This window comes from Streptomyces litchfieldiae (assembly GCF_031845365.1).
GTDB lineage: Bacteria > Actinomycetota > Actinomycetes > Streptomycetales > Streptomycetaceae > Streptomyces > Streptomyces litchfieldiae.
In genome coordinates, this window is record NZ_JAVREL010000001.1 from 343,736 (window position 1) to 571,782 (window position 228,047).

208 protein-coding genes, 1 tRNA gene and 17 pseudogenes (2 of these 226 running past the window's edge) are annotated in these 228,047 nt (G+C 72.3%); 110 read left to right on the forward strand and 116 right to left on the reverse strand.

What is annotated here, in order from left to right; genetic code table 11:
- The 3 genes from RM590_RS01560 to RM590_RS01570 form a co-directional block, all read left to right on the forward strand.
- A protein-coding gene (locus tag RM590_RS01560; RefSeq protein ID WP_311702461.1) for a maltokinase N-terminal cap-like domain-containing protein crosses the window boundary here: on the forward strand, positions 1–1,134 show its 3' portion. The gene continues 327 nt to the left of window position 1, outside the view; 1,134 of the gene's 1,461 nt are visible here — the last part of the coding sequence; its start codon lies beyond the left edge, outside the window; the stop codon is at positions 1,132–1,134.
- A 73-nt stretch (positions 1,135–1,207) separates the two neighbouring features.
- Positions 1,208–3,370 carry a 1,4-alpha-glucan branching enzyme gene (glgB, locus tag RM590_RS01565; RefSeq protein WP_394813755.1) on the forward strand — a complete coding sequence of 721 codons (2,163 nt, stop codon included), beginning with the start codon at positions 1,208–1,210 and terminating at the stop codon, positions 3,368–3,370.
- Between the two features lie 10 nt (positions 3,371–3,380).
- Positions 3,381–5,210, forward strand: coding sequence for a sialidase family protein (locus RM590_RS01570; RefSeq protein ID WP_311702463.1), 1,830 nt, complete (start codon positions 3,381–3,383; stop codon positions 5,208–5,210).
- A 3-nt stretch (positions 5,211–5,213) separates the two neighbouring features.
- Here the strand turns inward: RM590_RS01570 and RM590_RS01575 are convergent, their stop codons facing one another.
- Complete coding sequence (locus RM590_RS01575; protein ID WP_311702464.1) at positions 5,214–6,431, reverse strand: amidohydrolase; 1,218 nt, start codon at positions 6,429–6,431, stop codon at positions 5,214–5,216.
- 39 nt (positions 6,432–6,470) lie between these two features.
- Between RM590_RS01575 and RM590_RS01580 the strand changes: the two genes are divergently transcribed.
- Both RM590_RS01580 and RM590_RS01585 read left to right on the forward strand, forming a co-directional pair.
- A complete protein-coding gene (locus RM590_RS01580) occupies positions 6,471–7,397 on the forward strand; it encodes a serine/threonine dehydratase (protein ID WP_311702465.1) in 927 nt (308 codons plus the stop codon).
- A 252-nt stretch (positions 7,398–7,649) separates the two neighbouring features.
- Positions 7,650–10,853 carry a BTAD domain-containing putative transcriptional regulator gene (locus RM590_RS01585; RefSeq protein ID WP_311702467.1) on the forward strand — a complete coding sequence of 1,068 codons (3,204 nt, stop codon included), beginning with the start codon at positions 7,650–7,652 and terminating at the stop codon, positions 10,851–10,853.
- On the opposite strand, the gene RM590_RS01590 is transcribed toward RM590_RS01585, so the two are convergent.
- From RM590_RS01590 to RM590_RS01605, 4 genes are all read right to left on the reverse strand, one after another.
- Positions 10,791–11,618, reverse strand: a complete 828-nt coding sequence (locus tag RM590_RS01590; protein WP_311702468.1) for an ABC transporter permease — start codon at positions 11,616–11,618, stop codon at positions 10,791–10,793. The genes RM590_RS01585 and RM590_RS01590 overlap by 63 nt on opposite strands.
- Positions 11,615–12,592 (reverse strand): ATP-binding cassette domain-containing protein, encoded by a 978-nt coding sequence (locus tag RM590_RS01595; RefSeq protein ID WP_311702469.1) that lies wholly within the window; start codon positions 12,590–12,592, stop codon positions 11,615–11,617. The genes RM590_RS01590 and RM590_RS01595 overlap by 4 nt, the downstream gene beginning before the upstream one ends.
- 434 nt (positions 12,593–13,026) lie before the next feature.
- Complete coding sequence (locus RM590_RS01600) at positions 13,027–16,356, reverse strand: S8 family serine peptidase (protein ID WP_311702470.1); 3,330 nt, start codon at positions 16,354–16,356, stop codon at positions 13,027–13,029.
- A gap of 132 nt (positions 16,357–16,488) precedes the next feature.
- The gene (locus RM590_RS01605; RefSeq protein ID WP_311702471.1) at positions 16,489–16,968 is read right to left on the reverse strand and encodes a nuclear transport factor 2 family protein; all 480 of its coding nucleotides are present in this window, start codon (positions 16,966–16,968) and stop codon (positions 16,489–16,491) included.
- 89 nt (positions 16,969–17,057) lie between these two features.
- Between RM590_RS01605 and RM590_RS01610 the strand changes: the two genes are divergently transcribed.
- Positions 17,058–17,879 (forward strand): DNA-formamidopyrimidine glycosylase family protein, encoded by an 822-nt coding sequence (locus tag RM590_RS01610; RefSeq protein ID WP_311702472.1) that lies wholly within the window; start codon positions 17,058–17,060, stop codon positions 17,877–17,879.
- Positions 17,880–17,901: 22 nt separating this feature from the next.
- On the opposite strand, the gene RM590_RS01615 is transcribed toward RM590_RS01610, so the two are convergent.
- Positions 17,902–18,366, reverse strand: a complete 465-nt coding sequence (locus RM590_RS01615) for a hypothetical protein (protein ID WP_311702474.1) — start codon at positions 18,364–18,366, stop codon at positions 17,902–17,904.
- A gap of 132 nt (positions 18,367–18,498) precedes the next feature.
- Here RM590_RS01615 and RM590_RS01620 point away from each other — a divergent pair, with 132 nt between their 5' ends.
- Positions 18,499–19,407 (forward strand): nuclease, encoded by a 909-nt coding sequence (locus RM590_RS01620; protein WP_311702475.1) that lies wholly within the window; start codon positions 18,499–18,501, stop codon positions 19,405–19,407.
- 11 nt (positions 19,408–19,418) lie between these two features.
- Positions 19,419–20,096 carry a hypothetical protein gene (locus RM590_RS01625; RefSeq protein WP_311702476.1) on the forward strand — a complete coding sequence of 226 codons (678 nt, stop codon included), beginning with the start codon at positions 19,419–19,421 and terminating at the stop codon, positions 20,094–20,096.
- A gap of 20 nt (positions 20,097–20,116) precedes the next feature.
- Here the strand turns inward: RM590_RS01625 and RM590_RS01630 are convergent, their stop codons facing one another.
- A complete protein-coding gene (locus RM590_RS01630; RefSeq protein WP_311702477.1) occupies positions 20,117–20,758 on the reverse strand; it encodes an SDR family NAD(P)-dependent oxidoreductase in 642 nt (213 codons plus the stop codon).
- A gap of 104 nt (positions 20,759–20,862) precedes the next feature.
- On the opposite strand from RM590_RS01630, the gene RM590_RS01635 reads away from it, so the two are divergent.
- Complete coding sequence (locus RM590_RS01635; protein ID WP_311702478.1) at positions 20,863–21,222, forward strand: MerR family transcriptional regulator; 360 nt, start codon at positions 20,863–20,865, stop codon at positions 21,220–21,222.
- Between the two features lie 245 nt (positions 21,223–21,467).
- Positions 21,468–22,643 (forward strand): Cmx/CmrA family chloramphenicol efflux MFS transporter, encoded by a 1,176-nt coding sequence (locus RM590_RS01640; protein WP_311702479.1) that lies wholly within the window; start codon positions 21,468–21,470, stop codon positions 22,641–22,643.
- 37 nt (positions 22,644–22,680) lie between these two features.
- Here RM590_RS01640 and RM590_RS01645 read toward each other — a convergent pair whose 3' ends face one another.
- Positions 22,681–26,982 carry a tetratricopeptide repeat protein gene (locus tag RM590_RS01645; RefSeq protein WP_311702480.1) on the reverse strand — a complete coding sequence of 1,434 codons (4,302 nt, stop codon included), beginning with the start codon at positions 26,980–26,982 and terminating at the stop codon, positions 22,681–22,683.
- Positions 26,979–27,434 carry a hypothetical protein gene (locus RM590_RS01650; RefSeq protein ID WP_311702481.1) on the reverse strand — a complete coding sequence of 152 codons (456 nt, stop codon included), beginning with the start codon at positions 27,432–27,434 and terminating at the stop codon, positions 26,979–26,981. Before RM590_RS01650 ends, RM590_RS01645 begins: the two co-directional genes overlap by 4 nt.
- Positions 27,435–27,654: 220 nt before the next feature.
- On the opposite strand from RM590_RS01650, the gene RM590_RS01655 reads away from it, so the two are divergent.
- From RM590_RS01655 to RM590_RS01665, 3 genes are all read left to right on the forward strand, one after another.
- Positions 27,655–28,482, forward strand: a complete 828-nt coding sequence (locus tag RM590_RS01655; protein ID WP_311702482.1) for an alpha/beta fold hydrolase — start codon at positions 27,655–27,657, stop codon at positions 28,480–28,482.
- A gap of 139 nt (positions 28,483–28,621) precedes the next feature.
- Positions 28,622–28,837, forward strand: coding sequence for a type II toxin-antitoxin system VapB family antitoxin (locus RM590_RS01660; protein ID WP_311702483.1), 216 nt, complete (start codon positions 28,622–28,624; stop codon positions 28,835–28,837).
- On the forward strand, positions 28,834–29,250 hold the full coding sequence (locus RM590_RS01665) for a PIN domain nuclease (protein ID WP_311702484.1): 417 nt from the start codon (positions 28,834–28,836) through the stop codon (positions 29,248–29,250). The genes RM590_RS01660 and RM590_RS01665 overlap by 4 nt, the downstream gene beginning before the upstream one ends.
- Positions 29,251–29,269: 19 nt before the next feature.
- Here the strand turns inward: RM590_RS01665 and RM590_RS01670 are convergent, their stop codons facing one another.
- Both RM590_RS01670 and RM590_RS01675 read right to left on the reverse strand, forming a co-directional pair.
- Entirely contained in the window at positions 29,270–31,348 is a 2,079-nt protein-coding gene (locus RM590_RS01670) for a protein kinase domain-containing protein (RefSeq protein WP_311702485.1), read from the reverse strand.
- Between the two features lie 137 nt (positions 31,349–31,485).
- Entirely contained in the window at positions 31,486–32,511 is a 1,026-nt protein-coding gene (locus RM590_RS01675) for an ATP-dependent 6-phosphofructokinase (RefSeq protein ID WP_311702487.1), read from the reverse strand.
- Positions 32,512–32,732: 221 nt separating this feature from the next.
- Between RM590_RS01675 and pta the strand changes: the two genes are divergently transcribed.
- The 3 genes from pta to pyk all read left to right on the forward strand — a co-directional run bounded on the left by pta (position 32,733) and on the right by pyk (position 37,545).
- Complete coding sequence (gene pta, locus RM590_RS01680; protein ID WP_311702488.1) at positions 32,733–34,829, forward strand: phosphate acetyltransferase; 2,097 nt, start codon at positions 32,733–32,735, stop codon at positions 34,827–34,829.
- Positions 34,826–36,040 (forward strand): acetate kinase, encoded by a 1,215-nt coding sequence (locus RM590_RS01685; RefSeq protein WP_311702489.1) that lies wholly within the window; start codon positions 34,826–34,828, stop codon positions 36,038–36,040. The genes pta and RM590_RS01685 overlap by 4 nt, the downstream gene beginning before the upstream one ends.
- Before the next feature lie 71 nt (positions 36,041–36,111).
- Positions 36,112–37,545: a pyruvate kinase gene (pyk, locus tag RM590_RS01690; protein WP_311702490.1), complete on the forward strand. Its 1,434-nt coding sequence runs from the start codon at positions 36,112–36,114 to the stop codon at positions 37,543–37,545.
- A gap of 42 nt (positions 37,546–37,587) precedes the next feature.
- On the opposite strand, the gene RM590_RS01695 is transcribed toward pyk, so the two are convergent.
- The 9 genes and pseudogenes from RM590_RS01695 to RM590_RS01735 form a co-directional block, all read right to left on the reverse strand.
- The gene (locus RM590_RS01695; protein ID WP_311702491.1) at positions 37,588–38,889 is read right to left on the reverse strand and encodes a hypothetical protein; all 1,302 of its coding nucleotides are present in this window, start codon (positions 38,887–38,889) and stop codon (positions 37,588–37,590) included.
- Entirely contained in the window at positions 38,879–39,424 is a 546-nt protein-coding gene (locus RM590_RS01700; protein WP_311702492.1) for a DUF6114 domain-containing protein, read from the reverse strand. Before RM590_RS01700 ends, RM590_RS01695 begins: the two co-directional genes overlap by 11 nt.
- Before the next feature lie 112 nt (positions 39,425–39,536).
- Positions 39,537–40,166, reverse strand: a complete 630-nt coding sequence (locus RM590_RS01705) for a DUF6230 family protein (RefSeq protein ID WP_311702493.1) — start codon at positions 40,164–40,166, stop codon at positions 39,537–39,539.
- A 467-nt stretch (positions 40,167–40,633) separates the two neighbouring features.
- Positions 40,634–41,617 (reverse strand): tetratricopeptide repeat protein, encoded by a 984-nt coding sequence (locus tag RM590_RS01710; protein ID WP_311702494.1) that lies wholly within the window; start codon positions 41,615–41,617, stop codon positions 40,634–40,636.
- 78 nt (positions 41,618–41,695) lie between these two features.
- The gene (locus RM590_RS01715) at positions 41,696–43,399 is read right to left on the reverse strand and encodes an acyl-CoA mutase large subunit family protein (RefSeq protein ID WP_311702495.1); all 1,704 of its coding nucleotides are present in this window, start codon (positions 43,397–43,399) and stop codon (positions 41,696–41,698) included.
- Positions 43,400–43,477: 78 nt separating this feature from the next.
- Entirely contained in the window at positions 43,478–43,822 is a 345-nt protein-coding gene (locus RM590_RS01720) for a DUF3817 domain-containing protein (protein ID WP_311702496.1), read from the reverse strand.
- Between the two features lie 18 nt (positions 43,823–43,840).
- The gene (locus RM590_RS01725; RefSeq protein WP_311702497.1) at positions 43,841–44,368 is read right to left on the reverse strand and encodes a MarR family winged helix-turn-helix transcriptional regulator; all 528 of its coding nucleotides are present in this window, start codon (positions 44,366–44,368) and stop codon (positions 43,841–43,843) included.
- A 102-nt stretch (positions 44,369–44,470) separates the two neighbouring features.
- A pseudogene (locus RM590_RS01730) lies at positions 44,471–45,222 on the reverse strand (class I SAM-dependent methyltransferase).
- A gap of 73 nt (positions 45,223–45,295) precedes the next feature.
- The gene (locus tag RM590_RS01735) at positions 45,296–45,640 is read right to left on the reverse strand and encodes a DUF3817 domain-containing protein (RefSeq protein ID WP_311702498.1); all 345 of its coding nucleotides are present in this window, start codon (positions 45,638–45,640) and stop codon (positions 45,296–45,298) included.
- 138 nt (positions 45,641–45,778) lie between these two features.
- Here RM590_RS01735 and RM590_RS01740 point away from each other — a divergent pair, with 138 nt between their 5' ends.
- Positions 45,779–46,255 (forward strand): MarR family winged helix-turn-helix transcriptional regulator, encoded by a 477-nt coding sequence (locus RM590_RS01740; RefSeq protein WP_311702500.1) that lies wholly within the window; start codon positions 45,779–45,781, stop codon positions 46,253–46,255.
- 18 nt (positions 46,256–46,273) lie between these two features.
- Here the strand turns inward: RM590_RS01740 and RM590_RS01745 are convergent, their stop codons facing one another.
- Positions 46,274–47,731, reverse strand: a complete 1,458-nt coding sequence (locus RM590_RS01745) for a sensor histidine kinase (RefSeq protein ID WP_311702501.1) — start codon at positions 47,729–47,731, stop codon at positions 46,274–46,276.
- The gene (locus RM590_RS01750; protein WP_311702502.1) at positions 47,724–48,392 is read right to left on the reverse strand and encodes a response regulator transcription factor; all 669 of its coding nucleotides are present in this window, start codon (positions 48,390–48,392) and stop codon (positions 47,724–47,726) included. Before RM590_RS01750 ends, RM590_RS01745 begins: the two co-directional genes overlap by 8 nt.
- 114 nt (positions 48,393–48,506) lie before the next feature.
- Between RM590_RS01750 and RM590_RS01755 the strand changes: the two genes are divergently transcribed.
- Positions 48,507–49,361 carry a PepSY domain-containing protein gene (locus RM590_RS01755; RefSeq protein WP_311702503.1) on the forward strand — a complete coding sequence of 285 codons (855 nt, stop codon included), beginning with the start codon at positions 48,507–48,509 and terminating at the stop codon, positions 49,359–49,361.
- Positions 49,362–49,396: 35 nt separating this feature from the next.
- Here the strand turns inward: RM590_RS01755 and meaB are convergent, their stop codons facing one another.
- Complete coding sequence (meaB, locus tag RM590_RS01760) at positions 49,397–50,356, reverse strand: methylmalonyl Co-A mutase-associated GTPase MeaB (RefSeq protein WP_311702504.1); 960 nt, start codon at positions 50,354–50,356, stop codon at positions 49,397–49,399.
- A 1-nt stretch (position 50,357) separates the two neighbouring features.
- A complete protein-coding gene (locus RM590_RS01765; protein ID WP_311702505.1) occupies positions 50,358–51,563 on the reverse strand; it encodes an acetyl-CoA C-acetyltransferase in 1,206 nt (401 codons plus the stop codon).
- 136 nt (positions 51,564–51,699) lie between these two features.
- On the opposite strand from RM590_RS01765, the gene mce reads away from it, so the two are divergent.
- The 7 genes from mce to RM590_RS01800 all read left to right on the forward strand — a co-directional run bounded on the left by mce (position 51,700) and on the right by RM590_RS01800 (position 60,707).
- The gene (gene mce, locus RM590_RS01770) at positions 51,700–52,152 is read left to right on the forward strand and encodes a methylmalonyl-CoA epimerase (RefSeq protein WP_311702506.1); all 453 of its coding nucleotides are present in this window, start codon (positions 51,700–51,702) and stop codon (positions 52,150–52,152) included.
- A gap of 120 nt (positions 52,153–52,272) precedes the next feature.
- Positions 52,273–55,611, forward strand: a complete 3,339-nt coding sequence (locus RM590_RS01775) for a hypothetical protein (protein ID WP_311702507.1) — start codon at positions 52,273–52,275, stop codon at positions 55,609–55,611.
- 227 nt (positions 55,612–55,838) lie between these two features.
- Positions 55,839–56,783, forward strand: a complete 945-nt coding sequence (locus tag RM590_RS01780; protein ID WP_311702508.1) for a coiled-coil domain-containing protein — start codon at positions 55,839–55,841, stop codon at positions 56,781–56,783.
- An 88-nt stretch (positions 56,784–56,871) separates the two neighbouring features.
- Positions 56,872–57,780, forward strand: coding sequence for an ATP-binding cassette domain-containing protein (locus RM590_RS01785; RefSeq protein ID WP_311702509.1), 909 nt, complete (start codon positions 56,872–56,874; stop codon positions 57,778–57,780).
- A gap of 3 nt (positions 57,781–57,783) precedes the next feature.
- Positions 57,784–58,551, forward strand: coding sequence for an ABC transporter permease (locus RM590_RS01790; RefSeq protein ID WP_311702510.1), 768 nt, complete (start codon positions 57,784–57,786; stop codon positions 58,549–58,551).
- 120 nt (positions 58,552–58,671) lie between these two features.
- Positions 58,672–59,817 carry an ABC transporter ATP-binding protein gene (locus tag RM590_RS01795; RefSeq protein ID WP_311702511.1) on the forward strand — a complete coding sequence of 382 codons (1,146 nt, stop codon included), beginning with the start codon at positions 58,672–58,674 and terminating at the stop codon, positions 59,815–59,817.
- Positions 59,814–60,707, forward strand: a complete 894-nt coding sequence (locus RM590_RS01800; RefSeq protein ID WP_311702512.1) for an ABC transporter permease — start codon at positions 59,814–59,816, stop codon at positions 60,705–60,707. The genes RM590_RS01795 and RM590_RS01800 overlap by 4 nt, the downstream gene beginning before the upstream one ends.
- Here the strand turns inward: RM590_RS01800 and RM590_RS01805 are convergent.
- Positions 60,704–61,645: an AraC family transcriptional regulator gene (locus RM590_RS01805; protein WP_311702513.1), complete on the reverse strand. Its 942-nt coding sequence runs from the start codon at positions 61,643–61,645 to the stop codon at positions 60,704–60,706. The genes RM590_RS01800 and RM590_RS01805 overlap by 4 nt on opposite strands.
- A 163-nt stretch (positions 61,646–61,808) precedes the next feature.
- On the opposite strand from RM590_RS01805, the gene RM590_RS01810 reads away from it, so the two are divergent.
- The 3 genes from RM590_RS01810 (at position 61,809) to RM590_RS01820 (ending at position 64,966) form a co-directional block, all read left to right on the forward strand.
- On the forward strand, positions 61,809–62,249 hold the full coding sequence (locus RM590_RS01810) for a Rossmann-fold NAD(P)-binding domain-containing protein (protein WP_311702514.1): 441 nt from the start codon (positions 61,809–61,811) through the stop codon (positions 62,247–62,249).
- 64 nt (positions 62,250–62,313) lie between these two features.
- Entirely contained in the window at positions 62,314–62,688 is a 375-nt protein-coding gene (locus RM590_RS01815; protein WP_311702515.1) for a hypothetical protein, read from the forward strand.
- Complete coding sequence (locus RM590_RS01820) at positions 62,678–64,966, forward strand: tetratricopeptide repeat protein (RefSeq protein ID WP_311702516.1); 2,289 nt, start codon at positions 62,678–62,680, stop codon at positions 64,964–64,966. The genes RM590_RS01815 and RM590_RS01820 overlap by 11 nt, the downstream gene beginning before the upstream one ends.
- On the opposite strand, the gene RM590_RS01825 is transcribed toward RM590_RS01820, so the two are convergent.
- Positions 64,960–65,274 (reverse strand): ATP/GTP-binding protein, encoded by a 315-nt coding sequence (locus RM590_RS01825; RefSeq protein WP_394813756.1) that lies wholly within the window; start codon positions 65,272–65,274, stop codon positions 64,960–64,962. The genes RM590_RS01820 and RM590_RS01825 overlap by 7 nt on opposite strands.
- Before the next feature lie 198 nt (positions 65,275–65,472).
- Between RM590_RS01825 and RM590_RS01830 the strand changes: the two genes are divergently transcribed.
- Positions 65,473–66,537: an LLM class flavin-dependent oxidoreductase gene (locus RM590_RS01830; RefSeq protein ID WP_311702517.1), complete on the forward strand. Its 1,065-nt coding sequence runs from the start codon at positions 65,473–65,475 to the stop codon at positions 66,535–66,537.
- On the opposite strand, the gene RM590_RS01835 is transcribed toward RM590_RS01830, so the two are convergent.
- The gene (locus tag RM590_RS01835; RefSeq protein ID WP_311702518.1) at positions 66,506–66,898 is read right to left on the reverse strand and encodes an SCO5389 family protein; all 393 of its coding nucleotides are present in this window, start codon (positions 66,896–66,898) and stop codon (positions 66,506–66,508) included. The genes RM590_RS01830 and RM590_RS01835 overlap by 32 nt on opposite strands.
- Before the next feature lie 402 nt (positions 66,899–67,300).
- Here RM590_RS01835 and RM590_RS01840 point away from each other — a divergent pair, with 402 nt between their 5' ends.
- Complete coding sequence (locus tag RM590_RS01840) at positions 67,301–68,149, forward strand: helix-turn-helix domain-containing protein (protein ID WP_311702520.1); 849 nt, start codon at positions 67,301–67,303, stop codon at positions 68,147–68,149.
- 17 nt (positions 68,150–68,166) lie between these two features.
- Here the strand turns inward: RM590_RS01840 and RM590_RS01845 are convergent, their stop codons facing one another.
- On the reverse strand, positions 68,167–68,841 hold the full coding sequence (locus tag RM590_RS01845; protein WP_311702521.1) for a response regulator: 675 nt from the start codon (positions 68,839–68,841) through the stop codon (positions 68,167–68,169).
- Positions 68,838–70,436 carry an ATP-binding protein gene (locus RM590_RS01850; protein ID WP_311702522.1) on the reverse strand — a complete coding sequence of 533 codons (1,599 nt, stop codon included), beginning with the start codon at positions 70,434–70,436 and terminating at the stop codon, positions 68,838–68,840. The genes RM590_RS01845 and RM590_RS01850 overlap by 4 nt, the downstream gene beginning before the upstream one ends.
- Positions 70,437–70,538: 102 nt before the next feature.
- On the opposite strand from RM590_RS01850, the gene RM590_RS01855 reads away from it, so the two are divergent.
- On the forward strand, positions 70,539–71,915 hold the full coding sequence (locus RM590_RS01855; protein ID WP_311702524.1) for a cation:dicarboxylate symporter family transporter: 1,377 nt from the start codon (positions 70,539–70,541) through the stop codon (positions 71,913–71,915).
- 10 nt (positions 71,916–71,925) lie between these two features.
- Positions 71,926–72,600 (forward strand): endonuclease NucS, encoded by a 675-nt coding sequence (gene nucS / locus RM590_RS01860; protein WP_311702526.1) that lies wholly within the window; start codon positions 71,926–71,928, stop codon positions 72,598–72,600.
- Between the two features lie 13 nt (positions 72,601–72,613).
- Here the strand turns inward: nucS and RM590_RS01865 are convergent, their stop codons facing one another.
- The 4 genes from RM590_RS01865 to RM590_RS01880 all read right to left on the reverse strand — a co-directional run bounded on the left by RM590_RS01865 (position 72,614) and on the right by RM590_RS01880 (position 77,488).
- Positions 72,614–74,917, reverse strand: coding sequence for an ATP-binding protein (locus tag RM590_RS01865; protein ID WP_311702527.1), 2,304 nt, complete (start codon positions 74,915–74,917; stop codon positions 72,614–72,616).
- Between the two features lie 115 nt (positions 74,918–75,032).
- Positions 75,033–75,326: an STAS domain-containing protein gene (locus tag RM590_RS01870; protein ID WP_311702528.1), complete on the reverse strand. Its 294-nt coding sequence runs from the start codon at positions 75,324–75,326 to the stop codon at positions 75,033–75,035.
- A 153-nt stretch (positions 75,327–75,479) separates the two neighbouring features.
- Positions 75,480–76,328 (reverse strand): 3-hydroxyacyl-CoA dehydrogenase family protein, encoded by an 849-nt coding sequence (locus RM590_RS01875; RefSeq protein ID WP_311702529.1) that lies wholly within the window; start codon positions 76,326–76,328, stop codon positions 75,480–75,482.
- A 521-nt stretch (positions 76,329–76,849) separates the two neighbouring features.
- Positions 76,850–77,488, reverse strand: coding sequence for a TetR/AcrR family transcriptional regulator (locus RM590_RS01880; RefSeq protein WP_311702530.1), 639 nt, complete (start codon positions 77,486–77,488; stop codon positions 76,850–76,852).
- An 80-nt stretch (positions 77,489–77,568) separates the two neighbouring features.
- Here RM590_RS01880 and RM590_RS01885 point away from each other — a divergent pair, with 80 nt between their 5' ends.
- The 3 genes from RM590_RS01885 (at position 77,569) to RM590_RS01895 (ending at position 79,997) form a co-directional block, all read left to right on the forward strand.
- Entirely contained in the window at positions 77,569–78,354 is a 786-nt protein-coding gene (locus tag RM590_RS01885; RefSeq protein WP_311702531.1) for an ABC transporter ATP-binding protein, read from the forward strand.
- A gap of 33 nt (positions 78,355–78,387) precedes the next feature.
- Complete coding sequence (locus RM590_RS01890) at positions 78,388–79,143, forward strand: ABC transporter permease (RefSeq protein WP_311702532.1); 756 nt, start codon at positions 78,388–78,390, stop codon at positions 79,141–79,143.
- A 281-nt stretch (positions 79,144–79,424) separates the two neighbouring features.
- On the forward strand, positions 79,425–79,997 hold the full coding sequence (locus RM590_RS01895; RefSeq protein WP_311702533.1) for a cob(I)yrinic acid a,c-diamide adenosyltransferase: 573 nt from the start codon (positions 79,425–79,427) through the stop codon (positions 79,995–79,997).
- Between the two features lie 12 nt (positions 79,998–80,009).
- Here RM590_RS01895 and RM590_RS01900 read toward each other — a convergent pair whose 3' ends face one another.
- The gene (locus RM590_RS01900; RefSeq protein ID WP_311702534.1) at positions 80,010–80,567 is read right to left on the reverse strand and encodes a hypothetical protein; all 558 of its coding nucleotides are present in this window, start codon (positions 80,565–80,567) and stop codon (positions 80,010–80,012) included.
- Positions 80,568–80,716: 149 nt separating this feature from the next.
- Here RM590_RS01900 and RM590_RS01905 point away from each other — a divergent pair, with 149 nt between their 5' ends.
- The 10 genes and pseudogenes from RM590_RS01905 (at position 80,717) to RM590_RS01945 (ending at position 87,130) form a co-directional block, all read left to right on the forward strand.
- Positions 80,717–81,919, forward strand: coding sequence for a sensor histidine kinase (locus RM590_RS01905; RefSeq protein ID WP_311702535.1), 1,203 nt, complete (start codon positions 80,717–80,719; stop codon positions 81,917–81,919).
- A complete protein-coding gene (locus tag RM590_RS01910; protein WP_311702536.1) occupies positions 81,916–82,581 on the forward strand; it encodes a response regulator transcription factor in 666 nt (221 codons plus the stop codon). The genes RM590_RS01905 and RM590_RS01910 overlap by 4 nt, the downstream gene beginning before the upstream one ends.
- Before the next feature lie 205 nt (positions 82,582–82,786).
- Positions 82,787–82,966 carry a gas vesicle protein GvpO gene (locus tag RM590_RS01915; protein ID WP_311702824.1) on the forward strand — a complete coding sequence of 60 codons (180 nt, stop codon included), beginning with the start codon at positions 82,787–82,789 and terminating at the stop codon, positions 82,964–82,966.
- Positions 82,963–83,711, forward strand: a pseudogene (locus RM590_RS01920) (GvpL/GvpF family gas vesicle protein). The gene RM590_RS01915 and the pseudogene RM590_RS01920 overlap by 4 nt, the downstream one beginning before the upstream one ends.
- A 1-nt stretch (position 83,712) precedes the next feature.
- On the forward strand, positions 83,713–83,982 hold the full coding sequence (locus tag RM590_RS01925) for a gas vesicle protein GvpG (RefSeq protein WP_311702537.1): 270 nt from the start codon (positions 83,713–83,715) through the stop codon (positions 83,980–83,982).
- Between the two features lie 99 nt (positions 83,983–84,081).
- Positions 84,082–84,201 (forward strand): annotated as a pseudogene (locus RM590_RS35935) (GvpL/GvpF family gas vesicle protein); the annotation flags it as partial.
- A 26-nt stretch (positions 84,202–84,227) separates the two neighbouring features.
- Positions 84,228–84,550: pseudogene (locus RM590_RS01930) on the forward strand (GvpL/GvpF family gas vesicle protein); the annotation flags it as partial.
- 87 nt (positions 84,551–84,637) lie between these two features.
- Complete coding sequence (locus RM590_RS01935) at positions 84,638–84,865, forward strand: gas vesicle protein (RefSeq protein ID WP_311702825.1); 228 nt, start codon at positions 84,638–84,640, stop codon at positions 84,863–84,865.
- Positions 84,862–85,140, forward strand: a complete 279-nt coding sequence (locus tag RM590_RS01940) for a gas vesicle protein K (protein WP_311702540.1) — start codon at positions 84,862–84,864, stop codon at positions 85,138–85,140. Before RM590_RS01935 ends, RM590_RS01940 begins: the two co-directional genes overlap by 4 nt.
- Before the next feature lie 148 nt (positions 85,141–85,288).
- Positions 85,289–87,130 carry a glycoside hydrolase family 18 chitinase gene (locus RM590_RS01945; protein ID WP_311702541.1) on the forward strand — a complete coding sequence of 614 codons (1,842 nt, stop codon included), beginning with the start codon at positions 85,289–85,291 and terminating at the stop codon, positions 87,128–87,130.
- A 117-nt stretch (positions 87,131–87,247) separates the two neighbouring features.
- On the opposite strand, the gene RM590_RS01950 is transcribed toward RM590_RS01945, so the two are convergent.
- The 24 genes from RM590_RS01950 to RM590_RS02065 form a co-directional block, all read right to left on the reverse strand.
- Positions 87,248–87,697, reverse strand: a complete 450-nt coding sequence (locus RM590_RS01950; protein ID WP_311702543.1) for a DUF2550 domain-containing protein — start codon at positions 87,695–87,697, stop codon at positions 87,248–87,250.
- A gap of 75 nt (positions 87,698–87,772) precedes the next feature.
- Entirely contained in the window at positions 87,773–88,156 is a 384-nt protein-coding gene (locus tag RM590_RS01955; RefSeq protein WP_311702545.1) for a F0F1 ATP synthase subunit epsilon, read from the reverse strand.
- A gap of 114 nt (positions 88,157–88,270) precedes the next feature.
- On the reverse strand, positions 88,271–89,713 hold the full coding sequence (gene atpD / locus RM590_RS01960) for a F0F1 ATP synthase subunit beta (protein WP_311702546.1): 1,443 nt from the start codon (positions 89,711–89,713) through the stop codon (positions 88,271–88,273).
- 2 nt (positions 89,714–89,715) lie between these two features.
- A complete protein-coding gene (locus tag RM590_RS01965) occupies positions 89,716–90,645 on the reverse strand; it encodes a F0F1 ATP synthase subunit gamma (protein WP_311702547.1) in 930 nt (309 codons plus the stop codon).
- Between the two features lie 3 nt (positions 90,646–90,648).
- The gene (gene atpA, locus RM590_RS01970; protein WP_311702548.1) at positions 90,649–92,220 is read right to left on the reverse strand and encodes a F0F1 ATP synthase subunit alpha; all 1,572 of its coding nucleotides are present in this window, start codon (positions 92,218–92,220) and stop codon (positions 90,649–90,651) included.
- 96 nt (positions 92,221–92,316) lie between these two features.
- Positions 92,317–93,141 (reverse strand): F0F1 ATP synthase subunit delta, encoded by an 825-nt coding sequence (locus RM590_RS01975; protein ID WP_311702550.1) that lies wholly within the window; start codon positions 93,139–93,141, stop codon positions 92,317–92,319.
- Positions 93,138–93,701, reverse strand: coding sequence for a F0F1 ATP synthase subunit B (locus tag RM590_RS01980; protein WP_311702826.1), 564 nt, complete (start codon positions 93,699–93,701; stop codon positions 93,138–93,140). Before RM590_RS01980 ends, RM590_RS01975 begins: the two co-directional genes overlap by 4 nt.
- Positions 93,702–93,741: 40 nt before the next feature.
- A complete protein-coding gene (gene atpE, locus RM590_RS01985; protein WP_311702551.1) occupies positions 93,742–93,966 on the reverse strand; it encodes an ATP synthase F0 subunit C in 225 nt (74 codons plus the stop codon).
- Positions 93,967–94,048: 82 nt separating this feature from the next.
- Positions 94,049–94,858: a F0F1 ATP synthase subunit A gene (gene atpB, locus RM590_RS01990; RefSeq protein WP_311702552.1), complete on the reverse strand. Its 810-nt coding sequence runs from the start codon at positions 94,856–94,858 to the stop codon at positions 94,049–94,051.
- Positions 94,859–95,084: 226 nt separating this feature from the next.
- Entirely contained in the window at positions 95,085–95,510 is a 426-nt protein-coding gene (locus RM590_RS01995; protein ID WP_311702553.1) for a hypothetical protein, read from the reverse strand.
- A 209-nt stretch (positions 95,511–95,719) separates the two neighbouring features.
- Positions 95,720–97,069: an MraY family glycosyltransferase gene (locus tag RM590_RS02000; protein WP_311702554.1), complete on the reverse strand. Its 1,350-nt coding sequence runs from the start codon at positions 97,067–97,069 to the stop codon at positions 95,720–95,722.
- A 137-nt stretch (positions 97,070–97,206) separates the two neighbouring features.
- Positions 97,207–97,860 (reverse strand): arsenate reductase/protein-tyrosine-phosphatase family protein, encoded by a 654-nt coding sequence (locus RM590_RS02005; protein WP_311702555.1) that lies wholly within the window; start codon positions 97,858–97,860, stop codon positions 97,207–97,209.
- A gap of 38 nt (positions 97,861–97,898) precedes the next feature.
- Complete coding sequence (locus RM590_RS02010; RefSeq protein ID WP_311702556.1) at positions 97,899–98,546, reverse strand: L-threonylcarbamoyladenylate synthase; 648 nt, start codon at positions 98,544–98,546, stop codon at positions 97,899–97,901.
- Positions 98,547–98,577: 31 nt separating this feature from the next.
- Positions 98,578–99,456, reverse strand: a complete 879-nt coding sequence (gene prmC, locus RM590_RS02015; RefSeq protein ID WP_311702558.1) for a peptide chain release factor N(5)-glutamine methyltransferase — start codon at positions 99,454–99,456, stop codon at positions 98,578–98,580.
- Between the two features lie 25 nt (positions 99,457–99,481).
- Positions 99,482–100,552, reverse strand: a complete 1,071-nt coding sequence (gene prfA, locus RM590_RS02020) for a peptide chain release factor 1 (RefSeq protein WP_311702559.1) — start codon at positions 100,550–100,552, stop codon at positions 99,482–99,484.
- 138 nt (positions 100,553–100,690) lie between these two features.
- A complete protein-coding gene (gene rpmE, locus RM590_RS02025; protein WP_311702560.1) occupies positions 100,691–100,915 on the reverse strand; it encodes a 50S ribosomal protein L31 in 225 nt (74 codons plus the stop codon).
- 152 nt (positions 100,916–101,067) lie between these two features.
- On the reverse strand, positions 101,068–102,174 hold the full coding sequence (locus tag RM590_RS02030; protein ID WP_311702561.1) for an LCP family protein: 1,107 nt from the start codon (positions 102,172–102,174) through the stop codon (positions 101,068–101,070).
- Between the two features lie 120 nt (positions 102,175–102,294).
- Positions 102,295–104,262: a transcription termination factor Rho gene (gene rho, locus RM590_RS02035; RefSeq protein ID WP_394813757.1), complete on the reverse strand. Its 1,968-nt coding sequence runs from the start codon at positions 104,260–104,262 to the stop codon at positions 102,295–102,297.
- Between the two features lie 411 nt (positions 104,263–104,673).
- Positions 104,674–105,600: a homoserine kinase gene (gene thrB / locus RM590_RS02040; protein ID WP_311702563.1), complete on the reverse strand. Its 927-nt coding sequence runs from the start codon at positions 105,598–105,600 to the stop codon at positions 104,674–104,676.
- A gap of 189 nt (positions 105,601–105,789) precedes the next feature.
- The gene (gene thrC / locus RM590_RS02045; protein ID WP_311702564.1) at positions 105,790–106,869 is read right to left on the reverse strand and encodes a threonine synthase; all 1,080 of its coding nucleotides are present in this window, start codon (positions 106,867–106,869) and stop codon (positions 105,790–105,792) included.
- A 94-nt stretch (positions 106,870–106,963) separates the two neighbouring features.
- Positions 106,964–108,256, reverse strand: a complete 1,293-nt coding sequence (locus tag RM590_RS02050; protein ID WP_311702566.1) for a homoserine dehydrogenase — start codon at positions 108,254–108,256, stop codon at positions 106,964–106,966.
- Between the two features lie 113 nt (positions 108,257–108,369).
- Complete coding sequence (lysA, locus tag RM590_RS02055) at positions 108,370–109,761, reverse strand: diaminopimelate decarboxylase (protein ID WP_311702568.1); 1,392 nt, start codon at positions 109,759–109,761, stop codon at positions 108,370–108,372.
- Between the two features lie 23 nt (positions 109,762–109,784).
- On the reverse strand, positions 109,785–110,534 hold the full coding sequence (locus RM590_RS02060; protein WP_311702569.1) for a DALR anticodon-binding domain-containing protein: 750 nt from the start codon (positions 110,532–110,534) through the stop codon (positions 109,785–109,787).
- The gene (locus RM590_RS02065) at positions 110,531–110,965 is read right to left on the reverse strand and encodes a response regulator (RefSeq protein ID WP_311702570.1); all 435 of its coding nucleotides are present in this window, start codon (positions 110,963–110,965) and stop codon (positions 110,531–110,533) included. Before RM590_RS02065 ends, RM590_RS02060 begins: the two co-directional genes overlap by 4 nt.
- 158 nt (positions 110,966–111,123) lie before the next feature.
- Between RM590_RS02065 and RM590_RS02070 the strand changes: the two genes are divergently transcribed.
- Positions 111,124–111,195, forward strand: a tRNA-Arg gene (locus RM590_RS02070).
- A gap of 447 nt (positions 111,196–111,642) precedes the next feature.
- Here RM590_RS02070 and RM590_RS02075 read toward each other — a convergent pair.
- From RM590_RS02075 to RM590_RS02085, 3 genes are all read right to left on the reverse strand, one after another.
- Positions 111,643–112,008, reverse strand: coding sequence for a sugar phosphate isomerase/epimerase family protein (locus RM590_RS02075; protein WP_311702571.1), 366 nt, complete (start codon positions 112,006–112,008; stop codon positions 111,643–111,645).
- Between the two features lie 482 nt (positions 112,009–112,490).
- Positions 112,491–112,703, reverse strand: coding sequence for a hypothetical protein (locus tag RM590_RS02080; protein ID WP_311702572.1), 213 nt, complete (start codon positions 112,701–112,703; stop codon positions 112,491–112,493).
- 9 nt (positions 112,704–112,712) lie between these two features.
- Positions 112,713–113,168 (reverse strand): hypothetical protein, encoded by a 456-nt coding sequence (locus tag RM590_RS02085; protein ID WP_311702573.1) that lies wholly within the window; start codon positions 113,166–113,168, stop codon positions 112,713–112,715.
- Between the two features lie 216 nt (positions 113,169–113,384).
- Between RM590_RS02085 and RM590_RS02090 the strand changes: the two are divergent.
- Positions 113,385–113,549: pseudogene (locus RM590_RS02090) on the forward strand (IS982 family transposase); the annotation flags it as partial.
- An 11-nt stretch (positions 113,550–113,560) separates the two neighbouring features.
- A pseudogene (locus RM590_RS02095) lies at positions 113,561–113,827 on the forward strand (IS630 family transposase); the annotation flags it as partial.
- A gap of 69 nt (positions 113,828–113,896) precedes the next feature.
- On the opposite strand, the gene RM590_RS02100 reads toward RM590_RS02095, so the two are convergent.
- Positions 113,897–114,715: an EamA family transporter gene (locus tag RM590_RS02100; protein ID WP_311702574.1), complete on the reverse strand. Its 819-nt coding sequence runs from the start codon at positions 114,713–114,715 to the stop codon at positions 113,897–113,899.
- A 206-nt stretch (positions 114,716–114,921) separates the two neighbouring features.
- Here RM590_RS02100 and RM590_RS02105 point away from each other — a divergent pair, with 206 nt between their 5' ends.
- Positions 114,922–115,353 carry an Lrp/AsnC family transcriptional regulator gene (locus RM590_RS02105; RefSeq protein ID WP_311702576.1) on the forward strand — a complete coding sequence of 144 codons (432 nt, stop codon included), beginning with the start codon at positions 114,922–114,924 and terminating at the stop codon, positions 115,351–115,353.
- A gap of 81 nt (positions 115,354–115,434) precedes the next feature.
- Here the strand turns inward: RM590_RS02105 and RM590_RS02110 are convergent, their stop codons facing one another.
- The 4 genes from RM590_RS02110 to RM590_RS02120 form a co-directional block, all read right to left on the reverse strand.
- Positions 115,435–115,608 (reverse strand): hypothetical protein, encoded by a 174-nt coding sequence (locus RM590_RS02110; protein ID WP_311702578.1) that lies wholly within the window; start codon positions 115,606–115,608, stop codon positions 115,435–115,437.
- Positions 115,609–115,743: 135 nt separating this feature from the next.
- Positions 115,744–116,301 carry an AAA family ATPase gene (locus RM590_RS02115; RefSeq protein WP_311702579.1) on the reverse strand — a complete coding sequence of 186 codons (558 nt, stop codon included), beginning with the start codon at positions 116,299–116,301 and terminating at the stop codon, positions 115,744–115,746.
- A gap of 175 nt (positions 116,302–116,476) precedes the next feature.
- Complete coding sequence (locus tag RM590_RS35940; RefSeq protein WP_394813758.1) at positions 116,477–116,614, reverse strand: LexA family protein; 138 nt, start codon at positions 116,612–116,614, stop codon at positions 116,477–116,479.
- A 28-nt stretch (positions 116,615–116,642) separates the two neighbouring features.
- Complete coding sequence (locus tag RM590_RS02120; protein WP_311702581.1) at positions 116,643–116,882, reverse strand: hypothetical protein; 240 nt, start codon at positions 116,880–116,882, stop codon at positions 116,643–116,645.
- Between the two features lie 159 nt (positions 116,883–117,041).
- Here RM590_RS02120 and RM590_RS02125 point away from each other — a divergent pair, with 159 nt between their 5' ends.
- From RM590_RS02125 to RM590_RS02145, 5 genes are all read left to right on the forward strand, one after another.
- A complete protein-coding gene (locus RM590_RS02125; RefSeq protein ID WP_311702582.1) occupies positions 117,042–117,806 on the forward strand; it encodes an SDR family NAD(P)-dependent oxidoreductase in 765 nt (254 codons plus the stop codon).
- A 39-nt stretch (positions 117,807–117,845) separates the two neighbouring features.
- Positions 117,846–118,847 (forward strand): NAD(P)/FAD-dependent oxidoreductase, encoded by a 1,002-nt coding sequence (locus RM590_RS02130; RefSeq protein WP_311702583.1) that lies wholly within the window; start codon positions 117,846–117,848, stop codon positions 118,845–118,847.
- A 144-nt stretch (positions 118,848–118,991) separates the two neighbouring features.
- Positions 118,992–119,648 carry a hypothetical protein gene (locus tag RM590_RS02135; RefSeq protein WP_311702584.1) on the forward strand — a complete coding sequence of 219 codons (657 nt, stop codon included), beginning with the start codon at positions 118,992–118,994 and terminating at the stop codon, positions 119,646–119,648.
- Positions 119,649–119,741: 93 nt separating this feature from the next.
- On the forward strand, positions 119,742–119,876 hold the full coding sequence (locus RM590_RS02140) for a hypothetical protein (protein ID WP_311702585.1): 135 nt from the start codon (positions 119,742–119,744) through the stop codon (positions 119,874–119,876).
- A complete protein-coding gene (locus RM590_RS02145; protein ID WP_311702586.1) occupies positions 119,864–120,136 on the forward strand; it encodes a type 2 periplasmic-binding domain-containing protein in 273 nt (90 codons plus the stop codon). The genes RM590_RS02140 and RM590_RS02145 overlap by 13 nt, the downstream gene beginning before the upstream one ends.
- On the opposite strand, the pseudogene RM590_RS02150 reads toward RM590_RS02145, so the two are convergent.
- The 6 genes and pseudogenes from RM590_RS02150 to RM590_RS02175 all read right to left on the reverse strand — a co-directional run bounded on the left by RM590_RS02150 (position 120,058) and on the right by RM590_RS02175 (position 126,264).
- Positions 120,058–121,694, reverse strand: a pseudogene (locus RM590_RS02150) (putative baseplate assembly protein). The gene RM590_RS02145 and the pseudogene RM590_RS02150 sit on opposite strands and share 79 nt — an antisense overlap.
- A gap of 17 nt (positions 121,695–121,711) precedes the next feature.
- Positions 121,712–122,133, reverse strand: a pseudogene (locus RM590_RS02155) (GPW/gp25 family protein).
- A gap of 25 nt (positions 122,134–122,158) precedes the next feature.
- Positions 122,159–124,002 (reverse strand): annotated as a pseudogene (locus tag RM590_RS02160) (VgrG-related protein).
- A 54-nt stretch (positions 124,003–124,056) separates the two neighbouring features.
- Positions 124,057–124,779, reverse strand: a complete 723-nt coding sequence (locus tag RM590_RS02165; RefSeq protein ID WP_311702588.1) for a CIS tube protein — start codon at positions 124,777–124,779, stop codon at positions 124,057–124,059.
- A gap of 29 nt (positions 124,780–124,808) precedes the next feature.
- On the reverse strand, positions 124,809–125,231 hold the full coding sequence (locus RM590_RS02170) for a phage tail protein (protein WP_311702590.1): 423 nt from the start codon (positions 125,229–125,231) through the stop codon (positions 124,809–124,811).
- Positions 125,232–125,577: 346 nt separating this feature from the next.
- Positions 125,578–126,264: a helix-turn-helix transcriptional regulator gene (locus RM590_RS02175; RefSeq protein WP_394813759.1), complete on the reverse strand. Its 687-nt coding sequence runs from the start codon at positions 126,262–126,264 to the stop codon at positions 125,578–125,580.
- Between the two features lie 531 nt (positions 126,265–126,795).
- On the opposite strand from RM590_RS02175, the pseudogene RM590_RS02180 reads away from it, so the two are divergent.
- Positions 126,796–127,140: pseudogene (locus tag RM590_RS02180) on the forward strand (histidine kinase dimerization/phosphoacceptor domain-containing protein); the annotation flags it as partial.
- A 69-nt stretch (positions 127,141–127,209) separates the two neighbouring features.
- Here RM590_RS02180 and RM590_RS02185 read toward each other — a convergent pair.
- On the reverse strand, positions 127,210–128,082 hold the full coding sequence (locus RM590_RS02185; protein WP_311702591.1) for a helix-turn-helix transcriptional regulator: 873 nt from the start codon (positions 128,080–128,082) through the stop codon (positions 127,210–127,212).
- A 321-nt stretch (positions 128,083–128,403) separates the two neighbouring features.
- Between RM590_RS02185 and RM590_RS02190 the strand changes: the two genes are divergently transcribed.
- From RM590_RS02190 to RM590_RS02200, 3 genes and pseudogenes are all read left to right on the forward strand, one after another.
- On the forward strand, positions 128,404–130,413 hold the full coding sequence (locus RM590_RS02190; protein ID WP_311702592.1) for a serine/threonine-protein kinase: 2,010 nt from the start codon (positions 128,404–128,406) through the stop codon (positions 130,411–130,413).
- Between the two features lie 362 nt (positions 130,414–130,775).
- Positions 130,776–131,402, forward strand: a complete 627-nt coding sequence (locus tag RM590_RS02195; protein WP_311702593.1) for an NAD(P)-dependent oxidoreductase — start codon at positions 130,776–130,778, stop codon at positions 131,400–131,402.
- Between the two features lie 53 nt (positions 131,403–131,455).
- Positions 131,456–131,677, forward strand: a pseudogene (locus RM590_RS02200) (aldo/keto reductase); the annotation flags it as partial.
- Positions 131,678–131,702: 25 nt separating this feature from the next.
- Here RM590_RS02200 and RM590_RS02205 read toward each other — a convergent pair.
- Positions 131,703–132,284: a TetR/AcrR family transcriptional regulator gene (locus RM590_RS02205; RefSeq protein ID WP_311702594.1), complete on the reverse strand. Its 582-nt coding sequence runs from the start codon at positions 132,282–132,284 to the stop codon at positions 131,703–131,705.
- A gap of 68 nt (positions 132,285–132,352) precedes the next feature.
- Entirely contained in the window at positions 132,353–132,982 is a 630-nt protein-coding gene (locus RM590_RS02210) for a TetR/AcrR family transcriptional regulator (protein ID WP_311702595.1), read from the reverse strand.
- A 148-nt stretch (positions 132,983–133,130) separates the two neighbouring features.
- Between RM590_RS02210 and RM590_RS02215 the strand changes: the two genes are divergently transcribed.
- From RM590_RS02215 to RM590_RS02230, 4 genes are all read left to right on the forward strand, one after another.
- Positions 133,131–133,310, forward strand: coding sequence for a hypothetical protein (locus RM590_RS02215; protein WP_311702596.1), 180 nt, complete (start codon positions 133,131–133,133; stop codon positions 133,308–133,310).
- The gene (locus RM590_RS02220; RefSeq protein WP_311702597.1) at positions 133,310–133,990 is read left to right on the forward strand and encodes a DsbA family oxidoreductase; all 681 of its coding nucleotides are present in this window, start codon (positions 133,310–133,312) and stop codon (positions 133,988–133,990) included. The genes RM590_RS02215 and RM590_RS02220 overlap by 1 nt, the downstream gene beginning before the upstream one ends.
- 115 nt (positions 133,991–134,105) lie before the next feature.
- Positions 134,106–135,260, forward strand: a complete 1,155-nt coding sequence (locus RM590_RS02225) for an endonuclease/exonuclease/phosphatase family protein (RefSeq protein ID WP_311702598.1) — start codon at positions 134,106–134,108, stop codon at positions 135,258–135,260.
- A 62-nt stretch (positions 135,261–135,322) separates the two neighbouring features.
- Positions 135,323–135,847 carry a hypothetical protein gene (locus RM590_RS02230; RefSeq protein WP_311702599.1) on the forward strand — a complete coding sequence of 175 codons (525 nt, stop codon included), beginning with the start codon at positions 135,323–135,325 and terminating at the stop codon, positions 135,845–135,847.
- 53 nt (positions 135,848–135,900) lie between these two features.
- Here the strand turns inward: RM590_RS02230 and RM590_RS02235 are convergent, their stop codons facing one another.
- The 3 genes from RM590_RS02235 to RM590_RS02245 all read right to left on the reverse strand — a co-directional run bounded on the left by RM590_RS02235 (position 135,901) and on the right by RM590_RS02245 (position 137,966).
- Positions 135,901–136,410 (reverse strand): GNAT family N-acetyltransferase, encoded by a 510-nt coding sequence (locus RM590_RS02235; protein ID WP_311702600.1) that lies wholly within the window; start codon positions 136,408–136,410, stop codon positions 135,901–135,903.
- Positions 136,411–136,633: 223 nt separating this feature from the next.
- Positions 136,634–137,089, reverse strand: coding sequence for an NUDIX domain-containing protein (locus tag RM590_RS02240; protein WP_311702601.1), 456 nt, complete (start codon positions 137,087–137,089; stop codon positions 136,634–136,636).
- A gap of 7 nt (positions 137,090–137,096) precedes the next feature.
- On the reverse strand, positions 137,097–137,966 hold the full coding sequence (locus tag RM590_RS02245) for a sigma-70 family RNA polymerase sigma factor (protein ID WP_311702602.1): 870 nt from the start codon (positions 137,964–137,966) through the stop codon (positions 137,097–137,099).
- 141 nt (positions 137,967–138,107) lie between these two features.
- On the opposite strand from RM590_RS02245, the gene RM590_RS02250 reads away from it, so the two are divergent.
- Positions 138,108–138,500: a VOC family protein gene (locus RM590_RS02250; protein WP_311702603.1), complete on the forward strand. Its 393-nt coding sequence runs from the start codon at positions 138,108–138,110 to the stop codon at positions 138,498–138,500.
- Positions 138,501–138,502: 2 nt separating this feature from the next.
- Here the strand turns inward: RM590_RS02250 and RM590_RS02255 are convergent, their stop codons facing one another.
- Positions 138,503–139,513, reverse strand: coding sequence for a GlxA family transcriptional regulator (locus tag RM590_RS02255; RefSeq protein ID WP_311702604.1), 1,011 nt, complete (start codon positions 139,511–139,513; stop codon positions 138,503–138,505).
- Between the two features lie 124 nt (positions 139,514–139,637).
- Between RM590_RS02255 and RM590_RS02260 the strand changes: the two genes are divergently transcribed.
- The 4 genes from RM590_RS02260 to RM590_RS02275 all read left to right on the forward strand — a co-directional run bounded on the left by RM590_RS02260 (position 139,638) and on the right by RM590_RS02275 (position 145,066).
- Positions 139,638–140,606, forward strand: a complete 969-nt coding sequence (locus tag RM590_RS02260; protein WP_311702605.1) for an NADP-dependent oxidoreductase — start codon at positions 139,638–139,640, stop codon at positions 140,604–140,606.
- Positions 140,607–140,917: 311 nt separating this feature from the next.
- Complete coding sequence (locus RM590_RS02265) at positions 140,918–143,158, forward strand: MMPL family transporter (protein WP_311702606.1); 2,241 nt, start codon at positions 140,918–140,920, stop codon at positions 143,156–143,158.
- Positions 143,159–143,165: 7 nt separating this feature from the next.
- Entirely contained in the window at positions 143,166–144,392 is a 1,227-nt protein-coding gene (locus RM590_RS02270) for a sensor histidine kinase (RefSeq protein WP_311702607.1), read from the forward strand.
- Entirely contained in the window at positions 144,389–145,066 is a 678-nt protein-coding gene (locus RM590_RS02275) for a response regulator transcription factor (protein ID WP_311702608.1), read from the forward strand. The genes RM590_RS02270 and RM590_RS02275 overlap by 4 nt, the downstream gene beginning before the upstream one ends.
- Positions 145,067–145,082: 16 nt before the next feature.
- Here RM590_RS02275 and RM590_RS02280 read toward each other — a convergent pair whose 3' ends face one another.
- The gene (locus RM590_RS02280; protein WP_311702609.1) at positions 145,083–145,913 is read right to left on the reverse strand and encodes an aldo/keto reductase; all 831 of its coding nucleotides are present in this window, start codon (positions 145,911–145,913) and stop codon (positions 145,083–145,085) included.
- A gap of 69 nt (positions 145,914–145,982) precedes the next feature.
- On the opposite strand from RM590_RS02280, the gene RM590_RS02285 reads away from it, so the two are divergent.
- The 3 genes from RM590_RS02285 (at position 145,983) to RM590_RS02295 (ending at position 147,733) form a co-directional block, all read left to right on the forward strand.
- Positions 145,983–146,492: a MarR family winged helix-turn-helix transcriptional regulator gene (locus RM590_RS02285; RefSeq protein ID WP_311702829.1), complete on the forward strand. Its 510-nt coding sequence runs from the start codon at positions 145,983–145,985 to the stop codon at positions 146,490–146,492.
- 69 nt (positions 146,493–146,561) lie between these two features.
- The gene (locus tag RM590_RS02290) at positions 146,562–147,104 is read left to right on the forward strand and encodes a cupin domain-containing protein (protein WP_311702610.1); all 543 of its coding nucleotides are present in this window, start codon (positions 146,562–146,564) and stop codon (positions 147,102–147,104) included.
- On the forward strand, positions 147,101–147,733 hold the full coding sequence (locus RM590_RS02295) for a TetR/AcrR family transcriptional regulator (protein ID WP_311702611.1): 633 nt from the start codon (positions 147,101–147,103) through the stop codon (positions 147,731–147,733). Before RM590_RS02290 ends, RM590_RS02295 begins: the two co-directional genes overlap by 4 nt.
- Positions 147,734–147,742: 9 nt before the next feature.
- On the opposite strand, the gene RM590_RS02300 is transcribed toward RM590_RS02295, so the two are convergent.
- Positions 147,743–150,694, reverse strand: coding sequence for a glycoside hydrolase family 2 TIM barrel-domain containing protein (locus RM590_RS02300; RefSeq protein WP_311702612.1), 2,952 nt, complete (start codon positions 150,692–150,694; stop codon positions 147,743–147,745).
- A 315-nt stretch (positions 150,695–151,009) separates the two neighbouring features.
- On the opposite strand from RM590_RS02300, the gene RM590_RS02305 reads away from it, so the two are divergent.
- The 3 genes from RM590_RS02305 (at position 151,010) to RM590_RS02315 (ending at position 153,981) form a co-directional block, all read left to right on the forward strand.
- Complete coding sequence (locus RM590_RS02305) at positions 151,010–152,701, forward strand: ABC transporter substrate-binding protein (RefSeq protein ID WP_311702613.1); 1,692 nt, start codon at positions 151,010–151,012, stop codon at positions 152,699–152,701.
- A 153-nt stretch (positions 152,702–152,854) separates the two neighbouring features.
- Positions 152,855–153,292, forward strand: coding sequence for a hypothetical protein (locus RM590_RS02310; protein WP_311702614.1), 438 nt, complete (start codon positions 152,855–152,857; stop codon positions 153,290–153,292).
- A 62-nt stretch (positions 153,293–153,354) separates the two neighbouring features.
- Complete coding sequence (locus tag RM590_RS02315; RefSeq protein WP_311702615.1) at positions 153,355–153,981, forward strand: TetR/AcrR family transcriptional regulator; 627 nt, start codon at positions 153,355–153,357, stop codon at positions 153,979–153,981.
- 10 nt (positions 153,982–153,991) lie between these two features.
- Here RM590_RS02315 and RM590_RS02320 read toward each other — a convergent pair whose 3' ends face one another.
- The 7 genes from RM590_RS02320 to RM590_RS02350 all read right to left on the reverse strand — a co-directional run bounded on the left by RM590_RS02320 (position 153,992) and on the right by RM590_RS02350 (position 157,966).
- Positions 153,992–154,252 carry a hypothetical protein gene (locus tag RM590_RS02320; protein ID WP_311702616.1) on the reverse strand — a complete coding sequence of 87 codons (261 nt, stop codon included), beginning with the start codon at positions 154,250–154,252 and terminating at the stop codon, positions 153,992–153,994.
- Positions 154,253–154,369: 117 nt separating this feature from the next.
- Positions 154,370–154,642, reverse strand: coding sequence for a hypothetical protein (locus tag RM590_RS02325; RefSeq protein WP_311702617.1), 273 nt, complete (start codon positions 154,640–154,642; stop codon positions 154,370–154,372).
- A gap of 32 nt (positions 154,643–154,674) precedes the next feature.
- The gene (locus RM590_RS02330; RefSeq protein WP_311702618.1) at positions 154,675–155,115 is read right to left on the reverse strand and encodes a glycine-rich domain-containing protein; all 441 of its coding nucleotides are present in this window, start codon (positions 155,113–155,115) and stop codon (positions 154,675–154,677) included.
- Between the two features lie 821 nt (positions 155,116–155,936).
- Complete coding sequence (locus RM590_RS02335; protein ID WP_311702619.1) at positions 155,937–156,767, reverse strand: helix-turn-helix domain-containing protein; 831 nt, start codon at positions 156,765–156,767, stop codon at positions 155,937–155,939.
- Complete coding sequence (locus RM590_RS02340; protein ID WP_394813760.1) at positions 156,760–157,284, reverse strand: DUF6879 family protein; 525 nt, start codon at positions 157,282–157,284, stop codon at positions 156,760–156,762. The genes RM590_RS02335 and RM590_RS02340 overlap by 8 nt, the downstream gene beginning before the upstream one ends.
- Complete coding sequence (locus tag RM590_RS02345; RefSeq protein ID WP_311702621.1) at positions 157,271–157,462, reverse strand: hypothetical protein; 192 nt, start codon at positions 157,460–157,462, stop codon at positions 157,271–157,273. The genes RM590_RS02340 and RM590_RS02345 overlap by 14 nt, the downstream gene beginning before the upstream one ends.
- A 237-nt stretch (positions 157,463–157,699) precedes the next feature.
- Positions 157,700–157,966: a hypothetical protein gene (locus RM590_RS02350; RefSeq protein WP_311702622.1), complete on the reverse strand. Its 267-nt coding sequence runs from the start codon at positions 157,964–157,966 to the stop codon at positions 157,700–157,702.
- 590 nt (positions 157,967–158,556) lie between these two features.
- On the opposite strand from RM590_RS02350, the gene RM590_RS02355 reads away from it, so the two are divergent.
- From RM590_RS02355 to RM590_RS02365, 3 genes and pseudogenes are all read left to right on the forward strand, one after another.
- Positions 158,557–159,798 (forward strand): helix-turn-helix domain-containing protein, encoded by a 1,242-nt coding sequence (locus tag RM590_RS02355; RefSeq protein WP_311702623.1) that lies wholly within the window; start codon positions 158,557–158,559, stop codon positions 159,796–159,798.
- Between the two features lie 191 nt (positions 159,799–159,989).
- On the forward strand, positions 159,990–160,340 hold the full coding sequence (locus RM590_RS02360; protein WP_311702625.1) for a hypothetical protein: 351 nt from the start codon (positions 159,990–159,992) through the stop codon (positions 160,338–160,340).
- A 133-nt stretch (positions 160,341–160,473) separates the two neighbouring features.
- A pseudogene (locus RM590_RS02365) lies at positions 160,474–161,215 on the forward strand (phosphotransferase family protein).
- 114 nt (positions 161,216–161,329) lie between these two features.
- Here RM590_RS02365 and RM590_RS02370 read toward each other — a convergent pair.
- Both RM590_RS02370 and RM590_RS02375 read right to left on the reverse strand, forming a co-directional pair.
- Positions 161,330–162,682 (reverse strand): SGNH/GDSL hydrolase family protein, encoded by a 1,353-nt coding sequence (locus RM590_RS02370; RefSeq protein WP_311702626.1) that lies wholly within the window; start codon positions 162,680–162,682, stop codon positions 161,330–161,332.
- Positions 162,683–162,736: 54 nt separating this feature from the next.
- The gene (locus tag RM590_RS02375) at positions 162,737–163,960 is read right to left on the reverse strand and encodes an extracellular catalytic domain type 1 short-chain-length polyhydroxyalkanoate depolymerase (protein WP_311702831.1); all 1,224 of its coding nucleotides are present in this window, start codon (positions 163,958–163,960) and stop codon (positions 162,737–162,739) included.
- 129 nt (positions 163,961–164,089) lie between these two features.
- Between RM590_RS02375 and RM590_RS02380 the strand changes: the two genes are divergently transcribed.
- Positions 164,090–165,172 carry a helix-turn-helix domain-containing protein gene (locus RM590_RS02380; protein WP_311702627.1) on the forward strand — a complete coding sequence of 361 codons (1,083 nt, stop codon included), beginning with the start codon at positions 164,090–164,092 and terminating at the stop codon, positions 165,170–165,172.
- Between the two features lie 4 nt (positions 165,173–165,176).
- Here the strand turns inward: RM590_RS02380 and RM590_RS02385 are convergent, their stop codons facing one another.
- Positions 165,177–166,109 carry an alpha/beta hydrolase gene (locus RM590_RS02385; RefSeq protein ID WP_311702628.1) on the reverse strand — a complete coding sequence of 311 codons (933 nt, stop codon included), beginning with the start codon at positions 166,107–166,109 and terminating at the stop codon, positions 165,177–165,179.
- Positions 166,110–166,355: 246 nt separating this feature from the next.
- Here RM590_RS02385 and RM590_RS02390 point away from each other — a divergent pair, with 246 nt between their 5' ends.
- The 3 genes and pseudogenes from RM590_RS02390 to RM590_RS02400 all read left to right on the forward strand — a co-directional run bounded on the left by RM590_RS02390 (position 166,356) and on the right by RM590_RS02400 (position 169,019).
- The gene (locus RM590_RS02390; RefSeq protein WP_311702629.1) at positions 166,356–166,865 is read left to right on the forward strand and encodes a helix-turn-helix domain-containing protein; all 510 of its coding nucleotides are present in this window, start codon (positions 166,356–166,358) and stop codon (positions 166,863–166,865) included.
- Positions 166,866–167,064: 199 nt separating this feature from the next.
- The gene (locus tag RM590_RS02395; RefSeq protein WP_311702630.1) at positions 167,065–168,000 is read left to right on the forward strand and encodes a GNAT family N-acetyltransferase; all 936 of its coding nucleotides are present in this window, start codon (positions 167,065–167,067) and stop codon (positions 167,998–168,000) included.
- A gap of 124 nt (positions 168,001–168,124) precedes the next feature.
- Positions 168,125–169,019: pseudogene (locus tag RM590_RS02400) on the forward strand (IS982 family transposase).
- Positions 169,020–169,040: 21 nt separating this feature from the next.
- On the opposite strand, the gene RM590_RS02405 reads toward RM590_RS02400, so the two are convergent.
- From RM590_RS02405 to RM590_RS02430, 6 genes are all read right to left on the reverse strand, one after another.
- On the reverse strand, positions 169,041–170,582 hold the full coding sequence (locus tag RM590_RS02405) for an RNA polymerase sigma factor (protein ID WP_311702631.1): 1,542 nt from the start codon (positions 170,580–170,582) through the stop codon (positions 169,041–169,043).
- Between the two features lie 122 nt (positions 170,583–170,704).
- Positions 170,705–173,572, reverse strand: a complete 2,868-nt coding sequence (locus RM590_RS02410) for an NHLP bacteriocin export ABC transporter permease/ATPase subunit (RefSeq protein WP_394813773.1) — start codon at positions 173,570–173,572, stop codon at positions 170,705–170,707.
- A 109-nt stretch (positions 173,573–173,681) separates the two neighbouring features.
- Positions 173,682–176,018 (reverse strand): NHLP family bacteriocin export ABC transporter peptidase/permease/ATPase subunit, encoded by a 2,337-nt coding sequence (locus RM590_RS02415; protein WP_394813761.1) that lies wholly within the window; start codon positions 176,016–176,018, stop codon positions 173,682–173,684.
- On the reverse strand, positions 176,015–176,824 hold the full coding sequence (locus RM590_RS02420) for an HlyD family efflux transporter periplasmic adaptor subunit (RefSeq protein WP_311702633.1): 810 nt from the start codon (positions 176,822–176,824) through the stop codon (positions 176,015–176,017). The genes RM590_RS02415 and RM590_RS02420 overlap by 4 nt, the downstream gene beginning before the upstream one ends.
- 182 nt (positions 176,825–177,006) lie before the next feature.
- Positions 177,007–177,249 carry a hypothetical protein gene (locus tag RM590_RS02425; protein ID WP_311702634.1) on the reverse strand — a complete coding sequence of 81 codons (243 nt, stop codon included), beginning with the start codon at positions 177,247–177,249 and terminating at the stop codon, positions 177,007–177,009.
- 521 nt (positions 177,250–177,770) lie between these two features.
- Positions 177,771–178,790 (reverse strand): glutathione S-transferase family protein, encoded by a 1,020-nt coding sequence (locus RM590_RS02430; protein ID WP_311702635.1) that lies wholly within the window; start codon positions 178,788–178,790, stop codon positions 177,771–177,773.
- A 324-nt stretch (positions 178,791–179,114) separates the two neighbouring features.
- Between RM590_RS02430 and RM590_RS02435 the strand changes: the two genes are divergently transcribed.
- On the forward strand, positions 179,115–179,723 hold the full coding sequence (locus tag RM590_RS02435) for a hypothetical protein (protein ID WP_311702637.1): 609 nt from the start codon (positions 179,115–179,117) through the stop codon (positions 179,721–179,723).
- A gap of 36 nt (positions 179,724–179,759) precedes the next feature.
- Here the strand turns inward: RM590_RS02435 and RM590_RS02440 are convergent, their stop codons facing one another.
- Entirely contained in the window at positions 179,760–180,770 is a 1,011-nt protein-coding gene (locus RM590_RS02440; protein WP_311702638.1) for a hydroxyacid dehydrogenase, read from the reverse strand.
- 71 nt (positions 180,771–180,841) lie between these two features.
- Positions 180,842–182,440, reverse strand: a complete 1,599-nt coding sequence (locus RM590_RS02445) for a glycoside hydrolase family 43 protein (RefSeq protein ID WP_311702639.1) — start codon at positions 182,438–182,440, stop codon at positions 180,842–180,844.
- Positions 182,441–182,879: 439 nt separating this feature from the next.
- Here RM590_RS02445 and RM590_RS02450 point away from each other — a divergent pair, with 439 nt between their 5' ends.
- The 3 genes and pseudogenes from RM590_RS02450 (at position 182,880) to RM590_RS02460 (ending at position 186,062) form a co-directional block, all read left to right on the forward strand.
- Entirely contained in the window at positions 182,880–184,862 is a 1,983-nt protein-coding gene (locus RM590_RS02450; RefSeq protein ID WP_311702640.1) for an APC family permease, read from the forward strand.
- 112 nt (positions 184,863–184,974) lie between these two features.
- A pseudogene (locus RM590_RS02455) lies at positions 184,975–185,691 on the forward strand (NAD(P)/FAD-dependent oxidoreductase); the annotation flags it as partial.
- 14 nt (positions 185,692–185,705) lie between these two features.
- The gene (locus RM590_RS02460) at positions 185,706–186,062 is read left to right on the forward strand and encodes a sigma-70 family RNA polymerase sigma factor family protein (RefSeq protein WP_394813762.1); all 357 of its coding nucleotides are present in this window, start codon (positions 185,706–185,708) and stop codon (positions 186,060–186,062) included.
- 20 nt (positions 186,063–186,082) lie between these two features.
- Here the strand turns inward: RM590_RS02460 and RM590_RS02465 are convergent.
- Together RM590_RS02465 and RM590_RS02470 are read right to left on the reverse strand one after the other, a co-directional pair.
- Positions 186,083–186,451, reverse strand: a pseudogene (locus RM590_RS02465) (VOC family protein).
- A gap of 117 nt (positions 186,452–186,568) precedes the next feature.
- Positions 186,569–187,570: a hypothetical protein gene (locus RM590_RS02470; protein ID WP_311702641.1), complete on the reverse strand. Its 1,002-nt coding sequence runs from the start codon at positions 187,568–187,570 to the stop codon at positions 186,569–186,571.
- A 94-nt stretch (positions 187,571–187,664) separates the two neighbouring features.
- Between RM590_RS02470 and RM590_RS02475 the strand changes: the two genes are divergently transcribed.
- From RM590_RS02475 to RM590_RS02525, 11 genes are all read left to right on the forward strand, one after another.
- Complete coding sequence (locus RM590_RS02475; protein ID WP_311702642.1) at positions 187,665–188,618, forward strand: glycosyl hydrolase; 954 nt, start codon at positions 187,665–187,667, stop codon at positions 188,616–188,618.
- A gap of 132 nt (positions 188,619–188,750) precedes the next feature.
- Positions 188,751–189,944, forward strand: a complete 1,194-nt coding sequence (locus RM590_RS02480; protein ID WP_311702643.1) for a sialidase family protein — start codon at positions 188,751–188,753, stop codon at positions 189,942–189,944.
- Positions 189,945–190,010: 66 nt separating this feature from the next.
- The gene (locus tag RM590_RS02485; protein WP_311702644.1) at positions 190,011–190,442 is read left to right on the forward strand and encodes an RICIN domain-containing protein; all 432 of its coding nucleotides are present in this window, start codon (positions 190,011–190,013) and stop codon (positions 190,440–190,442) included.
- 84 nt (positions 190,443–190,526) lie between these two features.
- A complete protein-coding gene (locus RM590_RS02490; protein ID WP_311702645.1) occupies positions 190,527–191,978 on the forward strand; it encodes an AAA family ATPase in 1,452 nt (483 codons plus the stop codon).
- 36 nt (positions 191,979–192,014) lie between these two features.
- Positions 192,015–192,713 (forward strand): pyridoxine/pyridoxamine 5'-phosphate oxidase, encoded by a 699-nt coding sequence (locus RM590_RS02495; protein WP_311702646.1) that lies wholly within the window; start codon positions 192,015–192,017, stop codon positions 192,711–192,713.
- 84 nt (positions 192,714–192,797) lie between these two features.
- Positions 192,798–193,604, forward strand: coding sequence for a class I SAM-dependent methyltransferase (locus tag RM590_RS02500; protein WP_311702833.1), 807 nt, complete (start codon positions 192,798–192,800; stop codon positions 193,602–193,604).
- Between the two features lie 249 nt (positions 193,605–193,853).
- Positions 193,854–194,354, forward strand: coding sequence for a hypothetical protein (locus RM590_RS02505; RefSeq protein WP_311702647.1), 501 nt, complete (start codon positions 193,854–193,856; stop codon positions 194,352–194,354).
- 16 nt (positions 194,355–194,370) lie between these two features.
- On the forward strand, positions 194,371–194,943 hold the full coding sequence (locus RM590_RS02510) for a hypothetical protein (RefSeq protein WP_311702648.1): 573 nt from the start codon (positions 194,371–194,373) through the stop codon (positions 194,941–194,943).
- Positions 194,940–195,557, forward strand: a complete 618-nt coding sequence (locus tag RM590_RS02515; RefSeq protein ID WP_311702649.1) for a hypothetical protein — start codon at positions 194,940–194,942, stop codon at positions 195,555–195,557. The genes RM590_RS02510 and RM590_RS02515 overlap by 4 nt, the downstream gene beginning before the upstream one ends.
- Before the next feature lie 38 nt (positions 195,558–195,595).
- Positions 195,596–195,916: a hypothetical protein gene (locus RM590_RS02520; protein ID WP_311702650.1), complete on the forward strand. Its 321-nt coding sequence runs from the start codon at positions 195,596–195,598 to the stop codon at positions 195,914–195,916.
- Between the two features lie 224 nt (positions 195,917–196,140).
- Positions 196,141–196,572, forward strand: coding sequence for a hypothetical protein (locus RM590_RS02525; RefSeq protein WP_311702651.1), 432 nt, complete (start codon positions 196,141–196,143; stop codon positions 196,570–196,572).
- Positions 196,573–197,114: 542 nt separating this feature from the next.
- On the opposite strand, the gene RM590_RS02530 is transcribed toward RM590_RS02525, so the two are convergent.
- Together RM590_RS02530 and RM590_RS02535 are read right to left on the reverse strand one after the other, a co-directional pair.
- The gene (locus RM590_RS02530) at positions 197,115–197,885 is read right to left on the reverse strand and encodes a hypothetical protein (protein ID WP_311702652.1); all 771 of its coding nucleotides are present in this window, start codon (positions 197,883–197,885) and stop codon (positions 197,115–197,117) included.
- Positions 197,873–198,118 carry a hypothetical protein gene (locus RM590_RS02535; protein WP_311702653.1) on the reverse strand — a complete coding sequence of 82 codons (246 nt, stop codon included), beginning with the start codon at positions 198,116–198,118 and terminating at the stop codon, positions 197,873–197,875. Before RM590_RS02535 ends, RM590_RS02530 begins: the two co-directional genes overlap by 13 nt.
- Between RM590_RS02535 and RM590_RS02540 the strand changes: the two genes are divergently transcribed.
- Entirely contained in the window at positions 198,096–198,311 is a 216-nt protein-coding gene (locus tag RM590_RS02540; protein WP_311702654.1) for a hypothetical protein, read from the forward strand. The genes RM590_RS02535 and RM590_RS02540 overlap by 23 nt on opposite strands.
- 17 nt (positions 198,312–198,328) lie before the next feature.
- Here RM590_RS02540 and RM590_RS02545 read toward each other — a convergent pair whose 3' ends face one another.
- A complete protein-coding gene (locus RM590_RS02545) occupies positions 198,329–198,751 on the reverse strand; it encodes an ATP-binding protein (protein WP_311702655.1) in 423 nt (140 codons plus the stop codon).
- A gap of 656 nt (positions 198,752–199,407) precedes the next feature.
- Between RM590_RS02545 and RM590_RS02550 the strand changes: the two genes are divergently transcribed.
- On the forward strand, positions 199,408–199,746 hold the full coding sequence (locus RM590_RS02550; protein ID WP_311702656.1) for a MerR family transcriptional regulator: 339 nt from the start codon (positions 199,408–199,410) through the stop codon (positions 199,744–199,746).
- Positions 199,747–199,875: 129 nt separating this feature from the next.
- Positions 199,876–200,700 carry an alpha/beta fold hydrolase gene (locus RM590_RS02555; protein WP_311702657.1) on the forward strand — a complete coding sequence of 275 codons (825 nt, stop codon included), beginning with the start codon at positions 199,876–199,878 and terminating at the stop codon, positions 200,698–200,700.
- 9 nt (positions 200,701–200,709) lie between these two features.
- Here the strand turns inward: RM590_RS02555 and RM590_RS02560 are convergent, their stop codons facing one another.
- The 3 genes from RM590_RS02560 to RM590_RS02570 form a co-directional block, all read right to left on the reverse strand.
- Complete coding sequence (locus tag RM590_RS02560) at positions 200,710–201,516, reverse strand: DUF4232 domain-containing protein (RefSeq protein ID WP_311702658.1); 807 nt, start codon at positions 201,514–201,516, stop codon at positions 200,710–200,712.
- Positions 201,500–201,985, reverse strand: a complete 486-nt coding sequence (locus tag RM590_RS02565) for an RNA polymerase sigma factor (protein WP_311702659.1) — start codon at positions 201,983–201,985, stop codon at positions 201,500–201,502. The genes RM590_RS02560 and RM590_RS02565 overlap by 17 nt, the downstream gene beginning before the upstream one ends.
- A gap of 193 nt (positions 201,986–202,178) precedes the next feature.
- Positions 202,179–203,477 (reverse strand): polysaccharide deacetylase family protein, encoded by a 1,299-nt coding sequence (locus tag RM590_RS02570; protein ID WP_311702660.1) that lies wholly within the window; start codon positions 203,475–203,477, stop codon positions 202,179–202,181.
- A 304-nt stretch (positions 203,478–203,781) separates the two neighbouring features.
- Here RM590_RS02570 and RM590_RS02575 point away from each other — a divergent pair, with 304 nt between their 5' ends.
- Complete coding sequence (locus RM590_RS02575) at positions 203,782–204,075, forward strand: WGxxGxxG family protein (RefSeq protein WP_311702661.1); 294 nt, start codon at positions 203,782–203,784, stop codon at positions 204,073–204,075.
- A 105-nt stretch (positions 204,076–204,180) separates the two neighbouring features.
- Here the strand turns inward: RM590_RS02575 and RM590_RS02580 are convergent, their stop codons facing one another.
- Positions 204,181–204,975, reverse strand: coding sequence for a VOC family protein (locus tag RM590_RS02580; protein ID WP_311702662.1), 795 nt, complete (start codon positions 204,973–204,975; stop codon positions 204,181–204,183).
- Positions 204,976–205,083: 108 nt separating this feature from the next.
- On the reverse strand, positions 205,084–205,404 hold the full coding sequence (locus tag RM590_RS02585) for a trypco2 family protein (RefSeq protein ID WP_311702663.1): 321 nt from the start codon (positions 205,402–205,404) through the stop codon (positions 205,084–205,086).
- Positions 205,405–205,506: 102 nt separating this feature from the next.
- On the opposite strand from RM590_RS02585, the gene RM590_RS02590 reads away from it, so the two are divergent.
- The 7 genes and pseudogenes from RM590_RS02590 to RM590_RS35950 all read left to right on the forward strand — a co-directional run.
- Positions 205,507–207,225 (forward strand): S1 family peptidase, encoded by a 1,719-nt coding sequence (locus tag RM590_RS02590; RefSeq protein WP_311702664.1) that lies wholly within the window; start codon positions 205,507–205,509, stop codon positions 207,223–207,225.
- The gene (locus RM590_RS02595; protein WP_311702665.1) at positions 207,222–209,528 is read left to right on the forward strand and encodes a serine/threonine-protein kinase; all 2,307 of its coding nucleotides are present in this window, start codon (positions 207,222–207,224) and stop codon (positions 209,526–209,528) included. Before RM590_RS02590 ends, RM590_RS02595 begins: the two co-directional genes overlap by 4 nt.
- 37 nt (positions 209,529–209,565) lie before the next feature.
- The gene (locus tag RM590_RS02600) at positions 209,566–211,065 is read left to right on the forward strand and encodes a VWA domain-containing protein (protein WP_311702666.1); all 1,500 of its coding nucleotides are present in this window, start codon (positions 209,566–209,568) and stop codon (positions 211,063–211,065) included.
- Positions 211,062–212,045, forward strand: coding sequence for a hypothetical protein (locus tag RM590_RS02605; protein ID WP_311702667.1), 984 nt, complete (start codon positions 211,062–211,064; stop codon positions 212,043–212,045). The genes RM590_RS02600 and RM590_RS02605 overlap by 4 nt, the downstream gene beginning before the upstream one ends.
- On the forward strand, positions 212,042–213,337 hold the full coding sequence (locus tag RM590_RS02610) for an ABC transporter substrate-binding protein (protein WP_311702668.1): 1,296 nt from the start codon (positions 212,042–212,044) through the stop codon (positions 213,335–213,337). The genes RM590_RS02605 and RM590_RS02610 overlap by 4 nt, the downstream gene beginning before the upstream one ends.
- A gap of 149 nt (positions 213,338–213,486) precedes the next feature.
- Complete coding sequence (locus RM590_RS02615) at positions 213,487–214,773, forward strand: PQQ-binding-like beta-propeller repeat protein (protein ID WP_311702669.1); 1,287 nt, start codon at positions 213,487–213,489, stop codon at positions 214,771–214,773.
- 198 nt (positions 214,774–214,971) lie between these two features.
- Positions 214,972–215,121, forward strand: a pseudogene (locus RM590_RS35950) (FGGY-family carbohydrate kinase); the annotation flags it as partial.
- A 225-nt stretch (positions 215,122–215,346) separates the two neighbouring features.
- On the opposite strand, the pseudogene RM590_RS02625 reads toward RM590_RS35950, so the two are convergent.
- Positions 215,347–216,090, reverse strand: a pseudogene (locus tag RM590_RS02625) (pectate lyase family protein); the annotation flags it as partial.
- A gap of 430 nt (positions 216,091–216,520) precedes the next feature.
- A complete protein-coding gene (locus RM590_RS02630) occupies positions 216,521–217,702 on the reverse strand; it encodes a CapA family protein (protein WP_311702670.1) in 1,182 nt (393 codons plus the stop codon).
- Positions 217,703–217,804: 102 nt separating this feature from the next.
- Here RM590_RS02630 and RM590_RS02635 point away from each other — a divergent pair, with 102 nt between their 5' ends.
- Positions 217,805–218,980 (forward strand): MalY/PatB family protein, encoded by a 1,176-nt coding sequence (locus tag RM590_RS02635; RefSeq protein WP_311702671.1) that lies wholly within the window; start codon positions 217,805–217,807, stop codon positions 218,978–218,980.
- 18 nt (positions 218,981–218,998) lie between these two features.
- On the opposite strand, the gene RM590_RS02640 is transcribed toward RM590_RS02635, so the two are convergent.
- The gene (locus tag RM590_RS02640) at positions 218,999–220,351 is read right to left on the reverse strand and encodes an FG-GAP and VCBS repeat-containing protein (protein ID WP_311702672.1); all 1,353 of its coding nucleotides are present in this window, start codon (positions 220,349–220,351) and stop codon (positions 218,999–219,001) included.
- A 202-nt stretch (positions 220,352–220,553) separates the two neighbouring features.
- Here RM590_RS02640 and RM590_RS02645 point away from each other — a divergent pair, with 202 nt between their 5' ends.
- Both RM590_RS02645 and RM590_RS02650 read left to right on the forward strand, forming a co-directional pair.
- On the forward strand, positions 220,554–221,048 hold the full coding sequence (locus tag RM590_RS02645; protein ID WP_311702673.1) for a hypothetical protein: 495 nt from the start codon (positions 220,554–220,556) through the stop codon (positions 221,046–221,048).
- A 67-nt stretch (positions 221,049–221,115) separates the two neighbouring features.
- Positions 221,116–222,549: a flotillin family protein gene (locus tag RM590_RS02650; RefSeq protein WP_311702674.1), complete on the forward strand. Its 1,434-nt coding sequence runs from the start codon at positions 221,116–221,118 to the stop codon at positions 222,547–222,549.
- 22 nt (positions 222,550–222,571) lie between these two features.
- On the opposite strand, the gene RM590_RS02655 is transcribed toward RM590_RS02650, so the two are convergent.
- From RM590_RS02655 to RM590_RS02670, 4 genes are all read right to left on the reverse strand, one after another.
- Positions 222,572–223,669, reverse strand: a complete 1,098-nt coding sequence (locus RM590_RS02655) for a PucR family transcriptional regulator (RefSeq protein ID WP_311702675.1) — start codon at positions 223,667–223,669, stop codon at positions 222,572–222,574.
- 103 nt (positions 223,670–223,772) lie between these two features.
- Complete coding sequence (locus tag RM590_RS02660; RefSeq protein WP_311702676.1) at positions 223,773–224,738, reverse strand: aldo/keto reductase; 966 nt, start codon at positions 224,736–224,738, stop codon at positions 223,773–223,775.
- A 13-nt stretch (positions 224,739–224,751) separates the two neighbouring features.
- Positions 224,752–226,371 (reverse strand): prenyltransferase/squalene oxidase repeat-containing protein, encoded by a 1,620-nt coding sequence (locus RM590_RS02665; protein ID WP_311702677.1) that lies wholly within the window; start codon positions 226,369–226,371, stop codon positions 224,752–224,754.
- 185 nt (positions 226,372–226,556) lie between these two features.
- On the reverse strand, positions 226,557–227,147 hold the full coding sequence (locus RM590_RS02670) for a DedA family protein (RefSeq protein WP_311702834.1): 591 nt from the start codon (positions 227,145–227,147) through the stop codon (positions 226,557–226,559).
- Positions 227,148–227,340: 193 nt separating this feature from the next.
- Between RM590_RS02670 and RM590_RS02675 the strand changes: the two genes are divergently transcribed.
- A protein-coding gene (locus tag RM590_RS02675) for a sensor histidine kinase (RefSeq protein ID WP_311702678.1) crosses the window boundary here: on the forward strand, positions 227,341–228,047 show its 5' portion. Its footprint extends 388 nt past the window's final position; the window shows 707 of its 1,095 coding nt (coding positions 1–707); the start codon lies at positions 227,341–227,343; the stop codon falls past the right edge of the window.

The following is a 228,047-nucleotide window of genomic DNA, read 5'->3' on the forward strand; positions in this document are numbered from 1 at the left end:
GCGCTCGCCCCGGCGCTCGTCGGCCGCCCCACCGAGGGACCGCTGCGCGGCCAGGCCGTCTACGAGGCGCTGCACGATCCCCGGCTGGCCGACCTGCTGCTGGAACGGCTCCGCATCCCGGGGAGCCTGGGCACGCTGCACTTCGGGCGGGCGCAGGGCGGCCGCATTCCCTCGGGCCTGCCCGCCCGGCTGCTCAACGGCGAGCAGTCCAACTCCTCGGTGGTCTACGGCGAGATGTTCATCCTCAAGCTGTTCCGCCGGGTCAGCCCGGGCATGAACCCGGACCTGGAGCTGCCGCTGGCGCTGGCCGAGACGGACTGCGACCGGGTGCCCGCGCCCGCCGCCTGGTTCGAGGCGACCTGGCCGGGCACGATGACCGAGCCGCTGACCCTCGGGGTCCTCGCACCCTTTCTCGTCGGGTCCACCGACGGCTGGCAGTTGGCCCTCCAATCCCTCGCCCGGCGCACCGACTTCACCGCCTCCGCGCACGCGCTGGGGCGGGCGACCGCCGAGGTGCACACCGCGCTGGCCGCCGCGCTGCCCACGTCCACCCTGGGCCGCCCCCAGCTCGAACAGGCCGCCGCCGGCATGACCGAGCGGCTCGCCGAGGCCGCGTCCGCCGTGCCCGCGCTGCGCCCGTACCGCACCGGGCTGAACCGGGCCTACGAGGCGCTGGGCGACTACGCGCGGCGCGGCGGGACCTGCCGGGTGCAGCGGCTGCACGGCGATCTGCATCTGGGCCAGGTGCTGTGCGTGCCCGACGAGCGGGGCGGCGGCTCGCGCTGGTCGGTGATCGACTTCGAGGGCGAGCCGGCCCGGCCGCTCACCGACCGGCGCCGGCCCGGGCCGCCGGTGCGGGACATCGCGGGCATGCTGCGGTCGTTCGACTACGCGGCCCGGCAGGACCGCGCGGAGGGCTCCTGGGTGGAGTCCTGGTCCCGCGCCAACCGCGCGGCCTACTGCCGGGGCTACGCCGAGGCGTCCGGGGCCGACCCCGCCGACCAGCGCGAACTGCTGCGCGCCTACGAGACGGACAAGGCCGTGTACGAGGTGCTGTACGAGGCCAGGCACCGGCCGGCCTGGCTGCACGTCCCGATGGCGGCGGTCCGCCGCCTGGCCGCCTCCCCGGACTGACCGCCGCGTCAGATCTCACTGCCGCGTCAGACTCACCGCTGCGTCAGACTCACCGAAAGGAACGGTGCCAGCCGTGCACCCGCCGCTCCCTCCCCGTGACCGTGCCCGCCTGCTCGCCGGGGCGCATCACGATCCGCACGCGCTGTTGGGTGCGCATCCGGCGCGCGGTGGCACGCTGATCCGGGTCCTGCGCCCGCTCGCGCGCGGTGTCGCCGTGGGCGGCACCGAGCTGATCCCGGAGGGTGACGGGCTGTTCGCGGCGGTGCTGCCGGGGGCCGGGGCGCCACCAGACCGCCGGCTGACGGTGACCTACCCCGACGGAACGCGGCTGGTGACGCACGACCCGTACCGTTTCCTGCCCGCGCTGGGCGAGATGGACCTGCATCTCATCGCCGAGGGGCGGCACGAGCGGCTGTGGGAGGCGCTGGGCGCGCGCCCCATGACGCACGAGGGCGTGCGCGGCACCCGGTTCACCGTGTGGGCGCCGAACGCGCGGGGCGTGCGGGTGGCCGGGGACTTCAACGGCTGGGACGGCACCGGGTTCCCGATGCGCTCGCTGGGCGCGACGGGCGTGTGGGAGCTGTTCGTTCCGGAGACGGGCCCGGGCACGCGCTACAAGTTCGACGTCTGCGCGGTGAACGGCACCCACACGCTGCGCGCCGATCCGCTGGCCCGGGCCGCCGAGTGCCCGCCGGCCACCGCGTCCGTGGTGCACGAGAGCACCTACGAGTGGGGCGACGCGGAGTGGATGGCCACCCGCGCCGAACGCCCCCCGCACCGGGCACCGATGTCCGTCTACGAGGTGCATCTGCCGTCCTGGCGGCCCGGGCTGACCTTCCGGCAGCTCGCGGTGGAACTGACCGCCTACGTCCGGGAGCTGGGCTTCACCCACGTCGAGATGATGCCGCCGGCCGAGCACCCCTACGGCGGCTCCTGGGGCTATCAGGTCACCGGCTACTACGCCCCGACCGCGCGGCTGGGCCCGCCGGACGACTTCAAGTACCTGGTGGACGCGCTGCACCGGGCGGGCATCGCGGTGCTGATCGACTGGGTGCCGGCGCACTTCCCCAAGGACGAGTGGGCGCTGATCCGGTTCGACGGGACGCCCTGTTACGAGCACCCCGACCCGCGCCGCGCGGAGCACCCGGACTGGGGGACGCTGGAGTTCGACTACGGCCGCCGCGAGGTGCGGAACTTCCTGGTGGCCAACGCCGTGTTCTGGTGCGAGGAGTACCACGTCGACGGGCTGCGGGTGGACGCCGTGGCCTCGATGCTCTACCTGGACTACTCGCGCCCGTCCGGCCAGTGGACGCCCAACGCGGAGGGCGGCCGGGAGAACTGGGACGCGGTCGCGTTCCTCAAGGAGATGAACGCGACCGTCTACCGCCGCTGCCCCGGCGCCATCACGGTGGCGGAGGAGTCCACGGCCTGGGACGGCGTCACCCGCGCCACCGAACACGGCGGGCTGGGCTTCGGCTTCAAGTGGAACATGGGCTGGATGCACGACTCGCTGACGTACATGTCCAAGGACCCGGTGCACCGCCCCTGGCACCACGGCGAGATGACGTTCGCCATGGTGTACGCCTACGCGGAGAACTACGTGCTGCCCGTCTCGCACGACGAGGTCGTGCACGGCAAGCGCGCCCTGGTCTCCAAGATGCCCGGCGACTGGTGGCGGCAGCGCGCCGACCACCGCGCCTACCTCGGCTTCATGTGGTCCCATCCGGGCAAGCAACTGCTGTTCATGGGACAGGAGTTCGCCCAGGGCGCGGAGTGGTCGGAGCAGGAGGGGCCGCAGTGGTGGGTGTGCGACCCCGGGTATGTGGCGGCCGGCGACCATCTGGGCGTGCGGCGCCTGGTCGCCGATCTGAACGCCCACTACCGCGCGGAGCCCGCCCTGTGGGAACAGGACAGCGACCCGGGCGGCTTCTCCTGGGTGGCGGCCGACGCCGCGGCCGACAACGTGCTGGCGTTCCTCCGCTTCGCCGCCGACGGCTCGCCGCTGCTGGCCGTCAGCAACTTCTGCCCGCTGGTCCGCGCCGACTACCGGCTCGGCGTCCCCGCCGAGGCCGCCGCCTGGACGGAGATCCTGAACACGGACGCGACGGCCTACGGCGGCGGCGGGGTGGTGAACGGCGAGCCGCTGAAGACCGAGCCGACGCCCAGCCACGGCCACCCGGCGAGCATCGCGCCGACACTCCCTCCACTGGCCACGATCTGGCTGCGCCCCGCGTGATCCTGTCTGGATGCGCAACCCCGTTCTCTTCCTCGCCCTGCTCGCGACGGCCTTCGCCCCGCCGCTGACCGGCGCGCCGGCCGCCCGGTCCACGTCCTCCGCCGCCGTGATCGACCCGGAGCTGAGTCACCCTTTCGTGCATCACACGGAGGGGTACGCCTGCTTCCGCATCCCCGCGCTGGTGGCCACGGCCGACGGCACGCTGCTGGCGTTCGCCGAGGGCCGGGTCGCCGACTGCGCGGACGTCGGCGACATCGACCTGGTGCTCAAGCGCTCCACCGACGAGGGCCGCACCTGGGGGCCGCTCACGGTGCTGCGCGGCCGGGACAGCCCGGACGGCTTCGGCAACCCGGCGCCCGTGGTGGACAGCGGAACCGGCCGGGTCTCCGTCCTGTTCGCCCACAACCCCTGGACCGCCCGGGGGGCCGACCGGGTGCGCGGCACCCGCACCCTGCACGCGCTGCACAGCACGGACGACGGCGCGAGCTGGACGCCGGGCGGCGACCTGGGCGCGCTCAAGCCGGCCGGCTGGACCTGGATTTCGGTGGGGCCCGGGCACGGCGTGCAGTTGCGGCGCGGGAAGCACGCCGGGCGGCTGATCGTTCCGGGCGACTACGACACGAGCGACGGCGGCGCCGGGGCGCAGCTCTACTACAGCGACGACGGCGGCCTCACCTGGCGGCTGGGCGCGCGGTACGAGACCGAACGCGTGCTGACCAACCCCGGCGAACTCACCGTCGCCGAGCGCGCGGACGGCACCATCTACATCAACTCGCGGTCCTCCACCACCTGCGGCACGGACAACCACCGGCTGACGGCGGTGAGCGAGGACGGCGGCGAGACGTTCACCGCGGCCGGCTTCCAGCCCGTGCCCGACATCGACGCGCCGCCCGTCTCCGGCTCCCTGCTGGCCCTGCGCCCCGACCGGCTGCTGCTGTCCGCCCCGGCCCGGCCGGGCGCCGAGGCGTTCGACGACCGCCGGGTGATGGCCGTGCGCACGTCCACCGACGAGGGGCGGACCTGGCGACGGGTGGGCACGGTCATCACCGAGGACCGGGCGGGCTACTCCGATCTGACGCGGCTGGCGTCCGGCGGGATCGGGCTGCTGTACGAGACCAACACCAACAGCCCGCACGGCACGCTCACCTTCTCCGCCTTCAGTGAGGCGGACCTCGACGCCCAGGCCGGCGATCTGTTCCTGCCGCGCACCCCCGACGCCAGCGGCCTCGGCAACCACGCCGTCGTGCACGGCGGCACGCGGCCGGCCGCGGACGCCGAGCGCGGCGAGGTGCTCCCGTTCGACGGCCAGCAGGACCATCTGCGGCTGATCAACTGCCCCGACTCGCTGCGGCTGGGCGCGACCGACTTCACCGTGACCGCCTGGGTGAACGGCGCGGGCGGACCCGTGTTCCTCGGCCCGGGCGACAGACCCGGGGAACGCGGCCTGTGGCTGCGGCTGGACCCGGCCGGCGGCCATTTCACCGCCGGCATCGACACGGGAGAGGCCGCCGCCGAGGTGAGCACCGGGCCGGGTCACGGCGACGGCGCCTGGCACCACGTGGTCCTCACCCGCCGCGCCGGGGAGCTGGCACTGTCGGCGGACGGTGGGCCCCCGGTCACGGCGCCCGCGCCGGCCGGGGAGATCACGCCCGCCGGCGCGTTCACCTTCCACATCGGCGGCAGTCCCGACGGCGCCGGCCTGTTCACCGGCGCGCTGGACGATGTGCGCGTCCTGGGCCGGGCCCTGACCGCCGGGGAGGCGGACCGGGTCCGGGCGGGCGAGTCGGGCATCGGCGACGAACGGGTCCGGCTGCCGTTCGCCGCCCTGTGGCCGGGTTAGGTCCTAGACGGGCTCGCGGTAGTAGGGGTCGGCGACCTCGCCGGTGGCCCGCGCCGCGTCCCAGGTGTAGACCTCGCGGCCCTCGATGAAGACCCGCAGGGCGCGGCTCATCACGTCCAGCGGGTCGCCGGACCAGATCACCACGTCGCCGTCCAGGCCGGGGCGCAGCGCCCCGACGCGGTCGTCCAGGCCCATGATCCCGGCCGGGTTCGCGGTGATGGTGCGCAGCGCCTCGTCCCGGTCCAGGCCCTCCTTGACGCTGAGAGTGACCTGGTGGACAAGGAAGTTGATGGGCACCACGGGGTGGTCGGTGGTGATCGCCACCTTGACGCCGGCCCGGGTGAGGATGCCCGGGTTGGCCAGGGTGCGCTGCCGCAGCTCGACCTTGCTGCGGGTGGTGAACAGCGGGCCGCTGATCACCGGCACCCCGCGGCGGGCTATCTCGTCGGCCAGCAGGTGCGCTTCGGTGGCGTGGTTGATGACGACGCGGTAGCCGAACTCGTCGGCGAGCCGCAGCGCGGTGGCGATGTCGTCGGCGCGGTGGGTGTGCTGGCACCAGGGCAGCTCGCCGTCGAGCACCCGGACCAGCACCTCCAGGCTCGGGTCGCGTTCGAACGGCTTGTCCTCGGACCGGGCGTGTTCGCGGCGGGCGCGGTAGTCCTGGGCGCGGGTGAAGGCGTCGCGGATCACGGCGGCCACGCCCTGCCGGGTGGAGGGGAGCTGCTTCTTCTCGCCGTAGACCCGCTTGGGGTTCTCGCCGAGCGCGCTCTTGACGCTCACGGGCTGGCGGATCAGCATCTCGTCCACGCTGCGCCCCCAGCATTTGACCGCGACGGTCTGGCCGCCCACCGGGTTGCCCGAGCCGGGCTTGATGACCGCGCTGGTGACGCCGCCGGCCAGGGCGTCCGCGAAGCCGGTGTCCGCCGGGTTGATGGCGTCCAGCGCGCGCATCCGGGCGCCGTTGGGGTCGGTCATCTCGTTGGTGTCCTGCCCGGCCCAGCCCTCGGCCTCCTCGTGCACCCCGAGATGGCCGTGCGCCTCGACGAACCCGGGCAGCACCCACGCCCCGGCGGCGTCCACGACGCGCACGCCATCGGGCACCGCGACCTCGGCGTCGGGTCCGACGGCGGCGATCCTGCCGTCGAGGACCAGGACGGTGCCGCCGTCGATGGGGTCGCTGTCGATGGGAACCACATGGCCGGATGTGATCGCGATATTCATGGCGGATGAACCTATCCCACTGCCGTTACGGTGGACGCGATGCTGAGCTATGACGAGGTGAAGGCCGCGGCCGGGCGGATCGACGGCCAGGTGCGGCGGGTGACGGTGGCCCCGGCGGGCGAACGGCTGGATTTCGCGCTGGAGTTCCTCCAGCACACCGGGACGTTCAAGGCGCGCGGCGCGCTGAACTTCACGGCCGCGGCGCTGGAGTCCGGCGCCATGCCCGAGGCGGGCATCGCCATCGCCTCCGGCGGGAACGCGGGCCTGGCCTGCGCCTGGGCGGCGGGCCGGCGCGCCATCCCGGCGACGGTGTTCGTGCCCGAGACGGCCCCACCGGTGAAGGTGGCGCGGCTGCGTGAACTGGGCGCGGACGTACGGCTGGTGGGCACCGAGTACGCCGAGGCCGCGGCGGCCTGCGCCGACTTCGTGGGTGAGAGCGGGGCGCTGGCCTCGCACGCGTACGACCATCCGCTGATCGCGGCGGGCGCCGGCACGCTGCTGGAGGAGATCGTGACCGCCCGGCCGGAGGTGACCACGGTGGTGGTGGCGGTGGGCGGCGGCGGCCTGTTCGCCGGGGTCGCCACGGCCGCCGCGCAGCACGGCGTGCGGGTGGTGGCGGTGGAGCCGGAGCACTGCCGGGCGCTGAACGCGGCGCTGGCGGCGGGCGAGCCGGTCGACGTGCCCGTCGACTCGATCGCGGCCGACGCGCTCGGCGCGCGCCGGGTGTCGGCCGACGCGCTGGCGGCGGCCCGGCACGGCGACGCCCGCTCGGTGCTGGTCCCCGACGCGGCCATCGCCGCGGCCCGCCGCGCGCTGTGGCACGACCACCACATCGCCGTGGAGAACGGCGCGGCCACGGCGCTGGCCGCGCTGCGCACCGACGCCTATGTCCCGGGGCCGGGGGAACGGGTCTGCGTGGTGCTGTGCGGCGCCAACACCGACCCGGCGGACCTGGCGGGGGTTTGACGCTGGGGCGTGTCCGCAGGGTCGCGTCGCACGCCCGCGGCTCCCCCAGGCCCTTGGGGCCTGGGAGGTACCCCCAGGTGCGTGCGATCGCAAGGCGCCGGATCGCAGCTCGTACGAATGGGGGCACCTCCCAGCGTTAGCTGGGGAAGCAGCGAGCGTGCGTGCCTGGGGGTACCTCCCGCTTGCGGGGGAGCGTCGCGGGATAGACGGGACTTTGCGGACACGCCCCAGGCCGCCTGAGAGACTGGCGCGGTGCAGGTCGGCGTTCTCGGGCCCCTCCGGGTCACCGCGGCCGGGGGCGCGGTCGTTCCCCTCGGCGGTGCGCGGCTGCGCGCGCTGCTGATCCGGCTGGCGCTGGACGCCGGGGCGGTCGTGCGGGCCGAGTCGCTGGTGACGGCCCTGTGGGGCGAGGCGGTGCCGGCGGATCAGGCCAACGCGTTGCAGTCGCTGGTGTCCCGGCTGCGCCGGGCGCTGCCCGGGGACGGGCTGATCGTGTCCGAGGCCGGCGGCTACCGGCTGGCGGTGGATCCGGACGCGGTGGACGCGGTGCGCTTCGAGCGGCTGGCGCGCGCGGGCCGGGCGGCCCTGGGCGCCGGGGAGCACCGGGGCGCGGCCCGGCGGCTCGGCGAGGCGCTGGCGCTGTGGCGCGGGCCCGCGCTAGCCGACGCGGGCGACGCGGCGTACGCGGTCGCGGCGGCGGCGCGGCTGGAGGAGCTGCGGCTGGCGGCGGCCGAGGACCGCTGCGACGCGGAGCTGGCGGGTGGCCGGCCCGGCGCGGTGCTGGCCGACCTGGAGGCGCTGGCCGCCGAACACCCCTTGCGGGAGCGGACGTTGGGCCTGCTGATGCGTGCGCGGTACGCGGCCGGGCGGCAGGCGGAGGCGCTGGCCGCCTACGAGGAGTACCGCGCGCGCCTGGCCGGGGAGCTGGGTGTGGACCCCTCCCCCGCGCTGCGCGACATCCATCTCGCCGTGCTGCGCGCCGAGCCGGCGCCGCCGCCGACGACCGGAGCCGCGCCGGGGAACCTGCCCGCGCCGCTCACCACGTTCGTCGGCCGCGACGAGGAACTGGCCCTGGTCGCCGAGCGGTTGGGCGAGGGCCGGCTCGTCACGCTGGTCGGTCCCGGCGGCGCCGGGAAGACCCGACTGGCGACGACCGCCGCCGCGAAGCTGGCCGACGGCTACCCGGGCGGCGCGTGGCTGGTGGAGCTGGCGTCCGTCACCGACCCCGACGACGTTCCGCAGGCCGTGCTCGGCGCGCTGGGCCACCGCGTCAGCGGCCTGCTGGAGAGCCGGGTGCAGCCGGCCGCGCCCCGGGACGCGCCGAGCATGCTGACCGCGGCGCTGGCCACCGCCCCCACCCTGCTGTTGCTGGACAACTGCGAGCACGTGGTGGAGGCCGCCGCCCGCCTCGCCGAGCATCTGCTGGCCCGCTGCCCCGGGCTGCGGGTGCTGGCCACCAGCCGCGAGCCGCTGGCCCTGGTCGGCGAATCGCTGTGCCCGGTGCCGCCGCTGGGCGTGCCCGCGCCGGACGTGCTCGCGGCCGAGGCCGACGGCCACCCGGCGGTGCGGCTGCTCGCCGACCGGGCCGCCGCCGTGCGGCCCGGGTTCACCGTGCACGAGGGCAACGTCGCGGCCGTGGTCGAGATCTGCCGGCGGCTGGACGGCCTGCCGCTGGCGATCGAGCTGGCCGCCGCCCGGCTGCGTTCCCTCGACCCGGCGCATCTGGCCGCGCGGCTCGACGACCGGTTCCGGCTGCTGACGGGCGGCAGCCGCACCGCGCTGCCGAGGCATCAGACGCTGCGCGCGGTGGTCGCCTGGAGCTGGGAGCTGCTGACCGACGAGGAACGCGAACTCGCCGACCGACTGGCGGTGTTCGCGGGCGGGGTCACCCCGGAGAGCGTCGAGGGCGGCTGCGGGGTGCCCGCCGCCGAGGCGCTGGACCTGCTGGCCTCGCTCGCCGACAAGTCGCTGCTCCAGCCGGTGGAGGGGGACGGCGAGGCGGGCGGGCCGCGGTTCCGGATGCTGGAGACGCTGCGCGAGTACGGCCTGGAACGGCTGGCCGCGGACGGCCGGGCGGGCCAGGCGCGCGACGCGCACATGGCGTACTTCCTGCGGCTGGCCGAGACGGCGGAGCCGCATCTGCGCGGCCCCGGCCAGTTGCCGTGGATCGCGACGCTCATCGCCGAACGGGACAACCTGCTGGCCGCGTTGCACCACGCCGTCGGCACCGGCGACGCGGAGACCGCCGTGCGGCTGGCCGCCGCGCTGGGGCTGTTCTGGACGATGCGCGGCAACCACGCGGAGGCCGCGAACTGGCTGCGGCTGGCCCTCGCGGTGCCGGGCGAGGCGCCGCACCAGGCGCGGATCATCGCGCTGGCCTTCGCGGTGCTCAACAGCGCGGCCGGCGGCGAGCCGACGCCGGAGGCCGTGCGGGAGCTGCGCCAGGAGCTGGACGCGATCGAGCCGGACGCCGGGCATCCCGTGCTGGCTGCGCTGGAGCCGGGCCTGGCGATGTTCGCCGAGCGCGCCGCGTTCGGCATGGCCGCCGCCGCGCGCCGGCTGAGCCATCCCGACCCCTGGGCGCGGGCCATGCTGCGCCTGATGCGGGCGGCGATCCTGGAGAACGAGGGCGAGCCGGCCGGCATGCGGAAGGAGATCGACCTGGCGGTGGCCGGGTTCCGGGAGGCCGGCGACCGGTGGGGCCTGGCGATGGCGCTGTCCTCGCGGGGGATGCTCTACCGGCAGCTCGGCGAGCTGGACGAGGCGGCGGAGACGCTGCGCGAGGCGATGCGGCTGATGCGGGAGCTGCGCACCGAGTCGGACGTGGACCAGCTCCGGGTGCGGCTGGCCGTCGTGCGCGCGCAGCGGGGCGAGGAGGAGGCGGCCCGGGCCGAGCTGGGTGAGCTGGCCAGCCGCGCCGAACGCCATGGCTCGGGGTATCTGGCCGCGCTCGCCCGGCTGGCGCTGGGGGACCTGCTGCGCCAGGCCGGCGAGCGCGCCGCGGCGGCCGACTCGTATGCCCGGGCGCTGACGGTCATGGAGCAACGGGCGTTCGTCCAGCCGCAGTTGGCGGCGCTGCTGCGGGCCGGGGCGGCCCTGGTCGGCCCGCCCGGGGAAACGGCGGAGCTGCTGGCCGGGGCGCTGGAGGAGGCTTGGGACGTCGCGGACATGCCGGTGGCGGCCATGGTGGGCGTGGCGGTCGCGCAGTTGTGCGCCCGCCGGGGCGACCCGGTGGCGGCCGCCGCGGCGCTGGGCGCGGCGGCGGCGCTGCGCGGCGTTCCGGATGAGACCCACCCGGATGTCGCCGCGCTGCGCCCGCTGCTGTCGGACCCGGCGGGGGCCGCCGCCTACGCCGCCGCCGCGGCGCTGGGCCGCGCGGAGGCGGTGCGCCGGCTACGTCTTGCGGCGGTAGGCGCGGACGGCGAGCGGGAAGAAGACGGCGAATATCCCCGCTGACCACAGCAGCGTGTGCAGCACGGGCGTGGCCACCGGCCCCTCGGTGAGCAGTCCCCGGGCGGCCTCCATCACATCGGTCACCGGGTTGACGCCGACCCACCACTGGAGCCAGCCGGGCAGCGTCTCGGTGGGCGTGATCATGTTGGTGCCGAAGGTCAGCGGGAACATGGCCATGAAGAGCATGCCCTGCACGCTGCCGGGCGAGCGCGCCATGACCCCCAGCAGCACCGACGCCCAGCTCAGCGAGAACGAGAACAGCATCACCAGCAGGCAGGCGGCGAGCGCGGAGAGCGGATCGGTCTCGATCCGGAAGCCCAGCGCGTAGCCGAAGCCGAGCAGCACCGAGATGCTCACCACGAACCGGACCATGTCCCCCAGCACCGAGCCCAGCAGGGGGGCGGAGCGGGCGATGGGCAGGCTGCGGAAGCGGTCGAAGACGCCTTTCTGGATATCGGTGTTGAGGTTCACGCCGACGGCCACGGAGGCGAAGACGACGGTCTGCACCATGATCGCGGGCAGCAGGAACGTCAGGTACTCCTCGGTGGAGCCGGCGACGGCGCCGCCGAGGAGGTAGAGGAACATGACGACGAAGATGACCGGTTGCAGCGTCACGTCGACGAGCTGTTCCGGGGTGCGCAGCGTCTTGACCAGGTTCCGCTGGGCCAACGTGAGGCTGTGCCGCAGCAGGGGGAACGGCGGGCGCGGCGCGGGGCCGGGCGCGGCGGGGGCGGGCGCCGTGCGGGTGGGCGTGGTCGCGGTGCTCATGCGGCGGCTCCCTCCGTCTCGTTCTCCGTCTCCTCGGCGGGTACCGTCTCCTCGCCGGTGAGCGCGTAGAAGACCTCGTCCAGGCTGGGCAGCCGCAGCGAGAGCTCCATCACCTCGATGCGCTCCTCGGCCAGCTTCGCGACCAGGGGGGCCAGCACGGCGTCGCCCTCGACGGGGACGGCGAGCACGCCGCGGCCCGGGGAGCCCGGGCGCGTTCCGGTGACGCGTGCCAGCAGGGCGGCGACGTGCGGCAGTCGGCCGGGGTCCAGCGGCCGGACGTGCAGGGTCTGGCCGCCGACGACGGCCTTCAGCTCGTGCGGGGTGCCGTGGGCGATCACCGCGCCGCGGTTGATCACGGCTATCTCGTCGGCGAGCGCGTCGGCCTCCTCCAGGTACTGCGTGGTGAGCAGCACGGTGACGCCCTCGGCGACCTGGCGGCGGACCAGCGACCACACGTCGTCGCGCTTGGCCGGGTCCAGGCCCGTGGTGGGCTCGTCGAGGAAGACGACCTCGGGGTGGGCGATCAGGCTGGCGGCCAGGTCGAGGCGGCGGCGCATGCCGCCGGAGTAGGTGCCGGCCCGGCGGCCGGCCGCCTCGGTGAGGTCGAACTCGGCCAGCAGCTCCGCCGCCCGGTCCCGGGCCGCCGACCGCGACAGGTCGAGCAGCCGGCCGATCATCACCAGGTTCTCCGCGCCGGTCAGGTCCTCGTCGACCGAGGCGTACTGGCCGGTCAGCCCGATGCGGCGGCGCACCTCGTCGGCGCTGTCGACCACGTCGAACCCGGCGACGCGGGCCCGGCCGGCGTCCGGCCGCAGCAGCGTGGCCAGGATCCGCACGGCCGTGGTCTTGCCCGCGCCGTTGGGGCCGAGCACGCCGAGCACGGTGCCCGGCCGGGCGGCCAGGTCGACGCCGACCAGCGCCGTTGTCGCGCCGAAGCGCTTGACCAGCCCCTCGGCCTGAAAGGCGTAGGTCACGGGAGCCTCCTTCCTGTGGGTGGTTCCGTTCCGTGGGAAGAAGGCTGCCGGGCCCCGCTGTCAGCGTGCGCACAGACCGCTGGCAGAGGGACTGTCAGCCGGATCGCTCGCATGACTCAGCACGCTAGGGCCTGTATCGAGTTCCCGCCCGGGCCCGCGACGCCAGTCACGGCACCTCGCCGCTCCCCCAGACTCCGTCTGGGAGGTGCCCCCAGCCGAATCGCGCGAATACGGCCGGGTATGAGCTGCGATCCGGTGCCTTGCTGGGGGTACCTCCCAGGCCCCCAAGGGCCTGGGGGGGGCACCGCGTCTGACGCCGCGGGCTGATCCGACCGGGAACTCGATACAGGCCCTAGGCGTGTGCGGGACCCGGCCGACATGCCGCTGGCCCCCGTTCCGCCCGGGGGGGTAACCCCCGGGCGGAACGGACCGCGTCAGGCGGTGCGGTAGGCGTCGATGATCGTCTGGACGGTGACGTTGCCCTGCCGGTCAACGGCCTCCGCGCGCAGGGACACGGTGCCGCCGGCGGCCGGGTTGCCGACGCGCACGGCGCCGTCCACGACCGGCACCGTCTCCCAGCTGGCGCCGCTGTCGAAGGAGACGGCGACGGTGAGCGACTCCTGGTTCTCCCCGGCGGCCGACCCCTGCACGGTGACCGGGACGCGCAGGGTGCGCCCGGCGGGCGCGGTGCTGTCGAGCGCCAGCCGGGGGGTGAAGCGGACGACACTCAGGGGCAGTTGGGCGTACTGCCCCTCGGGGGTGGTGGCCGAGGTGAACGTGGTGGAGACGGTGATCTCCGTGCTGACCGTGGCGACCGGCGCGCCGCGGGTGACCGTGGTCACCAGCTCGTACTCCGCCTCGTCCGGCGGCACCTCGAACCACGCCTCGTCCAGGGGCGCGTCCTCCGTGGCGTATTCCTCGCCGTCGCGGTAGAGCGTGGTGGTGGCGCTGTCGTAGCCGGAGACGCCGAGGTGGCCGCCGCCGTCGGAGAACGGGTTGAGCCAGCCGTAGATCCAGTCGCCCTCCCGGAAGAGACCGTCCCCGTTCGCGATGTCGGGCCCGAACACCCCGATGTTGTATGTCTGTTCATACGCCTCGCCGGCGGTGTAGGTGTGCCGGTCGCCCCGGAGGAACGCCAGATCGTTGCCCTGGTCGTCCAGTTGGTAGAAGTCGTGGGTCCACCATCCGGCGTCCGCCCGGACATAGACGTCCGTGATGCGCGGCAGAGAGCGCTCCGGAGCGGCGAACAGCATCCGGAACTCGGCCTGGGAGTAGGTAGCCAGCACGCCGGTGGCGTCCGCGGTGGAGGCGCCCTCCCGGACCCGGATCCGGGCCAGGTCACCCCAGCCGGTGTGGTGCTCCAGGCCGTGGTAGAGCTCGCCCGCGCGGCGGTCGGCGGTGTGGTACTCCCGGCCGTCGCGCTCGAAGCGGGCGGCGGCGCTGGAGTACGCGAAGATCCAGTCGTCGGCGACGGGCCCGAGCTGGGCGGTGCGGAAGCCGTCGGGCAGGCCGGCGGTCCGCCAGTTCCAGGACCAGCCGAGGAGGCCGTCCTTCATCTGGAGGTCGTAGTTGACGACCAGGTCGGTGAGTTCGGCCCGTTGGTCATCCACGGTCATGGAGATCTCGGCGGCCTCGCGGGCGTCGATGGTCAGCGTGGTGTCCTCGGTGAGCGCGACGTGCGGTTGGAGCAGCCAGTCCATGCCGGTGGCGTCCAGGTGGCTGGTGCCGCCGTGGAAGACGGTGGTGTCCACCAGGTAGTCGCCGGGCGGGAGCCGGAGCGTGCCGGTGGCCGCGCCGTCGCCGTACAGGATGGACGGGGCATCGAAGAGCAGGTCCAGGTCGGTCGCGATGGCCAGCCAGTGCGGGGCGGGCTCGCCGTCGCGGCCGATGGCCTCGATCGTGAGGTCGAACCGCTCCTCCTCGCGCTCCACCGCGCCCGCCGTGGTGACGCGCTGGCCGTCGCCCGCGCCGGTGACATACGCGCTGTACACGCCGTACAACTCGCCGCCGCCGCTGGTGTCGGCCGTGACGCCGACGGTGGCGGTGCCGCCCGCGGGAACGGTCACCTCGGTGGCGTCCAGCGTGAACATGCCGTCCGGGGCGGGGTTGCCCTCGGGGTCGACGCCGGTGACGGACAGGTCCAGCGTGACGTCCCGGTCGCCCAGGTTCCGGTAGGTGAGCTCGCGGGCGACGGGCTCGGCCTCCGTGTGCGGGTGGGCGACGGCGCCGAAGTCGAGGGCGCCCGGCTCGGCGACGACGGTCTGGTCGATGGCGGTGGCGGCGTCGACCCGGCCCGCGCCCTGCTGGAGCGCACCCTGTCCCGCGGCGGGCGCGGCGGCGGCGATCAGCGCGGCCTTGAGCTGCTCGCCGGTCCAGTCGGGGTGCCGCTGCGCCAGCAGCGCGGCGGCACCCGCCGTGTGCGGCGCGGCCATCGAGGTGCCGGAGAGCGCGACGTAGCCGTCGGCCACCGGCTCGCCGTTCTCGCCGTAGGCGCTGCCGGGCGCGGCGGCGGCGCCGATGTCGACGCCCGGGGCGGTGAGGTCCGGCTTGAGCGCGGCGTCGTCCACCCCGCCCGTCGAGGAGAACTCGGCCAGGGCGCCGGCCTTGTCCACCGCGCCGACGGTGAGGGCGGACTCCGCGGAGCCGGGAGTGGTGATGGTGTTCGGGTAGGGGCCCTCGTTGCCGGCGGAGACGACGAAGAGGGTGCCGGACTCCGCGGCGAGGGCGTTGAGCGCGTCGGCCATCGGGTCGACGTAGCTGGCCTGGGTGCCGACGCTCAGGTTGACGATGTCGGCGCCCTGGTCGACGGCCCACTGCATGCCCGCGATGGTCCAGGACTCGCTGCCCATGCCGTTGTCGTTGAGCACCTTGCCGTTCAGCAGGGTGGCGCCGGGGGCCACGCCGGTGTAGGCACCGTCCGCGTGGGCACCGGTGCCGGCCGCGATGGAGGCCACGTGCGTGCCGTGCCCGCGGTGGTCCTCGGTGTCCGGCGCCTCGGAGAACACCTCGGCGGCGGCCACCTTGCCGGCCAGGTCCGGGTGGTCCTCGCTGATGCCGCTGTCCAGCACGGCGATGGTGACGCCCTCGCCGTCGTAGCCGCTCTCCCAGGCCACCGGGGCGCCGATCCCGGGCACGCTCTCGTCGAGCGCGCCCTGGACCTGGGCGTCCAGGGCGATCGTCTCGATGCCGGGGGCGGCGGCCAGCGCCCGGTCGCCGGAGCCGGCCGGCTCGGTGAGGGCGTCCCAGATGGTGGTGAGTTCGTCGCCGGCGACGGTCAGCGCCTCGCCGTTGATCGCCTCCAGCGCCAGTCGCTCGCCGGAGCCGGCCGCCGCGCGCACCTCGGCGCGGGCGGCGCTCCCCGCGTAGGTGACGATGAGCGGCAGGCCGTCGCCCGCGCGGTGTCCGGCCCGGCTCAGCTCGGTGATGTCGAACAGGCGGCGGTCGAGGACCCCCTCCCTGATGAGCGGGACCACGTCCTGCGGGACCACCTCGGTGTGGTCCCCGACGCGCCCCACCTGAACGGGCACGTCCTCGCGGCCCTCGGCCATGATCAGGCCGCGCACCTCGCCGCTCGCGTCGACCGCCACCCGGTCGCCGGTGATCAGCGGCACCAGCCGGGTGTCACCGCCGCCCCCGGCGGCCCGCTCCCCCGGCCCGTCGCCCGCCGCCCCGGCGGGGCCGGTGAGCCCCGCCGTGAGGGCGGCGGTGATGACCCCGCAGACCACCGCCGCACCGGTCCGCGCACTTGTGCGTTTCCCTGTCAACTGCCCCTCCCGGGCTCGTCCTTACGCGGAACACTCCGCGAAACATACCGCGTATGTTGAGACGGCCGAACGGCACCGGAACCGTGCCTTTCGATTGAGGGGAAGTCGTGGGGAAAGTGTGCGCGGCGTCGCTCAGTCGGCCGGGGACGTCTCGTCGAGCCGGACCGTCGGCCCGCCGAAGGTGACGTGGGTGACGCGCCGGGCGAGCAGCCAGCGGCCGTCGACGCGGGTGAACGTGTCCGCGTAGTGGCCGACGTTGGCGGGCGGCCGGGACGGCACGATGCCGCCGGTGAAGCCGTCGACCCGGTAGGTGGCGAAGTAGGAGGTGGCCGAGGCGGTGTCCGGGCTCTCCACGGTGACCAGGATGTTGGTGGCCATGCGCAGCGACAGCCGGTCGGCGGGCCGCGAGCGGAAGTACTCCCGCAGCGCGTCCCGGCCGCGCACCAGGCGGTCGTCCTGGGGGTACTCCCAGACTCCGTCGGGCGTGAACAGCTCGGCCACCGCCCCCGGGTTTCCGAGGTCCAGATGCCGGAGGAACTCGGTGATCAGCCGCTCGCAGGCCCGCTCGGCGAGCAGCCGCTCCAGCGGATCGATCTCTTCTCCGTCTGTCATGTCCAGTTTCTAGCAGCGGCCCGGACGCCGCGACGAGCGGTGTTCCGGCGCCCGGACGGCCCGGCGCGCCATGGCGCATCATGGGAGGCATGCCCGAGGGAGACACGGTCGCGCAGGCCGCCGGGCGGCTGCACGCCGCGCTGGCGGGGCGGCTGCTGGTGCGGTCCGACCTGCGGGTTCCCCGGCTGGCGACCTCCGATCTGCGGGGGCGCGCGGTGCTGGACGTGACGCCGCGCGGCAAGCACCTGCTGACCCGGCTGGAGGGCGGCCTGACGCTGCACTCGCACCTGCGCATGGACGGCGCCTGGTGGATCTTCGCGCCGGGCGAGCGCTGGCGCGGCGGGCCCGGCCACCAGATCCGGGCCGTGCTCGGCACCGAGGACCGCGTCGCGGTGGGCTTCCGGCTGCCGGTGCTGGAGCTGCTCCGCACCGCGGACGAGCCGCGCGTCGTCGGCCATCTGGGCCCGGATCTCCTCGGCCCCGACTGGGATCCGAAGGAGGCGCTGCGCCGGCTGCTCGCCGACCCGGCCCGCCCGCTGGGCGCGGCCCTGCTGGACCAGCGGAACCTCGCGGGCGTCGGCAATGTCTTCATGGCCGAGTTGTGCTTCCTCGCCCGGGTCACGCCCCGGCTGCCCGTCGGCGAACTCCCGGCGCCGGAGCGGCTGATCGCCACCGCCAAGCGCCTGCTGGAGGCCAACCGGGCCGGGCCCGGCCGCACCACGACCACCCCTCAGGCTCGCGCCCGGACCGGCCAGCGGCTGTATGTCTACGGGCGGACGGGCCGCTCCTGCCTGGTCTGCGGCACGCCGGTGCGCACCGCCGGCGAGACCTATGGCGAGCCGGGCCGGGACCGGCCCGTGTACTGGTGCCCGCGCTGCCAGCGGGGCCCGGCCCCGGGCGGCTCCGGGTAACGGGCGCGCGGCGGCGGCCCGTTCAGCGGCCCCGGAGTTCGACGGCGCGGGCCAGGCGCCGCCGGCGCCGCACGGGGCCGATGGTCACCGTGTCCCCGTCGACCGTGCCCAGCCGCAGCACCGGGCCGGACGTCTCGCTTACCGTCACCGCCTCCCAGGGCACGACCTCGGGGGCCGTCGCCCCGCGCGACCAGATCAGCAGCCCCAGCTCGCAGACGACATACCAGCGGGGCGCGCCCGACCCGTGCGCCGGAGCCGCCAGCGCGAAGCAGATCAGCACCGCGACGGCGGCCACCGGCAGCAGCAACAGGACGGCCCACCAGGCCACGGTCGCGAGCGCCGCCCCCTGCGCCGCCGACACCACGATGAACGCCGGCGCGCCGACCGCCGCCCAGCCCCGCCGCGTCCGGTGCACCCGCTGGACGGTGCCGAGGCCCTCCTCGTCCGCCAGCGCCACCAGTTCCCGGCGCAGCCGCGATCTCCTCACGCGTTCCCTCCCGTCCGCCCCCGGAACGTACCGGGGCGTGCCGGGAGGGGTCCCCCGCCGGTCCCGGCCCGGCCACGAGTTGCGGCGGTGGCATCCCCGGGCGAATCTGACAGCGGGAAAACGGAGGTGGCCGTGATCGATCCCATTGAAATTTTCTGGTCCCCGGCCGGGGATTCCATGCCGACGCTCGGATCCCGGGAGCTCGCGGATTTCCACGACGGCGACACACCGAAAATCAAGATGCCGGTCCGGATGCTGTCCGTCGACACGCCCGAAGTGACGGCGAAAACCCCGGAGAAGGCCGAGAAAATCGATCAGAACTTTCTTCAACTGGCCGCCTGGATCCGCGACGGCAAGGCGCCGATCTCCAAGGATCTCGCTAAGTTCCTGCTGCCCAAGCTGGAAACGGGCAAGGCCGGGACCCTCCAGTTCAAACAGGGCACGGAGGCGGCGGCCTTCGCCGAGCAGAACATCAGGAAACGGCTGCGCCTCCCCAACGACAAGATGCGGAAAATCTTCATCCGCACCGCCGACGCACCGTTCTGCAACTCTCACCGGCTGCTCGCGTACATCGCCCCGAACTACACCCCTGAGGAACTGGCCACCATTCCACGCAAGGACCGGCCGACGTTCAACCTCGATCTCATCGCGGCCGGCTGGGCGGCACCGTTCATCATCTACCCCAGCATCCCCGGCGAACTCGACATGCCGATCTTCCTGGCAGCCGCCGAGAAAGCCGTCGCCGACGAGAAGAAAATCTGGGGCGATCCCGCCACGCTCCTCGCCTACGAATACCGTGCGATGGAGGACCTCCATACGGTCACCAAGAAGATAGTCGAGAAAAAACCCCTGCGTCCGGGAGAGGAATTCTCCTGGCGCGAGCGGTACTGCGTGGACATGCGCAGCCGGACCCTGCACGGCCCGGAGGACTATTTCCGGGTGCCGCCGATCTACCGCCTGTTTCTGTGGCCCCAGGACGTCGCCGAGGCGGTCGGCCTGCTGAACCTCACCCCCTCGGCCCGGCTGGCGCGCGGCGACTGAGGGGGGCGCGCATGGCCACCAACCCGTACGCGGGCACCGACCACGAGGAGTCCTGGCGCCAGGGGTTCACCGCCGGCTTCACCTTCCCGGACCAGGTCATGGAGGCCCCGCTCGTGCTGGAGTCCGAGCAGCGCACCGTCTACAGCGAGGGCGTGCTCGCCGGGCAGGACGCCGCGACACAGGGGCAGGCGCTGCTGTCCGTCACCCCGAGCGACAACGCGTTCGGTGAGACGGCGGGCCACATCGCCGAGGCCGTGCACGTCGTCGGCGACGTGCGGCACGCGGTGCACACCGTGCACGTCGGCAGACAGTTGTCCGCCTTCGGGACGGCGGGGTGGGGTGGCTTCTGGGCGGTCGTGCTGTTCGCCGTCCTCGGCCCCAACCGCGCCGAGGAGCACTACTTCGACCGCGCCGCCCGGGAGTCGCTGCGCCGCTTCCACGACGACCTCGCCGGCGCGGGCCTCGCGGGCGGCGTCGAGCTGTACATGCCGGCCTGCGACCTCCTCCACGGCACCCGGGAGGACGACGTCATGACCCAGCAGGGCTGGTGGCACGGGATGGTGTACCCGTACTGGGAGCCCGCCCAGGCGGAGGGCCACCAGCACGAACACCCGGAGAACACCCGGGTGTTGCGCTTCCGGAGCGGCCTGGACGAGGTCGAGATGATCTCGCTCGACCCCATCGGGTAGGGACGCGGCGGTGCCCCGGGTCAGTGCGAGACCTCCCGCTGCCACCGCTCCCGCGGCTGGGTGTGCAGCCGCCAGTAGTGCTCGGCGATGTCGTCCGGGTCGAAGTCCGTGCCCGGCGCCACCGGTCCGGTCACGGTGACGGTGGCCACGTGCACCCCGGCCGGCCCGTACTCCTGGTCGAGCAGCGCCACCAGCGTTCGCACCCCGGCCTTGCCGAGCGAGAGGCTCACATAGTCGCGCTTGGGCTCGGGCATCCCGCCGGTGACGAGGAACGAGCCGCCGCCCCGCCGCGCCATCGCGGGCGCGACGTGTGCGGCGGCGGTCAGCGCGCCGACCACGTTGACGGCCCAGGCGTCGAGGTGGCCCCGGGCGGACAACTCCCCCGGGGCGTCGGCCCGGACGATCGCGGCGTTGTAGATCACGGCGTCCGGCGGGCCGAGTTCGGCCGCCAGTTGGTCGAGGGCGGCGCGCAGCGCGGCCTCGTCGGTGGTGTCGGCCGTCTCCGTGCCGACCCGGGCGCCGCCGCCGACGCCCTCGGCCAGGGCCGCCAGCCCGTCGGCGCGGCGCGCGATCAGCCCGACGGGCAGCCCCTCCCGGGCGAACCGGCGGGCGACCGCCTGCCCGATCCCCGGTCCCGCCCCAATGATCACCGCTCCGGCCATCGTTCAACTCCTCGGCTCACCGACCCCGATCGCGCTCCGTGCGCGACAATCGGGACGTTAGGCCATCACACCGGTGTCAACGTCAAGTCCGGGGGAGCGAGCACATGCGGATCGGCGATCTTGCCCGGGCGACCGGGGTGAGCCGGCGGCTGCTGCGCTACTACGAGGAGCAGGGCCTGCTGCGCCCCGCGCGGGACGCCAACGGCTACCGCGCGTACGCCGACACGGACGTCGCCACGGTCCGCCACATCCGCGCCCTGCTGGACGCCGGACTGACCACCGCCGTCATCGCCCGGGTGCTGGCCTGCGTCGACGACGAGGGCGACCGCCTGGTCCACACGGGCTGCCCCGGCCTGATGGGCGCGCTGCGACGCGAACGCGGCCGGGTCACCGAGGAGATGGCCCGCCTGCGCGCGTCCGGCGAGGCACTCGACACACTGCTCGCCGCGGCCCGCCACCCATAAACGCCTGGACGCGGCACACCGCGCCCCATTAGCCTGCGCCCGTGTCCAGCCCCGAAGCGTCCAGATTCTAGCCACCGGCCCTCCGGTGGCTCCTCGCGCCACTTTCCGCGCCACGGTTCGCGCCGCCCCGCGCGCCGCTGACCGCTCCACCGGATCGCCGTAACACGGGCTGTTTCGACCTTTCCTCAACGGCTGCACCCTCTTTCGTCGTGCGCCGATTCCCTGCGTGGTTGCGGAGTCTCGCTGTGCCCTTCGCCCTGTACCTCCTCGGCCTGGCCGTATTCGCCCAGGCGACATCCGAGTTCATGCTGTCCGGCCTCGTGTCGGACATCGCCCACGACCTGAACGTGTCCATTTCCGCCGCCGGTTCGCTGACGTCGGCGTTCGCCGCCGGAATGGTCGTCGGCGCGCCGCTGATGGCGATCCTCAGCCTGCGCTGGCCGCGCCGCCGCGCGCTGCTGGCGTTCCTGATCACCTTCCTGCTCGTCCATGTCATCGGCGCGCTCACCACCAGCTACGCGGTGCTGCTCGCCACGCGGGCCGTCGCCGCGCTGGCCAACGCCGGGTTCCTGGCGGTGGCCCTGGCGACCGCGACCGGCATGGTCGCGCCGAACGCCAAGGGGCGCGCCACCTCGATCCTGCTGGGCGGCGTCACCGTCGCCTGTGTGGCGGGCGTCCCCGGCGGCGCGCTGCTGGGCCAACTCTGGGGCTGGCGTGCCGCGTTCTGGGCCGTGGCCCTCGCCTCGGCACCGGCCGTCCTGGCCGTCCTGCGCTCGGTCCCGGCCGGCGCCCCGGCGGGTGGGGGCAGCACCGGCGTGCGCGGGGAGCTGCGCACACTGCGCGACCCCCGGCTCCAGTTGACCCTGCTGCTGGGCGCGCTGGTCAACGGCGCCACGTTCTGCGCGTTCACCTATCTGGAGCCGCTGGTCACCGAGGTCACGGGCCTGGGCGACGCGTGGGTGCCCGCCGTGCTGGCCCTGTTCGGCCTCGGCTCGTTCCTCGGCGTCACCCTCGGCGGCCGGATCGCCGACAGCCGTCCGCTTCCGCTGCTGGTGGCCGGCGGGGCGGCCCTGCTGACCGGCTGGGCCGTCTTCGCCGTGACCGCGGGCAGCGCGGCGGCCACCGTCCTGCTGGTCCTGGTCCAGGGCACGCTGTCCTTCGCGGTCGGCTCCACCCTGATCTCCCAGGCGCTGTACGCCGCGACCGGCGCCCCCACCCTGGCCGGCGGCTTCGCCACGGCGGCGTTCAACGTCGGGGCGGCGCTGGGGCCCTGGGCGGGCGGCCGGGCGATCGCGGGCGGCCTCGGCTACCGCTCCCCGCTGTGGATCAGCGCCCTGCTGGTCGGCCTGGCGCTGGCCCTGGCCGCGGCGGTCGCCGCCCGGCGGGTCCCGCGGCCGGGCGACGCGGAGATCAGCCGCTGACGGGAAGGGGCCGGCGCCGGCCCCGTGACCGGCGGCGTCACGGTGGCCATTCCTCGCCGGTCCGCCTCAATCCCCGTACGGCCTTCCTCAGTTGACCCAGTGCCAGGTGCAGCCAGGTGGAGTCGCCCTCCGCACGGCAGAAGTCGACCGCCCGCTGGTTGACGACGACGGCTTCCGCGTACTGCCCGGCGTCCACCAGCACGCCGCCCAGCATGAGGAGTGCCATGCCCTCTCCGCGCCGGTCTCCGGCCTCTTGGTGGACCGCGAGATACCGCCGGAACACGGGAATGGACTCCTTGGGCCGCCCGGCCTCCACGAACTCGGCGCCGAGTTCGAACAGCACCTGGCCCTCCGGATCGCCGCCCTGTGTCCTGCCGTACAGGGCGGCGGCCCGCAGACCGACGGAGACGGCCTGCTCGAACCGGCCTGCCTTCACCAGCGCCTTGCCGAGGCCGAACAACGCCGCGCCCTGGGCACCACGGTCGCCGAGCTCCTCGTACGCGGTGGCGGACCGCGCGTAGGCGGTGACGGCCTCCGCGTACCGCTCCGCCTCCACCAGCGTGTGGCCGAGGTGGAAGCCTGCCCGGCCCTCGCCGTCGCGGTCGCCGATTCCGCGGTAGATCGTGGCGGCCCGGGTGAGGGCGGCGATGGTTTCCCCGAGCCGGTTGAGCCCCAGCAGGGCGCGGCTGAGGTTGAGGAGCGCGGATCCCTCGAGGGAGGGAAAGCCGATCTCCCGCATGATGCCGGCGGTTCGCCGGTAGGCCGTGACGGCGTCCTCGTACCGTTCCTCGTCCAGCAGGACCTCGCCCAGGCCGTAGAGCGCCATGGCCTCGCCGCGCTGGTCGCCCAACTCGCGATAGCGGGCGACGGACCGCCGCGCGGTGGCGATGGACTCCTCGAACCGGCCCACCGAGGCCAGGGCGCCGCTCAGGTGCCGCAGCGCGTCGGCCTCGCCGTGCCGATCGCCGTGCTCGCGGAAGAGGGCCGCGGCCCGGGAACAGATGGTGATGGACTCCTCGTACTGCTTGTCCCTCTGCAGGCCGAGACCGAGGTTGTCCAGGGCGAGGGCCTCCTTGGGGCCGTCGCCGAGCTGCCCGTAGATCTCGGCGGCCCGCCTGCTGGCGACGATGGACTCCGCGTACCGGCCCACCGAGCCCAGGGAGGAGCCGAGTTCGCCCGACATCGCGGCTTCGCCACGGAGATTCCCGGTGTCGGTGAACGCGGCGGCGGCCCGGCGGCGCGCGGTGATGGACTCCTCGACCCGCTCCAGTGCGCTCAGCGCGGTTCCGAGAGACTCCCACGCCGTGCCCTCACCGGCGCGGTCGCCGGCCTCGCGACAGAGGCCGGCGGCCCGCTCGCAGACGGTGACGGCCTCCGCGAACCGGCCCACCTCGGCCGCGGCATTGCCCAGGTTGACCAGTGACAGGGCCTCGCCCCGGTGGTCGCCGGCCTGGCGCAGGAGGACGGCGGACCGCTGGGTGACGGCGACCGATTCCTCGAACCGCCGCAGGTCCGCCAGGACGGTGCCGAAGTCCAGGAGCAGGTCCGCCGCGCCCCGGCGGTCGCCGGTTTCGAGGTGGACGGCGGTGGCCCGCTCGACGGCGGTGATGGCCTCCTCGGCCCGCCCCAGCCCGGCCAGCGTCTTGCCGACGCCGGCCAGCGACGCGGCGAGATCGGCGAGGTCGGTGCCGGGGGCGGCTGCGTCCAGCCGTCGGTACAGCTCGGTGGCCTCCCGCGCGGCGGCCCGCGCCTCCTCCCGGTGTTCCGCCCGGGCGAGGGACATCCGGTGCAGGGCTTCCGCGTGCTCGGGGAGGTCGAGGGTGGGGTGGGCCACGGCCAACTGCCGGTACAGGTCGATGGCCTCCTGGGTGACGGCCAGGGCCTGCTCCTCACGGCCCAGGTCCCACAGCCGGCGGCCGAGGCCGTTCAGCGACTTGGCGAGATCGACGCGGTGGGCGCCGAAGTCGGTCTCGGCGAGCTGCCGTTGGATGCTCACGGCCTCCTCGGTCGAGGCGAGCGCCTCTTCCTCGCGGCCCAGACGCCAGAGGAATTCGCCGAGGTTGAGCAGCGCGATCGTCAGCGCGGGCTGGTGGGCACCGGGGTTCTCCTCGGCCAGCCGCCGGTGGAGCTCGGTGGCCTCCCGGGTGGCGGCGAGGCCCTCCTCGATGCGGTCCAGGTCGAGCAGCGGGCGCCCGAGGTTGGACAGTGCCGCGGCCAGGCGGTCGGATTCGGCGCCGGGGTTCTCCTCGGCCAGCCGCCGGTACAGGTCGGTGGCCTCCCGCATGGCGGCCAGGGCCTCCTCCGGGCGGCCCGCGTCGAACAGTTGCAGGCCGAGGTTGCCGAGCGAACCGGCCAGGTGACTCCGGTGGGCGGCGGGGTCCGCCTCGGCCAGTTGCCGGTACAGGTCGGTGGCCTCCTGGATGGCCGCCAGGGCCTCCTCCCGGCGGCCATGACCGGACAGCCGGTTGCCGAGGCTGGTCAGCGACCTCACCAGGAAGCGCCGGTGGGCGGCGGGGTCCGCCTCGGCCAGTCGGCGGCTGATCGCCACGGACTCCTCGCAGAGGAACAGCGCCTCCTCCGGCCGGCCCACGTCGGACAGCCTGTCACCGAGGTTGGCCAGCGAGGTCACCAGGTGGCCGAGGTAGCGGGCGTCGGTCTCGGCGAGCTGCCGGTGCAGGCGGACGGCCTCCTCGGCCGGGGCGATCGCCTGCTCCCGGCGACCCGCGTTCGCGCGGCGCCAGGCCAGCGTGCCGTACAACCAGGCCCGCTGGTCCAGGTCACCGGTGGTGGCCAGGCGGTGGGCGATCAGCACTTCCACGACCGCGAGGATGCCGATGTCCAGGTTGACGTCGCGGTCCGCGGGCAAGCGGGATTCCACGGCCTCCAGCGCGGCCAGCAGGCCGAGGTCGAGGGGGCCGCCGTCCGGGCCGCTTCCGTCGCCGAGGGCGGCGAGCGCGGTCAGGGCGGAGCTGCCGGCATCGATCGCGAGGTCCGGATCGCCGCGCAGAAGTGGGTACAGGACCTTCTCGCCGACATGAGCCCAACGGCCGGCGGCGGACGCCAGGAAGGTCACCGCGCGCGGGGCGATGACGGGCCGGAGCCCCTCCTCGGCGGTCAGGGCGGTGGGGGCACCGCGCGCCCAGGGGTCGGCGTCGTAGGAGCTGATGCCGTGTCCGGGGATGAGCAGGCCGAGGAAGTCCTCCGCGAGCCGGTCGGGACAGAGGGGCTCCGGGACCAGCTCATCGTCGGCGGGCGGGTAGCAGAACCGGTGATCGAGCAGGAGGTCCTCGGGGTGTCCGGGCAGGTCCAGTGTCTTCAGGGCCTGTTTCCCGGTGGCGTGGCCGACCGCTCCGGTGAGCGCGGCGGTGAACACGGTCTTGGCCATGGTGGCGGGCCCTGTCCGGTAGTCCTGCCCGTGCCTTCCGGCGTCGACGAGCCGCTGCCACGCCAGGCGTTCGCGGTCCAGGAGGTAGGCCGACAGCTCGTGCGGCTCGGTGAGGGACGGCCGCTCGCCCCGCGCACGGGCGTCGACGGCGACCAGGGCGGCCATGTGCAGGTTCAGCGTCAGACCGAAGTCACGGTGATCGAGAGAACCGGGCGGCCGGATGCTCGCGGTGTCCGGCAGGCCGTACAGGTCGGGCTCGCCGTAGCGGTCACGGGCGGCGGTGAACATCCGCAGCCGGTCACTGGCCAGTGCGGGAAGCGGCAGATCGCCGGCGGCGGCGCGACGCTCGCCGAGCTCACCGCGCAGGGCGGCGAACCAGCGCACGGTCCGGCCGATCAACAGGACCCGCGTGGGCCGCTGTTGGTGGAGCACCGGGTCGGACAGCAGGCGTTCCAGTTCGCTGTGCGCCCATCGGTCGGCGTAGTCGACGACGAGGAGCACTCCGGCCCCGGGCCGGGCAAGGCCGTCGCCCGATGGCGGGGGGCCGGCGGAGGTGCCCCGGAATCCCGCGTGCAGGACGTCCCATCGCTCGGCTTCCGGTAGTTCCGGGCTCCGGGACCGCTCGGCGAATTCCGTGGCGAGCCGGGTCTTGCCCTGCCCGCCGGGGGCGTGCAGCAGCAGGACGGACAAGCGCGCGTCCCGGGCGTCCCGCCATTCCCGCAGTCGCTCCAGCTCGGCCTCCCGGCCGACGAAGGGCACAACATGGCTGCGTGCGTCCAGCAGGCGGCTGGGCTGTGCCATCAGCCCCGCGGGATCGGGAGCGGCCGGAGCGGGTAACTTCTCGATCGTGAACGGGCGCGTTCCGTAGTAATTGTTGACAATGGCCGTGGCGTTCGGGCCCTGTGCCCCCGCGCCGCCGCTCCGGACGTGCTGCTCGTAGCGGTCCCCGCTCACGTCCGGTCGCTTTCCTCTTCGGGATCCCGCGAGGGCGGACTGCCGTACGTGTGATGGTGGTTGACGGTCACGCTGGCGCCCGGGCCCTGGGCACCCGCCCCGCCACTGCGCACATTCTGGTTGTAGACGGTGCTCGCCGGACTCCGGACCGCCGCCAGAAGGGCGCGGATCTGCGCGTCCGCCTCGCGGCGCTCGGCGAGCAGGTCGCGCAGCCTCACCTCCCAGTTCTCCCGCACCTCGTCCTCGGCCGACGAGTCTCCGTGCTCGCGGGCGGCCTGGACCGTGGCACGCGCCTGCTCCAACTCCTCCTCGGCGTCCGTTCCCTCGTCATCTCGCCCGGCCCCCAGCAAGCGGGCGAAGGCGCGTTTGGTCTGCTCCCAGGTTTCCGTCGTCATCGCGGCGACGAGCGTCGTCGCGGCGGTGGCGGCGACAGTCGCGATGGCAGGATCCACCGTCCCCCCTCTCCCAGCCGGCGCTCACAGGCGCCGGGGGCGCCCAGTGTGCCGCACCCGGCCGCCGTTCGTAACTGAGAGTGTGTGAAGGCTCGGTAGAGGCGCGCCGGATGCCCAAGGGTGGCCGTTCGTAACGGAACGCAGCGGGTGCCGTCCTTCGCGAGAGCGCGCCCGATATGCAACCATTGAGGTGGTATGTTCAAAAATCGAGAGGATCACCATGCCCACCGTGACCACCCGTGACGAGGTCGAGATCTTCTACAAGGACTGGGGCCAGGGCCGCCCGGTCGTCTTCATCCATGGCTGGCCGCTCAACGCGGACGCCTGGGACGACCAGATGAAGTTCGTCGCCGAGAACGGCTTCCGCGGCATCGCCCACGACCGCCGGGGGCACGGCCGCTCCGAACAGCCGTGGAACGGCTACAAGTTCAACACCTTCGCGGACGACCTCGATCAGCTCATCACCGCCCTCGATCTGCGGGACGCCGTCCTGGTCGGGCACTCGATGGGCGGCGGCGAGCTGGCCCGGTACATCGGCCGGCACGGCACGGAGCGCGTCGGCAAGGCGGTGCTGCTCTCCGCGATCACGCCGCTGATGCTGAAGTCGGACGAGAATCCGGAGGGCGTCCCGGCGGAGGTGTTCGAGGACATCAAGGCCGGGATCCTGACGGAGCGCTCACAGTTCTGGAAGGACACCTCGGAGGCGTTCTTCGGCACCAACCGCCCCGGCACCAAGGCGACTCAGGGCAACCGGGACGCGTTCTGGCTGATGGCGATGCAGGAGTCCATCCAGGCCGGCGTGAAGTGCGTGGACGCCTTTGCCCGCACGGACTTCCACGAGGATCTGCGGAAGTTCGACATCCCCACCCTGGTGATCCACGGCGACGACGACCAGATCGTGCCCATCGACGCCACGGGCCGCAAGTCCGCGCAAATCATTCCGAACGCGACGCTGAAGGTGTACGAGCGCGCCTCCCACGGGCTCGCCATGGTCCCCGGCGACAAGGAGCGCTTCAACGCGGACCTGCTCGACTTCCTGAAGAACTGAGAAGGTCACCACGCGCCAGGACCTCGTCGACGGTGGTGAGGGCGGCGGCGTCGCAGCCGGATCGATATCAGATGACCGTGAGCTTGATATCGTGGGCAATGAGACGTCGCCCATATCCGAGCGGAACGAGGAGAGGCCCGTGGCACGAACGGTCATCGATGTCGACGACGAGTTGCTGGCCGAAGCGGCGGAGATCTTCGGTACATCGACCAAGGTCGCCACCGTGAACGCCGCCCTGGCGGACGCGATCAAGCGACGGAAGCGGGCCTCGTTCCTGGGCTGGCTCGCGGAAGGCGGGCTACCTGATCTGACCGGCCCTGTCGAGGAGGCGAGGGGCACGGATCAGGCGGCATGACGGAGCGCTATCTCATCGACAAGTCCGCGCTGGCCCGCTACCCCAAGCCAGCCGTTCGGGCGGTGATCGATCCGTTGCACAACGCGGGGCTGCTGGCGGTGTGCGGAGCCGTCGAAGTCGAAGTCATGCACAGCGCCCGGTCCAGGTCGGACGCGGAACGCATCCGAGACGAGATGCGGGGTTTCGACTGGTTGGCCACCCCCGACGAGGTGTGGGACCGAGCGTTGGAGGTGCAGACACAACTCATCGGCTCGGGGAACTGGAAAGCTCTGTCCGCGGCAGACCTGGTCATCGCGGCGACCGCCGAGCGCCATGGCGCTGCCGTGCTGCACTACGACGGTGACTACGACATGATCGCACGCGTGACCGGCCAGCCGACGCGGTGGGTGGTCCCGGCCGGAGCCGGGGACTGAGGTCGGCCCGCCGGTACGGCTAACCCGGCGCGCGGAGGCCGAAGAGGACGTTGGTCCAGGTGACCGCGGCGACGTGGTCGCCGAGGGGCGCGGGCGCGCTCCAGCCGCCGGTGCCGTTGCCCGCGCGGGGGCCCTCCGGCTCGGCGGTCCACAGCTCGCCGCCGTCCTCGGCGTTCAGCGTGAGCAGCCTGCCGTGCTGGCCGACGAGGTACAGCCGCCCGTCCGCGACCGCCAGCTCCGACGCCCGGCCGCCGGCGTCCACGGTGGCGGTCCACAGCACGGACTCCGTCGCCATGTCCTGGGCCAGCAGCGTTCCCTGGCCGTCGTAGGCGTAGAGGACCCCGTCGGTGATGAGCAACTGGCCGGTGGCGAGCCAGAGATGGAAGTCCCCGGGCAGGTCCACGCGCGTCCACCGCTCGCGGTCCAGGTCGAGGCGGTGGAGAGCCCTGAGGTACTCGTTGGTGGCGCCCTCCTCCCGCTCGGCCCGGAAGTACGCCACCCGGCCGTCGATCCAGGGGGAGCCGAACACCCCCTCCGGCAGCTCCACGTCGAGCACTGACCTGCCGTCGTCGGTCACCAGCGCCAGCGTGCGCGGGTCCTCCGGCGCGGGCCACATCTGGACCAGCAGGTCGGCGCCCACCGTCCCCAGCAGCGTGGCGCCGCCGAAGCCGCCGACGACCTCGATCCGCACCTGAAGGGTGTCCAGTTCCCGGAGGACGAGCGCGTCCTCGGTGCGGTGCGCGAGCACGGTGTCCGTCAGCAGCACGCTGTGCGTCGCGTTGAACGTCATGTCGTCGACGACCTCACCGGTCTCCAGCGAGAGCTTCGCCAGCACGTCGTCGTAGAAGACGAACACCGCGTCGCCCCGGACGTGGACGCCGCCCCAGTCGTGCGCGGCGGGGAGCTCGTCGCCCAGCGGCGCGTAGGTCCACAGCACCTCGCCGCTGGTGCCGTCCACCAGGAAGACCGGTCCGATGCGCCAGTCGCACAGCAGCCAGTTCCGTTCGGCGTCGGCCACCCGGCAGTTGAGGCGGCTGGCGAGGCTGTCGTCCATCCCGAGATCGGCCATGTCCAGTTGCCAGGCGGCCGGGAGCGGCCCGGAGCCGCCGTCCGACTCCCCGTCCGTCTCGTCGCCCCGGGGCCACAGCGCCCAGGCCGCGCCGCCCGCCGCCGCGGTCACGGTGGCCGCCGCGGCGCCGCCGAGCAGGCGGCGGCGCGAGGGGCCGGTGGCCGGCGGGCGGGGCGCGGGCGGCGCCGCGGCCGCCAGGGCGCGGCGCTCGGCCTCGACCGCCAGCCGCAGCACGGTGGCCGGGTCGGGCCGGTCCCGGGGGTTCTTGGCCAGACAGGCGGTGACCAGGGGCCGCAGTTCACCGGGCAGCCCGGTCAGGTCCGGCTTCTTGTGCACCACGGCGAAGGCGGCGGCCATCGGCTCGGCCCCCGCCGCGTTCGGCGCCTGGAACGGACTGCGGCCCAGCACGGCGAACGCCAGCACCGAGCCCAGCGCGAACACGTCGGTGGCGGGCCCCACTTGGTCCGGGTCGGTGAGCTGCTCGGGCGCCATGAACGCGGGCGTGCCCACCACGGCGCCGGTGCGGGTCAGGGCGCGGCTCGCCGTCAGGGCCAGCGCGATGCCGAAATCGATGACGCGGACCCCGTCCTCGGCGAGCAGGACGTTGCCCGGCTTGAGGTCGCGGTGGACGATGCCCTGCCGGTGGATGTCGCTCAGCGCCTCGGCGAGCTGGGCGGCCAGCCGCGCGGCCCGCTCGACGGGCAGCGGGCCGTCCCGTTCCACCCGGTCGGCCAGCGAGTCGCCCGGCACGAACTGGGTGGCCAGCCACGGCGGATCGCCCTCGGGGTCGGCGTCCACGACCGACGCCGTGAACGCCCCGCCGACCTTCCGGGCCGCCGCCACCTCGCGCCGGAACCGGGCCCGGAAATGCGGGTCCTCGGCGTACTCGGGACGGATCACCTTCAACGCCACCCTGCGCCCGGACGGGCTGGTGGCGAGGTGGACCACCCCCATCCCGCCGGCGCCCAGGCGCCGTTCCAGCACATAGCCCCCGAGACGATCGGCCACCGGTTCGCCCAACTCGGCCATTCAGCCCGCCCCCACGCAGCGATGGCCCGGCCCGGCGGCCCGGCCACTCGCCGCACAAGATACCCAGACGGCCGCGGCCGGATCCCCCGGCCACGGCGAAAGGGCGGCGAACGCGCGGCGAACGCAGCCGGGGGAGGCTAGAAAACGGCCTCGGTCTCGTCCATCCGGTTCTGCGGGACGCGCTTGAGCTCCATCGTGGCGCTGGCCAGCGGCGCCATCACGATGTCCGTGCCGCGCAGCGCCGTCATCATGCCGAACTCGCCGCGGTGCGCGGCCTCCACGGCGTGCCAGCCGAAGCGGGTGGCCAGGACGCGGTCATAGGCGGTGGGGGTGCCGCCGCGCTGGATGTGGCCCAGGATCATCGCCCGGGCCTCCTTGCCGAGCCGCTTCTCCAGCTCGCTGGCCAGGCGCTGGCCGATGCCGGTGAACCGCTCGTGGCCATAGGGGTCGATCTCGCCGCGCTCGTACGGCATGGAGCCCTCGGCCGGGCGGGCGCCCTCGGCGACGCAGATCACCGCGAACTTCTTGCCGCGCGCGAAGCGCTCCTCGACCATCTTGCAGAGGTCGTCGAGCTGGAAGGGGCGCTCCGGGATGCAGATCCCGTGCGCGCCGCCGGCCATGCCGGCCTCCAGGGCGATCCAGCCCGCGTGCCGCCCCATGACCTCGACGACCATGACGCGCTGGTGCGACTCGGCCGTGGTCTTGAGCCGGTCGATCGCCTCGGTGGCGACGCCGACCGCCGTGTCGAAGCCGAAGGTGCGGTCGGTCGCGGAGATGTCGTTGTCAATGGTCTTCGGCACCCCCACCACGGGGATCCCGGCGTCCGACAGCATGCGCGCGGCGGTCAGGGTGCCCTCGCCGCCGATCGGGATCAGCGCGTCCAGGCTGAGCTTGCGCCGGAACGCCTCCGCGTTGTCGCACGCCTCCCGCAGCCGGTGGCGCTCCAGCCGGCTGGAGCCGAGGATGGTGCCGCCACGGGCCAGAATGCCGCTGACCTCGTTGATGTCCAGCTCGCGGTAGCGCCCTTCGAGGAGACCCTTGAAGCCGTCCTCGAAGCCGATCACCTGATCTCCGCGGTCCACCACGGCACGGTGGACGACCGATCGGATCACGGCGTTGAGACCTGGACAGTCACCGCCGGCGGTGAGAACTCCGATGCGCATGAGGATCTCTCCTGCTCGCTTTGGACTGGGGAGGGACGTGAGGGTCACGGCCGCCCCATCGCGGCCGCCCGAATTGTTTCACGACACGGGGTCACGTTCTAACGGCGCTCTTCACCCGACGCGCGCCCGGCGCCCGCGCCCGGGTACGGTCGATGAGAGGGATGCTGCCCAGGCCCTCTCAAGTCAGGCTTGCGAGGGGACGACGGGGACGGGACGGGACAGTGACGCGCAGCGTGTACGTGACCGGGATCGGCCGTGGCGACGGCCGCCAGGTGGTCGAGCTGGGGCTGATGGAGCTGCTGTCGCGGCAGGTGGACCGGGTCGGGGTGTTCCGCCCGCTGGCCCACGCGGGGCCGGATCCGGTCTTCGACCTGCTGCGCGGCCGGTACCGGCTGGCGCAGACCGCGGACGCCGCCCGCGGCATGGAGTACCCGGAGGCCGCGGCGCTCCAGGCCGAGCGGGGCATGGACGAGCTGGTGACGCGGCTGGTGGACCGGTTCCACCGGGTGGCGCGGGACTACGAGGTGGTGCTGGTCCTGGGCACCGACTACGCCGACACCCAGCTCCCGGCCGAGCTGACGCTCAACGCCCGGCTGGCCAACGAGTTCGGCGCCGCGGTGCTGCCGGTGGTCTCCGGGCTCGGGCAGGGCGCGGAGTCGATCGCCGCGGAGGTGCGCAACGCCCACCACGCGTTCGCCTCGCTCGGCTGCGAGGTCGTCGCCATGATCGCCAACCGCGTGGGCGACGGCGAGGCCGTGGTCGCCGCCCGCGAGCTGGGCGGCCAGCTTCCCGTTCCGGTGTGGGCGCTGCCGGAGGACCCCGCGCTGGCCGCGCCGACCGTGGCCCAGGTCGTGGACGCGCTGGGCGCGACGGTGCTGCTGGGCGACCCGACGGGGCTGGCCCGCGACATCCGCGACTTCGTCTTCGGCGGCGCGACGCTGCCGGTGTTCCTGCCCGCGCTGACCGAGAGCTGCCTGGTGATCACCCCCGGCGACCGGGCCGACCTGGTGGTGGGGGCGCTCGCCGCGCACTCCGCCGGAGCCCCGCCGATCGCCGGCGTACTGCTGACGCTGGGGGCGCACCCCGGCGAGGAGACGATGGCGCTGGCCTCCCGGCTCGCCCCCGGCACGCCGGTGCTGTCGGTGCCGGGCGGCTCGTTCCCCACCGCGACGGAGCTGTCGGGCCTGGAGGGCAAGCTGACGGCGGCGACGCCGCGCAAGGCGGAGATCGCGCTCGGGCTGTTCGAGTCGCATGTGGACACGGCCGCGCTCACCGAGCGCATATCGCTGGTGCGCGGCGACCGCGTGACGCCGATGATGTTCGAACACGAGCTGATCGAGCGGGCCCGCGCCGACCGCCGCCACGTGGTGCTCCCGGAGGGCACCGAGGAACGCGTGCTGCGCGCCGCGGAGGTGCTGCTGCGGCGGAACGTGTGCGACCTGACGCTGCTCGGCGACGAGACGGCGATCACCAAGCGCGCGGCCGACCTCGGGATCGACCTCCAGCCGCCGGGCGGGCGCTGCACGGTGCACATCACGGACCCGGCGACCTCGCCGCTGCGGGAGCGGTTCGCCGAGGTGTACGCGAAGCTGCGGGCGCACCGGGGCGTCACCTACGAGCTGGCGCACGACGTGGTCGCCGACGTGTCGTACTTCGGCACGCTGATGGTCCAGGAGGGCCTGGCCGACGGCATGGTCTCGGGCGCGGCGCACTCCACGGCGGCGACGATCCGGCCCGCGTTCGAGGTGATCAGGACGAAGCCGGACGCGTCGATCGTGTCCTCGGTGTTCTTCATGTGCCTGGCCGACAAGGTGCTGGTCTACGGCGACTGCGCGGTCAACCCCGACCCGGACGCCGCCCAGCTCGCCGACATCGCGATCCAGTCGGCGGCCACCGCCGCGCAGTTCGGGGTGGAGCCGCGGATTGCGCTGCTGTCGTACTCCACGGGCACCTCGGGCACCGGCGCGGACGTGGACAAGGTGCGCGAGGCCACCGAGCTGGTGCGGCGGCTGCGCCCGGACCTCAAGGTCGAGGGCCCGATCCAGTACGACGCGGCGGTGGAGCCGTCGGTCGCGCGGACCAAGCTGCCGGGGTCGGCGGTGGCCGGGCAGGCCACCGTGCTGGTCTTCCCCGATCTGAACACCGGGAACAACACCTACAAGGCCGTGCAGCGGTCGGCCGGCGCGGTGGCCGTCGGACCGGTGCTCCAGGGGCTGCGCAAGCCGGTGAACGACCTGTCGCGCGGCGCCCTGGTCCAGGACATCGTGAACACGGTCGCGATCACCGCGATCCAGGCGCAGCAGGAGGTCGGGGCATGACGCCGGGACAGCGTGGCAACCGGGTGCTGGTGCTCAACTCCGGCTCCTCGTCGGTGAAGTACCAGCTTCTGGACATGGCCGGCCCGACGCGGCTGGCCGTCGGCCTGGTGGAGCGGATCGGCGAGCGGGGCCCCGGGCTGCTGCGCCACACCCCCGGCGAGGGCGACACCCGCGAGCGGGAGCTTCCGGTGCCCGACCACCGCGCCGCGCTGGAGGCGGCGGCCGGGGAGCTGGCGGCGGACGGGCTCGGCCTAGACGCGCCGGAGCTGGCCGCGGTCGGCCACCGCGTGGTGCACGGCGGGCGGTCGTTCACCGAGCCGACGGTGGTGGACGACGCGGTGCTCGCCGAGATCGAGCGCCTGGTGCCGCTGGCGCCGCTGCACAACCCGGCCAACGTCGCCGGGATCCGCACCGCGATGGCGCTCAACCCGGACGTTCCGCAGGTCGCGGTGTTCGACACGGCGTTCCACACGACGATCCCGGAGCACGCGGCGCGGTACGCGATCGACGTCAGGACGGCGGAGGAGCACCGCATCCGCCGGTACGGCTTCCACGGCACCTCGCACGCGTATGTGTCGCGGCGCACGGCCGCGCTGCTGGGCCGGGACCCGGCCGAGGTGAACGTGATCGTGCTGCATCTGGGCAACGGCGCCTCCGCGTCGGCGGTGGCCGGCGGCCGGTGCGTGGAGACCTCGATGGGGCTGACGCCGCTGGAGGGCCTGGTGATGGGCACCCGGTCCGGGGACATCGACCCGGCGGTGGTGTTCCATCTGGCGCGGGTCGCCGGCATGTCCGCCGACGAGGTGGACGCGCTGCTGAACCAGCGCTCCGGGCTGGCCGGGCTGTGCGGCGACAACGACATGCGGGAGATCCTGCGCCGGGTCGAGGAGGGGGACGGCGAGGCGCGGCTGGCGTTCGACATCTACATCCACCGGCTGCGGAAGTACATCGGCGCCTACACAGCGGTCCTCGGCCGGGTGGACGCGCTGGCCTTCACCGCGGGCGTCGGGGAGAACGCGGCGCCCGTGCGAGCGGCTGCCGTCGCCGGGCTGACCGGACTGGGTCTGGAGATCGACGAACGGCTGAACACCGCGCGCGGCCGGGGGGCCAGGCTCATCTCCCCGGAGTACGCTCGGGTGGCGGTGGCCGTGGTGCCCACGGACGAGGAACTGGAGATCGCCACCCAGGCATTCGCACTGGTCGGCGTCTGAGTGGACAAGAGCTCGGATAACCTGACTCAGCCGAAAATTCCGCCACGGAACAAATCGATAGGATCGCTGTCATGCGCCGTTCCAAAATCGTCTGCACCCTGGGCCCCGCCGTCGATTCCTTCGAGCAGCTCAAGGCCCTGATCGACGCGGGGATGAACGTGGCCCGCTTCAACTTCAGCCACGGGTCGCACGAGGAGCACGAGGAGCGGTATCACCGCCTCCGCAAGGCGAGCGAGGACACCGGCCGGGCGATCGGCGTCCTGGCCGACCTCCAGGGGCCCAAGATCCGGCTGGAGACGTTCGCCAACGGGCCGGTGGAGCTCAAGCGGGGCGACGAGTTCACCATCACCACCGAGGACGTGCCGGGCGACCGGACGATCTGCGGCACCACCTACAAGGGGCTGCCGGGCGACGTCGCCAAGGGCGAGACCATCCTCATCAACGACGGCAACGTCTCCCTCCAGGTCACCGAGGTGGACGGGCCGCGCGTGCGGACCATCGTCATCGAGGGCGGCGTGATCTCCGACCACAAGGGGATCAACCTGCCGGGCGTCGCGGTCAACGTGCCCGCGCTGTCCGAGAAGGACGTGGAGGACCTGGAGTTCGCGCTGCGGCTGGGCGCCGACATGATCGCGCTGTCCTTCGTGCGCAACGCCGAGGACGTGCGGGACGTGCACCGGGTGATGGACCGGGTGGGGCGCCGCGTGCCGGTGATCGCCAAGGTGGAGAAGCCGCAGGCGGTGGACAACATGGAGGAGGTCGTCCTCGCCTTCGACGGCGTGATGGTGGCCCGTGGCGACCTGGCCGTGGAGTACCCGCTGGAGCGGGTGCCGATGGTGCAGAAGCGGCTGGTCGAGCTGTGCCGCAGGAACGCCAAGCCGGTGATCGTGGCGACCCAGATGATGGAGTCGATGATCACCAACTCCCGCCCGACGCGCGCCGAGGCGTCCGACGTGGCCAACGCGATCCTGGACGGCGCGGACGCGGTGATGCTCTCCGCCGAGTCCTCCGTGGGCCGCTATCCGATCGAGACGGTCAAGACGATGTCGAAGATCGTCGTGGCCGCCGAGACCGAGCTGCTGTCGCGCGGTCTCCAGCCGCTGGTGCCGGGCAAGAAGCCGCGCACGCAGGGCGGTTCGGTGGCGCGCGCCGCCTGCGAGATGGCCGACTTCCTGGACGCCAAGGCGCTGGTCGCGTTCACCAAGTCCGGCGACACCGCCCGCCGCCTGTCCCGCTACCGCGCGGTGCAGCCCATCCTGGCCTTCACCTCCGAGCCCGCGACGCGCAACCAGCTCACGCTGAGCTGGGGCGTCGAGACGTTCGTCGTGCGGCACGCCAACCACACGGACGAGATGGTGGAGTTGTGTGACGAGGAGCTGTCGCGGCTCAACCGCTTCTCGCCCGGTGACACCATGATCATCACCGCCGGCTCGCCGCCCGGAGTGCCCGGCACGACCAACATGGTCCGCGTCCACCACCTCGGCGGCCAGAACCACGGCGTCTGAGCGGGCGCGCGCCGCCCCGGGGGTCGTCGGGTCGCCGGGGCGTCAGGGGGCGGCGGGCACGGTCGGCCCGTCGCTCGTGGTGTAGAGGTCCATGCCCTGCATGGTCAGGTTGCCGCCGAACTGGCCGGCCTGGGTGACGAACACGTCCGTGAAGTGCACGACCGGGAGGTCGAGCGGCGGCTGGTGCTCGGCGTCGAAGACGATGGGGATGACCCCGAAGAGGTTCCCCTCCAGGCGCTCGGTGTACATCGTCACCGTGCCGCCGCGGAAGGTGGAGTTGGAGCCGGGGTCGGTGGCCACGTGGTGACGCACCCCGTTGGGCCCGTCGACGATCTGGTGCAGGTCGCCGATGTCCACCTTCTCCGCGGTGAACTTCAGCACCTGCTTGACGGTGCCGTCCGCCGTGGTGACGTTGACGACGCCGTGGTAGCTGAGGCCGCGCAGGGTGAGATAGGTCGCCTCCAGGTACCAGGGCTCGTTCGGCAGCGGCAGCGGGGTCTGCTCGTCGGTGCCGGCCACCAGTTCCTCGACCGGGCAGGGGAACGGCTCGCGGCCCTCAGCGTCCGGGGCGAACGGGTCCTCGGTCTCGGTCTCCTGGGGCTCCGACTCCTCGGTTCCGGGATCGGTCTCCTCCTCCGGCGGGGTCTCGGGCTCCTCGTCCTCGGCGGCCCGTTCCTCGTCCGCGGTCTCCTCCGAGGCGGCGGGCTCCTCGGACTCCTCGGGTTCCTGGGGCTCGGCGGGCGCCTCGGCGTCCCCGGAGTCGCCCGTGTCGCCGCCCTGGTCCTCGTCCTCCTCGTCGCCGGGGGTGAGCAGGTCCCCCAGGCCCTCGCCGATCGCCTCCAGGCCGTCGCCGATGCCCAGCGGGTCCAGCGGGTTGGGCTCCTCCTCCGCCGCTTCGGTCTCGGCCTCGGTCTGGGCCTCGGCCTCCGTCTCGGCGGCGGGCTCCTGGGCTTCCTCGGGCCGCTCGGCCTGCTCGGTCTCCTGAGGCTCCGCCGGCTCGTCCTGCGCGGCCTCGTCCTCCTCCGACTCCTCGGGCTCCGGCTCCGATGAGGCGTCCTCCGCGGGCTCCTGGGACTGCTCCTGCGCCGCGGCTTCTTCCTCGGGCACCTCAGCGTCCGGCACCTCCACGCACGGCCCGTCCTGGAACGGGTTCTCCGGCTGCTGGCTCGCTTTGGCGAGCGGCGAGGTGAATCCCATCCCCAGCAGCGCGGCCGACGGCATGGCGGCCAGGGCGATGGCCTTCCCCACGGGCATGTGGAGCCGTCTCAGCAGTGACTTGCGCGGAACGGCGTGCCGTGGTCCCTCGTCCTCCGTGGCTGCCGTGGGTATGTCTTCACTCGGCACGATGCTTCCCCTTCCCCGGGTCCTTCCCGCCCTCGGGTGCGGCCCCCTCGAAGCCGGCCAGCGCGCTGCCCGTTCCTGGGGTAGCGGCCGGCGGCTCCCGGTCGCCCGTGTCTTGTCCCTCCGCCTGGGCCGGCTGTGTGCCCGGCATCCACGCGATACTCATCGCCCCGCCGATCAGCCCGAACAGGAATCCCATGAAGAATCCGCCGAAGTTGGAGACGATCAGGGAGACCAGGGCCAGCAGAATCGTCGCGACACCCGCGAATATCCGCACATGCGGCTGGAACCATATGGTCAGGCCCAGCACGACGAGCAGGACGCCGATCACCAGGGAGCCGGCCCCCGCTGTGGTGGCCATGCGGATGGTGAGGTCCCCGAGCGTCACGTTCCGGTAGGGGAAGTACGCGATCGGCAGCCCCGCGATCATGGTGAAGAGACCGGCCCAGAACGGCCGCCGCCACCTGAAGTGCCGGAACGCGAGGCGACCTCGGGTGAAAAGCGAAATAGCGGACAGTCCTTCGGTGTTGGTGCTCACGGCACGTACTCCCCTGGTGGCGCGATTCATTGGCGGGATGCACGATACGGCGGTGCTCCCTGGGGCAGAGACGGGCCATCCGTCCGCTCTGCCCCAGGCGCGACTCAGGCCGTCAGAAGCACTCGTTGTCGGTGCCCCTGGACAGGCTCAGGCTCAGATCACTGAGCTTGAACGAGCCTGCGGACGTGGCCCACGCGACCTGCTCGACGTCCGACAGAATGGCGCGCTCCGCCTGCTGCGCGAACGAGCCGGGGTTCACCCTCTCCCCGGCAGGCGGCGTCGGCCCGTCCTCGAGTGCGGTTCCGGCGGCGACGCCGATGTCGATGTTCTCGAACGTGGCGTCGGCGTTGAGCTGTTCGAGATCGATGAACAGGTTCTCCGCCACGACCGGGTTGTCCGGGTCGGACCCGGCACCGATGCGCAACGTGACGTCACCGATGCCGAACGGCACGGGGATGACCACCGACTGGCAGAGGTCGTTGATTGTGGCGTGGTCGAACGCCGACACCACGACCGGCCGGTACTCGTCGTCATGGTGCTGGATCACCGTCCCGTACTGGACGAAGCCCTCACCCACCAGATGGTCGACGCGGACCTTGAACTCCTGCCCGGACACTGCGAAAGAAGCTGCCAGCGCACCCTGGGCGAGGGCGACGCCTATGGCTGCGGTTGCGGCCACGCTCGGCACCATGACCAGCCCGAATCGCCGCCATCTGGTGCCGCCGCGAGCCTGTGACTCCATGAGTTTCCTCCTTCTCGGACGAACATCCTCCGTACGGGCCGGAGTTCTGTGGTCAGCAAGCCGTCCGGCGCCTGGAGAGAAGAAGCGCGATATCCCCGGGCTGCACCCCGGCGACAGCCACTGGCCACGGTGAACGCGGCTCGCAGCGGATCAGGTCCCGCCCGGAAGAACGGGAACCCCCCTGAATCCGAGGCCGACTCGTGGCTCCGTCGGCTTGGCCGATCGTGGTGCATCTCACGGAATGACACAAGGGGGTTCATTACTTGCGAGTAATACAGATGTGGCAAAAGCATGGAGAACGCGCCCCGATCCACACGGAGGGTGCACACAACGGAAGCCCCCACACGAGCATCAATCGGGCGGAATTTCCGCGAAACCTCGAAGCCGGATCACGGAACGTGACAGCGGCCGCGATTACCAAGTTTTGGTAAAGCGCGGCCGCTGTCAGCGGATGAGAGCGGGGCGGCTCAGAAGAGCACCCGGGCGAGCGCACCCCGGGCCGCGATCACCCGCGGATCGTCGGGGCCGACGACCTCGAACAGCTCCAGCAGCCGGACCCGCGCGGTGTCGCGGTCCTCGCCCGCGGTGCGCTGCACCGTGGCGACCAGCCGGCCGAAGGCGTCCTCGACATGACCGCCGACCAGGTCCAGGTCCGCGACGGCGAGCTGCGCCGCCACGTCGCCGGGCCGCTCCGCGGCGTCCTTGCGGACCCGCTCGGCGTCCGCGCCCTGCACCCGCTGAAGCAGCTCTGCCTGGGCCAGGCCGAGCTTGGCCTCGACGTTCGCCGGCTCGTCGGCGAGCACGTTCCGGTACGCCTGGATGGCGCCGCCGAGGTCTCCCCCGTCCAGCGCGGCGTGCGCGGCGGCGAGGGTCGGGTTGGCCGGGGGCGCGGGCGGGGCCTGGGCCGCCGCTTGCCGGGCCGCCTCGGCCTCCTGCGGGTCGACCGGCCGGCCGACGATGCCGAACCGCTGCTCGGCGGCCTGGATGAGCTGGTCGAGGACCTGCCGGACCTGGGGCTCCGGCGCGGCACCCTGGAAGAGGGGCAGCGCCTGGCCGGCGATCACGGCGAACACGGCCGGGATGCCCTGCACGCCGAACTGCTGGAACAGCATCTGGTTGCTGTCGACATCGATCTTGGCGAGCACGAACTTCCCGGCGTACTCCTCGGCGAGCCGCTCCAGGATGGGGCTGAGCTGCTTGCACGGCTGGCACCAGTCGGCCCAGAAGTCGATGACCACAGGCACTTCGGTGCTGCGCTGGAGCACCTCCTGCTCGAACCCGGCCTCGTCGACGTCGATGACGAGCTGGACCGGGGCGCCCGCCTGCTGACCGCCCGCCTGGCCCGTCGCCCGCTGAGCGCGGGCCTGCTCGGCCTTCTGCTTGGCCTCTGCGGCCGCCTTCACCGCGGAGAGGTCAACGGCTCCGCTCATGGACATATTGCGTGGCTGCATGGGACCAGTCTCCCCCCTTCCGGAACTGTTCGGATACAGCCCCCGAGCGCGCACCGCGGAATGCGCCCCCCAGGGCGCCTAAAAGCCCGGAGGCTCGGTGTACGTACCCCATTCCTCCCGCAGCGCGCCACAGATCTCGCCCAGTGTGGCCTCCGCGCGGGCGGCTTCCAGCATGGGCTCGATCATGTTCTGTCCGGAACGGGCCGCGGCGAGCATGCCGTCCAACGCCGCGCGCACCCGCGCTCCGTCGCGCGCGGCCCGCCGTTCGGCCAGGGTTCGCACCTGCTCGCGCTCCACCTCGTGGCTCACCCGCAGGATCTCCAGCTCACCGGTGACCGAACCGGTATGGCAGTTGACGCCGACGACGCGCTTGTCGCCCTTCTCCAGCGCCTGCTGGTACCGGAAGGCGGCCTCCGCGATCTGCCCGGTGAACCAGCCGTCCTCGATGCCGCTCAGCAGCCCCGCGGTGATGGGCCCCACCGGGTGCTCCCCGGCACCCGACCGCGCGCGCCGGCCGCGTTCGACGATCTCGGCGAAGATCTTCTCGGCGTCCGCCTCGATGCGGTCGGTGAGCTGCTCGACATACCACGAGCCGCCCAGCGGGTCGGCCACGTTGGTGACGCCGGTCTCCTCCATCAGCACCTGCTGGGTGCGCAGCGCGATCTCCGCGGCCCGCTCGCTGGGCAGCGCCAGCGTCTCGTCCAGGGCGTTGGCGTGCAGGGAGTTGGTACCGCCCAGCACGGCGGCCAGCGCCTCGACGGCGGTGCGCACCACGTTGTTGTAGGGCTGCTGCGCGGTGAGCGAGACGCCCGCCGTCTGGGTGTGGAACCGCAGCCACTGCGCGCGCTCGGAGGTGGCGCCGTAGACATCCCGCATCCAGCGGGCCCAGATGCGCCGGGCCGCGCGGAACTTGGCGATCTCCTCGAAGAAGTCGACATGGGCGTCGAAGAAGAACGACAGGCCCGGGGCGAAGGTGTTCACGTCCAGACCGCGGCTGAGGCCCAGTTCCACATAGCCGAAGCCGTCGGCCAGCGTGTACGCGAGCTCCTGCGCGGCCGTGGAGCCGGCCTCCCTGATGTGGTACCCGGAGACGGACAGCGGCTTGTAGGCCGGGACGCCCGCCGCGCAGTACTCCATGAGGTCGCCGATCAGCCGCAGATGGGGGCCGGGCTCGAAGAGCCACTCCTTCTGCGCGATGTACTCCTTGAAGATGTCGGTCTGGAGCGTGCCGTTGAGCGCGGCGACCGGCACACCCTGCCGCTCGGCGGCGACGACGTACATGCAGAACAGCGGCACGGCCGGGCCGCTGATCGTCATCGAGGTGGTGACCTCGCCGAGCGGGATGCCGCGGAAGAGGATGTCCATGTCGGCGGCCGAGTCGACGGCGACCCCGCAGTGGCCCACCTCGCCCAGCGAGCGCGGGTCGTCGGAATCGCGGCCCATGAGCGTCGGCATGTCGAACGCGACGGACAGCCCGCCGCCGCCGGCGGCCAGGATCATCCGGTAGCGCTCGTTGGTCTGCTCGGCGTTCCCGAAGCCGGCGAACTGCCGGATCGTCCAGGTCCGGCCCCGGTAGCCGCTGGCATAGAGGCCGCGGGTGAAGGGGAACTCGCCGGGCCAGCCGATGCGCTCGAAGCCCTCGTACGTGTCGGTCGGGCGGGGTCCGTACACCGGCTCGACGGGGTCGCCGGAGAGCGTGGTGAAGTCGGCGTCCCGGGTGCGGGACGCGTCGAAACGGGCCTGCCAGCGTCGGCGGCCCGCGGAGATGGCGTCGGAGTCCATGACGCCAATTTACTTGGACGTCCAAGTATCTGTCGAGACAAGCGCCCCCGGACGCCGGCGCACCGGGGGACCGCGCCGCTACGCGTTGACCGGCCGGGCCGGCTCCTCGTCGTCGTCGCCGACGACCAGCGGCTGGACCTCGGCGCTGACCCGCCGCTCCACCACGAACGCGGCGAGCGGGATCGTTCCGGAGACCAGGACCCACAGCAGCTTGCCGAACGGCCAGCGGGCCTTGTGGCCGAGGTCGAACGCGAAGACCAGGTAGACCATGAAGAGCAGGCCGTGCACCTGGGAGACCACCAGGGTGAGGTCCTCGCCCCGGTCGAAGCCGTACTTGAAGATCATGCAGGTGCAAAGGACCAGCAGCATCACGGCGGTGACGTAGGCCATGACGCGGTACCGCGTGAGCACACTCCGCTTCATGCGGGAGAGCCTATCGGGTCATTCGGGGCGATCCTCCCCGCCCCCCTCGAAGTCCCGGGCCGCCACCCGCAGCGGGCGCAGCAGCGCGAAGATCTCCGCGCACTCCTCGTCGTCGTAGGTGCCGAGCCCGAAGTCCATGGCCATCAGATCGCGGGTCGCCGCGTCGCACACCGCCCGCCCCTCGTCGGTGATCGACGCGAGGATGCCCCGGCCGTCGTTGGGGTTGGGGCGCTTGGTGACCAGGCCGGAACGCACCAGCCGGTCCACCGTGTTGGTCACCGACGTCGGGTGGACCATCAGCCGCTCGCCGATCTTGGACATGGGCAGCTCGCCGGCCCTGCTGAACGTGAGCAGCACCAGCGCCTCGTAACGGGCGAACGTCAGCCCGTACGGCTTGACCACCGCGTCCACCTCGGCGAGCAGGATCTGGTGCGCGCGCATGATCGAGGTGATCGCGGCCATCGACGGGGCCGGCCCCCAGCGCCGCTTCCACAGTTCGTCGGCGCGGGCGATCGGATCAAACGGGAGGCTGAGCGGTTTCGGCACGTCGGCGACCCTACCGGCACACGCGTGCGGAACGCCCGGGCGATCCCCCCGGGACCCGGCGGCCGGCCGGGCGCACACGGCCCGGGCGGACACGGAGAGTTGTCAGCGCGGCCGACTCAGCGCGACGACGCGGTAGACGGGGTCGGCGCGCGGCCGGTCCTGGCCGGGCAGCGCGGCCAGGTCGCGGCGCAGCGCGGCGAGGGCGGCCGGGCCGGCGCGGGCGGTCCAGCGCTGGGCGCCGACCGACCGCTGCCGGGCCCGCGGGCTCCGGCCCTGGCCGTGTCCGGTGAACGTGGTCCGCCCGGCCGGTGCCAGCCCTGGCGGGCCGCGCGGGCCATGACCTCGTCGCCGGCGTCGGGCTCCGGGCCGGGCCGGGCGGCGGCGCGGACCGGGGCGATCAGCTCCGTCGTGTCGGCTCTCGTCTCGAAGAGGGCGTCGTTCTTGTCGACGGTGGTGATCAGGGCGCCGCCGGATCGCAGCACGCGCGCGGCCTCGTCGATCACGCGCCCGGCGGCGCCGGGGTCCAGCAGGTGCAGCACCCGCAACAGGACGGCGGCGTCGCAGGATTCACCGGCCAGCGGCAGCCGGGTCGCGTCGCCCCGGACGACGGCCGCGGGCAGCCTCCCGGCCGCGACGCCCAGCATGCCGGCGGCCCGGTCGACGCCGATCAGCCGGCGCCCCGGCGCGGCCAGCCGGGCCGTCACGATGCCGGTGCCGCAGCCGACGTCGGCGACGACGCCGGTCCGGGCCGCGGCGGGCAGCAGCGCGGTGACCGCCCGCGCCGCGGCGTCGGCCCGGGGGACGCCGCCCCGGGAGGCGTCGTAGGTCGCGGCCTCGCGGTCGTAGTCGAGCACGGGGGCAGCATCTCACCGGACCGGTCGGCCGGTCGGCCCGCGCCGCTCCGGATCCGTGGTGCCGGGCGTCGGGTCAGGCGTTCACCACGCCCTCGCGGCGCGCGCGGGCCGCGATCACCGCGTCGTCCTGGGCCCGGCGCAGCCGGCGCTCGGCGAAGAAGCCGCCCAGCGGCAGGACCGACATCAGGAAGTACCAGGCGGCGGTCGGCAGGGGCCACTTGGCGCGGTTCCACGCGTCGGCCCAGAACAGGACGTAGCCGACGAACAGCAGGCCGTGGATCATGCCCATCACCGGCACGGCGTTGAAATCGGTGGTCCGCTTGAGCACGGAGCAGAGCAGGAGCACCAGAAACGAGACCGCTTCGGGAGCGGACACCAGCCGGAGCCTGCGCAGGGCGGAGACGGTCTTGAGGTCCATGGGAAATGCCGCTTTCCAGAGGTTCCAGGGTTTTGTGGGGGGTGAAGCCTTGTGAACCGACGCACAAGCACTGCCATTGTCGCAGCCGCGAATCGGATCATTCCGGCCGGGTCCCCGCGGTTGGTTAGAGTTCACAGCATGGACACCGGTACCGGCACCCGCTGGCTGAGCGACGCGGAGCAGCGCGCGTGGCGCACGCACCTGGAGGTCTCCAAGCTGCTCACGTACCAGCTCGAGCGGGACCTCCAGCCGTTCGGCCTGACCATCAACGACTACGAGATCCTGGTCAACCTCTCCGAGTCCCCCGAGCACCGGATGCGGATGAGCGATCTGGCCGCCGCCACGCTCCAGTCCAAGAGCCGGCTGTCCCACCAGATCACCCGCATGGAACGGTCCGGGCTGGTCCGCCGGGAGAACTGCGACGAGGACAAGCGCGGCCTGTTCGCCGTGCTCACCGACCACGGCTGGGACACGATGCGCGAGGTGGCGCCGCACCATGTGGCGTCCGTCCGCCGCCACTTCGTGGACCTGCTCGACACCGAGGACCTGGCCGCGCTCCAGCGGTCCCTGTCCTCCGTGGCCGAGCACCTGTACCAGCAACGCTCCCGTTCCTGACGCGCGCCGCCGCCCGGGTCAGCTCCCGGCCGGCCGGGCCGCCGGCAGCCGCAGCGCGAACAGCGCGCCGCCCTCCGGGGCGTCGTGGACGGTGAGCGAGCCTCCGTGCCGCGCGGCCACGTCCCGCGCGATGGCCAGCCCGAGGCCGGCCCCGCCGTCCTCCCGGCTGCGGGCGTCGTCCAGCCGCACGAACCGCTCGAAGATCCGCTCGCGGTCCGGCTCCGGCACGCCCGCGCCGTCGTCGGCCACCTCCAGCACCGCCTCGCCGTCCTCCCGCCGCAGCGACACCCGCACCGCGCCGGCCGCGTGCCGCTGCGCGTTGTCCAGCAGATTGCCCAGCACCCGCAGCAACTGCCCGCGCGAGCCGGTCACCGTGACCTCCTCGGCCCCGGCCAGCCGCACCGGGTGGCGGTCGCCGGCCCGCCGCCGCGCCAGCTCCTTGGTGACCAGACCGGCGAGCTCGACCTCTCCGGACAGCGGGCGTTCCCCGGCGTCCAGCCGGGCGAGCAGCAGCAGGTCGGCGGCCAGGTCCTGGAGCCGCACGGTGTCCTTCACCGCGCCCGGCAGGTCCAGCAGCTCGGGATGGGCCTCGCCCACCTCGAGCTGAGTGCGCAACGAGGCGATGGGGCTGCGCAGTTCGTGCGAGGCGTCGGCGACGAAGCGCCGCTGCCGTTCCACCGAGGTCTCCAGCGCGGCCAGCGTCTCGTTCGTGGTCCGGGCCAGCCGGCCGATCTCGTCCTGGGTGGCGGGCTCGGGCACCCGGCGGGAGAGGTCCTCGGACCGCGTGATCGCCGCCATCTCGCGGCGGATGCCCTCGACCGGGCCGAGCGCGCGGCGCGTGACCAGCCAGGTGACGCCGCCGACGACCGCGAGCAGCAGCGGCACCCCGACGAACATGGAGGTGCGGACGCTGTTCACCGCGGCCTGCTCCACATCCAGCGGGGCGCCCGCGTAGACGATGGCCTCCTCGCCGGCCGGCGTCCGCACCTCGACCACGGCGAACAGGTACTCGGCCTCCTGGCCGTTCACCCGGGCCCTGCCGAGCACGTGGCCGATCCGGTCGTCGAACTCCGCCGGGCGCGGGTCGTCCTCGTCCTGCCGCTCGTCGTCGTCCTCGTCGTCATCGTCGTCGCCCTCCTCGTTGGGGCGCTCCTGCTGGCGGGGCTCCGGCGACTCGGACGTGACCCGGTCGCTGGGCGTGCCGTCGATCGCCTCCAGTCCCTCGCTCACCGTCAGCACCCGGTCGTCGCCGGACAGCACCTGCACCGGGTCGGAGGAAGGCAGGTCGAGGTCGTCGAAGGCCGTGCCGGTGGCCAGCTTCTCGGCGACCGCGCGGCCGGTGACCTCGGCCTGGAGCTCGACCTGCTCGTCCAGGTTCTCGCGGAGCAGGATCAGCATCATCAGTCCCGCCGTCACCAGGGCCACGGCCACCACCGTGGTGGCGCCGAGCGCGGCCTTGGAGCGGACGCTAGCCATGGGCGGCCACCAGCCGGTAGCCCGCGCCGCGCACGGTGACGATGAGGCCGGGGCCCAGCTTCCGGCGCAGCGCGCTGATGTAGACCTCGACGATGTTCGGGTCGCCGTCGTAGGCGAAGTCCCAGCCGTGCTCCAAAATCTCGGCCTTGGAGACGACCTCGCCGGCGCGGCCGGCCAGATGTTCCAGCACCGCGAACTCCTTCGCGGTGAGCGCCACTTCGAGCCCGGCCCGGGTGACGCGCCGGGCGGCGCGGTCCACGGTGAGATCGCCGACCCGCAGCTCGGGCGAGGCGCCGCGCCCGCCGCGCCGGCGCAGCAGGGCGCGCACCCGGGCGACCAGGACGACATAGGAGAACGGCTTGGTGAGGTAGTCGTCGGCGCCGGTGTCCAGCCCCTCGGCCTCGTCGTACTCGCCGTCCTTGGCCGTGAGCATCAGGATCGGCGTCTCGTCCCCGGCGGCGCGCAGGGCGCCGCAGACCCGGTAGCCGTTCATGCCCGGCAGCATGATGTCCAGGATGATCAGGTCGTAGGCGCCCTCGGTCGCCCGGTGCAGCCCGTCCGTCCCGGTGTGGACGACGTCCACGGCGAAGCCCTCGGCCGTCAGACCCTGGGCCAGCGAACGGGCCAGGCGCTTCTCGTCCTCCACAATCAGCACGCGCATGGGGCCAAGCTTGGCAAACCGTTCCTGAAGGGTTCTTCAGGTGGCTTCAGGTCCTCTTCAGCAACGTTCCGGGATGGTCTTCCCCGTTGGCACTCACAACGGGGAGGAACCCTCATGAAGCGCAATGTCATCTTCGCGATCGTCGCGGCCGGCGCCGTGATCGGCGGCGGCACCCTGGCCGGCGCCGCGATGAGCTCGGACGGCGAGCGGACGGAGCCGACGAGCGCCGCGCTCGACGACATCGCGGTGGCGGAAGCCGGGGCGGACACGGGCTCGGGCGACGACGGTGCGGCGGGCGACGACAGCGGCTCGGCCGCCGAGCAGGCGGTCGGCACGGCGATCGGCGCGGTGCCGGGCGTGGTGACGGACATCGAGCTCGACGCGGACGACGGTCAGGGCCGCGGCTGGGAGGTCGAGGTCTACGGCGAGGACGAGCAGTGGCACCGGGTCCGGATCAGCGAGGACGGCGCCGAGGTGCTGAACAGCCGGGCGCTGGCCGGCGACGACGACGATGACGACGACCGGGTGGCGGCCAGGAGCCTGCTGTCGGAGAGCGCCGAGATCGACGCGGCGGAGGCCGTCCGGCTGGCGGAGGAGCACACCTCGGCGCTGCTGCGGGAGGCGACGGTGGACGACGGCCACTGGGAGCTGGAGCTGCGCGGCGAGGACGGCACCGAGTACGAGCTGCGGATCAACCTGGCGTCCGGGGAGATCACCGACGAGGAGCGGGGCGACGACGACAACGGCGGCGGTGACGACCGCGACGACCGGAACGAGGACGACGCGGACGACCGGGACGACGACCGGGACGACCGGGACGACCGGAACGAGGACGACGCGGACGACCGCGACGACGACCAGGACGACGACCGCGACGACCGCGACGACCGGAACGACGACGCGGACGACCGGAACGACGCGGCCGACGACGGTGACGACCAGGGCGACGACGACGCGGACGACCGCTGAGCTCCGCCGGGCACCGGTGGCGGGCCGGACGGGATCTACTCCCCCGTCAGCCCCGCCACCAGTTCGTCCGCCGCCGTGTAGGGGTCGAGCGTGCCGGCGGTGATCCGTTCGGCCAGGGCCGTCAGGCGCGCGTCGCCGCTCGGGTCCGCCATCCGCTCGCGCAGGGCGGTGACCGCGATCGTCTCCACCTCCAGGGCCGCCCGGCGCACGCGCCGGGCGGCCAGTGCGCCGTGCTCCTCCAGCCACGCGCGGTGCTTGTCCAGCGCCGCCACCATCTCGTCCACGCCCTCGCCGCGCGCCGCGACCGCCTTCACGACGGACGGCCGCCAGTCGCCGGGAGCCCGGGCCTCGCCGAGGCCCAGCATGTGGTTCAGCTCGCGGACCGTGGCGTCCGCGCCCTCGCGGTCGGCCTTGTTGACGACGAAGACGTCGCCGACCTCCAGAATTCCGGCCTTGGCCGCCTGGACCCCGTCGCCCATCCCGGGAGCGAGCAGCACCACCGTCGTGTCCGCCTGCGCGGCGACCTCCACCTCCGACTGCCCCACGCCCACGGTCTCCACGAAAATCACGTCGCAGCCCGCCGCGTCCAGCACCCGCACCGCCTGCGGCGCCGCCCAGGCCAGCCCGCCGAGGTGACCGCGGGTGGCCATCGAACGGATGTAGACGCCGGGGTCGGTGGCGTGCTCGCCCATCCGGATCCGGTCGCCCAGCAGCGCGCCCCCGGAGAACGGCGAGGAGGGGTCGACGGCCAGCACCCCGACCCGCTTGCCGGCCCGGCGGTACGCGCCGACCAGCGCGGAGGTGCAGGTGGACTTGCCGACGCCGGGCGAACCGGTCAGGCCGACCACATACGCGTGGCCGGTGTGCGGCGCCAGCGCGGCCATCACCTCGCGCAGCCGGGGGGAGGCCCCCTCCACCAGCGAGATCAGCCGGGCCACGGCCCGGGGTCGGCCCGCCCGCGCGCCGGCCACCAGTTCACCCACCTCGAACGTCACGTCACTTCGCCTCCGGCACCCGCAGGATCAGCGCGTCGCCCTGTCCGCCGCCGCCGCACAGCGCCGCCGCGCCCGTGCCGCCGCCCCGGCGCCGCAGCTCCAGGGCGAGATGCAGCGCGAGCCGGGCGCCGGACATGCCGATCGGGTGGCCCAGGGCGACGGCGCCGCCGTTCACATTCACCCGTTCATGGTCAACTCCGAGGATCCGCATTGACTGCACGGCGACCGCGGCGAACGCCTCGTTGATCTCGATCAGATCGAGGTCGGCCACGGTCAGCCCGGCCCGGCTCAGGGCGTGCAGGATCGCGTTGGCGGGCTGCGACTGGAGCGAGTTGTCCGGGCCGGCCACGTTCCCGTGCGGGCCGATCTCGGCCAGCCAGGACAGGCCCAGCTCCTCCGCCCTGGCGCGGGACATCACGACCACCGCGGCGGCGCCGTCGGAGATCTGCGACGAGGTGCCGGCCGTGATCGTGCCCTGAGGGTCGAACGCGGGCCGCAGCCGCGCCAGCCCCTCCACGGTGGTCTCGGGGCGGATGCCCTCGTCCCGGTCCACCAGCACCGGGTCGCCCTTGCGCTGCGGCACGGGCACCGGCGTGATCTCGGCCTCGAACAGCCCGTTCTTCTGGGCGGCGGCGGCCCGCTGGTGGGAGAGCGCCGCGACGGCGTCCTGATCGGCGCGCGTGATGCCCAGGCGGGCGTTGTACTTGTCGGTCGACTCCCCCATGGCGATCCCCTCGAAGGGGTCGGTCAGCCCGTCGTGCGCCATCGCGTCGAGCATCTGCACCGCGCCGTACTTGAAGCCCTCCCGGGACTTCGGCAGCAGGTGCGGGGCGCTGGTCATCGACTCCTGGCCGCCGGCCACGACCACGTCGAACTCGCCGGCGCGGATGAGCTGATCGGCCAGCGCGATGGCGTCCAGCCCGGAGAGACAGACCTTGTTCACGGTCAGCGCGGGGGTGGTCATCGGAATGCCCGCGCGCACGGCGGCCTGCCGCGCCGGGATCTGCCCCGCCCCGGCCTGGAGCACCTGTCCCATGATCACGTACTGCACCTGATCGCCCGTGATCCCGGCCTGTTCCAGCGCCGCCTTGATGGCGAAGCCGCCCAGCTCGGCGCCGGAGAACGACTTCAGCGCGCCGAGCAGCCGGCCCATCGGCGTCCGGGCGCCGGCGACGATCACGGAGGTGGGGCCGTTGCTGGTTGTCATGGTGCACTCCTCGGGAATTTCGGGAGTAAACGAGGGTTCACGTCAATGTACAGAGCGTGACCCAGGGGGTCACCGGCGCGAGCGTGTGACGGTGCGCACGTTGCACACTCCCCCTCAAAGGCAGTGGACTAGGGGGATGTTGACGCGCATCGATCACATCGGGATCGCCTGTTTCGACCTTGACACCACCGTCGAGTTCTATCGCGCCACCTACGGTTTCGAAGTCTTCCACTCCGAGGTCAACGAGGAGCAAGGGGTCCGCGAGGCCATGCTGAGAATCAACGGTACCGACGACGGTGGGGCGTCCTATCTTCAGCTCATCGAACCCATCCGCGACGACTCGCCCGTCGCCAAGTGGATGGCCAAGAACGGCGAGGGCGTGCACCACATCGCCTTCGGCACCGCCGACGTGGACGCCGAGTCCGAGGCCATCCGCGACAAGGGCGTGCGGGTCCTGTACGAGAAGCCGCGCCGCGGCTCGATGGACTCCCGGATCACGTTCCTGCACCCGAAGGACTGTCACGGAGTGCTCACGGAACTCGTGACGTCCGCCGTCCCGGCAGCCCCGGGGGATGCCGAGGGCCACTGACGTGAGCTGCCCCGGCCGGTAGAGTGGCCGAGCCGGGGCTGTGGGCTTTCACTTCGTCCCGCGTTCGGCCGATGACCGGATCTTGCAGTACCACGACCAGGGGACGGATGGGACCGCGCAGTGCGGGGCTACGACGCCTACCAGGCTGAGGACCACCTCTCGCGATTCGAAGCCGAGATGGAGCGGCTGAAGAAGGAGCGGGACAAGGCGGTCGACCATGCCGACGACCTCGGCTACCAGGTCGAGGTCCTGCGCGCCAAGCTGCACGAGGTGCGCCGGACCCTCGCCCTGCGTCCGGTCTACGGCGACGCGGCCTCGCACGCCGAGCAGATCCTGCGCGCCGCCCACCACCAGGCCGACCAGATGCGGGTGGACGCCGAGCGCGAGCTGCGCGAGGCGCGGGCCCGTTCCCAGCGGGTCGTCCAGGAGCAGTCCGAGCAGCGCGCCCGGATGGAGGCGGAGCTGCACGCGGAGGCGGTGGGCCGCCGGCAGCGGCTGGACGAGGAGCTGGCGCAGCGCCGGTCCACCGTCGAATCCCACGTCAACGAGAACGTCGCCTGGGCCGAGCAGTTGCGCGCCCGCAGCGAGTCCCAGGCCCGCCGGCTGCTGGAGGAGACCCGGGCCGAGGCCGAGCGGACCGTCGCGCAGGCCCGGACCGAGGCGGCGCGGCTGGCCGACGAGGCCAGAGCGCGGATCGCCGCGGAGACCGAGGCGGCGCGCGGCGAGGCCGACGAACTGCTGCGCCGCGCCCGGGCGGACGCCGAGCGCCTGCTGAACGCGGCCTCCGCGCAGGCCCAGGAGGCCACCGAGCACGCCGAGCGGCTGCGCAGCAGCACCGCGCAGGAGGCCGACACCGGCCGCCGCGAGGCCGCCGCGCTGGTGCGCAAGGCCGAGGAGCGGGCGGCCGAGGCGGCGGGCGAGCTGCGCGCCGCCCGCGAGGAGGCCGAGCGGCTGGTCGCGGAGGCCACCGCGGAGGCCGAGAAGCGGCGCGGCACCGCCGAGTCGGAGTACGAGCAGCGCACGGCCACCGCCAAGGCGGAGGTCGCGCGCATGGTGGGCGAGGCCACCCGCGACGCGGAGAACCGCCGGGCCGAGGCGCAGCACGCGCTGGACGAGGCCCGCGCCCGGGCCGAGCAGGTGCTGGCCGAGGCGACGGAGGAGGCCCGTTCCAAGTCCGCCGAGGAGTACGCGGCCCAGCTCGCCGAGGCGGCCCGCACCGCCGAGGACGTGCTGACCAAGGCCGCCGAGGAGGCCAAGGCCACCACGAAGGCGGCGACCGAGGAGGCCGAGCGGCTGCGCGCCGAGGCCGAGGCGGAGGCGGACCGGCTGCGTGCCGAGGCGCACGACGTGGCCGAGCAGTTGAAGGGTGCCGCGCAGGACGACACGAAGGAGTACCGGGCCAAGACCGTCGAGCTCCAGGAGGAGGCGCGACGGCTGCGCGGCGAGGCCGAGCAGTTGCGGGCGGAGGCGGCCGAGGAGGGCGAGCGGACCCGCGCCGAGGCGCGACGGGACGCCGTCTCGCAGATCGAGCAGGCGGCGGCCAGCGCCGAGGAGCTGCTGGCGCAGGCCCGGGCGGACGCCGAGGAGCTGCGTTCGGCGGCGACGACCGAGAGCGAACGGGTGCGCACGGAGGCCATCGAGCGCGCCACCACCCTGCGCAACCAGGCCGAGCAGGCGCTGAAGAAGGCGCGCGCCGAGGCGGAGAAGCAGCGCGTCGAGGCCGCGCAGCACGCCGAGCGCATCACGCAGGAGGCCGAGGACGCCGCGCGCCGGCTGCGCGCGGAGGCGCGCGAGGCCACGAAGGCGGAGCGCGCGGCGGCGACGGCGGAGCTGGACCGGCTGCGCGAGGAGGCCGGGCGCCGGGTCACGGCGGCCGAGGAGACACTGGCCGAGGCGCGGGCCGAGGCGGAGCGGCTGCGGTCCGAGGCGAACGCGGAGACCGAGCGGCTGCGCGCGGAGGCCGCCGAGCGGATCCGGGCGCTCACCGAGCAGGCCGAGCAGGACGCGCTGCGGGTGCGGGACGAGGCCGCCACCGACGCGGCGCGGGTGCGGGCCGAGGGCGAGGAGCTGGCGGTCCGGCTGCGCGGCGAGGCGATGGCCGAGGTGGACCGGCTGCGCGGCGAGGCCCGTTCGGCGGCCGACCGGGTGCGCGCCGACGCCGCCGCGGCGGCGGAGCGGACCGCGGCCGAGGCCGCCGAAGCGCTCGGCGCCGCGCAGGAGGAGGCGGCGCGGCTGCGGGCCGAGGCCGACGCGTTCCTGGCGGACGCGCGGGAGGCCGCCCACCGGGAGCGGGCCCAGGCGCGCGAGCAGAGCGAGGAGATGCTGGCCGCCGCCCGGGCGCGGATCGACGACGCGGAGCGGCGCGCGGAGATCCTGGTCGCCGCGGCGGAGCACAAGGCGCAGCAGGTGCGCGACTCGGTGTCCGGGCTGCGCGAGGCGGCCGAGGCGGAGATCGCCACGCACCGCGCGGAGGCCGAGCGCGAGGCGGCCCGGGTGCTGCGGGAGTCCGCGGAGGAGAAGGAGGCGGCCTCCGCCCTGGCCGAACGGACCGTCAAGGATGCGATCGCGGAGGCGGACCGCGCGCGCCGGAGCGCCGAGGAGGCGGCCGAGCGCACGCGCGCGGAGACGGACGAGCTGGCGGACCGGGCGCGCCGGGAGGCGGCGCGCAAGCGCAGCGACGCGGCGGCGCAGGCGGACGAGCTGCTGGCGAAGGCTCAGGAGGAGGCGCTGCGCATCGCGGCCACCGCCGAGGAGCAGTCGGACAAGATGGTGGCCGCGGCCCGCAAGGAGTCGGCGCGGCTCATCGGCGACGCCCAGGACGCCGGGTCCGAGTTGGTGGAGACCTCCCGCGCGGACGCCAATCAGTTGCTGGAGGAGGCGCGTCGGGACGCGTCGGCGATCCGGGAGCGGGCGGAGGAGCACCGCGCCCGGGTGGAGGCCGAGGTCGAGGCGCTGCACGACCGGGCGCGGCGGGAGGCGGCCGAGCAGGCGCGCACCGCCGGCGAGCGCGTGGACAAGCTGATGAAGGCCGCGGAGGAGCAGCGCGCGGAGGCCCGTTCGGCGGCCGAGAAGCTGCTCAACGAGGCCAGCACCGAGGCGAGTAAGGTACGTATCGCCGCGGTGAAGAAGGCGGAGGCGCTGCTCAAGGACGCCGAGCAGCAGCGGTCGAAGGTGCTGCGCGAGACGCAGGCGACCCGTGCCGAGGCCGAGCGGGAGGCCAAGCGCATGGTGGAGGACGGCAAGCGTGAGCTGGACCGGCTCGCTCGCAGGCGGGCGGACATCAACGCCGAAATCTCCCGGGTGCAGGACGTGTTGGAAGCGCTGGAGTCCTTCGAGGCGCCCAAGCCGGGCGCCAAGTCCGGGGGCTCGGGCGGCTCTTCGCGGGGCAAGTCCGGAGGCGGCACGGTCGCTGCGGGGGCCGGCGGGCCCCGGCCCGGCGGCAAGCGCGCGGGCGGATAGCACGGAGCGCGGCATTCCCCTGAACAACCGATTGAGCGGAAGGGGCGAACATTCTCCACAGAGAAAGCGGATCCGCTCGAAGACACGCCGGTTCGCCCCCTAGGATGATGCCTCCAGGGCATGGACCCGTCCGTATCACGGCTTTAGGAGCTCGACCCGAAGCGCTTGAACGCCCAGGCCCCACATTCCATCAACTCAACGCACCCGTCTGATTCGACAGGAACCCCATGAGCGACACTTCCTCCCCCTTCGGCTTCGAGCTCGTGCGGCGCGGCTACGACCGCGGGCAGGTGGACGACCGCATCTCGAAGCTCGTTGCCGACCGCGACAGCGCACTGGCTCGTATCACCTCTCTGGAGAAGCGGATCGAGGAGCTGCACCTCGAAACGCAGAACGCCCAGGCCGCCATCACCGACGCCGAGCCGTCCTACGCCGGGCTCGGGGCCCGGGTCGAGAAGATCCTCCGCCTCGCCGAGGAGGAGGCGAAGGACCTGCGCGAGGAGGCCCGGCGGGCCGCCGAGCAGCACCGCGAGCTGGCCGAGGGCGCGGCGCAGCAGGTGCGCAACGACGCGGAGGCGTACGCGGCGGAGCGCAAGGCCAAGGCCGAGGAGGACGGCTCCCGCATCGTCGAGAAGGCCCAGGGCGAGGCGGCCGCCACGCGCGCCGAGGCCGAGAAGGACGCCCAGGCCAAGCGCGAGGAGGCGGACGCCCTCTTCGAGGACACCCGGGCCAAGGCGGCGCAGGCCGCGGCCGACTTCGAGACGAACCTGGCCAAGCGCCGGGAGCAGTCCGAGCGCGACCTGGCCTCCCGTCAGGCGAAGGCGGAGAAGCGGCTGGCGGAGATCGAGCACCGCGCCGAGCAGTTGCGGCTGGAGGCCGAGAAGCTGCGCACGGACGCCGAGCGCCGCGCCCGCCAGACGGTGGAGACCGCGCAGCGGCAGGCCGAGGACATCGTGGCCGACGCCAACGCCAAGGCCGACCGGATCCGCAGCGAGTCCGAGCGCGAGCTGGCGGCCCTCACCAACCGCCGCGACAGCATCAACGCCCAGCTCACCAACGTCCGCGAGATGCTGGCCACGCTGACCGGCGCTCAGGTCGCCGCGGCCTCCCTCGGGGACGACGACGACAACGAGAGCCTGTCCAAGGGCGTGCCCGCGCAGCAGTCCCGCTGAGCCCGCCGCACCGGCGCGCTCACCCGAACGGCGCTGGGGTCGCCGCCTTCACCGGGCGGCGGCCCCAGCGCCGTTTTAGCGTCGGTCCATGATCGAGCTGGCGGAGCTCACCAAGCGGTACGGCGCGAAGACCGCGGTGGACCGGCTGACGTTCGCGGTGCGCCCGGGGGTGGTCACCGGCTTTCTGGGCCCGAACGGCGCGGGCAAGTCCACGACCATGCGGATGATCCTGGGGCTGGACCATCCCACGAGCGGCCGGGTGACCATCGACGGGCGGCCCTATGACCGGCTGACGCGCCCGCTGACGTATATCGGCGGGCTGCTGGAGGCCAAGTCGGTGCATCCGGGCCGCACGGCGTATCACCATTTGCTGTGCCTGGCGCAGAGCAACGGCGTCGATCCGCGGCGGATCGACGAAGTGCTCGATCTTGTGGGACTCACAGGGGTGGCCAGAAAGCGGCCGAAGGGCTTCTCGCTCGGCATGGGTCAGCGGCTGGGGATCGCCAGCGCGCTGCTGGGCGATCCGCGGATCCTGATGTTCGACGAGCCGGTGAACGGCCTTGATCCGGAAGGCATTCACTGGATCAGGAATCTGATGAAGCAGCTCGCGGCGGGCGGCCGGACCGTTTTTGTTTCCAGCCACTTGATGAGCGAAATGGCATTGACGGCCGAACATCTCGTGGTGATCGGTCAGGGCCGGCTGCTCGCGGACACGTCGATGGCCCGTTTCATCGAGGAGAACTCCCGGACGTTCGTGCGCGTGCGCACCCCCGAGCCGGAGCGGCTGCGGGACGCGCTGGCGGCGGCGGGCGTCCGGCCGGAGCAGCGGCCGGACGGCTGCCTGGAGATAGAGGGGGTGCCCGCCTCCCGGGTCGGCGAACTGGCCGCCGAACACCGCGTGGTGCTGCACGAGCTCAGCCGGCAGCAGGCGTCGCTGGAGGAGGCGTTCATGCGGCTGACGCACGGGGCCGTGGAGTACCAGGCACGGGAGGGCTGAGCCGTGGCGAACGCCGACTGGGTGCTGAAGTCCGAGTGGACCAAGATCCGTTCCGTGCGGTCCACCGTGTGGACGCTGGCGGCGGCGGTCGTGGTGACCGTGGCGCTGGGCATGCTGATCAGCCTGCTGGTGCGGCACGGCTACGACGACCTCTCGCGCGCCGAACAGCTTACGTTCGACCCGACGTTCATCAGCTTCGCCGGGACGTCGATGGGCCAGCTCGCGATGATCGCCTTCGGCATCCTGGTGGTGTCCAACGAGTACAGCACCGGCATGATCCGCGCCTCGCTGTGCGCGGTGCCGCGGCGCGGCGCGCTGATGGCCGCGAAGCTGGCCGTGGCGACGGCGCTGGCGCTGCTGGTGGGGCTGGCCACCAGCTTTCTGGCGTTCTTCCTGGGCCAGGCGATGCTGGGCCGCTACCGCACGGACATCGGCGAACCGGGCGTGCTGCGCGCGGTGTTCGGCGCCGGTCTCTACATGGGGCTGATCGCGCTGTTCGCGATGGCCGTGGCCTGGCTGCTGCGCGGCCCGATGCTGACGTTCGGGGTGCTGATCCCGTTCTTCTTCATGATCTCCAGCATCCTGGCCAATGTGTCGGCGACGGAGAAGATCGGCGACTATCTGCCGGATCAGGCGGGTTCGCAGATCATGGCGGTGGTGGACGACGGCGAGCGGCCGTACGGTCCGTGGGGCGGGTTGCTGATCATGCTGCTGTGGGTGGCGGCGGCGCTGGCCGCCGGATATCTGAGCCTGCGGAAACGGGACGCCTGACGCCGGCGGGCGAGGAGCCCGCTCGGCGCGGTTCCGACTGGATGAGCCCGCTTGAGATCAGGTCCGATATGGTTTCCAGCCTATTGGGGGACGAGTTTCGGCTGTAACGGGTGGAGAAGAATGATCGAAGCAGTCGGCCTGACCAAGAGCTACGGCTCCAAGACGGCCGTGTACAACCTGACGTTCGGAGTCCAGCCGGGGAAAGTCACCGGCTTCCTCGGCCCGAACGGCGCCGGCAAGTCGACCACCATGCGCATGATCCTGGGGCTCGACCAGCCCAGCGCGGGCACGGTGACCATCGGCGGCTATCCGTACCGGCAGCTTCCGAACGCGCCGCGCCAGGTGGGCGCGCTGCTCGACGCGAACGCCAAGCACGGCGGGCGCACCGCGCGGGCCCATCTGCTGTGTCTGGCCCAGCTCTCCGGCATCCCGGCCCGCCGGGTGGACGAGGTGCTGGGCGTGGTCGGCCTCCAGGACGTGGCGGGCAAGCGGTCCAAGGGCTTCTCGCTCGGCATGGGGCAGCGGCTCGGCATGGCGGCGGCGCTGCTCGGCGACCCCCAGGTGCTGCTGTTCGACGAGCCGGTGAACGGGCTGGACCCGGAGGGCATCCTCTGGGTCCGGAACCTGATGCGGCGGCTGGCCGCCGAGGGCCGCACGGTCTTCGTCTCCAGCCACCTGATGAGCGAGATGGCGCAGACGGCGGACCATCTGATCGTGATCGGGCGCGGCCAGCTCATGGCCGACCTGCCGGTGCGGGACTTCATCCGGCAGAACTCGACGGACTTCGCCCGCGTCCGCACCCCGGACGGCGAGACCGAGCAGCGCGAGACGCTGGTGAAGGCCCTCACCGGGGCCGGCGCCCAGGTGACGCCCGAGCCGGACGGCGCGCTGAAGGTCATCGGCCTGGAGCTGCCCCGCATCAGCGACCTGGCGCACGAGTCGGGCACCCGGCTGTGGGAGCTGTCCCCGCACCAGGCCTCGCTGGAGGAGGCGTACATGCGGATGACGCAGGGCGCCGTGGACTACCGCTCGACGAGCGACCAGCGCTCCGGCCTGGGGCAGTCACCGCCCGCCCCGGCGCCGGGCACCGTGCCCGTTCCGCCGCAGCCGTACGCGCAACAGCCGTTCGCGGCCCCGCCCCAGCCCGCCGCGCAGCCGCCGGGGGCCACCCTGGCGCTGGGCGTCCAGGCCGTGCCCGCGCAAGCGCCGCCCGCCGCCCCGCCGAACCCGACGACCGCCACGCCCAGCACCGAGGACGCCCGATGACCGCCCCCGCGCCGATGCCCCAGCACGCCCCGCCCGCGCCGGGCTACGCCTCCCCGATCCCGGTGACCCGCAGCCACTTCGGGCACGCCCTCGCCTCCGAGTGGACCAAGATCCGCTCGGTGCGGTCCACCGTGTGGACGCTCGTCATCATGTTCGTGCTCACGGTCGGCGTGGGCCTGCTGTTCGCGGTGGCGCTCAGCAGCCAGAACGAGGTGGAGATGCCGCTCCTCGCGGGCGGCTTCTTCGGCCTGATGTTCGGCCAGCTCTGCGTCATCACCCTCGGCGTGCTCGTCATCACCTCGGAGTACGGGACCGGGATGATACGCACCACGCTCACCGCCTGCCCGCAGCGCGGTCGCGTCCTGCTGGCCAAGGCGGTGGTGTTCTTCCTGCTGGCCTTCACGATGACGCTCATCGCGTGCACGCTGACCGGGCTGATCCACTCCTCCATGCTGGCCGACCAGGAAGTGCCCTACTACGCCATCCACGACGAGTACCTGGAGGACTCGATCGAGAACGGCAAGCTGGTGGCCACCTCCGGCCACTGGCTGGGCGCGACGGTCGGGGCGTCGCTGTACGTGTCGCTGCTCGGCCTGCTGGGTCTGGGCGTCGGTGGCCTGCTGCGGCACTCGGCCGGGGCCATCACCACCATGCTCGGCGTGGTCCTGCTGCCGCTGCTCACCGCGCTGTTCATGGTGGGCGAGGGCCTGAGCTCGTTCCGCGAGAAGCTCATCGAGTACTCCCCGCTGAACGGCCTGGCCACCCTCTTCCGCATCCCGATCGAGGGCGAGGCCGGCGACACCGGCTGGCCCCTGCTCGGCCTGCTGGCCGGCGTGACCCTGGCGGTCCTGATCGCCGCCTACGCCCGGCTGACGACCACCGACGTCTAGCGTGCGGACGCCGCCCCCGCCGGTGACCGGCCCTCGCGGCGGTACCGGCCGGGGGCCATCCCGTACTCCCGTTTGAACGCCTTGGCGAAGGCGAACTCCGAGCCGTAGCCGCAGCGTTCGGCGACGGAACGCAGCGGCGTCTCGGTGCCGCGCAGCATTCGGGCCGCGGTCGTCATCCGCCACCAGGTCAGATAGGTCAGCGGCGGCTGGCCCACCAGCGTGGCGAACCGCTTCGCGAAGGCCGCCCGGGACAGCCCGGCGCGCACCGCCAGTTCCTCGACGGTCCACGGCCGGTCGGGCTGCCGGTGGATGTGCCGCAACGCCACGGCGACGGCCGGGTCGTTGAGCGCGGTGGCCCAGCCCGCGGTGTCGCCCGACCGCTCGTCGAGCCAGGCCCGCAGCACGTAGAGCAGCAGCATGTCGACGAGCGCGGGAAGCACGCCCTCCGTACCGGCGCGCGGGTGCCGCAGTTCGTTGCCCAGGAGGTCCACGGCGGCCCGCAGCTCCGTGTGCTGCCCCACCCGGGCCGGCAGATGGATGATCCGCGGCAGGTCGCGCAGCAGCGGGTGCGGGCGGGTCTGGTCGAAGCTGTAGGAGGCGCACAGCATTTCGGTGGCCGCGCCGCCGTCGCCGGGGATGACCAGCTCGGCGAGCGGCGACTCGCCGCCGTGCTCCGGGCGGAACGCGACCGTCGGGCTGCCCGGCCGGTCGACCAGGGCGTGGCCGTCGCCGTGCGAGGTGAACACCACGTCGCCCACGCCGAGCGCCACCGGCTCCCCGCGGTCCGGGATCAGCCAGCACGCGCCCTGGAGCACGACATGGCAGGCGGCGGCGTCCCCGGCCGGGAACCGCACGCCCCACGGCGCCCGGCACCGGCTCCGTCCCGCGTTCGGCTGTCCCACGCGCATGGCGGCGAGCACATCGCTGAGCACATCCATGCCGCGATCGTACGCCCCCCGCCGTGGACGATGGGACAAAGAATGGAGACGGCAAGCCATTCACCGTCCATCACCGCATCCGTAGGGTCGAGTTGAGGCGGGCCGGATCCGGTTCGCCGAGGTCCGCCCCGGCGACTACCTCGGCGGCCGGACGGTGCTGTCGATGTTCAACCTGCTGGTCGCGCCGTTCGTGCTGGCCGGCGAACCGGCCCAGTATCCGGCCGACCTGGACGCGGCCCACAGTTGGGCCTACCCCGGCGACGTGGCCCGCACGCTGGTCGCCCTCAGCCGGGACGACCGCGCCTGGGGCCGGCCCTGGCACGTGCCCGCCGTCTCCGACCTCTCCGTGCGCGCGATCACCGCACGGCTGGCGGAACTGGCGGGCCTGGCCGATCACCAGCTGATCGCGATGTCGGCGCTGGCCCTGCACAACGCGGCCCTCGTCGACCCGATCACGTCGGGCGTCCCGGAGATGCAGTACCTCTCCCAGCGGCCGTTCCTGATGGACGGCTCCCGGGTGACCGAGACCTTCGGCGTCACACCGACCCCGCTGGACGCGGTGCTGACCGAGACGGTCGAGTCGTTCCACCGGGCGGTGGTGTAACTCCCCCCAGCGGCACCGCGATTCGCCCTCCGCGCGGTAGCTTGGACGGGGAAGGGGGGCGCGGATGTCGCATGCGGTGGTGCGGTGGTCGGCGGTGGTCGCGGGCTCGGTGGCCGCGTTCGCGCTGTGTCTGTGGCTGGCGTGGGAGGACCCGGCCGGTCTGCTGCCCACGGACGAGGGGGACCGGCTGACGGTGGGCACCGCGTTCGCCGGGGTGGTCGCGGCCACCGTCGGCGCGGCGGGCGGCTGGTGGGCGGCCCGCTCCCCCGAGTCCGGGCCGGGCGGCGGCCGGGTCCGGCAGCGGGCGAACGCCTCGGGCCGCGCCCGCGTCACCCAGGAGGCGGGCGCCGGCGGGGATGTCGACCAGCGCGCGAAGGCGTCCGGTGGCGCGCGGATCACCCAGCGCGCGCCGGAGCGGGACGGCGGCGATGGGGCGTAACGACCAGCGCGCGCACGCGTCGGGGAACGGTCAGGTGCTTCAAGTCGCCGGGGACTACCACGCGCACTCCCCCGCCGCCCAGGCGCTGGCCGGACTCCCCGCCGGGCCGGGCGAGTTGGTGGGCCGCGAGGAGCGCGCCGCCCAACTGCTGGCGCTGCTGAACCCGGCGGGCGACGGCGGCCCGGTGACGGCGGTCCGGGGCTTCGGCGGCATCGGAAAGACGGCGCTGGCGCTGCACACGGCGCATGAGGCGGTGCGACGGGGGTGGTTCGCGGGCGGGGCACTGTTCGTGGCGCTGCGCGGCTATGACCCGGCCGGGCCGGTCGGCGCGGAGGCGGCGGTGGCCGCCCTGCTGAGCGCGCTCGGCGTGCCCGAGCAGGACCGGCCGCCCACGCCCGAGGAGCAACTGACGCTGTACCGCTCCGAGTTGGCCCGGCGAACGGAGCCGGTGCTGATCGTGGCGGACGACGCCGCGACCGCCGCCCAGATCCAGCCCCTGGTGCCGGCCGGCGGTGACCACCGGCTGCTGGTGACCTCCCGGCACACCCTGGTCGCGCCGGGGTTCGCGCCCCGGCTCATCGACCTGGCCGAGCTGACGCCGGACGCCGCCGCCGCGCTGATCGCCGGGGTGCTGCGGCGGGCCCGGCCCGGCGACGAACGGCCGCGCCGGGAGCGGGCGGCGCTGGCGCGCGTGGGCGAGCACTGCGGCCATCTGCCGCTGGCGCTGCACATCGTCGCCGCGCTGCTGACGGCGGACCCCGGCCTGCGGATCGCCGACGCGGCCGACGACCTGGCCGACGCCCGCGCCCGGCTGGAACGGCTGCGGCACACGGCCGTGGACGGCTCGTCGATCGCGGTGCGGGCGACGTTCGACCTCTCCTACCAGCGCCTCCCGGCCGAGCAGCAGCGCCTGTTCCGGCTGATCACGGTCAACCCCGGCCCGCAGGTCTCCACCGAGGCGGCGGCGGCGATAGCCGAACTCGACCCCCGCGAGACCCGCACCCTGCTGGCCGCTCTGGCCGAGGCTTGCCTGATCGCCGAACAGCCCACCGGCTCGGGCTGCTGGCGGATGCACGACCTGATTCGGCTGTACGCGACGGAGCAGGGGGAGGCGGCGGCCGAGGAGGACCGACGCGAGGATGCGGTGGACCGGCTGCTGGACCACTACCTGACCCGGACGGACGCGGCCGATGACCACCTCCGCGTGCTGTACGGCCAGCCCACACCCCCCGAATTCCCCGACCGGGCGGCGGCCGTCGCCTGGCTGGAACGGGAACGGGCCAGCCTGGTCGGCGCGGTGGCGCTGGCGGCCGAGGCGGGACGGCACAGCGTCGCGATAGGACTCGCCCACTGCCTTCGCATCTTCCTGAACAGGCACCGGCATCTGGCGGACGCGTTGGCTGTGTGCCGATGTGCGGTCACCGCCGCGCAGACAGTCGGCGACCGCGACCAAGAGGCGGGAGCACTGAACATCCTGGGGCTGTCCCTTTGGGCAACCCGCGAGTTCGACGAGGCCATCGATGCGTTCAACAGCACCCTGACCATCTACCGTGAGCTGGGCGACCGCAACGGGGAAGGACAGGCTCTCAACAACCTCGGCCTCGCACTCATCGAGACCGGGCAGTACGAAAAAGCCATCGCCGCATTCCGGGAAGACCTCACCATCTGCCGCGAGTTCAACGACCGCCGCGGCGAAGGACAAACCCTGAACAACCTCGGCAACGCGCTCCGCGTGACCGGGCGACACGAAGAAGCCATCGCCGCATTCCGGGAAGACCTCACCATCTGCCGCGAGTTCAACGACCGCCACGGCGAAGGACAAGCTCTCAACAACCTCGGCCTCGCACTCTCCGTGACCGGACGGCACGAAGAAGCCATCGCCGCATTCCGGGAAGACCTCACCATCTGCCGCGAGTTCAACGACCGCCACGGCGAAGGACAGACCCTCAACAACCTCGGCAACGCACTGCTGCACGCCGGCCAGCACAAGGAATCCGTCGCCACGCTCCGCCAGGCCCTCGCCATCTGCCGCGAGCTCGGCGAGCGTTACCTTGAAGCCAAGGCACTGGGCAATCTGGCCCTCACCCTGAGTCAGATGTCCCGCACCAACGAGGCTCTGACTTACGCCGAGCAGGCCGCCGCCCTCCTGGCCGCCCTCGGTGAACACGAAGAGGAAGCGGACCTGCGCCACTACGCCGACCTACTCCGCGCACAACCCCCCTCCCGCTGGGCCCGCCTCCGCCGCGCCCTGACCCGGCGCCGGACGCCGGCTCAGTAGCGCGGGGCGTTCCGCGAGCGCAGCGTCCGCGCGCCCCGGCGGTCGCGGGCGTTCCAGCAGGGGCCGTGCCAGTGGCGGCGGTCGTCGACCGCGCCGAGGCTCGGCCACGTGACCACGTGCGGCACGCCCGGCGGGATCTCCTGGTCGCAGCCCGGGCAGCGGTAGTGCTTCGCGGCGGCCGTGCCCGTGATACGGCGGACGACCCAATCCTCGCCCTGCCACGCCTCCGTGCGCTCCAGGCCGGAGCCCATGTCACGGGCGCCCGGCCGGGGCCCGGCGGCGCGTGGGCGGTTGCGACGGGGGGACACGCGTAACACCTCGAAGTCGGGAACGAACCGTGCCATCGAGTGTACGCAGCGGTTCAACCACCGCTCCCGGCCGATCATCCGAAAAACTTGCCACTGGCCCGTGCCTCCGGCACGTGCTCCCGCGTTAGTGCCCAGGGGACAACGGGGCAGGCGCCGCCCTGAGACACACTGCCGAGAGGGGTACCGGCTATGGGGCCGATGAGGATTGGGACATTTGTGCTGGCCGGTCAGTATCCGGGCCAGAGCGACAAGGAGGCGCTGCAACGGGCTCTGCGATCCGCCGAGCTGGCCGACGAGGTCGGGCTGGACTCGGTCTGGCTGGCCGAGCACCACTTCGTGCCGTACGGGGTCGTGCCCTCGGCCGCCACCCTGGCCGCGCTGGTGCTGGGCCGCACCCGCCGGGTGCGCGTGGGCACCGCGGTCAGCGTGCTGACCACCGGGCATCCCGTCGCGCTGGGCGAGCAGGCCGCGCTGCTGCACATGGCGTCGGGCGGGCGGTTCACGCTGGGCGTCGGGCGCGGCGGGCCCTGGGTCGATCTGGAGGTCTTCGGCGGCGGCCTGGCCGCGCTGGAGCGCGGCTTCCCGGAGTCGCTGGACCTGCTGCTGCGCTGGCTGCGTGAGCCGCGCGTCGGCGCGGACGGCGAGCGGTACGCGTTCCGCGAGGTGGACGTGGTGCCGAGACCGGCCGAGCAGCCGCCGGTGATGGTCGCCTGCACCTCGCCGGAGACCGTGCGGCTGGCCGCCTGGCGGGGGCTGCCGATGCTGCTGGGCATGCACATCGGGGACGAGGAGAAGGCGGAGATGGTCGCGCTGTGGCGCAAGACCGCGGCGGAGGCCGGACAGGACACCGAGGCCGAGCATGTGTCGGCCGGGGTGGTCCAGGTCGGTGACAGCCAGTCCGAGGCGGTGGAGGTGCTGCGCCGCGCGCTGCCCGGCTGGCTGCGGCAGGGACTGGCGGCGCACCGGACCGTGGACGACCGGGCGCGGACGATGCGCGACCCGCTGGCCTACACCGAGTTGCTGTGCGAGCTGCACCCGGTGGGTCCGCCGCAGTTGTGCGCGGACCGGCTGGCCGCCACGGCGGAACGCACCGGGATCACGCGGTTCGCGCTCCTGGTGGAGGGGTCCGGCGAGTTGGCCGCCACCGAGCGGAACGTCCGGCGGCTGGCCGACGAGGTGCTGCCGCTCCTGCCGGCCGGCGGGGCGGAAGCGGCAGCACGCGAGACCGCCGTCAGCAGTCCCGCAGCTCCGGCGACTGGTTGAGGATCTGCCCCCGCACGGAGGTGAACCGTGCCAGCGGCGCGTCCGAGGCCGCGTCGAGCGGGAAGACGGCCACCCGGTGACAGTTCTGGAAAGCGAGCTTCACCCCGAAGTGGCGCTCCAGGGCGCCGCGGATGGCGTCACTGGCGAGCGCGCGCAGAAGCTGGCCGCGCGCCTGTTCGTTTGGTGGCGGTGTGGTGTTGTCGGCGAAGTCACCGCCATCGACCTTCAGCCGGGCGACAAGGTTGCTGATCATGTCCCAGGCGAAGGGCAGCGATGTGCGAACGCAGTCGACGAACGCGGCCTCGTCGACCTCGCCTCGTTCGGCCTGCTCCAGCAATACCGGTGGGACGTCGAGCGACATGGCGTATCTCCTCTCCCGGCCCCTGGCTCGGGGCTCTGGCGGACGGGACCGAGGACCCCGCTCCGCCCGCCAAGTCACCCTTCACACAGGTGTTTTCGGATGGCGCGGCGCCCCCGGCCCAACGTTAGGCCGCTTGCCCCGTGCATGTCAGTGGATCGCGCACATATCCGGCCAATGTCGAATCACGCCAATCCCACGCATACCGATGAGCCCGCTGTGCCGCGGCCGTTACACCCGTGCTCCGCCCGGGCGGCGAACCGGAACGGCGGTTCGCATGCCGTCCATCACGTTTCCTTACGAGTGGAGTTTGCGCGGAAGCACCGGCGCCGGGCGCCAACCACACCTACTGTGACCAGCGTGTAGCCGTTGGTAGATGTCGACCGCAAACGAAAGGGTGCGCGCATGCCTGCAAGGAAACCGATCTCGGGGCGGGGCAAGCCGTCGGCGCGTCGAATGCTGGCGGAGGAGCTGGATCGGCTGCGCAACGAGGCCGGCTGGTCGCTGCGCCAGCTCGCCGACAAGCTGGGCTGGGACCACACCCATCTGTACAAGCTGGAGAAGGGCGAGGGGCTGGGCAGTCCGGACGTCATCGCGGCGCTGGACGAGACGTACGGCACGACGCCCCATCTGATGATGCTGTGGGAGCTGGCGCGGGCGGACGTGTTCCGCGACACCTGCGAGGCGTATGTCAAGGTCGAGTCGCAGGCGCGGATCCTCCACAAGTACACGGGGACCGTGCTGCCGGGGCTGCTCCAGACCGAGGCGTACGCCCGGGAGTTGCTGGGGACGGCCAATCCGCGGGCGGACGACGTGGACGTCCGCGTCGCCGCCCGGCTGCGGCGGCAGCGGATCCTCGACCGGGAGGACCCGGCGGAGTTCCGCGCGGTGGTGGACGAATCGGTGCTGCGCCGGCCCCTGGCCGATCCGGCCGCGTGGCGCGACCAGTTGGGGCATCTGGTGCGGATGGCCGAGCGCCCGCACATCACGCTCCAGGTGCTGCGGTTCTCCGCCGGGCTGCACGGGCTGAGCGGGACGGACACGATGCTGATGTGGCTGCCGGGCGGCAAGGCGCTGGCCTATACGGAGACGGGCTACTCGGGCGAGCTGATCAGCGATCAGGCCGGGGTGGACCGGCTGCGGCGCGCCTATGACGGGCTCCGCGACCGTTCGCTGCCGCCGCCGGAGTCGCTGGCGTTCATCGAGCGGCTGCGGGAGAAGATCCCGGCCGGCCGGGGCGGAGCGGCGGGGTGAGCGGCCGGGCCATGGGCTCAGCGGCGTTCGGCCCGCCAGCGGTAGCTGAGCTCGGGGCGGCCCACGCTGCCGTAGCGGGGCGTGCGTTCGGCGCGTCCGGTGGTCACGAGGTGTTCCAGATAACGGCGGGCCGTGATCCGTGAGATGCCCGCCGCCGTGCCAGCCGCGCCGGCCGTGATGCCGTCGGGACAGGCGCGCAGCACGCGGATCACGGCCTCCAGGGTGGGCCCGCTCATGCCCTTGGGCAGGGTCGGCGGCTGCGGGGCGCGCAGCGTGGCCAGCGCCCGGTCCACCTCCTCCTGTCCGCTGGCCTCGCCCGCCGCCGCGCGGAACTCGGCGTACCGGACGAGGCGGTCGCGGAGCGTGGCGAACGCGAACGGCTTGAGGACGTACTGCACGACACCCAGCGAGACGCCCTCCCGGACCACGGCCAGATCGCGGGCCGAGGTGACCGCGATGACGTCCGCGGCGTGCCCGGCGGCCCGTAGCGAGCGGAGCAGGCCCAGGCCGTGGCCGTCCGGCAGGTAGAGGTCGAGCAGCAGCAGGTCCACGGGGGTGCGCTCCAGCAGGCGGTGCGCCTCGGCGGCGGAGTGCGCCGTGCCGAGCACCGTGAACCCCGTGACGCGCTCGACGTACTGCCGATGCGCGTCGGCGGCGAGCGGATCGTCCTCGACGACCAGGACACGGATCACGCGGGCACCTCCGTGCGCAGGGGCAGCCGGACGGTGAACGTGGCGCCGGCCGCCTCGACGGTACCGCCGTTGCGGCGCACGGCCTGACGGACGAGCGCCAGACCGAGGCCCCGGCCCTCGCTCTTGGTGGTCCAGCCCCGGGTGAACGCGGCGTCGGCCGCCGCCGGGGACAGGCCGGGTCCGGTGTCGGTCACCCGCAGCAGCAGCTCGCCGTCGGCGGCCCGCGCGGTGACGGTGATCCGGGCGGCGGGACCGGCGGCGGTGGCCGCGTCCACGGCCGCGTCGATGGCGTTGTCGACGAGGTTCCCAAGGATGGTGACCAGGTCCCGGGCCGCCAGAGTGCCGGGCAGCACGCCGTCGTCGATGCGGCTGTCGGGGGTGAGGACCAGCTCGGCGCCGCGTTCGTTCGCCTGGGCGGCCTTGCCGAGCAGCAGGGCGGCCAGCACCGGCTCGCCGACCGCGCCGACGACCTGGTCGGTGAGGGCCTGCGCCAGCTCCAGCTCCTCCGTGGCGAACTCGACGGCCTCCGCCGGGCGCCCCAGCTCGATGAGCGAGACGATGGCGTGCAGCCGGTTGGCGGCCTCGTGCGCCTGCGCGCGCAGCGCCTCGGCGAAGCCGCGCACGGTATCCAACTCCCCGGTCAGCGCCTGGAGTTCGGTGTGGTCGCGCAGGGTGACCACGGTGCCGTGCTGCTCGCCGCCGGAGACGGGCGAGGTGTTGAGGACGACGATGCGCTCGTCGGTGATGTGCACCTCGTCCACGCGCGGCTCGGCGGACAGCAGCGCCGCGGTCAGCGGCTCGGGCAGGCCGAGACCGGCGGCCGGGCGGCCCACGACGTCGCCGGACAGGCCCAGCAGGTCCCGTCCGGCGTCGTTGATCAGCGCGATGCGGCCCTCGCCGTCGAGCAGCAGCAGGCCCTCGCGGACGGCGTGCAGGCTCGCCTGGTGGTAGTCGTGCAGGCGGCCGAGCTCGGCGGCGTTCATGCCGTGGGTGTGGCGGCGCAGCCGGGCGTTGACCGCCCAGGTGCCCAGGCCGCCCAGCAGGACGGCGGCGACGGCCACCGCGATCAGGGCGGCGACCTGCCGGCCCAGCCGCTCGCCGATCTTCTCCACGGCGAGCCCGGCGCTCACCAGGCCCACGGTCCGGCCGTCGTCGGTGATGGGGGTCACGACGCGGACGGACGGGCCGAGCGTGCCCGTGTAGGTCTCGGTGAACGTGCGGCCGTCCCGCGCCTCGGCGATGTGGCCGAGGAACGGCTCGCCGATCAGCTTCGGATTGGGGTGCGTCCACCGGATGCCGGCGGGGTCCATGATCGTGACGAACGTGATGCCGAGGCTCTCGCGGACGTCCTCGGCGTACGGCTGGAGGCGGGCGCTGGGATCCCCGGAACGGATCGCCTCACTGACCGAGGGCGACTCGGCGATGGCGCGCGCCGCGGCCGTGACCTGGTCGCGGGCCGCGTTCTCGGCCTGTTCGCGGTCGGTCACATATGCGAACACGGCGCACCCTGCCACCACCAGGGCGACCAGGACCACCTGCATGGCGAAGAGCTGGCCGGCCAGGCTGCGGGGACGGGGCAGACCGACGACGGGCATGCGCCCAGTGTGCCGTGAACTAAATGAACGCAAAGGTGACCGCTGTCACAGGGAGGTGGATAGTTCCGGAAGCTCACTCCACGAGGACGAGGAGAAGTTGCCGTGGCTGCAGTGAACACCGGGCCGAAGCCTACGCGGAAACGTGACCGCACTCACTACCTGTACATCGCCGTGATCGCGGCCGTCGCCGCGGGCATCGCCGTGGGCCTCGCGGCCCCGGATGTGGGCACGGAGCTGAAGCCGCTGGGCACCGGCTTTGTGAACCTGATCAAGATGATGATCTCGCCGGTGATCTTCTGCACGATCGTGCTCGGCATCGGATCGGTGCGCAAGGCGGCGAAGGTCGGCGCGGTGGGCGGCCTGGCCCTCGGCTACTTCATGGTGATGTCCACGCTGGCGCTGGCGGCCGGCCTGCTGGTGGGCAACCTGCTGGAGCCCGGCTCCGGGCTGCACATCACCAGCGAGGTGGCCAGCGCCGGTGCCGAGCAGGCGGAGGGCGCCAGCGAGTCCACCGTGGACTTCCTGCTGGGCATCATCCCGACGACGATGGTCTCCTCGTTCACCGAGGGCGAGGTCCTCCAGACCCTGCTGGTCGCGCTGCTGGTGGGGTTCGCGCTCCAGGCGATGGGACCGGCCGGGGAGCCGGTGCTGCGCGGGGTGGGGCACATCCAGCGGCTGGTCTTCCGGATCCTCGGCATGATCATGTGGGCGGCGCCGGTGGGCGCGTTCGGCGCGATCGCCGCGGTGGTCGGCGAGACGGGCGTGGACGCGCTGCGCTCGCTCGCGGTGATCATGATCGGCTTCTACGCGACGTGTCTGATCTTCGTGTTCGTGATCCTCGGGCTGCTGCTGCGGCTGGTTGCCGGGATCAACATCTTCTCCCTGCTGCGGTATCTGGGCCGGGAGTTCCTGCTGATCCTGTCCACCTCCTCGTCGGAGTCCGCGCTGCCGCGCCTGATCGCGAAGATGGAGCACGCGGGCGTCAGCAAGCCGGTGGTCGGGATCACGGTGCCGACGGGCTACTCGTTCAACCTCGACGGCACGGCCATCTACCTCACCATGGCCTCGCTGTTCATCGCCGAGGTAATGGGCGACCCGTTGTCGCTGGGCGAGCAGGTCTCGCTGCTCGCGTTCATGATCATCGCCTCGAAGGGCGCGGCGGGCGTCACCGGCGCGGGCATGGCCACCCTGGCGGGCGGTCTCCAGTCGCACCGGCCCGAACTGCTGGACGGCGTGGGCCTGATCGTCGGTATCGACCGCTTCATGAGCGAGGCGCGGGCGCTGACCAACTTCGCGGGGAACGCGGTGGCGACGGTCGTCATCGGCACCTGGACGAAGGAGGTCGACAAGGCGCGGATGCGCGAAGTGCTGGGCGGGAAGGCGCCGTTCGACGAGTCGACGCTCGCGGCCGAGCCGCACGGCGAGGTGCCGGACGCCCCCGCGCCCGAGCCGGTCGGAGCGGGTGCCGCCAGCCTCTAGGCTGTTGGCCATGCGTCTCGTCATCGCCCGCTGCTCGGTCGACTACGCCGGACGGCTCACCGCTCATCTGCCCCTGGCTCCGCGGCTGATCCTCGTCAAGGCCGACCAGTCCGTCTCGATCCACGCCGACGACCGGGCCTACAAGCCCCTGAACTGGATGTCGCCGCCGTGCACGCTCAAGGAGAGCGAGGACGGCGACGGCGCCACGGTGTGGACCGTGCAGAACAAGGGCGGCGAGAAGCTCATCATCACGATGGCGGAGATCCTGCACGACTCCTCGCACGAACTGGGCGTCGACCCCGGCCTGATCAAGGACGGCGTGGAGGCGCACCTCCAGGAGCTGCTGGCGGACCGGATGGAGACGCTGGGCGAGGGCTGGTCCCTGATCCGGCGCGAATACCCCACGGCGATCGGGCCGGTGGACATCCTGGGCCGGGACGCGGACGGCGGGACGATCGCCGTGGAGATCAAGCGGCGTGGCGAGATCGACGGCGTCGAGCAGTTGACCCGCTATCTCGAACTGCTCAACCGCGACCCGCTGTTGGCGCCCGTGCAGGGGGTGTTCGCGGCGCAGGAGATCAAGCCGCAGGCCCGCACGCTGGCGACGGACCGCGGCATCCGCTGCGTCACGCTGGACTACGACGCCCTGCGCGGCGTGGAGGACGACAAGCTGCGGCTGTTCTAGGCAGGCAGCCGGCTCAGCCGGTGCCGCCCGCCTCCGTCGACGTCGATGTGTCGGCGGAGGTGGGCTCCGGGTGGTCGGTGGTCTCCGGCGGCGGCTCGCCCGTGGTGTCCCCGCCGGTGGCCTCGCCGCCGCCCTCGACGGCGCCGGCGTCCGTTTCGCCGGTCGAGCCGTCGGACGTGCCCTGGTCCGTGCCGCCTTCCGTGCCCGTCGACGTGCCCGGATCGGTGCCACCGTCCGCGCCGTCCGTCGAACCGCCGGTGTCCCCGGTCGCGTCGCCGCCGTCGCCGCCGTTCGAGGACGAACCCCCGTTACTGCCGGGCGGAGTCGTCTCCTCGTCCGACGGGTCGTCCGTGACGCCGCCTGTGGTCGTCTCCTCGTCGGTGGGCTCCTCCGCGGGCGGCTCCTCGGCGATCACCGGGGGATCCTCCGCGTCGGGGGACTCCGAGGGGCTGGGGGACTCCGAGGCGGTGGGGCTCTCGCTGGCCTCGGGGGAACGGCTGGTGGGGTCCTCGCTCGGCTCCGAGTCCTCGGTCTCCGTGTCGTCCTGGATGGTGACGGGCGCGGTCTCGCGGCCCTCGTCCGGGTCGGAGTCGTCCGTCTCGCCCGAGGAGCTGAGGCCGAACGCGACGACCGTGCCGAGCAGCGCCAGCAGCGCCGTGCCCGCCATGGCGGCGACGGCGTTACGGCGGGGCGCCCGGGGGATCCGCGCCACCGGGCTTCCGGGCTCCGCCCGGGGGATGACCTGGGTCAGGTCCTCGGAGCCCGGCGCGGCCGGGGCGGGCAGCGCCGGCACCGGAACGCCCTGCGCCGGGGTGACCGGTGCCCGGGGCGAGGTCAGATCCTCGACGAGGGCGAGCGCGCGCCGGCCGGCGACCGTGCCGCCGACGTCGGAGAGCACGCCGCGCAGCGCGATGGACGCCTCCAACTCGGCGCGGGCCCGCGCGTGTTGGCCCTGAACGATGGCCAGCACGCCCAACTCGTGGTGGAAGTACGCCTGCTGGGCAACCTCGCCCACGGTGCGGGCCGCCTCCTGGCCGGTGCGCAGCACGCGTTCCCACGCGCTCCAGCGCTGCGTCGCGGCGAGCAGCGGGGCGGCGACGCGGACCAGGCTCGCCACGGCCGCCGCGTGTCCGGCGCGCTGGGCGTACTGGACGACGGCGAGCAGCGCCTCCGCCTCGGCGGCGGCCTCGGCCGGGTCGAGGCCGGGCTGGCCGAGCCACCAGGTGTAGTGCTGGGCGGCGGTGAGCGCGCGGTCGGCGGAGGCGTCGCCGTAGCTGGCCGCGAGGAGGTCGGCGATCGCGCCGGAGGCGAGCCGGTGGCGGGTGCCGACGGCGGTGAGCAGGCCGCTGGCCAGCAGGGAGGCGTAGTCGGTGGCGGCGTCCGGGTAGCCGGTGAGGGCGGGCAGCCGGGCCGGGCCGGGCACCTCGCCGCCGAGGGCGACGGCGTACCGCAGGATCTCGCGGGCGCCCTCGGTCAGCCCGCGGGCGAGGGTGACGGTGAGGGTGGCGGCGTTGGGCAGTTGGGGCCCGGCGCCGGCGACGCGGCGCCGCAGCACGGCGGCGGCCTGCACGAACCGCAGCGGCAGGCCCTCCGTTTCGAACCAGAGGTCGGCGGCCCGGTCGGTCTCGGCCTCGTCGAGGGGCCGGCCGATGGCGAGTTCGAGCAGTTCGAGGGAGGCGGTGCGGCTGAGGCCGGAGAGGAATATCTCCTCCAGCCCCGAGTCGGCCGCGGGTCCGGGCACGCCCGGCTGGGCGGCGATGAGGAACGCGCACTCCGGGGTGGCCTCCAGCAGCTCGCCCAGCGCGGCCCCGCCGAACTCGATGTCGTCGAGGATGACGACGGCGCCGATCTCCCGCAGGGCGGCGGCCAGTTCGGTGGGGCCGGGGCGATAGGCCGGGGTGTGGTGGACGGCGGCGTACAGCTCCTGGAGCAGGTCCTTGCCGGTGCGCCGGTAGCCGCTCAGCCGTATGACGCCGTCGGGCGCGAGGTCCGCGCAGTCGCGGGCCACGGCGGTCAGCAGCGCGGTGCGGCCGGTGCCCGAGGGCCCGGCGAGCCGGACGGAACGGCCGCGGGCCAGCAGCCGGTACAGCCGGTGCCGTTCCTCGTCGCGCTCCAGCAGCGGGGCCACCGGTGGCTGGGCCCCGTCCTCGCCGTCGGCCGGGACACGGCGCGGCACGATGGGGCGGCGGCCGGGCGGGCAGGACTCGATTTCGCTGCCGTCCACCGGATTGACGGTGAGCAGGAAGTCACCCGCGACCAGCTCGACGGGCCGTGCGGCGCCGTCGGCGGCACCTCCGGCCGGGTGATTGAGGTCCATGGTCAGTGTCTCTCGGAAGCGGTGCGGCCAGGCCGCCTGTGGGAGCCAACGCTACCGCCGCCGCTGCCGCACCTCATGGCCGGAGGCGCTCAACCTGCGGGAAACTTCTGGGGATTTAAGGGGCAATCGTGAGAATGCGGTGGAGTCGGGTGGCCACCAGCACGCGCTGCATGTGCGGCGGCACGTCGCGCAGCACCAGCCGCCTGCCGCACCGGCCCGCCCGGCGGTGCACGCCCATGATGACGCCCAGTCCCGTGGCGTCGCACGAGTCGAGCCCCTTGAGGTCGAGCACGAGATCCCCCTGCCCCGCGTCCACGGCGCGGTGAAGCGCCATTCGGGCGTCCGCCGCGCTGCGCACGTCCAGACGGCCGCCGACGACCAGCTCCGCGTGGTCGCCCTTGATGTGCATATACGCTCCCCGCTCCCCTGGGACGACTGTCAATGACTGATAAATCTGACAGCTCTCGTGAGCTACGAGTTGCTGTCTGTGTTCAAACCGATACCGAAATCACCCGGGAAGGTGATCAGGCGTGATCAATACCGCTTGATCCGTACTGCCTGGTCAGTACTGGTAGAAGCCCTGTCCGCTCTTGCGGCCGAGGGCCCCGGCGTCGACCATGCGCCGCATCAGCTCCGGCGGGGCGAACTTGCCGTCGCGCGACTCGCCGTAGATGTTCTCCACGGCGTGCAGCAGGACGTCCACGCCGGTGAGGTCGGCGGTGGCCAGGGGGCCCATGGCGTGGCCGAAGCCGAGGCGGCAGGCGTTGTCGATGTCCTCCGCGCTGGCCACCCCGGACTCGTAGAGGCTGATGGCCTCCATCAGCAGGGCGGAGATCAGCCGGGTGGTGACGAAGCCGGCCACGTCCCGTTCCACGACGATGCAGGTCTTGCCGGTGGATTCGGCGAACTCCCGGGCCGCGGCGAGCGTTTCGTCGCTGGTCCGGTGACCGCGGACCAACTCGCACAGGGCCATCAGGGGCACCGGCGAGAAGAAGTGGGTGCCCACCACGCGCTCGGGGTGCCGGGTGGCGGCGGCGAGCTTGGTGATGGGGATGGCGGAGGTGTTGGACGCCAGGACGGTGGAGTCCTGCACCAGGCCGTCGAGGGTGCGCAGCAGTTCGCGCTTGACCTCGACGTCCTCGAAGACGGCCTCCACGACGATGTCCGCGTCGGCCGCGGCGTCCAGGTCGGTGGTCGTGGTGATCCGGCCCAGCGCGGCGCCGGCGTCCTCCTCCGTCGTCTTCCCCTTCGCGACGAACTTGGCCAGCGACGCCTCGATGCCGTCCCGGGCGCGGCCGAGGGCGTCCTCGGTGATGTCGCGCAGGGTCACGTCCCAGCCGGCCACCGCGGCGACCTGGGCGATGCCGGACCCCATGAGTCCGGCCCCGATGACGGCGAGCTTCCTGGCCACGTGTGATCTCCTTCGATGCATACCAGCCGGGAACCCCAGACCCTAGCGACAGGCGGCCCGTTGTGGGTGCGGAAGAGACACGCGTCACCATTTGAACCCTCCCCCAGCTCTGAAGTAGGGGGATTCCTGGCTCAGGAAGCCCCACAGGCCAGCGACCTGCAAGGTCTTACTCCATCAACACCAGCCGGGACGGAACCTGCCCGGTTTGTTGAGCAGAGCTCGGGTGTGCCGTCTTGGTTCTCGACCGGCACGGCGTACGCGCTTGGTTCTCGCAACGCACAGCGTGCAGCTTACCCACTCCTGTGGGCGGTCTTCCGACCTGGCGGCGAAACCCCGTTCCTTACCCTGCTCCACAGGGGTCCGATCCCTCCCCGGCCCGAAAGCCGGGGCGTCCTCGGAAATATCAGGTGACACCCGCCGCAGCCGCCCCGACCGCCCCGCCCCGGCCGCCGGAACGTCACCTCCCCCGCCGGGCAGGGGCGTTGAGGCGCCACCCGGGCGCACGGCACGCGGCGCGCGACCTACTCCGCCGGGCGCCGGGCGTAGTCCAGCACCCGCTCGCTCAGCAGCGACTCGGCGGTGTCCAGCTTCTCCAGCATCAGCCGGGCGGTCTCGTCCGGCGACCTGTGGTCCATCGCGCACTGGCCCGCCGTGCGGTACACAACCGCCTGCATCTGCATGAGCAGACCCGCGGTGATCTCCGGAACGTGGTCGTCCGGCTCCGCGCCGGCCTCCTCGGCGAGCGTCTCGGCGAGCCGCACCGTGGTCGCGTGCATCATGCGCATCATCCGCGCCATCAGGGCCGGCGAGCTGTACGCGATCCGCATGAAGCGGTGGTAACCCTCGTTCAGCCCGACCCAGGGCGCCCGCTCCTCGATGTCCTGCCGCAGGCCGCGCAGCACCGCCTCGGCCGCCGACTCCCCCGGCGCCCGCCGCCGGACGCGCTCGGAGGGCCGCTGGATGACCTCCTCCTCCCGGTCCAGGAACAGGTCCTCCTTGGCCGGGAAGTAGTTGTACACGGTGTTGACCGAGACGTCGGCCGCCTCGGCGACCTCCGCGACCGTGACCTCGTCGAAGCCGCGTTCCAGGAACAGCCCGGTCGCCACATCGGAGATGTGCTGTCTGGTCTGCTGCTTCTTGCGTTCCCTCAGCCCGGCCATGCCGTCATCGTAGCCATCCTTGACCGACTGAAAACTTGGAGACATTGCAATTTTTAAGTTGCCCTGCTTTTCTTGAGCGCATGTCCCCGATCCTCACGACTCACGGCCTCGCCCGTACCTTCCAGACCAAGCGCGGCACGGTGGAGGCGGTCACCGGCATCGACATGTCCGTCGAGCCGGGCGAGATCCTCGGCTTCCTCGGGCCCAACGGCGCCGGCAAGAGCACCACGCTGCGGATGCTGACCACCCTGCTGGCGCCCACCCGCGGCACCGCGACCGTCGCCGGTCACGACCTGGCCCGCGACCCGGCGGCCGTGCGGCAGCGCATCGGCTACGTCGCTCAGTCCAGCGGCGTGGACCCGAGCGAGACCGTGCGCAACGAACTGACCATCCAGGGGCGCTTCTACCGGCTGTCCAAGGCGGATGCCGTCACCCGCACCGACGAACTGGCCGCCGACCTCGACCTCACCGGCCTGCTGGACCGCAAGTGCTCCGAGCTGTCCGGCGGCCAGAAGCGCCGCCTCGACATCGCCATGGCCCTCACCCACCGGCCCGACATCCTCTTCCTCGACGAGCCCACCACCGGCCTGGACCCCGGCAGCCGCGCCGACCTGTGGGACCTGGTCCGCCGCATCCGCGAGGAGCAGGGCACCACCGTCTTCCTCACCACCCACTACCTGGACGAGGCGGACGCCCTCTCCGACCGGCTGATCATCGTCGACGGGGGCCGGATCGTCGCCGAGGGCACCCCGGCCGAGCTCAAGACCCGGTTCGGCGGCTCGCCGGACGCCACCCTCCAGGACACCTTCATCGCCATCACCGGTCGCGGCCCGAAGCAGGACGACCTCGCGCCGGTCGCCCTGTAGCCCACCACCACCTCAAGGGGAATCAGCTCAGCCATGTCCACCGTGCTCTCCGATACCGGACTGATCTTCGGCCGCTATGTCCGGCAGACCCTGCGCTCCCGGATCAGCCTGATATTCGGGCTCCTCCAGCCCATGCTCTTCCTCGCCTTCTTCGGGCCGCTGCTCGAAGACGTGCCGCTGGGCGGCGACGGCGACTCCTGGCAGACGCTGGTGCCCGGACTGCTCGTCCAACTCGGCCTGTTCGGCGCCGCGTTCGCCGGATTCGGCATCATCATGGAGAAGCAGCTCGGCATCGTCGAACGGATGCGGGTCACGCCCGTCAGCCGGCTCGCCCTGCTCCTCGGCCGGGTGTTGCGCGACGCCCTCCAGCTCATGGTCCAGTCCCTGATCCTGGTGCTCGCCGGGGTCGCGTTCGGCCTGCGGGCTCCGGTGATCGGCGTCGCGATCGGCTTCCTCCTCGTCGGCGCGCTGGCCGTCTCGCTGGCCTCGCTGTCCTACGCCTTCGCGATGCGGGTCAACACCGTTCAGGAGTTCGCCCCCGTCATCAACTCCATCAACCTGCCCGCGATGCTGCTCTCCGGCATCCTGCTGCCCATGGCCCTGGCCCCCGCCTGGCTGGACGTGATCTCGCACATCGTGCCGTTCCGCTACCTGGTGGACGCCGTCCGCGCGGCGTTCGTCGGCGACTACGGCGACGGCACGCTCGCGCTGGGCGTGCTGGTGGCCGCCGCGCTGACGGCCGTCTCCGTCACCCTGGGCACCCAGCTCTTCCGCAAGGCCGGGGCCTGACCCGGGCCTGTCGTCTGGATCTCCGCGGGGCCGCGCCCCCTGGCATCCCTCCCCCAGACTCCGTCCGGGAGGTGCCCCCAGGCTGCGTTGCCGAATCGCGCGAGTACGTCCCCCAGCCTGGCGGCTGGGAGGTGCCCCCATCCGTACGAGCTGCGATCCGGCGCCTTGCCATACATGGGGGTACCTCCCAGGCCCCCAAGGGCCTGGGGGAGCCAGACGACGCAGCCTGATCCACGGAGATCCAAACGACAGACCCGCCGGGCCCCCGTTAGGCTCTCGGCATGGTCAACCTCACGCGGATCTACACCCGTACCGGAGACTCCGGCACCACCGCCCTGGGCGACATGAGCCGCACGGCCAAGACCGACCTGCGGATCGCCGCCTACGCCGACGCGAACGAGGCCAACGCCGTCATCGGCACGGCGCTGGCCCTCGGCGAGCTGCCGGACGACGTCCGCACCGTGCTCGTCCGGGTGCAGAACGACCTCTTCGACGTCGGCGCCGACCTCGCCACCCCCGTGGTGGAGAACCCGGACCACCCACCGCTGCGCGTCGAACAGAGCTATATCGACCGGCTGGAGGCCGACTGCGACCGTTTCCTGGCCGATCTGGAAAAGCTGCGCAGCTTCATCCTCCCCGGCGGCACCCCCGGCGCGGCCCTGCTGCACCAGGCGTGCACCGTCGTCCGCCGCGCCGAACGCGCCACCTGGGCGGCGCTGGAAGCGCACGGCGACACCATGAACCAGCTCACCGCCACCTACCTCAACCGGCTCTCCGACCTGCTGTTCATCCTGGCCCGCACGGCCAACAAGGAGACCGGCGACATCCTGTGGGTCCCCGGCGAGAACCGCTGACGGGGGTCCCCGTCACGGCTTCTCCACCGAAACGCCCTCCTTCGGACGGCCCGGCCACAGCGTGTAGCTCAGCGCGATGAGCCCGTGGATGCCCAGCACCCGCAGGGCCACCAGTTGCCAGCCGCGCAGCGTGTCCGTGCCGTCCGGGGTGTCGATGCCCCAGATCATCGCCTGGAGCACCGCCACCCCGATCAGCGAACCGACCAGCGTCATCGACCAGATCCGCCACTCGTGCCGGGCCCGCGCCCGCCCGTAACGGGGCGGCTTCGCGGGCTTCGGCCCCCCGCCAAGCCAATGGGCCGCGTACCCGTCGGCCCACCTCACCATGTAGTGCCCATAGGCCACGGTGAAGCCGAGATAGAGGGCGGCCAGCCCGTGCGCGGCGGACGGCTCGGCGCCGCGCCGCAGGTCCACCACGGTCGCGGCCAGCAGCACCACGTCGATCAGCGGCACGCACAGCAGCAGCGCGCCGCCCAGCCGGGGCCGGCGCAGCAGATAACGCGTGGTGAGACCGGCGGCCAGCACCGCCCAGAAGGCGAACTCGGCGGCGACGATCAGCGTGACGATCACGGTGGGCTCCTCCCAGACCTCTCCAGGCTGGCCGCCCGTCGGCGCCCGTCTCGTCGGCCCGGCAGAGGATTCCGCGCGCCGCCCCTGCACCGTTCGATGTACACCGACCGACGGTCCCCGGGACCGCCCCGACGTGCTGTGATGGACCCATGCGCAGCCCGGCCCGCCCCCACCGCCACGACGTGTGGATCGCGGCGGCGGGCCTGGCCGGCGGCCTGCTCGCCATCGCACTCGGCCTCTACACCGTCACCCCGGGCCGCGACCACGGCCCCGCGGTGCTGATCGGGCTGCTGATGATGTGCGGCGCCGAGCTGCTGCGCCGCACCGCGCCGCCATGGGCGCTGCCGCTGGCGTTCACCGCGGTGGTCGTCGACGCCCTCGCCGGCGGGCTGCTCGCCGTCGTCATCATGCTCAGCGACGTGGTCTACGCGGCCGTCCTCTACGGGTCCGCGCGGCTGGGCCGGACGGTGGTCTCCGGCAGCGTGGTGCTCTCCATCGCCGTCACGATCGGCACCCTGGCCTGGCTGCGCCAGCCGCAGGCGCTGCTGCTGGGCGTGCTGTGCGCCGGCGTCACCGCGGCCCCGGCCTGGACCGGGCTGATCATCCGCGACCACCGCGAGGAGGCCGCCGCCGAGCGGCTGCGCGCGGAGCAGACCGCGCTGCTCGCCGAGATGGACCGGGTCCAGGCGATCGCCGCCGAACGGTCCCGGATGGCACGGGAGTTGCACGACCGGGTGGCCAACCACCTGTCCGCGATCGCCATCCACTCCACGGCCGCGCTGTCCCTGGACGAGCCGGGCACCTCCCGCGACGCCCTGACCGTCATCCGGGAGAACAGCACCCAGGGCCTGGCCGAGATGCGCCGCCTCATCGGACTCCTGCGCGAGGCCGGCGGCGGCCGGGCCGTCGAGGCGTCACCCACCCTGGACGCGCTGGACACGCTGCTGCGCCGGGCCGAACGCGACGGCGCGCCGGGCCGGCTGCGGTTCGCCGGCCACGACGAGCGCCCGCCGGACGTGCCCCGGCCGCCCGCGCCCGTCGAGCTGGCCGCGTACCGCATCGTCCAGGAGTCGCTGGCCAACGCAGTCAAGCACGCCGCGCCCGGCGAGGTCACCGTGACCCTGCACCAGGACGCCGACGCCCTCACGGTCACCGTCACCAGCCCGTTCGACGAGCGCACGCCGTCGCGCGCGCCGGGCTCGGGCGCCGGCCTGATCGGGATGCGGGAGCGCGTCGAGTTGCTGAACGGCGCGTTCTCGGCCGGCCCCGAGCCCGCCGGCCGGTGGCGGGTGCGGGCCGAACTCCCCCTCGCCGAACGGCTTCCCACGGATCGAAGGAGTGCGGGCCGATGACCATCAGGGTGCTCGTCGCCGAGGATCAGGCCGCCGTCCGTCAGGGGCTGGTGCTCATCCTGCGCAGCGCCCCGGACATCGAGGTCGCCGGCGAGGCGCCGGACGGCGAGGAGGCGGTCCGCCTCGCCCGCGAACTGCGCCCGGACCTGGTGCTGATGGACCTCTCGATGCCCCGGCTGGACGGGGTGTCCGCCACCGCCCGGATCGCCGGCGAGGGCCTGGCGCAGGTGCTGGTGCTGACGACGTTCGACTTCGACGAGTACCTGTTCGGCGCGCTGCGCGCGGGCGCCGGCGGGTTCCTGCTGAAGGACAGCGACGCCGCCGAACTGCTGGACGCCGTCCGCACGGTGGCGGCCGGCGAGGGCCTGATCGCCCCGGCCGTGACCCGCAGGCTGATCGAGGAGTTCGCCCGGACCGCCCCCGCGCCGCGCGCCCCCGTGAGCGACCCCGACCGGCTCGGCACGCTGACGCCGCGCGAGCGCGAGGTGCTGGACCGGCTCGGCGAGGGCCTGTCCAACGCGCAGATCGCCGACCGCCTCCAGATGGCGGAGGCGACGGTGAAGACGCACGTCAGCCGCGTGCTGCACAAGCTCGGCCTGCGCAGTCGCGTCCAGGCCGCCGTGCTCGCCCAGGAACTGGGCCGGGGCCCGCGCGAACCCTGAGCGGCCACGCGCCCGCGTGGGAGCCGGACCCCGTTTGGCCGCCGCCGGGGAGCGTCCGGGGCGCCCCGCAGAAAACTGATGCCATGGCAGAACACCCCGATAAGCCCGACCAGCGCTCCGCGTCCAGCGAGAAGTCCCCGGTCCGCGCCGCGCCAGCCGCCGGCTCGCCCGCCTCACCGGTCACGAGGTGGACGGAGTGTCCGCGGTGACCCGCGAGGAGAACGGCTGGCAGGTCTGCGTCGACGTGCTGGAGGTCCCCCGCATCCCGGACACACCAGCCTGCTGGCCACCTTCCTGGTCGAACTCGACGGCGGAAACGAGAAGCACGCCCGGCGCAGGAAGAGCGGCTCCTCGCGCCGCCGCGACGACGAGGAATGAGCCATGACCGATCCCCGCATCTACGTCTACGGCGTCATCCGCGGCGACCACCCCCTGCCGCCCGGCCGCACCGGCGTCGGCGCGCCCCCGGCCCCGCTGCGCACGCTGCGCGCCGGGCCGCTGGCCGCGGTGGTCTCCGAGGCCCCGGAGGAGTTGCTGGCACGCCGCCGCGATCTGCTGGCGCACCAGGAGACGCTGCTCGCGCTGGCCGACGACGGGCCCGTCCTGCCGAGGCGCTTCGGCACCGTCGCGCCAGGCGAGCAGGCGGTGCTCGACCAGCTCACCGGGCCCGCCTTTCTGGACACGCTCCACCGGCTCGACGGGCGGCTGGAGATGAACCTCAAGGCGTTCCCCGTCGAGGACTCCCTCGCCGATCTGCTCCGCGCCGACCCCGCGCTGCGCCGGCTGCGGGACGCCGCCCGACGCCGGCCGGCTACGAGACGAGCGTGCGGCTGGGCGAGGCGGCGGCGCGCGCCCTGCGGTCCGCGGCGGAGGACGCGGCGGACCGGATGGCCCGCCGGCTCGTCCCGTTCGCGGAGGCCACCGCCCCCGGCCCCGAGGTGACCGGATGCGTGCGCAACACCTCGTTCCTCGTTCCCCGCGCCGCGCTGCCCGACTTCCTGGCGGCGGCCGAGTCCGGTACCGCCACCGCCGGCGACCACGCGGACCTCCGGCTGACCGGCCCGCTGCCCTGCTTCAGCTTCGTCCCGTCCGACCACGCGGGCCGGCCGGCCATGGCGCCGGGGGCCTGAGATGGTCCTGCTGTCCGGACTGCTGCTGCCGCTGGCCCCGGCGCGCGGCGCCGCGTGGGTGGCGGGACGCATCGCCGACACCGCCGAGCGGCAACTGACCGACCCGGCGCCCGTGCACGCCCAACTGGCCGAGCTGCACCAGGTCTTGGAGGACGGGGAGATCGGCACCGAGGAGTTCGAGGCGGAGGAGGAGCGGCTGCTGCGGCTGCTGCGCGACCGGCTGGCGGCCGCCTCCCCGGCACCGGTGAAGAGACCGAGCGGAAGGCACTGATGAACGAGGCAACCAAGGCCGCGTTCGCCGCGGGCATCGCGGGCGGCTATCTGATGGGCCGACCGCGCCGCGCTGGAGCGTTGTGCCCGGGCCCACCACATGGTGGCCGCCGCTGCCGCCACGGCCCCGGCCGTTCCCGTGCCGCTGGCCACGCTCTACGCCGACGAGGCGGGCGCCGCGGCGGCCATCGCCCGGGGGAGCGGCCGGTTCCTGGCGGCGCTGGACCGGGTGGCGGGCCGCGCCGAGTGGGGCGTCAAGGTGTACGCCGCCGCCCCGGCGCCCGCCGAGGAGCCGCCGCCCGGCCCCGCCCCGGCTCCCCGCGCTCCGGCCGCGCCTATCTGGACCGGGTCCGCGCCCGGCAGCGGTCCCGCGAGGCGCGCCAGGAGGACATCCGGCGCGCGGCCGAGCACGTGGACGCCGCGCTGCGCGCCCTCGCCACCGAGGCGCGCCGCCTGCGCCCCCACGGCCCCGCCCTCACCGGCGACCAGGGTCCCCAGGTGCTGAACGCCGCTACCTGGTCGACCACGACCGGGCGTCCCAACTGACGGCGGCAGTCGAGGAGTCGAGCCGCACCCCGGGCATCGCCGACCTGGTGCGGATCGAGACCACGGGCCCCTGGGCCCCGTACTCCTTCGCGGAAGGCGGCGAGCGCGTGCTGACCCATGAGCCGGTCCCCTGGCAGGGACCCGACGGCCCGAACCAGCCGCTGGGCGTCCCGCTGGTCGACCTGCTGGACCGGGTGCTGGCGGCCGGCGTGGTGGTGACCGGCGACGTGGTCATCGCCATCGCGGAGGTCCCGCTGATCCGGGTCTCCCTGCACGCCCTCCTCGCCTCCGTCAGCGACCGCGTGCCCGCGCCCTGGGCCGACGGCGGGCCGCTGTGACGACCCGCGTCGACCTCGACGGCGACACCGTGGGCCGGGACCTCGCCGCCCTGGTGCTCACCCTGGTCGGGCTGATCCGGCAGCTCACCGAGCGCCAGGCGCTGCGCCGGGTGGACGCCGGGGAGCTGACCGAGGACCAGGTGGAACGGGTCGGCACCGCGCTGATGCTGCTGGAGGAGCGCGTGGCGGCGCTGCGCGACCACTTCGGCCTGCGCCCGGAGGATCTCAACCTCGATCTGGGACCGCTTGGTTCACTCCTGCCACGGGAGCCATAGCCCCAACCGGGCTTTGGTACAGACCTATTGACCGCTGGTCCAGACCACCCTACGCTCGCGGCAATCTGCGTGAGCGCACCATGACAAGACGTTGCTCGCGGGCGGCGCAGATTCCCCTCGATCTGTCCGACCGACGTCAGGAGTCCCCTTGAGAACCGCAAGATCCGCGACCCCGGCACGGCGCGGCGGCCTCAGAAGAAAGATCTCCGCACTGATCGCCGTGCTCGTCCTCCCCCTCACCGGCCTGGTGGCCTTGGCCGCACCTGCCCAGGCCGCCACCGCGACCGCGACCTACGCCAAGGGCGCCGACTGGGGCTCCGGCTTCGACGCGACCTGGACGGTGCGGAACACCGGCACCACCACCATCAGCGGCTGGACCCTGGAGTGGGACTTCCCGGCCGGCACCACGGTCACCAGCCACTGGGACGCCGTGGTCACCCGCTCGGGCAACCACTACACCGCGCGCAACGCCAACTGGAACGGCACCCTCGCCCCCGGCCAGAGCGTCAGCTTCGGCTTCAACGGCGCCGGCCCGGGCAGCCCCACCGGCTGTCTCATCAACGGCCAGTCCTGCGACGGCACCGGCCAGCCCGGCGGCCCCGGCGCACCGGGCACGCTGACCACCGGCACCGTCACCACCACCTCCGTGCAACTGCGCTGGGGCGCCGCCTCCGGCGACGTCCAGAACTACGACGTGCTGCGCAACGGCCGGGTGGTGGGCACCACTTCGGCCACCTCGTTCACCGACACCGGGCTCGCGCCCGCGACCTCCTACACCTACACCGTTCTCGCGCGCGACACCGCCGGCCGCACCGGCCCGGCCAGCGCCCCGCTGACCGTGCGCACCACGAGCGACGGCGGCGGCGAGCCGCCGGGCGACGCCGTCAACCTCGGCTACTTCGCGGAGTGGGGCGTCTACGACCGCGGCTACCACGTGAAGGACATCGTGGACTCCGGCACCGCCGAGGACATCACCCACATCAACTACGCCTTCGGCAACGTCCAGAACGGCGAATGCACCATCGGCGACTCCTACGCCGCCTACGACCGCTTCTACAGCGCCGCCGAGAGCGTCAGCGGCCAGGCCGACACCTGGGACACCGGCGCCCTGCGCGGCAACTTCAACCAGCTCCGCCAGCTCAAGGAGCTCTACCCGCACATCAAGGTGGTCTGGTCCTTCGGCGGCTGGACCTGGTCCGGCGGCTTCGGCCAGGCCATGCAGGACCCGCAGCGGTTCGCGCAGTCCTGCTACGACCTGGTCAACGACCCACGCTGGGCCGGCGTCTTCGACGGCATCGACCTGGACTGGGAGTACCCCAACGCCTGCGGCCTGTCCTGCGACAACAGCGGCCCGGAGGTCTTCGGGGAGATGATGCGGGCCTTCCGCGACGTCTTCGGCGACCAGCTCGTGACCGCGGCCATCACCGCGGACGCCTCCTCCGGCGGCAAGATCGACGCCGCCGACTACGCCGCCGGCGCCCAGTACGCGGACCATCTCGCCGTGATGACCTACGACTTCTTCGGCGCCTGGGCCGCGACCGGCCCGACCGCCCCGCACTCGCCCCTCGGCTCCTACGCCGGGATCCCCCAGCAGGGCTTCAACAGCCAGGCGGCCATCGACAAGTTGATCGCGCGGGGAGTCCCGCCGGAGAAACTGCTGCTCGGCATCGGTTTCTACGGCCGCGGCTGGACCGGCGTCACCCAGAGCGCCCCCGGCGGCACCGCCACCGGAGCCGCGCCCGGCACCTACGAGGCGGGCATCGAGGACTACAAGGTCCTCGCGGAACGCTGCCCGCCGACCGGCACCATCGCCGGCACCGCCTACGCACACTGCGGCAACCAGTGGTGGAGTTACGACACCCCGGCGACCATCGCCGGAAAGATGGACTACGCGACCGGCCGCGGACTGGGCGGCGCGTTCTTCTGGGAACTGTCCGGCGACACCGCGGACGGCGACCTGGTCAGCGCCATGAGTGCCGGACTGGGCTGATCTCCCTCGTCACCCGGTCCCCCCGGCCGGGCAGGCGGCCCGCCCCCCGCCTGCCCGGCCCGGGCACGTCCAAGGCAGCGGCGGCGTCGACTCGTCGAAGAAGTCGAAGAAGGGGATCTAGGCCACGTTCACCCGCTGGCCGGGCGGCGCCGCCTCCAGCCAGGCGAGAAAGCCGGTCAGCGCGTCCTCGCTCATCGCCAGCTCAACGTCCGAGCCGTCGTGCCGACAGCTCAGCACGACCGCGCCCGGCAGCAGCGCCAGCTCCTCCTCGCCATGCGGATGCCGGCGGTCGCGCACCTGGATCCGGTCGCGCTGCAAGGACCGCCGGGGACGCGGCGCATAGGAGAAAACCCGGAACCACTCCACCTGGTCCCCGTTGTACCGGGCCACCCCGTACAGCCAGCCCTTCCCCGGGGACTGGCCCGAGCGCGGCGGCGAGAACCGGGCACTGCAGTCGAACGTGCCGCCCGGCCGCTGGATCAGCCGCCGCCGCACACCGAAGCCGAACAGACCCAGCACCACCAGCGCGAGCAGCGATCCGATCACCACAAGCAACGCGAGGACCAACTCAACCGACCTCCTCGCCTCGTGGTGTGCCGTTGTCCCTGCTGGTACCAGGTCTCTCGTAGGTATCCGTGCGCGTCAGCGCCCCGCCGCGACGGCCCGCAGCCGGACGTCCGCGCGGCGCTCGGCCACCTCGTCCGCCTCCGCCCGGGCCTGCTCCAGAGCGCGCTGCGCACGCTCGACATCGATCTCGTCCGCCAGCTCGGCGATCTCCGCGAGCAGCGACAGCTTACCGTCCGTGTACGAAAGGAAACCGCCGTGCACCGCGGCCACGACCGTGCCCTGGCCGGTCTCACCCGTCGTGCGAATGATCACCGGGCCCGACTGAAGCACGCCGAGCAGCGGCTGGTGGCCGGGCATGATGCCGATGTCGCCCGAGGTGGTGCGCGCGACGACCAGGCTGGCCCGGCCGGACCAGACCTGACGGTCGGCGGCCACCAACTCGACGTGCAGCTCAGCCACGATGGCTCCTCATTCCTGGATATCCCTGGCTTGTCGAAGAATAGTTGGCGTGCACAGTGACCGGTGGGGCGGGGTCCGTCGAACCCCGCCCCGGCCGGGTACCGCGGTCACGCGTCAGGAAACGCCCAGCTTCTTGGCCTTGGCCTTGAGGTCGTCCAGGCCACCGCACATGAAGAACGCCTGCTCCGGGAAGTGGTCGTACTCGCCGTCCGCGATCGCGTTGAACGCCGCGATCGACTCGTCCAGCGGCACGTCCGAACCCTCCAGACCGGTGAACTGCTTCGCCGCGTGGGTGTTCTGCGACAGGAAGCGCTCGATCCGGCGGGCCCGGCCGACGACCAGCTTGTCCTCCTCGCTCAGCTCGTCCATGCCGAGAATCGCGATGATGTCCTGGAGGTCCTTGTACTTCTGGAGGATCCCCTTGACCCGCGAGGCGCACTCGTAGTGGTCCTGCGAGACATAGCGGGGGTCCAGGATCCGGGACGTGGAGTCCAGCGGGTCCACCGCCGGGTAGATGCCCTTCTCCGAAATCGGCCGGGAGAGCACCGTGGTGGCGTCCAGGTGGGCGAACGTGGTCGCCGGCGCCGGGTCGGTCAGGTCGTCCGCGGGCACGTAGATCGCCTGCATCGAGGTGATCGAGTGACCACGGGTCGAGGTGATGCGCTCCTGGAGCACGCCCATCTCGTCCGCCAGGTTCGGTTGGTAGCCCACCGCGGAGGGCATGCGGCCCAGCAGCGTGGACACCTCGGAACCGGCCTGGGTGAAGCGGAAGATGTTGTCGATGAAGAACAGCACGTCCTGCTTCTGCACATCGCGGAAGTACTCCGCCATGGTCAGACCGGCCAGCGCGACCCGCAGGCGGGTGCCCGGCGGCTCGTCCATCTGGCCGAAGACCAGCGCGGTCTGCGGGAGCACGCCGGACTCTTCCATCTCCGCGATGAGGTCGTTGCCCTCACGGGTGCGCTCGCCGACGCCGGCGAACACGGAGACGCCCTCGTGCAGCTTCGCCACACGCATGATCATCTCCTGGATGAGCACGGTCTTGCCCACGCCCGCGCCACCGAACAGGCCGATCTTGCCGCCCTTGACGTACGGGGTCAGCAGGTCGATGACCTTCAGGCCGGTCTCGAACATCTCGGTCTTCGACTCGAGCTGGTCGAACGCCGGGGCCGTGCGGTGGATCTCCCACCGCTCGCCGACCTCGGACTCGGCCTCGGGCTCGTTCAGGATGCGGCCCAGGGTGTTGAACACGCGGCCCTTGGTCACGTCGCCGACCGGCACGGTGATGCCGTGCCCGGTGTCGGTGACCGGCGACTGACGGACGAGGCCGTCGTTCGGCTCCAGGGCGATCGTGCGCACCAGGCCCTCGCCCAGGTGCTGCGCGACCTCCAGGGTCAGCGTCTTGGTCTGCCCGGCGTTCGCCGGGTCGGCGATCTCGACGGTCAGCGCGTTGTAGATCTCCGGCATCGCGTCGACGGGGAACTCCACGTCGACGACCGGGCCGATGACTCGCGCGACGCGGCCCGTCGCGGTGGCCGCTTCAGCAGCAGTGGTCATGATTAGCGTTCACTTCCCGCGGTCGCGTCGGCCAAGGCGCTCGCGCCACCGACGATCTCGGTGATTTCCTGGGTGATTTCGGCCTGGCGGGCCGCGTTGGCAAGGCGCGTGAAGGACCGGATCAAGTCCTCCGCGTTGTCCGTCGCCGACTTCATCGCCCGCCGGGTGGCGGCGTGCTTGGACGCCGCGGCCTGGAGCAGCGCGTTGTAGATACGGCTCTCGACATAACGCGGGAGCAGCGCGTCCAGCACCTCCTCCGCCGACGGCTCGAAGTCGTACAGCGCCTGCACCTCCGGGCCCTTGGCGAAGACCTCCGCGGACTCCTCCGCCGACTTCTCCAGCGTCAGCGGCAGCAGCCGGCGCTCCACCGGGGTCTGGGTCATCATCGACTCGAACTCGGTGTAGGCGATGTGGATCTCGTCCACCCCGCCCTCGTCGGTGTCCCGCTCCATGGCCTCGATCAGGGGCGCCGCCACGGCCTTGGCGTCGGCGTAGCTCGGGCTGTCGGTGAACCCGGTCCAGGACTGGCTGATCTCCCGCTCCCGGAACGCGTAGTACGACACGCCCTTGCGGCCGACGATGTAGGTGTCGATCTCCAGGCCCTGCGCGACCAGCTCGCTGGTCAGGTGCTCGCCCGCCTTGATGGCGCTGCTGTTGTAGCCGCCGGCCAGACCGCGGTCGGAGGTGATCAGCAGCACGGCGGCCCGGCGGGGCCGCTCGGCCTCGGTGGTGAGCGGGTGCTTCACGTCCGAGCTCGCCGCCACGGCCGTGACCGCCGCGGTGAGCTCGTCCGCGTAGGGCTTGGAGGCCGCCACCTTGCGCTGCGCCTTGACGATGCGCGAGGCGGCGATCATCTCCATCGCCCGCGTGATCTTCTTGGTGGCGGTGACGGACTTGATCCGGCGCTTGTACACCCGAAGCTGAGCGCCCATGGATCAGCCCTCGCCCAGCAGCTTGCCGTCCGCCGTCTGGAACTGCTGCTTGAACTGGTTCACCGCGGCGCGGACGGCCTCGATGGTGTCGTCCGACATCTTGCCGCCCTCGCGGATCGACGTCATGAGGTCCTTGTGCTCACGGCCCAGGTAGTCCAGCAGCTCCCGCTCGAAGCGGCGGATGTCGTTCACCGGGACGTCGTCCATCAGGCCGTTGGTGCCGGCCCAGATGGAGACCACCTGGTTCTCCGTCGGGTACGGGCTGTACTGCTCCTGCTTCAGCAGCTCCACCATGCGCTGGCCACGGGCCAGGGCGGCCTTGGACGCGGCGTCCAGGTCGGAACCGAAGGCGGCGAACGCCTCCAGCTCGCGGTACTGGGCCAGGTCCACGCGGAGCGAACCGGTGATCTGTCGCACCGCCTTGTGCTGCGCGGAGCCACCGACGCGGGAGACGGAGATACCGACGTTCAGCGCCGGGCGCTGGCCCGCGTTGAACAGGTCGGACTCCAGGAAGCACTGGCCGTCGGTGATGGAGATCACGTTGGTCGGGATGAACGCGGAGACGTCGTTGGCCTTGGTCTCCACGATCGGCAGGCCCGTCATCGAGCCACCGCCCATGTCGTCGGACAGCTTCGCGCAGCGCTCCAGCAGCCGGGAGTGCAGGTAGAAGACGTCACCCGGGTACGCCTCGCGGCCCGGCGGGCGGCGCAGCAGCAGGGAGACGGCGCGGTAGGCGTCGGCCTGCTTCGACAGGTCGTCGAAGATGATCAGGACGTGCTTGCCGTCGTACATCCAGTGCTGGCCGATGGCCGAACCGGTGTAGGGCGCGATGTACTTGAAGCCGGCCGGGTCGGAGGCCGGGGCCGCCACGATGGTGGTGTACTCCAGGGCGCCCGCCTCCTCCAGCGCGCCGCGCACGGACGCGATGGTGGAGCCCTTCTGGCCGATCGCCACGTAGATGCAGCGGACCTGCTTGTTCGGGTCGCCGGAGCGCCAGTTGTCGCGCTGGTTGATGATGGTGTCCACCGCGAGGGCGGTCTTGCCGGTCTGGCGGTCGCCGATGATGAGCTGACGCTGGCCGCGGCCGATCGGCGTCATCGTGTCGACGGCCTTGTAGCCGGTCTCCATCGGCTCGTGCACCGACTTGCGCTGCATGACCGTCGGCGCCTGCAGCTCCAGGGCGCGGCGGCCGCTGGTCTCGATGTCGCCGAGGCCGTCGATGGGGTTGCCCAGCGGGTCCACGACCCGGCCCAGGTAACCGTCGCCGACCGCGACCGACAGGACCTCGCCGGTGCGGCGCACCGACTGGCCCTCCTCGATGCCGCTGAACTCACCGAGAACGACAACGCCGATCTCCCGCTCCTCCAGGTTGAGGGCGAGGCCGAGGGTGCCGTCCTCGAACTTCAGCAGCTCGTTCGCCATGGCCGAGGGCAGACCCTCGACTCGCGCGATGCCGTCACCGGCAACGCTGACCGTCCCGACCTCTTCCCGCGAGGCCGCGTCCGGCTTGTACGCCTGGACGAAATTCTCCAGCGCGTCCCGGATCTCATCCGGCCGGATCGTGAGCTCCGCCATCTGGGTTCCCTGCTCTCCTTGTTGGGCCCGTAAGTAACGTCCATTACGGCCCAACCCGGGCCGCTTTTCCTGCTTCTTGAGTTGGTCGCGCGGCCGTCAGCCCGCCATCCGCCGGTTCACCTCGTCGAGGCGGTCGGCGATGGTGCCGTGGATGACCTCGTCACCGATCCGCACGGAGATCCCGCCAAGGACCGCCGGGTCCACGTCGAGATTGAGCTGGATCTGGCGACCGTACATCCGGGCCAGGGCGTCGCCCAGCCGCTGCCGCTGCTGGTCGCTGAGCGGCACCGCGGAGGTGACGACCGCGACCGAGCGGTCCCGCCGTGCGGCGGCGAGCGTGCTCAGCGCGTCAAGCCCTGCGTCCAGGCTACGTCCCCGCGGCCGTTCCACGAGGCGCACGATCAGCCGTTCCGTGACCGGACGCACCCGGCCGCCCAGCAGGTCGCGCACGAGCGCGGCCCGGGCGGTGCCCGCCGCGTCGCCGGCGCCCTTGGTGCTCAGCGCGGCGCGCAGCTCCGGCGCGGTGGCGACGATCCGGCCGAACCGGAACAGCTCGTCCTCCACCGAGTCCAGGGTGCCGTCCCGCTCGGCGGCGATCAGGTCGGCGGTGTCGGCCAGCTCCTCGATGGCGTCCACCAGGTCGCGCGAGGCGGACCAGCGGGAGCGGACCATCCCGGACACCAGGTCGACGGCTTCCCCGCCGACCTGCGTGCCGAGCAGGCGGCCGACCAGCTCCGCCTTGCCCTCGCCCGGCTGGGCCGGGTCGGTCAGGACCCGGCGCAGCGCGGTCTCCCGGTCCAGCAGTGCGGTGATGGCCGCCAGGTCGGCGGCGAGCGCCGCCGCGTCCACGCCGGTGTTGTCGGCCAGCGCGTCAAGGCGCTCACGCGCCGCCTCGAGCGCCTCTCGGCTCGCTCCGATCATCGTCCCGCCTCAGAACCCTGCGACGGCACCGAGGCGCTGGCCTTGTCCTCAAGATCGTCCAGGAAACGGTCGATCGTGCGGCTCTGCCGGGCGTGGTCCTCCAGGGACTCCCCGACCAGCCGCCCGGCGAGCTCGATGGCGAGCTTGCCCACGTCCTGGCGCAGCAGCTCCGCGGCCTGCTTGCGGTCGGCCGCGATCTGGGCGTGGCCGGCGGCGATGATCTCCTCACGCTGCCGCTGGCCCTCCGCGCGCATCTCGGCGATGAGCGCGGCGCCCTGCTCCTGCGCCTCCTGGCGCATCCGAGCGGCCTCGTGGCGCGCCTCGGCGAGCTGTTCCTTGTAGCTCTCCAGCGTCTGGCGGGCCTCGGCCTGAGCCGCCTCGGCCTTCTCCATGCCGCCTTCGATCGCCTCCCGCCGCTCCTCAAGTGCCTTGTTGATGGCGGGCAGGAGCCGCTTGTAGAAGACGAAGAAGATGACACCGAAGCAGATCAGGCCGATGACGATCTCGGGCACCACCGGCAGCACGGGGCTCTGCGGTTCTTCCGCGGCCAGTTCGATCAGCATGGTGGACCTTTCATCGGTAGGGGCGTCGCAGGGCGCGTCAGATGGCGAACGCGAGCACGAAGCCCATCAGCGCCAGAGCCTCGACGACGGCGAAGCCGAGCAGCATGTTCTGACGGATGAGGCCGGCGGCCTCCGGCTGACGGGCGATGGCCTGGACACCGTTACCGAAGATGATGCCGATGCCGACACCGGGGCCGATGGCCGCGAGGCCGAAGCCGATGGTGTTGACGCTGCCTTCAACTGCGGCGAGAGTTGCGGACATGTCCGTTTTATTCCTTATCTCTGGTGGCCGGTGGGCGGAATGTCCACCGGATTCTTGCGGTCAGTGGGCGGGGTGCCGTCTCTCAGTGCGCTTCTTCCAGCGCCTGGGAGATGTAGGTGGCGGTCAGCACCGTGAAGACGTAGGCCTGAAGCGCCTGGATGAAGAGCTCGAAGACCGTGAGCAGCAGCGTCATGACCAGCGACGTGGCCGAGTAGGCGGTGCCGACCACGGAACCCAGCATGTACCAGGTGCCGATGGTGAAGACCAGCAGCAGCAGGTGGCCCGCGAACATGTTCGCGAAGAGTCGGACGGTCAGCGTCAGCGGGCGCAGGATGACGTTCGAGACGAACTCGATGGGCGTGAGGATCACATAGATCCCCTTCGGCAGCCCGCTGGGGACACACAGGTTGCGGATGCCGCCGACGAAGCCGTTCGTCTTGAACGTCAGCGTCATGTACGTGGCCCACACGACCAGGGTCAGCGCCGCCGGATAGGCGATGATCGACGTGGCCGGGAACTGGGCGAACGGGATGATCGCCCAGATGTTCATGATCCAGACGAAGAAGAACAGCGAGACGAGCAACGGGATGAACGGCTCGCCCTTCTTGCCGATCACCTCGCGGGCGATGCCCCGGCGCACGAAGTCGTACAGCATCTCGGCCAGGAGCTGGAACTTCCCCGGCACGACGCTGGGCTTGGCGAACGCCCGCCAGAAGAACGCACAGATGATCGCCGTGCTCAGGAACACCAGGAGCATCGGCTTGTCGAACTCGAAGCCGCCGATGGTGAAGAGCGGCTCGAAGATGAACGACCACTCCGACGGGGCGGGGAAGCCGCAGTCCTGGAACAGATGGCAGTCGGTCTCGAAGGCGAGCACCTGGTCGTTACTCACCGCGAGCTCCCTCGGCGTGACGCATGGATACGGCTACCTCGATGTGTCGGCGTGGCGGCAGGCCACGGGACGGCACTGGACTGGAAGTGGCGGGAGGAGAGCCGGTCGGCGCCCGCGTCGCTGTCCCGCACAGCACGCGCGCTCTCATCGATTCGGCTTTCCGGCGACGGACGATAGCAGCCCTCGACGACACCCCGTATACAGCCCCCTCCCCCATCGGTCCCGGTCATGACCGGTCACCGGCGGATACGGAGGCCCGCTCCGGCTCCACGTACAGCGTCTTGAGGCGCAGGTGGGCCCGAACCTGACCGGCCAGCCAGGTGGCGAGACCGGCCAGCACACCGGCCGCGAAGGCGCGCCCGTTGAGGAAGGAGGCGTCGCGCAGCAGAAGCAGCAGAACGAGCAGGATGCCCATCTGCGTCGTGTAGATCAGAAAGGCGGCGCCGAAGAAGAGATCGGGCCAGCGCCGTCCCACGTAACCGAGCGAGAGCAGACCGCCACCGAAGAAGGCGGCGGCGACGAGAACGCCGAACGCGACCCCGCTCGCGCCGTCCACCCCGGCAACACCGGCGCCAACGGCTGTGGCGAGTACGCCTACCGCGGCAGTGGGGATCGCGGCGCCGCGGATGATCCGGGCGTCGTTGGACTGCATCGAGAAATACTCCGGCGAACTGGGGACTGTCGTCGTTGACGAGCGGGTTCCGGCACGTGGGCTAATGCGCCGGGGTTTCGTGAACGCTATCACAAACTATTTGATGAGGTCTTTACCCAGTTCGTGTGGAGGACCTCACACCGGAGAGGTACCCCCGGCGTTGCGTGCCACGGCCCCGCGACCTGGTCTGTTAGGCCCCCGCCGGACCTCTACGAGCGGCTGTCGATCTTGCGGCGCAGGGCGAAGCGCTGCCGGTCGCCGACCGCGGTGGCGCCGTGCAGCCCGGCCAGCGACGAGGGCGCGTGGGTGGCCGGCGGCTCCTCCGGGGCGGCGGCCCCGGCCGTCTCGGGGGTCCCGGTCTCCGGCTCACCCGCCGCGTCCGCGGCGGCGCGCCGGTCGCGGTAACGCGGCGGCACCACGCGCTGGGCCCACGCCGGCACGCGCGGGGTGACCCGCGGCATCAGCAGCACGACCAGGCCCACCGCGCTCAGCACCATGACGGCGGGCACGAGCATCGCGTTCGCCGACTGCACCGAGTAGGCCACCGCACCGAACGCGATCAGCGCCGACCAGAAGTACATGATCAGCACCGCGCGGCTCTGCGAGTGGCCGATCTCCAGCAGCCGGTGGTGGAGATGACCGCGGTCGGCCGAGAACGGCGAGCGTCCGTTCCAGGTGCGCCGCACAATCGCCATGACCAGGTCGATGAAAGGCACCGCGATGATCATCAACGGCAGCAGCAGCGGGATGTAGACCGGCACCATGGCGAAGACGGTGCTGCGCACCGAGCCGGAGAACAGCCGCATCGCGTCCGGGTCCACCTGCCCGGTGATCGACACGGCGCCGGCGGCGAGCACGAGACCGATCAGCATCGATCCGGAGTCGCCCATGAAGATGCGGGCCGGGTGCAGGTTGTGCGGCAGGAAGCCCAGGCACATGCCCATGAGCACCGCGGCGAAGAGGGTCGCGGGCGCGGCGGCCTCGATGCCGTAGCCGAACCAGATGCGGTAGGCGTACAGGAAGAACGCGGCGGCGGCGATGCCGACCATGCCGGCCGCCAGCCCGTCCAGGCCGTCCACGAAGTTCACCGCGTTGATCGTGATCACCACGAGCGCCACCGTCAGCAGCGTGCCCTGGAGCGGGGTGAGCGCGACCAGGCCGACGGTGGGCACCGGCAGCCACAGAATGGTCAGTCCCTGCAGCACCATCACGCCGGCGGCGATCATCTGGAGACCGAGCTTGATCAGGGCGTCCACGCCGTACTTGTCGTCGAGGACGCCGATGAGCCAGATCAGCCCGGCGCCCGACAGCAGCGCGCGCGGCTCGTCGGACAGCCGGAAGACCTCCCCGATGTTGCTGAGCTGCGACGCCACCACCAGGCCGGCGCACAGCCCGCCGAACATGGCGATGCCGCCCAGTCGCGGTGTCGGCTCGCGGTGCACGTCGCGCGCCCTGATGGGCGGCATCGCGCCCCAGGCGATGGCGAACTTCCGCACCGGCCCCGTCAGCAGATAGGTGACCGCCGCCGCGACGCAGAGCGTCAGCAGGTACTCACGCACAAGATGCCCCAGAGGTCTCGCAGGACTACCGCGCAACACCCTCTCATGCCCGCGCCCACCCGCGCCGACTCGGTGCCCGCCTCGTTACCACCTCGGTCCAAGGCTAGAACACCCCGGCGGCATGGGCGCCCCATCGGTTACAGCAGTGCCCGGCCGGCCAGTGCCCCGCGCGGGGGCACGCCGGTGAGCGCCGTGACGACCGGGTCGAGCGCGGCGCGGATCTCCTCGCCGATCGAGCGGAAGTACGGCAGCGGCGCCCCGTAGGGGTCCTGCACCTCGTCCGCCTCGGCGTTGGGCGCCAGCAGCCAGCCGCGCAGCGCGGCGGCGGCACGGGCCAGCGCCCGGGCGCGTTCCACCAGCTCCTCCGGCGACTCGGCGACCGGCAGCGTGGCCGTGTCGATGGCCCGCACCAGGCGTGTGAACTCCTTCAGCGTGAACGTCCGCAGCCCGGCCGAGTGCCCCATCGAGATGACCTGGGCCCGGTGGTCCCGGGTCGCGGTCAGCACGAGGTCGGCCTGGATCACGTGCTCGTCCAGCAGCTCGCGGCCGGTGAAGTCACCGGTGTCGGCGCCGTATTCGTCCAGCAACTGGGCGGCATGGGCCTCCATGGGCGCCCCCTCGTGCCCCCAGGTGCCGGCGCTCTCCACGATCAGGCCCGCCGGCGAGCCGCCCAGGCGCTCGGACAGCGCCTGCCGGGTCAGCCGCTCGGTGATCGGGGAACGGCAGACGTTGCCCGTACTCACATGCAGGATCCGGAAGATCTGCCGCGGACCGACGGGTGCCTCCGGCACCGGTATGCCAACGTCCGCGGGGCTCCCCGAGGGCGGTGTCAATGCGCGGTCTCCAGATCGGGAACGACCTTCCGCAGCTCCTCCTCGCTCACCGCCCCGGCGCGCAGCAGCACCGGGACGGGGCCGGTGACGTCGACGATCGAGGACGGGATGATGTCGAGCGTCGGGCCTCCGTCGAGGTAGACGGCCACCGAGTCGCCCAGCATCTCCTGCGCGCCGTCGCAGTCCTGAGGCGGCGCGTGGCCGGTGAGGTTGGCACTGGAGACGGCCATCGGGCCGAACTCCTTCAGCAGCTCCAGCGCGACGGGGTGCAGCGGCATCCGCACCGCGACGGTGCCGTGCGTCTCCCCCAGGTCCCAGGTGAGCGACGGCTGGTGCTTGGCGACGAGCGTCAGCGCGCCCGGCCAGAACGCGTCCACCAGCTCCCACGCCTTCTCGGAGAAGTCGGTGACCAGGCCGTGCAGCGTGGTCGGCGAGCCGACCAGCACCGGCGAGGGCACGCCGCGCCCGCGGCCCTTGGCCTCCAGCAGATCGGCCACCGCCGAGACGTTGAAGGCGTCCGCGCCGATGCCGTAGACGGTGTCGGTGGGCAGGACGACGAGATCCCCGCGCCGGACCGCGGCGGTCGCCTCGCGCAGACCGTTCTTGCGATCGACCACGTCCGAGCAGTCGTAACGCCGTGCCATGACTGAATGTCCTCCTCTTGCCTTGCCCCGGTTACCGCGCGACGCGGCGGGCGGTGGCGAATCGGGGCCGGTTGTTGAGGTCCGGGTGGTCGGCGGCGTCCGCCCAGCCGCGGTCCTCGGTGAAGATCCAGGGCACCTGCCCGCCCTGGGTGTCGGCGTGCTCGATGACCACCATGCCACCGGGCCGCAGCAGCCGGTGGGCGGCCCGCTCCAGCCCGCGGATGACGTCCAGGCCGTCCTCGCCGGAGAACAGCGCGACCTGCGGGTCGTGGTCCCGCGCCTCGGGCGCCACGTACTCCCACTCGGTGAGCGGGATGTAGGGCGGGTTGGAGATCACCAGGTCGACCTGGCCCGCCAGTTCGGGCAGGGCGGTGCGGGCGTCGCCCTGGTGCAGCACCACCCGGCTGCCCTCGACGTTCTTCCGCGCCCACTCCAGCGCGGTGAAGTCCAGCTCCACGGCGTGCACCCGGGAACGCGGCACCTCCTGCGCCAGGGCCAGCGCGATGGCCCCCGAGCCGGTGCACAGATCGACGATCAGCGGCTCGGCGACGTCCATCGCCCGGACCGCGTCTATCGCCCAGCCGACCACCGACTCCGTCTCGGGGCGCGGCACGAAGACGCCCGGCCCGACCTGGAGTTCCAGGTAACGGAAGAACGCGCGGCCGGTGATGTGCTGAAGCGGCTCGCGCGCCTCGCGCCGGGCCACGGCCTCCCAGTACCGGGCGTCGAAGTCGGCGTCCGGCACGGTGTGCAGCTTGGCCCGGTCGGTGCCGTGCACGAAGGCCGCCAGCTCCTCGGCGTCGAAACGCGGCGAGGGCACCCCGGCGTCGGCCAGCCGCTGGGTGGCCCTGGCCACCTCGGCCAGCAGCAGGGAACGGGATCCCCCGGAAGACGCAGAAGACGCAGTCACGGCATCCACCCTACGCACCCCCGGTTCATCCCGCCGCCGCCAGCTTGGCGGCCGAATCCGCGTCCACGCACGCCTGGATGACCGCGTCGAGGTCGCCGTCGAGCACCTGGTCGAGGTTGTACGCCTTGAAGCCGACGCGGTGGTCGGAGATGCGGTTCTCCGGGAAGTTGTACGTGCGGACCCGCTCGGAACGGTCCACCGTGCGCACCTGGCTGCGGCGCGCGTCGGACGCCTCGCGGTCGGCCTCCTCCCGGGCGGCGGCCAGCAGCCGCGCGCGCAGGATGCGCAGCGCCTGCTCCTTGTTCTGGAGCTGGCTCTTCTCGTTCTGGCAGGAGACGACGATGCCGGTGGGCAGGTGGGTGATGCGCACCGCGGAGTCGGTGGTGTTGACGGACTGGCCGCCCGGCCCGGAGGAGCGGTAGACGTCGATGCGCAGGTCGTTGGCGTTGATCTCCACGTCGACGTCCTCGGCCTCGGGCAGCACGAGCACGCCGGCGGCGGAGGTGTGGATGCGGCCCTGCGACTCGGTGGCGGGCACGCGCTGCACGCGGTGCACGCCGCCCTCGTACTTCAGCCGCGCCCAGACGCCCTGGCCGGCCGCGGGGCCGCCCTTGCTCTTGACGGCCACGGAGACGTCCTTGTAGCCGCCGAGGTCCGACTCGTTGCCGTCGATGATCTCGGTCTGCCAGCCGACGCGCTCGGCGTAGCGCAGATACATGCGCAGCAGGTCCCCGGCGAACAGGGCGGACTCGTCGCCGCCCTCGCCCGCCTTGATCTCCAGGATCACGTCCTTGTCGTCGCTGGGGTCGCGCGGGACGAGCAGCAGGCGCAGCTCGTCCGTCAGCTCCTCGCGCCGGGCCTGGAGCTCCTTGACCTCGCCGGCGAACTCGGGGTCCTCGGCCGCGAGCTCGCGCGCCGTCTCGACGTCGTCGCCGTACCGCTTCCAGGCGCGGTACGCGGTGATGATCGGCGTCAGCTCGGCGTACCGCTTGCCGAGTCGGCGGGCGGTCGCCTGGTCGGCGTGGACCGCGGGGTCGGCGAGCCGACGCTCGAGGTCGGCGTGCTCGCCGACGAGTTCCTCGACCGCCTCGAACATCTTCTGAGCTCCTGGGGGTCCTGGGGTGGGACTGGGGGTGGGGACGTGCGGGCCTGCGGAGGGGACGCGAAAGGCGCCGGGCCCTGGCCACCCGCGCCCTCGGGGCGCGCGGCGGCCGGCCCGGCGCCGGCGGGGTCGCTACTTGCGGGCGGACCCGGCGTTCTTGCCGAAGCGCGCCTCGAATCGGGCCACGCGGCCACCGGTGTCGAGGATCTTCTGCTTGCCGGTGTAGAAGGGGTGGCACTCGGAGCAGATGTCCGCGCGGATGCTCCCCTCGCTCATCGTGCTCCGGGTGGTGAACGACGCCCCACAGGTGCAGCTGACCTGGGTCTCGACGTACTCCGGGTGAATGTCGCGCTTCACGGTCTCTCCTTGGTTCGGGAGGGCGCCGGGTCGGCACGCGGGCTGCGCGCCGTGAACCGGGGCCGACGCTCCAGTCTGCCAGCACTGGGCGCACCCTCCAAAACCGGGGGACGGACCCGGATATTCCGCGTGAACGGCGGCGGCGCCGGTGTTCACTGCCCGGCGAAGACCGATCCGCCGCCGTCCCGGCGGGCGGAGGCGTCCACGATCGCCGACCGCGGGACGGGCCGGTCCTCCCGCAGGGCCCGCCAGACCTGCCGGGACTCCTCGGCGAGCGGCGCGACCCGGTTGGGGTCGGCCGCGTCGCGGCCCACGGGGAGGGTGACGAGCTGGAGCTCGTCGGGGCCGATGCCCTCCATGGTCCGGGCGAGTCCGGCGAGTTCGCTCACGGAGCCGAGGGCGGAGTCGGTGGTGACCGCGGAGGTGGCGGCGTCGGCGAGGTCGTAGAGGCGCTTGGGGTTGGACATCACGCCCAGGCCGCTGACCTGCTCCGCCAAGGCCCGCAGGAAGCCCTGCTGGACGTCGATGCGGCTGAGGTCGCTGCCGTCGCCGATGGCCTTGCGGGTGCGCACCAGGGCGAGCGCCTGCTCGCCGTCGAGGGTGTGGGTGCCGGCCGGCAGGGTCAGATGGCTGTCGTCGTCGTCGATGGCCTGGGTGGTGGTGATCTCGACGCCGCCCAGGGTGTCGATGAGCTTGGCGAAGCCCTTGAAGTCGATCTCGATGTAGTGGTCCATGCGCAGCCCGGTCAGGGCCTCGACGGTCTTGACCGTGCACACCGGGCCACCGACCGTGTACGCCTCGTTGAACATGGAGCGTTCCCGGGCCGGCGCGGTGGAGCCGTCGCCGCGTTCGCAGGTGGGGCGGGGCACCAGGGTGTCGCGGGGGATGGAGACGACGGTCGCCGCGTCGTGTTCCTCGTTGAGATGAACGATCATCGCGGTGTCGGCGCGGGCGCCCTCCTGGGCGTCCGGGCCGCCGTAGGAGCCGTTCGCCCCGGCCCGGGAGTCCGAGCCGAGGACGAGGATGTTCAGCGAGCCGCCCGGGCTGTCGGCGGGCCGGTCCGGGCCGAGCGCGGCGTCGATGTCGATCTGCGAGATGTTGCCGTCGAGCTTGAGGTAGAGGGCGGTCATTCCGCCGCCGGTCAGCAGGACCAGCGCGGCGAGGGCGCAGAGTGCGACGCGTATCAGCCGCCGGCGGCGAGCGGGCCTCCAACGACGGGACCGCCCCGCCCGCTCGTCGTCGTCCGCTTGGGGGCTCATTCACCCATTGTGCCCCGATTTGCCGGAACGCGCTTCCCGAGCGGAACGGGCCCGCCCGGCCCCCCCGCACGCCGAGGGGCGGCCCCGGAAATCCGGGACCGCCCCTGACCGTTCGCGCGCTCAGTCCCCGTTGCCGGGCGTCGGCGTGGTCTTCTGGATCTGGAGCAGGAACTCGGCGTTCGACTTCGTCTGCTTCATCTTGTCCAGCAGCAGCTCGATGGCCTGCTGCTGGTCCAGCGCGTGCAGCACCCGGCGGAGCTTCCAGACGATCGCCAACTCCTCGGCGCCCATCAGGATCTCCTCCTTACGAGTGCTGGAGGCGTCCACGTCCACGGCCGGGAAGATCCGCTTGTCGGCGAGCTTCCGGTCGAGCTTGAGCTCCATGTTGCCGGTGCCCTTGAACTCCTCGAAGATCACCTCGTCCATCCGCGAGCCGGTGTCGACCAGCGCGGTGGCCAGGATGGTCAGCGAGCCGCCGTCCTCGATGTTGCGGGCGGCGCCGAAGAACTTCTTCGGCGGGTAGAGCGCCGCGGAGTCCACACCACCGGACAGGATGCGGCCGGAGGCCGGGGCGGCCAGGTTGTAGGCGCGGCCCAGACGCGTGATGTTGTCCAGCAGGACCACCACGTCGTGCCCCAGCTCGACCAGTCGCTTGGCCCGCTCGATGGCCAGCTCGGCGATGGTCGTGTGGTCCTCCGAGGGCCGGTCGAAGGTCGAGGAGATGACCTCGCCCTTGACCGCCCGCTGCATGTCGGTGACCTCTTCCGGACGCTCGTCGACCAGGACGACCATCAGGTGGCACTCGGGGTTGTTGCGGGTGATCGCGTTGGCGATCGCCTGCATGATCGTGGTCTTGCCGGTCTTCGGCGGCGCCACGATCAGCCCGCGCTGGCCCTTGCCGATGGGCGAGACCAGGTCGATGATCCGCGTGATCAGCGAGCCCGGGTCGTTCTCCAGGCGCAGCCGCTCCTGCGGGTACAGCGGGGTCAGCTTGTTGAACTCGGGCCGCCCGCGGCCGGATTCGGCCGCCATGCCGTTGACCGAGTCGAGGCGGACGAGCGCGTTGAACTTCTCGCGCCGCTCCCCGTCCCGCGGCTGGCGGACCGCACCGGTGACGTGGTCGCCCTTGCGCAGGCCGTTCTTGCGGACCTGGGCGAGCGAGACGTAGACGTCGTTCGGGCCCGGCAGGTAGCCGGAGGTGCGGACGAACGCGTAGTTGTCGAGGATGTCCAGGATGCCGGCGACCGGGATCAGGACGTCGTCCTCGGCGATCTGCGGCTCGCTGACCTCTTCCCGGCCCCCGCGGCGCCCGCGGCGGTCCCGGTAACGGCCCCGGCGACCGCGCCGGCCGCCCTCGAAGTCGTCGTCCGGCCCGTTGTCACGGCGGTTGTCGCGGCCGTCCCGGCCGCCGCCGTTGTCGCGGCTCTCCCGGGCCTCGCGGTTCCCCCGGGCGCCCTCGCCCTTGGCGGGCTGGCCCTGGCCGCCCTGGCCCTCGCCCTTGGCCTGGCCCTGACCGCCCTGGCCACCGGCGTTCTTGCCACCGCGGCGATCGCGGTCGCGCTTGCTCCCCCGGTCCGACCCCTGGCCATCGCCGCCCCGGGCGGCGTCGGTGATCGTCGCGGCGTCCTGTGCGGCGGCTTCCTTCTCGCCGCCCTTGTCGCCGCCGTCGGCCGCGGCCTTGCCGTCGGCGGACTGTCCGGGAATCTCGATCTGCTGCTGAGCGGTGCCGGACGCCTCCTCGGCGTTGCCCGTGCGAGCCCGGGAGGTGGTGCGGCGCTTCGGCTTGTCGGCGGGGGCGGCCTCGGCCGGCGCGGCCTCCGCGTTCGCCGCGGAGCCCCCGGCGGCCTGCTTCTCCTTGATGACCTCGATCAGTTGGCTCTTGCGCATCCGCGCGGTGCCCCTGATCCCCAGCCTGGAGGCAACCTGCTGCAACTCGGCGAGAACCATGCCGTCGAGGCCGGTACCCGAGCGCCGGCGCCGCGGCGCGGCGGTGGCAGCAGGAGCGTCCGTGGCGGACGCGGTGGCAGCACCGGCAGTCTTGTCGGCGGTGTCGGCACTCACGCCCATCAGATCGGTGGTGTCGCTCACGAAGGGTCCTTCCCTGGAGCGGACGTCGGCCTGTCTGGCTCGGCGACCGGTCGTGCTGTCCGGCTGCGGCCCCGTGCGGTGGACCGGCCGGTGCGGTAATCCCGCCTGCTCATCGCGGCGGAAGATGAATTCAAAGGCTGGTGCGGGGAGGATCGAGAATTTCCGTCGAACCGTCTCTGCACCGGTTCCGGAGCGTGCTCGGCGCTACCAGGCAGGCTGCTCAGGCAGATGAGTGGAGGCTCCCGGAGAAAGAGGTGGTCCCAGGAGGTGGGACCCCGGAATTCCGCACGAGGCCCAGCGGGGCGGTACGTGCAGACTTGAGGTTAACACTACCGGATACTGCCTTCATTCCCCCCTCTCCTTGTCCGGCCGCGATCGCCCTGTGGTGCCTGACGCGCGAGCGCGACCGCGTCACTGACCAGCCCCGGTGAGCGGCAGGACGCACGTCCCCGCCGTGTCCAGGGCCAGCCTGTTGGCCGTCCAGCCGTCCCCGGCGAGCCGGGCGACCTTGTCGGCCTCCCCGTCCTCGGCGAGCGCCAGGACCGTGGGCCCCGCGCCCGAGATGACCGCGGGAACGCCGTCCGCGCGCAGCCGCCCGACGAGATCCATGCTCTCGGGCATGGCGGGCGCGCGGTACTCCTGGTGCAGCCGGTCCTCGGTGGCCGGCAGCAGCAGCTCGGGACGCCTGGTCAGCGCCTCGACGAGCAGCGCGGCACGGCCCGCGTTCGCCGCCGCGTCCACATGCGGCACGGTCGGCGGCAGCAGTCCCCGTGCGGTCTCCGTGGCCAGCGGCTGCGCCGGCACGAACACCACGGGAACGATGGTGGGCGCGGGGTCCATCCGGATGGCCCGGACCGCGCTGCCCTCCCCCCAGGCCAGCGTGAACCCGCCGAGCAGGCACGCGGCCACGTTGTCGGGATGGCCCTCGATCTCGGCGGCCAGCTCCAGCAGCGCCGTGTCGTCGAGCTTGCTCTCGCCGCCGGTGGTCACCGCGCGGGCGGCCACCAGACCGGCGCAGATGGCGGCCGAGGAGGAGCCCAGGCCCCGGCCGTGCGGGATGCGGTTGGCGCAGACGACCTCCAGGCCGCGCGGCTGCCCGCCGAGCGCGTCGAACGCCGTCCGCATCGTGCGGACCAGCAGGTTCCGCTCGTCCCGGGGCACGGTGTCCGCGCCCTCGCCCGCGATGTCGAGATGCAGCCCGGACTCCGCCACCCGGACGACCACGTCGTCGTAGAGCCCCAGAGCCAGGCCGAGCGCGTCGAAGCCGGGACCGAGGTTCGCACTGGTCGCGGGCGTGCGGACGCGTACGGCGGCGGCGCGGAAGGCGGGATGGGCCATCGCTCGATGACTCTCCTTGGTGAGATGTGCGGCATGTCCCCGCCGGGCGTGCGGCGCGGATTCAACGGCGCGTGCCCCGCCTCGCGGACGTTGCGGCGAGCGGTACACCACTCCGGGACGAATACCAGCCTATCGAAGGAAGGTTCAGACGCGATACAGGGCGGACCGGTGTCGCCCGCGCCGCCTCGCTCAGGCGAGATCCAGCCGCGCCGCCGCGGCGTCCGCGTCCACCGGAACGGTCACCGGCCGGGGCGCTCCGGAGACGGCCCAGTCCGGGTCCTTGAGCCCGTTGCCCGTCACCGTGCAGACGATGCGCTGCCCGGCGTCGACCTCGCCGGCCTCGGCCGCCTTCAGCAGCCCGGCCACCGAGGCGGCCGACGCGGGCTCCACGAAGACGCCCTCACCGGCGGCCAACAGCCGGTAGGCGGAGAGGATTTGGCGGTCGGTCACCTCGTCGATGCGGCCGCCCGACTCGTCCCGGGCGCGCTCGGCGAACGCCCAGGAGGCCGGGTTGCCGATGCGGATCGCGGTGGCGATGGTGCTCGGGTCCTTCACCGGCTCGCCGCGCACGATGGGCGCCGAGCCGGACGCCTGGTAGCCCCACATGCGGGGCGTGCGCGAGGCGACGCCGTCCGCCGCGTACTCCTGGTAACCCTTCCAGTACGCGGTGATGTTCCCCGCGTTGCCCACGGGGAGCACGTGGATGTCCGGGGCGTCGCCCAGCATGTCCACGACCTCGAACGCCGCCGTCTTCTGGCCCTCGATGCGCACCGGATTGACCGAATTGACCAGCGCCACCGGGTACTTCTCGGACAACTGGCGGGCCAGCGTCAGGCAGTCGTCGAAGTTCCCGTCGACCTGGAGGATGCGCGAGCCGTGGACCAGCGCCTGGCCCATCTTGCCCAGCGCGATCTTGCCCTGCGGCACCAGCACGGCGCACACCATGCCCGCGCGCACCGCGTACGCGGCGGCGGACGCGGAGGTGTTGCCCGTGGAGGCGCAGATGACGGCCCGCGCGCCCTCCTCCTTGGCGCGGGAGATCGCCATCGTCATCCCGCGGTCCTTGAACGAACCGGTCGGGTTCGCGCCCTCGACCTTGAGATAAACGTCACACCCGGTGCGTTCGGACAAGATCTGCGCGGGCACGAGCGGCGTCCCGCCCTCGCGCAGCGTCACCACGGGAGTCGCGGCCGTGACCGGAAGCCGGTCGCGGTACTCCTCGATCACCCCGCGCCACTGCGGGCGGGCGCTGCTGCTGGTGGCGGACATGGCTCGTGCCTCCATGACAAATGGGCCTTCTCTGTTCGGCTCCTCGCCCGTCGGGCGGGAGTCCTGGCTCGCGCGAAGGGTGCCGGCCACGCCGTCACTCACCTTCGACCCGCATGGTGCTCGCGACCCCATGCACGGTATCCAGTCTGCGCAACGCCTCGACCGTCGCGCCCAGCGCGGCGTCGGTCGCCCGGTGCGTCACGACGACGAGCTGCGCCTCGCCGTCCTTGCCGGTCTGCCGGACGGTGTCGATCGACACCCCGTGATCGGCGAAGACCATGGCGCACTGCGCCAGCACGCCGGGCTTGTCCACCACGTCCAGGCTGATGTGGTAGCGCGTGACGACCTCGCCCATCGGGCTCACCGGGAGCTGCGCGTACGCCGACTCGCCCGGGCCCAGGCCCCCGTTGAGCCTGTTCCGGCAGGCGGCCACCAGGTCGCCGAGCACCGCCGACGCGGTCGGCACACCGCCCGCGCCCGGCCCGTAGAACATGAGCTGGCCGGCGGACTCCGCCTCGACGAACACCGCGTTGTACGCCTCGCGCACGTTCGCCAGCGGGTGGCTCAGCGGGATCATCGCCGGGTGCACGCGCGCCGTCACCGACCGCCCGTCACCGGCCCGTTCGCAGATGGCCAGCAGCTTGACCGTGCAGCCCATCTGGCGCGCCGAGGCGACATCGGCGGCGGTGATCTCGGTGATGCCCTCGCGGTGGACGTCGTCCAGGCCCACCCGGGTGTGGAAGGCGATCCCGGCCAGGATCGCGGCCTTGGCCGCGGCGTCGAAGCCCTCCACATCCGCGGAGGGGTCGGCCTCGGCGTAGCCCAGGGCGGTGGCCTCGGCGAGCGCCTCGCCGTAGCCGGCGCCGCTGGACTCCATGCGGTCCAGGATGAAGTTGGTCGTGCCGTTGACGATGCCGAGGACGCGGTTGACGGTGTCGCCCGCCAGCGACTCGCGCAACGGCCGTAGCAGCGGGATCGCGCCCGCGACCGACGCCTCGAAGTACAGGTCCGCCGCCTGTTTCTCCGCCGCGGCGTACAGCGCCGGGCCGTCCTTGGCGAGCAGCGCCTTGTTCGCGGTGACGACGCTCGCGCCGCTCTCGAACGCGGCGTTGATCAGCGTCCTGGCCGGCTCGATGCCGCCGATCAGCTCGACCACGACGTCGATGTCACCCCGGGTGACCAGGCCGGTGGCGTCCGTGGTGATCAGCTCCGGGTCGACGTGCCCGCGCGCCTTCGCGGGGCGGCGGACGGCGACCCCGGCCAGCTCGACCGGCGCGCCGATCCGCGCGGCGAGGTCGTCGGCGTGCGTCGTCATCAGGCGGGCCACCTGCGAGCCGACCACTCCGCAGCCAAGCAGCGCCACCTTCAACGGACGAGTGCGCACCATCCGGACCTCGCCTTTCCGCTCACATTCGGAACCATCAGTCTCATGCACCCGGCGGGAAGCCCCCGCCGGGCGTTCAGTATGCGGACGAGCCGTCCCCCGGGAATCCGGGCGGCTCACCCGACGTCGAGCCGCAGCAGATCCTCCTCGGTCTCCCGCCGCACGATCTCCCGCGCCGTCCCGTCCGCCACCGCGACCACGGGCGGGCGCGGCGTGTGGTTGTAGTTGCTCGCCATCGAGCGGCAGTACGCGCCGGTCGCGGGCACCGCGAGCAGGTCGCCGGGCGCCACGTCGGACGGCAGGTAGGCGTCCCGGACGACGATGTCCCCGCTCTCGCAGTGCTTCCCGACGACGCGCACCAGCATCGGCGCGGCCGTGGAGACGCGGGACGCCAGCACCACGGAGTATTCCGCGTCGTACAGGGCCGTACGAATATTGTCCGACATCCCGCCGTCAACGCTCACATAGGTGCGCAGTCCCGTGAGCGGCTTGACCGTGCCCACCTCGTAGAGCGTGAACGCGCTGGGTCCCACGATCGCGCGCCCCGGCTCCACCGACAGCCGCGGCACCGCCAGCCCGGCCGCCTCGCACTCCTTGGCGACGATCTCGCCCAGCGCCTTGCCGATCTCGTGCGGCTCCCGCGGGTCGTCGTCGGAGGTGTACGCGATGCCCAGGCCACCGCCGAGGTCGATCTCCGGCAGCTCGATCCCGTGCTCGTCGCGCACGGCGCGCAGCAGCCCCACCACGCGCCGCGCCGACACCTCGAAGCCGGCCATGTCGAAGATCTGCGACCCGATGTGACTGTGCAGCCCGATCAGTTCCAGCGCGGGCCGCGCCAGCACGCGCCGCACCGCCTCGGCAGCCGTGCCGTCCGCCAGCCCCAGGCCGAACTTCTGGTCCTCGTGCGCGGTCGCGATGAACTCGTGCGTGTGCGCCTCGACGCCCACCGTCACCCGGATCTGCACGCGCTGCCGCACGCCGCTCCGCCCGGCCGCGGCGGCGACCCGTTCGATCTCCTCGAACGAGTCCAGCACGATCCGGCCCACGCCGGCCGCGACGGCCCGGTCGATCTCGTGCGCGGACTTGTTGTTGCCGTGCAGCGCGATGCGCTCGGGCGGCATGCCGCCGGCCAGCGCGGTGGCCAGCTCACCGCCGGAGCAGACGTCGACGTTCAGCCCCTCCTCGGTCAGCCAGCGCACCACGGCCCGGGAGAGGAACGCCTTCCCGGCGTAGAAGACGTCGGCGTCCGGCCCGAACGCCTCGCGCCAGGCGCGGCAGCGCGCCCGGAAGTCGGCCTCGTCGAGGACATAGGCCGGCGTCCCGTGCGCCTCGGCCAGCTCCCCGACGCCGACGCCGGCCACGCGGACGGCGCCGTCGGCGCCCCGGGTCACGGTGCGGGCCCAGACCTTGGGGTCGAGGTGGTTGAGATCGGCGGGCGGCGCGAAGTAGTGCCCCTCGGGCAGCACATCGGCGTGACGGGGCCCGGCGGGGTGGGCGGAACGGCTCATGACGTACAAACCTCTATCTGTTCTCACATGTGATCGGGCGCGCTGATGCCCAGCCGGTGCAGGCCGCCGGCCAGCACCGCCCCGGCGGCCTGGGCGAGGGCCAGCCGGGCGCGGTGGGCGGCCCCGGGTTTCTCGTCCCCGACGGGCAGCGCGGACCGAGCGCGTTCCACCTCCAGGAAGGCGTCGGCGATCAGCACCAACCGCCGCACCGACCACACCTCTTCCCCCAGGGCCTGCTCCCCGAGCGCCGCCAGCAGCGCCCGCTCACGCGGGTGCGCGAACGGCGCGGCCCCCGGCTCGGGCGTCAGCCCCAGCGCGCGCCCCCCGCGCAGCAGCGCCCGGCTGCGCGCGTGCGCGTAGCGCACCCGGAACAACGGGTTCTCGTCCCGCTGCGCCAGCGCGTCGTTCCCCCCGGCCGCGGCCACCCACCGGGCGGCGTCCCGCGCCGGATCCTCGGGCAGGGCGGCGGGCCGGGGCCGGTCCAGGATCTCGCGCAGCAGCGCGGCGTCGGCCTCCTCGCCCAGCCGGATGGTGAGAAACCCGCGCCCGTCCACCTCGACGTCCCGCACCCCCACGGCGTCCGCGAGCCGCTCCCGCAGCCCCCGCGCCACCTCGACGGCCGGCACCCCGGCGGCCCCGGCGAGCCGCAGCGCGATGCCGGTCCCCCACCCCCGCTCCCCGCGCGGCCGAAGCTGCGCGCGCTCGGGAACGCCGGCCAGGCCGAGGTCACGCGCGGAGCGCAGTACGGCCTGGGAGAGCTGGGCGGGTGTCACGGAGCAAGCGTACGAGAGGTGTGCCGACACTCCGCCAGCGATTTCGCGAGCTGGACGACGCCCGCCCGCCCCTCCTCGCACAGCCGGCGCACGAGCCCGACGAGCTCGGCCGGCTCGAACGGCTTGGCCAGCACGGCGTCGATCCCCCGCGGCGGCTCCCGCCCGGCGCTGGCACTGACGAGCACGAGCGGAATCTCCGCGGTCCGCGGATCCACCCGCAGCCGCCCGACGGTCCGCAGCCCGTCGAGCCGGGGCATGGCCAGATCGAGGGTGATCACATCGGGCCGGAAGTGATGCACGATCTCCAGGCACTCGGCGCCGTCGGAAGCGGTCATGACCTCGAAACCGTCCAGTTCGAGGTTGACCTTGATCAACTGCCGGATGACCTGGCTGTCGTCAACGACGAGGACCCGGCCGGGAGTGCCTGGCACGCACCCCAGCGTAAGCGCCTTCCCCACCGCGCGCCCGGCCTTTGCCGAACTTGTACCCGGGAGTAGCGCACCCCGCACCCACGTACGGGAAACACGGGTGCGGGACCCCTCCGGTGAGCTGGTAGGGTTCTTCCCGTCGCCCCAACAAGGGCAACAGCGCCCCCGTAGCTCAGGGGATAGAGCAACGGCCTCCGGAGCCGTGTGCGCAGGTTCGAATCCTGCCGGGGGCACCCACTTAGCACCTGCGTTTTCGCAGATCAGGCCGCATTTTGGCCTACTTCTCGAAGGCAGCCAGGCCATCTGGGTTATATGTCGCGATAGACAGATCGTGGCTCCCTCAAACAGCATCTTCTGACAGAAAGTCCAGGTCAGCAGCCTGATCATGGACAGTCCATGAAGAATGCGATGTTTGCGCGGGTGTGAACCCCAGGGGAAGCCCAGTTCATGAGAACAAAGCCACCGGGTCGGCCCCATCGGTGATGCGCCGTCCGTCCCTGCCTGAGCTGGGTCACCGAGCTGAACGGGCACGGGACGGGTGCCCCGAAGGCATTCGGGCGCCTGCGGCATGCGCACGGACAACCTTGCCAACGACTACCAGCTGCACTCCACGGTGTTCCGGGATACTCAGTGATGCCTCGTCGAGAGCGGGCCGCGGGTGTCCGGTGGACCAGGCGGGCTCAGTGGGTGGGAAGCACCTCCAGGGCGGCGGATGCCTTCATGAACGCCTGGGTGGCCATCTCGTCGACGGGGAGGTCCCGGTAGCCGGGGTAGTTGACCTCGACGCAGTAGGGGCCGCGGAAGCCGCGTTCGTGCAGGCCCAGCAGCAGGCCCGTGACGTCCAGTTCGCCGTCGCCCGGCAACAGGCGGCCGCGTCGTGCCTCGGCTAGGAAGTCGTCATGCACGATGCGGCCGTCGTTGAGTTGGACGGCCGTGATGCGGTCCGGGGGCAAGCCGGTGAGGTCGGCGAGGGTCGAGCGGCTGTTGTAGAAGTGCCAGATGTCGATCATCAGTCCGGCATTGGGGGCACCCGACGCCTCCAGCACCGCGCGCGGTGGCCACGTCCTTCAGGCCGGACCAGGGGAATGTCTCGACTGCGACGTGCAGACCGTGTTCGGCGACGGCGTCACAGATCGCACGAAGCCGGGCACCTGCGGCGGTGATGTCGAGTTCGTCGCCGGTGAACTCGCCCGCTGTGACGTGATGGGGGCGGAAGGCGTGGCCGAGAGCGCCGACGGTGGCGAGGTTACCGCCTTCGGGTCCGCCGTGGCCCAGCCGCCAAGGAACTCGATTTCGCGCAGGGCAAGTCCATGCGTGCCGAGCAGCCTGCGTAGGGACTCGTCGCTCGCTCCGGCTGCTCGCATCCGCTGGTAATCGTCGATGTGCAGGCCGATACCCGTGAAGCCGGCGGCGGCCGCCGCGCGGCAAGCCGTTGAGGGGTGGTTTGCCGCTTCGGGGGCACGATCGTGCCCGGACCGCCTCGTGGTCGAGGCCCATGCCTGTGGCGATGGCTTCGACTGAGCCTGCTTCAGTTGGGCATCTGCTTCCGGCAGGGCCCGTCAACAGGGTCGGGCAGGCTCGCGAGGTAGGCCTGCTCGTCGGTTTCCTGATACCCCAGTTCCCGGTATGCGGTGGCGTCGCGGAGGTTGTACACGGCCTGGATGCCTTCGCCGTCCTTGGTGAAGTAGCGCGCGTGCGGGCCGGTGGCCGGGGCCGAGGTCTGCGTGCTGTCGTCGCCCACGTCGTACTCCTAGTCGGGCATCTTGTTCCACGTGATGCGAGGCGCCCGCAGCTCAACGCGCTCGATGGTGCTCTCGGCGGCCACGCGGCCTTCGGCGACTCCCACGACACGGATGGTGGCCCGGTCGCCCATGACGACGTTCACCGAGATGGAGCCCTGCCCGGAGTGGCACGCCTGGTAACCGTTGCCGGCCGCCGGGAAACCGTACTGGTGCTGGACCAGGCCGTAGCCGACCAGGACGGTGGCATCGTCGCGCTGCAGGCCGAACGAGACCCACACGTTGGTACTGAACCTGGCGGTTGCACAGATCTGCCCCACCGCCCTACCCGTGACCCGGTACACGCCCGCCTCCGGCAGCGTCACCAGGTACACGCCCGCCTCCGGCAGCGTCACCACGCAGTCGGTGGGGGTCCACTCGCCGTTGACCGGCAACGGCCGGTTCGTACCGGCGGCGTTGCCGTACACCGGGGTGAGCCGGGCCCCGATCGTCCAGGTGTCCGGGAGTTCGCGCCTCCGGTGTCGGTGATGTCGATGTCCACGGAACGCTGCGCGCCGATGTTCCCGCCCCGAATGATCCCCGTGAGTTCCGTGCGCGGGACGAGGAGCCCCGTCGCCGTGCAGGTGAGCGCGTTGCACGCGTCCGGAGACTTCGAAGCACCTCAAGCCGCGCCTCAACTGCTCCGCACGCTACTGGCCGGATGGGCCGAGTACGGGCACCGCGCCAACCACAGCCGCTTCTTTTCGGTCCTGCACCTGCACCTGGCGTGCACCCTGCAGGGCCTCCCGATCGCCATTGCCCTGACCGGGGCGAAGGCCGACGAACACGAGACCCTGCTGGACCTGCTCGACAACTTCTCCCGCACTTGACCACGGAGAAATGCCAGCGAGTCGGTGACTGGACCGCAGTCAACAACGTCGAGTTCGCCTACACGCCGACCAACAGCTCCTGGCTGGACCGCATCGAGGCCCAGTTCACCGCCCTGCGCTACTTCGCGCAGGACGGCACCGACCACGCAAGCCACATGGAGCAGGGCAGCATGATCCGCCGCTGCATCATCTGGCGAAATCGCCACGCCGACGACCAGCGCCTACGAAGAGTGGCCGCGCGGGCGAACGTTGCCTGACACCTACCGTCCGGCTTCGGCGGCTCGGCGCACGACCGGCTGGACCGCGTTCTCGTCCCCTGACGCATTTCATGTGGTTGTCTCGCTCCGTTCCTGGTGGACCGCGACTCCGGTGATGACCAGGGCGATGCCGACGGCTTCGAGCCAGGAGGGGATCTGGACAAGGACGACGATGCCGATGATCGCCGCGGTGGCGGGGAGCAGGGACAGCATGAGCGCAAAGGCCGCCCGGGAGACGCGGGCCATGGCGAGCTGATCGCAGACGTAGGGGACAACGGACGAGCAGATCCCCACGCCGAACGCGGCCGCCAGGAGAACCGGCGTGGTGACGGTGACGGCGGCGCCGGTGATCCCGACAGGGGCGACCACGATCATCGCGATCAGCATCGAGGCGCCGAGACGGTCGATGCCCGACGCACCACCGTCCCCGGCGAGACGGTGACCGAGGATCACGTAGAACGTGAACAGCACACAGTTGCCGAAGGCGAGTGCCAGGCCGAGCGGTTCATCGACGAGGTGCACATCGGTGAGCAGACAGATCCCGGTGACCGCCAGGAGGAGCGCGAGCACGTTGCGCCGGGAGCGGACGCCGACGGCCGCCAGGAGAACGGGGCCGAGGAACTCGATGGCTCCGACCGTGCCGAGCGGCAGCCGGTCCAAAGCGAGGTAGAACACACTGTTCATTACCCCGAGTACGGCGCCAAGGGCCAGCAGCAGCCGACGCTGCCGCCAGGTGGAGGAGCCCCACACCCGCCAGGGGCGCCGCCAGACGGCGAAGACGACCGCAGCCGAGGCTATTCGCAGCCAGGCCACGCCCAGCACGTCGATACGGGCGAAGAGGAGGACCGCGCAGGCGGGGCCGAGGTAGTGGAACACCGCGCTCGTCACGAAGAACGCCGACGACGGGACGCGATCGGCAGCAGCGGGCAAGCGTGACGGTGAGGTACCGGGACGGAAGCGCGGGAGCGAATTGACCACGGGGAGGATGGTCGCAGGCAAGCAACACCGGGACTATCCCGAACCAGCAAGCAGATCCGTCAAATACTTTATGATTAATGATGTAAGTCGGCTCCCGATAGCGCGAAGGTGAAGATGTGGATGCCGTGGACCGAGCCATTCTGGCCGAGCTCGACGCAGACCCCCGACTGGCCACAGCGGAGCTGGCCCGCCGTGTCGAGGTCTCGGTGCCCACCGCCCGGGACCGGGTACGGCGACTGCGTGAGGCCCAGGTGATCCGTGGCTACCGCCTCGACGTGGACCCGGCGGCGCTGGGCTATCCCGTGGCCGCCTTCGTCCGAGTCCGCCCCGGCCCGGGGCAGTTGCCGAAGATCGTCGACCTCGCGCGAAGCCTGCCGCAAGTCAGTGAGTGTCATCGCATCACCGGTGAAGACTGCTTCCTGATCAAGGTCCACGCAACCGACCTCAACACGTTCGAGGAGGTCCTCGACCGGTTCCTCCTCCACGGGCAGACCACCACCTCCATCATCCAGTCCACCCCCGTGCCACCGCGTACGCCGGGGTTGTGACGTGGATGGTCTGAGAACTGTCCGCGAGCCGGATGACGTCGGGGATGTCCGGTCACGCCGCTTGACGGCTGTTCTGGCCCGTCAGCCGAGGGCGGCCGCCGGTTCCGCGGTATCGACGACGAAGCCGCCACCCACGGGCCGGATGCCGCCCGACCGCTTCGGCTCGGCGAGCTTGACGGCGAGCTCGCCGGCGTCGCGGAAGACCATCGCGAGGCGATACAGGCTGCCTCGTCGAATCGGAGCAACACTGGGCATGGGCCCGGTCGTACCCGCCCGCGCGGGCACGGAGTAAGCGATCTGCTCCGTCGTACTCCCGGTGACACAGGCAACGGGCGGTCGAGCGGCGCTGCCCAACGACGCCAGATCAGACGTCTCAGGCCAACCCACCAGCTACTTCACCAACGCACGGTGACGCGCCTCACGGACAATCTGCTCGGCGGTCTGCTCGGGTGAGAGGGCTGAGGTATCGAACCACCAGCCGACATGGCCGAATTCGTGCCTCATCCCAGCATCGAGTGCTTCATAGCCATCGAAATCGAACCGCTGCTCAGGGTCTCTGATCGTGTTGCGGTACCGGCAGACCTCGCTGCCCGGTGCGAGGACGACGAACAGGACCGGCCGAGGCGCAAGGAGAGTGAGGAAGAAGTCCAACTGCTCACGGGTGGGAATCACACAGTCGATCACAGGCGTGAAACCGGCATCGGCGAAGTTGTTCGCCAGCGTGCACAGGTTCCGGTTGCACAGCTCTACTTGCCGCGCGGCTTCGTCGGCGGGCTCGCCCAGGGCCCAGACCCGGCCGCTGAGGATCATCTCGTTGAGGTCGTCGCCGTCGATCCGGGCGGAGCGGGCCAGCCGCCTGGCGACCAGCCTAGTCACTGTGGACTTTCCGGCCGCCGGCATCCCGGTGACGATCAGGCATTCTGGGGCCCCGGACTCAATCACGCCCATGACGGTGCCAGCTCGTCTGCGAGCCCGCAATCCATTTCCGGTTTGAGAGACGCCCCGCGCCAGGCCGACCGCCACCCCTCAACCAGTCACGTGGTCACGGCTTGCCCGGACATCGGACTCACTGATCCGGGAGGCGCCGTTGGGCACCCCGGCGGTGTGCTCGACGATGCCCGTGTCAGGGAAGAGCGTGACCCAAGTGGAGCGCTGCTTGCTGTTCGTGCCAGCCAGTACTGGACAGGCCGACCGCCCGCGCGAGCTCGCGGATGGTCGGGACTTCACCTCGATCCTCGATGCTGTCGCGGATCGCGTGCACGATCTGCTCTTGCCCTCAGTCGCCGCTCTCACCTGTTCGTGCCCTCAGGCTGCTCATGGTCCCGGGCCCGACGGCGTAGTTCCCCCAAGGTGGCCGAACGCCGGCCGTCGCCCCAGAACGGATGAATCATGATCCGGCAGGACAGCCGGATCAACCGACGGCGAAGTGCGGTGTGATTCAGCGGCCCAGCGGTGGCCAACGCCTGGTACGTACGGTTCCAGGCATGCTGGTCGCGGACCAGATCGGCGGGGAAGTCGGACAGCGCCATGCCCGGATTCAACCACATGTTCGATTAGTGGCGCGGGTCCCACTCGGGTGGCGTGACGTGCAATCGCCTCGGCCGCTGCTGCCCGTGAGGGTGGGTGTGCTGCTCCCAGGGAGAACGCGTCCTGCCGCGCGCCACCCGCGCCGCGCCAGAGTCGGTGCCATGACGCCGAACCGCACAGGAATTCAGCCGCCGGCCGACCACAAGGTCGTCGTCACCGGCGCCAGCCGCGGCATCGGGCACGCCACCGCCACCCTGCTGCGCGAGCGCGGCGCCCGCCTGGTCGTCACCGACTGGGCCGAGGCGGTCCTGAGGCTCGTCGACGACGACCCCGGGAACGTCGCCGGGCTCGTCGGCGACGTCGCCGACGAGGACCTGGCCCGCGCCACGGCCGCGCTGGCCGTCGAGCGGTTCGGACGGCTCGACATCCTGGTCAACAACGCCGGCCGCACCCTGAACAAGCCGGTCACCGAGACCGGCGTCGAGGACTTCGACGCGATCCTGCGGGTCAACGCCCGGGGCAACTTCGTCCAGGCCCGCGAGGCGTTCCGGGCCGTGGAAGCCGCCGGCGGCGGTGCGATCGTGTCCATCGCCTCCGTCTCCTCCGTCGTCGCCTTCCCCACCCAGACCGCATACGCCGCCTCCAAGGGCGCTCTCACCCAAATCACTCGGGTCCTGGCGATCGAGGGCGGCCCGAAGTGCATCCGTTCGAACGCCGTGCTCCCCGGCGTCATCGACACCGACATCATGGAGGGCGTCGTGGACAACGGCCGCGAGATGCTCGCCTCTTTCGGCGCCGCGCACCCCATCGGCCGCATCGGCCGGCCCGCAGAGGTCGCGGAGACCGTCGCCTTTCTCGCCTCCGACGCTGCCAGCTTCATCACCGGCGCGCTCGTCTCCGTCGACGGAGGCTGGACCGCACAGTGACCGGCCAGCGGGAACCGCACGGCCGAAGCCGACCGGCCGGTGACCGGCGGGACAACGGGCGGCTCGTCAGACGGCGAGGAAACGACAGAACAACGAGACACGGCACGCGAGAAACTACCGAGAGACGAGCTCAAAAGGCCCGTTGGCCGGACCCTCGGCTGTTACGACCGCTTGGTGCTGGCCGCGGGCAGCGCGCTCGTACCGCCCCGGGACCTGCCCGGCGCCGATCGGCTCTTCGATATCGACACCCTGGACGGGGCCGCGCGGCTCGCCGCCCACCTGCGCGACCGGACGGACTACCGTGCCGTGGTTGTCGGCGCCGGGTTCGTCGGCCTGGAGGCGGCGACGGAACTTGCCGCCCGTGGCCGAGTGTCGCTGGTGGACCGCTCCCCGGTGGTCGGAGACCAGCTCGGTCCGGGCCCGCGCGCGGAGATCGAGGCGGCACTGGACGCGCTGGGCGTCGAACGCCGCCTCGGAACGACGGTGAATGAGGTCGGCGACGGGCACGCGGTCCTGTCCGACGGCACCAAGGTCGAGGCGGACGCGGTGGTCTGGTCCGTCGGGATCCGGGCCAGCGAGCTCACCCGGCAGATCGCTGATGAGCTCGACCACCTGGGCCGGGTGCCGGTGGACCGGCACCTGCGCGCCCTTCCCGAAGTGTTCGCCGCCGGGGACACGGCCGCAGCCGCATTCGACGCCGACCACACGGTCATGCAGGCATGCCAGCACGCCACCCCGCTCGGCAAGGTCGCCGGGTACAACGCGACGGCCGACCTGCTCGGCGCGCCGCTGCGCGACTTCACCCCCGGACCGTACGTCACCTGCCTGGCCCTGGGCGGCGCCGGCGCGGTGTTCACCCGGGGCTGGGACCGCAAGGTCATGGCCTCCGGTGCCGAAGGGGCAGAGATCAAGAAGCGCATCAACCACGCCATCCACCCGCCGGTCGACGACGCCCGGCAGATCCTCGCCGCCGCCGACCGCGTCCACATCGAGTTCCCCTTCTTCCCCCGCTCCGATGGGCAGGCTGTCGCCGCCGAATGAACGCCACGCTCCGCACGGGTGCTTCCGGGGGCGGCAGCAGGCCGCCGGGCATCGGGCGGTGCTCCGCGCGAAGGCGGTGCGCGCGCCCGGAGTTGAACGCCCGGGAGGTACTCGGCGTGTGCGCCCCTGTGTCACGCTGGAGACATGCGCGGGGAATCGACTGAGTACGGGCACCGACACCCGGGCGGGCCGTGGCCCGCACCGCCGCAGGCGGGAGCGGCGCCCCTGCTGCTCCGCCCGGCCGCTCGGCTGCGCTGGGCGATCCTGGTCGTGGCGGTCGTGTGCGGTCTCGTGTTCCTGTCTCCCGCGGGTGCTCTGGGCGGGGCGCCGGCGCTGGTGGCCACCGTCGTGGTCGAGACGGCGGCGTGCGTGCTGCTGTGGATGCGCGCGTCCCGGATCCGCGTCGTCGTGACCGAGCACCAGATCGAGACCATCGGTGTGTTCCGCCGCCGCCTGCGCCCCCGGGCGGAGGCGGCGCACGTGGTGCGGGCGACGCTCATTCCGCCCCGGGGAATGATCTTCCCCGTGGTGTTCGTGCTCGACGCCCGGGGCAGGGTCATCGTCCGGCTCAACGGTGGCGCGTATGCCCCGGAGGACCTGGACCGGCTGGCCGGCCACCTCGGGCTCCCCCAGAGCGGCCCCGATCAGCCGGTCACAGCGCGCCAACTCACCAGGACATACCCGGAGATCGTCCCATTTTTCGAGGCGCGCCCCATCCTGACCGGCTTCGCGGTGGCGGCGATGCTGGTGCCAGTCCTCATGGTCGTGGCGCTGATCGTGGCGCTGACCTCCCTGCGCTGATACGGCACCACGGGGAACGGTGGCCACGGTCCACACCGTCAGGGCACCGCCCATCTCGAGGCGATGCCCGGCGCGCCGCCGGTGGAGCTCGTGGTGGGTGCCGGGGACCGGTCGGCGCTGATCCGGGACGGGCGCGCCGACGTGGGCCTGCTGCACAGCCCGTACACCGACCTGGATGTGCTGGTGGAGCGTCAAGTCGTGCTGACGTCGTCGACGTGGGGCAGTTGATGCAACTGGTCGCGCTGGGCCGGACGGTGGCGATCGTTCCGGAGGCGCTGCGGGACCAACCGCGGCACCAGGACGTGGCGTGTGTGCCGGTGATCGACGCCACCACCACGACCGTGGTGCTGGCCTGGCAGCAGGACAGCCGTTCCACAGCAGTCGCCGCCGGCGAAGCGGCGGCGCCCCTTCAGCGGATGCCGCCGGAGGACGGGCCGAAGAACTCGATCTCCGCGATGGCCACCTGCTTGTCCTGGGCAGTGCCGTAGGCCGACACGATGGTGAAGCGGACGCTGGTGACGCCGTCGGCCCGGAACGCCCGGCGCTGGGGGCCGAGGCCCTGGTCGAGGGTGAGTTCGCGCGTCGTCGTCCTGCCGTCCTCCGTGGTGATCCGGGCCTCGATGCGGTGCGGGAGCGCCGATTCGCGGAGCTGGGCGGCGCGCGTGGAGACGCCGGGTGTGATGATCACGTCGAGGAGCCTGGTGGGCTCTGCGAAGCCGGCCTCGATCCACTCGCCCTCGCCGGTTCCGGAGATGCCCGGGCCCCACCAGGTGTCGTTGAGCTTGTCGAAGGCCAGGTCGGCGGGGTGGTCCTGGAACGAGTTCAGCGCCTGGAAGCCGTCCGGCTCCACTTGGGCGCGCTTGGCGAAGTAGCGGCGCGCGCGGATGACGGCGCCCTTGGGCGCGACCATCCCGTACTGCCGCAGCGTGCCGTCGGGTTCGCGGACGGCGGCCCGAAGGCGATCTCGCCGGTCGTCGCGTCCAGCGTGACGTGGCGGTCGTGCGGCCGGGAGCCCGCGAAGTGCGGGACGACCTGCCAGTCCACCCACCTCTCGTCCTCGGCGGTCTGGAGCAGCAGCGGCGGGTCGTCGCCGACCACGGGCGCGTGCGCGAGCCGCAGGCGCTGTCCCGGCAGGCCGGTGGACTCGCCGAGCGCCTCGTCGTGGACGGTCTCGGCGTGGATGGCCAGTGCCGTACCGCGGATGGTGAACGCCTCGGCGGCCCGGATGGTCGGCGAGGTGGTGTAGAAGGGCTGGCCCGGCAGCGGTTCGGTGACCCGGCAGCGCAGCCACCCGGCCTGCCGGCCGCCGCCCCGGGACAGCGCGTGACCTCCGGGAACGTGCAGGACGACGGCTCCCGGCCGGTTGAGGCCGCCGGTGCCGTCCCGGTCCACCTCGCACTCCTGCCAGCCGTTCTCGGTCCACGCCTCCCAGGTGAGCGGCGGCTGCCGCGGGTCCACGCCGACGCCGTCGACCCGGCTGTCCAGCTCCAGCGCCACCGCGCAGTGCGGCACCGCGGAGGTCAGCCCGAGCAGCATGCAGTCGCCGGCGGCCGGCGCCTCGGCGAAGCACAGCACGTCCCTGCCCTCGGCGAGGTCGGCGGTCCGGTCGGTGACCTCCCCGCCCTGGTTCCGCACCACCAGATACCGCAACGCGCAGGGCACCACGGTCAGTTCGCGCTCGGCGGCGAAGACGACCGCCTCCTCGCTGTCCGTGCGCACGGTGGCGACCTCGGTGCCGGCCGGCACCCGGACCGGTTCCTCCTGTGGCGCCGACAGCCAGAACGTGACGTCCGTGCGGGCGGCGGTGGGCGGGAAGAGGGTGATGCCGACGAGGTCGAGGAAGGCCAGGTGGTTCTTCTCCGGCACGCGGTTGAGCCGGTAGACGATCTGGTCGGCCATGTGGGCCACGGCCTCGACGAGGGTGACGCCCGGGTCGGAGACATTGTGGTCGGTTCACTCCGGGGCGCGCTGCTGGATGTAGCGCTCGGCGTCGTCGACGAACTGCTGGAAACGGCGGTCGTCGAGGTTCGGTGAGGGCAGGGCCATCGGGGGTCGCTTTCGCTTTACAGATCCGGGCCGGCGGAGTCCGGCTCGTCGTGGGACGGGATGACGTAGAACGGGAAGACGAGGCTGCGCGGGTTGTTGGTGCCGCGGATCTCGTAGCGGACGTCGATGTACAGCACGCTCTGGTCGGCCCCCGCGGTGACCTCGACGTCGTGGACTCGATCCGCGGCTCCCAGCGGTCCAGGCTCGCGAACACCTCGTGCTGGATGCGGCCCGCGGTCTGCTCGTTGACCGGGGCGAACACCAGATCGTGGATGGCGCAGCCGAACTCGGGCCGCATCGGCCGTTCGCCCGGCGCGGTGGCCAGGACCAGCCGCATCGCCTCCTCGATCTCCCGCTCGCCGCCGACCAGGGCGATGCCGCCGGTCGGCGAGATGCGCAGCGGGAACGACCAGCCGGACCCGACGAACTGCTCGGCCATCAGCGGCACCTCCCCGGCCCGGCCGTCACAGCGGCACCGGCTTCCCGTTGATGGTCACCAGGCCCATGAGCGGGATGGTGGGTCCCTTCAGGCTCATCGCCGCCCCGGCCGCCATGTTCACCGCAGCCGCCGCCGTGACATTGACCGCCGCGGCGGCCGTCACGCTGACGGCCGCGGCCGCGTTGACCGCGACCGGGCCGGTGAGCGACCTGACGTTGACGGGGCCGCGCCCCTCGATGGAGAGCAGCCCGCCGCTGCTGAGGGTCAGCTTGCGCCGCGCGCTGAGCGTGAGGTCCGTGCCGGCCTCCACCGACACCGACCGGCTGCCCTTGATGCTGACCGTGCCCGCGCTGTCGACGGTGATCTCGGTCTTGGTGCGGTCGAGGTTGATGACCAGCCTGTCGTTGCCGGTCGCCAGCCGCACCCCCCGCTTGGCGGCGCCGGTCTGCTGGCTGAGCAGGTCGATGCGGTTGCCGGTGCGGTCGGAGAGCGTGTGCCGGGCCGCCAGCCGCCGCAGCCCGTCGTGGAGCGGCACGTCCGGCACGGGAGTCGGACTGTCCTTGCCGTTGTACAGCCCGCCGATGACGAAGGGGTGGTCGAGCGCGCCCCGGTCGAACGCCACCAGCACCTCGTCGCCGACGTCCAGCGGGAAGATCCCGCCGCCGCCCTTGCCGCCCCATTGCACCACCCGGGTCCAGTCGCTGACGTAGGCGTCGTCCAGCCACGGGAACTCCAGCTTCACCCGCCCCTGCCTGAGCGGGTCCTGCACGTCGGTGACCAGCGCGTTGGCCACACTGGGCAGCCGTGCCTCGGCCTGCCCCCCGCCGCCGCCCGAGGTGAGCCCGTACAGCGAGCGCCACTGGCGTCCGCTGACGGTCACCCGCGCCTCGTAGTGCTCGCCGTCGCCGAAGACGTGCCGGACGGAGGTGACGGTGTACTTGCCCTCGAAGGGCTTGCCCACGTCGGCCAGTGCCACCGGAATGCCCGCCCGCAGCTTCGGCGTGCCGCGCGCGATCACCTCCAGCTCGGCGAAGGACGAGGTGACGTCGCCGACGAGCGCGTCGGCGGCGTGCCTGACCTCGGCCGGCCGGTCGTAGGGCGTCCGCGTCTCCACCAGGGTGACGGGCTTGAACCGGGCGGTCGCCTTCGCCGGGCTGCTGCCGATGGCGATGCCGGGGTCGGCGCTCGCCGGGGCGGTGGCGGTGATCGTCCGCTTGGTGGTGACGTCCCAGCCGCGCGACTGCACCCGGCTGACCTGGTCGGCCGCGGTGACCGCGGCCCGCAGCCGCAGAATGTCGGCGGGGCCGAGCACGAAGGGGGTGGTGTCGCTTCTCGTGCTCGGCGAGGGGGCGCCGGAGGCCGGCTTGGGTTTGACGAACTGGAACCTGCCGCGCGCGTCGATGGACATCGCCATCTCGTTCTCGTCGGCGAGCCGCGCGAGGAAGTCCCAGTCGCTGACGCCCGCCTGACTGATGAACTCGTACACGGTCTTCGTCGCGTCGATCCGGCCGACCGGCACGCCGTCCTGGCCGGCCAGCTTGCGGGCGATGTCGGAGGCGCGCTGGTTCCGGTACGCCACCACCCGGCGCTGCCGCATCAGGCGGAAACCGCTGTCGTAGCCGCGGATGACGGCGAACGACCCGGTGCCGTCGAAATCCGCCTCCAGCCCGTGACCTCGCCGGTCAGCAGCGGCTCCGCGGTGCCCCGCCCGGCGGCGACCGGGGAGATCCGCACCGGGGAGCCGAACTCCACCCCGAGCAGGCCGAGAACCTTCCGCTTCGGGTCCCGGAAGGTGAGCTGGAACGCCGCGGGCACGCCGACGCCCTGGTCGACCCAGGCGTCGACGAGCAGCTTCGCCTCCTCGCCCATCAGCACTTTGCCGCCGATGGAGACGTGGGCGACGTTGGAGAACTGGCCTGGGCATCAGAAGGTCACCTCCTCGGCGGCGGGCAGCATCAGTTCGGTGCCGGTCCGCAGGACAGCCGGGTCGTCGATGTCGTTGGCCTCGGCGATCGCCCGCCACGCCGCCGCGGCGCCGTACTCGCGCCACGCGATGGACTGCAACGAGTCGCCCGCGACGACCCGGTGCACCCGCCGCGCGGTGAGGGCACCGGAAGTCGGGTTCTGCTCCTCGGTGTTGCTCGGGATCTCGTGCAGGTGCACCTCGCACGTGGCGCGGATCGGCACGCCGGTGGTGCCGAAGAGCGTGTACGTGGCGTCGACGGAGGTGACGTACGCGGTGAAGCGCGCCGTGGAGAACGAACCCCACTGAAAGACGACCCACGGCGGCGACGGCTGCTTGGCGGCGACGCTCTTGGCGGTCGTCTCACAGCACTGCATCAGCGCCTCGACCTTCTTCATCACCGAGTTGCCGTCGGGCTCCTCGGAGGAGTCCAGGAAGACCTCCACGCTCATCTCGCGCGGCTCGGGACCCAGGTACTCCGGCAACGAACCGTCGCGCACGGCGGCGGTCGGGGTGACCGTCCAGTTGGCGCGGCGGGTGAGGGCCAACTGCACCGGGTTGAAGTCCAGGGTGAGCGTCTTGATGAGCCCGCCCGGCGTGGTGCGGTAGCCGGTGGGGGATTCGTGAATGGCGAGCGTGGCGCGGACGAGGCTCTTGCCCGCGCCCCGGTTTCCCATGGGCATGGCTGGTGCGGTCCTTCTTCTCGGTCTTCTCAGTCCGTGAACCCGTGGTGGGTGATCTCCAGGACCTCGGTGGCCACGGCCGGGTTCGCCGGGTTGAGGGAGGGCCCCTGCCAGCTCACCGGCAGCACGTCGATCAGCCCCCAGCGGGCGACCTCGGACCCGTCCGCCCGCAGCGCCCGGATCTGCGCGGTGGGGCGCCTGATCCCGGTCTGGATGGAGGAGATCCACTTGGCGGACTTCGGAGTGGCGCGGGTGGTGGGCGGTGGATGGGGTGTGGGTGGAGTGGCCGGGGTGGCGGCCCTCGGCGCGCGCTGGACTACGGGCGCGGCGGCGCGCGGGGCAGCGGGGGCGCGGCGTGGTACCGAGGGTGTGGCCGGGGCCGGCGTGCGGGCCGCGGTGGGCATCGGAATGGGCGCCGGTGCGGTGGGCCGGGAGAGACCGGTGACCCGCACGGGCGGCATGGCGGGGGCGCGCTGGACGACGGGGGGCGCGGCGAGGCGCGTCGCGTCAGCGGGCGCGGCTGTGAGGGGAGGGCCGAGCCGCGGTCGCTGCGGTCCGGGCGGGACGGAGCGTGCGGCACGCCGCTGGATCGGTGCGGCCGGGGACGCGTTCGTGGCGGGACCGTTCACCGACGCCGGGTGCGCGGACGGCGGGCTGACGGGCCGTTGAGCCACGGAAGGCACGCTCGCCGGGGGCAACGTCGCGCGCGCTGCCCAAACGGGCACGGCCGATGGGCCCCGGGACGGGCCCGGTCCCGATCCCCGGCCGCGCTCCCCGGACCCGGGCTGCGAAGTCCGGTCAGATGTAGCCCTCGCGGAGGGCGTAGGCCACGGCATGGGCTCGGTTGCGCAGGTGCATGCGCGTCATGATTCCGTGCATGACGTTCTTGATCGTGCGTTCGGAATAGGACAGCTTCCCGGCTATCTCCCCGGTGTCGAGCCCCTCGGCGACCAGCCGCAGCACGTCCACCTCGCGCGGCGAGAGCCCCGAGACGGGGACGTCGGCCCGTCCGGCCGCGATGCGGCGCAGCGTCCCCACCCGGTTGATCAGTCGGGTGAGCAGATCGGGCGGCAGGTCGCCCTCGCCGCGCGCCGCCGCGAACACGGCCTGCACCAGCCGGTGTTCGGTGGCCTCGTGACGCCAGACGATGGCGCCGAACCCGCACTCGATCACGTCGAGGAGCCCGGCCTCCCGCAGCGCGCCCACCACGAGCACGGCGCGGGCGCCCTCGCCGCGCACCACCCGGCGCAGCCGGGTGACGTCGGCGTCGTCGAGGGTGTCGCTGATGAACAGGGTCACCGTGCCGGCGCCGGCCTCGGAGTCCTCGCGGAGCTCGATCTCCGGGCACCGGCGCAGTTGGCCGAGCGCGCCCTCCCGGGAGATCGGGTCCGGTGCGTGGACCGTCACGGAAATCCGCCCTCCGGACCGCCTGCGCTGCCCGCGTTCGGGCGTGCCTGTGTCCGTCTGCGCAATTGAGCTGAGCAACTGTCCCCCCAGAAGCATGTGTTCGCGCACCGGTGACGAGTCGCATGACCGGTGCGTCATAGGACGTTATGTGGGTCCTACACTCTCTGTCGTCCCCCCACGATGGGCATCTCGCCTACCCCCATGGTGGGAGCGTCAGGGCCACCCTCAGGGGCAATTCGCTTGCCCTGCCTGCCCTAGCGTTGACACGTGCTCACCAATCCCAGGCAAAGCATGCTGGATCTGCTGCTAGCGGGCGCGATGACCATCCTGGTCCTGGTCACGACGGCCGAGACGGTCGACGGCGACGAGCAGACACTCGCCCTGGTGATCGGGGCCTTGACGGTCGCGCCGCTCGCGTTACGGCAGCGGGCCCCCGCCCTCACCACGGCCCTGATCCTGCTGAGCCTGCTCACCTACAGCCTGCTGGGCTACGGCGAGTTCCCCAACGGCGGTGGCGGGTTGGTCATCGGGATGTTCACGGTGGCCGTGCTGCGGCCCTGCCCGGTGACCGCCGTCCTGTGGGCGGCCACGGCGGCCGTCACCGGGATCATGTTCTTCACCTCCGAGTACGAGGTGCCGTGGTCCTGGGCGGCGCAGGCGCCCCTGACCGTGCTGGCCTCGGGGTGGCTGCTGGGGGAGATCACCAAGCACTGGACACAGCGCGCGGAGCGGCTGGCGGGCGAGGCGGCGCGGGCGGCGGCACAGGAACGGCTGAACCTCGCACGCGAGTTGCACGACATCGTGGCCCACCACATGTCGGTCGTCTCGATGCACGCTGGCGTCGCCGAGCAGGCGTTGGACAACGATCCGGCCACCGCGCGTGCCGCCATCGCCACGGCGGGAAGCGCCAGCCGCGAGGCGCTGACCGAGATGCGGCGCCTGCTGCACCTGCTGCGCCCCCCGGAGGGGGCCGGCGGCGCCACCGCGGACGGCCCGCCGTCGCCGCCTACGAGTCCGGCCTCGTCACCCCCGGAGCCCTCTGCCACGCCGGCGAACGCCGGCACTCCTGAACGACCGCGAATCCGGCCACATGGAGCCGAGCAGATGGAGGGACTGGGCGCTGGGGCTGCCCGGTTCGGCATGGTAGATGACGAGCTGCTGGCCGGGGGCGTCGCGTACGTCAAAAGCCTGGAGGGTGAGAATGAGGGGGCCGACGTCCGGGTGGAGGAGACGTTTGACGTCCTGCGTCTTGCCGCGCACGGTGTGGGCGTTCCAGAGGCGGGCGAAGTCCGCGCTGTGCTCGGTGAGGGTGTGGACGAGTTCACGTAACCGTGGGTTGTCCGGGGCGAATCCGATGGCCTCGCGCAGGTGGCCGACGGAGGCCTGGGCCGCCCGGTCCCACTCCGCGTAGAAGTCTCTCCCCGCGGGGTCGAGGAAGATCATGCGGGCCAGGTTGTCCGCCGGCTCGAACGGGGCGTAGAGGGCATCGCCCAGGGCGTTGACGGCGAGCAGGTCCAGGGTCCGGCTCACCACGAACGCCGGCGTGTTCGGGTAGCCGTCCATCAACTGGCGCAGCGCCGGGCTGACCCGCTCGGCGGCAGGGCCGGACGGCCGCTCGATCGTGGCGGCCCCGGCCAGCCGGTACAGGTGCGCTCGGCCGTCCGCGTCGACGCGCAGCGCGCGGCAGAGAGCGTCGACCACCTGGGGTGAGGGACGTCGCTCGCGCCCTTGTTCCAGGCGGGTGTAGTAGTCGACGCTCACTCCGGCCAGGCCGGCGACCTCCTCACGACGCAGTCCGGCGACTCTGCGGGCGCCGGATCTCGCCATCCCGACGTCCTCCGGCCGCAGACCGGCGCGGCGTGCGCGCAGGAAGTCTCCCAGGTGGTTGTCGTCCATGTGTTTCAGGCTAGGTGGTGGCTCGGGGTAGCCGACTGGGTCTGCCCCACCCGGCCAGCGGGCGTCCTGAACGCCCGCACGGAGACGCCCGGATTCGGCAAGGCGACCGCGACCCCTCCCGCCCCGCCGTCCTCCTCGATGCGTCACCTCGTCATGACCGGTTCCGCGACGGTGATGCCGCCGACCGATCTCCCGCTTACTGGTGCGCAAGGCGCCAACCGGACGTCGGGCGGAACCGGTTCGAGCGCCGCGCACGTCCCGTGATACTGATCGGTAAAACCGAAGAAGCATTCGGGCTGAACGACGAGGGCCGGGGGCACGTTGAAACCACTGGAGCCGGACGATCCGCAGACACTGGGTCAGTACCGGCTGTTGCGGATCCTGGGCGCCGGAGGCATGGGGAAGGTCTTCCTCGGGCGGTCGGCCCAGGGGCGGACCGTGGCGGTGAAGCTCATCCACCCGCAGCTCGCCCTGGACCCGGACTTCAGGAACCGCTTCCGACGGGAGATCGCCGCCGCGCAGCGGGTGGGCAGCGAGTGGACCGCGCCCGTGCTCGACTTCGACACCGAGGGGGAGATCCCGTGGGTCGCCACGGGATACATCGCGGGCCCGGCGCTGTACGACATCGTGACCCAGTTCGGCGTGCTGCCGGAGCGCACGCTGTGGCGGCTGGCCGAGGGGCTGGCCCACGCGCTGACGGCCATTCACGACAGCGGACTGGTGCACCGCGATCTCAAGCCGTCGAACGTGCTGGCCACGGTGGACGGTCCCCGCGTCATCGACTTCGGCATCGCGCGCGCCGTCGGCGGCAGCGTCCTCACCAGAACGGGAGCGGTGGTCGGCTCGCCCGGCTACATGTCCCCCGAGCAGGTCAGAGGCGACAGGCTGGACCCCGCCAGCGACGTCTTCAGCCTGGGCGCGACACTGACCTACGCGGCTACCGGCGTCGGCCCCTACGACACCGAGGACGGCGCGGCCCACGCGCTCATGTACCGCGTCATCAACGAGCCGCCCAACCTCGGTCACCTCGCCGGCCCGCTGCGGGAACTGGTGACCGCCTGCCTGGCCAAGAACCCGGCAGAACGTCCGACGCCCCGCGAGATCGGCGCGGCGGCGCGTGCCCACTGCGCCAGCGGACCTTGGCTCCCCGCGAACCTGACCGACCAACTGCTCCGGGACACGGTGCAACTGCTGTCCATCGAGGAGCCCGCGCGGGGCCCGGCAGCCGACACGCCACCGCCGGCGTCACCCGGCGACGCGCCGCCCGCCGCCACACCCACCCCTACCGCACCCGCCTTCACCGCATCGGACACGATGCAGCTTCGTGGCATCACGGAGCCCGTGCCGGAGCGGGCGGCCGCCACACCACCGCCGACGCAACCCGGCGACGCGCCACCCGCCGTCACCACGGACACCGTGCAACTGCGCGCCATCACGCGGCCCGCGCGCAACCAGACGCCCGGCACGCCACCGAAGGGACGGTCCCCGGGCAGGGCCACGCGAGGCCGCCGCCGTTCCAACGCGGCGATCGCCGTGATCGCGGCGATCGCGGTGGTGGGGACGGTGCTCGCGGTGACGCTCGGCCTGCTGGGCACCGGCGACGGCCGGGACGGCAAGGCCGACGCGGATGGCTCGCACTCCCAGGGCTCGTCCGAGAACGGCTCCGGAGATGACGAGCCGGGACAATCGGACGAGGGCGCGAGCGGGGACTCGTCCAAGGGACCGGCCGACGACGCGTCCGGCAGCCCGACCGACGACCCCTCGGACAACGGCTCCTCGGACGACGACTCGCCCGACGATCAGGGTGACACGTCCGGTGACTCCTCCGACGGCGGGTCGTCGGCCGGCGGGTCGACCGAGGGCACGTCGGACGGCTCCGCGGGCGGAACGTCGGACGGTTCCTCGGGCGGAACGTCCGACGGTTCGTCGGGCGGCTCCTCCGGCGGATCATCGGGCGGAACGTCCGACGGTTCGTCGGGCGGCTCCTCCGGCGGATCGTCGGGCGGATCGTCGGGCGGCGGGGGCGGGGAGCCTCCCGAGGACGACGGGCTGAACGGGCAGGTCAGCGACGACATGGTGGGCACGTGGGAATCGAGTCCCGAGCAGATCGTCTATGACGGCAGCCGCTTCACGGGACACATCCTCGGGTGCACCTACGACTTCCAGTTGGTGGGCGTCAGCGACGACGGGCGCTCGGTGAGCCTCTCCGGCTCGAACGGCTGCGGGAGCTGCGACGTCAACTTCTGGCTGGAGGGCGCGGACACCGCCGGAACCAACGCGTTCGACAACCTCGGCGGCGCGATGAGCGCGACGCTGTACCGGGTTTCCTGACGCACGCGCCCGTGCCGCCACGACCGCGCGGCGTTACCACGCGTCGTCGGGGAACCTCGGCTCACCCTTGACCAGGGAGACATACCCAGCGAGGTGCCACCGGTGAGACCGGGGCTGAAGGCGATCACCGTGATCCGGCGGGCATCACCGAGCCGCGTCGTGCGCGCCACCTGACCCCCGGCTCGCCCGCGCACCCTCATCGCTCGCTAACCGGATAACTGTCCGGTACGCTCCCATGACATCGGACAATTGTCCGCTTAGCCTCATGAACGCCACGGACACGGTCGGCGATGACGGAAGGCGTTCGCCACGCCCGCCCACGCACCCACCCACCCACCCACACGCGGGAAGGTTTCCTTGCCATGAAACTGCTCATCCTCGGTGCGACCGGACCCACCGGTCACCACGTCCTCGACCTGGCCCTCAAGGCCGGCGACACGGTCACGGTCCTGGCGCGCAGGCCGGAGGCGCTGGCCGACCTGGCGGATCGCGTCACCGTGGTCGCCGGAGACGCCACCTCGCGCGACGATGTCGCGAAGGCCATGCGCGGGCAGGACGCCGTCATCTCGGCCCTCGGCAGAAGCAGATCCGTGCGCGCCGACGACCTGTTCACTCGCGCCGCGGCGGCCGTGACAGGCGCGGCCGAGGGAACGGGCGTGTCCCGCCTGGTGTGGCTGTCGTCGTTCGGCGTGGGCGACACCTACCGGTCGGCGAGCCCCGTGCAGAAGGTCATGTACCGCACGTTCCTGCGGGACATCTACGCGAACAAGGAGATCTCCGAGAAGGCGATCCGCTCCAGCGGCCTGGACTGGACGCTGGTCTACCCGACCACGCTGACCAAGGGCCCGGCCAAAGGCACCTACCGCGTCGGCGAGCGCCTCCCGATGAGGGGCCACCCGACGATCAGCCGCGCGGATGTCGCCGACTTCATGCACAAGGCGGCCCACAGCCCCGAGTGGATCCGCCGCGACGCCGTCATCACGGACTGAGGACCGAGGACCGAAGACCGACGATGAGCCCCGATTCCCCCACCTCGCACGACTTCCCGCTCGGCGGCGGCATCGGCGACCTCGCCGGAGACCGCATGGCCAAGGTCGCCGAACGGCACGGAGCCACGGTCCCCCAGATCGCCCTGGCCTGACTGCTCGCCTCCTCCCCCGTCACCCTCGCCATCCCCGGCACCGGGTCCACCGCCCACCTGGCGGAGAACATGGTCGCCGGGTCGATCACCCTCACGCCGGAGTACCTCTCCGATCTCGCCTGAGCGCGAGACCACACCCTGAGCGCCCTCACCCCCGCCCGGGCGCTCCCGCGTGCAGCCCGTCCATGACGAGATCCAGGAGCCGAGTGGACTGGGCCTGCCAGTCCCCGCGGGCGTCGATCTGCCAGATGCCGGCGATGGCCAGGACGAAGTCGTCGACGGTCACCCCCGGGCGGATGGTCCCCGCCTCGTGATTGGCCGCGAGCAGCACCTCGATCGCCTCGATCACCAGCGCGTATCCCGGCTGCGCCGGGCCGTCCGCCGTGCCGACGATCTGGCGCATCGCGTCCGACAGGCCGACCTTGGCGACGGCGAAGCGGGCGAGCAGGTCCATCCATTCCCGCAGGGCCTGGTCGGGCGCACGGGTCTTGAGCAGTTCCGTCGCGGCGTCGGTGAGCAGCCGCACCTCGTGACGGTGGACCTCCATGACGAGCGCTTCACGGTTGGGGAAGTTGCGGTAGAACGTCGCCTGCCCGACCCCCGCCTTCTTGGCGATCGAACTCAGCGGGACATCCACGGCACGCGACAGCTCGGCCAGCGCCACCTCCAGGATCCGCTCGCGATTGCGCAGTGCGTCCGAGCGCTGAGGCCCGTCGTTCCTGGACTCCACTCCCCCCTCCTTCCGGGCTCACACCCACCGGGTAACGGACATCAGTCCGGTTAGGTCCACCATAGCCGTTACGGGGCGCCGGCGAGGCGCCCCATCACCTCGTAGACCTGCCGGGAGGTCAACGGGCCCGCCGGCAGCGGGTGGGCGGCCTCGGCGCGCAGGCCGTCGAGCATGAAGGCGACGCCGCGGCGCCAGGCGTCGGGGGCGGCATCCGCGGCGGCGCGCGCCAGCAGGGCGTTGGTGCCGAAGATGAACAGCAGGTCCCCCCTGGTGAAGTCGGGGCGCAGGACTCCGGCCCGCTGGGCGCGCTCGATGACGCGGGCGGCGGCGGCGTAGGAACGGTCACAGACGGCCATCAGGCGCTCGGCCCCCGGAAAGCGGCGCGTGACCACATCGCTGATCGCGGGGTCGACTGCCTGGAGTTCGCAGACCTTCTCGATGTAGTACGCGAATCCGCCCCAGGCGTCGTCCCGGGCCAGGGCCTGCTCGGCGATCCGGTCGAGACGGTGCGCCGCCAGATCGACCACCACCTCGTCGATGAGCGCCTCACGGCTGCCGAAGAGGTTGTAGAGCGTGCCGTGGCTCACGCCTGCCCGGCGCGCGATCTCCTTCAGCGGGACCTGGAGGCCGCGTTCCCGGAAGAGCTCGACCGCGGCTGCCCGCAGCTTCTCCGCGTTTCGTTGCGCGTCGGCCCGCATCCGCGTTCCTCCTGGTTGTGGCGTGTCCGACCCCATGGTCGCATCCCCGGTCCACCAACTTGACCCCTAGGTCAGATTGAGTGTTACCGTTGACCCACCAAGTTGACCCACGTGTCAGGTTTACTCCACGGCAAGGAACGGTTCGACCATGACGTCACGTCCGAACAGCGACAGGACGACGCAGTCCACTCCCCCGGAGGCGGGCAGCCCGGTCGCGCACGACGCCGCCGATCAGCCCAACGAGCAGACCGAGGCACCCATGCCGTTCCTGACCCTCGTGTCGGACGACGGCGCGGGCGTGTGCGGCCTGGACGGAGAGTGCCACTGATGAACGCGTTCGAGCACCCGGACGACCGGCTCGTCGTCGACGTGTGGAGCGACGTCATGTGCCCGTTCTGCTACATCGGCGACACCCTGCTCGCGCAGGCCGTGGAGAAGTTCCCCCATGGATCCGACGTCGAGATCCGGTACCACAGCTTCCAGTTGATGCCGCACCTTCCGGCCGACCTCGCCGTCGGCGTCAACGAACTCCTGGAAAAGGAGCGCGGCATCCCCAGGGCACAGGCCCGGGCGATGAACGCGCAGGTCGCCGCCCGTGCCGCCGAGATCGGGCTGGACTTCCGCATGGACAGCGCGATCGCGACCAACTCCCGCGCCGCCCACCGGCTGATCCACTTCGCCAGGAGTCAGGGCCGTCAGCACGACATGGTCGAGCGGCTGTTCCGCGCCTTCTTCACCGACGGGCTGAACGTCGGCGACCACGACGTCCTCACCGACCTGGCCACGCAGATCGGCCTCGCCCCAGCCGCCGCGCGCGAAGCACTCGACAGCGACACCTTCGACGCGGATGTCGACGCCGACGTGCGACAGGCCGGGCAACTCGGCATCACCGGCGTTCCGTTCTTCGTCTTCGGCGGCAAGTACGCCGTCTCCGGCGCCCAGCCGCTCGAGGTGTTCCTCCAGGCCCTCGACACCGCTTGGAAGGGAAAGTCCGCCGCATCGGCATGAGCCCGGCTCAACCACCCCATGCGGCCGTCGGGCGCGCCCTGGCGGACCGGGCAGAACGCCGCTACCGTCCCCTCGGCAACGAACTCAACGCGTTCGCGAGGGAGTTGAAGGTGGCATGAGCGTGACACAGCGCATGTGGCGGGGTCTCATCGCGGCGGTGCTGGTGACGGCGGCCGCCGCCGCGGCCGCGCCGGCGGCTGGCGCGACGGCCACCGGCGTGCGGGTCCTGGACTGGAACATCCAGGGCGCCACCGGCACCGATGGCGTCACCGACATCGACCGCGTCGGGGACCTGATCGCCCAGCAGAACCCGGACGTGGTGACGCTCCAGGAGGTGCACAACAACGCGGCCATCGGCGCGGAGAACCAGTGGCAGGTCCTGCTGGACCGGTTCCCGCAGTACGAGGCGCACTTCGCCCGCAGCGACGACAACGCCCTCGGCGGCAGCGCCGGGAACCTGATCCTGAGCCGCTACCCCATCGAGGAACGGCTCACCCGCCTCCTCCCCCAGTACCCGGCCGACAGCACCGCCGTCCGCCGCAGCCTGGGCGGTGTCCGGGTCGATGTAGGCGGCACCGACCTGCGCGTCTACACCACCCACCTGTCGTCCGGCATCGGCGCGGAGGCCACCGAGCGCCGCAACCGCCAGGCCCGCGACGTGCTCACCGCCCTGCCCGCCGCGCTGATGACCTCCCCGATGCTGCTCACCGGCGACCTCAACGTCCGCCCCGGCGACGCGATACGGCCCTGGTTCGCCGAGGCCGGCTGGATCGACGCCTGGACGACGGTCAACGCCAACACCGGCGCCGGCGCCATCACCCACCCCGGCAGCGGCGACGACGCGCGCATCGACTACGTCTACGCCACGCCCGCGTTCCAGGTCTCCGCCGCCCGCACCGTGCCGACCACCGCCTCCGACCACCTCCCGGTCGTCGTCGACCTCACCGTCCGCGACACGGCGGTCTCCCGTGCCGCAACGGTCCTCGCGGGCGCCGCCGAGCAGTCCGGCTGGGCCCAGCTCGCGGTGCACGCGGGCGGCTCACCCACCCTCCACGTCTGCGACAACAAGGCCGACGGGTACGGCGTCCGCGGCTACGTGCGCAACGCCGCCGGCACGACTGTAGTCACGGGCGCGGACGGCGCCTTCGCGGACCGCTGCGGCACGTTCACCTCGGCCGCGGGCACGGCGAGCGGCACGCTCACCGTCCGGGTCTGCCTGTACGCCGGCGGACAGGAGAGCAACTGCCGCGAGGTGTCGTCCCGGACTTGAACGATGCGCGTCCAGTCAAAACCGCATGCCGTGGCGATCGGGCTCTGTCAGGCTGGCCGACCATGACTGCTTACGAACTGTTGCTCATCGGCGGGGGCGCGGGCGTCGGGAAGACGACCGTCGCGTGGGAGGTGTCCGCGGCGCTTCGGGCGAGGGGAACGGCGCACTGTCTGGTCGAGGGTGACTACATGGACCAGATCCACCCCGCCCCCGTGGACGACCCGCACCGCACCTTGATCACGGAGCGGAACACCGCCGCGATCTGGTCCAACTACGCCGCTCTCGGCCAGCAACGGCTCATCTACACAAACACCGTGAGCATCCTGGAGGAGCCCATGATCAAACGCGCCATGGGCGGCGGCGAGATCAGGGCCACCCGCGTCCTGCTCACCGCCGAGGAGGCCACCGTGCGAGAGCGGCTCGCCGGGCGGGAGATCGGATCCCAGCTTGACTCCCACATCGAGTCGAGCCTGCGGAACGCGCGCAACCTGAGTGAGAAGGCTCCCCCGGGCACCGTACGCATCCCCACGGACGGTCGCCCGGTTCGGGACATCGCCCTCGACGTGGTCCGGGCAGCGGCCTGGTAGCGCCAGGACGGGCGCGTTGGGGAGCCGGGGTCCAGCCGTTGATCCGGGCGGCCTCAGGCCGTCCGGCCCAGCGTGGTGACCATGAAGGCGCACGGGTCCGCCATGTGGCGCGGAACGCCCTCGGCGTCCCGGAGGGTGTACCGGTCCACATACGAGGTGACCGGCCGGTACCCCAGCCGCCGGTACAGCGCCGCCGCACGGACGTTGTCCTCCGTCACGCCCAGGCCCAGCCGCTCCACCCCGCGTTCGCGCGCCCGGTCCTCGGCCGTGCGGATGAAGGCCGTGCCGATCCCCTGCGAACGCAGGGACTCCGGCCACACGAAGAGGCCGTTGATCTCCGGGCAGTTCCCCACGACCTCCCGCACCTCGGGAGCCGCGCACCCGTCCCAGCGGACCTCGCACGCTCCGACCGGGTGCCCGTCCCGCCACGCGATCAGGTAGGTGCCGACCCCGGCGAGCTGTCTCGCGTACCGCTGGGCGTGATTCGCCGTCACCGACGCGGAAGGCAGCACAACGTCGAGCACCGCCACGTCCTCCGCGCGACAGTCCGCGATCCGCGCCATCCCGCCTCCTCTCCCCGGCCCGGTGACCGCCCCTCAATGATCCCAACTCCGCGCCATGGCGGGGAGTTGGGGGGCGCCGACGCCGTGCAGCATGGTGCCGACCACGCGGGCGGCGAGGCTCTCCACGTCGGGTGCTGCTCATCGCGTTCGGTAAAGCCCTCGCCGAGGAGTTCGGCCCCGGGGGATCCGGGTCAACACGGTCTCGCCCGGCCCGGTGCGGGTCTCAGTGCTCGATCAGGCCGCCGACCGGGACGGGCGGGACGTGGCCGGTCGCGGGGAGCGTCCTTGCCAGGGCGAGGCCGATGTCGACCAGCGAGGACCGGCGCAGGCCGGTGACGTCGGGTATCGGGGTCCAGACCGACTCGGTCGTGTCGCCGTTCGGCTCGGGGCGGAGCCGGCCGCCGGTGATACGGACCCGGTAGAAGATGCCGACGTTCTGGTGCTCGACTCCCCCGCGCGCGGCGGCCGCGGGTATCACCCGCGAGTCCACGCCCAGCAGGCGTTCGACCACCGCCTCGTGGCCGGTCTCCTCGGCGACCTCCCGGATCACCGCGTCGAACGGGTCCTCCGCGTGCTCGACCCTGCCGCCCGGAAGGGTCCAGTGGGTCGACAGGTGATGGGCGAGCAGCACCCGCCCGTTCTCGATGCACACGGCGTACGCCGCCAGCCGGAAACTCATCTCCCCATCATCCGCCAGGTGTTGGCCGGCGAAGGAACACGATGTCGAGGTCGCGCAGCCGGTCCGGGTCGGCGTCGATGGTGACGCGGGTGATCTTCCCCTCGTCGATGGTGAACGCGAAGACCGCCTTCGGCCGGCCGTGGTGCGACCAGACCGCCGCCGGAACGCCGTCGACCAGGGCGAGCCGCGCGGCCTGGGCGCGTCCGGCGAAGAAGGCCGCCACCGCGTCGGCGCCGCGGATGTCGCCGGCCACGGCGTCCGGATCGAGCAGTTCGAGCAGGGCCTCGAAGTCCCCGCCCCGGGAGGCGGCGAGGAAGGCGGCGACGATGTCCCGCTTCGGGGATCGCGCGGCATCCGTCGCCCCCGCCGCTCCCCGCACCCGGCGCCGGGCGCGGCTCGCGAGCTGCCGGGCCGCCGCCGGGGAGCGGTCGATGATCTCGCCGATCTCGCCGAACGACACGGCGAAGACGTCGTGCAGGACGAACGCCAGCCGCTCGGCGGGGGTCAGCGTGTCCAGCACCACCATCAGCGCGACACCGACCGAATCGGCCAGCAGCGCCTCGTCCTCGGGGTCGGCCCGGCCGGTTGCGTGGAAGCTCGCGTCCGGCGCGGCCGGCTCGGGCGGGAGCGCCCCGGCCGCCTCCTCGCGCCGGGCGCGGCGTGCCTCCAGCATGTTCAGACAGACCCGGGCAACGACCGTCGTCAGCCACCCGCCCGGATTCTCGACCCGGCCGGTGTCGGCGCGGCTGACCCGCAGCCACGCCTCCTGCACCGCGTCCTCGGCCTCGCCGGGGGAGCCGAGTATCCGGTGGGCCACGCCGCGCAAGCGGCCCTGGTGCTCGGCGAACCGCTCGCTCAGCCAGTCGTGCTCGACCATCTGTCACATTCCTTCGTCCCGGCCTGTCACTCCCATTGACCGGCGCACACGCGCCAATGTGACAGCCGGGCCCGGCCGGCCCGTTGTCCGAAAGGCCCGCCGGTTCAAGCGGCAAACGCACCGACATCATCAGGAGACAACGTGTCATTGCAGGTGAGCGCCATCATGCTGGGCGTCGAGGACCTGGCCCGCGCCAAGAAGTTCTACACCGAGGGCCTGGGCTGCGCGGTCGAGAAGGACACCCCCCACTTCGTTTCGCTCAGCCTGGGCGAGGGGTCCCCGCGGCTGGCTCTCTACGAATGGGAGGCAGCGGCGGCGGACGCCGGAGTCCCGGCGGAGGGGTCCGGATTCCGCGGTGCCTCGTTCCACGTCAACCCCGACTCCCGGGAAGCGGTGGACGCGATCATGCGCGACGCGGTGGCCGCCGGCGGCAGCGTGGTCAAGGAGGCCGCCCCGGCCCAGTGGGGCGGGTACTTCGGCTACTTCAGCGACCCGGACGGCTATCTCTGGAAGGCCACCACGTACGGCTCCTGAACTCATGAACCGGCCCGGGCTCCTCGCTCCAGCACGCGGGGACCCGGGGCCGGGGAGGCGGGGCGGAAAGTGCGGCGGTACGCCTGGGGCGTGACGCCGACCGTGGCATGGAGGTGCTGGCGCAGGGAGACGCCGGTGCCGAAGCCTGCGCGGTGGGCGACGAGGTCCACGGGCCAGTCGGTGGTCTCCAGGTAGTGGCGCGCCAGGTCGACGCGCTGGCGGATCAGCCACTGGCCGGGCGTGGCGCCGGTCTCGTCGCGGAAGCGGCGGGTGAAGGTGCGCACGCTCATGTTGGCGTGGGCGGCCAGGTCGGCCAGGGTGAGGGGTTCGGCGAGGCGTTCCATGGCCCAGGCCCGGGTGGGGCCGGTGCCGGTGGCCGTCGGGTCGGGGACGGGGCGCTGGATGTACTGGGCCTGTCCGCCGTCGCGCCAGGGCGGCACCACGCAGGAACGGGCGACGTCGTTGGCGACCCGGCTGCCGTGGTCGCGGCGGACGAGGTGCAGGCACAGGTCGATCCCGGCGGCCACTCCGGCGGAGGTGAGGATGTCGCCGTCGTCGACGAACAGCACGTCGGGGTCGATGCGGACGGTGGTGAACATCCGTTGCAGGCGCTCCGCCTCGCGCCAGTGCGTGGTGGCGGGACGGTGGTCGAGGAGCCCGGCGGCGGCCAGCACATAGGCGGCGGTGCAGATGCCCACGATCCGGGTGCCGGGGCGGATGGCGGCCAGGGCGGCGCGGAGCGCGTCGGGCAGGTGGCCCTCCTCGCGGATGGGGCCGAGGGCGTGCGAGGGCGGAATGACGACGGTGTCGACGCGGGCCAGCAGGGAGGCGTCATGGGAAACGGTGAGGCCGTAGTCGGCGTCGGCCCGCACCGGCTCGCCGTCGAGGCTGCACGTGGTCACGGTGTAGAGCCGGTGGCCCGCCCGGTCGCGGGCCGCGCCGAAGATGCGGGCGGGGATGCCCAGTTCGAAGGGGACGACGCCGTCCAGGGCCAGAACTCCCACGTGATGCATGGCCAGATCCTTTCAGGCCATGGCCATCACGCCACTACGGGGTGCTCTCCGACCCCGGCAGGCTGATGAACGCGCCGGAGGGAACCGGCATGCATCACAGGAAACCCGGAAAGAGAGCACCCTCATGTCCCAGACGACCACCGCCCCCACCATGCGCGCCGTGTCCCAGGACGCCGCCGGAGGCCCGGACGTCCTGAAGGCCGTCGAGACCGCGCGCCCGGAGCCGGGCCGGGGCGAGATCCTGGTCCGGGTGCACGCGGCGGGCGTGAACCCCGTGGACTGGAAGCTCCGGAACCGCGGGGAGTTCGCCGACGGGACACCGCTGCCCTTCACCCTCGGCTTCGATGTCTCCGGAGTGGTCGAGGAGACCGGCGACGGCGTGACCCTGTTCCGGCCGGGCGACGAGGTCTTCGGAATGCCGCGCTTCCCGCACCGGGCCGGCGCCTACGCCGAGTACGTCGCCGCCCCGGCCCGCCACTTCGCCCACCGCCCGCGCGGCCTGACCCACATCCAGGCCGGTGCCCTGCCGCTGGCCTCCCTCACCGCCTGGCAGGCCCTCGTCGACACGGCGAACGTCCGGCCCGGGCAGCGCGTTCTCATCCACGCCGCCGCGGGCGGCGTCGGCCATCTGGCCGTCCAGATCGCCAAGGCCCGCGGCGCGCATGTGATCGGCACCGCCAGCGCCGGCAAGCACGACCTGCTGCGTTCCCTCGGCGCGGACGAACTCGTCGACTACCGGGCCCAGGACTTCGCCGCCGCCGTCCGCGACGTCGATGTCGTCGTGGACGCCGTCGGCGGCGCCAACTGGTCCCGTTCCCTGCGCACGTTGCGCCCGGGCGGCACCCTCGTCTCGATCCTTCCGCCGGACGACACCTTCCCCCGCGCCGAAGCCGAAACGGCCGGGGTGCGGGCGGTGTTCATGCTGGTCGAGCCGGACCACCAGGGCCTGCGCGAGATCGCCGCCCTCGTGGAGAGTGGCCGCCTGCGGGTGATCGTCGACGCCGTCTTCCCCCTGGCGGAGGCCGCCGCCGCCCACACGCTGGGCGAGGCCGGCCGCACCACCGGAAAGATCGTCCTCTCCGTCAGGCCGTGACCGGACCCGGCCGGCCGGGTCCGGCACCGGCCGACCATCTCGCGTTCCTCGGCATGCTCGTCGCACTGGGCATGCCGGGCAGACGACCGGCCGCCACGACCGCGCCACCGCGGGCGCGAAGCGCCGTGCCGGCCGGGGTGGACCGTCCTCCCCGGGAGTGACCGGCGGGGGACGCCGGAGGGCTCGCGTACTGCATACGTACCAGGCTGGAGTTGATGCCGGAAGACGATGCCCGGCGGAGGGCTCGGCGGAGATTCTCGGAGAGCGCGCGCGGCCCGCTTTTCCTCTGCCGAAATCCGACGGGAGTCGTGGTGGCAACCTTCCTTTACCGCATCGGACGCTGGACGTTCCGGCGGCGCCGGCTCGTGGGCTCGCTCTGGCTGGCCGCCCTGGTGCTCCTCGGCGTGGCCGCCGCGACGGCCGCGCCGGGGCCGGAGAGCGAGTTCTCCATGCCCGGCACGGAGTCGCAGGAGGCGTTCGACCTGCTGAACGAGCGCTTCCCCGGCGGCGACGCGCAGGGGGCCGAGGCCCGCCTGGTGTTCCAGGCCCCGGACGGGGAACGGGTCACGGCCGGACCGCACCGGGAGACCGTCGAGGACGCCCTCGGCGGGCTGGCCGGCGGCGACCAGGTGTCCTCGGTCACCGACCCGTTCGCCACCGGCGCCGTCAGCGAGGACGGCTCCGTCGCCTACGCCACCCTCACCTACACCGAGCGCGCGTCCGGCCTGACCGGGGAGACCACCGCCGCCCTGGAGGACGCCGCCGAACGGGCGCGGGACGCCGGGCTGACCGTGGAGGTCGGCGGCTCGGCGCTGGCTCCCGAGGACGAACTCGGGGGGACCACCGAGCTGATCGGTCTTGCTGTAGCGGCCGTGGTGCTGATCGTCACGTTCGGGTCGCTGCTCGCGGCGGGCCTGCCGCTGCTGACCGCGATCGTCGGCGTGGCCGCCGGCTTCTGCCTCATCGCGGCGCTCGCAGCCCCGCTGGACCTGCCCCCCACCGCCTCCATTCTGGCGATCATGCTGGGGCTCGCGGTCGGCATCGACTACGCGCTGTTCATCGTCTCCCGCTACCGTTCCGAACTCGCCGAGGGCCGGGACCCGGAGGAGGCCGCCGGGCGCGCGGTCGGCACGGCCGGGTCCGCCGTCGTCTTCGCCGGGCTGACCGTGATCATCGCGCTGGCCGGGCTGGCGGTCATCGGCATCCCCATCCTCACCACGATGGGAATGGCGGCGGCGGGCACTGTGGCCCTGGCCGTGCTGGTCGCGCTGACCCTCGTTCCCCCGCTGCTCGGCTTCCTCGGGGGCCGGATCCTGCGCCGCGCCGACCGCGAGGCCCGCGCCGGAGCCGGCACTTATCCGAGCGCCCACACCGGCCGTCCCGGACTCGGCGTCCGCTGGGCGCGGTTCGTGCTGCGGCGGCCGGTCGCCGTGCTGCTGACCGCGGTGGTCGGCCTGGGCGCTGCGGCGGTGCCCGTGCTCAGCCTCGAACTCGGCCTGCCGGGCGACGAGTCGCTGTCCACCGACACCACCCAGCGGCGCGCCTACGACCTGCTGTCCTCAGGCTTCGGCCCCGGCTTCAACGGCCCGCTGACGGTGGTCGTGGACACCGGGGAGGCCGCCGACCCCGAGGGGGCCGGTGACCGGGCCGCCGAAACGCTCTCGGGCGTGGACGGCGTCATCTCGGTCGGCGCGCCCGTGTTCGACGTGGCCGGGGACACCGCCGTGCTCACCGCCGTTCCCGCGACCGCGCCCAACACCACCGAGACCCGGGACCTGGTCCACACTATCCGCGACGAGGTCGGCGACGTCGAAGCGGACACCGGCGCCGAGATCTTCGTGACCGGCACCACCGCCCTGAACATCGATGTCTCCCAGGCCCTGGGCGACGCCCTGGTCCCCTACCTGGCGATCGTCGTCGGCCTCGCGTTCCTCCTCCTCATGGTGGTCTTCCGCTCGGTGCTCATCCCGCTCAAGGCCACGCTCGGCTTCCTGCTGTCGGTGGAGGCCGCGCTGGGCGCCGTCGTCGCGGTCTTCCAGTGGGGCTGGGCCGCGGACCTGTTCGGGGTGAGCCAGACCGCGCCCGTGATGTCGCTCATGCCGGTCTTCATGATCGGCGTGGTGTTCGGCCTGGCCATGGACTACGAGGTGTTCCTGCTCACCCGCATGCGCGAGGCGCATGTCCACGGCGAGAGCCCGCACCAGGCGGTCACCACCGGCTTCCGGCACAGCGGGCGGGTGGTCGCCGCGGCGGCGTTCATCATGATCAGCGTCTTCGCCGGCTTCATCGGGATGACCGACCCCATCGTGAAGACGATGGGCGTCGGCCTGGCCACCGCCGTCGCGTTCGACGCCTTCGTGGTCCGGATGGCGATGGCGCCCGCGGTGCTGGGGCTGCTCGGCCGCCGCGCCTGGTGGCTGCCGCGTAGCCTGGATCGCATGCTGCCGAACGTCGATGTCGAGGGCGAGGCACTGAACCGGGTCCTCCCGGTGCCCGCGCCCGACCCGGCCGCCGGGGCGCCCCGGGCCCGGTCCGGCGCCGGCGGGAGCTGACCCGGCCATGGCGAACGGCGGCTTGCCGGACCACGCGTGGCCGCGTGAGGCCGTGATCACGGCGCTGGCGCTGGTGCTGTACCTGTTCGGCGCGGCGATCCAGCCGGAGCCCGACGACGGGCTGACGCCGCCGCCGTTCTCCGTGTACCCGCTGGCCGTGGTGTCCTGCGCGGCGCTGCCGCTGCGGCACCGCGCGCCGCGCACGGTCGTGGCGCTGACGGCGGGGTGCGGGGTGCTGGCCCCGGCGTTGGGCTTCGACTTCAACCTGCTCCTGCTGGTGCCGGTCATGATCGCCGCCTACGCGCTCGCCTCCCGCCCGGCGTCGCGTGAGGTGAGCGTGCCCACCGTGGCTACCACCGCCGCGCTGGCCGCCTCCTCGCTGGTGGACGGGCTCGGCTCCTGGCAGGAGTCGGGCACCGCGTCGGCGGTCGCCGTCCCGCTGCTGGCCACCGTGATCGGCGGTTCCGTGCGGAACCGGCGCTCCTACCTGGCGGCCGTGGAGGAACGGGCCAGGCGGGCCGAGGAGTGCCGGGAGAGCGAGGCCCGCCGGCGCGTGGTGGAGGAACGGATGCGCATCGCCCGGGACCTGCACGACGTGGTCGCCCACCACATCACGCTGGTCCACGCGCAGGCGTCGGTCGCCACCCTCTTCTTCGACTCCCGCCCCGAGGAGGCCCGCGAGTCGCTGGACCGGCTCACCGAGAACACCAGCAGCGCGCTCGACGAGCTGCGGGCCACCGTGGGCCTGCTGCGCCAGTCCGGGGACCCGGGCGCGCCGCTGGACCCGCCGCCCGGGCTGGCCGAACTGCCCGCGCTCGCCGAGTCGTTCGGGCCCGCGGGCCTGGCGGTGTCGGTGTCGGTGTGCGCGAACGGCCCGGCCCGGCCGCTGTCGCCCGGCGCGGACCTCACCGCCTACCGGATCGTTCAGGAAGCGCTGACCAACGTCGCCAAGCACGCCGGAACGGGCGCCGCCCGGGTGGACCTCGCCTATGGCCACGACCGGCTGACCATCACCGTCACCGACGACGGACGGCAGGCGGCCGGGGCGGCCGACCGTCCGCCCGGCTACGGCCTGATCGGCATGCGGGAGCGGGCCGCGGCGGTCGGCGGCCGGCTCTCCGCGGGGCCGCGCCGGGAGGGCGGCTACCTGGTCACCGCCGAACTGCCCCTGCCGCCGCCCCGGGAGGCCACGGGGCCGGGCACCCGCGGGGACGAAGGGCGGGCCGCGCCATGACGATCCGGGTGCTGCTCGCCGAGGACCAGGCCCTGCTGCGCCGCGCCTTCCGGCTGATCATCGACTCCGCCGACGACATGGCGGTGGTCGGCGAGGCCGCCGACGGCCGGGAGGCGCTGCGGCTCACCCGGGAGCTGCGCCCGCACGTGGTCATCATGGACATCCGGATGCCCGGGATGGACGGCCTCGCCGCCACGGCGGAGATCTGCGGGGACGAGGACCTGCTGGACAGCCGCATCCTGATCCTGACGACGTTCGAGAACGAGGCGTATGTGGCCCAGGCCCTGCGCGCCGGGGCCAGCGGCTTCATCGGCAAGGGCATCGCCGTCGACGATCTGCTGGCGGCCGTGCGCACGGTGGCCCGTGGCGAGGCCCTGCTCTCCCCCACCGCCACCCGGGCCCTGATCTCCCGCTTCCTGGCCGCGCCGGACGGCGTTCCGGCGAGTTCTCCCGAGCGGCTGGACGCGCTCACCGCGCGGGAACGCGAGATGGTGGCGCTCGTCGCGACCGGCCTGTCCAACGAGGACATCGCCGCCCGGCTGGTCCTCAGCCCCTTCACGGTGCGCACGCACGTGCACCGCGCGATGGCCAAGCTGGCGGCCCGTGACCGGGCTCAACTCGTCGTCATCGCCTACCAGTCGGGCCTGGTCCGCGCCGCCGGGAACGGGACCTGACGCGAGCGCGTCCGCGTCACCGGCCCGCCCGGTCCAGGCGCGTGAACTGCTCCTCGGTCAGCGTGAGTCCGGCCGCCGCGACGTTCTCCTCCAGATGCGCCCGCGAGGTCGTCCCCGGGATGGGGAAGACGTGCGGCGAACGGTGCAGCAGCCAGGCCAGGGCGGTCTGGGCGGGCGTCGCCCCGACCTCGGCGGCGACGGCGGCCACCGGGCTGTCGGCCTTCGCGTGGTCGCCGATCGCGATCGGGAAGAACGGGACGAACGCGATGCCGTTCCGGTCGGCGTGGTCCACCACCGCCTCATGGGTGCGGTCGGTGAGGTTGTAGAGGTTCTGCACGGCGGCGATGGGCGCGATCCCGCGCGCCTCCTCCACCTGCCCGACCGTCACCTCGGACAGGCCGATGTGCCGGATCTTGCCCTCCTTCCGCAGCTCCGCCAGAGCGCCGACCTGGTCGGCGAGCGGCACTTGCGGGTCGACGCGGTGCAGGTAGTACAGGTCGATCACCTCGCGGCGCAGGCGGCGCAGGCTCAACTCGGCCTGCTGCCGCAGATATTCGGGCCGCCCCAGCGGAACCCACTCAGCCGGGCCCGGCCGCGCCACGCCGCCCTTCGTGGCGATCACGACGTCATCGGCGCAGGGGTGCAGCGCCTCGGCGATGAGCTCCTCGTTCGCGCCGAGCGCGTACGCGTCGGCGGTGTCGACGAGCTTCACGCCCAGCTCCACCGCGCGGCGCAGGAGCGCCACGGCGCTCTCCCGGTCGGCGGGGGCCTCCCAGATCGTGCCGTCGGACGCCAGCCGCATGGCGCCGAACCCGATGCGGCCCACCTCGAAGTCGCCTATTCTCACGGCTCTCTCCTCACACTTGAGCGTTCAAGTGTGGACTCTACAGTTCAACGCTTGAGAGTTCAAGTTAGAGTGGCGGGCGTGAAGACACGTTGGCTCGACGACGACGAACAACGCACGTGGCGCGCGTACCTGTGGACGACCCGGCTCCTCGGCGACGCCCTCGACCGGCAGCTCCAACGCGACGCGGGGATGCCGTACACCTACTACATGATCCTGGCGACGCTCTCGGAGGTGCCCGATCGGCGCATGTCGATGACCGACCTGGCCACGCTGGTGTACTCCTCCCCCAGCCGCCTGTCCCACGCGGCGGCCCGCCTGGAGGAACGCGACTGGGTCCGCCGGTCGCCGCACCCGGACAACCGGCGGGTCACCGTGGCCGAGCTGACGGACGACGGCTTCGCCGCCCTGGCGGAGGCGGCGCCGGCGCACGTGGAGGAGGTGCGCAAGCGGCTGTTCGACCCGCTCACCGACGAGCAGGTGGTCCAACTGCGGGAGATCATGCGGGCGTTGTGGGAGGGCCTGGACTCCGCGCCGGACCGCCCCGGACCGTTTCCCGGCGTCTTCGGCCCCGAGTCGTAGCCCGCGCGACGGCGAAGTGAACTACACCGCGCAGTGCAGAAAATGCACCACCCGGTGTACTCTGGCCGCATGTCCTACCCAGAACCGCGCTACCACGAGGACACCGGCCGGGTCGGTCTCGTCCACCGGCCGGCCAACTCCACGCCCGATCTCCGTTCGCCGTCGGGGACGCGCACCTTCTATCTCGCCACCGGCCGGCCCGCCGGGGAGCGGCTGTCGGCCGTGACCGACGGGGAGTTCGGGCTGTATCACATCGTGGACCTGCCGCCCGGCGCCGGGACCGGCACGCACTTCCACCGGACGATGTCCGAGTCGTTCTTCGTCACCGCCGGTTCCCTGCGGGTCTTCGACGGCGAGCGGTGGATCGACGCGCCGCGCGGCGACTTCCTGTATGTGCCGCCGGGCGGCCTGCACGGGTTCGCCAACGAGTCGGACGAGCCGGCCTCGTTCCTCATGCTCTTCGTGCCGGGCGCGCCGCGCGAGGGGTACTTCGAGGGGCTGTCGGAGCTGGCCGGCCTCGGCCAGGAGGAGCGCGAGGACTTCTTCGCCGCGCACGACAGCTACTTCATCGAGCCGGGCCAGGGCCCGCGCCCCGACGGGTGGCCGCGGTGAGCGCGCCGCACCCCGCCGCCGGGCGGCCCGAGAAGCGGCGGGCCATCACCGGGGCGGCGCGGCGGGTGTTCGGGAACGAGGGGTACGTCCGGGCGGGCGTCGACGCCATCGCCGCCGAGGCCGGGGTGTCCAAGCGGACGATCTACAACCACTTCCGCGACAAGGAGGACCTGTTCCTCTCCGTCGCCCTGGAGGGCGCGCACGAGGTCACCGAGACGATCGCGCGGCTGCTGGACAGGCATCTGCGCAAGATCGTGGACGTGGCGGACGACCTCACCGCGTTCGCGCTGGAGAGGGTCGCCGCCGTGGCCGAGTTCCCGGAGCACTTCGCGCTGGTCCGCACGATCGAGGCGGAGGCGGCCCGGATACCCCCGGCCGTGCTGGAGGAGTGGATCAAGGCCGGGCCCCAGACGGCGCACCTGCGGCTCGCCCCCTATCTCGCGCGGATGGCCGACGACGGCCTGCTCACGCCGGAGGACCCGGAGCGCGCCGCCGACCACTTCAACCTGCTGACCGTGGTGAACGTGAATCAGCGCACCTTCTACGGCGCGATTCCGCTCCCCCCGGAGCAGGTCACCGAGCTGGTGACCGACGGCGTGCGGACGTTCCTCCGTCTGTACGGGCGCTGAGGGCCGTCGTCACCCCCCGCTCAGCGCGCGGAACTCGACGCCGAACTCCGCCGGGGCCGCGGTCAGGTGATACCGCGGCAGCGGAGCCGGGCCGCAGGACTGGGTGCCGATGCCGTGCTGGGCGTGGTCCAGGTTGACCCAGACGGTGTCGCCCGGCTCCAGGTCGGGGGTGTGCTCGGCGGCGTCGAGCTGTCCGGTGGTCCAGCGGCGGGCGGTGAACCAGAACGGGTCGGGGCCGGCGGTCACCCGCAGGCCGGTGCCGTCGGCGGTGCGCAGTTCGGCCCAGCGGACATCGGCGCGGGCGCCGTTCTCCTGCGGCCGGACATAGGGGGTCTGGAGCTCGTCGACGGTCATGCCGTAGCGGCCGAGGCGGGAGGCGGCGCGGGTGTCGGGGTAGGCCTCGCCGGGGCCGCCGCCGTACCAGGTGACCGAGCCGTAGGCGGCCGGGAGCCCGAGGAGGAGGCCGAGGCGGGGCAGCGGGCAGGGCCAGTCGCCCTCCGGGGTGACGCCGACCGTGAGCCGCAGCGCGCCGTCCTCGCCGGCGGTCCACCGGTAGACGGTGACCAGGGCCAGGTCACGGGAGTTGGGGGCGACCCGGGTGCGGATGGTGAGGGCGTCGTCCGTCAGCTCCACGGCGTCGGTGCGGTGCCGCGCGCGGTGCAGCCCGATCCGCTCCCAGTGCACGCTGACCTGCGCGTCGGCCTCCCAGTGCATCCCGCGGTCGTTGTCGGTGGGCGCGCGGAAGATGTCCAGTCGCGGGCCCTCGGTCAGGTCCACGCCGGCCAGGGAACGCAGCCGTCCGGTCGTGGCGTCGAAGACGCCCGGGCCGAGCGTGATCCGGCCGCCGTCCCGGCGGGGAGCCTGGGCGGGGCCGGGCGGCGGGACGGGCGCCGGCCGCGGCACGGCGGTCAACTGGCCCCAGGCGACCTCGTGTCCGGCCTCGGCCCAGGGCGTGCGGTCGGCCAGCCGGGCGTGCACCGTCCAGACCGCCTCGCCGGGCGGGGCGCCGTCGGGCGCGGGCGGCAGCGGGAGTTCCGCCCGCTCACCGGGGGCCAGCGGCGGAACGGCGAGGTCCCCGGCGGCGATCCGCCGGCCCTCGACCTCATAGGTCCAGGTGAACGCCAGGTGCCCGGTGCCGGCGAAGTCGTGGCCGTTCGCGACGGTGACGGTGCCCGCGTCCGGGTCGCCGGTGATGCGGACCGGCTCGATGACCTTCTTGTACTCGATCAGGCCGGGCGAGGGGGTGCGGTCGGGGAAGAGGAGGCCGTCGCAGACGAAGTTGCCGTCGTGGTAGTCCTCGTCGAAGTCGCCGCCGTAGCCGTAGTAGACGCGTCCGTCGGGGGTGCGCTTGGCGAGGCCGTGGTCGATCCACTCCCAGACGAAGCCGCCCTGGAGGCGTTCATAGGTCTCGAACAGCCGCTGGTACTCGGAGAGTCCGCCCGGGCCGTTGCCCATCGCGTGGGCGTACTCGACCAGCAGGAACGGCAGGGACCGGCGGTGGGTGTCCAGCTCCGGGTCGGCCAGCGGCTCCTCCTCGCGGCGGCCGATCCGCTCGACCTCGTCGTGCGGCGTGTACATCCGGGAGAAGATGTCGCTGTCCGGGTACTCCAGGTCGTGCTCGTACTGCACCGGCCGGGACGGGTCGCGCTCGCGAATCCAGGCGGCCATGGCCGAGAGGCCGGCGCCGGTGCCGCACTCGTTGCCCAGTGACCAGATGACCACCGACGGGCGGTTCTTGTCGCGTTCCACCATGCGCTGCGCGCGGTCGATCAGGGCCGGTGTCCAGCGCTCGTCGGCGACCGGGTTGCCGCGCCAGTCCGGCATCCAGCAGAAGCCGTGGGTCTCCAGGTCGCACTCGTCGATGACCCACAGGCCGTACTCGTCGCACAGGTCGAGGAAGGCCGGGTGCGGCGGGTAGTGGCTGGTGCGGACGGCGTTGATGTTGTGCCGCTTCATCAGCAGCACGTCCTCGCGCATGGTCTCCAGGTCCACGGTGCGGCCGGTTTCGGGGTGGAACTCATGCCGGTTGACGCCGCGGAACAGGATCCGGCGGCCGTTGACCTTGAGCAGGCCGTCCTCGATGCGCACCGTGCGGAACCCGATCCGCAGGGGAACACGCTCGCCGGCGGTGACCAGTTCGCCGTCGTAGCGGCGGGGGGTTTCGGCCGTCCACGGCTCGACCGGGGCGGTGGCCTCCTCGCCGGTGGCCAGGTCCAGGCCGAGTTCGGGAACGGTGACGCGGCCGGGCACGTCGCAGTCCACGCGCAGGGTGCCGGTGCCGGTGGTGTGGTCGTAGCCGGCGTGCACGAAGAAGTCGGCGGGCGCCCGGTCGGGGCGGTGCAGCAGGGTGACGTCCCGGAAGATACCGGGCAGCCACCACATGTCCTGGTCCTCCAGGTAGGACCCGGCCGACCACTGGTGGACGCGCACGGCCAGCACGTTGCCGCTCTTCCGCAGCAGGTGGCCCACGGCGAACTCGTGCGGCAGGCGGCTGCCCTGGAAGGTGCCCAGCTCCTGCCCGTTGAGCCACACCCGCGCGCAGGAGTCCACGCCCTCGAACCGCAGCACCGTCTCGCCGTCCGCCGGCCAGCCCTCCGGCAGGTCGAACACCCGCCGGTGGTCGCCGGTCGGGTTCTCGTCGGGCATCCGCGGCGGATCCACCGGGAACAGGTAGGCGACGCCGGTGTAGGCCGGAGCGCCGTGGCCCTGGAGCACCCAGTGGCCGGGCACGGCTATCCGGTCCCAACTGGCGGTGGCCGCCGGATCGTCGGCGAGGAAGGCGGAACCGGTGCCCTCGGCGGTCGGCGCGAGGCGGAAGGCCCAGGTCCCGTTGAGCGACAGCCGCGCCGCGTCGGACTCGGCCCACCAGGCGCGGGCCGGCAAGGTGCCCGAGCCGGGGGCCGGGTCCTCGTGGTAGGGCAGGGCGCGGGCGGGCGCCTCTCCGTGGGGGCGGTCGTGCATGGGACTCCTCGGATCGTGCGGCGCCCCCGTCGCGGCGTGGGACCGCTTGATTTCGGCGCAAAATCTATGCTGGTGCGGCAGTGATGTCCATGCTCCCCTGGGTATCAAGTGCCGGTTCGACCAATCGAATTGCTTTGGCAAGGAAAGCAACTAGGGGCTTCCCGTTTGAAGCTGTGTGACCTTATTGCGTTATTGTAACGATGCAATCGACGCCATCCCTCGCCATTGACCGCCTTCCCGCGACGCCCAAGAATCCCGACGCCAGGCGACCTTGCCCACGCTCCCACGAGGGGGCGTCCTATGAGAGGAAGCGTCATGTCTCTGGACGTGAAAGGGCGGCGCGTCCGCACAGCCGCGGTGGGATTTGCATTGTGCGGGCTGCTGGCAGCCGGCTGCGGTGGTTCGAGCGGCGGCGGAGACGGTGGTGGCGGCGAGGCCGACACCCTTGTCACGTTCAGCGGTGCGTCGGGCGACCTCCAGGCGAACTTCAACCCGTACTCGCCCACGAAGCTCGAGGGCGCGGGCACCATCTACGAGTCGCTGTTCTTCCTGAACATCTCGCGCCAGGAGGACCCGGTCCCGGTGCTGGGCACCGAGTACTCGTGGAACGAGGACGGGACCGAGCTGTCGATCACCCTGCGCGAGGGGGTGAAGTGGACGGACGGCGAGGACTTCACGGCCGACGACGTGAAGTTCACCTTCGACATGATGGTCGAGAACCCGGCCATCAACAGCATCGGCTTCGACGCCGAGACCACGGTCGTCGACCCGACCCATGTGACGGTCGCCTTCGACGAGCCGAACTTCATGGACGCCGCGAACCTGCTCGGCAGGACCTGGATCGTGCCGGAGCACATCTGGTCCAAGGTCGAGGACCCTTCGACCGACACCATGACCGAGCCGGTCGGCACGGGCCCGTACATGCTCGGTGAGTTCAAGGCGCAGTCGTTCACGCTGACCGCCAACCCGGACTACTGGGACGGCGAGCCGGCGGTGCAGACGATCCGGACCATCGCGCTGTCCGGGAACCAGGCGGGCGCCGACGCGCTGTCCGCCGGCCAGATCGACTGGATGACCAGCCCGGTGCCCAACCTCGACAAGGTCGAGGAGACGTACCCGGGTTACACGGCCACCATCGCCAACACCTTCCAGGTCGTGCTCGGTAGCTGCTCCAGCGCGGAACTCGGCTGTGAGGGCCCGCAGACCGACCCGGCCGTACGGCAGGCGATCTACTACGGGATGAACCGCGACCAGCTCAACCAGCTCGCCTTCCAGGGCTTCGCGGCCCAGATGTCCCCCGGCTTCGGGATCCCCGACCGCGACTACATCTCCGGCGGCCTGGAGAACCAGACCACCCCGATGGAGCCGGATGTCGACCGCGCCACCCAGGTGCTGGAGGAGGCCGGCTGGGAGCTCGGCGACGACGGCATCTACGAGAAGGACGGCGAGCGGCTCGAGCTCAGCGTCCGCGTCGTCTCCGGCTGGACGGACTACATCACGACCGTCACCACCATGGCGGAGCAGCTCAAGGAGGTCGGCATCGCGCTGACGCCCCAGCAATCCTCCTGGAACGAGTGGTCCGACGCCCGTGGCCGCGGCGACTACCAGCTCATCATCGACTCGCTCTCCCCCGGCCCGACGGCCGACCCCTACTGGCAGTACGCCAACTTCTTCTCCGGGACGAACGCCGTCCCGGTCGGCGAGACCGCCAACATCAACTGGGGCCGGTACGTCAACGAGGACGTGGACGCGGCGATCGACGAGCTCGGCCGCATCAACCCGGAGGACACCGCGGCGCGGGAGCCGCACTTCGACACCATTCAGACCACCGTCGAGCAGGACATGCCCTATATCCCGGTCCTGCTGAACTGCACGGTGAGCATCTGGAACGTCGACAAGTTCACCGGCTGGCCGACCGAGGACGACATGTACGCGTTCCCGGCCATCTGGCAGAGCCCGGACAGCTCCCAGGTGTTCCAGAACCTCCAGCCGGCGGGCGGGGAGTGACCCCTCACCGGAACTGACCGGTCCCGAGGCCGACGCCCTGCCCGGGCGCCGGCCTCGGCCATCACACTGTGTTCGCCGGGAATTGACTCCCCCGAACGTGCCATCCTGTGATGTCCTGCCCGGATGAGCGCCGTACTCTCAACTCTCCTGGCAGTGCTGGGAACGCTCCTGGGAGCCGTCGTCACGCACACGTTCCAGCGCGCCGCGGCCAGGCGTTCCGAGAGTTTCGCCGCCGGCCAGCAGCTTCGTGCCGAACGCATGGGTGTCTACAGCGAGTTCGCGGGGGCCGTGACCGAGTTCCGGCGGGGGCAGCAGGACCGGTGGCACCGGCGGCACGAGGACCCCGACGGGACCGTCGCCTTCGACGCCCGGGTCGAGTCCTACCGGCTGCGCGGCGTGGCTCTCCAGACCCTGTTCCGGGTCCGGCTCGTCGCCAGCGGCCAGCCCCTCACCGACGCGGCCGAACGCGCCTACGAGCTGACCGGGGCCGTCCATCGCGCCGCGGATCACGTCGAGTTGAAGGTGGCGGCACAGCAAGCGCGCGAGGCGCTGGAGGAGTTCATCGCGATCGCCGCCTCGGACATCCGCTGAGCGCGGCCGGCCGAGGAGTCGGCGGAGAGCGGGATGGCTCGTCGATCGCCGAGAATGGAGGCATGACCGCCTCCTTACCGGTTTCCGCCACGCCCGGCACGCCGCCGATCGGTCTGCGGGAGCGGAAGAAGATCCGCACCCGGCAGGCCATCCGGCGGGCCGCGTACCGGCTGTTCGCCGAGCGCGGCTACGACGCCACCCGCATCGACCAGATCGCCGAGGCCGCCGAGGTCTCGCCGAGCACCGTCTTCCGGTACTTCGCCAGCAAGGAAGACATCGTGCTCACCGACGAGGACGACGCCGTCATGGAGGCCGCCCTCCGCGCCCGGCCCCCCGACGAACCGCCGCTGACCGCGATACGCGCGGCGCTCACCGAGACCATGCGCCGGCTGTACGGCACCCCCGAGGCGCGTGCCGAGGCCGAGCAGCGCATGCGGCTCATCGCAACGGTCCCCGCGCTCCGCGCCCGGATGCACGAGAACCTGGCGGCCACGGGCGAGTTCCTCGCCCGGGCGCTGGCCGACCGCACCGGCCGCCCGGTCGACGGCCTGGAGCTGCGGGTGTTCGTCGGTGCCGTCCTCGGCGGCTTCCAGGAGGCGCTGCTGTACTGGTCCGCGCGGGGCATGCGCGACGACCTGACGCGGATCGTCGACCGCGCGCTCGACGTGCTGGAGAACGGCCTGGCGTGAGCCGCCCGGGTCAGGCGGCCCGGCCGCCGGGCCGTTCGGCCCAGACGCGCATGTGCCGCTCGACCCGTTCCCGCACCTGCCGCCGCAACTGCCCGTGCCGACCGGGGTCCATCCCCTCCGCCTCGAAGACGGCGTCGGTGAAGGCGTCCACGCCGGCGGGCGGCGCGTCCGCCAGCCGGCTCTGCTCCTCGGGCGGCAGACAGAAGCCAAGGTCGACGCACAGCTCGTACAGGAGTCGCCGGACATCGGCGTGCGAGTCGCGTGGGGCCATGGGGTCAGCATGACGCACCGGGGCGCGTCCGGATACGCGGGCGAGCCACCTGGGCACATGAAGGAGCCCCGCCCGCACGCCATGGGGTAGGCGTGTGGGCGGGGCGGCAAAGGGCCGTCAGTCGTCCGTGGGTGGGATGACGAAACCTCTCGTAGGCCCCTTCTGTTCATCTTGTGCGGGCTCTGAAGCGGAAGCGCGTGACTCTCTGCGGAATGCCTTGGCGAGGCTCACCAGTGCGTCAGCCGTCGTGTCCGTACGCTTCTCGGGGTCAGCCCGGTCGTACACGCGCCACACGCCCGCCGGGTTCTCCGGGTCTTCCGGCGCTACCACGCCGGGGAGGCCCAGATGTCGCAGCACGGCATCCACGTGCCGGGCTTCCTCCGCGTTCATGCGTTCACCTCTCTCGGACGGCTCCGGGCAGGTTAGCCGTCGCCGCTGCCGCCGCTCCCGCCGGAGCAGTGTGAGGCACAGTTTCCCGGATTGATCGGGCCGCAGCCTCCCGGCTTGGGTGTGTGCGAACAGTTGGCTCCCACCGGTACGAGCAGGTTCGTCGGCCGGGTCCACAGGTCCCTGTCCGGAGTGAATCCGGCCTCTTCGATCAGGGCTACGGTCCGTGTGAGTGCGTCCGGGTCGTGGCGGGAAGCGTCCGGTCGCTCGGGGTAGTGGTGCACGAAGCGCCCGAGCTGATCGCACAGCTTGGCGTAAAGCTTCGTGTGCAGGATGAGGGCGTGCCAGCCTTCATCGACCACGCGAGACGGCTGGATGTACACCCCCGGGAACTTCCCGGCGGCCATGACGAACTTCAAGGCTTCTGCTACAACGCGTCCGGCCGTAGGGTCGTCCGTTCCGGGGTTGTTGTCCATGACTGTTGCGACAACACCTCCGAACGCGTCAGGGGTGAGTAAGTCTCGTACATCGCGCATGTGCGTACCTTCCTCATGTCGTTTCAACTGGCGCCCCGCCCCGGCCGCTCGACCTGCCAGGATTGACCCGGCCGGGGTGGGAATCTCATGTGTTTGTGTGCGACCCCGTCCCTCCGTCAGCGTGGAGGCTGGAAAGTTCCCCCACGGTCGCCGTGGGTTTGGTGCTGGGCTGCTGCTACCAGGCGTCGCGGTAGGCGCGCAGCGTCTCGGACTCTCCGAGGGTGTACGCGCCGCCCTGGGCGAAGAACAGGCGTTTTCGGTTGCCGAAGAGCGTGAGCATGGGTTCGCTATCGTGTAGTCGGAGCCGGTGAGCTTCACCACGTCACGCACTGCACGGTGGTGGCACCCACGGCTCGCCAGCCGGACAGCCCGCGTACGTGTCGGTTCACCGCCGGACCCTCGCCCCCGTCGCGAACGATGGCGGGCACGTAGGGCGGGGCGGCATCCCAGCGGGCCACCACGTGCCGGGGCTCGGCGCGGCAGCATGCACACGGGGCGCAGCCGTGAAGGCTGGGCGCTCAAGCGCGACGGCCTCCCCGAACACCAAATCCTTAAGCCATGAGGGAGCGAATGGCCATGAGGCCATGATCCGGGCGCATTCCTGGCAGGCATAAACGCTGCCGCCCGGACCCGAACTTTGTTCGATCATGGCTACCAACACAGGGGCACTCATAAAAGTGCCGCAGCGACAACACGTCATCGGGGCCTGCCTTGACTTCGACAGTGAGCGACCTCACTCTATGCGAGGAAGGCATGCCCAACTAGCCGTTTTCCTGTTCCTGCAAAAGCTCATTCCGTAGTTCTTCGAGCATTTCGCGCATCTCATCTCCGTGCAGCGCCACAGCGGAGAACCGTTCGAACTTCTCTACATACTCGGCAACATCTCTCGGGTCGGTCACCACGATCTCAGCGTGAACTGTCTCTACGGCTACAGTTCGTTCGTCTCTTATGACGAATGCATGGTTCGCAATGTCGTTCTGATTGGCAGCAAAAGAGACTACGCCGATGTCAATGTTGGACAGTCGGGAGAGCGAGATAATGCGGTCAACCTGCTCTGCCATCCTGGCGGGCGATACGATACGCCATCTAAAGACGCTCTCGGTGATGATGAACTGTAGGTCTTTACCCGCGTCGTACAGTACCCGCTGGCGCTCCAGGCGTGAACGAGAGGTCTTGCTGAGGACATCCTCTGTAAGGCCGTGGCGCGACAGAATGGCATGGATGTACTCGGGAGTTTGTAGAAGTCCCGGGATCAAGGCAGGCTGCAACACCTTCAGTCGTGTCATCTGCGCTTCAAGCGCTCTCACTTGTTCCTGCGCCCTGTGAAGCCCCATTCTCTGGATTAGGCGCCATGCTGTTGCCTCTGTTTTCTCGGCTCGCGCTTGTTCAAGATATTCTGCTTTGACTTCATCGGATACGCCAATTGCTGTAAGGATGCGCTCAACGTCCGCAACTGATGGGGTTTGCTTCCCAGTTTCTATCTTGCTGAGCTTGCTTATAGACATGACAGAACTCCGGGCAACCGCCTTGGCTTCCTTCCCGGAAGCTTTTCGCAGTGCCCGGAGTGCTGCGCCCAACTCGCCCTTAGCCACCGCCGTAGTTATCCCACCATTCGGCGAAAGGCTGCGCCTTACTGAGGGCTGTGTCCCTGTAGGCGACGAACTCTTCCGTTCGTTCCTCAGCAAGAACTTCGGAACTAAGGAACTTCCCCGCATCGTCGTAGTGCATGACGCCCACGGCAGATCCATCGAAGAGCCAGAAGTCGCCTACGCCATCAAGCGGATTGGGCCGTTCCGTAGTGTCAAGAATGAAGAACTCTTCGCCCCCGAGCATGTTCGTCCGGTAGCCCCAGCCCAATTCGAAGCTCAGATATGGAGTCAGCGGGCGAGAGAGGATGTGCACGCGGTAAATGCGCTTCCCCTCGTTCACGTATCCGCGGACCTCGGACACCCAATCAGCGTTATAGCCTTCCGGCTTGCCCTCTCCGGCGAGGAATGCCTCGTACGCTTCGACGCTGCCCGACTTGCTGTAGTCGTCCCGCGTTTCGAGCCGGAACGCTTCGCGCTCGAACGAGTCGAAGAGGTCGGACAGGGACTTAGATGAGCCCATCAGCAATAGCCTTCTTGATCAGAGACAGAGGGATTTCAACGACTCCCTCATGTGCGGGCAGCGTCAGCCCGTGATCCTCCGGCCGGTCGCCCTGAACCAGGAGCGTCCCCCTGTCCGTGGCGTAGAGGGTCGGACAGTCCTTCCTGTCACCTTCCTTCGCAAGCATCCGAAGCTTCATGGCGCCTCCCTTCCTCGGGTGTTCCCGTTATAGCTTCCCCGAAGCAGTGCCGATGACCAGCGTGAAGATTTGCAGAAACGGGAAAACGGACAGCGGCGCCATTGCCCCCTATTCATGATTAAAGGGATAAAAACCCAACAGGCTACGACGCCAAGGCCGACGCCCTGGACTGGGGCGACCTGGAGATGGTCGCCGAGACCGACCCCTACGCGCCCGCCGAGCACTACACGGTCGACGTCATCGTCGCATCCACCTGCGCAGGCGTGGGTCAATTCGGCGGGCGGCCCAGAGCACGGTGGTCGGGTTCATCGTGAACATCTCCCCGGTGGCGAACACCAGTCGCTTGCGGCCCGGGCCCAGGGCGGTCATGTCGCTGACGGTGAACTCCTGCCCGCCAATCATCACTTGGTCACCGCGCCGCACGGTGCGGGCGTCGACCTCGATGGAGACCAGGAGGGAGGCGCCCGGCGGGGTGGCTATGCGGTGTGCGGGGTGAGGCGTCATGGGAATGAAACTCCAGTGTCGGAACGGATGGACGGATCGGCCCGTTCGGGCGGCGGCAGGGGGTCGACTGGAAGTCGGCGATGCCTTACGGGATGTGTGGGCGCCTCGGAAACGATGCCTCCGTCTGCGGCGCCGACTCGGCCGGCCGCGTGGCTTCTTCGCACGCCAGGCTCAGCACACGCTCTGTGTCGCACGGCTCGTCGGGGGCGCACGTTGCGCACTCCTCCACGTGGTACCGGTGCGCGGCCTGGAGCTGTGCGATGTCCGCCGGTCGGGGATACGCGGACACCTCCCGCTGAACGTCTCCGAGAAGTGCCTGCCACTCCATGCCCCCGCCGACCGGGCGGAGCATGGCGAAGGGTCCCGCCTTGCCCATATAGATGCCGACGCGGTTGGTGGCGTGATCTCTGACCAGCGCCCCCACGTTCGGGTGAACATGGCTAACCTTGCTCATGGCTGCCTGCCTTCTCAGGTGGTCCACGCCCCCGGGCCGGTTGCGACGGTCGCGGGGGTCCTTACGTGGGGACCCTTGCGCACAGCGAGAGGCGAAACCATCTCGCCCAGCTATAGGGCAGCCCTATATTTGAGGAATGGGAAAGCCGCACAGGGACATGTGGACCCACCCCCAGCTCGTTGGCGCACTGGTGAACGAGGATTGGGGAGCAGTATTTCGCGCCTGGCGGAGGCTGACTCACAGTAGTCAGAGCCAGCTGGGCGGACTCGTGGGGCTGGCCCAGCCCGACGTGTCCGACATTGAGCGCGGGCGCCGGACGGTCACCTCTGTTGAGGTGCGGCAGCGCATCGTCACCGGGCTTGGCATTCCTGAAGAACTTCTCATCCGCGAACCGGTCGCATCTCCTGTACCGGGTCTGGCACTTCCCGGGGCAGCCCCGGACGAAGATCTGCTCAAGCGCGTCACCAGCGCAGTGAACGGCTCACGGCATGTGGACGCGGCAACACTGGACTGGCTGGACAGGCTACTTGCCGAACATCGGCGAGCGGAGGACATCATTGGTTCTCGCCCACTTGTTGAGGTCGTGCGACAGCAACTGCGCACAGTTGTGGACTTGCATTCGGGCGCACGAGGCCCCTTGACTGATCGCGTTATTCGATTGGCAGCAGAGTACGCGCAATTCATCGCATGGATGGCGCAAGACCAGGACAACACGGCCACGGCACTGGCGTGGTACGACCGATCCCACGAATGGGCATTGGAAGCCGGGGATGCCAATATGTCGGCGACGACTCTGAGCATGAAAGCGCACATGGCCTGGTCCAACGGCCACGCCACACGATGTGTGCGGCTGGCGGAAGCGGCACGCTGGTCTGCTTCGGGTACATCGCCGGGGGTGCAGGGAATGGCCGCGCAAATGGCTGCCAGAGGCCACGCCCTGAATCAGGAAGCAGACGACTCCGAACGGGCCTTCGACGAGGCGCAGGAACTGGTCGGCCGAGCCTCTCGGGCGCCGGAGGATGAGCCAGCCTGGATGTATTTCTATGACGAAACGTGGTTCGCCCTGCAACGTGGAATGGCCGCACTGCACTTGCGTGACTGGCAGGCGGCAACTACTCGGCTGCCCAATGGACTTGAGAAACTGCCGGATAGCTATCGGCGCGATAAAGCATGGTACCGGGCATGCCTGTCGCATGCGCTTGCTGGCTCAGGCAATCATGAACAGGCGGTCTCCGTAGCCCTTTCGGCCGTTCCCGATGCGGCAGCGATCGGGCGCCCACATGCGTGGAATGAGCTGCACAAGACCGCTGCGATACTGCTTCGCAGGAAGGCCAAAGAAGGTCGAGAGCTCATGTCAGCACTTCGCGAGTTCGATTAACGGGAAGATCCCGTACAGGCCACGAAGACAGCGAGTACCGGGCTCGTCGATGAAGCAAGTGCGGCTCGGATACGCCGAGAACGCGCCTGGCCCATGCGCATTGGCGGATGGCGAGAGTTGCCCGAGCACGGCTTCGAATCAACAAATCTCGGCGCTCAATACCGCAGGATAGCTCTACCAAAGGAGAATCTGTGACTGACGAGCCGGGCCGCCTCTTTCGAGAGGCATGGATCGCTGACGTAAAGAAGTACTTCCCGGGTGACCCGAAGCCCGGCTACATCACACCGTGGGACGAGACTCCGGAGTGGGAAAAGCAGGCCGCCACAGCCGTCTGCAACCAAATTCGTCAATTTGTTGAAATCAGCGACGGCAATACGTCGAACCTCACCCGCGAACAGAAAGGGCGCTTCGTGGCCATCTGCTGGATCGCACAGATCCACAAGCACATCGACTCGCCGAAAGCGAGTTATGTTGCCGACTGGGATGCCCTTCCCGAATGGCAGCGTGAGACCGATGCGGATATCTTCGAAGCAATCGAGTAGCGATTCACAGCGGATACCTGCACCCCCGTATCCGTCACTCATGGCAGATACGGGGACGTTTCGGGTTAAGGACCCCCGACAAAAGCGATAAACCCGGTGACGCGGACGGTCATCCCCGGGATACTGGTCGCCCATGGATGAGGTCAAAGTTGTCGTCGCCCATTCCGAGCGCGACCCTGCGCGTCGGCGATGTGTTCCTGAAGGTGGACGCCGATCAGGCGCGCATCGAGGCCGAGGTGGAGGCGATGGCCCTGGCGCCGGTCCCGACCCCGGAGGTCCTCTGGCACAAGCCGTCCGTGCTCGCGATCGCCGCGGTCCCGGGGACGGCACTCGGCCGCCTCGGCGAGCCGTCGGCCGCGTCCCCGGCGGCGTGGGCCGCGGCGGGTGCCGCCATCCGGAAGTTGCACGACGCGCCGTTGCCGCCCTGGCCCAGTCGGGGAAAGAGCCTTGAGGAGTTGGCGGCGGATCTCGACGGCGAGTGCGAGTGGCTCGTGACGAACGGCGTCCTGCCCGCCGACCTGGTCACCCGCAACCGCCAGGTCGCCGAGGCCGCGCTCCGGCCGTGGACTCCGGTGTTCACGCACGGCGACCTGCAGATCACTCACGTGTTCGTCGACGGTGACGAGGTCACGGGCATCATCGACTGGTCCGAGGCGGGCCCGGGTGATGCCCTGTTCGACCTCGCCATCCTGACGCTCGGACACGAGGAGCACCTCGGTGAGGTCGTTGCCGGCTATGGCGCCGACGTCGACCTCGACGTGATCCGCGGGTGGTGGTCGTTGCGAAGCCTGCTGGTGGTTCGCTGGCTGACCGAGCACGGTTTCGACCCGTTCGCGGCGGGCTGTGAGGTCGACGTGCTGAGATCCCGGATGTGAGGGTGCGCGGGCCCGCTGCCATGAGTGCGTTCCCGCGCATCGGGTCCGAGGGCCCGGCGGCCGCGTCCCGCGACGCGACCGCCGGGCCCGCCCCCGTCAGGAGAACGGCATCCGTTACGAGAAGAGGCGGGTGGGGACGGCCTCGGCCAGCAGCCGGTAGCCCTCCGGGTTCAGGTGCAGCCAGTCGCCGTCGTGGATGTCCGGCCGGAGCTGGTCGGGCGCCGCCGGGTCGCGGGTGACCCGGTCGAAGTCGATGACGGCGTCGAAGTGTCCGCTGGTGCGGATCCACTCGTTGACCGTCTGCCGGGCCGCCTCGCGGTGTCCGTCGGGGTCGTCGTAGCCGGTGTTGTTGCCGAACGGCAGCAGCGTGGCGCCGTAGACCCGGATGTTCTGCGCGTGGGCGCGCGTGATGATCTGGTCGTAGGCGGCGATCAGGTCGGCGGCGACCCGCTCCTGGTCCTCTCGCGTGGCCGGGGCCGTGCCGATGTCGTTGATGCCCTCGAAGACGACCAGCCAGGACACGCCGCTGTGCGCGAGCACGTCACGGTCGAGGCGGGCCAGGACGTTGGGGCCGAGGCCGTCGTTCAGGACGCGGTTGCCGCCCGCCGCCTGGTTGAGGACCGCGACGTCCCGCGTGGCGGGGCTGTTCTGGAGCCGCGCGTGGAGCTGGTCCGGCCAGCGGTTGTTCCCGTTGGTGGTGGAACCGCGGCCGTCGGTCAGGGAGTCGCCGAGAAAGGCCGCCGCGGCGGTGCCGCCGGCCGACAGCGCCTCGACGCCGCTCAGGAAGTACCAGTGGTCGGTGGGCGTGGCCCCGGGCAGCTCGGCGTCCGCCACGTGGTTGCCCCGCAGCAGGTGCGAGGTGGTGCGGGAGCCGGGGTGGGAGGTGATGTTCCGGGACGCCTGGCCCTCGGCGAGGTAGATCGTCACCGACAGGATCGTCCCCGGTTCCACGGGGAAGCGCAGCGGGTCGGACACCATCTGCGCCCCCACCGGAACGGTCACGGAGGACTCGCCGTGGAAGGTCACCGGCCGGGCGGTGTCCGCCTCGATCGCGGCTGCTCCCGCCCGGCCGTCGAGCGGGAGCGCCACGGACACCTCGGTGATCGGCAGGGCGGTCCCGCCGAACGCGTTGGAGAAGCGCAGCCGTATGCGTTCGCCGCCGGTCGTCACCCGGACCGTCTGCCGCAGCGTGCTGTCCACGAGCACGGCGTTCTCCTCGGTGAACGGGGGCGGCGGCATGTTGTGCGGCTCGGTCAACTGCGGCATGGCGGCCCAGGTGTGCACCCACCGGTTCGCGCCGGCGGCCTGGGCCGTGCCGGAGGTCGCGGCCGTGGCGGCGACCTGGGCCGTGGCCTCGGGCGCGGCCGGCTCGTCGGCTCCGACGAGGGACTGCTCGGCGGTGAGCGCGAGGGCGAGGACGAGGGCCGCCGAGCTGATCAGTTGGACGATCGACGGTTTTCTTCTCATGGGCTGTGGGCTCCTGTTGTCGCTGTGCGGGACTGCTGGATGTCTGGCTGTGCGTCAGGCGACCGTGCAAGCGGCGCCGTTGAGGGTGAACGCGGTGGGCCTGGTGGTATTGCCCGTGTGGCTGGCCTGGTAGCCGATGCCGACCGACGCGCCTGGGGCGATGGCCGCGTTGTGGGCGGCGTTGGTCGCGGTCACGGTACCGGTGGCCGGGCTGTAAGTGGCGTTCCAGCCGGAGGTGATGGTCTGGCCCGTGGGCAGGGTGAAGCCCAGGGACCAGCCGTTGACCGGAGTGGTACCGGTGTTGGTGATGGTCACCGACGAAGTCAGCCCGGTGTTCCAGGCGTTGGTGGTCACGGCGACCCGGCACGCGCCCGGCTCGGGGTCCGGATCCGGGCCGGGGGTGGTGCCGTCCAGGCCGAAGAAGGTGATGGCCCGCGCCGCCATGCCGTCGGTGGGCAGGTTGTGGCCGCCGCCCTGGATGCTGATGGCCTCGACGGCCGCCTGGTTACCGGTCGAACCGTAGCGCGTGCGGGTCCAGTTGGCCTGTGGCGAGTCGGTGGACGCGGGCGTCTGGCTGAGGCCGTGCACGTTGGTCCACTGCTTGATCTCCTCGCCGAAGTTCGGGTAGCGCAGGATGTCGTCGTTGGTGCCGTGCCACAGTTGCATGCGCGGCCGGGGCCCGGTGTAGCCGGGGTAGGAGCCGCGGACCAGGTCGCCCCACTGCTGCGGGGCGCGGGTCACCGTTCCGCCTGCGCAGGCGCTGTTCCAGCCGGATCCGTCGGTGGTGGCGAAGCAGCCGAAGGGCACGCCCGCGAACGCCGCGCCCGCGGCGAACACGTCCGGGTAGTTGCCGAGCAGGACGTTGGTCATCATGGCGCCCGAGGAGGCGCCGGTGACGAAGATCCGCCCGGTGTCCGCGCTGTGGGTGCGCACGACGTGGTCGACCATGGAGCGGATGCCGACCGGGTCGCTGCCGCCGCCCCGGCGCAGGGCCTCGGGCGAGGACACGTCGAAGCACTGGCCGCTGCGGGTGGCGGACGGGTAGATGACGATGAAGCCGTGGCGGTCGGCCAGCGAGGCGAACTGCGTGCCCGAGTAGAACCCGGGGCCGGTGCCCGTGCAGTAGTGCACCGCGACGAGCACGGCCGGGCGCGCGGTGACGTTGTCCGGCACATAGAGGTGCATGCGGAGGTTGCTGGGGTTGGTGCCGAAGTTGGTGACCTCGGTGAGGGTCGCCGCGCTGGCGGGCGGCGCGGTCACCAGCAGCGCGGCGAGCATCGGCAGGATGGCGCCGATGAGCGCGGCGACGGCCGAACGTATCGGCCTGGCGGCCGTTTTCCGTTCGGTGTTCGCAACTGTGTTCCCGACACTGTTGGACACGTCCCTGTCCTTTCTAGACTGCGGCCCATGAAGGGATTGCTGCTGCGCTTGTCCTCGCTGGACGCGGATGCGGCGGCCGCGGTGCGCGTGATCGCCCACTTCCAGGCGCTCCTGGGTGGCGGCGTCGACTCCGCGTCCCTGGTGCGGTCCACCGCCGGACTCGCCGAGTGCGCGGCGGGCATGGAACTGGACGGCGGGCGGACCCTGCGTTACGGCCCGGACGGCGAGGCCCTGGCGGGCGAGCCGGCGCGGGTGTCGGGGGAGGTGCGGCTGCACCCGACGGGCCGGGTGTGGCTCGAACGGCCGGGCGCCGCAGGCCCGTTCGACGATCTGGTGCTGGAGTGGCTGGCGATCGCGGCGGGCGTGCTGCGCGCCGGGGGGCGGGCGGTCTCCGACCCGGCGCTGTTCGAGCTGGTGCTGTCGGCGCGGGAGGCCGCCACCGACCGGACCCGGGCGCTGCGGCTGCTGGGTCTGGTGCCGGAGGCGCCGCTGCGGGTGATGGTGGTGGCCGGGGAGGAGCACGACGGGGGCCGGACGGGCGCGTTGCGGCTGCTGGCCCGTGCCTCGGTGCCGGGCACGGTGCGGGTCGCGGAGATCGAGTCGGTGGGCGTGGTACTGCTCCAGACGCCGGACGGCGGGGCGTCGCCCGTGGCGGCGGTGCGGGCGGTGGCGCGGGGCGGGCAGCGGGTGGGGATCGGCGGCGGCACGGCCGCGTCCCGGGCCTGGGAGTCGTGGCAACAGGCCCGTGTCGCCGTGCGGTTCGCCGCCGCAGGGCTGCCGGCCGACGCGGTGGTCTGCCATGACGAGCTCGGATCGGTGGCCCTGCTGGCCGAGTTGCCCGCGGCCAGGCTGCGCGAGCTGCCGGACATACGGGCGTTGACGCGGCTGGCGGACGGCGAGGGCGGCGCGTCGGCGGTCGCGGTGCTGGCCGCGTTCTGCCGCACGGGGTCGCTGCGCCAGGCCGCGGCGGAACTGCATCTGCACCACAGCTCGGTGGCCGCCCGCCTCACGCGGGTGGAGGCGGCCCTTGGCCTGCGGCTGCGCGATCCGCGGGATCGGTTCCGCGCCCAATTCGCCGTGTACGCCCTGCGGTTGGCGGCGGGTGGCTGACCGTTCACCGGGCCAGCACCCGGCGCAGCACGGTCACGGTCTCGGCCGTGGCGCGCCGGACGACATGGGCGTGCCGGACCATGCCCGCGCCGTGGAACGTCCCCGGGAACAGGTGCAGTTCGGTGGAGACCCCGGCCGCGAGCAGGGTCCGGGCGTAGTCGATGCCCTCGTCGCGCAGCGGGTCGAACTCCATCACCGCCACATACGCCGGGGGCAGGCCGGCCAGGTCGGCGGCGGTGGCCCGGGCGGGGGCGGCCAGCGCGGGGACCGAGTCGGTGCCGGCCGTGTGGGGGCCGAGGTAGGCGGCCCAACTGAGGGTGGCGTTGCGCCGGTTCCACACCGGGGTGTCGGTGAAACGGCGGGCGCTGGGCGTGGTCAGCCGGTCGTCGAGCGAGGGGCTGGCGAGGAACTGGAAGTGGATGGCGGGGCCGCCGCGTTCCCGGGCGAGCATGGTCAGCCCGGTGGCCAGGCAGGCGCCGGCGCTGTCGCCGAGGACCGCGACGCGCCCGGGGTCCAGGTCCAGTTCGGCGTCGCCCTCGGCCAGCCAGCGCAGCCCGGCGTAGCAGTCCTCCAGTCCGGCGGGGAAGGGGTGTTCGGGGGCGAGCCGGTAGTCGGGCGAGACGACGAGGGCCGAAAGCTCGCGGCACAGCAGCAGGTTGAAGTCGTGGTCGACGTCGGGTGAGCCGAGGACGAAGCCGCCGCCGTGCACGCTGTAGACCACGGGCAGCGGACCGGTGGCGGCGGCGGGCCGGTAGAGGCGCAGCGGCACGCCGTACGCCTTGACCTCGGCGATGTCCACGCCGGAGATGTCGGTCGCGGCCGTGGCGGCCGCCAGTTCGGCGGCCTGGGCGGCGCGGGCGGCGGCCAGATCGGTGATGTCGACTTCGGGCGTCATCGCCAGCGCCGCCGCGAGCTCGGGATCGAAGGCGTACGTCATGGGCACACCGTTGCACCGAGGGGCGCGTGAGGTCATCAGACGTGCGTCGGATCAAGGGGCGGGGTTGGCCGACGCCCGCCGGACCGGAGGGGTGTCGTTCCCGCCCAGACGAGTAAGTCCGAACCCACGCCTGCGCTGCGTTGCGTGTGCATCGCCATGATCGTTCCGTTTACAGAACGTTCTGTTTGTGGAACGCTAGTCGCGTCACGGCCAATGCATCAACGGCGCAGTAAGGGGCGGAAAACTATGGAACTGGCCCAGGAGATGGGCGCGCGGCTGCGCCGTCTGCGCCAGGGCCGCGGCCTGTCGCTGTCGGAACTGGCCCGTCGCTCCGGCGTCGGCAAGGGCACGCTCTCGGAACTGGAGACGGGCCAGCGCAATCCGACCCTGGAGACGCTGTACGCGCTGACCACGGCCCTCGAGGCGCCGCTAAGCACGGTCGTCGGTCCCGCCCCGGTGCAGGGTGCGGCGGTGCACGCGGTGCTGACGGACCGCGTGCAGGACGCGGCTGCGGTGTCGGAGGTGTATCGCATCCGCATTCAGGGCGGCGCGGTGCAGCGCTCGGCCGCCCATGTGACGGGCACGGAGGAGCACTTGCTGGTCTTTAGCGGCACGGCCCGGGTTGGTCCCGCCTCCGCCCCGCTCGAGGTGGGCCCGGGCGGCCACGCCCGGTGGGCGGCGGATGTACCGCATCTGTACGAGGCGGTGGGGAGGGATGTGGAGGGGGTGTTGGTGGTGCGCCACCCGGTGGAATGAGAGGCCTACGCCGCACCGTCCTGTGCTAGGCAACGACCACCACCAATCGGCTATGGGATCCACCGCTGCCGCAGGAGGCCCACGGTCTCCAGTCCGCAGGCCCGGGTCTGACGCAGGAATAGTCAGGCCTGCCGGTGCCACTGGGTGGCGGTTTCATGCAAAGTCCAGCTACGTCATCGAGAGAAGGATAATCCTGTAGATGCCTATACGTATCGCGCGCCCAGACGAACTATCTGCCCTCGTCCAGCACTCCGAGCAGCCCGAGCGCAACGCCGGGACGGCCGCCTACCTCACCGACCTACTTGCCAAGAAATGTACCCGGCCGGAGTGGTGCCTAGTCGCGGAGGACGAGGCCGGTCGGCTCACCGCGGCCACTGCGCTGTGGACCCTCCCCGGGAACGACGTCCCGATGGCCCTGGTGCTCCTTGAGACGCGGTGGGACGAGCCGGGCCTGGCCACCGGCCGGGCGCTGCTGGCCGAGGCCGTCGCCCTGGCCGGCTCGCTCGGCGCCACGGAGCTGGAGCACGTCATCGACTCGCCGACGCAGCCGCCGCAGTTCCAGGCGGAGCCGGAACGGCGCGCCGAGCTTCTCCGTCTGGCGGGCTTCGAGCGCGCCCGAGACGGTCGCCGCTTTCGCCGCCGCTCCGGGGCGGAACTCACTTCGCATGATGACCGGTTGAACTGGCGTTCCCTGCCCAGTCTGGGCCGTGAGCCGTTCATCGCCCTCCTCGCCGAGGCGCTGCCAACCAGCGCCGACGCCCACCTCGCCGCCAAGGTCGCCCGGCATGGCGCCCGGCGTGCCGCGGAGAGCCTCTTCACGGACATGGAGGAATTCTCGTACGAACCCCGGTGGTGGGAGATCGGCTACGCTCCGGACGGCACGCCAGCTGCCATCAGCCTCCCTGCCCGAAACCCCTCGACGGCGGTGATCGGCTTGGTGGCTGTGTCTCCCGCCTGCCGCGGCAACGGCTACGCGACGGCGGTGGTGGCCCGCGGCACGCGGCTGCTGGTCGAAGCGGGCGCCGAGGAGATCCGCGGCGACTGCGATGCGGCCAACACCGCCATGATCGTGGCTTTCGAACGGGCAGGCTACGAGAACTTCGCCGACCGCCAGGAGTTCACCCGCCGGTTGTGAGCGGGGGCCGCTCCCGCGCCGTAACGAATGCTGAGCGGCCCCTCCCCACCCCGGTTGGTAGAGCTGGACGAGTAGGTCCGAAGTCCTGCGGGCGCAAAGGGAGAAGGGTCTCGTTGATCGTTGTGTGACGAACGACATCGAGACCCTTCTGACCGCACTGTACGTGAAGATCGACGACGAGCTGGCGGGACCACGATGGCTGGGCAGGCCCCCGGTGTTGACCGACTCCGAGCTCGTGTGTGTCGCGCTCGCCCAGTCGCTGCTCGGCTTCACCTCCGAGACGCACTGGCTGCGCTACGCCGGCAAGCACCTCACCGGGATGTTCCCGTACCTGCCTCAGCAGTCCGGCTACAACAAGCGGCTGCGGTCCGCGCTCGGCCTGGTCAAGCGAGTCATCCGGATGCTGGCGAAGTCGAGCGACTTCTGGCTGGACGACTGCTGGATCGTGGACTCCACCCCGGTGCCCTGCGGGATGTCGCGGCAAACGGTGAAGCGCCCGGACCTGGCCGGATGGGCGGGCTATGGGTACTGCGCCAGCCACTCGCGGTTCTACTGAGGGCTGAAACTGTATCTGGTGTGCACTCCGTCCGGGATGCCGATGCTGTGGGCCTTGGCCGATCCGGAGATCGGCGAGCGCGAGGTGCTGGCCTCGATGCTCGAAGTCGAGGCAGACATGGTCACCGAGCACGATGGCATCCTGCTGATCAGTGACAAGGGCTTCGCCGGACGAGCCTTCGAGACGCTGCTGGAGGAGCATGGCATCACGCTCCTGCGGCCGTCCCGCAAGGACGAGAAGGCCCGCTACGGCGAACCGATGCTCAAGTAAAGTGCGGCAGCTGATCGAGTCGGTGAACGACACCCTCAAAGGTCAGCTCGACCTCGAAGAGCACGGCGGCCGCAGCTGCGCCGGAATCGCGATTCGCGTCGCTCAGCGCATCCTCGCGATGGCCGCCGCAATGTGGCACGACAACGCGGCCAAAGCCCCGATCACCCGGTCACTGATCGCCTATGACCACTGACCGGAGATCGGACTTGCTCGTCTAGGGCGCGACGGAGATGAGCGGCTCGTCGGTGGTCGTGGCGGGGTCCTCGGCCGTGTCGTCGTCCGCCTCCAGGAGCCCGGGGATTCCGGGTTCGGAGTCGTCCGGCTCCGGGGTGGCGTCGTTCACATCGGGATCATTCAAGTCCGGGTCGTTCACGTCGGGATCGTCCAACTCGAGGGCGGGCGTGGTGGGTTCGGGCCAGGAGTCGGGCCCTTCAGAGTGAGGTGGGATCAGCCGCACCAGGCCCTCGGACTCCGTTCCGCCCGGCGGGTCGATGACCAGCAGCGGCAGTCCCGGGAGGAGGGGCACCCCGGCCGGGCAGCCGAGGTCTCCCAGGAGGATGCCCGTCAGGCTCTCCCCCACCGGCGGGCAGGACGCCGCGGACTCCTCGTCCGGGTCAGGGCCGGTGTCCTCCGGCGGGCCCCCGCCGGGCTGCCCGGACGGTCCGGCCGGGCCGTTGTCCGCCGGCTCCGCGGGGTCGGCGACCGACCGGTCCACGCGGTCCTCGGGCGCCGCGGCCACGGCCGCCGCCCCGGCGTCCGGGCCGAGCACGGCGGCCCCGCCCGCGGGAACGGCGGGCCCGGCCGCCAGCGCGAGGGTGGCGGCGATGGCGAACTTTCCGAGCGCCCCTCCGGTCGCGCCCTCGAGGGCGGCCAGCCCGGCCGTCCCGGCGGCCCCGCCCAGCGGCGGGGCGGCCGTCGTCGTCGGGGCCGCCGTGGCGAACCAGCCCGCCGCGGCGAACGGCGCGAGCCCCCGCAGCGTGGCGTTCACGTCCACCAGTTCCAGATAGGCGGCCCGGCAGCGGTCGCAGGAGTCCAGGTGCCGCCGCAGGCCGCGCGAGGTGGAGGTGCGGCGGATGAACGCGCCCAGCTTGTGCGCGTACCGGCGGCAGTCCTCGTCCTCCGACGGCAACTCGCCTATGTGCGCCTGGAGATACGCCTGCCGCAGCCCCTCCCGGGCACGGTGGGCCAGCACGGCGGTGGCGTTCGGGCTCAGCCCCAGCTCGTCGCCGACCCGGCTGAGCGGCTGCCCCTCGACGGCGGTGCGCCACAGCACCTCCCGCCAGCGGACCGGCAGGCTGAGGAACGCGGTGGTGAGCAGGCTGCGGTCCGCCCGGACCAGGGCCCGGGTCTCGGCGGAGTGGTGCGCCGTCTCGCGCGCGGAAGCGGCGGCCCCGGCCAGGTCACTGACGGCGCGCTCCTCGCGGTTGCCCGCGAACCACCCGGCGGCCATCCGCCGCACCGTGACCAGCAGATAGCCGCGCGCCGAACTCCGGGGCCCGCCGCCGTGCCGCAGCGCCTCCAGGGTGCGGACGAACGCCTCCTCCGTCACGTCCTCGGCCGTGTGGGAGTCCAGGCCGTTGCCCCGCGCGTGCTGCCGCACCGACCGGGCGTGGCGCCGGTACAGCTCGCCGAAGGCCGCGTCGTCGCCCGCGCGGACCCGCGTCAGGAGGTCGGCGTCGGGTGGCGGGACGGCGGCACCCGCGCCGGTGTCCGTGGCGCCCGCTTCGCTCCCGCGGTCTTCCCTGTGGTCTGCCATGGGCTCCCTGTCTTTCCCGGACTGCTGGTCTTCCCGGACTTCGGGGGTCAACTTTGGCCGGGCGCCGCCCGGTTGGGGCGGGTGGCCGACGGCGGTGGCGGCGCGCGGCGCGCGGGCGGGGTTCATCGGATCTGGCGCCGGACGAGTTCGTAGAACAGGCCGCCGGCGTCGGCGAGCAGTTCGGCGGGTGGCCCCTGCTGAACGATGCGTCCGTCCTGCATGGCGATCACCCGGTCCGCGTCCATGACGGTGGACAGCCGGTGGGCGATCACGACGCGCGTGGCGCGCAGGGTGCGGGTGGATTCGATGACCACGCGCTGCGCCTCGTTGTCCAGCGCGCTGGTCGCCTCGTCGAAGAAGAGGACGCGGGGCTTGCGGATCAGGGCCTGGGCGATCATCAGCCGCTGGCGCTGGCCGCCGGAAACGGTGCCGCCGCCGTCGGACAGCATGGTGTGCATGCCCATGGGCATGGCCTTGATGTCCTCGGCCAGGCCCGCCAGCGCCGCGGCCTCCCACGCCTCCTCCAGCGAGTAGGTCTCGGCTCCGCGGATGCAGTCCAGGATGGAGCCGCTGAGGGGCTGGGCGTTCTGGAGCACCACGCCGCACTGGCGGCGCACGGCGGCCAGGTCGAGCGCGGCCAGGTCCTGGCCGTCGAACAGCACGCTGCCGGACAGGGGTTTGTCGAAGCCGATGAGCAGCCGCAGCAGCGTGGACTTGCCGCAGCCGCTGGGTCCGACGACGGCCACGAACTCGCCCGCGCGCGCCTCGAAGCTGACGTCGTCCAGAACGAGCGGGCCGTCGTCGCTGTACCGGTAGGAGAGGTTCCGGACCTCGACGCGGCCGGTCAGCGTGCCGGGCTGGGCGCCGGAGGCGCGCACCTCGGGGAGCTCCTTCAGGATCGGCCTGACCTGCTCGAACATCGGCAGCACGGCGGCGGCCGACAGGAGCGCGCCGGTGAGCTGGGTGACGGAGGACAGCATCATCGTCATGGCGGTGCTGAAGGTGAGGAACTCGCCGGCCGACATGGTGCCCCGGGCCGGGCCGGCCAGCAGCATGAACATCACGAGGGTGCACACCGGCAGGCAGACCGCGTTGAGCACCGTGATGAGGTTCTTGATCCGGCCGACGCGCTGCTGGAGTTCGCGGGTGCGGGCGAACTCCCCCGCCCAGGCGGCGTACGCGAAGCTCTCGGCGGCGGCGACGCGCAGTTTGGGCAGGCCGCGCAGGGTCTGGAACGCCTGGTTGTTGAGTTTGTTGCCGAGCTTGATCAGCCGCCGCTGGTACCGCAGTTGCCACAGTCCCAGGCTCAGGAAGACGGCGGCGATGACGAGCAGCATGGCGATGGCCGCCAGCGCCAGCGGCACGCTGTGAACGAGCAGCAGCACCAGATTCATGGTGCCGATCGTGGCGGCCTGGACGCACACCGGGCCGGTGCCGGACAGCACGCGGCGGATGGCGCTGATTCCCATGGCGGCGGAGGCCAGTTCACCGGTGGAGCGGTCCCGGAAGAACCCGGCGGGAAGCTTCAACAGCCGGTCCCAGACCGCCGGTTGCAGGGTGGCCTCGATGCGGCCCTCCATGCGCAGGATGGAGACGTTCTGCAGCAGCATGAAAACGGCCGAGACGATGCCGGTGGCGATGAGCGCGAGGCCGGCCTGTGTGATGAGGTCGTTCTCGCCCTTGGGCACGTACTCGCCGAGCACGCGTCCGGTGGCCAGCGGCACCAGGGCGCCCAGGCCGACCGCGACCAGTCCGCCGATCAGGAGGGCGCGCAGCTCCGTGCGGGTGCCGTGGACGCTGAAGCGCAGCAGTTGCAGCAGGCTGGCGGGCCGGTCGGGCAGCGGGCGGTAGAACATGACGGCGCGGGGCTCGTATTCGCCCTCGGTGGCGGCGTTCACGCGCCGACGCTCGCCGGTGGCGGGGTCGACGGCCACATAGCCGCCGCGCCGCCACAGCAGCGCGACGGGGGCGGCGTCCTTGGCGCGCCGGCCGACCAGCGGTCCGGTGTTCTCCCGCCACCAGCGCCCGGTGAGCCGGACCGCGCGGGAGCGGACGCGGGAGGCGAGCGCGACGCGTTCGATGGGGTCCATCGGGCCGGTGACGGCGCGGGCCCGGGCCGGTTCGGTCAGCGGGACGCGGGCCTCGCGGGCGACCAGGCGGCAGGCGGCGAACGTGGCGTCGTCCCCGGCGCCGGAGTGGAGGTCACCGCCGGTGCGTTCGATGCTGGCCAGCAGCGCCTGGTCGGCCCGGGCGCGGGCCGCCTCGCCGGCCTTGATTCCGGCCGCCGTGCGGTCTTCGTGGGCGCGTTCAAGCTGGTCGATCCGGCGGTCTAGGGCGGACAGCAGCCGGTACTGCTGGTCGACCAGGCCCTGCCAGACCCCGGGGTCGATGAGGAGCACGCCGGGCGCGCCGGTCTCGTCGGGGGCGGCGTAGGCCACGCCGCCGGGCGGCATCGTCATCCACAGGATGTCGTCGTCGGTGCCGTCGCCGCCGTCCGGGGCGACGGTGGCGCGGCCGTCCAGCGGCGCCTGGTAGAGCGCGCGCAGGCCGCGGCCGATGCCAAGGGTGAACGCCTCGTCCAGCGGGCTCGGTTGGCCGCCGGCCGGGTCGTACCAGCCCTGGGCCTGCGGGGACTGGCCGGACCAGCCCTGCTCCCCCTGCCAACTCGGGTCCCAGCTCTGACCGTTCTGCCAGCCCTGGTCGTACCCGACCTGCGGGTGGCTGCCGGTGTCGTAGCCGTGGGCCGGGTCGCCGTACTCGGGGCGGTACAGCTCGCGCAGCTCGACGCGGCGCAGCCAGCAGTCCCGCAACGGCCGGGCGACCAGGGTGTGTTGGGGCCCCTCGACCGGGCCGAGGAGCAGCGTGCCGGGGCCGAGCCGGCCCAGGAAATGGCGGTGGCCGCGCTGTTCGGCGCCCACGGCGAACACGTCCAGGGCGCCGCCGACGACGAGCCACAGTATGTGCGCGCCCTCCAGGGACAGGCTGCGCATGCCCGTGCAGTCGATGGCCGAGCCGAGTTCGCCGAAGGCCGCGACGACCGGGTCGGGCGGCTCGGGCGGCGGCGCGCCGAGCACCGCGTCGTGGTGGGCGGCCGTCACCTCAGCGCTCCTTGACCAGGTCGGCGTACGGGCCGCCGGCGGAGACCAGGTACTCGTGCCGGCCGCGTTCCACGACGGTGCCCCGGTCCAGCACGACGATCTCGTCGCTGTCGCGCACCGTGCTCAGCCGGTGCGCGATGACCACGCAGGCACAGCCGCGGCGGCGCAGGTTGTCCATGATGAGGTTCTCGGTGACGGCGTCCAGGGCGCTGGTCACCTCGTCGAGGACCAGGATGCTGGGGCGCCGCACCAGCGCCCGGGCCAGTTCCAGGCGCTGGCGCTGGCCGCCGGAGAAGTTGCGGCCGTCCTGCTCGACCCGGCTGTGGATGCCGCCGGGGCGGCGGGCGACGACGCCGTACACGGCGGCGTCCCGGAGGGCGGCGACGACGGCCTCCTCGGGGATGGAGGGGTCCCACAGCGTGACGTTGTCGTGCACGGTGCCCTCGAAGAGGAAGACGTCCTGGTCCACGAAGGCCACGGAGGCGGCCAGCGCGCCGCGCGGGATGTCGGCCAGCCGCGTCCCGTCGATGCGGATGGTGCCCTCCCAGGGGGTGTAAAGGCCCGCCAGCAACCGGGAGATGGTGGACTTTCCGCTGCCGGAGCCGCCGACGAGCGCGACCTGCTGCCCGGGGCCGACCGAGAGCGAGAAGCCGTTCAGCAGCGGGGCGTCCAGCGGGCTGTAGCCGAACGTCACGTTGTCCAGCTCCACATGGCCGTTCAGGCGCCGGGTGTCGGCGGCCGGCTCGGGCCGCGAATACAGCGGATCGACGGGGAAGTTCTCGACGTCCTTCAGGCGGGCCACGTCGGCGGCGAAATCTTGAATGCGGCCGGCCACGCCGTTCAAGCGGGCGATCGGCGCGGTGAAGCTGGTCACCAGGGTCTGGAAGGCGACGAGCAGGCCGACGGTGAGATGCCCCTCAACGGCCCGCTGGCCGCCGATCATCAGGATCAGCGCGCTGTTGAATCCGGCCAGTGTGGGTGCCACGATCGCCAGCCACGCGCTGGGCACGCCGAGCCGCTGCTGCACGTCGAGCGTGGTGGCGTGCTGTCCGGCCCAGCGGCGGAAGAAGCCGTTCTCCCCTCCGGTGGCCTTCATGGTCTCGATCAGCGTCAGGCCGCTGTAGCAGGTGTTGGTGAGCCGGGCACTGTCGGCGCGCAGCTTCCGGGTGCCCGTGGCCCGCAGGCCGATCACGATCCGCATGGCGATCACGTTCACCAGCGCGATCAGCACGCCGAGAGCGGTGAGTTGCGGGTCGTAGGTCCACATCAGGAACGCGTAGAGCAGGACGACGACGGCGTCCACGCCCGCGGCGGCCAGGTCCCGGGCGAGGATCTCGGCGACCGCGTCGTTGGACTGCAGGCGCTGGACCAGGTCGGCCGGGTTGCGCTGGGAGTAGAACGTGACGGGCAGCCGCAGCAGATGGCGCAGGAAGCGGGCGCTGCCCAGGGTGGAGGAGATGATGCGCCCGCGCAGCAGGTTGGCCTGCTGCAACGCGGTGAGCGTCGCGGTGAGCGCCAGCGCGGTGGCCATCGACGCGAACAGCACGCCCAGCAGCGACGTCTGGCCGCCGATGAGGAACATGTCGATGTAGGTGCGGCTCAGCGCGGGCACGGTCGCGCCGACGACCACCAGCAGCAGGCTGGCGAGCACGGCGGCGAACATGGTGCCGGAAGTGCCGCGCAGGCGGGCCGGCATGGCGCCCAGGACGCCCGGCTTCCGGCCGCCGCGGCGGAAGTCCTCGCCGGGCTCGAAGACGAGGACGACGCCGGTGAAGCTGGTGTCGAACTCCTCCATCGTCACGAACCGGCGCCCTTTGCCGGGGTCGTTGATGTACGCGCCCCGGCGGCCGAGGCGGCGGCCCATGCCGTCGTAGACGACGTAGTGGTTGAACTCCCAGAACAGGATGGCGGGCCCGCGGACCTCGGCGAGCGCGGCCAGGTCCATCTGCATGCCCTTGGCCGCGAGCCCGTAACCGCGGGCGGCCTTCAGCAGGTTGCTGGCCCGGGAGCCGTCGCGCGAGACGCCGCAGGCGATGCGCAGCTCCTCCAGCGGGACGAAGCGGCCGAAGTGGCCGAGCACCATGGCCAGCGCGGCGGCGCCGCACTCCACCGCCTCCATCTGGAGCACGGTGGGGGTGCGCACGCGCCGGGGGGTGCGGCGCGGCGCGGCGGGGCCGCCGCGCGAGGCGCGGCGCCGGGTGCCCCCGGTGGCCGCCTCCGGGCGGCGGCGGGCGGCGCCCCGGGCGGCGGGGCGGTGCCGCCGGTGCCCGGCGGGCGCGGGCCGCGGTGCGGGAGCTTGAACGGGCGCCTTCCGGCCCGCCTCGCGCGGGGCCGTCACGGCAGCAGCCAATCGACGGGCCGCTCGGCGGAGAGGTGCACGGAGCCGGTGACCGGCGTCCGGGAGGCGATGGCGAACGGCGGGCCGTCGTCGGAGGACCAAGTGTACCCGGACTCGGTCGTCGAGGAGCGCTCCAGCCGCACGAGCACCGCGACCGGGCTGCCCTCGCGGGAGAACTCGGCGGCGAGCGCGCTGTCGCCGAGGAAACCGGCGATCTGCCGCTCGGTCAGCGGCGCGCGGCCGACCGCCTCGACCCGGCCGCGCAGCACGCCGAAGCGCTCCCGGGGAACGGACTGGACGCTCAGGTCGACGGTGGCGTCCACGGGGATCGCCGAGCCGCTGCCCGGGGGCAGGTACAGGACGGCGACCAGCGGTTCGTCCGGGTCGGTCACCTGCTCCAGCGTCGCCACCTCCGCGCCCGCCCGGATCACCGCGCCGGCCGTGACGACCAGAGTGGTGAGCCGGCCCCCGGCCACGGCGGTCACCTCGTGCTCGGCGCCCTCGGCCGTGGTGACCGTGAGCAACGGGTCGTTCGGGGACAGAAGTTGGCCCTCCTCGGCAAGGACGCGGGTGACCTGTCCGGCGACCGGGCTCTGTGTCGTGTAGCTGCCCGCGGCGTGGGTGAGGATGCCCTGCGCGCTCACCTTGGCGGACACCGATCCGGTGAGGGCCCACCAGGTCGCGGCGGCCATGACGGCGACGGTGACGACCAGGACGAGCCGGCCCTGCGGGCGGGCGAAACGCACGGGAAGATCAAGTTCTTCGGGAGATCGCAGTGTGGAAAGCGCTTTTTGGCGAAACTGCACGGAGCTATTCCTTCAACTGCCATTCGTTTCGGCCCGGAACGGGCCGAGGGCCGGGGCCGCGGGCGACCATGAACCCCGGAACGGGGGGCTCCGGGGTTCAAGGTCATTTCTACCGGCGCGCCCGCGCACACGTCAGATCGTGCGCGCACCGGAACGCTGCGGCCCGTCGGCGGTAAACGCGCTCAGAGGCCGACGAGACCGGTGACGGCGCCCGTGTTGACGTGCACGCCGGTGATGCCCGCGGCCTGACCGGCCACCTGGTCGACCAGGGTGGTGACAACGCCGGTCGTCTCAAGGGAGTTCAGGACGTTGGAAACATCGCTGGTCACAGCACCGACCAGACCGCCGGAGATGGTGGCCACGCCGCCGGCGACGGCGTCCAGCTCGGTGTCGGCGATCTCACGGGTCTCAAGGTCGTTACGCAAGATGCATATCCCTTCACTCATAGGAGTTTTCCGCATTCAAACGGGAGCAGGCCGCAACAAGAACGCGATCCGACCACTCCCACGGCAGCCCCGGCGCCCGAAATCCGGTCACCTCATTCGCCACTGCCGCAGCGGGAGGATAAAAGCACGTGAGCGGATGTCCGGGCCAGCGCGGCGGCCACCTCGGCGAGCCCCGGGAACACCTCGCGTGACCGACGTGCGGGCATCTCTTGCCAAGTACGCCAACTTTTTCGCGTAATCAGGCAATGGGCATGCCTGATAGGCCATCCGTACGGAATCTTAAACGGGCATAACAACACCCATCAGGTCCATGTCGGCCATGTCAGGAATCGCGGAGAGATTCGCTCCGCTTGCGCGCCGGACGTGAAGATTTCCGGAAGGGAGTTTGTCCGCGCCCCACCGCCTCCACGAGACGCCCCGCCGCGCCCCCCACCGGGCGTGCGGCGGAGGCGCGGCGGGGCGCGGGCGGGAGGCGCGACGGGCGCGCGGCGAGGGAGCGTTCAGCCCAGCGGGGGCACCCGTTCGTCCGCCGGGACCGGCCCCGGAGCCGTGCCCGCGCCGAAGGGCGCGCCGCCCAGTTCGGCACGGTGATGCTCGGTCAGCCATCCCCGGGGATCGGGGCCGGCGGCGATGACCCGCGTCGGGTTGATGGCCGTGTGGACGTAGTAGTAGTGCGTGCGGATGTGGTCGAAGTGCGTGGTGTCGCCGAAGCCGGGCGTCTGGAAGAGGTCGCGGGCATAGGCCCACAGCGCCGGGTATTCGGTCAGCTTCCTGATGTTGCACTTGAAATGGCCGTGGTAGACCGAGTCGAACCGGACCAGGGTCGGGAAGAGCCTGATGTCGGCCTCGGTGATGGTGTCGCCGACGAGGTAGCGGCGGGTGGCGAGGCGCTCCTCCAGGGCGTCGAGGCGGGCGAAGAGGGCGGTCACGGCGGCGTCGTAACGCGCCTGGTCCGGGGCGAAACCGGCCCGGTAGACGCCGTTGTTGACGTCGCGGTAGATGTCCTCGCACAGGGCGTCGATCTCGTCGCGCAGCGCCGCCGGATACAGCTCCGGCGCGCCCTCCCGGGCCGGCCCGCCCCACTCGGTGGCCAGGTCCAGGGTGAGCCGGCCGAAGTCGTTGGTCGCCAGATGGCCGGTCGTCACGTCCACCAGCGCGGGCACGCTGACCCCGCCCGTGTAGTCGGGGTCCCGCGCCAGATAGGCCTCGCGCAGGGCGTGAATGCCGAGCACCGGATCCTTGCCGCCGGGGCTGCCCGTCTCTGAGGTGAACACCCAGTGCGCGTCGTCCGCGATGATCTCTTGAACCGGGTCGGTGACGGCCAGCGAGATGGCCCCCTCCAGGCCCATCAGCCGGCGCGTGATCACCACGCGGTGGGCCCAGGGACAGGCGCGGTTGATGACCAGGCGGTAGCGGCCGGGCTCGGCCGCGCGGCCGAAGCGGCCGTCCGTGGTGATCCGGTCGGTGAACGCCGCGGGCTTCCGCTTCAGTTCCTCGGTGGGGGTCTCGAACACCTTCATGCCGGGCTCCTTGGTGGGCGGTCCTGAACGTGGCAGGTGGTCCTGAACGCGCGACGAGAGGGATGTGCGCCTGCTCCGCGCCTGCCACTGTTCCACGGGGCCGGGGTGCCGACCACCCGGCCGCGCCGCGGGTAACTCCCCCTGGCGCACGCGCGGTTGACAGGTACCTGATGTTCGGCTTCGGTGCTTTTGAACGCGGAATCACAGCGGAATCAAACAAGGGCCGACATCGTGGACCGACGCGTCGGGCCGACCGGCGGCGCGCCGGCGGAGCCCCGGAAGAGGATCGCGGCGCGGGCCCGGCGAATCCAGAGGAGACGCGACATGGCAACACGTTGGTTCCGGAACGCCGTCGTCGCGGCGCTGGCCGCCGCCGCGCTGGCCGTCCCCCACGCGGCCCACGCCGCCCCGGCCGCCGCCCCGGCCCCGCCGGCGCGGGTGGCACCGGCGGCCACCATCACCTGGACGCTGGAACGGGCGAGCAACCCGACCCAGGACCAGCTCGCCGCCTACCAGCTCATCACCACGGCCATGAACGCCGCGGTGGCCCGCTACAACCAGCTCAGCGACCTGGGCAAGACCATCACCGTGCGCTACGACCCGAGCGTGCCCACCGCGGACGGCCACATCAACGGGACCATCCGCTTCGGCGCCAATCGCGCCTATATGACCGAACGCACCGCCCTGCACGAGATAGCCCACACCATCGGCGTGGGCCAGAGCTCGGGCTGGGCCTCCCTGTCCAGCGGCGGCACCTGGCGCGGCGCGCAGGCCACGGCGCTGGTGCGGCAGTACGACGGCCCGAACGCGAGGATCTCCACCGGCGGCGGGCACTTCTGGCCCTACGGCCTCAACTACGAGAACGAGTTCTCGCAGACGGCCGCCGACCGCCACGTCCACATCGTGGCCGCCATGGTGCGGGACGGCATGTAGCCCCGCCCCGGCGGACGCCGCCCTGTAAGAGGGGCCCTACGCCGCCCGGTGCAGCTCCGCCGGGTGGACCCGGTGGAGCGGCGGGCGGCCGGAAGTGAGGCGTTCAAGCTCCTCGACGGCGGTCAGCCCGAGGCGGCGCAGCTCGTTGCCGTGCGAGCCGGCGATGTGCGGCGTCAGCAGCACATTGGGCAGGTCGTAGAGCGGGGAGTCGCCCGGCAGCGGCTCCGGGTCGGTGACGTCGAGGATCGCCTCCAGGCGGCCGGAGACCAGCTCGGCGGTGAGCGCCCGGGTGTCGACCAGGCTGCCGCGCGAGGTGTTGATCAGGACCGCGCCGTCCCGCATGAGGGCCAGGGCGGCCGCGTCGATCAGATGCGTGGTCTCGGGCGTCGCGGGAGCGTGCACGCTGACGATGTCGCTGCCGGCCAGCAGCTCGGGCAGCCCGGCCGGCCGCACGCCCAGCGCGCGGGCCTCGGCCTCGGTCACATACGGGTCGTACAGGGCGACATCGAGGTCGAACGGCCGCAGCAGCTCCATCAGCCGGCGGCCGATGCGGGAGGCGCCGATGATGCCCACGGTGCGGCCGAAGTTCCCGACGTTCTGCTGGACTTCGCCCAGCGTGAAGCCGCGCCGGGCGCGGAACGCGTCGCGCAGCGCGAACACGCCCTTGCCCGCCAGCAGCACCATGCCCAGGGTGTACTCGGCCACGGGCAGCGCGTTGGCGGCGGCGGCCGAGGACACGACCGGCACCCGCTGCCAGCCCTCCGGCGGCAGCAGGTGCTTGACCGAGCCGCCGGTGTGCAGCACCGCGCGGAGGCGGGGTGCGGCGTCCAGGACCTCCAGCGACAGATGCGGGCAGCCCCAGCCCGTGATCAGCACCTCGACCGTGGACAGCAGTGACCGGACGTGATCACTGCTGAAGTTGGAAACGACCAGTTCCGGGTCGATGTCGGCCACCGCGGTGAGCCGTTCCCGCAGATCCGGCGGGAACAGCAGCGGCAGGTGCTGGGCCTCCATCGCGAACAGGGCCGAGGGACGACGCTCAAGCATGGTGGAAAGCCCTTCGGGGTAAACGTTATCTCTCATGGCGGGCGAAAGTGCCGGGGCGGCGGGGCGGCGGATCAGTCGCCGGTCGCCCAGTCGAACCAGTCGAAGTCGGCGGGGGTGCGGGTGCCGCTCAGGTCCTGGGCGCACAGGCCGATGAATGCGCCGGTGAAGCGCAGCCGGCTGCCGTAGTCGTCGGAGAGCCGGGTGGCGTCCAGGTCGGGCCCGATCTGCCGCCACGCGCCCTCGGCGGGGGCCGCCTCCATGACCAGAACGGAGCCGTTCAAGCGGGCGCGCAGGTGGAGTTGGGGCCAGTCGCCGCAGGGCAGGACGGTGTCGGCCGGCTCGCTGTAGGCGCCGTCGTCGTTGATGACCAGGCCGATGACCCGGCCGAGCCGTTCATGGTGGGTGACGCGCAGGTAGTAGTAGGTGGAGGTGTCGTACCAGGCGATCAGCCCGGCCGACTGGGAGAAGCGATCGGGGCCGAACTCCAGCCGGGTGGCGGCGGTCACCCGCCGGTGGGTGACGCGGCGGGCCAGGAGGCTCTGGTCGAACAGGGAGTGCTGGCTCTGCCGCCCGTACAGCCGCAGGAAGCCCGGGCGTTCATGGAGGGTGGCCCAGGTGGCCTCGGCCGGGACGCGCAGCGAGCTCCATTCCACCGACAGCGCCGGGGAGTCGAAGTCGTCGCGGGCGGGCTCGGCGGGCCAGGGGTGGGCGGGCAGTCCGGCGGGGGCGGGCACGGTCACGGCGGCGGTGGTGGTGCCGTCGGCCAGCCGCAGCCAGCCGTCCGGCGTCCAGGTCACGGGCTGGAGGCAGGTCTCGCGGCCGAGGACGCAGCGCGGCTCGCCGTCGGGGCTCTTCTCGGGGCGCGAGGCGAGGTGGGCCAGGTACCACTGGCCGTCGGGGGTGGCGACGAGCTCGCCGTGGCCGGCTTTCTGGAGCGGCAGGCCCGGGTCGTGCCGGGAGGTGAGCACGTCCGGCTCCGGGTCGAACTCGTACGGGCCGGTCAGACGGCGCGAACGGGCCATGGAAATGCCGTGGTTCCAGCCGGTGCCGCCCTCGGCGAGCATCAGGTGGTACCAGCCGTCGCGGCGGTAGAGGTTGGGGCCCTCGATCAGCGTCTCCTTGCGGGCGATCGTGGTGACCGGCCCGGTCATCCGGCCGGCCGCCGCGTCGTACTCCTGGAGCACGATGCCGCCGAACGACGGGTGGTCGGGGCGGTGGTCCCACTCCACGTTCACCACCCAGTGGCGGCCGTCCTCGTCGTGGAACATCGAGGCGTCGAACCCGGAGGAGTTGAGGAACACCGGCTCCGACCAAGGACCGGCGATGTCCTCGGCGGTGACCAGGTAGTTGTCGACGTCCTTGAAGGCCGTGCCGACGTGCCGGACGATGCTGTAGACCAGCCAGAACCGCCCCGCGTGGTGTGACAGGGACGGCGCCCACACCCCCGCGGAGTCCGCCACCCCCCGCAGGTCCAGCAGCCGCGTCTCGGTCAGCGCGGCCCCGATCGGCCGCCAGTTCACCAGGTCCCGGGAGTGGTGCAGCCCCACGCCGGGGAACCACTCGAAGGTGCTCGTCGCCAGGTAGTAGTCCGCCCCGACCCGAAGGATCGAGGGGTCCGGGCGGAACCCGGGCAGCACCGGGTTGCTGATCATCGAGCCATGGGCTGGCATCCGGGCCTCCGCAGAAGTAGGGCGCCCCGTGAAAGTAATCGTTTACTAGATGGCTGGTCAAGAAGGACGCCGGGGACCGGCCCCGGCCGGAGCGGAGGGTGGAACGGCGGAGGGAACGCGCGGAGGGAAAACGTCTCCTACCGAGGTGTGCCGCCGGCCCGCTGGAACGCGCGGCCGCGCGCCACGCGCGCCGGGGCGGCGTTAAAGAGCCGTATGGAATTCCGGCCCGGCCGGGCCCGCCGTCGTCCGTTCCCCTACCCGTCATCGGCCATGCTCCCGCCGGTAGTTGGGCTGACCGGGCCCGGTCCGGACCCGTGCGCGAGCCCCCGCGCGCCCCTCGCGATCCGACTGTGCCACCGCTGCGCGAGGGGTCCGGGTCGGTCATACTCGCTCCTCGTTGCCTGCCGCTGAGAACGTGACGACGGGAGGTGCGGGCCCTATGTCCGACACCCAGACGCGAGCCCCGGACCAGGAGTCCCGGGCGGAGCGGTCGTCTCCCGGTCGCCGCCGCGCCTGGCTGCTGGAGGGCCTGAGCGAACGCGCGGCGCGCCATCCGGGCCCACACGGCACGCGGCCGGCCGAGCACCGCGGCCACCGGTGGTGGCGGGTGATGTGCCTGACCGGCGTCGACTACTTCTCCACCCTGGGCTACCAGCCGGGCATCGCCGCCCTGGCCGCCGGCCTGCTCTCGCCGCTGGCCACGCTGGTGCTGATCGCGCTGACGCTGCTGGGGGCGCTGCCGGTCTACCGCCGGGTGGCGCGGGAGAGTCCGCACGGCGAGGGCTCGATAGCGATGCTGGAACGGCTGCTGCCGTGGTGGGCCGGAAAGCTGTTCGTTCTGGTGCTGCTGGGCTTCGCGGCCACCGACTTCATGATCACGATCACGCTGTCCGCCGCCGACGCCTCCGCGCACGCCGTGGAGAACCCGCTGGCGCCGCACTGGATGCACGACGGCAACGTGTGGATCACGCTGGTCCTGATCAGCGCGCTGGGCGCGGTGTTCCTCAAGGGCTTCCGGGAGGCGATCGGCGTCGCGGTCGTCCTGGTCACCAGCTACCTCGCGCTCAACCTGGTCGTCCTGTTCACCGCCGCCTGGCACGTGGCCGCCGACCCGGTCGTCGTGGACAACTGGTGGCAGGCGGCGACGGCCGAGCACTCCTCGCCGTGGATCATGATCGGCGTCGCGCTGCTCGTCTTTCCCCGCCTGGCGCTGGGCATGTCCGGCTTCGAGACCGGCGTCGCGGTCATGCCCCAGGTGCGCGGCGACGCCACCGACACCGAGGAACGCCCCGCCGGGCGCATCCGCGACACCCGCAAGCTGCTCACCGCCGCCGCGCTGATCATGAGCGGCTTCCTGCTGATCTCCAGCCTCGCCACCACGCTCCTCATCCCGGAGAAGGAGTTCGAGAGCGGCGGCGAGGCGAACGGCCGCGCGCTGGCCTTCCTGGCCCACGACTACCTGGGCGAGGCGTTCGGCACGGTCTACGACGTGTCGACCATCGCCATCCTGTGGTTCGCCGGGGCGTCCGCGCTGGCCGGCCTGCTGAACCTCGTGCCGCGCTATCTGCCCCGGTACGGCATGGCGCCGGAGTGGACGCGCGCCGTGCGGCCCCTGGTGCTGCTGTTCGTGGCGATCGCCTTCACCATCACCATCCTCTTCGAGGCCGATGTCGACGCGCAGGGCGGCGCGTACGCCACCGGCGTGCTCGTCCTGATGGTCTCCGCCTCCTTCGCCGCGACGATCGCCGCCCGCCACCGCCGGCAGCGGGCGGCGGCGATCGGGTTCGGCGTCATCACCGCGGTCTTCGCCTACACCCTGGTCGTCAACGTCATCGAACGCCCCGACGGTCTGCGCATCGCCTCGCTGTTCATCCTCGCCATCCTGCTGACCTCCTTCGGCTCCCGGGTCCACCGCGCCTTCGAACTCCGCGCCGGCGCGGTCACGCTGGACGCCACGGCCACCCGCATGATCGACGAGGCCGCCGCGAGCGGCCCGTTGCGGATCATCGCCAACGAGCCGGACGAGCGCGACGAGAACGAGTACCGGGAGAAGGAGTACAGCCAGCGCGAGGAGACCCATATCCCGGGCGGCGGCCCCCTGCTCTTCCTGGAGGTGACGGTGCGCGACTCCTCCGACTTCACCGCCGATGTCACCGTCCAGGGCGAGGACCGCCACGGCTATCGCGTGCTGCGCGTCGACGGACCCGTCGTGGCCAACACCATCGCCGCCGTGCTGCTGCACCTGCGCGACCGCACCGGGGCCGTTCCGCACGCCTACTTCAACTGGACCGAGGGGCACCCCCTGGGCCACCTGCTGCGTTTCCTGATCTTCGGCGACGGCGAAGTCGCGCCCGTCGCCCGCGAAGTGCTGCGCCGCGCGGAGCACGACCCCGGCCGCCGGCCGCGGATACATGTGGGTTGAACGCTCCCCTTCCGGACCGCTTGTGACCTGCGTCATACACGGTCACGCCCGGCCCGGTCCGCGACGTCTCGTGGTCGTCAGCGGATACGGAAAGGAGAGCACGGTGAACAGGATCCTGATTCTCGGCGCGGGGTACACCGGCCTGAGCGCCGCGGTGAACCTGGCGGCGCGCACCAAGCGCCGCGGCGATGTGCGGATCACCGTCGTCAACGCGAGCGAACGGTTCACCGAGCGCCTGCGGCTGCACCAGATCGCCTCCGGGCAGCGGCTGGCCGAGCTGAGCATCGCGAGGCTGCTGGCCGGCACCGGCGTGGAGTTCGAGCGCGGCTGGGTCACCGGCATCGACGCCGCGGCCCGCACCGTCCGGGTGGACGACGAACGGACGCTGCCGTACGACACGCTCGTCTACGCGCTGGGCGCGGTGACCGACACCGGCGCCGTGCCCGGCGTCGAGGAGCACGCCTACACCTTGACCGACGCGCACGGCGCCGAGCTGCTGGCGAAGCGGCTGGCCGAGCTGGGCGCCGGCACGGTCGCGGTGTGCGGCAACGGGCTGACCGGCATCGAGGCGGCGACCGAAATCGCCGAGCAGCACCCGGAGTTGGACGTGGTGCTGCTGGGCCGGCAGGAACCGGGCGCGGCGATGGGGCCGAAGGCCCGCGCGTATCTGCACACCGCGCTGGCGCGGATGGGGGTGCGGGTGCGCAACGGCGCCGAGATCGCCAAGGTGCTGCCCGGCTCCGTGGAGTGCGCGGACGGCGAGAGCGTCACGGCCGATGCGGTGCTGTGGACCAGCGGGGTCCGCGTGTCGCCGCTGGCGGCGGCAGCGACATCAACACCCTGATGCAATTGCTCGCCCCCGACGTCACGCTGTGGACCGACGGCGGCGGCAAGGTGCGCCAGGCGATGCGCCCCCTCACCGGCGCGGAGCGGGTGGCCGCCTGGTTCATGGGCGTCGCCGCCCGCCCCTACGAGGGCACCGCTCCGGCCGACATGACCGTGGAACTCGTCGAACTCAACGGCGCCCCGGGCCTGGTGTTCTCTGGCGACGAGCGCGTGATCTCGACGCTCACGCTCGACCTCGACGAAACGGGCCGCGTCGCCGCCATCCACAACGTCGCCAACCCCGACAAGCTCCGCGCCGTGGCCGCCCGGACGGTCCACCCCCTCGCCCCCGGTCCGGACGACAGTGCCTCCTAGCCGACCGCGCAAGCGGCCAATCAGCCTCTGACCAGGCAGAAGGGATGCCCAGCCGGATCGGTGAAGACCCGCCACCTGTCCTGGCCCGGCTGGTGATCCGGCTTACCCGCGCCCAGTTCCAGCAGCCGGGCCTCGGCCTCGTCCAGGTCTTCGACCGCGAAGTCGAGGTGGAACTACTGGGGAACAGTTTGGTCAGGCCAGCGCGGAGCCTGATAGTCCTCGACCCGCTGAAAGCCGATGAAGAGCCCGTCCTCACGGGTGAGCCCGGCAAAGTCGGCGTCTGGTTTCGGGTGGGGTTCGAGGCCGGTGGCCTGCTGGTAGAACGCCGCCAGAGCCAGCGGATCAGGGCAGTCGAGCCTTATCGCGGTCAACTTCATCCGCAGGGACATGGCACCTCCGGGCCGATCGGTGGACCTTCGCGATGCACACTAGAGGCCGCCGCCTGCTTGCCGACCCACAGGTCTTGGACGACGGCCACGGCCCACGTCGAGGATCCAAAGCACGCCCTAGGTGCGGAAACCGCGTTCGGAGCCACGGGCGTTGGTCAGGACCGCGTCGCCCTGCCGGTCGACCATGCGGGTCACACCCTCCTGGAAAATGCCGAAGGCGATGGCCCATGCGACGATTTGGGAACCGCTGTCGAGCTGAGTGAGGCCGGGAATGAATTCGCCATTGATGAGAAGCACTCCGAAGAGCGCTGAGAGCGCGCCCACCGGAAGCCGCAGCAGCACCAGCATCATGGGGACCGAATAGGGCGTCGCGGTGCCTTGAATGGAGCGGAGCGAGACGGCGCCGGCCAGGGCCGCCGCGCCGAGGCCGACGAATTCGACGAGCGCCACATCGCTGCCGCTTGGCGCCGATTTGACGGGGCATCTGTCGGCGGCGCACAGATTCGGCGGCAGCGCGGTCGGGCTGACGTAGGCCCACACCAGCAGCAGCACCGCGATCACGCTGGTCACCAGGACCGAGGCCGCCAGAATGTTGCGGAAACTGCGCACCCGGGCCGTTTCCGTCTCCTCGGCATCATGTGCGGCGAGCAGCGTGGTGACGGCCAAGTCCCGTAGCGTCGGATGGAGTTCGTTCTTGGTGCTGGCCAGCCGCGCCTCCAGTATCTGGAGCCGGGGATCCGCGGCGCCCAGATGCTGGCGGGCCTGCGCGAGAACGACGGCGCCGCGCCAGCGCAGATCCTCCTCGGGGGTGAGATGGAGGAGCTGGACCTCGGCCCGGTGAATGTTCGCGAAGGCGCGGTCGGTGGTGTAGCCGGCCATCCGCGCCCACATTCCACTGCGCCGGCTCACCGCGTCCCGGGCGGCGCGCAAATGCGATCTGGTCTTTTCGGCGATCGCGATGTCGGGCTCCGCGAGGCCGATCTTCTCAATTCTGTTGAGCTGGGACTGAAGCTCGGCGATTTTCGCGGCGGCGCGCTGTGACCAGGCCGAGTGTTTCCAGCCGGCGACATCGTGGTCGTCGTCCCGGGGCGGACCGGAATCCCGTGCGGAGCGACGCATAATGCCTCCCTGAAAGCGCTCCCTCACCTTGAGTGAACGCCAGCGGCACAGGGCCCGCAAGCCGGGCCCGGCGCCGCTCGACTACCGTGAGCACATGCCGTTCCCCTTGGTCGCCCCAGACGCCAGTTCGAATGCGCGTGATCTGCTCGATCTCCTGTACCGGGTGAGCGGCCGGGCGACCCTGACCGGTCAGCACAACCAGCCGATTCATGGCTCGGCCTGGACCGAACGGCTGACCGCGATGACCGGTTCCGTTCCGGCGGTGTGGGGCCAGGAGATCGGGTTCTCCGCGCCCGGCACCCTGGACGGGATCGACCGCCGCGAGCCGAACGCCGCCGAGGCGATCTCCTGGCACTGGCGCGGCGCGGTCGTCACCTACACCTGGCACGCGGTCTGCCCGGCGGACGACGAGCCGGTCGACTTCGAGGGCGGCATCATCCGCGACCTGCCGCCGGCCGACTTCGACGCGGTGCTCGACCCCGGCTCCCCGCTGCACACCCGCTGGTGCGCCCAGGTGGACCGGGCCGCCGCCGTGCTCAGCCGGTTGCAGGAGGCCGGTGTGCCCGTGCTGTGGCGGCCGTATCACGAGATGAACGGCGGCTGGTTCTGGTGGGGCGGGCAGCCGGAGCGGCTGGTCGCGCTGTGGCGGCAGTTGTTCCGGCGGCTGGTCCACCACCACCGGCTGCGCAACCTGGTCTGGGTGTGGAGCCCCAACGCGGCGTACGACAGCGCGCGGCCGTTCGCCCCCTACTACCCCGGGCACGACGTGGTGGACGTGCTGGCGATGGACACCTACGGCGGACACTACGAGCCGGAGCACTACCAGGCCCTGCTCGACCTCGCCGAGGGCCGGCCGCTGGGCCTGGGCGAGGTGGGCGACCTGCCGTCGGCGGAGGTGCTGGCCGACCAGCCCCGCTGGTCGTGGTTCATGGCCTGGCCCGATGTGGTCACCGACCGGAACGACGGCGACGCGATCCGGGCGCTGTACCGGAATCCGCGCGTTGTGGGTCTGGACGGACTGCCCCACTGGCGCCGCGCCACGGGCTGAACGGGCCGACTCAACTCCGTCGTCGAGGGGCCGAGTTGCCGCGCCCCTGCGGGGAAAAGTTTGTTCCTGGGTATTTACATCGATGTAAATCTGCGGCAGCTTGCACCTGACCGCATCGATGGGAGGTCGCCCATGCCCAGAACACCCGCCCGTCGCCGGGCCCGAGCCCTACTGGTATGCGTCTGCGCGCTGTTGGCGGCGTTGGGGACCACCCTGCTCGGCGCGTCCGCCGCCGCCGACGACGCCGCCCCGGCCCCCACGCCTTCCGAGCCGCCCGCCGCCGCCCGGGCGGCGGCCACCGGCACCCCGCTGCGGGACGACACCGGCCTCTACCCGCGCGCCATCCGCCTGGCGCACAACGGCGCCGCCAACGGCCGCGTTCTCGCCAGCGTCGTGACGTTCCAGGGCGGCAACGGTCTGGGCGCCATTCATGAAAGCACCGACGACGGCGCGACGTTCCGCCAGGTCGGCACGGTCGCCGATCCCGAATCAGCCGCCGGCCAGGGTCTGTGCTGCGCCACCCTGTACGAACTCCCTAGCCCCATCGGCGACTTGTCGGCCGGAACGCTGCTGTGGGCCTCCTCCGCCGGTCAGGACGAGGCGAACCGGCGCATGGCGCTGCGCATTTGGCGCAGCAATGACGTGGGGCGCACCTGGTCCTACCTCTCCTCCTGCGCCACCGCGACGGGAACGGGCGGACTGTGGGAGCCCGAGTTCTCCATCGCCGCGGACGGCGCGCTGGTGTGCCACTACGCCGACGAGACCGACCCGGGACACAGCCAGAAGCTCGTCGCCGCCCGCAGCTATGACGGCGTGCACTGGAGCGGCCACCACGACACGGTGGCGAGCACCTGGTCCGAGGACCGGCCCGGCATGCCGGTGGTGCGCCAACTGCCCAACGGCACCTACTTCATGAGCTTCGAGATCTGCAATCCGGGCGGCCAGTACCAGTGCGTGGTGCACTTCCGCACCTCGACCGACGGCTGGAACTGGGGCGATCCCGCGCACCTGGGGTACCGGCCGGAGACGGTCGACGGCAGGTACTTCCGCGCCACACCCACCATCGCCTGGGCCCCCTCGCCGGAGAGCGGCGGCAACGGCCGGATCCTGCTGATCGGGCAGATGCTGCTCAACCGGGACGGCACCCCGGCCGCGGACAACGGCCGCACGATCCTGGTCAACACCGAGAACGGCACCGGCCCCTGGTACGACATCGAGGCGCCGGTCGCGGTGGACAATCCCGTCCCCAACTACTGCCCCAACTACAGCTCCCCGCTGCTTCCTTCCGCCGACGGCCGGCGGGTGCTCCAGATCGCCACCGCCTAGGACGGCGACATCTGCAAGCCCTACTACGCCACCGGCCCGATCGGCGGCAGCGGCGACGCCGCGGGCGTGGTGAGCAGCGCGGTCTACCGGCTGGTCAACGCCAACAGCGGCCACTGCCTCGATGTCGCGGGCGATTCCCGGGAGCGCGGCGGCAACATCCAGCAGTGGACGTGCAACGGCCTGGGCCCGCAGGACTTCACGGTCCACGCCCACGGCGGCGGGCACTTCACGCTGACCGGCCGCAACAGCGGGCACTGCGTGGACGTGGCGGACGGCTCGGCCCAGCCGGGCGCGAACGTCCGGCAGTGGGGGTGCAACGGGCTGGCCGCACAGGACTGGCGCGTCGAGAGCGTCGGCCGGGGCCACTACCGGCTGGTCGTGCGGTCCAGCGGCCAGTGCCTGGACGTGGCGCAGGGCTCGCGGGAGCCGGGGGGCAACGTTCAGCAGTGGACCTGCAACGGCCTCCAGCCGCAGATCTGGCGGCTGGAGCGGCGGTGAACGGGCGCCCTTCCCGGGATCCAGGTAGGCTTCATCTATGTAGAAACAATCTACCTAGATGAAGCCTACCGCCGGAGGCCCCGTATGCCCGTTCCCTTCGTCGGCCGCGCCGCCGAGCTGAGCTTGCTGGGCAAGCGGCTCGACCGGGTCGGCGCCACCGGCGCGGGCACCGCCGTCGCCATCCGGGGGCGCCGGCAGGTCGGCAAGTCCCGGCTGGTCCAGGAGTTCTGCGACCGGGCGGGGGTGCCCTACGTCTTCTTCTCGGCGACCAAGGGCGTCTCTCCCGTCGAGGCGATGACAGCGTTCCTGGACGAACTGCGGGACTCGACGCTGCCCGCCGACCGTGAGCTGATTCCCTCGGGGACCCCCGGCGGGTGGGCGGATGTCTTCCGGATGCTCACCGCCGCGCTGCCCACCCGACCCTGCGTGGTCGTGCTCGATGAGCTGCCCTGGCTCGCCGAGCAGTACCCCGCCTTCGACGGAACGCTCCAGACGGCGTGGGACCGGCTGCTGTCCCCGCGTCCCGTGCTGCTGCTTCTGCTCGGCAGCGATCTGCACATGATGGAGCGACTCACGGCCTACGACCGTCCCTTCCACGGCCGTGCCGACAGCCTGGTGCTCGGCCCGCTCAACCCGGCCGAGACGGGCGACGCGCTCGGCCTGTCCGCGGCCGACGCCATCGACGCGCACCTGGTCTCCGGCGGCCTGCCGGGCATCATCCGCGCCTGGCCGCACGGCACCCCCGCGCTGGACTTCGTCGAGGCCGAGTGCGCGGATCCGGCCTCTCCCCTGTTCGGTGTCCCGGAGTCGGCACTGTTGGCCGAGTTCCCCGCCCCCGACCAGGCCCGGCGCGTCCTGGAGGCGGTCGGCAGCGGTGACCGCACCCACGCCAACATCGCCGCCACCGCGGGCAGCCGCGGCCGCGAGCTGCCCTCCGGAGTGCTCTCGCCCCTCCTGCGCCGCCTGACGGAGGAAAAACGCGTCCTCGTCGCCGACAGCCCGCTGGCCACCAAGCCGGGGCGGCCGGCGCTCTACCGCGTGGCGGACAGCAACCTCCGCCTGTACCTGGCTGCCCTGCGCGGCGCACAGGAGCAGGCCCGGCGCGGTCGCCCGGAGGCCGCCTTCCGGCTGGTGCGGCGCCGCTGGGCGACGTGGCGCGGCCGGGCCGTGGAGCCGCTGGTGCGCGAGTCGCTGGAGATCGCGGCCGTGGCGGGCGCGCTGCCGTGGCCCGAGGTGGAGACGGTCGGCGGCTGGTGGAACCGCCGGTTCAGCCCGGAGATCGACCTCGTCGGCGCGGACCGTTCCCCGGTGGCGCGCCAACTGTTCTTCGTCGGCTCGGTCAAGTGGCTGGCATCCCCGTTCGACCACCACGACCTCGCGGCGCTGCGGCGGGACGCGATCGCGGTACCGGGCTTCGTCCCCGGCTCGACGGGCCTGGCCGTCGCGACGCTCTCCGGAACGGACGACCGGGTGGCCGACGCCGATCTCGATCTGGTCTGGGGTTCCGGGGAGATCATCGGCGCCTGGCGGGCCTGATCCGGCCCCGCGGGCGGTGATCGTCATCATGGGGGGATGAACGTGCGGGAAAGCGGCAGGATCAAGTGGGGCCGGGCGGCGGCGGCGCTGCGGGCGCGGCCGTTGATGGATCGTGAATTGCCGGCCTTCGAGACCGGCGCGGCTCCGGAGCGGCCGGGCGAGCTGTTCGTCGACTGGCTCGAGCGGGCCGGGCAGGCCGACGTCCTCGACGCCGGGGCGGTGGTCCTGTCCACGGTCGACACGGACGGCGTGCCGGACGCCCGGGTCGTCGCGCTGCGGGACGTCGAACTCGGCGGCGGTGGCTGGGTCTTCGCGACCGACGCGGAGAGCCCCAAGGGAACGCACCTGGGTGAGCGCCCGGTGGCCGCGATGACGTTCTACTGGCCGGCGCAGGGGCGGCAGGTGCGGGTCCGGGGCGCGGTGGAGCCGGCGCCCGCGTCGGTCTCGGCGGCCGAATTCCTGGCCCGCTCCCCCGCGTCGCGCGTCGCGTCGTTGGTGGGGCGGCAGAGTGAACGGCTCGATTCCTGGGCGGAGTACGACGAGGCGGCCCGCGCGGCGGAGGAGCAACTGGCGGCGAACGCGGACGCCGTGCCGCCGGGCCACACCGTGTACGTGCTGTGGGCCGACGAGGTGGAGTTCTGGCAGGGCGCCCGGGACCGGCGGCACGTGCGGCTGCGCTACACCCGGGCGCTGGGCCCCGACGAGACCTGGACGCGTTCACTGCTGTGGCCTTGAATGGCGGACTCGGACTGAGCCGCGTGCGTTAACGTTTGAATCTGTTGCTTAACGGTGGAGTTGCCCAGGGAGGAACGGATGACTGTGACGGCGTTTGACGAGTCCGAACGCCGGGCGTGGGCAGGACGGGGCGAGGCCTACGCGGGCAGCTTCGCCAAGCTCTGCGCGTACCCGGTGCCGCGACTCCTTGATGCCGCCGGGGTTCGGCACGGAACTCGGGTTCTTGATGTGGGAACGGGCACCGGGACCACTGCCGCGGCCGCGTGCGAGCGCGGAGCGCGGGTAACGGCGGTGGACGCCGAGCCCGGCATGGTGGCGCTCGCCACCCGGGCGGCTCCCGCGGCCGAGGTGCGGCTCGCCACCCTGCCGATTCTTCCGTTCGCCGACCAGCAGTTCGACGCCGTGGTCGGCAATTTCGTCCTCAACCACGTCGGACGCCCCCGGGCCGCCCTGGCGGAGCTGCGTCGGGTCACCGTCCCCGGCGGGCGGATAGCGGTCACCATCTGGGCCGCTCCGGCCGCCGCCGGAGCGGCCCTGCTGGGGAGGGCGGTCGAGGCGGCGGGGGTCACCCGCCCCGGCCACCTGCCCGGCCTGGCCCCCGAGGACGACTTTCCGCGCACGGAGCAGGGCTTTGCCGTGCTCCTGAGCGACACGGGACTGGCGGACGTGGCCTGCGAAACCCTCTTCTGGGACCACCGGACGACAGTGGAAGAGTGGTGGAGTGGCCCGGCTTCCGGAGTGGCAACGATCGGGCAGATCGTAACCAGCCAACCGCCTGCGATCGTTGCGGAGATCAAGGCCCACTTCGATGTGCTGAATGCGGAGTTCACCGACCCGGAGGGAGCGCTGGTGCTTCCGCACGCGGCGCTGCTGGCCCAGGGCGGGGCCTGAGCCGGGACGGCCAAGGGGGGCACGCGGGGCCGAATCACCCCGCTGCTATCGTCGGCGGTGACGGTTCATTCACAGGGCGTCACCGCAGGGGGGAACACCGAGTGAGTGAGACAGTTCCGCGCACGGCAGAGGAATCGGGGGCGGGAACGCGCCTGCCGTCGCGATATCACCTGATCACGCCGAAGGACTGGTTCCGGATCCCGCTGCGCCAGGGAAAAGCGGGAGGCGTCCGTTCGGGCGCTGGTGGAGATGACCTACCCGAATCGCGACGAGCACGCCGCTCAGCGGCGGGAGTTGCGAGATCTGCTCGCCAATCTGGTGAGCGGCGCCGTCGATCGCGACGGCGTCGAGATGTACCTCTCCACCGGGGCCGTTCTCGGCGTCCCGATCCCTGGCAGCCTGCTGGTGACGGCCGAGCCGGAGGACGTGGAGCACCCGGTGCGGCTGCCGGTGGACATGCTGGTGGACGGCCTCCGCGACAAGTACGGGAAACGGGCGGAGGTCTTCTCCGTGGAGCTGCCCTCAGGGCCCGCCGTGCGCTGCCGTCGGCAGGAGCACACCGACGACGCGCGGGCACTGGGACAGCCGGCGGACCGTCCCAGCACGCTGCTGGAGTACTACGTGCCCGTGCCCAACTCGGCCGCCTGGCTGCTGCTCACCTTCAGCACGCCGATACCCGAACTCGCCGATGTCCAGGTGGAGATGTTCGACGCCATCGCGACCACGCTGCGGTGGTCGTATCCGGAGTAGGGCCGAGGCGGCCCGGGTGGCCCGCAACCGCGGGCTGCGCAGTGTGGTCGCCAACCGCATGCGGGACATGACGGGCGACATTGGAGAGCGGCTGGCGCGCATGCGCGAACTGCGCATCAGACCAGGTGAATTGCTGGAAGGCAGGCACCCCGCGCGGGAGGCCACCGAGCTGGCGTCCCAGCCTGTGAACTTCTTCGGACGCTCGTTCAATCCCGGCGCCCTGGGCTGGGGCCGGCATGCCTACCACAACCTCGGCCGAGATATCGTCCGCGACCTGAGGGCTCCATTCGCGGAGAGGGGCTTGCAGTGGGCCGGTTTCAAGGATGGCCTGGGGCTCACGCATTTGGGGCGTGCCGCCGCAGACGCTTCGAGTGAAGCCGCCCGGGCGGCGAGCCGGGCGGCTCTCGCCAATCTGGGTGGAATCCTGGCAGGCACCGCCACGACCATCGCCACCTTGAAGGACGGCGAGATCGACTGGAACTTCCCCGATTTCTCCGGACTGTCCCTCACCGTCGAGAGCCCATGGGACCAGGAAGCCACGGAGGTCGGTGAATTCTCGTACCGGGAGAGTGAGGCGCTGGTCCAGTGACGCGGTGGATCTCCCAGTTCGACTGTCCCGCCAACGACTGGCTGCCCATGGTCATGGGCACGCCGGACGGCGCGGAGCACGTAGCGCGGCAGGTCGCCGACCGGGAAGGCGAAGGCGTGCGGGACTACGCGGAGGCGGTGTACCCGGAGCTGAAGGTGATCTGGGAGAACATGCGCGAACGACAGGCGGCGCCCGTGGCCGTGTGCGTGCCGGTCATCCCGCGATCCGCCCGACCGTTGGTCCCGGCCAGTGCCTACGTTCAGGGCTGGCGGTGCACGCCGGAGGATCGCGTCATGGAAACGCTCACCGATCTGGTGAGCCAACCCAAGCACCATCGGTTGGGGAAACCCGACGTCTCGGTCGTGGAACTGCCCGCGGGTCCGACCTGCCGTGTGCAGGAGGTACTGCTGAACGACGTGGGCGACGACGGGCGGCGGTTCATCATCGAGCAGATTGATCATTTCGTGCTGCCTCCGGCATGTCAGGAGGGCATGTTCAAGTTCACGATCCCATGGTCCGACCCGACGCTCGGGCCGGGGATTTCCCATCTCGCCGATGAAATGGCTTTCTCGTTGAGCATTTGCAGTGACGAGACAACGAACGACAGCGCGTGACGAGTGTGGCGCCGAGGTGCCACGGAGGAGCTGAAGGAATGACCGAATGGGTGCCCAGGTTCGACTATCCCTCCGATGATGGATGGTTGTTCATGGACGTGCATCTTCCCGACGCCGCCGAGCGAATCGGACAGCAGATCGCCGACCGGGGCGGACGCCGCAACAAACGCTTCGGGAAAGCAGTAATCGAACAACTCAAGGCCGAATGGATCGGAGCCCTGGAACTGCAAATCGAACCGATCGTGGTGTACGCCCCCCGCGTGCCACGCGAGCTGCCGCCCGAGTGCCCCGCCTCCATCCGGGTCGAGCGTTTCGAGCCCGACTACGAGCGCAGCATCGAGGGGTCCTGGGAAGGGTGAACAACCCGGTGGACGCCAGCCCTCGGAACTATGTCCTGGGGCCGGAGATCACGACCGTGGAGCTGCCCGCCGGCCCTGCGTGCCGGATCCACGCCGTGATCTCAGACCATACCGGGTGGGATGAGCTGGTCACGGAGTATGTGGACCACTACGTCCTTTCCGAGGTCTACCCTCGGGAACTCCTGGCAATGAGGCCTTTCTGGGTCCGCGACACCATCTTCGGAATGGTCGAAACAGCCGACGCCGTCGCGCAGACCCTCACGTTCGTACCGCGCGGATCCGGAGAGGAGCGGCCCCGGCCCATCCTCAACGCCCAACCCACCGGCATCGTCTTCGACGAAGTCCACATCAGCCGGGGCCGCCTGCGCCGCCTCGCGCAACACGGCCTCGTCACCATTCACAACGGCGTCCTGTCCCTCCTGGGCGACGACCGACGCCCCCTCGCCAGCGCGCCGATGGCGGAGGTCACCGCCTGGCCCCTCCGTGCCGACCTCAACACGGCGGTCGGCCTGGACATCCAGGGCACCACCTACCGCGCCGCGCCCGGATCCGGAAGTGTCAACGGCTTCGCCCTGCCCACCGACCTCGCCAACGGACACGACGCGGCGGGCCAGTTGCTCAAAGCGATCGAGGAGAACGGCGGCAAACGCCGCTGAGGCACACACTCACCCGCAGGCAGGGAGCTGAACGATGACCGAATGGGTACCCAGATTCGACTACCCCGCCAACGGCGACTGGCTGCTGGTGGAGATGCATCTCCGCGACGGCGAAAAGCGCATCGCCCGGCGGATCGTCGAGCGTGACGGGCGGGGCAACAAGCGTTACGGCAAGGCAGTTGCCCGCCAGCTCCGGAGTGAATGGGCGAACGCCCGGAAGCATCGGCTGGAGCCGGTCGTGGCCTATGTGCCGCCCGTTCCGCCGGAAGGACATCCGGTCCCACCCGCGACTGTCCTCGCCTACCGATACACCCCGGACCACGAGCGAACGTTCGAGGCGATCGAGGCCGGCGAACGTCCCACGGTCACCAAGTCCGAAAAGGTGGAGGTCGTGCTGGGGCCGGAGATAACGCGTCTGGAGCTGCCCGCCGGTCCGGCGTGCCGGGTGCATATGGAGGCCGTTCTCTACACCACCGGCGAGCCGTTGGGCGTCGCCTACCTGGATCACCACCTGCTGCCCGAGATCTTTCCGGAGGAGATCGTCACCCTGCACGCCAACTGGATCCCCGGAACCACGCCGGGAATCGTGGAGCTCGTCGACGCCATGGCCGCCTCGCTGACCTTCGTGCCGCGCGGATCCGGGGAGGAGACCGCCCGGCCCATCCTGTGAGCCCGACGCGCGCCGTTCTCAGGCCGCCTCGTCGAAGTACACCACCTGCTCCCTGGCCTCCCTCAACTGCGGCGGTGCCCGCGCGGCCCGGGGCCATGCGGTCGAACTGGTAGCCGACGCCGCCCTCGAAGGCGCGCCAGGCCAGCGTTTCGCGGTGGGCGGCGTCCTCGACGATGCGGAACGTGTCGGCGCCGCTGAACGCCAGGCCATACAGGTTGTCGTCGGTGAAGTGGGGGATGTTCCGCAGGGCGTAGGACCGGCCGGCTGTGGCGCCGCCGTCCTGGGACACCACGCCGGGCGGGCCGATGTCCTGGGTGGCCGACTGCTGGTACGAGGTCTCGGTCACACGCTGATCGCCCAGCCAGATGTCGGCCTCGGTGTGCTCCTTCTGCCGGTCCTTGTCACCGCCGAAGATCTTCGTCAGCAACCAGGCCAGCAGGAAGGCCAGCAACCCGATCGCCGCGCCGACCGGGGCCCCCACGCCGCCGACCGCCGCGCCCGCGATCGTGCCCGCCAGGACGGCCGAGCCGAGTCCGGCCCACCACTCCCAGTCCTCGCCCGGTTCGTACTCGATGGTTGAGACGGCGCCCTCGAAGAGGAGGTTCCGGTCCGTGTCGGAGGCCGAGACGGTCAGTCCCTGCACCGGAGTCGTACTGGCCCACAGCACCGCGTGCGTGCCGTCGGCACACTCTCGCCCGCGTCGTTCACGAAGGCCAGTTGGGGGTGGGAGGCCGGCACCACCCGCGCGGTGGTCGGGCTAGTGCTGACGAACAGCAGCCCGGTCAGGCCGCTCGCCAGCCGTGCTGTCAGCGCCGGGCCGCCGTCGCCGTCGTCGTCGTCGGGGAAGCGGTCCATGAGCAGGCCGGTGGAGATCAACGCCGACACCGTGCGGCGCGGGGACCAACTCATGATCGGCGGCCAGGCGTTCACCGTTCAGGACATGACCGCGATCCGAGGCGGCGCCAAGCGACTTGAATTCACCTCGGGCGATTCGTTCATACTGCGGCGCACCACGGTGCTGTGGGCCAGCCGCCGGATGGCTCCCCAGCGCCTGCGCCGGGGAGCGTAGCCGGGCCTGGGTCCGGGTTATCTCGGAAACCCGGCGTGGATGGTCTTGCCCGCGCCGGGGCCGGGTGTGATGGCCAGTTGACTGGCGAGGCCGCGGACCATGCGCCAACCGAAGCCGCCGCTGCCGTCGTCGAGATCGGGCGTGCGCTCGCGTGGCCGCGTGGGGCTGGGGTCGCTGACCGCGACGGTCACCGTGTCCGGGGCGGCGGCGAGTTCGAGTGCGAACCGGCCGCCGCCGTGTCGCAGCGCGTTGGTGACGAGCTCGGAGACCACCAGGACCAGGGCGTCCGCCGTGGCGGGGTCCGGCACCGGGGCGAGGCTGTCGGTGAACGCGCGGGTGGCCTCGCGTGCTCGGAGAACGCTCTGCGGGCTGTCGCCCCGCACCACCGTCGGGGCGAAGGCTGGGGCGCTGGCGATATCGGAGATCTTCGTGCCGTTCATGCGCGTACACCCACACCTGATATTGGTTGCACCGATTTACGTGCCAGAAGTGTGCCCGCTCCGACGTTCTTCACACCCCGGCGGGACGCTCTGGCACTGCTTTCCGGACACCGGGGCGACAGAAGTCCAAGATCCCACCACCGAGAAAATCTGTCACGGCCGAGGTAGACATTCGCGCCGGGCCGGGTTAGCGTTTCCTCGTACCCAAGAGATCGAGAAGGGCGCGGCAGACACGAACTGCCCGCATGCAGGACCAGCAGATCGCGCACGGCGGTGGAGTGGCGGGGCCGGAAGGATGTCAGGTCCCCTCGCTGGCCGCCGGGCCGGGCGGCTCACCAGGGGCCGCCGAGCAGTACGCAGAACCCGTAGTACCTGCAATATCCGGCAAGTCGAACCAGAAAGATGAGGAGGAGGCAGGCGCCATCAGGATCGCCCGGGCGAGGACGTGAGCAGCCCGGGTCCGCAGGCCCGGAACGGAAGGTGGTCCCACGGTCACATATCCGCGATCCCCGCAGACGTCCCCATCCCCCTGTGGACGGTGCGGAAACAACAGGTCGGCATCGCAGTAAGCCGACAGATGGTGTTGCAAATCCCTCGGGGCCCTGGTGCCGTACGGCACCAGGGCCCCCCGACGCGTTTCCCGATCAGAGGTGGATGTGACCGCAGACAACCCGCTCAACCGTTTGGACGACGACGACTACCCCGCCTACACCATGGGCCGTGCCGCCGAGATACTCGGCACCAGCCCCGCCTTCCTGCGGGCCCTCGGCGAAGCCCGCCTCATCACCCCCCTGCGCTCCGAGGGCGGACACCGCCGCTACTCCCGCTACCAGCTGAAACTCGCCGCCCGCGCCCGCGAACTCGTCGACCAGGGCACCTCTGTCGAGGCGGCCTGCCGCATCATCATCCTCGAAGATCAACTCGAAGAGGCCCAGCGCATCAACGAAGAACTGCGCCGGCGCGCCCCCGAGCCCCACACCAGGACCGACGCCTGACCCGCGACCCGCTCCCGCCCGGACGGCGCCCCGCGAGGCGATCGCCGACAGCCACCGGAATAAGCGGTGGCGATGGGCGCCGTGTGAACGTAGGGTGCGGCGACTTCACGCGTCCGGAGGGTTTTCGTAGTGATCGTTCAAGTCAAGGTGTCCGGTGGCCAACTGGTGGTCGAGTCGGAGGGCCGGGGCGATGTCACCGTCGTGCTCGTGCACGCCGGGGTGGCCGACCGCGCGATGTGGGACGGTGTCGTGCCCGCGCTGGCCGAGGGACACCGGGTGGTCCGCTACGACCTGCGCGGGTTCGGGGCGTCGGCGCCGGCCGGCGCGGAGTACCGGCACGCGGAGGATCTGCTGGGCGTGCTGGACGCGCTGGAGGTGGAGCGCGCCGTGCTGGTGGGGGCGTCCTACGGCGGCAAGGTGACCCTGGAGTTCGCTTCGCTGCACCCGGACCGGGTGATCGGGGTCGCGGTCCTCGCTCCGCCACTGCCCGGGTACGACTGGTCGGCCGAGATGCGCGCCTACGGCGCGGCCGAGGAAACCGCCCTGGAGCGCCGGGACTTCGACGCCGCGGTGTCGCTCAATCTCGACATGTGGGTGCGCGGGCCCTCCCGCACGTGGGACGAGACGCTGCGCGCGCACGCGGCGGCGGTGCGCGAGGCCATGCGGGTGTCCCTCGTGAATCAGCATCTTTCCGATGAGCACGAGCGGCACGCGGTGCCGGATCTCGCCGGGGTCCTCGGCGGGATCGGTGTGCCGGCCCTGGTGGCGGTGGGGAACGAGGACGTGCCCGACTTCCAGGCCATCGCGGAACGCGTCGCCGCCGCCCTGCCGGGCGCCCGGCTGACGCGGCTGCCGGACACCGGTCACCTCATCGCCGTCGAGCGGCCGGCCGAGACCGCGCGGCTCCTGCTCTCCTTCCTGGAGGAACTGGACGAGCTGAACGCGGCCCGGTAGCGCGCGCGTTCAACCCCCGGCCGGCGGGGCCGGGTAGACGACCGTGACGGACAGCAGCGTGATGTCCTCGTTTCCGCACCCGGTCAGGCCGTCGTAGGGGGCGAAGAGCGCGTCCCGTTCGTCCGGCGGGTAGACGCGCAGGCCGCGGGTCTCGACGGGGGCGCAGTCCTCCGCGGGGTAGTTCTCCGCGCGGGACACCCGCAGGTCGGCCACCGCGCGTTCGCCGGGGGCGAGGGCCACCGTCGCCGCGGTGCCGCGTTCCTCGCCGCGGGTGGCGGGGGCGCCGGCCTGGGTGCCCTCGTCGCCGGTCACCAGGGAGACGCCGGGGTAGCCGGTGAGGGTGCAGGTGCGGTCGGCGGTGTTGGTGAACTCCAGCGTGAACATGGCCGATCCGGCCGCGGCGCCGGCGCCCCGCAGGGCGAGGGCCAATTCGACGCTGGCGCAGGTGCTCGGGCCGGCCTCCGGTGATTCCGTCACCGCCTCGGTCGGCGGCTCCGCCGGGGCGGGCGCCGTTGGGCCCGGGTTACGCTCCGGCGCGGTCGTGGCGCCGTCCCGGGTGGCCAGGGGCGTGGTGGCCGCTCCGTTGTCGTCGCCGGGCAGGACCAGGGCGAGAACGGCCGACGTGCCGGCCAGGCACGCGGTGACCGCGCCGCCCACGGTCAGGATCCGGCGCCGTCGGCGGGCCGCGGCGCGGCGGCGCAGGGTGGCGAACGTGCCGGGCGGCGGTGCCAGTTGGGTGGCCGGGCGGCGGAACGCCTCGACGAGCTCGGACGGTTCGCGGTCGAACGGGTCGCGCGGGTCAGTTGGTGATGTCATGCAGTCCCCTCAAAGCGGTCCGCAGTCGCTGGCGGGCCTGGTGAAGGTCGCTCTTGACGGTGCCGGGGCGCCGGCGCAGGGCGGCGGCGATCTCGTTCACCGGCAGGCCGGCGTAGTAGTACAGCAGCACCGGGACCCGGAGCCGGTCGGGCAGGGTCTCGACGAGGCTGCGCACGTCGTATCCGGCGTCGGCGGCGGGCGAGTGCTCCGGCCGGTCCGCGCCGACCTGCCGGGCGGCGTCGTGTTCGCGGGCGCGGGCCCGCCAGTGGTCCTTGACCAGGTTGGCCGCGACGCTGAACAGATAGGACTCGGGGCGGTCCACGCTCGACCACCGCGACCACAGGCGGGTGAACGCCTCGGCCGCGATGTCGTGGGCGACCGCGTCGCTGTCCACCAGACCGCGGCACCAGCCGGCCAGCCGCGGATAGAAGTCCGCGAACAGCGCCTCGGCCTCCTGGTCGCCGCTCAACCGGTCCGCCTCCCTCGTGCCGCGTCAGCCGAGTTCGCCCCGTCGCGACGCCCGGCACGGCACCTCGCTGCGTTACCGAATCGCGCGAATACGGCCAAGTATGAGCTGCGATCCGGTGCCTTGCGATGCACCGCACCGGACGCCGCTCCTTGACGGGCAAACCCAGCTGACGCGGCACTCACGTTCCGTCCGCCTACACCGTCACCACCGCCTCCCAGCCGGCGGCGGGCGCCTCCCCCACGGCCAGGGCCTGGAGGTTCGCGACGACCTGGGGGTCCTGGGCCGCGAGCCAGTCGCACAGTTGCCGGAACGAGACGAAACGCACGTCGTCGTGCGAGGCCATCTCCCACAGCGACTGCTCGACGGCGTCCATGTAGATGCCGCCGTTCCACTGCTCGAAGTGGTTGCCGATGAACAGCGGGGCGCGGTTCGAAGTGTAGGCCCGCTCGAATCCGGCGAGGAACGCTCCCCGGGACTGTTCCAGCCAGCCGGCGTACTGGGCGGGGTCGCCCTCGGTGGTGTCGCCGGACTGGTTGGCCAGCATGCTGTAGTCCATGGACAGCACCTCGAAGCCATGGCCGGGGAAGGGCAGCGATTGGAGGGGGAAGTCCCAGATGCCACCGTTCAGTTGAACGGGCCACCGCTGGAGGCCGCCGGGCGAGCTGGCGTCGTAGCGCCAGCCGCGGGCGGTGGCGGTGGGCAGCAGGTTCTGCTGGCCGAGCAGGCAGGGGGTGCGGCCGCCGATCAACTCCTTGGTGTAGTCGAACGGAAGCGGCTCCACGTCGTCAAACCCGGTGTGCGTGCGCCACTCGGTGACGAAGCCCATGGCCTGCGCTATCTCGCTGTCCCAGTCCTCGGGGGTCCAGTGCTCCACCGAGCCGGGGCCGCCGCAGAAGTGCCCGTTGAAGTGCGTACCTATCTCGTGGCCTTCGAGCCAGGACGACCGCAACTGGGCAAGCGTCGCGCGGATGTTGTCGTCGCTGAGGTAGCCGATGTCGGATGCGCCGGGCGCGTTGCGCGGCGGCAGGTAGTGGGCGGCCTTGGCCTCGGGGAGCAGATAGAGACCGGAGAGGAAGAAGGTCATGGACGCCCCGATGTCGCGCGCCACGCCCCGGAACCGGTCGAAGAGGCCATCGCCCAGCGCGGCGGCGCCGTCCCAGGAGATGACGACGAACTGCGGTGGCAGCTCGCCCCGTTCAAGCCGGCGCGGCTCGGGCTGGCCGGACTGGGGGCCGGTGTCGGCGGTCGATCCGTCGCCGATGAGGCGGGGGTGGTCCACGCTGGGCGGCGGCGGGTCGGTCTCGGGCGATCCGCCGCCCCGGCCGTCCCCGGAGGGGGCGTCGGTGGCGGAGGCGGAATCAAACGGATCAAGTCCGCCGCGCGCGAGGCCGTAGCCGCCGGCGGCGAGGAGCCCGGCGGCGCCGAGGCCGAGGATGGCCCGGCGGCCCGGGCCGGCTGAGGTGCGTCCATGACGGTGGCGATGGGTTCCCACGCGGCGGCTCGCTTCCTGGTCGAACGGTGTGGCACCCCGTCGACTCCACGGCGGCCCGGCCGGTTGTCACGGCTCGGCAACGAAACGGCGGGTGGTCCCGCGGTCACCGGGTGGCGCGGCGGGCAGCGGGCGTCTAAGCCCCGCGCTCGGAGGTCGCAAGCCGACGGCCGTTTATCACTCGAACGGCGCAGCGGGAGGGTGCACCGGCCCGCCCGGGTGGGCCGGGTGTGCTCCGGTGGAACGGAATGTTCCCGGCATCGTCCCTGATGGCGGGCCCTTTCCGAGGTTCCAGGAGTTGAACACCATGCGAAAGATCGCAGCGACACTGACAGCCGCCCTCGTCCTCGCCCTCGCTCCCGTCGCGTCGGCGACAGCGGAGCCGGCGGCCGGACCGGCGACCGCGGAGTGGTCGGTGAGCGCGGCGGCCCCGGAGCAGGAGAACCCGCGGCAGTACGACGACGGCGAGGACGACGGGGGCGGCAGCGGCGGGCTGTGGGGGCTGCTGGGGCTGCTCGGTCTCCTCGGCCTCATTCCGCGCAAGCACCGCCATCGCGGGATGGCGGACGCCGGCGCCCGGGGCCAGGGCGGCGCCATGTGACCCGGCCCGGCCGGACGACACCCCTTCCCCCGGCGGCCACGCACCCGCGTGGCCGCCGGACCGCGCCTTGAACGGTCAGCCCTCGCCTTGAACGGTCCGGAACGGTCAGCCCTCGACCGGCTTGAGCACCACGAAGTCCGCGCCGAACGGGTCGGTGCAGACCGCCAGCCGGCCGACGCCCTCCGCGTCCTCGGGGCCCATCTGCACGGACCCGCCCTTGCCGGTGAGCAGGGCGACCGTGGCGTCGCAGTCCGCCGAGCCGAACACGGGGTGCCAGTAGGGCCGGCCGCCGGTCAGATCCAGGGCCTCGGGCGGGAGTTGCATGATGCCGCCCTGCATTCGGTCCTCCCCCGCGCCGGCGGGCGTGATCAGCGCGTACGTCCCGCCGCCGCCCGGCAGTTCCATGTCGCTGGTCGTCCAGCCGAACAGCGCGCCGTAGAACTCCTTCGCGGCGCCGACGTCCGTCGTGTACAGCTCCGTCCAGGTCAGCGAGCCGGTGACGTCCACGGCCTCCAGGCCCTGGCTGCCCGGCGCCTGGAGCACCGCGAACTGGCCGCCCTGCGGGTCGGAGAACTGGGCCATGCGGCTCTCGCCCTCGATGGTCAGCGGCGCGACGCGCACCGTGCCGCCACGCTCGGTGACGGTGCGGGCCGCGGCCTCCGCGTCGGGGGTGGCAAAGTAGACCATCCAGGCGGAACGCGCGCCCTCCTCGGTGAGCGGCCCCAGCCCGGCGACCGTCTTGCCGCCCAGTCGGAACACGCCGTATCCACCGGCGTCCGGCCCGAACGACTCGAACTCCCAGCCGAACACCGTGCCGTAGAAGGCCGCGGCGGCGCCGATGTCGGGGGCGCCGAGATCCAGCCAGCACGGAGAGCCGGGCAGAAAGTCTGTGGTGATCATGCGGCTTCCTCTCTGGATCCGGCCCCGCGGATCCCCGGTCGGAGCCAGCCTGCCACCGGCCGCCGCCACCCGCCCGCCGAGCGCCGCACCCGGGGGACCCCGCGCTGGCTACCGCCGCCCGCCCGGCTCCCCGCCCACGTGGTAGGTGCCGCGTGAACCCTGCGGCAGCAGGTCCACCTGGATCCGGTGGGTGGTCTCCCGGCTGACCGCGCCGCCCAGGTCGGCGGTCACCACGCCGATCCGCAGGCCGGCCCCGCCCCGCCCCTCGCGGCGGACTTGAACGGCGATCTCCAGGCTGACCCGGTCGACCGCGAAACGCAGTTCATGGCCGCCCGCCGCCCCGTCCCGCTGCGCCTCCTCAAGGTCCTCCCGCACCTGCCGGATGACGTCGGCCAGGCCGATGTCGCTCCCCGAGCCCGCACCGGCCATCGCTCAACTCCCGTTGCCCTACTACCTATTCGTGTCCGGATGCTACAGAGCGAAAGCGGTCGTGCGTATGCTGCTGACGCATAGGGGAGGGGTGTCCCAGTCATGAATCAGGACATTCACGAGCATGCGGGGGGCGACACCTGGCGGGTTCGCATCCATTCTCCGGCCAGTGGCCGCGTCATCGGCTCCGGCGTGCTGCTCGACGACCGCACCGTGCTGACCTGCGCCCATGTCGTGGCGCGCGAAGCCGTCGCACTCGTCGACTTTCCCGAGCTGGTGGCCGGGGTGCGCACCCCGGCCACCGCCCTGCCGGAGCACTGGATCGCCCCGCACCGCGAACGCGGCGACATCGCGCTGCTCACGCTGGACCGGCCCTGCGCCGACAGCGCGCCGGCCCCCCTGCTGCGAGCCGCGCCGTCGCTCGGCACCCGGGTCGAGATGTGCGGCTACCCGGAGTCGGTCAACAACGGCGAGGGCGCGGCGTTCCAGGCCCGGGTGAGCAGGAAATTCGGCGAACGGGTCCAGCTCACCCTGGAGGGCGGCGCGCACCTGCCCCGGCACGGGTGCAGCGGCGGCCCGGTGATGGACATGAACACCCCCTCCCGGGTGCTGGGCATCACGGTCACCGGCTTCCACGACGACCAGGCCCCCGAGCCGCTGTCGCTCGCGTACATGATCCCGGTCGACACCATCACCAAGTACCTGCGGAAAGTGTCGCCCGGGGGGCGGCCCGGAGTTCCGCCCGGCATCGCCTCCCGGGCCTCGGCCGACCAGCCGGTGGAGGTGAGCTACGCGACGCGGCTCGCCGCCTGGCTGCGCGGCGAGAACCGCTCGCCGGTCTATGTCACCGAGATCGTCCGGGACGGCATCCGGGACCGCACGCTGCAACGGGCCCTCGCCCTGGCCGACCGCGAACTCTCCCCCACCGCCCCGGAGTCGCTGTCCGGCCAGCCGACGGCGACGGTACCCCCGGTGGGCAGCCTCGATCTCGCCGTGAACGCCGCCGACCTGACCGCCGACGAGATCGCCGGGCAGGTCGCCGAGCGGATCAACGTCACCGGCCCGGAATCCGGGCGGGCCCGGGAGTGGCTGAGGCGGGACCGGCTGACGGCCACCATCGCCCTGCTCGGCGTGAACCGCTGCGCCGACCGGGCCGACCTGCTCGCGTTCTGCGGCGAACTGGCCGAGCAGGGCTGCCGGTTGCTGCTGGTCTTCGACGGCGCGGGCAGCCGCCCCCGGCAGGACGTGGCCGACCGGCTGGCGTTGCGGCACCGCCTGGGCCAACTCCCCGGCCGGCTCGCGGCGCTGGGGTCCCGCGCCGGGAAGCTGAACGAGGCGGCCGAGCGGCTGGCCGGGGTGCGGCGGCAGGACGAGGCGGTGGCCCGGCTGTGGGAGACCCTGGCCGGCATCCGGCTCGCGCACGACCGGACCGGGGAGCCGGCGCCGGAGCGATTCGCCGCGCCGCTGAGCAGGCTGGAGGAACGGGCCCGGGGCGTCGAACGCGCGCTGGCCGCCGAGGAGTCGGCGGCCGACCTGTTGTTCGCGCGCCGCCGCGCCGCGCGCGAACAGTTCGAGACCTATCAGCTCCTCGCCGCCCAGCACGGGCAGACCGAGGACATCGCGCTGGCGGTCGGCCGGGAGTACGGCGAGGCACGCCGGGCGCTGTACGGCCGGTATGAACCCGAGGCGGCGGGCGACGCGCTCGCGGCGTATGTGGACGCCGTGCGGCGCGCGCTGGGCTGGCCGCCCCTGCCCCGCGCGGACGCGAGCCGGGAAGGGCACGGCGGGAACGACGGCGCGGCGGATGGGAGGGACACATGACGGAGCGCGGCCCGGACGCCCCGGCCGAGAGCCGGCTGCTGGATCTGCCCGAACTGCCCGAGCCGGACCCGGAGTCGCTGCTCCAGGCGAACCCGACCCCGCCCGCCGAGGGCCGGCCCTGTGGAAACCACAGGTGCCGACGGCCCGTTGGCGCCCCGTACGCCGGCACCGAGCAGCGGTACGAGGGTTACTGCTCGCACTGCGGCACCCGTTACTCGCTGCTCCCCCAACTGGCGCCGGGCAGCACGCTGGACGGCGACCGTTACACCGTGCGGGGCTGCCTCGCCCACGGCGGGCTCGGCTGGGTCTACCTCGCCGAGGACACCCGGCTGCGGAACCGGCCCGTCGCGTTCAAGGGGCAGCTCAATCCGCATGATGCCGGGGCCCGGGTCAACATGGAGGAGGAGCGGGACAAGATGGTGGCCCTCGCCCTCGCCCACGACTCCATCGTCTCCATCCACGACTACGTCCCCCATGAGCGGGACGGCGAACCGACCGTGGACTACATCGTGATGGAGTTCGTCGGCGGCAAGCCCCTGCGCACCGTGCTCAATGAGGCGAAGGCCGGGCTGCGGCCCCTGGGCGAGCCACTGACCCTGGAGCATGTCGCGCGGTACGGCTGCCAGATCCTCTCCGCCCTCCAGGCCATCCACGACAAGGGCCTGGTCTACTCGGACATGAAGCCGGACAACGTCATCCACCGGGGCACCCGGGTGGTGCTCATCGATCTGGGCGGCGTGCAGCGGCCGGACGACACCAACCGGGTGCCCGTCATCACCCGCTACTACGCCAGCCCCGAGGTCGCCCTGGGCCTGAAGCCGCCGGACGTCGCCAACGACATCCACACGGTCGGCCGGACGCTGGCGGAACTCGCCGAGGCGGTCGAGGAGGAGCCGAGCGACTACGGGCTCGGCAACGAGTCGTTCCGCCGGCTGCTGACCCGCGCCACGGCCCGCGAGCCCCGGCGCCGGTTCGCGTCCGCCGCCGATATGGCCGAGCAACTGGAGGGCGTGCTCCGCGAGTTGGTGTCGCTGCGCACCGGGCGGGAGTACACCCGGCCGTCGGAGGTCTTCGCGCCCTCGCCCGTCCTGCTGGACGCCGGGCTCGGCGCGGTCCCCGGCCCGGAGCACTGGCTGGGCCGGTCCGCCCGCGCCTACCGGTCGCCCGGCCTGACCGGACCCGTGCTCGACGACGGCCGCCCCACCGCCGCGCAGGTCGCGGCCGGCCTGCCGGTGCCGTACCCGGACCCGAGGGATCCGGCGATCGTGCAGCTTCGGCTGCCCGGCCCGCGCGATCCCCGGGCCACCGTACGGCAGTGGGAGATCTACCTCGCCGCCGAGAAGGAGAGCGGACCGGCGCGGCGGAGCGTCGAGGCGCGGCTGGAACTGTGCCGGGCCCATCTGCGGATCGCCGGGGAAATCGCGCCGGACCACCCCGGCCGCAAGGACCATCTGGCGCGCGCCGAAAGCCGGTTGCGGGAGGCCGAGCGGGTACTGGACGACACGGCGGTGAACCTGGCCGCCGACGACTGGCGCGTCGACTGGCACAACGGACTGCTGGCCCTGGCCCGCGGCGAGTTGACGGCCGCGGGCACCCACTTCACGCGCGTCTACGCCGCGCTGCCCGGCGAGTACGCGCCCAAGCTGGCGCTCGGCTACTGCGCCGAGTGCGACGCGACCGGCGGCGACGCGGCCGAGCGGACGGACGGCGTGCGGCGCGCCCAGCTCCTCTACCACGCGGTGTGGCGGCGCACCCCGCAGCAGGGCAGCGCGGCCTTCGGGCTGGCCCGCATTCATCTGGCGCGCGGCGAACGCGGCACCGCGGCCGAGGTATTGGGCCTGGTGCCCGCCATGTCGCGCCACTACGACGCCGCCCGGATCGCGGCCGTGCGGATCCGCGCGGCGCGGCTGGCGGAGGGCGACCGGGGGCTGCCCGACCGGCGGAGCCTGGCGGCCGCGCTGCGCGATCTGCCCACGCTGGCCCTGGACGGCGAGGCCGAGGCCGGGGAGGAACGAACCAGGCTGACCGCCGAGTTGCGGGAATGTCTGCTGGACTGGTTCCGCCGGGCGCCCCGGCCGCCGGACGAGGAGGGGCCGTTCCGGCTGCCGGAGCCGGCCGCCCGGCTGCTGGCCCGGAAGGCGCCCGGGAAGCCCTATCCCCCGGACGAGAACGGGCTGCGGCGAGCGCTGTCCCGGTCCTTCCGGGAGCTGGCGCAACTGTCGGGCATCGGCCCGGCGCAGCACGAGCATCTGATCGACTGCTCGAACGCGGTGCGCCCCCGGGTGTGGTTCGTGAGCAGGTGAACGAGCGGGTGAGCGATCGGCACGGCGAGGAGACAAGGTGACGGGAGCCGGACCGGCGGAGCGCGCGGGGCCGCGCGCCGAGCTGACCGCGGAGTACCAGGCCGACCAGTACGCGGCCGGCGACGGCGGCGATGTGCGCGTGATCCTGAAGGTCACGGTGGCGGGCCTTGGCGAGGAAGCCGCCGGGCGGGCGGCGCACCGCTCGGAGATCATCATCATCGACTGCTCCGGCTCGATGCGGCACCCCAGCATCCGCCCGATCGCGGCGGCCCGCCGGGCGGCGGAAAAGGCCATCGAACTCCTGCCGGACGGCACGCACTTCGCGCTGGTGCGCGGCAACGAGGCGGCCGAGGTGGTCTATCCGTCGCGGCCCGGCACGGTGGCCGCCGACGAGGAGACGCGGCGGGCGGGCGGCCTCGCCGCCCGGGCTATGGACGGCAACGGCGGCACCCGCATCTCCGCGTGGCTGGACCTCGCCCGCCGGCTGCTGGCCGGGCGCCCGGACGCGTCGTTGCGGCATGTGCTGCTGCTGACGGACGGCCGGGACCGGCACGAGGAGGAGGACGAGCTGCGGCGTGTACTGGACGCCTGCGAGGGCGAGTTCACCTGTGACGCGCTGGCGATCGGCGAGGACTGGGACGTCGATCAGCTTCGGGAGATCGTCGGCCGGCTGAACGGCCGGGCGGCGGCCGTCGAGCCGTCCCCGGGCGCCGACGGGCCGGCGTTCCCGGAGGAGCTGACGCGGATGCTCACCGGCATCGTGCGGACCGCCACCGCCCGGACGCTGCCACAGCTCGGGATCCGGGTGTGGACCGGCCCCGGGGTGCGGATCTCGCTCTTCCGCCAGCTCGTCCCCGTCGAGCGGGACCTCACCGCCGCCGGGCACGTCGGCGCCACGGACGAGGCCGAGGGCGATGTGACCGGCTTCGCGACCGGGGCGTGGGGCGACGAGACGCGCTGGTACGAGCTACGGCTGCGGGCGGAATCGGCCAGTTCAAGGTCCGGCGGCGGGGCCGGGCCCGGCGCCCGGATCGCCTCGGTCGGGCTGGCGGCCGAGGGGGTGGCGCTGCCGGAGACGCGGTCGGTCACGGTGCGCTGGACGGATGAGTCGCCGCCGTTTTCCAATCCGGCCCCGGTGGGTGAGCACTTCAAGCACACCGTCGCGTTGAACGAGGCGGATCAGCGCGGCTGCCGGGCGCTGGCCGCGGGCGATCTCGCCACGGCGGCCGAGGAGTTGGGCCGGGCCGTCCGACTGGCCCGGCTGCTGGGCGACGAGCGGCGGCTGACCCGGCTGGCGCGGCTGGTGGTCATCGAGGACGCGGACGAGGGCCGGGTCACGGTGCGCGCGGACCCGGATTCCGGGCAGCTCAAGCGGATGCTGCTGGAGAGCGGCTATTCCATGGCGCCGCCCGCGCCGGACGGGGCGGGGAACGTGGAGAGCGAGGGCCGGCCGGTGTGCTGCCCGGTGTGCGGGGAGTGGGTGCGGCCGGGCCGGTTCTGCAACAACTGCGGTCACCAGTTCGCGGACGCGCCATGAGGCGCCGGCTCGGCACGCGGCGCCTGCTGCGGGCACAGCTCACGGCGCTGCTGGTGCTGACCGCGCTGACGGCGACGCTGCTGTTCGACGCCTATGGCGACCTGCACCGCCGCCCCGCCGAGGTGCGCGACCGGATCGCGCCCGCCGTGCTGGAGGTGGCGGCGGCCCGTACCGCGCTGATGACCGCGCACCTGGCCGCCCGGGAGACCCTCGAGGAGGGGCTGAGCGACGTGGTCGGCCCCGGCGAGGAGTACCGGACGCAGATCGCCTCGGCCACCCAGAGCCTGTCGCAGATCGCCGACCGGCAGGTGGGCAGCGAGGACGCCGAGTTGGGTCCGGCCACCATCAGCGCCCTGCTCGTCGCCTACAGCGAGGCGGTGGAACGGGCGGGGTCGTTCGCGGGGACGCGGGTGCTGCGGGAGGCGTGGTTCCGCAGCGCGGACGCGATCCTCAACCGCGACAACACCGGCATCCTGCACCGGTTGGACGCGCTTCAACAGCTCCAGCTCGCGGAACTGACCGAGGAGACCTCGTTCACCGGCGCGCACGAGAGGCTGTGGTGGTGGGCCGCGGCGGCGCTGCTGAGCCTGGTGGCCCTGCTGGCCGTGGTCCAGGGCCAGTTGAACCGGCGCTTTCCGCAGCGCCTCAACCCCTATCTGCTGGGCGCCGCGCTGATCCTGCTGGCGTCCTGGTTCGCGGTGCCGGCGGCGCGCCACACGCAGGACCGGCTGGACGCCGCCCACGCGGAACTGGCCGGGGTCATCGGGGACTTGCACGGCACGACGACCGACGACGAACTGGAGCTGGATGTGCTGAGAACGCGCACCTCCGAGGTCGCCGAGCGGGTGACCGACGACATGAACGAGACCGGGACGCGCGCGGGCGCGATCACGGCCATCCCGGTCGGGGGCGGCGCGGTGGCGCTGCTGTGCTGGCTGGGCATCGGCCGGCACGCCGTGCGGTACAGGCACCGGCCGTGAGGGCGCGCACCCCCGGCCGCCGGGTGCTGATCCCGGCCCTGGCGCTGGCGCTGCTCTCGCCGGCGCTGGGCGGCTGCGGGCGGGACACCGGCGCGGCGGAGGGCGAACTGACCGTGCTGGGCCCCTGGACCGATCAGGAACGCGTCGATTTCGAGCGTGAACTGGTCCAGTTCGAGCAGGAATCGGGCATCTCCGTCGACTACCAGGGCACGACCGCGACCCGGGAGGTGCTGCTGGCCGGGGTGCAGTCCGGCGATCCGCCGGACATCGCGATCCTGCCGGGGCTCGGCGACCTCGCGGAATACGCCGCGCAGGGCCAGCTCCAGCCGCTGGAGGACATCGTGGAGCTGGAGGACTCCTTCGGCGATCCCTGGCTGGCGCGGCCGGACGACGGCCGCGGCGACGGCCCCGACCACCGCTACTGGGTGCCGGTCAAGGTCGATCTGAAGAGCATCGTGTGGTTCGAGGCGTCGCGCGGGGTGCCCGAGGCGCCCACCGACCCGTCCCAGTGGTGCCTGGGGATGCTGTCCGACGCCACCACCGGCTGGCCGGGCACCGACTGGATCGAGGACATCCTGCTCCAGCGGTCGGGCCCGGCCGCGTACGACGCCTGGGCGACGGGGGCCCTGTCCTGGACGGCGGAGCCGGTCCTGGGAGCCTGGCGCACCTTCGGCTCGTTCCTGGCGTCGGACCCCTCCGGCCGGGCGGCCGAGGAGGCACTGCTGACCGACCACCGCGGCCGGGACGACGGCAGCGGCGGGCTGCTGCTGGCCCCGGGGCACGGCTGCTCGCTGGAGCACCAGGGCAGCTTCGCCCGCAGCTTCTACTCGGGGGAGGAGGCCGCCCGGCTGGACTTCGTGCCCTCGGCCGAGGTGCTGCCCGGCGCCGAGGGAACGGGCCGCGCCCGGGAGGTCGCCGGTGACTTCGCCGCGATGTTCCGCCAGAGCGAGGAGGCGGAGGCCCTCATGCGCTATCTGGCCGCCGGCGACACCCAGGCGGCGCGGGCGGGGCACGAGCAGCGCCCGGTGTTCTCCGCGCACAACGCGGTGGGCCCGGCCGCCTACCGGGGCGAGGTCAGCGAGCGGCTCGCCCAGGAGCTGCGGGACGCGGAGACGCTGTGCCTGGACGCCTCGGACGTCATGCCGCCGACCATCGGCCACGTCTTCTCCGAGAAGGTGATCGAATTCCTCGCCGACCCGGGCCGGGACCCCGCCGTTCTGCTGGGCGACATCCAGCGGGTGCAGGACGAACTGCCCGAGGGCACTGCCTGGTTGGAGCAGGCGTGCAACTGACGGGGCGCGCTGTTGACGTGCGGGCCCGCCGGTGCCCGGTGGGCCGACGGCACCGCGCGCCCGGGCGAGTGCCATAGTGGCCACCGGGCCGGGGGGTTCGGAGGGCCGGGCCGCACCGGCGGCGCATCTACTGGGGAGGGGAACGCGTCATGCGCGTACGCAACGGATGGCCGGTGGCGTTACTGGCGGGAACGCTGGTGCTGGGCGGCTGTGGCGGGGACGGCGGCTCCGGGCGGGAGGACTCGGCCGACGAGCGGCCGGCGGAGGAGTCGCCCGAACCGGCGGGCCCGCCCACGGAGTTCGCCACCGAACCGGCCGCGCGGATCGACACCGGCCCCATCACCCACCCGCCGCTCGTCGTGCACGGCGAACGGGCCTGGGTGGCCGACGAGGCCGGGCTGAACCTGGTCGACCTGACCACCGGCCGCGCCACCGCCCGTGTCGACACCGAGGAACCGGCCCGGTACGAGCCCTGGCGGGCGGAGGGCGCGACCACCCCCGAGGAGGAGGCCGCCGCCGCCGAGCAGGCCGCGGCGACCCGCCGGGTGGTCGCCCCGCTCCTCGCCGAACTCGACGGCGAGCCCGCCGTGTTGGCCGCCATTCCGGTGGGCGATGACAGCGCCCCCGAGCTGGAACTGGTCGCCGCCCACGCGGAGACCGGTGACGTTCTCGCCCGCGTCCCGTTCACCCCCGCCTTCTGGCGGGAGGAGGCGCCGGACGGCCAGGTCAGCGCCCGAGTGGTCAGCGTCCACGAGGGCCTGGTCGCCATCCAGCCGGCCGACGGCAACCAACTGGCCGGCGCCGTCGTCGTCGACCTCGCGCGACGCGAAGTCGCCTGGGAGAGTGACGACTTCGCGCTCATGGCCGGACACGGGGACACGCTCGCCGGGGTGGCGTCCCGGGACGACGGCTCCGCGACCGTCGGCGTCGCGCTCGCCGACGGCCGGGAGGTGTGGTCCGACCCGATCGCCGGGGCGCCGTCGCTCCAGCCCATGGGGCGGCTCTTCCGCATCCAGGAGAGCGAGGACCCGGCCGGACCGCGGCTGGTGGAGACCGCCACCGGCGAGCCCGTCATCACCGCCGACGACGGACTGGCCAAGGACATGACCTGCACCCCGCCCGACCCGGAGATCACCGCGGTGGTGTGCGACAACGAGGAGAGCGGCGCGCTCGCGTTCGACCTGGAATCCGGCGAGGTGCTGTGGCGGCAGCCGGCCGGGGAGGCGGGCCGGGACGGCACCTGGAGCGGTGAGGTCACCGCCTCGTACCGGGACCGGATCTATCTCGACCGCGACGGCCGGCCGGTCGTCCTGGACGCGCGCAGCGGCGAGGTCGTGGCGGCCGACTCCGGCGTGGCCCCGCAGGTCGTGGCACCGGGCGCGGCACTGATCGCCGCCGGTGACCACGTCGACATCCACCCCGCCAGAACCGACTGACAACGCGGCGGTTCACGTCCGATCGCGACCGGCCGAGCTCTCGCGCACGGCCAGCTCGGTGCCGAGCGTGACCGTGCTGGCCGGCCGGCCCGGGGTGGCGATCCGGTCCACGAGCAACTGGGCGGCGGTGCGGCCGAGCTCATGGGTGGACTGGTCGGCGGGGCGGCGGCGCTGCCGCCGGGGGCGGAAGGGCTGGTGATGCTCCCGTACTTCGCGGGCGAGCGCACCCCGTTCTTCGACCCGGACGCGCGCGGGCTCATTCACGGTCTGACGCTCCGGCATGGCCGGGGCCATCCGTACCGCGCGGCGCTGGAGGGTACGGCGTTCGGGGTGCGGCACAACCTGGCCGCGATGGCCGACGCGGGCGGCGACATCCGCCGCCTGGTGGCCGTCGGCGGCGGCCGCCGCGCGGGCCGCCGCCGCGCGGTCGGTGAACTTCCGCTCGGCCAGGGCGTTCAAGTCGCTCGGCCGGCCGTTGAACCAGGAACCGCGGTCGGTGAACTGGTGGCCGTTCAAGTTGGCGAGCACGACGTCGGACGAGGCGCCCGGGCCGGTCAGCTCGAACGCGTTGTACTCGGAGACCAACCGCGATTCCAGGCCGACGCCCAGGTAGTAGTCGCCACCGCCCGCCGCCTCGCTCCGCAACGGGTAGTCGGGGTCGTCGGTGCTGCCGGTGAAGTAGTTGTTGTAGGAGTGGACCTGGCCGAAGCGGACCCGGGGGCTGCGCTGCTGGGTGTCCTCGAAGAGGTTGTGGTGCAGCGTGATCCGCAGCCGGCCGCGGTCCTTGTCGCCCTGCCCGTCGCCGGAGCCGATCAGCACCGTCTTGGCGTGGTCGGTGAACCGGCTGAAGGAGACGGTGACCAGGTCGGTGCCGTCCTCCATGTCCAGCAGCCCGTCGTGGCGCTCCACCGGCTCGCCGTGAAAGCCTTCGGGCGCCCGGCTGTTGGGGTAGCGGCCGTCGGTGAACGTGCAGTGGTCGACCCACACCCGGGAGCCGGTGACCATCGACAGCGCGTCGAACCGGGCGTTCCTGGAGCCCTGTTCGCCGTCCCAGGGGTCCCAGGACGGGAAGTGGTCGGTGGGCGCCTCCAGATGGAGGTCTCGGATGATGATGTTCTCGCCGGTGCGGATGGAGAGGTAGACGCCGAGCAGCCAGGCGTCGTCGCCCACGCCCTCCAGGGTGGTGTTGGACGGCACCTCCAACTGGATGTGCCGCTTCTGTGCGTTGGAGCCGGTGACGCGCAGCCGCCGCTGCTCCCCGCACCAGAAGTGGCGGTCGTCGCGCCACTCGGTGCCCTCGGGGCCGAAGCAGGCCATGTAGCGGTTCAGGTCCCAGCCGGGGGCGTAATCCGCCGCTTCCAGAAGCCGCCCGTCGTCGGTCTCGTTCCCTGCGATGGAACCGCGAACTTGAATGATCTTGGGTGCGGTCGGGTCGCCGCCGTTGTCGAGAGCGGCGATCAGCTCGGCGCGGGTGTCGACGACATGAACGCTGTCGTTGTCGGCGCCCGCGCCGCCGGTGGTGCCCTCCCCCACCGAGGCCCAGCCGGTGGGGCCTGGCGGCCCGCCCGGCGCGGCCTGGGCGGCGGACGGCACGGCGGTGAACGCGCCGGCGAGCAGCGCGGCGACGGCGAGCAGGGACGGGACACGCACGAGGATCGGCCTCCCACGGGACGGTGGCACGGCGCTTTCAAGTCGCCGCCGCCCCGCGAAAGGTTGCCACCGGTGCCCACTCCCGGGCCGGGGGTGCTCAACTGCCCATCGTGAGCCCGTCCGCCTCCGCGCCCCGGCTGAGGACGGCCGCGCGGATCGCCTCCAGCGCGGCGGTGTGCTCGGGGTGGCCGGGCTCCGCTTCCAGGGCCCGGGGGAGGTTGACGAGGGTGATCGGGTCGTTGGCCACGGCGTGCGGGATGTACTCCGCCGTGGACACCGTCCAGGAGCCGTTCGGTTCGGCGGGCGGGGTGAAGGTGAAGCGGGCTGCGGTGCCGTACTGGCCGCGCGGGTCGTTCATGACGCCCGCGATCTGGTCGCCCATGCCGTAGACGACCCAGGTGCCGTTGACCTTCTCGTACGCCTGCGGCACATGGGCGTGGGTGCCGAGGATGAGGTCGATGTCGCGGCGCCCGTCCGCGCCGGCCGAGGCGGTCAGCTCCTGGGCGAGGGAGAGCTGGAGCTCGTCGGGGGCCTCCTGCCACTCGGTGCCCCAGTGCATGCTGACCACGACGACGTCCGCGCCCGCGGCGCGCGCGGCGCGGGCGTCCTCGACGATCAGGGCCGGGTCGATGAGGTTGACCAGCCAGGGCTGGTCCTCGGGGATGGGGATGCCGTTGGTGCCGTAGGTGTAGGCGAGGTGGGCGACGGTGGCGTCGCCGGCCTTGAGGAGCGCGGGGGTGTCGCTCTCCTCGGGGCTCCGGGCCGAGCCGGCGTGCCGCAGGCCCACGGCGTCCATGGCGTCCAGGGTGCGGGTCACACCCTCCGGGCCGGCGTCCAGGGTGTGGTTGGACGCGGTGGAACAGGTGTCGTAGCCGACATCCGCGACGGCCCGGGCGAGGTCCGGCGGGGTCTTGAACGTTGGGTATCCGGTGAACGGACCGCCGTCGGCGCCGTAGACGGTCTCCATGTGGCAGACGGCGAGGTCGGCGCCGGAGACCAGGGGTTCGGCGGCGGCGAGCATGCGGGCGAAGTCGTGGCCGATGCCGCCCGCGTCGGCCTGGGCCTGGCGGATGACGGAGTCGTGGACGAGGAGGTCTCCGGTGGCCACGAGCGTGAAGCCCTTGGCGGGCTTGGCCGCCGGCGCCCGCTCCTTGCCGGTCTCCGACAGGGATCCGGAGCCGTCGCCGCAGCCGGGCAGCGCGGCGAGCAGGACTCCGGCGGCCAGCGCGGCCGCCGCCGCCCGGCGGCGTGAGAGAGAACGGGACAGACGGTGGGACACTGCGCACTCCCTATCTCAGCGTCATCTTGGGGACGAAAGATCAGATAGTCGTACTTTTATCTGTACGGAGTGCGACGTAGGCCGCCACCTAGGATGGGCCGCATGGATGGCATACCGGCCGGGCCGGCCGTTCCCGATCCGCTGAGCGGGCTGTCACTGGAGCGACTGCGGCGGCGCACCAGCATGAAATGGCGCACTCATGCCCCGGACGTACTGCCGTTGTGGGTGGCCGAGATGGACACGGAGCTCGCCGGGCCCGTCGCGCGGGCGCTGACCGAGGCCGTCGCGCTCGGCGACACCGGCTACCCCGTGGGCACCGCCTACGCCGAGGCGCTGGACGGCTTCGCCCGCGAACGCTGGGGCTGGGCGCTGCCGGATGTGGCGGCGGCCCGACTGGTGCCCGACGTGATGCTCGGCATCGTCGAGGTGCTGCGGCTGGTGACCGGACCGGGCGACGCTGTGGTGGTCAACTCCCCGGTCTACCCGCCGTTCTACGCGTTCGCCGAGCATCTGGACCGGCGCGTGATCGAGGCGCCGCTCGACCCCGACGGGCGGCTGGAGCCGGACGCGCTGGTGACCGCGTTCAAGGCGGCGACGGTCGGCGGCGGCCGGGCCGCGTATCTGCTGTGCAGCCCGCACAACCCGACCGGAACGGTCCACACCGCCGAGGAGCTGACCGCCGTCGGCGAGCTGGCCGGGGCGCACGGGGTGCGGGTGGTCGTCGACGAGATCCACGCGCCCGTGGTCGCCCCCGGCGTCCGCTTCGTGCCCTATCTGAGCCTGCCCGGCGCGGCGGACGCGTTCTCGCTGCTGTCCGCGTCCAAGGCGTGGAACCTGGCCGGTGCCAAGGCCGCGCTGGCCCTCTCCGGGCCCGCCGCCGCCGAGGAGCTGGCCCGGATGCCGGAGGAGGCCGGGCACGGCGCCAGCCAGCTCGGGGTCGTCGCGCACATCGCGGCGTTCACCGAGGGCGGGCCCTGGCTGGACGCACTGAACGCGAGCCTGGACCGCAACCGCCGGCTGCTGGCCGAGCTGCTGGCCACCCACCTGCCGGGCGTGCGCCACCGGCCCGGCCAGGGCACCTACCTCGCCTGGCTGGACTGCCGCGACCTGGGCCTGGGCGGGGACCCGGCGGCGCGTTTCCTGGAACGCGGCCGGGTCGCCCTCAGCTCCGGCGCGGACTTCGGCACGGGCGGTGCCGGTCATGTGCGGCTCAACCTGGCGACCTCGCCGGAGCTGCTCACCGAGGCGGTGCGCCGGATGGCCCGGGCCCTGGCATAGGGCCTGGGCGGCCCCGGGCTACTGGGGGAACGCGACGAAACCCGAGCCGGGCAACTGGGTCGCCCCGGCCGCCGGGTCGATGCCGCTCAAGCCGCCGGGCAGCAGCAGCGCCGGCTGGCCGCCCTCGGCGAACAGGTCGGCGTGGCCGTCGCCGTCGCTGTCGCGCAGCCGCACGTCCCTGCCGAACTCGCCGAAGAACTGGGCGTCTTCCGGCACGCCGGGCGTCTCGCGGTCCAGCCACTGGGCGCCGGCGGCCGTCAGTCCGCCGGGGCCGCCGCTGAGCACCGTGACGCCGCCCGCGTACATCTGGTTGTCCACCCACTCGCCGGGGGAGCCGACGGCCAGCTCGGGGAAGCCGTCGCCGTTGACGTCGCCGGCCGACACGGAGTGGCCGAACCGCTCCTCGTAGTCCGGGGTGCCGGGCTGGGTGAGACGGGCCGGGGTGCCGGGACCGGACGGGCCGCCCGGCCAGACGACAAGCGCGCCGGTGAAGTTGTCGTCCGTGGGCACGCCGAACGCCACGTCGCCGTAGCCGTCCTGGTCGAAGTCGGCGACCACGCCCACGGCTTCGCCGGTGGCGGCGGTGGAGGGATCCAGCCGCAGCGTGGCGCCGCCCGGGAGCCAGGCGTCCGTCGCGCCCGGATTCCCGCCGAACTGGGCGCCGATGACGACGAGTTCGGCCGTGCCGTCGCCGGTGAGGTCGCCCGCGACCAGGCTGTGCGTGAAGAAGTCGGCCCGGCTCTCGCGCGTCACCGGGCCGGTGCCCCCGGCCGGGGTGAACGGGCCGTGCAGGATCCGGACACCGTCCCCGGTGGCGGCGGCGATGTCCGGGTGGCCGTCGCCGTCGAAGTCGCCGGTGGCCAGCTCCTCGCCGTAGTGCGGGCCGCCCGGCGGCAGTTCGCCGTGCGGCAGGGCCGTGCCACCCGAGACACCGGAGGCGCTCCCCCACAGGATGACCAGCGTGCCGGTCAGCGTGGGGGCGGTCTCCGCGCCCAGCGAGCCGGCGACGATGTCGCCGTAGCCGTCCCCGTTGAAGTCGCCGACCGCGAGCCGGCTGCCGAACATGTCGTCGCCGCCGAGGTGCTGGCCGGGGATTCCCGGGGTCTCCTGGTGCACGTCCTGGGTCACGGTGCCCGGGCCGGAGGCAGTGCCGTAGGTGATCCGCACGCCGCCGGCGTAGCCGACGCCCGGCAGCCAGTCCGCGTACTGGACGTAGTCGCGGTGGCCGTCGCCGTTGATGTCGTCGGAGCCCGCGGCGGGCGGGACGGCGGGGTCAACGGCGGGGCGCGCGGCGGCCGGTGCGGGCGCGAGGCCCACGGCGGCCACGGCGGTGACGCCGACGACGACGGCCCGGGTTCTGGGTAAACGCATCTGCTCCTCCTGAACGGGGTGTTGGGCTGGTTGTGCGTCGTTGGACCACCGAGCGGGCCCGGCGGTTGTCCCCGGGCATCCGGCGCGCGCCACCGGCATTAAAAGGTCGTCATGATTGCCGGACAGCGGCAATGTGAACCGTGCATGTCGAGTGGGACCATCACTGTCACCAGCGGAAAAGCGGATCTCGAGGGAGGTCGCGATGGAGTGGTTTCTTGGTCTCGGCATCGCCGGGCTGGTTCTGCTGCTCCTCGCGGTGGTCTTCGACGGCGTGCTCGACGGGGTGCTCGACCTCGACGGCGTGCTGTCGTTGCCGGCCATGGCCGCGTTCGTCTCCATGCTCGGGTTCACCGGGGCGGTCACGCTCGCGGCGACCGGGTTCGGAGCCGCTGGGGCCGCCGCGGTGGGGGTGGCGGCGGGGGGTGGCACGGCCTGGGTGGTGGTGCGCGTGAGCCGGGCACTGATGCGTGATCAGACGGGTGCGGCGCCGCGGGGTTCTGACCTCGTCGGCGTCTCGGGGGCCGTCGTCACGCCGATTCCCGGCGGCGGGGGGTACGGCGAAGTCCTGTTGAACGTGGCGGGACTTCACGTGAAGTACAGCGCCCGCAGCACCCGGGCCGTGCCGGCCGGGGCGGAGGTGTGGGTGGCCGGCGTGCTGTCGGCCACCGCCCTGGAAGTGCGCGAGGTCGAGCGCTGAACTCCCGGCTCGGCCGGGCGGGTTGGGCGCGCCGAGCGCGTTGACGGAAACAAACGGAGGGGAAGTAATGAGTCCGGTCGTCGTCTCAGTCGTGGGGGTGGTCGCCCTCCTGGTGCTGCTCGCCCTTGTCGTGGTCTCGCGGTACAAGGTCGCCGGGCCGAACGAGGCGTTCATCGTCACCGGCCGCCGCGGCCGGAAGTCCACCGATCCCGTCACCGGCCAGGTCACGCACGACACCAGTGGCCAGAAGGTCGTGGTCGGCGGCGGCGTCTTCGTGGTGCCGCTGGTGCAGCACCTGCATGTGATGGACCTGTCCAGCCGGCACATCCCGATCGCGGTGCGCGGCGCGGTCACGCTGCGCGGGGTCAAGGTCAACCTCGACGGGGTCGCCATCGTCAAGGTCGGCGGCAGCGAGCAGGCCATCCGTTCGGCCGCGCAGCGGTTCCTGCGCCAGCAGGACGGGGTTGTGCCGTTCACCCAGGAGGTGCTGTCCGGCGCGCTGCGCGCCATCGTCGGACGGATGGCCGTGGAGGACGTCATCCGGGACCGGGCCGCGTTCGCCGCGCAGGTCGCGGAGGAGGCGGAGGCCAGCCTGTCCGGGCAGGGCCTGGTGCTCGACACGTTCCAGATCCAGGACATCAGCGCCGAGGGCAGCTATCTGGACGACCTTGGGCGCCCGGAGGCGGCGCGGGCCCGGCAGGAGGCGGACATCGCCGAGGCGGAGGCGCGGCGCACGGCCGAGCAGGCGCGGCTGCGCGCCGAGGAGGAGATCGCGATCGCGCAGCGCACGCTGTACCTGCGGCAGGCGGAGATCAAGGAGGAGATCGACGCGGCCTCGGCGAAGGCCAACGCGGCCGGTCCGCTGGCGGACGCCGCCCGCCAGCAGGAGGTGCTGGCGGAACAGGAGAAGGTGGCGCAGCGCCAGGCAGCCCTGAAGGACCGGCAGTTGGACACCGAGGTGCGCAAGCCGGCGGACGCAGAGCGATACCGCGCCGAGCAGGAGGCGGAGGCCAGGCGGGTCGCGGAGATCGCCGCCGCGCAGGCGGAGGCGGAACGCGCCCGGCTGACCGGCGAGGGCGAGAAGCTGCGCCGGGCGGCGCTGGCGGAGGCGGCCCGGCTGGAGGGCGAGGCGCAGGCCGCGGCGACGGCCGCCGTCGGCGGCGCGGAGGCCGACGCGATGCGGCAGAAGGCCGACGCGTTCGCGCGGTACGGGGACGCGGCCGTGCTCCAGATGCTGATCGAGGTGCTGCCGCAGGTGGTCGGCAAGGCGGCCGAGCCGATGGCCGCGATCGACAAGCTGACGGTGATCTCCACGGACGGCGCGGGCCAACTGCCCCGGACGGTCGCGGACAACGTCACCCAGGGGATGGAACTCCTCAGCTCCACCACGGGCGTTGACCTCGCGGCCCTGCTGTCGGGGCTGGCCGCCCGCACGGCCGGCGGCGCCCCGGCGCCCGGCGCGGCGGACGGTCCCGTCGAGCAGGTGGAACTCGCCGGCTGAGCACGGGAGCCGGCCCGCGCCGTCACAGGTCGCGGGCCGGCCAGTCCAGCAGGCGGGCACCGATGACGGCGGTTTGCAGGGTGTAGCGCTGGAGCGGATCAGCCGGGTCCGCTCCGGTCAGCCGGTGGATGCGCGACAGCCGGTACGTCAGCGCCCGGACGCTCAGTGACAGCCTTCGCGCCGCCTCGGTGGCGACGCAGCCCGCCGCGAAGTAGGCATCCAGCGTCTCCACCAGCGGCCCGGCCCCGCCGCGGGCCTCGCTCAGCGGCCCCAGCACCGAACGCACCAGGTCCGCCATGGCCTGCCGGTCCCGGGTCAGCACGGGGAACACCAGCAGGTCCGCCGCCCGCAGCACGGCCGCGTCCAGATCCATCCGGTCGGCCAGCTCCAGCGCGTTGAGCGCCTCGTGGTAGGAGTGCGTCACACCGCCCGGGCCCGGGTGCGCCCGGCCCAGCGCCACGCACCAGGCGCCGTGCGGGTCCGCGGCCCGCACCCGGGCCGCGAAGTACTCGACGATCTCGGGCTCGTTGCCCGGCGCGATGCACACCAGCCGGCCGTCCTTGGTGGTCAGGAGCACCAGCCGCCGCCCGAAGCGCCCGTCCAGCGCGTCCGCCGTCCGCCGCGTCACCGGGTGGGTCTCGTCGTACGGCTCGGGGCCGCGCGCCACCGCCACCGCGTGGCTGTGCGCCAGCCGCACGCCGAACCGGCCCGCCCGCGCCGCCAGGGCGCCCGCGTCGCCGCGCCCGTGCAGCAGGTCGTCGATGAACTCCCGCCGGGCGGCCTCGTCCCGTCGCACCGCGAACAGTTGGGCCCGCCCGTAGCCCTCGGCCAGCGCGTCCACCGCCTGCTCGGCCGCCGCCAGCACCGACTCCGCCGCCGACCGCACCTGCCGCGCCCCGGCCGCGTCCGGCAGGTCGCGCCACGCCAGGCGGGTGGCGATCAGGTGCTCGCGCACCAGGTCGCGCAGCCCGACGCCCTCGCTCGCGGCCCGTTCCCCCAGCGCGCGGCGCGCGGCGATCTCGTCGCGGCTCAGCCGCCGGCCGGTCAGCGCCACGTCACCGAGGATCGCGGCGTAACCCTCCAGATAGGAGGGCGGTATCGCTTCTCGTGCCCCGGCCACCCGCCCACTCTACGCAGTTCACGGGCGTGCCGGACGGTCCGCACATCATGCACCGGCCGGCCGGGCGTGGCCGTTGTCCGAACGCCCGGTCGGCCGACGGGCGTTACTCGTAGAAGTTGCGCTGCCAGCGGTGCCGGGCCAGCACGTCGAGCTGCTCCGGGGTCAGCGGGCGGCCGTCGCCGACCGCCGCGTTGCGCTCGACGTTCCGCACGGTCCGCATGCCGGGGATCACCGTGGAGACGGCGGGCGAGCTGAGCACGTACCGCAGCGCCGTCTCCGCGATCTCGTCCGGCGCGATGCCCAGGTCGGCGACGATAGCGGCGACGCGCCGCTCGACCTCGTGGGGGCGGTCGCCGCGGAAGTACCAGGCGCGCCAGTCCCCTTCGGGGAAGGTGGTGTCCGCGGTGACGCGCCCGGTCAGGCCGCCCTCGTCGAGCGCGACGCGGACGATGACGCCGACGCCGTGCTCGGCGCAGGCGGGCAGCAGCCGCTCGGCGGGGGCCTGGTCGAAGATGTTGTAGATGACCTGGACGGTGTCCACCTGGCCGGTGGCGACCAGGGCGAGGGCGTTGTCCGGCTGGTGGTCGTTGATGGAGACGCCGAAGTGGCGGATTTTTCCGGCCTGTTTGAGGTCGGCGACGGTCTCCAGCCAGTCCCCGCGGCCGACCCACTCGTCGCTCCACACGTGGAACTGGAGCACGTCGAAGTGGTCGAGGCCGCTGGCGCGCAGGCTGGTCTCCAGGCTCTGCCTGATGTGGTCGCCGGGGAAGGTCTCGGCCGGGTCCAGGCCGTCCGGCGCGGGCCAGTTGTCGTTCCTCGGCGGCACCTTGGTGGCCACCAGGATGTTCTCGCCCGCGTGGGCGCGGACGACGCGGCCGACGATCCGCTCGCTCTCGCCGTAGCCGCGGGCGGTGTCAATGAAGTTGACGCCCAGATCGAGGGCGCGGTTCAGCGCGCGGACGGACTCGTCCTCGGTCGCCCCGACCCAGGCCGATTTTCCGATACCCCAGGCGCCGTATCCGATTTCCGACACGGAAAGGCCCGTGTTGCCCAACTTCCGATAGTGCATGGCCGACAGTAGATCACGCCGTGACGACGGCTGACGGGTATCGCGCGGACTGGATCGAGAGCTGATCGCGGGCGGCGGCGAGGGCGCCCAGCCGGTAGACCGCGTACAGCAGCGGAACGTCGTAGACGAACGGGCGCGGGCCCAGCGAGTCCGGCGGCACCGCCGTGTCGGGGCCGGTCGCGACGAGCAGCCGGACGCCGTCCGTCAGGAGCCCCCCGCCGTCGCCGGCGGTGGCCAGGGCCGCCACGGCGTAGGCGGTGGTCAGCGGGCCGGCGTCGGCCGGGCGGGCGGCGCGCAGCCCGGCGACGGCCCGGGCGACGACGGGCGCGGGGTCGGCCAGGCCCCGGGCGGCGACGGCGCGGGCGGCGCGCAGGACGTGCAGCACGGGGAACGCGGGCGAGCGGACCCACTCGGCGCGGTATCCGCCGTCGGCCCGCTGCCCGGCGGCCAGCCAGCGCCAGGCGCGGGCGGCGGCGGCCCGCTCGCGCGGCCCGGGCCGGCCGGCCAGCAGCGCGGTGATGGCCTTGGCGCTGATCTCGGCCTCCGAACGGGCGCCGCGCAGGTAGGTGTTGAAACCGCCGTCCGCGTTCTGCGCGTCGCGCAGCCAGGCGCTGCCTGCGTCGGCCGCGAGCTGCGTGGCGGGGGTGGCGCACTGCTTGAGGAACGTCACGGCGACGGCGGTGTCGTCGGCGTCGGCGTGCCGCACGCCCGGCGCGTATCCCCAGCCGCCGCACGGGAGTTGGGCGCCGCACAGATAGTCGACCGAGGCGGCGAGCGCGCCGCGGGAGGTGCCGCAGTCGGCCAGGGTCAGCGAGGCCAGGCAGGTCAGCCAGGTGTCCACGCTGCTGATGAACGGCACGCCGCCGTCGTCCCGGACCTGCGCCAGCACGAAGCGCAGCCCGCGCGCCACCACGTCCGGGGCCAGGCCGAGCCGGCGCAGCACGAGCAGGATGGTCACGGTGCCCAGCACGTACTGGTCCCAACTGCCGTCCGGCGACTGGCTGTCGCGCAGGAACGCCACATCGGCGCGGTCGGCGCGCGGGCCCCGGCCACCGGCCAGCAGCCGGACCGCGACAAGCGTGGGCCGCAGCCAGCCGCCGCCGCCCGAGACGGCGAGCGGGTCGGGCGGGCAGTCGGGCGTGTCCCAGTCGGCGTCGGGCCGCAGCAGCGTGAGCAGCGCGCCGAACAGGGCGCGTTTGCGGGCGCCGGACGCGTGCCGGTAGGTGCGCAGGGCGGCCACCACCCGGGCCTCGTCGCCGTCCCGGGCGGGGCGGCGCAGCGCGGCGGCGGCCAGGAACCGGGACAGCAGCCGGTCGAACGGGTCCACCGCCGCGTTCCCATCCGTCGCGCTCTCCTCCTCCGCCGCGAGCGCGCGGGCGCAGAAGCCCTCGACGGCGCCCCGCACCGCGGGCGGGGCGTCCGTTTCGCGCAACAGGTGGGCGGCGAGGGCCGATTCGAGCAGCCGGCCGCGGCAGCCGCCGTGCCAGCGGCCGTCCGGCCCGCGCCGCGCGAGGAGATCCGCCGCCGCCGCGGCGACCACGGCCCGCAGCGGCGCGGCGGCGCCGCGGGGGCGGCCGGCGGGGGGCGCGGCCACACACGCGGCGGGGGCGGGCGCGAATCGGGTCGCGGGCATGACGAACTCCACGGACGGCGGGGTACGGCTGGGAACCGCGATCGCGGCACAACGAGCAGCGTATTCCGAGGAGTTGAGGACCAAGATCGCCCGGGCTGCCCCTCCATGACAGCACAGCCCCCACACCCGGACTGCGGGCGGCGGGACATTTACACTCCATGGAGTGAACAGACGGTTACATACCGCTACGAGGCCCGGCGCTTGCCCCGCCCGGGGCGCGTGAGCCGGAAGAGGATGAACGCCACCACCGCCAGCGCCACCGCGACCAGCACCACCCGCGAGTAGACGCTCACCAGGTCGCTGACCCGTTCCCAGTCCTCGCCGAGGCGGTAGCCGGCGAGCACGAAGATGGAGTTCCAGATGGCGCTGCCGGCCGTGGTCAGCAGCAGGAACGTGGTCACCGGCATCCGTTCCACGCCCGCCGGGACCGAGATCAGACTGCGGAAGATGGGGATCATGCGGCCGAAGAACACCGCCTTCGCGCCGTGCTTGGCGAACCACGCCTCCGTCTTCTCGATGTCCGCGACCTTCACCAGCGGCAGCTTGGCCGCGATCGCGATCAGCCGCTCCCGGCCGAGCAGCGCGCCCACCCAGTACAGCGCGAGCGCGCCCACGATCGACCCGACGGTCGTCCACAGCAGCGCGGCCCACAGGCTCATCTCGCCCCGGCTCGCGGTGAACCCGGCCAGCGGCAGGATCACCTCGCTGGGCAGCGGCGGAAACAGGTTCTCCAGGGCGATGGCCGCGCCGGCGCCGGGCGCGCCGAGGGCCTCCATGAGGTCGGTGGCCCACCCGGCGATGCCGCCGGGATCCTCGGCGGATTCGGCCAGGGGAAGGGGTGCGGTGGATGAGATCACACCGCAGACGCTACAAAGTCTTCCCGGCGGACGGCGATGGGGGCCGCCCCAGGCGCCGATATGCGGAAAACCGCAGTCCGGCCGGGCACCACGCTCGGTTACCGTGAGCGGCATGCGGAAGATGCTGCGCCGCTGGCTGCGGATGGCGACCGGGCTGGCACTGGGGGTGCCCACCGCCGCCATGGACCTCGGCGCGCTCGCCCTCGCCGCGCTCGCCCGGCGGCCCGGCTCGGCGGTGGCGCTGCGGACGGCTGGGCTGGAGCGGGCCCGTGTCGCGCGCTTCCTGGGCGGCGACCCGCCGGCCCCCGCGCCCGTTCCGCCACGCGCCGCGGTGCTGGGCTATCTCGCGGTGCGCTGGCTGCTCGGCGCGCTGGGCGCGCTGGTGCTGCTGTCCGTGCTGATCGGCGCGGCGTACTTCTCCATCCTGCTGTGGCTGTGGTTCGTGGTCGAGCACTGGCTGGCGAACATGCTGGCCGGAATCGGCGGATTGTTCCTGCTGTTCCTCTCCGCCTATGCCGTTCAAGCCGTCGCCGCCCTGGAGACGACGCTGGTCCGCCACTTCTTCGGGCCGAGCCGGCGGGACGCGCTGGAGCGCCGCATCGAGGAGCTCGCGGTCAGCCGGGCCGGGGTCGTTCAAGCCGTGCACGACGAACGCCGCCGGATCGAACGCGACTTGCACGACGGCGTTCAACAGCGGCTGGTCGCCCTCGGCATGCTGCTGGGCCGGGCCCGCCGCCGCGGCGACGGCGACGGCGACCTGCTCACGCAGGCGCACCAGCAGGCGCGGCAGGCACTGAGCGAACTGCGCGAGGTGGCCTG

Coding starts and splice junctions, on each gene's coding strand:
- RM590_RS01570 (WP_311702463.1), top strand. CDS start 3,381: ATGCGCAACCCCGTTCTCTTCCTCGCCCTGCTCGCGACGGCCTTCGCC.
- RM590_RS01575 (WP_311702464.1), bottom strand. CDS start 6,431: ATGAATATCGCGATCACATCCGGCCATGTGGTTCCCATCGACAGCGAC.
- RM590_RS01580 (WP_311702465.1), top strand. CDS start 6,471: ATGCTGAGCTATGACGAGGTGAAGGCCGCGGCCGGGCGGATCGACGGC.
- RM590_RS01590 (WP_311702468.1), bottom strand. CDS start 11,618: ATGAGCACCGCGACCACGCCCACCCGCACGGCGCCCGCCCCCGCCGCG.
- RM590_RS01605 (WP_311702471.1), bottom strand. CDS start 16,968: ATGACAGACGGAGAAGAGATCGATCCGCTGGAGCGGCTGCTCGCCGAG.
- RM590_RS01610 (WP_311702472.1), top strand. CDS start 17,058: ATGCCCGAGGGAGACACGGTCGCGCAGGCCGCCGGGCGGCTGCACGCC.
- RM590_RS01625 (WP_311702476.1), top strand. CDS start 19,419: ATGGCCACCAACCCGTACGCGGGCACCGACCACGAGGAGTCCTGGCGC.
- RM590_RS01630 (WP_311702477.1), bottom strand. CDS start 20,758: ATGGCCGGAGCGGTGATCATTGGGGCGGGACCGGGGATCGGGCAGGCG.
- RM590_RS01635 (WP_311702478.1), top strand. CDS start 20,863: ATGCGGATCGGCGATCTTGCCCGGGCGACCGGGGTGAGCCGGCGGCTG.
- RM590_RS01655 (WP_311702482.1), top strand. CDS start 27,655: ATGCCCACCGTGACCACCCGTGACGAGGTCGAGATCTTCTACAAGGAC.
- RM590_RS01665 (WP_311702484.1), top strand. CDS start 28,834: ATGACGGAGCGCTATCTCATCGACAAGTCCGCGCTGGCCCGCTACCCC.
- RM590_RS01670 (WP_311702485.1), bottom strand. CDS start 31,348: ATGGCCGAGTTGGGCGAACCGGTGGCCGATCGTCTCGGGGGCTATGTG.
- RM590_RS01675 (WP_311702487.1), bottom strand. CDS start 32,511: ATGCGCATCGGAGTTCTCACCGCCGGCGGTGACTGTCCAGGTCTCAAC.
- RM590_RS01685 (WP_311702489.1), top strand. CDS start 34,826: ATGACGCCGGGACAGCGTGGCAACCGGGTGCTGGTGCTCAACTCCGGC.
- pyk (WP_311702490.1), top strand. CDS start 36,112: ATGCGCCGTTCCAAAATCGTCTGCACCCTGGGCCCCGCCGTCGATTCC.
- RM590_RS01705 (WP_311702493.1), bottom strand. CDS start 40,166: ATGGAGTCACAGGCTCGCGGCGGCACCAGATGGCGGCGATTCGGGCTG.
- RM590_RS01710 (WP_311702494.1), bottom strand. CDS start 41,617: ATGCAGCCACGCAATATGTCCATGAGCGGAGCCGTTGACCTCTCCGCG.
- RM590_RS01715 (WP_311702495.1), bottom strand. CDS start 43,399: ATGGACTCCGACGCCATCTCCGCGGGCCGCCGACGCTGGCAGGCCCGT.
- RM590_RS01720 (WP_311702496.1), bottom strand. CDS start 43,822: ATGAAGCGGAGTGTGCTCACGCGGTACCGCGTCATGGCCTACGTCACC.
- RM590_RS01735 (WP_311702498.1), bottom strand. CDS start 45,640: ATGGACCTCAAGACCGTCTCCGCCCTGCGCAGGCTCCGGCTGGTGTCC.
- RM590_RS01740 (WP_311702500.1), top strand. CDS start 45,779: ATGGACACCGGTACCGGCACCCGCTGGCTGAGCGACGCGGAGCAGCGC.
- RM590_RS01745 (WP_311702501.1), bottom strand. CDS start 47,731: ATGGCTAGCGTCCGCTCCAAGGCCGCGCTCGGCGCCACCACGGTGGTG.
- RM590_RS01750 (WP_311702502.1), bottom strand. CDS start 48,392: ATGCGCGTGCTGATTGTGGAGGACGAGAAGCGCCTGGCCCGTTCGCTG.
- RM590_RS01755 (WP_311702503.1), top strand. CDS start 48,507: ATGAAGCGCAATGTCATCTTCGCGATCGTCGCGGCCGGCGCCGTGATC.
- RM590_RS01765 (WP_311702505.1), bottom strand. CDS start 51,563: ATGACAACCAGCAACGGCCCCACCTCCGTGATCGTCGCCGGCGCCCGG.
- mce (WP_311702506.1), top strand. CDS start 51,700: ATGTTGACGCGCATCGATCACATCGGGATCGCCTGTTTCGACCTTGAC.
- RM590_RS01780 (WP_311702508.1), top strand. CDS start 55,839: ATGAGCGACACTTCCTCCCCCTTCGGCTTCGAGCTCGTGCGGCGCGGC.
- RM590_RS01785 (WP_311702509.1), top strand. CDS start 56,872: ATGATCGAGCTGGCGGAGCTCACCAAGCGGTACGGCGCGAAGACCGCG.
- RM590_RS01795 (WP_311702511.1), top strand. CDS start 58,672: ATGATCGAAGCAGTCGGCCTGACCAAGAGCTACGGCTCCAAGACGGCC.
- RM590_RS01800 (WP_311702512.1), top strand. CDS start 59,814: ATGACCGCCCCCGCGCCGATGCCCCAGCACGCCCCGCCCGCGCCGGGC.
- RM590_RS01805 (WP_311702513.1), bottom strand. CDS start 61,645: ATGGATGTGCTCAGCGATGTGCTCGCCGCCATGCGCGTGGGACAGCCG.
- RM590_RS01810 (WP_311702514.1), top strand. CDS start 61,809: ATGTTCAACCTGCTGGTCGCGCCGTTCGTGCTGGCCGGCGAACCGGCC.
- RM590_RS01815 (WP_311702515.1), top strand. CDS start 62,314: ATGTCGCATGCGGTGGTGCGGTGGTCGGCGGTGGTCGCGGGCTCGGTG.
- RM590_RS01820 (WP_311702516.1), top strand. CDS start 62,678: ATGGGGCGTAACGACCAGCGCGCGCACGCGTCGGGGAACGGTCAGGTG.
- RM590_RS01830 (WP_311702517.1), top strand. CDS start 65,473: ATGAGGATTGGGACATTTGTGCTGGCCGGTCAGTATCCGGGCCAGAGC.
- RM590_RS01835 (WP_311702518.1), bottom strand. CDS start 66,898: ATGTCGCTCGACGTCCCACCGGTATTGCTGGAGCAGGCCGAACGAGGC.
- RM590_RS01840 (WP_311702520.1), top strand. CDS start 67,301: ATGCCTGCAAGGAAACCGATCTCGGGGCGGGGCAAGCCGTCGGCGCGT.
- RM590_RS01850 (WP_311702522.1), bottom strand. CDS start 70,436: ATGCCCGTCGTCGGTCTGCCCCGTCCCCGCAGCCTGGCCGGCCAGCTC.
- nucS (WP_311702526.1), top strand. CDS start 71,926: ATGCGTCTCGTCATCGCCCGCTGCTCGGTCGACTACGCCGGACGGCTC.
- RM590_RS01865 (WP_311702527.1), bottom strand. CDS start 74,917: ATGGACCTCAATCACCCGGCCGGAGGTGCCGCCGACGGCGCCGCACGG.
- RM590_RS01870 (WP_311702528.1), bottom strand. CDS start 75,326: ATGCACATCAAGGGCGACCACGCGGAGCTGGTCGTCGGCGGCCGTCTG.
- RM590_RS01880 (WP_311702530.1), bottom strand. CDS start 77,488: ATGGCCGGGCTGAGGGAACGCAAGAAGCAGCAGACCAGACAGCACATC.
- RM590_RS01885 (WP_311702531.1), top strand. CDS start 77,569: ATGTCCCCGATCCTCACGACTCACGGCCTCGCCCGTACCTTCCAGACC.
- RM590_RS01890 (WP_311702532.1), top strand. CDS start 78,388: ATGTCCACCGTGCTCTCCGATACCGGACTGATCTTCGGCCGCTATGTC.
- RM590_RS01895 (WP_311702533.1), top strand. CDS start 79,425: ATGGTCAACCTCACGCGGATCTACACCCGTACCGGAGACTCCGGCACC.
- RM590_RS01905 (WP_311702535.1), top strand. CDS start 80,717: ATGCGCAGCCCGGCCCGCCCCCACCGCCACGACGTGTGGATCGCGGCG.
- RM590_RS01910 (WP_311702536.1), top strand. CDS start 81,916: ATGACCATCAGGGTGCTCGTCGCCGAGGATCAGGCCGCCGTCCGTCAG.
- RM590_RS01925 (WP_311702537.1), top strand. CDS start 83,713: ATGGTCCTGCTGTCCGGACTGCTGCTGCCGCTGGCCCCGGCGCGCGGC.
- atpD (WP_311702546.1), bottom strand. CDS start 89,713: ATGACCACTGCTGCTGAAGCGGCCACCGCGACGGGCCGCGTCGCGCGA.
- RM590_RS01965 (WP_311702547.1), bottom strand. CDS start 90,645: ATGGGCGCTCAGCTTCGGGTGTACAAGCGCCGGATCAAGTCCGTCACC.
- atpA (WP_311702548.1), bottom strand. CDS start 92,220: ATGGCGGAGCTCACGATCCGGCCGGATGAGATCCGGGACGCGCTGGAG.
- RM590_RS01975 (WP_311702550.1), bottom strand. CDS start 93,141: ATGATCGGAGCGAGCCGAGAGGCGCTCGAGGCGGCGCGTGAGCGCCTT.
- atpE (WP_311702551.1), bottom strand. CDS start 93,966: ATGTCCGCAACTCTCGCCGCAGTTGAAGGCAGCGTCAACACCATCGGC.
- RM590_RS01995 (WP_311702553.1), bottom strand. CDS start 95,510: ATGCAGTCCAACGACGCCCGGATCATCCGCGGCGCCGCGATCCCCACT.
- RM590_RS02010 (WP_311702556.1), bottom strand. CDS start 98,546: ATGGCACGGCGTTACGACTGCTCGGACGTGGTCGATCGCAAGAACGGT.
- prfA (WP_311702559.1), bottom strand. CDS start 100,552: ATGTTCGAGGCGGTCGAGGAACTCGTCGGCGAGCACGCCGACCTCGAG.
- RM590_RS02030 (WP_311702561.1), bottom strand. CDS start 102,174: ATGAGCCCCCAAGCGGACGACGACGAGCGGGCGGGGCGGTCCCGTCGT.
- thrB (WP_311702563.1), bottom strand. CDS start 105,600: ATGGCCCATCCCGCCTTCCGCGCCGCCGCCGTACGCGTCCGCACGCCC.
- thrC (WP_311702564.1), bottom strand. CDS start 106,869: ATGTCCGCCACCAGCAGCAGCGCCCGCCCGCAGTGGCGCGGGGTGATC.
- RM590_RS02050 (WP_311702566.1), bottom strand. CDS start 108,256: ATGGTGCGCACTCGTCCGTTGAAGGTGGCGCTGCTTGGCTGCGGAGTG.
- lysA (WP_311702568.1), bottom strand. CDS start 109,761: ATGAGCCGTTCCGCCCACCCCGCCGGGCCCCGTCACGCCGATGTGCTG.
- RM590_RS02110 (WP_311702578.1), bottom strand. CDS start 115,608: ATGCCCAGTGTTGCTCCGATTCGACGAGGCAGCCTGTATCGCCTCGCG.
- RM590_RS02115 (WP_311702579.1), bottom strand. CDS start 116,301: ATGGGCGTGATTGAGTCCGGGGCCCCAGAATGCCTGATCGTCACCGGG.
- RM590_RS02120 (WP_311702581.1), bottom strand. CDS start 116,882: ATGGCGCTGTCCGACTTCCCCGCCGATCTGGTCCGCGACCAGCATGCC.
- RM590_RS02125 (WP_311702582.1), top strand. CDS start 117,042: ATGACGCCGAACCGCACAGGAATTCAGCCGCCGGCCGACCACAAGGTC.
- RM590_RS02135 (WP_311702584.1), top strand. CDS start 118,992: ATGCGCGGGGAATCGACTGAGTACGGGCACCGACACCCGGGCGGGCCG.
- RM590_RS02165 (WP_311702588.1), bottom strand. CDS start 124,779: ATGCCCATGGGAAACCGGGGCGCGGGCAAGAGCCTCGTCCGCGCCACG.
- RM590_RS02185 (WP_311702591.1), bottom strand. CDS start 128,082: ATGGACGACAACCACCTGGGAGACTTCCTGCGCGCACGCCGCGCCGGT.
- RM590_RS02195 (WP_311702593.1), top strand. CDS start 130,776: ATGAAACTGCTCATCCTCGGTGCGACCGGACCCACCGGTCACCACGTC.
- RM590_RS02210 (WP_311702595.1), bottom strand. CDS start 132,982: ATGCGGGCCGACGCGCAACGAAACGCGGAGAAGCTGCGGGCAGCCGCG.
- RM590_RS02215 (WP_311702596.1), top strand. CDS start 133,131: ATGACGTCACGTCCGAACAGCGACAGGACGACGCAGTCCACTCCCCCG.
- RM590_RS02220 (WP_311702597.1), top strand. CDS start 133,310: ATGAACGCGTTCGAGCACCCGGACGACCGGCTCGTCGTCGACGTGTGG.
- RM590_RS02225 (WP_311702598.1), top strand. CDS start 134,106: ATGAGCGTGACACAGCGCATGTGGCGGGGTCTCATCGCGGCGGTGCTG.
- RM590_RS02230 (WP_311702599.1), top strand. CDS start 135,323: ATGACTGCTTACGAACTGTTGCTCATCGGCGGGGGCGCGGGCGTCGGG.
- RM590_RS02235 (WP_311702600.1), bottom strand. CDS start 136,410: ATGGCGCGGATCGCGGACTGTCGCGCGGAGGACGTGGCGGTGCTCGAC.
- RM590_RS02240 (WP_311702601.1), bottom strand. CDS start 137,089: ATGAGTTTCCGGCTGGCGGCGTACGCCGTGTGCATCGAGAACGGGCGG.
- RM590_RS02245 (WP_311702602.1), bottom strand. CDS start 137,966: ATGGTCGAGCACGACTGGCTGAGCGAGCGGTTCGCCGAGCACCAGGGC.
- RM590_RS02255 (WP_311702604.1), bottom strand. CDS start 139,513: ATGCATCACGTGGGAGTTCTGGCCCTGGACGGCGTCGTCCCCTTCGAA.
- RM590_RS02260 (WP_311702605.1), top strand. CDS start 139,638: ATGTCCCAGACGACCACCGCCCCCACCATGCGCGCCGTGTCCCAGGAC.
- RM590_RS02270 (WP_311702607.1), top strand. CDS start 143,166: ATGGCGAACGGCGGCTTGCCGGACCACGCGTGGCCGCGTGAGGCCGTG.
- RM590_RS02275 (WP_311702608.1), top strand. CDS start 144,389: ATGACGATCCGGGTGCTGCTCGCCGAGGACCAGGCCCTGCTGCGCCGC.
- RM590_RS02290 (WP_311702610.1), top strand. CDS start 146,562: ATGTCCTACCCAGAACCGCGCTACCACGAGGACACCGGCCGGGTCGGT.
- RM590_RS02300 (WP_311702612.1), bottom strand. CDS start 150,694: ATGCACGACCGCCCCCACGGAGAGGCGCCCGCCCGCGCCCTGCCCTAC.
- RM590_RS02305 (WP_311702613.1), top strand. CDS start 151,010: ATGTCTCTGGACGTGAAAGGGCGGCGCGTCCGCACAGCCGCGGTGGGA.
- RM590_RS02315 (WP_311702615.1), top strand. CDS start 153,355: ATGACCGCCTCCTTACCGGTTTCCGCCACGCCCGGCACGCCGCCGATC.
- RM590_RS02320 (WP_311702616.1), bottom strand. CDS start 154,252: ATGGCCCCACGCGACTCGCACGCCGATGTCCGGCGACTCCTGTACGAG.
- RM590_RS02325 (WP_311702617.1), bottom strand. CDS start 154,642: ATGAACGCGGAGGAAGCCCGGCACGTGGATGCCGTGCTGCGACATCTG.
- RM590_RS02330 (WP_311702618.1), bottom strand. CDS start 155,115: ATGGACAACAACCCCGGAACGGACGACCCTACGGCCGGACGCGTTGTA.
- RM590_RS02340 (WP_394813760.1), bottom strand. CDS start 157,284: ATGGGCTCATCTAAGTCCCTGTCCGACCTCTTCGACTCGTTCGAGCGC.
- RM590_RS02345 (WP_311702621.1), bottom strand. CDS start 157,462: ATGAAGCTTCGGATGCTTGCGAAGGAAGGTGACAGGAAGGACTGTCCG.
- RM590_RS02350 (WP_311702622.1), bottom strand. CDS start 157,966: ATGACGCCTCACCCCGCACACCGCATAGCCACCCCGCCGGGCGCCTCC.
- RM590_RS02355 (WP_311702623.1), top strand. CDS start 158,557: ATGGGAAAGCCGCACAGGGACATGTGGACCCACCCCCAGCTCGTTGGC.
- RM590_RS02370 (WP_311702626.1), bottom strand. CDS start 162,682: ATGAGAAGAAAACCGTCGATCGTCCAACTGATCAGCTCGGCGGCCCTC.
- RM590_RS02375 (WP_311702831.1), bottom strand. CDS start 163,960: ATGCTCGCCGCGCTGCTGGTGACCGCGCCGCCCGCCAGCGCGGCGACC.
- RM590_RS02380 (WP_311702627.1), top strand. CDS start 164,090: ATGAAGGGATTGCTGCTGCGCTTGTCCTCGCTGGACGCGGATGCGGCG.
- RM590_RS02385 (WP_311702628.1), bottom strand. CDS start 166,109: ATGACGTACGCCTTCGATCCCGAGCTCGCGGCGGCGCTGGCGATGACG.
- RM590_RS02390 (WP_311702629.1), top strand. CDS start 166,356: ATGGAACTGGCCCAGGAGATGGGCGCGCGGCTGCGCCGTCTGCGCCAG.
- RM590_RS02395 (WP_311702630.1), top strand. CDS start 167,065: ATGCCTATACGTATCGCGCGCCCAGACGAACTATCTGCCCTCGTCCAG.
- RM590_RS02405 (WP_311702631.1), bottom strand. CDS start 170,582: ATGGCAGACCACAGGGAAGACCGCGGGAGCGAAGCGGGCGCCACGGAC.
- RM590_RS02410 (WP_394813773.1), bottom strand. CDS start 173,572: ATGCGCAGCCTGTCCCTGGAGGGCGCGCACATACTGTGGCTCGTCGTC.
- RM590_RS02430 (WP_311702635.1), bottom strand. CDS start 178,790: ATGAAGGTGTTCGAGACCCCCACCGAGGAACTGAAGCGGAAGCCCGCG.
- RM590_RS02435 (WP_311702637.1), top strand. CDS start 179,115: ATGGCAACACGTTGGTTCCGGAACGCCGTCGTCGCGGCGCTGGCCGCC.
- RM590_RS02440 (WP_311702638.1), bottom strand. CDS start 180,770: ATGCTTGAGCGTCGTCCCTCGGCCCTGTTCGCGATGGAGGCCCAGCAC.
- RM590_RS02445 (WP_311702639.1), bottom strand. CDS start 182,440: ATGCCAGCCCATGGCTCGATGATCAGCAACCCGGTGCTGCCCGGGTTC.
- RM590_RS02450 (WP_311702640.1), top strand. CDS start 182,880: ATGTCCGACACCCAGACGCGAGCCCCGGACCAGGAGTCCCGGGCGGAG.
- RM590_RS02460 (WP_394813762.1), top strand. CDS start 185,706: ATGCAATTGCTCGCCCCCGACGTCACGCTGTGGACCGACGGCGGCGGC.
- RM590_RS02470 (WP_311702641.1), bottom strand. CDS start 187,570: ATGCGTCGCTCCGCACGGGATTCCGGTCCGCCCCGGGACGACGACCAC.
- RM590_RS02475 (WP_311702642.1), top strand. CDS start 187,665: ATGCCGTTCCCCTTGGTCGCCCCAGACGCCAGTTCGAATGCGCGTGAT.
- RM590_RS02480 (WP_311702643.1), top strand. CDS start 188,751: ATGCCCAGAACACCCGCCCGTCGCCGGGCCCGAGCCCTACTGGTATGC.
- RM590_RS02490 (WP_311702645.1), top strand. CDS start 190,527: ATGCCCGTTCCCTTCGTCGGCCGCGCCGCCGAGCTGAGCTTGCTGGGC.
- RM590_RS02495 (WP_311702646.1), top strand. CDS start 192,015: ATGAACGTGCGGGAAAGCGGCAGGATCAAGTGGGGCCGGGCGGCGGCG.
- RM590_RS02505 (WP_311702647.1), top strand. CDS start 193,854: ATGACCTACCCGAATCGCGACGAGCACGCCGCTCAGCGGCGGGAGTTG.
- RM590_RS02520 (WP_311702650.1), top strand. CDS start 195,596: ATGACCGAATGGGTGCCCAGGTTCGACTATCCCTCCGATGATGGATGG.
- RM590_RS02525 (WP_311702651.1), top strand. CDS start 196,141: ATGGTCGAAACAGCCGACGCCGTCGCGCAGACCCTCACGTTCGTACCG.
- RM590_RS02540 (WP_311702654.1), top strand. CDS start 198,096: ATGAGCAGGCCGGTGGAGATCAACGCCGACACCGTGCGGCGCGGGGAC.
- RM590_RS02545 (WP_311702655.1), bottom strand. CDS start 198,751: ATGAACGGCACGAAGATCTCCGATATCGCCAGCGCCCCAGCCTTCGCC.
- RM590_RS02560 (WP_311702658.1), bottom strand. CDS start 201,516: ATGACATCACCAACTGACCCGCGCGACCCGTTCGACCGCGAACCGTCC.
- RM590_RS02575 (WP_311702661.1), top strand. CDS start 203,782: ATGCGAAAGATCGCAGCGACACTGACAGCCGCCCTCGTCCTCGCCCTC.
- RM590_RS02580 (WP_311702662.1), bottom strand. CDS start 204,975: ATGATCACCACAGACTTTCTGCCCGGCTCTCCGTGCTGGCTGGATCTC.
- RM590_RS02585 (WP_311702663.1), bottom strand. CDS start 205,404: ATGGCCGGTGCGGGCTCGGGGAGCGACATCGGCCTGGCCGACGTCATC.
- RM590_RS02590 (WP_311702664.1), top strand. CDS start 205,507: ATGAATCAGGACATTCACGAGCATGCGGGGGGCGACACCTGGCGGGTT.
- RM590_RS02595 (WP_311702665.1), top strand. CDS start 207,222: ATGACGGAGCGCGGCCCGGACGCCCCGGCCGAGAGCCGGCTGCTGGAT.
- RM590_RS02605 (WP_311702667.1), top strand. CDS start 211,062: ATGAGGCGCCGGCTCGGCACGCGGCGCCTGCTGCGGGCACAGCTCACG.
- RM590_RS02615 (WP_311702669.1), top strand. CDS start 213,487: ATGCGCGTACGCAACGGATGGCCGGTGGCGTTACTGGCGGGAACGCTG.
- RM590_RS02635 (WP_311702671.1), top strand. CDS start 217,805: ATGGATGGCATACCGGCCGGGCCGGCCGTTCCCGATCCGCTGAGCGGG.
- RM590_RS02640 (WP_311702672.1), bottom strand. CDS start 220,351: ATGCGTTTACCCAGAACCCGGGCCGTCGTCGTCGGCGTCACCGCCGTG.
- RM590_RS02645 (WP_311702673.1), top strand. CDS start 220,554: ATGGAGTGGTTTCTTGGTCTCGGCATCGCCGGGCTGGTTCTGCTGCTC.
- RM590_RS02650 (WP_311702674.1), top strand. CDS start 221,116: ATGAGTCCGGTCGTCGTCTCAGTCGTGGGGGTGGTCGCCCTCCTGGTG.
- RM590_RS02660 (WP_311702676.1), bottom strand. CDS start 224,738: ATGCACTATCGGAAGTTGGGCAACACGGGCCTTTCCGTGTCGGAAATC.
- RM590_RS02665 (WP_311702677.1), bottom strand. CDS start 226,371: ATGCCCGCGACCCGATTCGCGCCCGCCCCCGCCGCGTGTGTGGCCGCG.
- RM590_RS02670 (WP_311702834.1), bottom strand. CDS start 227,147: ATGGAGGCCCTCGGCGCGCCCGGCGCCGGCGCGGCCATCGCCCTGGAG.